At 48.6% G+C, this 230,686-nt stretch carries 212 protein-coding genes, 1 tRNA gene, 1 other RNA gene, 4 pseudogenes and 2 other annotated features (1 of these 220 cut by a window edge); of the genes and pseudogenes, 62 read left to right on the top strand and 156 right to left on the bottom strand.

Going from position 1 to position 230,686, the window contains the following annotated elements; all coding sequences use genetic code 11:
* The 3 genes in view from ACE3MQ_RS05505 to ACE3MQ_RS05495 are tightly spaced (at most 14 nt apart) and all read right to left on the bottom strand, a layout consistent with a single transcriptional unit that may run on beyond the window.
* On the bottom strand, positions 1 to 2,988 hold the 5' portion of the coding sequence (locus ACE3MQ_RS05505; RefSeq protein WP_379391431.1) for an AAA family ATPase. Its footprint begins 414 nt before the window's first position; 2,988 of the gene's 3,402 nt are visible here — the first part of the coding sequence; the start codon lies at positions 2,986 to 2,988; the stop codon falls past the left edge of the window.
* The gene (locus tag ACE3MQ_RS05500) at positions 2,985 to 4,307 is read right to left on the bottom strand and encodes a metallophosphoesterase family protein (RefSeq protein WP_379391429.1); all 1,323 of its coding nucleotides are present in this window, start codon (positions 4,305 to 4,307) and stop codon (positions 2,985 to 2,987) included. Before ACE3MQ_RS05500 ends, ACE3MQ_RS05505 begins: the two co-directional genes overlap by 4 nt.
* Before the next feature lie 14 nt (positions 4,308 to 4,321).
* A complete protein-coding gene (locus tag ACE3MQ_RS05495) occupies positions 4,322 to 5,446 on the bottom strand; it encodes a glycosyltransferase family 4 protein (protein ID WP_379391427.1) in 1,125 nt (374 codons plus the stop codon).
* A 174-nt stretch (positions 5,447 to 5,620) separates the two neighbouring features.
* Here ACE3MQ_RS05495 and ACE3MQ_RS05490 point away from each other — a divergent pair, with 174 nt between their 5' ends.
* Positions 5,621 to 7,066, top strand: coding sequence for an RsmB/NOP family class I SAM-dependent RNA methyltransferase (locus ACE3MQ_RS05490; RefSeq protein WP_379391425.1), 1,446 nt, complete (start codon positions 5,621 to 5,623; stop codon positions 7,064 to 7,066).
* A gap of 130 nt (positions 7,067 to 7,196) precedes the next feature.
* Positions 7,197 to 7,289, top strand: coding sequence for a YjcZ family sporulation protein (locus tag ACE3MQ_RS05485; protein WP_379391423.1), 93 nt, complete (start codon positions 7,197 to 7,199; stop codon positions 7,287 to 7,289).
* A 152-nt stretch (positions 7,290 to 7,441) separates the two neighbouring features.
* On the opposite strand, the gene ACE3MQ_RS05480 is transcribed toward ACE3MQ_RS05485, so the two are convergent.
* The 6 genes from ACE3MQ_RS05480 to ACE3MQ_RS05455 form a co-directional block, all read right to left on the bottom strand.
* Positions 7,442 to 8,257: a Cof-type HAD-IIB family hydrolase gene (locus ACE3MQ_RS05480; RefSeq protein ID WP_379391421.1), complete on the bottom strand. Its 816-nt coding sequence runs from the start codon at positions 8,255 to 8,257 to the stop codon at positions 7,442 to 7,444.
* Positions 8,258 to 8,302: 45 nt separating this feature from the next.
* Positions 8,303 to 9,055: a pseudouridine synthase gene (locus tag ACE3MQ_RS05475; RefSeq protein WP_379391419.1), complete on the bottom strand. Its 753-nt coding sequence runs from the start codon at positions 9,053 to 9,055 to the stop codon at positions 8,303 to 8,305.
* Between the two features lie 5 nt (positions 9,056 to 9,060).
* Positions 9,061 to 10,641: an RsmB/NOP family class I SAM-dependent RNA methyltransferase gene (locus tag ACE3MQ_RS05470; protein ID WP_379391417.1), complete on the bottom strand. Its 1,581-nt coding sequence runs from the start codon at positions 10,639 to 10,641 to the stop codon at positions 9,061 to 9,063.
* A 238-nt stretch (positions 10,642 to 10,879) separates the two neighbouring features.
* Positions 10,880 to 11,350: a DUF309 domain-containing protein gene (locus tag ACE3MQ_RS05465; protein WP_379391415.1), complete on the bottom strand. Its 471-nt coding sequence runs from the start codon at positions 11,348 to 11,350 to the stop codon at positions 10,880 to 10,882.
* Positions 11,340 to 12,155, bottom strand: a complete 816-nt coding sequence (locus tag ACE3MQ_RS05460; protein ID WP_379391413.1) for a GTP diphosphokinase — start codon at positions 12,153 to 12,155, stop codon at positions 11,340 to 11,342. The genes ACE3MQ_RS05465 and ACE3MQ_RS05460 overlap by 11 nt, the downstream gene beginning before the upstream one ends.
* Before the next feature lie 30 nt (positions 12,156 to 12,185).
* Positions 12,186 to 13,280, bottom strand: a complete 1,095-nt coding sequence (locus ACE3MQ_RS05455) for a quinone-dependent dihydroorotate dehydrogenase (RefSeq protein ID WP_379391411.1) — start codon at positions 13,278 to 13,280, stop codon at positions 12,186 to 12,188.
* 192 nt (positions 13,281 to 13,472) lie between these two features.
* Here ACE3MQ_RS05455 and ACE3MQ_RS05450 point away from each other — a divergent pair, with 192 nt between their 5' ends.
* Positions 13,473 to 13,604 (top strand): hypothetical protein, encoded by a 132-nt coding sequence (locus ACE3MQ_RS05450; RefSeq protein ID WP_379391409.1) that lies wholly within the window; start codon positions 13,473 to 13,475, stop codon positions 13,602 to 13,604.
* A 3-nt stretch (positions 13,605 to 13,607) separates the two neighbouring features.
* On the opposite strand, the gene ACE3MQ_RS05445 is transcribed toward ACE3MQ_RS05450, so the two are convergent.
* From ACE3MQ_RS05445 to ACE3MQ_RS05435, 3 genes are all read right to left on the bottom strand, one after another.
* Positions 13,608 to 15,035: a L,D-transpeptidase family protein gene (locus tag ACE3MQ_RS05445; protein ID WP_379391407.1), complete on the bottom strand. Its 1,428-nt coding sequence runs from the start codon at positions 15,033 to 15,035 to the stop codon at positions 13,608 to 13,610.
* Positions 15,036 to 15,268: 233 nt separating this feature from the next.
* Complete coding sequence (locus ACE3MQ_RS05440; protein WP_110933359.1) at positions 15,269 to 15,511, bottom strand: ferredoxin; 243 nt, start codon at positions 15,509 to 15,511, stop codon at positions 15,269 to 15,271.
* 118 nt (positions 15,512 to 15,629) lie between these two features.
* Entirely contained in the window at positions 15,630 to 16,916 is a 1,287-nt protein-coding gene (locus tag ACE3MQ_RS05435; protein WP_379391404.1) for a DNA polymerase IV, read from the bottom strand.
* Positions 16,917 to 17,152: 236 nt separating this feature from the next.
* Between ACE3MQ_RS05435 and cimA the strand changes: the two genes are divergently transcribed.
* On the top strand, positions 17,153 to 18,769 hold the full coding sequence (gene cimA, locus ACE3MQ_RS05430) for a citramalate synthase (RefSeq protein ID WP_379391402.1): 1,617 nt from the start codon (positions 17,153 to 17,155) through the stop codon (positions 18,767 to 18,769).
* Between the two features lie 194 nt (positions 18,770 to 18,963).
* Here cimA and ACE3MQ_RS05425 read toward each other — a convergent pair whose 3' ends face one another.
* A complete protein-coding gene (locus ACE3MQ_RS05425; protein ID WP_379391400.1) occupies positions 18,964 to 19,554 on the bottom strand; it encodes a TlpA family protein disulfide reductase in 591 nt (196 codons plus the stop codon).
* A gap of 120 nt (positions 19,555 to 19,674) precedes the next feature.
* Between ACE3MQ_RS05425 and ACE3MQ_RS05420 the strand changes: the two genes are divergently transcribed.
* The 3 genes from ACE3MQ_RS05420 to ACE3MQ_RS05410 all read left to right on the top strand — a co-directional run bounded on the left by ACE3MQ_RS05420 (position 19,675) and on the right by ACE3MQ_RS05410 (position 21,487).
* Positions 19,675 to 20,154: a M67 family metallopeptidase gene (locus ACE3MQ_RS05420; RefSeq protein WP_379391398.1), complete on the top strand. Its 480-nt coding sequence runs from the start codon at positions 19,675 to 19,677 to the stop codon at positions 20,152 to 20,154.
* A gap of 138 nt (positions 20,155 to 20,292) precedes the next feature.
* Positions 20,293 to 20,724, top strand: coding sequence for a MerR family transcriptional regulator (locus ACE3MQ_RS05415; RefSeq protein WP_379391866.1), 432 nt, complete (start codon positions 20,293 to 20,295; stop codon positions 20,722 to 20,724).
* A gap of 76 nt (positions 20,725 to 20,800) precedes the next feature.
* Positions 20,801 to 21,487: a zinc metallopeptidase gene (locus ACE3MQ_RS05410; protein ID WP_379391396.1), complete on the top strand. Its 687-nt coding sequence runs from the start codon at positions 20,801 to 20,803 to the stop codon at positions 21,485 to 21,487.
* A gap of 153 nt (positions 21,488 to 21,640) precedes the next feature.
* On the opposite strand, the gene ACE3MQ_RS05405 is transcribed toward ACE3MQ_RS05410, so the two are convergent.
* Both ACE3MQ_RS05405 and ACE3MQ_RS05400 read right to left on the bottom strand, forming a co-directional pair.
* Positions 21,641 to 22,549: a LysR family transcriptional regulator gene (locus tag ACE3MQ_RS05405; RefSeq protein ID WP_379391394.1), complete on the bottom strand. Its 909-nt coding sequence runs from the start codon at positions 22,547 to 22,549 to the stop codon at positions 21,641 to 21,643.
* 97 nt (positions 22,550 to 22,646) lie between these two features.
* A complete protein-coding gene (locus tag ACE3MQ_RS05400; protein ID WP_379391865.1) occupies positions 22,647 to 23,255 on the bottom strand; it encodes a rhomboid family intramembrane serine protease in 609 nt (202 codons plus the stop codon).
* 99 nt (positions 23,256 to 23,354) lie between these two features.
* On the opposite strand from ACE3MQ_RS05400, the gene tpx reads away from it, so the two are divergent.
* Positions 23,355 to 23,876 (top strand): thiol peroxidase, encoded by a 522-nt coding sequence (gene tpx, locus ACE3MQ_RS05395; RefSeq protein WP_379391392.1) that lies wholly within the window; start codon positions 23,355 to 23,357, stop codon positions 23,874 to 23,876.
* Positions 23,877 to 23,943: 67 nt separating this feature from the next.
* On the opposite strand, the gene ACE3MQ_RS05390 is transcribed toward tpx, so the two are convergent.
* From ACE3MQ_RS05390 to ACE3MQ_RS05380, 3 genes are all read right to left on the bottom strand, one after another.
* Complete coding sequence (locus ACE3MQ_RS05390) at positions 23,944 to 24,336, bottom strand: DUF1499 domain-containing protein (protein ID WP_379391390.1); 393 nt, start codon at positions 24,334 to 24,336, stop codon at positions 23,944 to 23,946.
* A gap of 184 nt (positions 24,337 to 24,520) precedes the next feature.
* Positions 24,521 to 24,711: non-coding RNA, 6S RNA (gene ssrS, locus ACE3MQ_RS05385), on the bottom strand.
* An 81-nt stretch (positions 24,712 to 24,792) separates the two neighbouring features.
* Complete coding sequence (locus ACE3MQ_RS05380; RefSeq protein WP_379391388.1) at positions 24,793 to 25,668, bottom strand: YesL family protein; 876 nt, start codon at positions 25,666 to 25,668, stop codon at positions 24,793 to 24,795.
* A gap of 173 nt (positions 25,669 to 25,841) precedes the next feature.
* Between ACE3MQ_RS05380 and ACE3MQ_RS05375 the strand changes: the two genes are divergently transcribed.
* Positions 25,842 to 25,946, top strand: coding sequence for a sporulation protein YjcZ (locus ACE3MQ_RS05375; RefSeq protein WP_110933370.1), 105 nt, complete (start codon positions 25,842 to 25,844; stop codon positions 25,944 to 25,946).
* A gap of 65 nt (positions 25,947 to 26,011) precedes the next feature.
* Here ACE3MQ_RS05375 and ACE3MQ_RS05370 read toward each other — a convergent pair whose 3' ends face one another.
* A complete protein-coding gene (locus tag ACE3MQ_RS05370) occupies positions 26,012 to 27,592 on the bottom strand; it encodes a DEAD/DEAH box helicase (RefSeq protein ID WP_379391385.1) in 1,581 nt (526 codons plus the stop codon).
* A gap of 275 nt (positions 27,593 to 27,867) precedes the next feature.
* On the opposite strand from ACE3MQ_RS05370, the gene ACE3MQ_RS05365 reads away from it, so the two are divergent.
* The 4 genes and pseudogenes from ACE3MQ_RS05365 to ACE3MQ_RS05350 form a co-directional block, all read left to right on the top strand.
* On the top strand, positions 27,868 to 28,695 hold the full coding sequence (locus tag ACE3MQ_RS05365; protein WP_379391383.1) for a YitT family protein: 828 nt from the start codon (positions 27,868 to 27,870) through the stop codon (positions 28,693 to 28,695).
* 169 nt (positions 28,696 to 28,864) lie between these two features.
* Entirely contained in the window at positions 28,865 to 29,068 is a 204-nt protein-coding gene (locus ACE3MQ_RS05360; RefSeq protein WP_187386563.1) for a hypothetical protein, read from the top strand.
* 240 nt (positions 29,069 to 29,308) lie between these two features.
* Positions 29,309 to 30,502, top strand: a complete 1,194-nt coding sequence (locus ACE3MQ_RS05355; protein ID WP_379391381.1) for a putative glycoside hydrolase — start codon at positions 29,309 to 29,311, stop codon at positions 30,500 to 30,502.
* A 20-nt stretch (positions 30,503 to 30,522) separates the two neighbouring features.
* Positions 30,523 to 31,467: pseudogene (locus tag ACE3MQ_RS05350) on the top strand (MATE family efflux transporter); the annotation flags it as partial.
* Between the two features lie 131 nt (positions 31,468 to 31,598).
* Here ACE3MQ_RS05350 and pfkA read toward each other — a convergent pair.
* From pfkA to ACE3MQ_RS05335, 3 genes are all read right to left on the bottom strand, one after another.
* A complete protein-coding gene (gene pfkA / locus ACE3MQ_RS05345) occupies positions 31,599 to 32,570 on the bottom strand; it encodes a 6-phosphofructokinase (RefSeq protein ID WP_379391379.1) in 972 nt (323 codons plus the stop codon).
* A gap of 152 nt (positions 32,571 to 32,722) precedes the next feature.
* Complete coding sequence (locus ACE3MQ_RS05340; RefSeq protein ID WP_379391377.1) at positions 32,723 to 33,805, bottom strand: tetraprenyl-beta-curcumene synthase family protein; 1,083 nt, start codon at positions 33,803 to 33,805, stop codon at positions 32,723 to 32,725.
* 97 nt (positions 33,806 to 33,902) lie between these two features.
* Positions 33,903 to 34,223 carry a hypothetical protein gene (locus ACE3MQ_RS05335; protein ID WP_379391375.1) on the bottom strand — a complete coding sequence of 107 codons (321 nt, stop codon included), beginning with the start codon at positions 34,221 to 34,223 and terminating at the stop codon, positions 33,903 to 33,905.
* Between the two features lie 161 nt (positions 34,224 to 34,384).
* On the opposite strand from ACE3MQ_RS05335, the gene ACE3MQ_RS05330 reads away from it, so the two are divergent.
* Both ACE3MQ_RS05330 and ACE3MQ_RS05325 read left to right on the top strand, forming a co-directional pair.
* Positions 34,385 to 35,581, top strand: coding sequence for an MFS transporter (locus ACE3MQ_RS05330; protein ID WP_379391373.1), 1,197 nt, complete (start codon positions 34,385 to 34,387; stop codon positions 35,579 to 35,581).
* Between the two features lie 88 nt (positions 35,582 to 35,669).
* A complete protein-coding gene (locus ACE3MQ_RS05325) occupies positions 35,670 to 36,317 on the top strand; it encodes a nitroreductase family protein (protein ID WP_379391371.1) in 648 nt (215 codons plus the stop codon).
* Between the two features lie 120 nt (positions 36,318 to 36,437).
* Here the strand turns inward: ACE3MQ_RS05325 and ACE3MQ_RS05320 are convergent, their stop codons facing one another.
* From ACE3MQ_RS05320 to ACE3MQ_RS05310, 3 genes are all read right to left on the bottom strand, one after another.
* Positions 36,438 to 37,334 carry a hypothetical protein gene (locus tag ACE3MQ_RS05320; protein ID WP_379391369.1) on the bottom strand — a complete coding sequence of 299 codons (897 nt, stop codon included), beginning with the start codon at positions 37,332 to 37,334 and terminating at the stop codon, positions 36,438 to 36,440.
* A 93-nt stretch (positions 37,335 to 37,427) separates the two neighbouring features.
* Complete coding sequence (locus tag ACE3MQ_RS05315) at positions 37,428 to 38,462, bottom strand: DNA glycosylase AlkZ-like family protein (RefSeq protein WP_379391367.1); 1,035 nt, start codon at positions 38,460 to 38,462, stop codon at positions 37,428 to 37,430.
* Between the two features lie 26 nt (positions 38,463 to 38,488).
* Entirely contained in the window at positions 38,489 to 39,436 is a 948-nt protein-coding gene (locus tag ACE3MQ_RS05310; RefSeq protein WP_379391365.1) for a helix-turn-helix transcriptional regulator, read from the bottom strand.
* 412 nt (positions 39,437 to 39,848) lie between these two features.
* On the opposite strand from ACE3MQ_RS05310, the gene ACE3MQ_RS05305 reads away from it, so the two are divergent.
* Positions 39,849 to 40,202: a hypothetical protein gene (locus ACE3MQ_RS05305; protein ID WP_379391363.1), complete on the top strand. Its 354-nt coding sequence runs from the start codon at positions 39,849 to 39,851 to the stop codon at positions 40,200 to 40,202.
* 202 nt (positions 40,203 to 40,404) lie between these two features.
* Here the strand turns inward: ACE3MQ_RS05305 and ACE3MQ_RS05300 are convergent, their stop codons facing one another.
* Positions 40,405 to 40,602, bottom strand: a complete 198-nt coding sequence (locus ACE3MQ_RS05300; protein WP_018750471.1) for a cold shock domain-containing protein — start codon at positions 40,600 to 40,602, stop codon at positions 40,405 to 40,407.
* Positions 40,603 to 40,815: 213 nt separating this feature from the next.
* Between ACE3MQ_RS05300 and ACE3MQ_RS05295 the strand changes: the two genes are divergently transcribed.
* From ACE3MQ_RS05295 to ACE3MQ_RS05275, 5 genes are all read left to right on the top strand, one after another.
* Positions 40,816 to 41,049, top strand: coding sequence for a hypothetical protein (locus ACE3MQ_RS05295; protein ID WP_379391361.1), 234 nt, complete (start codon positions 40,816 to 40,818; stop codon positions 41,047 to 41,049).
* A 40-nt stretch (positions 41,050 to 41,089) separates the two neighbouring features.
* Positions 41,090 to 41,260, top strand: coding sequence for a hypothetical protein (locus ACE3MQ_RS05290; protein WP_379391359.1), 171 nt, complete (start codon positions 41,090 to 41,092; stop codon positions 41,258 to 41,260).
* A 266-nt stretch (positions 41,261 to 41,526) separates the two neighbouring features.
* Positions 41,527 to 43,317: an oligoendopeptidase F gene (gene pepF, locus ACE3MQ_RS05285; RefSeq protein ID WP_379391864.1), complete on the top strand. Its 1,791-nt coding sequence runs from the start codon at positions 41,527 to 41,529 to the stop codon at positions 43,315 to 43,317.
* A gap of 85 nt (positions 43,318 to 43,402) precedes the next feature.
* Positions 43,403 to 43,738 carry a LapA family protein gene (locus ACE3MQ_RS05280; protein WP_379391357.1) on the top strand — a complete coding sequence of 112 codons (336 nt, stop codon included), beginning with the start codon at positions 43,403 to 43,405 and terminating at the stop codon, positions 43,736 to 43,738.
* 20 nt (positions 43,739 to 43,758) lie between these two features.
* Positions 43,759 to 44,796, top strand: a complete 1,038-nt coding sequence (locus ACE3MQ_RS05275) for a M42 family metallopeptidase (protein WP_379391355.1) — start codon at positions 43,759 to 43,761, stop codon at positions 44,794 to 44,796.
* Between the two features lie 115 nt (positions 44,797 to 44,911).
* Here the strand turns inward: ACE3MQ_RS05275 and ACE3MQ_RS05270 are convergent, their stop codons facing one another.
* The 8 genes from ACE3MQ_RS05270 to hemE form a co-directional block, all read right to left on the bottom strand.
* Positions 44,912 to 46,894 carry an ABC-F family ATP-binding cassette domain-containing protein gene (locus ACE3MQ_RS05270; RefSeq protein ID WP_379391353.1) on the bottom strand — a complete coding sequence of 661 codons (1,983 nt, stop codon included), beginning with the start codon at positions 46,892 to 46,894 and terminating at the stop codon, positions 44,912 to 44,914.
* A gap of 99 nt (positions 46,895 to 46,993) precedes the next feature.
* Positions 46,994 to 47,809, bottom strand: a complete 816-nt coding sequence (locus tag ACE3MQ_RS05265; protein WP_379391351.1) for a DUF92 domain-containing protein — start codon at positions 47,807 to 47,809, stop codon at positions 46,994 to 46,996.
* A gap of 2 nt (positions 47,810 to 47,811) precedes the next feature.
* Positions 47,812 to 48,456 (bottom strand): fumarylacetoacetate hydrolase family protein, encoded by a 645-nt coding sequence (locus ACE3MQ_RS05260; protein WP_379391349.1) that lies wholly within the window; start codon positions 48,454 to 48,456, stop codon positions 47,812 to 47,814.
* A 46-nt stretch (positions 48,457 to 48,502) separates the two neighbouring features.
* Positions 48,503 to 49,228 carry a glycerophosphodiester phosphodiesterase gene (locus tag ACE3MQ_RS05255; protein WP_379391347.1) on the bottom strand — a complete coding sequence of 242 codons (726 nt, stop codon included), beginning with the start codon at positions 49,226 to 49,228 and terminating at the stop codon, positions 48,503 to 48,505.
* 40 nt (positions 49,229 to 49,268) lie between these two features.
* Complete coding sequence (locus ACE3MQ_RS05250; RefSeq protein ID WP_379391345.1) at positions 49,269 to 50,600, bottom strand: CapA family protein; 1,332 nt, start codon at positions 50,598 to 50,600, stop codon at positions 49,269 to 49,271.
* A gap of 164 nt (positions 50,601 to 50,764) precedes the next feature.
* Positions 50,765 to 52,198: a protoporphyrinogen oxidase gene (gene hemY / locus ACE3MQ_RS05245; RefSeq protein WP_379391343.1), complete on the bottom strand. Its 1,434-nt coding sequence runs from the start codon at positions 52,196 to 52,198 to the stop codon at positions 50,765 to 50,767.
* 7 nt (positions 52,199 to 52,205) lie between these two features.
* Positions 52,206 to 53,147 carry a ferrochelatase gene (hemH, locus tag ACE3MQ_RS05240; RefSeq protein WP_379391863.1) on the bottom strand — a complete coding sequence of 314 codons (942 nt, stop codon included), beginning with the start codon at positions 53,145 to 53,147 and terminating at the stop codon, positions 52,206 to 52,208.
* A 158-nt stretch (positions 53,148 to 53,305) separates the two neighbouring features.
* Positions 53,306 to 54,367: a uroporphyrinogen decarboxylase gene (gene hemE, locus ACE3MQ_RS05235; RefSeq protein WP_379391341.1), complete on the bottom strand. Its 1,062-nt coding sequence runs from the start codon at positions 54,365 to 54,367 to the stop codon at positions 53,306 to 53,308.
* Positions 54,368 to 54,617: 250 nt separating this feature from the next.
* On the opposite strand from hemE, the gene ACE3MQ_RS05230 reads away from it, so the two are divergent.
* Positions 54,618 to 55,844 (top strand): MFS transporter, encoded by a 1,227-nt coding sequence (locus ACE3MQ_RS05230; RefSeq protein ID WP_379391339.1) that lies wholly within the window; start codon positions 54,618 to 54,620, stop codon positions 55,842 to 55,844.
* 142 nt (positions 55,845 to 55,986) lie between these two features.
* On the opposite strand, the gene ACE3MQ_RS05225 is transcribed toward ACE3MQ_RS05230, so the two are convergent.
* The gene (locus ACE3MQ_RS05225) at positions 55,987 to 56,619 is read right to left on the bottom strand and encodes an O-methyltransferase (RefSeq protein ID WP_379391337.1); all 633 of its coding nucleotides are present in this window, start codon (positions 56,617 to 56,619) and stop codon (positions 55,987 to 55,989) included.
* A gap of 131 nt (positions 56,620 to 56,750) precedes the next feature.
* Between ACE3MQ_RS05225 and ACE3MQ_RS05220 the strand changes: the two genes are divergently transcribed.
* Both ACE3MQ_RS05220 and ACE3MQ_RS05215 read left to right on the top strand, forming a co-directional pair.
* Positions 56,751 to 57,896: a THUMP domain-containing class I SAM-dependent RNA methyltransferase gene (locus tag ACE3MQ_RS05220; RefSeq protein WP_379391335.1), complete on the top strand. Its 1,146-nt coding sequence runs from the start codon at positions 56,751 to 56,753 to the stop codon at positions 57,894 to 57,896.
* Between the two features lie 40 nt (positions 57,897 to 57,936).
* On the top strand, positions 57,937 to 59,928 hold the full coding sequence (locus ACE3MQ_RS05215; protein ID WP_379391333.1) for an LTA synthase family protein: 1,992 nt from the start codon (positions 57,937 to 57,939) through the stop codon (positions 59,926 to 59,928).
* 96 nt (positions 59,929 to 60,024) lie between these two features.
* Here the strand turns inward: ACE3MQ_RS05215 and ACE3MQ_RS05210 are convergent, their stop codons facing one another.
* The 5 genes from ACE3MQ_RS05210 to ACE3MQ_RS05190 form a co-directional block, all read right to left on the bottom strand.
* Positions 60,025 to 60,255, bottom strand: coding sequence for a DUF1450 domain-containing protein (locus ACE3MQ_RS05210; protein WP_379391331.1), 231 nt, complete (start codon positions 60,253 to 60,255; stop codon positions 60,025 to 60,027).
* Positions 60,256 to 60,279: 24 nt separating this feature from the next.
* Positions 60,280 to 60,582 (bottom strand): iron-sulfur cluster assembly accessory protein, encoded by a 303-nt coding sequence (locus ACE3MQ_RS05205; protein WP_379391329.1) that lies wholly within the window; start codon positions 60,580 to 60,582, stop codon positions 60,280 to 60,282.
* A gap of 96 nt (positions 60,583 to 60,678) precedes the next feature.
* Positions 60,679 to 60,918, bottom strand: coding sequence for a YkvA family protein (locus ACE3MQ_RS05200; protein ID WP_379391327.1), 240 nt, complete (start codon positions 60,916 to 60,918; stop codon positions 60,679 to 60,681).
* A 137-nt stretch (positions 60,919 to 61,055) separates the two neighbouring features.
* Positions 61,056 to 61,985: a M14 family metallopeptidase gene (locus ACE3MQ_RS05195; RefSeq protein ID WP_379391325.1), complete on the bottom strand. Its 930-nt coding sequence runs from the start codon at positions 61,983 to 61,985 to the stop codon at positions 61,056 to 61,058.
* Positions 61,986 to 62,042: 57 nt separating this feature from the next.
* A complete protein-coding gene (locus ACE3MQ_RS05190; RefSeq protein ID WP_379391323.1) occupies positions 62,043 to 62,675 on the bottom strand; it encodes a TraX family protein in 633 nt (210 codons plus the stop codon).
* Positions 62,676 to 62,775: 100 nt separating this feature from the next.
* On the opposite strand from ACE3MQ_RS05190, the gene ACE3MQ_RS05185 reads away from it, so the two are divergent.
* Positions 62,776 to 63,669 (top strand): diacylglycerol/lipid kinase family protein, encoded by an 894-nt coding sequence (locus tag ACE3MQ_RS05185; protein WP_379391321.1) that lies wholly within the window; start codon positions 62,776 to 62,778, stop codon positions 63,667 to 63,669.
* Positions 63,670 to 63,795: 126 nt separating this feature from the next.
* Here the strand turns inward: ACE3MQ_RS05185 and racE are convergent, their stop codons facing one another.
* The 5 genes from racE to ACE3MQ_RS05160 all read right to left on the bottom strand — a co-directional run bounded on the left by racE (position 63,796) and on the right by ACE3MQ_RS05160 (position 66,403).
* The gene (racE, locus tag ACE3MQ_RS05180; RefSeq protein WP_379391319.1) at positions 63,796 to 64,611 is read right to left on the bottom strand and encodes a glutamate racemase; all 816 of its coding nucleotides are present in this window, start codon (positions 64,609 to 64,611) and stop codon (positions 63,796 to 63,798) included.
* A 179-nt stretch (positions 64,612 to 64,790) separates the two neighbouring features.
* Positions 64,791 to 65,186, bottom strand: coding sequence for a YtxH domain-containing protein (locus ACE3MQ_RS05175; RefSeq protein WP_379391317.1), 396 nt, complete (start codon positions 65,184 to 65,186; stop codon positions 64,791 to 64,793).
* A gap of 135 nt (positions 65,187 to 65,321) precedes the next feature.
* Positions 65,322 to 65,762, bottom strand: coding sequence for a DUF86 domain-containing protein (locus ACE3MQ_RS05170; RefSeq protein WP_379391315.1), 441 nt, complete (start codon positions 65,760 to 65,762; stop codon positions 65,322 to 65,324).
* Between the two features lie 93 nt (positions 65,763 to 65,855).
* Positions 65,856 to 66,068: a hypothetical protein gene (locus ACE3MQ_RS05165; RefSeq protein ID WP_379391313.1), complete on the bottom strand. Its 213-nt coding sequence runs from the start codon at positions 66,066 to 66,068 to the stop codon at positions 65,856 to 65,858.
* A 47-nt stretch (positions 66,069 to 66,115) separates the two neighbouring features.
* Entirely contained in the window at positions 66,116 to 66,403 is a 288-nt protein-coding gene (locus ACE3MQ_RS05160) for a Dabb family protein (RefSeq protein WP_379391312.1), read from the bottom strand.
* Positions 66,404 to 66,599: 196 nt separating this feature from the next.
* On the opposite strand from ACE3MQ_RS05160, the gene ACE3MQ_RS05155 reads away from it, so the two are divergent.
* The 3 genes from ACE3MQ_RS05155 to ACE3MQ_RS05145 all read left to right on the top strand — a co-directional run bounded on the left by ACE3MQ_RS05155 (position 66,600) and on the right by ACE3MQ_RS05145 (position 69,039).
* Positions 66,600 to 66,926 carry a hypothetical protein gene (locus ACE3MQ_RS05155; protein WP_379391310.1) on the top strand — a complete coding sequence of 109 codons (327 nt, stop codon included), beginning with the start codon at positions 66,600 to 66,602 and terminating at the stop codon, positions 66,924 to 66,926.
* A 65-nt stretch (positions 66,927 to 66,991) separates the two neighbouring features.
* Complete coding sequence (locus ACE3MQ_RS05150; protein ID WP_379391308.1) at positions 66,992 to 67,828, top strand: patatin-like phospholipase family protein; 837 nt, start codon at positions 66,992 to 66,994, stop codon at positions 67,826 to 67,828.
* Positions 67,829 to 67,875: 47 nt separating this feature from the next.
* Positions 67,876 to 69,039: an FAD-dependent monooxygenase gene (locus ACE3MQ_RS05145; RefSeq protein WP_379391306.1), complete on the top strand. Its 1,164-nt coding sequence runs from the start codon at positions 67,876 to 67,878 to the stop codon at positions 69,037 to 69,039.
* Between the two features lie 39 nt (positions 69,040 to 69,078).
* On the opposite strand, the gene ACE3MQ_RS05140 is transcribed toward ACE3MQ_RS05145, so the two are convergent.
* Both ACE3MQ_RS05140 and ACE3MQ_RS05135 read right to left on the bottom strand, forming a co-directional pair.
* Positions 69,079 to 69,738 carry a DUF1266 domain-containing protein gene (locus tag ACE3MQ_RS05140; RefSeq protein WP_379391304.1) on the bottom strand — a complete coding sequence of 220 codons (660 nt, stop codon included), beginning with the start codon at positions 69,736 to 69,738 and terminating at the stop codon, positions 69,079 to 69,081.
* Positions 69,723 to 71,684: a J domain-containing protein gene (locus tag ACE3MQ_RS05135; protein WP_379391302.1), complete on the bottom strand. Its 1,962-nt coding sequence runs from the start codon at positions 71,682 to 71,684 to the stop codon at positions 69,723 to 69,725. Before ACE3MQ_RS05135 ends, ACE3MQ_RS05140 begins: the two co-directional genes overlap by 16 nt.
* Positions 71,685 to 71,848: 164 nt before the next feature.
* Between ACE3MQ_RS05135 and ACE3MQ_RS05130 the strand changes: the two genes are divergently transcribed.
* From ACE3MQ_RS05130 to ACE3MQ_RS05120, 3 genes are all read left to right on the top strand, one after another.
* Positions 71,849 to 72,208, top strand: coding sequence for a winged helix-turn-helix transcriptional regulator (locus tag ACE3MQ_RS05130; protein WP_379391862.1), 360 nt, complete (start codon positions 71,849 to 71,851; stop codon positions 72,206 to 72,208).
* Positions 72,183 to 73,109 (top strand): DsbA family protein, encoded by a 927-nt coding sequence (locus tag ACE3MQ_RS05125; protein ID WP_379391300.1) that lies wholly within the window; start codon positions 72,183 to 72,185, stop codon positions 73,107 to 73,109. Before ACE3MQ_RS05130 ends, ACE3MQ_RS05125 begins: the two co-directional genes overlap by 26 nt.
* 66 nt (positions 73,110 to 73,175) lie before the next feature.
* Positions 73,176 to 74,867 carry a methyl-accepting chemotaxis protein gene (locus ACE3MQ_RS05120; protein ID WP_379391298.1) on the top strand — a complete coding sequence of 564 codons (1,692 nt, stop codon included), beginning with the start codon at positions 73,176 to 73,178 and terminating at the stop codon, positions 74,865 to 74,867.
* A 67-nt stretch (positions 74,868 to 74,934) separates the two neighbouring features.
* Here ACE3MQ_RS05120 and ACE3MQ_RS05115 read toward each other — a convergent pair whose 3' ends face one another.
* The 6 genes from ACE3MQ_RS05115 to ACE3MQ_RS05090 all read right to left on the bottom strand — a co-directional run bounded on the left by ACE3MQ_RS05115 (position 74,935) and on the right by ACE3MQ_RS05090 (position 82,108).
* Complete coding sequence (locus tag ACE3MQ_RS05115) at positions 74,935 to 75,729, bottom strand: Nif3-like dinuclear metal center hexameric protein (RefSeq protein WP_379391296.1); 795 nt, start codon at positions 75,727 to 75,729, stop codon at positions 74,935 to 74,937.
* A 1-nt stretch (position 75,730) separates the two neighbouring features.
* Entirely contained in the window at positions 75,731 to 76,834 is a 1,104-nt protein-coding gene (locus ACE3MQ_RS05110) for a Gfo/Idh/MocA family protein (RefSeq protein ID WP_379391861.1), read from the bottom strand.
* A gap of 86 nt (positions 76,835 to 76,920) precedes the next feature.
* Positions 76,921 to 78,051, bottom strand: a complete 1,131-nt coding sequence (locus ACE3MQ_RS05105; protein WP_463140016.1) for a Gfo/Idh/MocA family protein — start codon at positions 78,049 to 78,051, stop codon at positions 76,921 to 76,923.
* Between the two features lie 342 nt (positions 78,052 to 78,393).
* A complete protein-coding gene (rbsK, locus tag ACE3MQ_RS05100; protein ID WP_379391294.1) occupies positions 78,394 to 79,311 on the bottom strand; it encodes a ribokinase in 918 nt (305 codons plus the stop codon).
* A 291-nt stretch (positions 79,312 to 79,602) separates the two neighbouring features.
* The gene (locus tag ACE3MQ_RS05095) at positions 79,603 to 81,135 is read right to left on the bottom strand and encodes a 2-isopropylmalate synthase (protein WP_379391292.1); all 1,533 of its coding nucleotides are present in this window, start codon (positions 81,133 to 81,135) and stop codon (positions 79,603 to 79,605) included.
* A 94-nt stretch (positions 81,136 to 81,229) separates the two neighbouring features.
* Positions 81,230 to 81,458: a binding site (T-box leader), on the bottom strand.
* 83 nt (positions 81,459 to 81,541) lie between these two features.
* Positions 81,542 to 82,108 carry a DUF1697 domain-containing protein gene (locus ACE3MQ_RS05090; RefSeq protein ID WP_379391290.1) on the bottom strand — a complete coding sequence of 189 codons (567 nt, stop codon included), beginning with the start codon at positions 82,106 to 82,108 and terminating at the stop codon, positions 81,542 to 81,544.
* A gap of 135 nt (positions 82,109 to 82,243) precedes the next feature.
* Between ACE3MQ_RS05090 and ACE3MQ_RS05085 the strand changes: the two are divergent.
* Positions 82,244 to 82,977: pseudogene (locus ACE3MQ_RS05085) on the top strand (cupin domain-containing protein).
* Between the two features lie 62 nt (positions 82,978 to 83,039).
* Here ACE3MQ_RS05085 and ACE3MQ_RS05080 read toward each other — a convergent pair.
* The 7 genes from ACE3MQ_RS05080 to ACE3MQ_RS05050 form a co-directional block, all read right to left on the bottom strand.
* Positions 83,040 to 83,651 carry a flavin reductase family protein gene (locus ACE3MQ_RS05080; RefSeq protein ID WP_379391288.1) on the bottom strand — a complete coding sequence of 204 codons (612 nt, stop codon included), beginning with the start codon at positions 83,649 to 83,651 and terminating at the stop codon, positions 83,040 to 83,042.
* 33 nt (positions 83,652 to 83,684) lie between these two features.
* Positions 83,685 to 84,299 (bottom strand): alpha/beta hydrolase, encoded by a 615-nt coding sequence (locus ACE3MQ_RS05075; protein ID WP_379391859.1) that lies wholly within the window; start codon positions 84,297 to 84,299, stop codon positions 83,685 to 83,687.
* Positions 84,299 to 85,249, bottom strand: a complete 951-nt coding sequence (locus tag ACE3MQ_RS05070) for a ring-cleaving dioxygenase (RefSeq protein ID WP_379391286.1) — start codon at positions 85,247 to 85,249, stop codon at positions 84,299 to 84,301. The genes ACE3MQ_RS05075 and ACE3MQ_RS05070 overlap by 1 nt, the downstream gene beginning before the upstream one ends.
* Positions 85,250 to 85,272: 23 nt before the next feature.
* Complete coding sequence (locus ACE3MQ_RS05065) at positions 85,273 to 85,899, bottom strand: nitroreductase family protein (RefSeq protein ID WP_379391284.1); 627 nt, start codon at positions 85,897 to 85,899, stop codon at positions 85,273 to 85,275.
* A 40-nt stretch (positions 85,900 to 85,939) separates the two neighbouring features.
* Complete coding sequence (locus ACE3MQ_RS05060; RefSeq protein ID WP_379391282.1) at positions 85,940 to 86,335, bottom strand: DoxX family protein; 396 nt, start codon at positions 86,333 to 86,335, stop codon at positions 85,940 to 85,942.
* A gap of 170 nt (positions 86,336 to 86,505) precedes the next feature.
* On the bottom strand, positions 86,506 to 86,946 hold the full coding sequence (locus ACE3MQ_RS05055) for a MarR family winged helix-turn-helix transcriptional regulator (RefSeq protein WP_379391280.1): 441 nt from the start codon (positions 86,944 to 86,946) through the stop codon (positions 86,506 to 86,508).
* Between the two features lie 124 nt (positions 86,947 to 87,070).
* Positions 87,071 to 87,139 carry a hypothetical protein gene (locus tag ACE3MQ_RS05050; RefSeq protein ID WP_379391858.1) on the bottom strand — a complete coding sequence of 23 codons (69 nt, stop codon included), beginning with the start codon at positions 87,137 to 87,139 and terminating at the stop codon, positions 87,071 to 87,073.
* 210 nt (positions 87,140 to 87,349) lie between these two features.
* Between ACE3MQ_RS05050 and ACE3MQ_RS05045 the strand changes: the two genes are divergently transcribed.
* The gene (locus tag ACE3MQ_RS05045) at positions 87,350 to 88,006 is read left to right on the top strand and encodes an SGNH/GDSL hydrolase family protein (RefSeq protein WP_379391278.1); all 657 of its coding nucleotides are present in this window, start codon (positions 87,350 to 87,352) and stop codon (positions 88,004 to 88,006) included.
* A 59-nt stretch (positions 88,007 to 88,065) separates the two neighbouring features.
* Here the strand turns inward: ACE3MQ_RS05045 and ACE3MQ_RS05040 are convergent, their stop codons facing one another.
* Positions 88,066 to 88,743, bottom strand: a complete 678-nt coding sequence (locus ACE3MQ_RS05040) for a YdeI/OmpD-associated family protein (RefSeq protein ID WP_379391276.1) — start codon at positions 88,741 to 88,743, stop codon at positions 88,066 to 88,068.
* 253 nt (positions 88,744 to 88,996) lie between these two features.
* Between ACE3MQ_RS05040 and ACE3MQ_RS05035 the strand changes: the two genes are divergently transcribed.
* Positions 88,997 to 89,251, top strand: a complete 255-nt coding sequence (locus tag ACE3MQ_RS05035) for an SGNH/GDSL hydrolase family protein (RefSeq protein WP_379391274.1) — start codon at positions 88,997 to 88,999, stop codon at positions 89,249 to 89,251.
* Between the two features lie 175 nt (positions 89,252 to 89,426).
* Here the strand turns inward: ACE3MQ_RS05035 and ACE3MQ_RS05030 are convergent, their stop codons facing one another.
* From ACE3MQ_RS05030 to ACE3MQ_RS05000, 7 genes and pseudogenes are all read right to left on the bottom strand, one after another.
* Positions 89,427 to 89,609 (bottom strand): hypothetical protein, encoded by a 183-nt coding sequence (locus ACE3MQ_RS05030; RefSeq protein ID WP_055108755.1) that lies wholly within the window; start codon positions 89,607 to 89,609, stop codon positions 89,427 to 89,429.
* Positions 89,610 to 90,200: 591 nt separating this feature from the next.
* Positions 90,201 to 91,141, bottom strand: a pseudogene (locus ACE3MQ_RS05025) (alpha/beta hydrolase).
* Positions 91,142 to 91,204: 63 nt separating this feature from the next.
* Complete coding sequence (locus tag ACE3MQ_RS05020) at positions 91,205 to 92,242, bottom strand: serine hydrolase domain-containing protein (protein ID WP_379391271.1); 1,038 nt, start codon at positions 92,240 to 92,242, stop codon at positions 91,205 to 91,207.
* A 112-nt stretch (positions 92,243 to 92,354) separates the two neighbouring features.
* Positions 92,355 to 92,804 (bottom strand): MarR family winged helix-turn-helix transcriptional regulator, encoded by a 450-nt coding sequence (locus ACE3MQ_RS05015; protein WP_379391269.1) that lies wholly within the window; start codon positions 92,802 to 92,804, stop codon positions 92,355 to 92,357.
* A gap of 148 nt (positions 92,805 to 92,952) precedes the next feature.
* The gene (locus tag ACE3MQ_RS05010; protein WP_379391267.1) at positions 92,953 to 93,426 is read right to left on the bottom strand and encodes a low molecular weight protein-tyrosine-phosphatase; all 474 of its coding nucleotides are present in this window, start codon (positions 93,424 to 93,426) and stop codon (positions 92,953 to 92,955) included.
* A gap of 148 nt (positions 93,427 to 93,574) precedes the next feature.
* A complete protein-coding gene (locus ACE3MQ_RS05005; RefSeq protein WP_379391265.1) occupies positions 93,575 to 94,291 on the bottom strand; it encodes a response regulator in 717 nt (238 codons plus the stop codon).
* Positions 94,292 to 94,297: 6 nt separating this feature from the next.
* Positions 94,298 to 95,821, bottom strand: coding sequence for a sensor histidine kinase (locus tag ACE3MQ_RS05000; RefSeq protein WP_379391263.1), 1,524 nt, complete (start codon positions 95,819 to 95,821; stop codon positions 94,298 to 94,300).
* Positions 95,822 to 96,018: 197 nt separating this feature from the next.
* On the opposite strand from ACE3MQ_RS05000, the gene ACE3MQ_RS04995 reads away from it, so the two are divergent.
* The 4 genes from ACE3MQ_RS04995 to ACE3MQ_RS04980 all read left to right on the top strand — a co-directional run bounded on the left by ACE3MQ_RS04995 (position 96,019) and on the right by ACE3MQ_RS04980 (position 100,482).
* The gene (locus ACE3MQ_RS04995) at positions 96,019 to 97,311 is read left to right on the top strand and encodes an ABC transporter substrate-binding protein (RefSeq protein WP_379391261.1); all 1,293 of its coding nucleotides are present in this window, start codon (positions 96,019 to 96,021) and stop codon (positions 97,309 to 97,311) included.
* A gap of 67 nt (positions 97,312 to 97,378) precedes the next feature.
* Positions 97,379 to 98,266, top strand: a complete 888-nt coding sequence (locus tag ACE3MQ_RS04990) for a carbohydrate ABC transporter permease (protein WP_379391259.1) — start codon at positions 97,379 to 97,381, stop codon at positions 98,264 to 98,266.
* A gap of 13 nt (positions 98,267 to 98,279) precedes the next feature.
* Entirely contained in the window at positions 98,280 to 99,122 is an 843-nt protein-coding gene (locus ACE3MQ_RS04985) for a carbohydrate ABC transporter permease (protein WP_379391257.1), read from the top strand.
* A 28-nt stretch (positions 99,123 to 99,150) separates the two neighbouring features.
* Positions 99,151 to 100,482, top strand: coding sequence for a glycoside hydrolase family 5 protein (locus ACE3MQ_RS04980; protein ID WP_379391255.1), 1,332 nt, complete (start codon positions 99,151 to 99,153; stop codon positions 100,480 to 100,482).
* Positions 100,483 to 100,577: 95 nt separating this feature from the next.
* On the opposite strand, the gene ACE3MQ_RS04975 is transcribed toward ACE3MQ_RS04980, so the two are convergent.
* The 4 genes from ACE3MQ_RS04975 to ACE3MQ_RS04960 form a co-directional block, all read right to left on the bottom strand.
* On the bottom strand, positions 100,578 to 101,540 hold the full coding sequence (locus tag ACE3MQ_RS04975) for an aminoglycoside phosphotransferase family protein (protein WP_379391857.1): 963 nt from the start codon (positions 101,538 to 101,540) through the stop codon (positions 100,578 to 100,580).
* Positions 101,541 to 101,806: 266 nt separating this feature from the next.
* The gene (locus ACE3MQ_RS04970) at positions 101,807 to 102,235 is read right to left on the bottom strand and encodes a VOC family protein (protein ID WP_379391254.1); all 429 of its coding nucleotides are present in this window, start codon (positions 102,233 to 102,235) and stop codon (positions 101,807 to 101,809) included.
* A gap of 48 nt (positions 102,236 to 102,283) precedes the next feature.
* Entirely contained in the window at positions 102,284 to 103,030 is a 747-nt protein-coding gene (gene map / locus ACE3MQ_RS04965; protein ID WP_379391252.1) for a type I methionyl aminopeptidase, read from the bottom strand.
* A 54-nt stretch (positions 103,031 to 103,084) separates the two neighbouring features.
* Complete coding sequence (locus ACE3MQ_RS04960) at positions 103,085 to 103,603, bottom strand: hypothetical protein (RefSeq protein ID WP_379391251.1); 519 nt, start codon at positions 103,601 to 103,603, stop codon at positions 103,085 to 103,087.
* A 250-nt stretch (positions 103,604 to 103,853) separates the two neighbouring features.
* Here ACE3MQ_RS04960 and ACE3MQ_RS04955 point away from each other — a divergent pair, with 250 nt between their 5' ends.
* Both ACE3MQ_RS04955 and ACE3MQ_RS04950 read left to right on the top strand, forming a co-directional pair.
* Entirely contained in the window at positions 103,854 to 104,837 is a 984-nt protein-coding gene (locus tag ACE3MQ_RS04955) for a glycoside hydrolase family 43 protein (RefSeq protein WP_379391250.1), read from the top strand.
* Positions 104,838 to 104,987: 150 nt separating this feature from the next.
* A complete protein-coding gene (locus tag ACE3MQ_RS04950) occupies positions 104,988 to 105,617 on the top strand; it encodes a DUF2306 domain-containing protein (RefSeq protein WP_379391248.1) in 630 nt (209 codons plus the stop codon).
* Between the two features lie 78 nt (positions 105,618 to 105,695).
* On the opposite strand, the gene ACE3MQ_RS04945 is transcribed toward ACE3MQ_RS04950, so the two are convergent.
* From ACE3MQ_RS04945 to ACE3MQ_RS04905, 9 genes are all read right to left on the bottom strand, one after another.
* A complete protein-coding gene (locus ACE3MQ_RS04945) occupies positions 105,696 to 106,262 on the bottom strand; it encodes an NADPH-dependent FMN reductase (protein ID WP_379391246.1) in 567 nt (188 codons plus the stop codon).
* A 16-nt stretch (positions 106,263 to 106,278) separates the two neighbouring features.
* Positions 106,279 to 107,334 carry an LLM class flavin-dependent oxidoreductase gene (locus tag ACE3MQ_RS04940; protein ID WP_379391244.1) on the bottom strand — a complete coding sequence of 352 codons (1,056 nt, stop codon included), beginning with the start codon at positions 107,332 to 107,334 and terminating at the stop codon, positions 106,279 to 106,281.
* A 42-nt stretch (positions 107,335 to 107,376) separates the two neighbouring features.
* A complete protein-coding gene (locus ACE3MQ_RS04935; protein ID WP_379391242.1) occupies positions 107,377 to 108,318 on the bottom strand; it encodes a ring-cleaving dioxygenase in 942 nt (313 codons plus the stop codon).
* A gap of 48 nt (positions 108,319 to 108,366) precedes the next feature.
* Complete coding sequence (locus ACE3MQ_RS04930) at positions 108,367 to 108,810, bottom strand: MarR family winged helix-turn-helix transcriptional regulator (RefSeq protein WP_379391240.1); 444 nt, start codon at positions 108,808 to 108,810, stop codon at positions 108,367 to 108,369.
* A 152-nt stretch (positions 108,811 to 108,962) separates the two neighbouring features.
* The gene (locus tag ACE3MQ_RS04925; protein WP_379391238.1) at positions 108,963 to 110,042 is read right to left on the bottom strand and encodes a serine hydrolase domain-containing protein; all 1,080 of its coding nucleotides are present in this window, start codon (positions 110,040 to 110,042) and stop codon (positions 108,963 to 108,965) included.
* Positions 110,043 to 110,162: 120 nt separating this feature from the next.
* A complete protein-coding gene (locus ACE3MQ_RS04920; RefSeq protein ID WP_379391236.1) occupies positions 110,163 to 113,333 on the bottom strand; it encodes a hybrid sensor histidine kinase/response regulator in 3,171 nt (1,056 codons plus the stop codon).
* A gap of 9 nt (positions 113,334 to 113,342) precedes the next feature.
* The gene (locus tag ACE3MQ_RS04915) at positions 113,343 to 114,002 is read right to left on the bottom strand and encodes a serine/threonine protein kinase (RefSeq protein WP_379391234.1); all 660 of its coding nucleotides are present in this window, start codon (positions 114,000 to 114,002) and stop codon (positions 113,343 to 113,345) included.
* A gap of 226 nt (positions 114,003 to 114,228) precedes the next feature.
* Positions 114,229 to 114,711 (bottom strand): nucleoside deaminase, encoded by a 483-nt coding sequence (locus tag ACE3MQ_RS04910; RefSeq protein WP_379391232.1) that lies wholly within the window; start codon positions 114,709 to 114,711, stop codon positions 114,229 to 114,231.
* A 429-nt stretch (positions 114,712 to 115,140) separates the two neighbouring features.
* Positions 115,141 to 115,689, bottom strand: coding sequence for a hypothetical protein (locus tag ACE3MQ_RS04905; RefSeq protein WP_379391230.1), 549 nt, complete (start codon positions 115,687 to 115,689; stop codon positions 115,141 to 115,143).
* Between the two features lie 1,142 nt (positions 115,690 to 116,831).
* On the opposite strand from ACE3MQ_RS04905, the gene ACE3MQ_RS04900 reads away from it, so the two are divergent.
* Positions 116,832 to 117,401 (top strand): RNA polymerase sigma factor, encoded by a 570-nt coding sequence (locus ACE3MQ_RS04900; RefSeq protein WP_379391228.1) that lies wholly within the window; start codon positions 116,832 to 116,834, stop codon positions 117,399 to 117,401.
* A 287-nt stretch (positions 117,402 to 117,688) separates the two neighbouring features.
* Here the strand turns inward: ACE3MQ_RS04900 and ACE3MQ_RS04895 are convergent, their stop codons facing one another.
* Positions 117,689 to 119,518, bottom strand: coding sequence for an ABC transporter ATP-binding protein (locus ACE3MQ_RS04895; RefSeq protein ID WP_379391226.1), 1,830 nt, complete (start codon positions 119,516 to 119,518; stop codon positions 117,689 to 117,691).
* A 514-nt stretch (positions 119,519 to 120,032) separates the two neighbouring features.
* On the opposite strand from ACE3MQ_RS04895, the gene ACE3MQ_RS04890 reads away from it, so the two are divergent.
* Both ACE3MQ_RS04890 and ACE3MQ_RS04885 read left to right on the top strand, forming a co-directional pair.
* On the top strand, positions 120,033 to 120,548 hold the full coding sequence (locus ACE3MQ_RS04890; RefSeq protein ID WP_379391224.1) for a MauE/DoxX family redox-associated membrane protein: 516 nt from the start codon (positions 120,033 to 120,035) through the stop codon (positions 120,546 to 120,548).
* Between the two features lie 15 nt (positions 120,549 to 120,563).
* The gene (locus ACE3MQ_RS04885; RefSeq protein WP_379391222.1) at positions 120,564 to 121,133 is read left to right on the top strand and encodes a hypothetical protein; all 570 of its coding nucleotides are present in this window, start codon (positions 120,564 to 120,566) and stop codon (positions 121,131 to 121,133) included.
* Positions 121,134 to 121,516: 383 nt separating this feature from the next.
* Here ACE3MQ_RS04885 and ACE3MQ_RS04880 read toward each other — a convergent pair.
* Positions 121,517 to 121,592: transfer RNA gene (locus ACE3MQ_RS04880), tRNA-Ala, on the bottom strand.
* A 353-nt stretch (positions 121,593 to 121,945) separates the two neighbouring features.
* On the opposite strand from ACE3MQ_RS04880, the gene ACE3MQ_RS04875 reads away from it, so the two are divergent.
* Positions 121,946 to 123,751: a hypothetical protein gene (locus ACE3MQ_RS04875; RefSeq protein ID WP_379391220.1), complete on the top strand. Its 1,806-nt coding sequence runs from the start codon at positions 121,946 to 121,948 to the stop codon at positions 123,749 to 123,751.
* Positions 123,752 to 123,973: 222 nt separating this feature from the next.
* Positions 123,974 to 124,247, top strand: a binding site (T-box leader).
* A 92-nt stretch (positions 124,248 to 124,339) separates the two neighbouring features.
* Entirely contained in the window at positions 124,340 to 126,043 is a 1,704-nt protein-coding gene (locus ACE3MQ_RS04870; protein WP_379391218.1) for a 2-isopropylmalate synthase, read from the top strand.
* 112 nt (positions 126,044 to 126,155) lie between these two features.
* Here ACE3MQ_RS04870 and ACE3MQ_RS04865 read toward each other — a convergent pair whose 3' ends face one another.
* Positions 126,156 to 129,560, bottom strand: coding sequence for a DEAD/DEAH box helicase (locus tag ACE3MQ_RS04865; protein ID WP_379391216.1), 3,405 nt, complete (start codon positions 129,558 to 129,560; stop codon positions 126,156 to 126,158).
* Positions 129,561 to 129,778: 218 nt separating this feature from the next.
* Here ACE3MQ_RS04865 and ACE3MQ_RS04860 point away from each other — a divergent pair, with 218 nt between their 5' ends.
* Complete coding sequence (locus tag ACE3MQ_RS04860) at positions 129,779 to 129,943, top strand: hypothetical protein (RefSeq protein WP_379391214.1); 165 nt, start codon at positions 129,779 to 129,781, stop codon at positions 129,941 to 129,943.
* 96 nt (positions 129,944 to 130,039) lie between these two features.
* Here ACE3MQ_RS04860 and ACE3MQ_RS04855 read toward each other — a convergent pair whose 3' ends face one another.
* Positions 130,040 to 130,672: a DedA family protein gene (locus ACE3MQ_RS04855; protein WP_379391211.1), complete on the bottom strand. Its 633-nt coding sequence runs from the start codon at positions 130,670 to 130,672 to the stop codon at positions 130,040 to 130,042.
* 224 nt (positions 130,673 to 130,896) lie between these two features.
* On the opposite strand from ACE3MQ_RS04855, the gene ACE3MQ_RS04850 reads away from it, so the two are divergent.
* Positions 130,897 to 131,352 carry a hypothetical protein gene (locus ACE3MQ_RS04850; protein ID WP_379391209.1) on the top strand — a complete coding sequence of 152 codons (456 nt, stop codon included), beginning with the start codon at positions 130,897 to 130,899 and terminating at the stop codon, positions 131,350 to 131,352.
* 78 nt (positions 131,353 to 131,430) lie between these two features.
* Here the strand turns inward: ACE3MQ_RS04850 and ACE3MQ_RS04845 are convergent, their stop codons facing one another.
* Entirely contained in the window at positions 131,431 to 132,003 is a 573-nt protein-coding gene (locus ACE3MQ_RS04845) for a PadR family transcriptional regulator (protein WP_379391207.1), read from the bottom strand.
* 190 nt (positions 132,004 to 132,193) lie between these two features.
* Between ACE3MQ_RS04845 and baiCD the strand changes: the two genes are divergently transcribed.
* The gene (gene baiCD / locus ACE3MQ_RS04840; protein WP_379391205.1) at positions 132,194 to 134,119 is read left to right on the top strand and encodes a bile acid Fe-S flavoenzyme BaiCD; all 1,926 of its coding nucleotides are present in this window, start codon (positions 132,194 to 132,196) and stop codon (positions 134,117 to 134,119) included.
* A 107-nt stretch (positions 134,120 to 134,226) separates the two neighbouring features.
* Here baiCD and pstB (ACE3MQ_RS04835) read toward each other — a convergent pair whose 3' ends face one another.
* From pstB (ACE3MQ_RS04835) to nrdR, 6 genes are all read right to left on the bottom strand, one after another.
* Positions 134,227 to 134,985: a phosphate ABC transporter ATP-binding protein PstB gene (pstB, locus tag ACE3MQ_RS04835; protein ID WP_379391203.1), complete on the bottom strand. Its 759-nt coding sequence runs from the start codon at positions 134,983 to 134,985 to the stop codon at positions 134,227 to 134,229.
* 12 nt (positions 134,986 to 134,997) lie between these two features.
* Positions 134,998 to 135,885, bottom strand: a complete 888-nt coding sequence (gene pstA, locus ACE3MQ_RS04830; protein WP_379391201.1) for a phosphate ABC transporter permease PstA — start codon at positions 135,883 to 135,885, stop codon at positions 134,998 to 135,000.
* Positions 135,882 to 136,784 carry a phosphate ABC transporter permease subunit PstC gene (gene pstC, locus ACE3MQ_RS04825; protein WP_379391199.1) on the bottom strand — a complete coding sequence of 301 codons (903 nt, stop codon included), beginning with the start codon at positions 136,782 to 136,784 and terminating at the stop codon, positions 135,882 to 135,884. Before pstC ends, pstA begins: the two co-directional genes overlap by 4 nt.
* Positions 136,785 to 136,858: 74 nt before the next feature.
* Positions 136,859 to 137,797 carry a phosphate ABC transporter substrate-binding protein gene (locus ACE3MQ_RS04820; RefSeq protein ID WP_379391197.1) on the bottom strand — a complete coding sequence of 313 codons (939 nt, stop codon included), beginning with the start codon at positions 137,795 to 137,797 and terminating at the stop codon, positions 136,859 to 136,861.
* Between the two features lie 163 nt (positions 137,798 to 137,960).
* Positions 137,961 to 138,134 carry a hypothetical protein gene (locus ACE3MQ_RS04815; RefSeq protein ID WP_379391195.1) on the bottom strand — a complete coding sequence of 58 codons (174 nt, stop codon included), beginning with the start codon at positions 138,132 to 138,134 and terminating at the stop codon, positions 137,961 to 137,963.
* Positions 138,135 to 138,172: 38 nt separating this feature from the next.
* Positions 138,173 to 138,649, bottom strand: a complete 477-nt coding sequence (nrdR, locus tag ACE3MQ_RS04810) for a transcriptional regulator NrdR (protein ID WP_379391193.1) — start codon at positions 138,647 to 138,649, stop codon at positions 138,173 to 138,175.
* A gap of 158 nt (positions 138,650 to 138,807) precedes the next feature.
* On the opposite strand from nrdR, the gene ACE3MQ_RS04805 reads away from it, so the two are divergent.
* A complete protein-coding gene (locus ACE3MQ_RS04805; protein ID WP_379391191.1) occupies positions 138,808 to 139,029 on the top strand; it encodes a small, acid-soluble spore protein, alpha/beta type in 222 nt (73 codons plus the stop codon).
* Positions 139,030 to 139,109: 80 nt separating this feature from the next.
* Here ACE3MQ_RS04805 and ACE3MQ_RS04800 read toward each other — a convergent pair whose 3' ends face one another.
* From ACE3MQ_RS04800 to ACE3MQ_RS04740, 13 genes are all read right to left on the bottom strand, one after another.
* Positions 139,110 to 139,673: a lytic transglycosylase domain-containing protein gene (locus tag ACE3MQ_RS04800; RefSeq protein ID WP_379391189.1), complete on the bottom strand. Its 564-nt coding sequence runs from the start codon at positions 139,671 to 139,673 to the stop codon at positions 139,110 to 139,112.
* Positions 139,670 to 140,266 (bottom strand): dephospho-CoA kinase, encoded by a 597-nt coding sequence (gene coaE / locus ACE3MQ_RS04795; protein WP_379391187.1) that lies wholly within the window; start codon positions 140,264 to 140,266, stop codon positions 139,670 to 139,672. Before coaE ends, ACE3MQ_RS04800 begins: the two co-directional genes overlap by 4 nt.
* Positions 140,267 to 140,332: 66 nt before the next feature.
* Positions 140,333 to 141,163: a DNA-formamidopyrimidine glycosylase gene (gene mutM / locus ACE3MQ_RS04790; protein WP_379391185.1), complete on the bottom strand. Its 831-nt coding sequence runs from the start codon at positions 141,161 to 141,163 to the stop codon at positions 140,333 to 140,335.
* Positions 141,164 to 142,017: 854 nt separating this feature from the next.
* Positions 142,018 to 144,684 carry a DNA polymerase I gene (gene polA, locus ACE3MQ_RS04785; RefSeq protein WP_379391183.1) on the bottom strand — a complete coding sequence of 889 codons (2,667 nt, stop codon included), beginning with the start codon at positions 144,682 to 144,684 and terminating at the stop codon, positions 142,018 to 142,020.
* Between the two features lie 223 nt (positions 144,685 to 144,907).
* Positions 144,908 to 145,567 (bottom strand): phosphate signaling complex protein PhoU, encoded by a 660-nt coding sequence (gene phoU / locus ACE3MQ_RS04780; protein ID WP_379391181.1) that lies wholly within the window; start codon positions 145,565 to 145,567, stop codon positions 144,908 to 144,910.
* Between the two features lie 19 nt (positions 145,568 to 145,586).
* On the bottom strand, positions 145,587 to 146,342 hold the full coding sequence (pstB, locus tag ACE3MQ_RS04775; RefSeq protein ID WP_379391179.1) for a phosphate ABC transporter ATP-binding protein PstB: 756 nt from the start codon (positions 146,340 to 146,342) through the stop codon (positions 145,587 to 145,589).
* A 186-nt stretch (positions 146,343 to 146,528) separates the two neighbouring features.
* A complete protein-coding gene (locus ACE3MQ_RS04770) occupies positions 146,529 to 147,707 on the bottom strand; it encodes a methyl-accepting chemotaxis protein (protein WP_379391177.1) in 1,179 nt (392 codons plus the stop codon).
* A 237-nt stretch (positions 147,708 to 147,944) separates the two neighbouring features.
* Entirely contained in the window at positions 147,945 to 148,643 is a 699-nt protein-coding gene (locus ACE3MQ_RS04765; RefSeq protein WP_379391175.1) for a Crp/Fnr family transcriptional regulator, read from the bottom strand.
* Between the two features lies 1 nt (position 148,644).
* Complete coding sequence (locus tag ACE3MQ_RS04760) at positions 148,645 to 150,504, bottom strand: heavy metal translocating P-type ATPase (RefSeq protein ID WP_379391173.1); 1,860 nt, start codon at positions 150,502 to 150,504, stop codon at positions 148,645 to 148,647.
* 34 nt (positions 150,505 to 150,538) lie between these two features.
* Positions 150,539 to 150,754, bottom strand: coding sequence for a heavy-metal-associated domain-containing protein (locus ACE3MQ_RS04755; protein WP_379391171.1), 216 nt, complete (start codon positions 150,752 to 150,754; stop codon positions 150,539 to 150,541).
* 176 nt (positions 150,755 to 150,930) lie between these two features.
* Entirely contained in the window at positions 150,931 to 151,674 is a 744-nt protein-coding gene (locus ACE3MQ_RS04750; RefSeq protein WP_379391169.1) for a response regulator transcription factor, read from the bottom strand.
* A 167-nt stretch (positions 151,675 to 151,841) separates the two neighbouring features.
* A complete protein-coding gene (gene pnpS / locus ACE3MQ_RS04745; RefSeq protein WP_379391167.1) occupies positions 151,842 to 153,638 on the bottom strand; it encodes a two-component system histidine kinase PnpS in 1,797 nt (598 codons plus the stop codon).
* Positions 153,639 to 153,640: 2 nt separating this feature from the next.
* Positions 153,641 to 155,185 (bottom strand): fumarate hydratase, encoded by a 1,545-nt coding sequence (locus tag ACE3MQ_RS04740; RefSeq protein ID WP_379391165.1) that lies wholly within the window; start codon positions 155,183 to 155,185, stop codon positions 153,641 to 153,643.
* A gap of 165 nt (positions 155,186 to 155,350) precedes the next feature.
* Here ACE3MQ_RS04740 and yfbR point away from each other — a divergent pair, with 165 nt between their 5' ends.
* Positions 155,351 to 155,974 carry a 5'-deoxynucleotidase gene (gene yfbR, locus ACE3MQ_RS04735; protein WP_379391163.1) on the top strand — a complete coding sequence of 208 codons (624 nt, stop codon included), beginning with the start codon at positions 155,351 to 155,353 and terminating at the stop codon, positions 155,972 to 155,974.
* A 115-nt stretch (positions 155,975 to 156,089) separates the two neighbouring features.
* Here yfbR and ACE3MQ_RS04730 read toward each other — a convergent pair whose 3' ends face one another.
* Both ACE3MQ_RS04730 and ACE3MQ_RS04725 read right to left on the bottom strand, forming a co-directional pair.
* Positions 156,090 to 156,959 (bottom strand): SDR family oxidoreductase, encoded by an 870-nt coding sequence (locus tag ACE3MQ_RS04730; RefSeq protein ID WP_379391161.1) that lies wholly within the window; start codon positions 156,957 to 156,959, stop codon positions 156,090 to 156,092.
* Positions 156,960 to 157,117: 158 nt separating this feature from the next.
* Positions 157,118 to 157,996: a glycosyltransferase family 2 protein gene (locus ACE3MQ_RS04725; protein ID WP_379391159.1), complete on the bottom strand. Its 879-nt coding sequence runs from the start codon at positions 157,994 to 157,996 to the stop codon at positions 157,118 to 157,120.
* Positions 157,997 to 158,167: 171 nt separating this feature from the next.
* Between ACE3MQ_RS04725 and ACE3MQ_RS04720 the strand changes: the two genes are divergently transcribed.
* Complete coding sequence (locus ACE3MQ_RS04720) at positions 158,168 to 158,515, top strand: helix-turn-helix domain-containing protein (RefSeq protein WP_379391157.1); 348 nt, start codon at positions 158,168 to 158,170, stop codon at positions 158,513 to 158,515.
* Between the two features lie 103 nt (positions 158,516 to 158,618).
* Here the strand turns inward: ACE3MQ_RS04720 and ACE3MQ_RS04715 are convergent, their stop codons facing one another.
* The 4 genes from ACE3MQ_RS04715 to citZ all read right to left on the bottom strand — a co-directional run bounded on the left by ACE3MQ_RS04715 (position 158,619) and on the right by citZ (position 162,669).
* Positions 158,619 to 159,044: a hypothetical protein gene (locus ACE3MQ_RS04715; protein ID WP_379391856.1), complete on the bottom strand. Its 426-nt coding sequence runs from the start codon at positions 159,042 to 159,044 to the stop codon at positions 158,619 to 158,621.
* 168 nt (positions 159,045 to 159,212) lie between these two features.
* Positions 159,213 to 160,154 carry a malate dehydrogenase gene (mdh, locus tag ACE3MQ_RS04710; RefSeq protein ID WP_379391155.1) on the bottom strand — a complete coding sequence of 314 codons (942 nt, stop codon included), beginning with the start codon at positions 160,152 to 160,154 and terminating at the stop codon, positions 159,213 to 159,215.
* Between the two features lie 21 nt (positions 160,155 to 160,175).
* Positions 160,176 to 161,471, bottom strand: a complete 1,296-nt coding sequence (gene icd, locus ACE3MQ_RS04705; protein ID WP_379391153.1) for an NADP-dependent isocitrate dehydrogenase — start codon at positions 161,469 to 161,471, stop codon at positions 160,176 to 160,178.
* An 85-nt stretch (positions 161,472 to 161,556) separates the two neighbouring features.
* Positions 161,557 to 162,669 carry a citrate synthase gene (gene citZ, locus ACE3MQ_RS04700; protein ID WP_379391151.1) on the bottom strand — a complete coding sequence of 371 codons (1,113 nt, stop codon included), beginning with the start codon at positions 162,667 to 162,669 and terminating at the stop codon, positions 161,557 to 161,559.
* Between the two features lie 447 nt (positions 162,670 to 163,116).
* Between citZ and ytvI the strand changes: the two genes are divergently transcribed.
* The gene (gene ytvI, locus ACE3MQ_RS04695) at positions 163,117 to 164,235 is read left to right on the top strand and encodes a sporulation integral membrane protein YtvI (protein ID WP_379391149.1); all 1,119 of its coding nucleotides are present in this window, start codon (positions 163,117 to 163,119) and stop codon (positions 164,233 to 164,235) included.
* A gap of 64 nt (positions 164,236 to 164,299) precedes the next feature.
* Here the strand turns inward: ytvI and ACE3MQ_RS04690 are convergent, their stop codons facing one another.
* From ACE3MQ_RS04690 to ACE3MQ_RS04655, 8 genes are all read right to left on the bottom strand, one after another.
* A complete protein-coding gene (locus tag ACE3MQ_RS04690) occupies positions 164,300 to 164,692 on the bottom strand; it encodes an FxsA family protein (RefSeq protein ID WP_379391147.1) in 393 nt (130 codons plus the stop codon).
* Between the two features lie 98 nt (positions 164,693 to 164,790).
* Positions 164,791 to 165,210, bottom strand: coding sequence for an acyl-CoA thioesterase (locus ACE3MQ_RS04685; protein WP_379391145.1), 420 nt, complete (start codon positions 165,208 to 165,210; stop codon positions 164,791 to 164,793).
* A gap of 110 nt (positions 165,211 to 165,320) precedes the next feature.
* Complete coding sequence (gene pyk, locus ACE3MQ_RS04680) at positions 165,321 to 166,742, bottom strand: pyruvate kinase (RefSeq protein ID WP_379391143.1); 1,422 nt, start codon at positions 166,740 to 166,742, stop codon at positions 165,321 to 165,323.
* 133 nt (positions 166,743 to 166,875) lie between these two features.
* Positions 166,876 to 167,973 carry an acetyl-CoA carboxylase carboxyltransferase subunit alpha gene (locus tag ACE3MQ_RS04675; RefSeq protein WP_379391141.1) on the bottom strand — a complete coding sequence of 366 codons (1,098 nt, stop codon included), beginning with the start codon at positions 167,971 to 167,973 and terminating at the stop codon, positions 166,876 to 166,878.
* On the bottom strand, positions 167,974 to 168,867 hold the full coding sequence (accD, locus tag ACE3MQ_RS04670) for an acetyl-CoA carboxylase, carboxyltransferase subunit beta (RefSeq protein WP_379391139.1): 894 nt from the start codon (positions 168,865 to 168,867) through the stop codon (positions 167,974 to 167,976).
* Between the two features lie 86 nt (positions 168,868 to 168,953).
* Positions 168,954 to 169,142, bottom strand: a complete 189-nt coding sequence (locus ACE3MQ_RS04665; RefSeq protein WP_379391137.1) for a glutamate decarboxylase — start codon at positions 169,140 to 169,142, stop codon at positions 168,954 to 168,956.
* A gap of 135 nt (positions 169,143 to 169,277) precedes the next feature.
* Positions 169,278 to 169,766: a phosphatidylglycerophosphatase A family protein gene (locus ACE3MQ_RS04660; RefSeq protein ID WP_379391135.1), complete on the bottom strand. Its 489-nt coding sequence runs from the start codon at positions 169,764 to 169,766 to the stop codon at positions 169,278 to 169,280.
* Between the two features lie 843 nt (positions 169,767 to 170,609).
* Entirely contained in the window at positions 170,610 to 174,476 is a 3,867-nt protein-coding gene (locus ACE3MQ_RS04655; RefSeq protein WP_379391133.1) for a DNA polymerase III subunit alpha, read from the bottom strand.
* A gap of 397 nt (positions 174,477 to 174,873) precedes the next feature.
* Here ACE3MQ_RS04655 and ACE3MQ_RS04650 point away from each other — a divergent pair, with 397 nt between their 5' ends.
* The 3 genes from ACE3MQ_RS04650 to ACE3MQ_RS04640 all read left to right on the top strand — a co-directional run bounded on the left by ACE3MQ_RS04650 (position 174,874) and on the right by ACE3MQ_RS04640 (position 176,174).
* Complete coding sequence (locus tag ACE3MQ_RS04650) at positions 174,874 to 175,203, top strand: YtrH family sporulation protein (protein ID WP_379391131.1); 330 nt, start codon at positions 174,874 to 174,876, stop codon at positions 175,201 to 175,203.
* Entirely contained in the window at positions 175,200 to 175,697 is a 498-nt protein-coding gene (locus tag ACE3MQ_RS04645; RefSeq protein WP_379391129.1) for a hypothetical protein, read from the top strand. Before ACE3MQ_RS04650 ends, ACE3MQ_RS04645 begins: the two co-directional genes overlap by 4 nt.
* Before the next feature lie 165 nt (positions 175,698 to 175,862).
* Positions 175,863 to 176,174, top strand: a complete 312-nt coding sequence (locus ACE3MQ_RS04640; RefSeq protein WP_379391127.1) for a YtpI family protein — start codon at positions 175,863 to 175,865, stop codon at positions 176,172 to 176,174.
* Between the two features lie 115 nt (positions 176,175 to 176,289).
* Here ACE3MQ_RS04640 and ACE3MQ_RS04635 read toward each other — a convergent pair whose 3' ends face one another.
* The 4 genes from ACE3MQ_RS04635 to ACE3MQ_RS04620 form a co-directional block, all read right to left on the bottom strand.
* Positions 176,290 to 177,627: a DRTGG domain-containing protein gene (locus ACE3MQ_RS04635; protein WP_379391125.1), complete on the bottom strand. Its 1,338-nt coding sequence runs from the start codon at positions 177,625 to 177,627 to the stop codon at positions 176,290 to 176,292.
* 350 nt (positions 177,628 to 177,977) lie between these two features.
* The gene (locus tag ACE3MQ_RS04630; protein WP_379391123.1) at positions 177,978 to 178,304 is read right to left on the bottom strand and encodes a hypothetical protein; all 327 of its coding nucleotides are present in this window, start codon (positions 178,302 to 178,304) and stop codon (positions 177,978 to 177,980) included.
* A 205-nt stretch (positions 178,305 to 178,509) separates the two neighbouring features.
* Complete coding sequence (locus ACE3MQ_RS04625; RefSeq protein WP_379391121.1) at positions 178,510 to 178,857, bottom strand: YlbF/YmcA family competence regulator; 348 nt, start codon at positions 178,855 to 178,857, stop codon at positions 178,510 to 178,512.
* 64 nt (positions 178,858 to 178,921) lie between these two features.
* Positions 178,922 to 180,088 carry a DUF445 domain-containing protein gene (locus ACE3MQ_RS04620; protein WP_379391119.1) on the bottom strand — a complete coding sequence of 389 codons (1,167 nt, stop codon included), beginning with the start codon at positions 180,086 to 180,088 and terminating at the stop codon, positions 178,922 to 178,924.
* 273 nt (positions 180,089 to 180,361) lie between these two features.
* On the opposite strand from ACE3MQ_RS04620, the gene ACE3MQ_RS04615 reads away from it, so the two are divergent.
* The 5 genes from ACE3MQ_RS04615 to ACE3MQ_RS04595 are packed head-to-tail and all read left to right on the top strand — an operon-like array spanning position 180,362 to position 186,560.
* Positions 180,362 to 181,729, top strand: coding sequence for a YheC/YheD family endospore coat-associated protein (locus ACE3MQ_RS04615; RefSeq protein WP_379391117.1), 1,368 nt, complete (start codon positions 180,362 to 180,364; stop codon positions 181,727 to 181,729).
* A gap of 15 nt (positions 181,730 to 181,744) precedes the next feature.
* Entirely contained in the window at positions 181,745 to 182,866 is a 1,122-nt protein-coding gene (locus tag ACE3MQ_RS04610) for a YheC/YheD family endospore coat-associated protein (RefSeq protein WP_379391115.1), read from the top strand.
* A 47-nt stretch (positions 182,867 to 182,913) separates the two neighbouring features.
* A complete protein-coding gene (locus ACE3MQ_RS04605) occupies positions 182,914 to 184,287 on the top strand; it encodes a YheC/YheD family endospore coat-associated protein (RefSeq protein ID WP_379391113.1) in 1,374 nt (457 codons plus the stop codon).
* Positions 184,287 to 185,411 carry a YheC/YheD family endospore coat-associated protein gene (locus ACE3MQ_RS04600; protein WP_379391111.1) on the top strand — a complete coding sequence of 375 codons (1,125 nt, stop codon included), beginning with the start codon at positions 184,287 to 184,289 and terminating at the stop codon, positions 185,409 to 185,411. Before ACE3MQ_RS04605 ends, ACE3MQ_RS04600 begins: the two co-directional genes overlap by 1 nt.
* A 45-nt stretch (positions 185,412 to 185,456) precedes the next feature.
* The gene (locus ACE3MQ_RS04595; protein WP_379391109.1) at positions 185,457 to 186,560 is read left to right on the top strand and encodes a YheC/YheD family endospore coat-associated protein; all 1,104 of its coding nucleotides are present in this window, start codon (positions 185,457 to 185,459) and stop codon (positions 186,558 to 186,560) included.
* 48 nt (positions 186,561 to 186,608) lie between these two features.
* Here ACE3MQ_RS04595 and ACE3MQ_RS04590 read toward each other — a convergent pair whose 3' ends face one another.
* Positions 186,609 to 187,313: an HAD family hydrolase gene (locus ACE3MQ_RS04590; protein ID WP_379391107.1), complete on the bottom strand. Its 705-nt coding sequence runs from the start codon at positions 187,311 to 187,313 to the stop codon at positions 186,609 to 186,611.
* 266 nt (positions 187,314 to 187,579) lie between these two features.
* Here ACE3MQ_RS04590 and ACE3MQ_RS04585 point away from each other — a divergent pair, with 266 nt between their 5' ends.
* Positions 187,580 to 188,704, top strand: a complete 1,125-nt coding sequence (locus ACE3MQ_RS04585; RefSeq protein WP_379391105.1) for an amidase domain-containing protein — start codon at positions 187,580 to 187,582, stop codon at positions 188,702 to 188,704.
* Between the two features lie 92 nt (positions 188,705 to 188,796).
* On the top strand, positions 188,797 to 190,287 hold the full coding sequence (locus tag ACE3MQ_RS04580) for an oligosaccharide flippase family protein (RefSeq protein ID WP_379391103.1): 1,491 nt from the start codon (positions 188,797 to 188,799) through the stop codon (positions 190,285 to 190,287).
* Positions 190,288 to 190,298: 11 nt separating this feature from the next.
* On the opposite strand, the gene ACE3MQ_RS04575 is transcribed toward ACE3MQ_RS04580, so the two are convergent.
* The 32 genes and pseudogenes from ACE3MQ_RS04575 to ACE3MQ_RS04420 form a co-directional block, all read right to left on the bottom strand.
* Positions 190,299 to 190,760, bottom strand: a complete 462-nt coding sequence (locus ACE3MQ_RS04575) for a FixH family protein (RefSeq protein ID WP_379391101.1) — start codon at positions 190,758 to 190,760, stop codon at positions 190,299 to 190,301.
* A 590-nt stretch (positions 190,761 to 191,350) separates the two neighbouring features.
* On the bottom strand, positions 191,351 to 193,324 hold the full coding sequence (locus ACE3MQ_RS04570) for a methyl-accepting chemotaxis protein (RefSeq protein WP_379391099.1): 1,974 nt from the start codon (positions 193,322 to 193,324) through the stop codon (positions 191,351 to 191,353).
* A 317-nt stretch (positions 193,325 to 193,641) separates the two neighbouring features.
* Entirely contained in the window at positions 193,642 to 195,099 is a 1,458-nt protein-coding gene (locus ACE3MQ_RS04565) for a glycoside hydrolase family 1 protein (protein ID WP_379391097.1), read from the bottom strand.
* 28 nt (positions 195,100 to 195,127) lie between these two features.
* The gene (locus ACE3MQ_RS04560) at positions 195,128 to 197,005 is read right to left on the bottom strand and encodes a beta-glucoside-specific PTS transporter subunit IIABC (RefSeq protein WP_379391095.1); all 1,878 of its coding nucleotides are present in this window, start codon (positions 197,003 to 197,005) and stop codon (positions 195,128 to 195,130) included.
* A 204-nt stretch (positions 197,006 to 197,209) separates the two neighbouring features.
* Complete coding sequence (gene licT, locus ACE3MQ_RS04555) at positions 197,210 to 198,058, bottom strand: BglG family transcription antiterminator LicT (RefSeq protein WP_379391093.1); 849 nt, start codon at positions 198,056 to 198,058, stop codon at positions 197,210 to 197,212.
* A 212-nt stretch (positions 198,059 to 198,270) separates the two neighbouring features.
* Entirely contained in the window at positions 198,271 to 199,107 is an 837-nt protein-coding gene (locus ACE3MQ_RS04550; RefSeq protein WP_379391091.1) for a sensor histidine kinase, read from the bottom strand.
* 71 nt (positions 199,108 to 199,178) lie between these two features.
* Positions 199,179 to 199,736 carry a redoxin domain-containing protein gene (locus ACE3MQ_RS04545; RefSeq protein WP_379391089.1) on the bottom strand — a complete coding sequence of 186 codons (558 nt, stop codon included), beginning with the start codon at positions 199,734 to 199,736 and terminating at the stop codon, positions 199,179 to 199,181.
* Positions 199,733 to 200,473: an ABC transporter ATP-binding protein gene (locus tag ACE3MQ_RS04540; RefSeq protein WP_379391087.1), complete on the bottom strand. Its 741-nt coding sequence runs from the start codon at positions 200,471 to 200,473 to the stop codon at positions 199,733 to 199,735. The genes ACE3MQ_RS04545 and ACE3MQ_RS04540 overlap by 4 nt, the downstream gene beginning before the upstream one ends.
* Positions 200,466 to 201,287 (bottom strand): ABC transporter permease, encoded by an 822-nt coding sequence (locus ACE3MQ_RS04535; protein ID WP_379391085.1) that lies wholly within the window; start codon positions 201,285 to 201,287, stop codon positions 200,466 to 200,468. The genes ACE3MQ_RS04540 and ACE3MQ_RS04535 overlap by 8 nt, the downstream gene beginning before the upstream one ends.
* A gap of 17 nt (positions 201,288 to 201,304) precedes the next feature.
* On the bottom strand, positions 201,305 to 201,892 hold the full coding sequence (locus tag ACE3MQ_RS04530) for a nitrous oxide reductase accessory protein NosL (protein ID WP_379391083.1): 588 nt from the start codon (positions 201,890 to 201,892) through the stop codon (positions 201,305 to 201,307).
* Complete coding sequence (locus ACE3MQ_RS04525; protein WP_379391081.1) at positions 201,889 to 203,298, bottom strand: right-handed parallel beta-helix repeat-containing protein; 1,410 nt, start codon at positions 203,296 to 203,298, stop codon at positions 201,889 to 201,891. The genes ACE3MQ_RS04530 and ACE3MQ_RS04525 overlap by 4 nt, the downstream gene beginning before the upstream one ends.
* 292 nt (positions 203,299 to 203,590) lie before the next feature.
* Positions 203,591 to 205,348: a dihydroxyacetone kinase subunit DhaK gene (gene dhaK / locus ACE3MQ_RS04520; RefSeq protein ID WP_379391079.1), complete on the bottom strand. Its 1,758-nt coding sequence runs from the start codon at positions 205,346 to 205,348 to the stop codon at positions 203,591 to 203,593.
* 1 nt (position 205,349) lies between these two features.
* Positions 205,350 to 205,478: pseudogene (gene gldA / locus ACE3MQ_RS04515) on the bottom strand (glycerol dehydrogenase); the annotation flags it as partial.
* 305 nt (positions 205,479 to 205,783) lie between these two features.
* Positions 205,784 to 208,117, bottom strand: coding sequence for a glycoside hydrolase family 3 N-terminal domain-containing protein (locus tag ACE3MQ_RS04510; protein ID WP_379391077.1), 2,334 nt, complete (start codon positions 208,115 to 208,117; stop codon positions 205,784 to 205,786).
* Positions 208,118 to 208,141: 24 nt separating this feature from the next.
* A complete protein-coding gene (locus ACE3MQ_RS04505) occupies positions 208,142 to 209,737 on the bottom strand; it encodes a response regulator transcription factor (protein WP_379391075.1) in 1,596 nt (531 codons plus the stop codon).
* A complete protein-coding gene (locus tag ACE3MQ_RS04500; protein ID WP_379391073.1) occupies positions 209,727 to 211,532 on the bottom strand; it encodes a sensor histidine kinase in 1,806 nt (601 codons plus the stop codon). The genes ACE3MQ_RS04505 and ACE3MQ_RS04500 overlap by 11 nt, the downstream gene beginning before the upstream one ends.
* A 46-nt stretch (positions 211,533 to 211,578) precedes the next feature.
* Positions 211,579 to 212,409 carry a carbohydrate ABC transporter permease gene (locus tag ACE3MQ_RS04495; protein ID WP_379391071.1) on the bottom strand — a complete coding sequence of 277 codons (831 nt, stop codon included), beginning with the start codon at positions 212,407 to 212,409 and terminating at the stop codon, positions 211,579 to 211,581.
* 18 nt (positions 212,410 to 212,427) lie between these two features.
* A complete protein-coding gene (locus tag ACE3MQ_RS04490; RefSeq protein WP_379391069.1) occupies positions 212,428 to 213,303 on the bottom strand; it encodes a carbohydrate ABC transporter permease in 876 nt (291 codons plus the stop codon).
* 125 nt (positions 213,304 to 213,428) lie between these two features.
* Positions 213,429 to 214,742, bottom strand: a complete 1,314-nt coding sequence (locus tag ACE3MQ_RS04485; RefSeq protein ID WP_379391067.1) for an extracellular solute-binding protein — start codon at positions 214,740 to 214,742, stop codon at positions 213,429 to 213,431.
* Between the two features lie 188 nt (positions 214,743 to 214,930).
* Positions 214,931 to 215,947, bottom strand: coding sequence for a glycoside hydrolase family 130 protein (locus ACE3MQ_RS04480; RefSeq protein WP_379391065.1), 1,017 nt, complete (start codon positions 215,945 to 215,947; stop codon positions 214,931 to 214,933).
* Between the two features lie 226 nt (positions 215,948 to 216,173).
* Positions 216,174 to 216,890, bottom strand: a complete 717-nt coding sequence (locus ACE3MQ_RS04475; RefSeq protein WP_379391063.1) for a GntR family transcriptional regulator — start codon at positions 216,888 to 216,890, stop codon at positions 216,174 to 216,176.
* A gap of 9 nt (positions 216,891 to 216,899) precedes the next feature.
* Entirely contained in the window at positions 216,900 to 217,916 is a 1,017-nt protein-coding gene (locus ACE3MQ_RS04470) for a sugar kinase (RefSeq protein ID WP_379391061.1), read from the bottom strand.
* Positions 217,909 to 218,664 carry a 2-dehydro-3-deoxy-phosphogluconate aldolase gene (dagF, locus tag ACE3MQ_RS04465; protein WP_379391059.1) on the bottom strand — a complete coding sequence of 252 codons (756 nt, stop codon included), beginning with the start codon at positions 218,662 to 218,664 and terminating at the stop codon, positions 217,909 to 217,911. The genes ACE3MQ_RS04470 and dagF overlap by 8 nt, the downstream gene beginning before the upstream one ends.
* A 1-nt stretch (position 218,665) precedes the next feature.
* Positions 218,666 to 219,769, bottom strand: a complete 1,104-nt coding sequence (locus ACE3MQ_RS04460) for a DgaE family pyridoxal phosphate-dependent ammonia lyase (protein WP_379391057.1) — start codon at positions 219,767 to 219,769, stop codon at positions 218,666 to 218,668.
* Positions 219,735 to 220,865, bottom strand: coding sequence for an amidohydrolase/deacetylase family metallohydrolase (locus ACE3MQ_RS04455; protein WP_379391855.1), 1,131 nt, complete (start codon positions 220,863 to 220,865; stop codon positions 219,735 to 219,737). Before ACE3MQ_RS04455 ends, ACE3MQ_RS04460 begins: the two co-directional genes overlap by 35 nt.
* A gap of 123 nt (positions 220,866 to 220,988) precedes the next feature.
* Positions 220,989 to 222,572 (bottom strand): DUF4127 family protein, encoded by a 1,584-nt coding sequence (locus ACE3MQ_RS04450; protein ID WP_379391055.1) that lies wholly within the window; start codon positions 222,570 to 222,572, stop codon positions 220,989 to 220,991.
* A 223-nt stretch (positions 222,573 to 222,795) separates the two neighbouring features.
* Positions 222,796 to 225,126, bottom strand: a complete 2,331-nt coding sequence (gene yicI, locus ACE3MQ_RS04445; RefSeq protein ID WP_379391053.1) for an alpha-xylosidase — start codon at positions 225,124 to 225,126, stop codon at positions 222,796 to 222,798.
* 30 nt (positions 225,127 to 225,156) lie between these two features.
* Positions 225,157 to 226,131, bottom strand: a complete 975-nt coding sequence (locus ACE3MQ_RS04440; RefSeq protein ID WP_379391051.1) for a 2-hydroxyacid dehydrogenase — start codon at positions 226,129 to 226,131, stop codon at positions 225,157 to 225,159.
* 49 nt (positions 226,132 to 226,180) lie between these two features.
* Positions 226,181 to 227,014 (bottom strand): carbohydrate ABC transporter permease, encoded by an 834-nt coding sequence (locus tag ACE3MQ_RS04435; RefSeq protein WP_379391049.1) that lies wholly within the window; start codon positions 227,012 to 227,014, stop codon positions 226,181 to 226,183.
* On the bottom strand, positions 227,014 to 227,943 hold the full coding sequence (locus tag ACE3MQ_RS04430; protein WP_379391047.1) for a carbohydrate ABC transporter permease: 930 nt from the start codon (positions 227,941 to 227,943) through the stop codon (positions 227,014 to 227,016). Before ACE3MQ_RS04430 ends, ACE3MQ_RS04435 begins: the two co-directional genes overlap by 1 nt.
* Positions 227,944 to 228,049: 106 nt before the next feature.
* The gene (locus ACE3MQ_RS04425) at positions 228,050 to 229,309 is read right to left on the bottom strand and encodes a sugar ABC transporter substrate-binding protein (protein ID WP_379391045.1); all 1,260 of its coding nucleotides are present in this window, start codon (positions 229,307 to 229,309) and stop codon (positions 228,050 to 228,052) included.
* A 172-nt stretch (positions 229,310 to 229,481) separates the two neighbouring features.
* Positions 229,482 to 230,516, bottom strand: a complete 1,035-nt coding sequence (locus tag ACE3MQ_RS04420) for a LacI family DNA-binding transcriptional regulator (protein WP_379391043.1) — start codon at positions 230,514 to 230,516, stop codon at positions 229,482 to 229,484.
* Positions 230,517 to 230,686: the final 170 nt, after the last annotated feature.

Raw genomic sequence — 230,686 nt, 5'->3', positions numbered from 1 at the left:
CTTCCTGACTCTGGTAATCAACTCCTGGCATACAGCCATCACGGCGTATTTATCCAGGCTGTCACGGAGCGCCTCCCTTTGCTCGGCCAGCTGCTGATTAACGTCCTCCTGCCTGCCGCGCCGTTCAAGGGCCTCCTGCTCCTGCAGCAAGCGTCCCCTTCGCTCCTGAAGCTCTCTCCAGACCCGCTCTTTCGCATCCGCCGCCTTCTGGGCATCCTGCAGTCGCTGATGCAATTCCTCCTCGGAGCAGCTGCTCAACAGCTCTTCAAGCTGCCTTTGCCTCGCAAGCTCAAGGCCAGAGAACATGACCGTCTCCAGTTGACGGATTTCTCTCTCCAGCTCGGCACGGCGGGCGAACTCCGCGCTGCGACGAAGAAATTCCTCTCCATTTGCCGCGTTGCCTTCCGTCAGTAACGCCCGCTCCCTCACTTCTATCTGACTCAACCGGTCATTGAGCCGCTCCAGCTCTTCCTTGAGTGTCTCCAGCTTGGAAGAGAGCAGCCCACGTTCGGCATATGCTTTCTCCGCAGCCGAGTGCTGCGATATGGCCTCCATTATGACCCTGCCGAGCGAAGCCTTCTGACGATCCGTGTATCCTGACCCATTTTCCGCTCTCACTACGGATACAGATCCCGATGCGGATTCATACGCGGATTCCTCCGGCTCTGCCTCCGCTACAATTTCAATTTCTGACAAGGAATCGAATCTATGCATAGACGCTGTCATAGTTTCCTCAATAGAGGCCATTTCATTTCCAGCATCAGAAGCCGACAAAGCTTCCCGCGTGGCCGCGACGGCGATCAAATCCCCGGATATCCCATTCGCCTCATGTTCAAAAGCCCTATTTTCCGCAGATAACATAGACAGCCTTACAGATAATTGCTCGACTCGGCTTAACCATTCCCTCCCCTGTTCAACTAGACGGAACACGTCAAGCGCAGCCTCGGGCGATAAGTCGGCCGGGAGCTTGCGCTCGCGCAGCCATTGCTCCCATTCCCGGGCAAGCTCTCCGAACAACGCTTCACGCCTGGACATCTCCCGCCCCGAGTGCTCGCAGCGGTTCACGGCCGCAGCCGCCCGCTGCCGAAGCAGCCCCGCCTCCTCCTCAAGGGCGGCATGCCGCTGCTCCCACAGCTGCCAATGTTCCATAAGCAGGCGCAGCTCCCGTTCTTCCCGCTCCCATTCCCCCGTGTGAAGCGGTGTAGGGGGAGCTGCTTCCCCGCGCCCTGCCGCCGTTAACGGATCGGAGACAAGCTTGTCCAGCAGTCCGCGAAGCCTCGTCTCAGCTCGGGAAGAATCATCCTCTCCGGGGTATCGCCGAGCTCCGTATTTGCGCTTCGTCCCCGCCGCTTTGCCCATACCGAACCATAAATACGCATCCAGCCCGGCAAAAATAGCAAAGCTCACAAGTGTCCCCCATACAGAACCTGAGGACAGCCAGATAGCCCCGGGCAAAATTACGGTTAAAGCTGCACTGCCCGTCAGCAGCTTGCGGTACAGTCCCTGAATACGCTGCTCGGTTACTGCCTCCGCTTCCCTAGCGTGCGCTTCCTTCAATCGGGACGAGGAGGCTTCATGCCAGCGATCCAGCTCCGTCCGCAGCTCACTCCAGATTCGCCGGGTTTCATCCGGGGTTCTCGGAACGAGCTGTGCAAACTCACGCCTACCGACGCTATCACTTTCCTCCAAGCGGGACACGGCTGCCGAGTAAGCTTCCTCAGCCGCAGCAGCCTCCTGCTCCAGCTTGTAGCGCTCGCTATGCAGCAGCTCCATCTCTTTATCATAAGCAGCAAATCGCCCGCTAAACTGGCGGACAGCCTCCCGCTCGCCTACCGTCCCGGCGAATGAGGCAAGCTCCTTTTCCGTCCAAGCCGCGTCGATGCTGCGGAGGCATTGGGCAAGACGCTGGCGAAGTGACCGCAGCTCGGCCTGCAGCTCCGTGATCTCTTTGAGGCGCGCCTCATACCCGGTAAGCTGTCCATAGAGAGTTCTTACACTCTCCGCCTTGGCCAACAACGCCAGGTTCGGGGTTAACCTGCTTATTTCCGTGGTCATGGCCTCGATTCTTCGCGTTAAATCCGCCTGATCCAGCAGCAGCCGCTCCTTCTCCTCCTGCAAGGCCATCCAGCGCACAGAGCCCTGCTCGGGAAAAGCCTCATAATTAGGCAGAGACCGCAGCTCTACCCGGAATTTCTCCCGGGATAGCCAATCCGGCCGAATAAGCGAGGCTTTATTCAGCTTCGCCAGTTCCCTGCCGTAGTCATCACGCTCCGATTCGCACGCGGCAAGCTCTTTCATCACCTGCTCCAGCTCCCCGAGCACTTCATTGTACCGCGGCAGCAGCCTTCTCGCTGCTTCGGCCTCCTGCAGCAGCCGTTCATAGCCTTGCAGATGCTGGGCTATTTCCTGCGTGCGGCCCCGGGGCCGATAGAGCTTGTCCATCTCCTGGACGATCCTCTTCTCCCCGCGCAGCACAGCGGTTCCGCCGCCGATGCCGGCATGGAACAGAAAACGGCTAAGCTCCTCCGACTGAAGCGCAGCTACCTCCTGCAGCTCGGTCAACGAGATGGCGAACAAATGCTTGAACATGTCGCCCGACATGCCTCCCAATAGTTCGCGCTGCATCTCTTCCGCAGCTGCTTCGAACAGTCTTCCCTCGGGATCGGTTCTTGTAATCCGCAGCCGCTCGCCTCGCGAACCTGCTGCCCTGCCCTCGGACGACTGCGCATAGCGCTCGATGATCCAGCGATCGCCTTCCTCGCCATAGATGCTCAGCTGCCCGCCATGCACTCCTCCCCGCGTCGGCTCATACCGCAAATGGCCGTATGTTCGCGAAGGAATGCCGAACAGCATCGCCCGCACAAAGCCTAGCAAGGTGCTCTTTCCCGCCTCATTCGGCCCGTACAAGACGGTGACAGGACCCTGCAGATGCAGCTCCAGACCGCTTAAATGTCCAAACCCGCTCACTTGCAGCTTGTCCAGCCTCATCGCTGAGCGCCTCCCTTCGCCTCTTGTTCCGTTAACAGACTTACTGCCATTTCTGCAGCTTGTCGAACGAGAGCAGCCTTCTCTTCGGCCCCGAGCTCCTTAACTAGCTGGCGAAGCCTGCGATGGTCGCTGACAGGGGCAAGGGCGGAGCTCACGATCTGCTCCAGCAGCAGCTCCTCTTGCTCTGCGGAATCCACCATGCGCAGCAGTTCGCCGAGAAAGCTGTCCTCCTGCAGCAATGCCGAACGATCTATTTCTGCCCCTGTTCTTACCTTCAGCCCGGCAGGCCATACACATCCAGCTAAGGGCTCCAGACTGATATCCGCACCCTCTAGGCGGCGGCTTTCCCTGCGCCGCAACTCCTGAAGAAGCTCCTCTCCCTCGGTTCCCGTCTGCAGCATTGCATGAAGCGATCCCCTGCCAGTCAAGACGAAACGAACGATGTGGAGTCTTCCTGCGGACTGCTCTCTCAATTCCTCTATCAGTTCTTCAGCCTGATCCCGCAATTGCTCCTCGCTCTGCAATCCCGTAATGGAAAGCTCGGCTTCCAGCCAGCGGACATAATCCAAAGCGCGAAAAGACAGCTCAGCCGCTCCATGCTGATCCACGTCCACGACATAGCAGCCTTTCGCCCCGGTCTCCTTCATACTGCGTCCTTGCAGATTCCCCGGATAAACAATCCAGGGGGATTCGTGCAAAATCTGGCGCTTATGAATATGACCCAAAGCCCAATAATCATATCCGCTCTGCTGCAAATCCCTAAGCGAACAAGGAGAATAAGCGTCATGTCCCTCTTGTCCGTCTACATTGGCGTGAAGCAAGCCAATATGGTACAGCTCGGACGAAGGGTCTCTGCGAAATTGCAGTGACGTATTCTCCGTAACCGCTGAGGTCGGATAGGATATCCCGCTGATGACAGCCACCGGCTGACCATCGCTTCTCCGCCGTGCAGTTACGCTCTCCACCGTGGAACCAAAGACTATAACATGCTCGGGATGGGCTAGACGCAGCCTGCCCGAATTCAGCGGATCGTGATTGCCATGAATGACATAGACCGGGATGCCGTGCTCGCCAAGCAGATCCCATGCTTCCCGCAGCCGCAGCTGCGCACGCAGCGAAGAATCGGAGGCATCGTATACGTCCCCGCTTATAACGATGAAATCCACCTGCTCGGCAATCGCCAGCTCGACCAAATGGTTTAAAGCGGCAAACGTAGACTGTTGTAAATGCTGACGCAGCTGATCAGGCACGCCGGACATTCCAGCAAATGGACTATCCAGATGCAAGTCTGCCGCATGAATGAATCGAAATGGAATCATACCTCTCACTCGCTTTATGGCTTAAATTGCAAATACGTATTTTTCAACTCATCAACGACTCTGTCTAACGAATAGCAGCTCTTTGCTTTATCCAATCCCGCTTCAGCCAGCCGAGAACGGTAAGCCTTATCCAAAATGACCTTCTCCAAAGCCCCGGCCAGAGCCAAGTGATCCTCCGGCTGTACAAGCAGCCCGTTCACTTCATCTTCAATCTGTTCGGCTATTCCTCCTATATTCGTACCGACCAGCGCCAATTTGCACAATGCGGCCTCGGCGAACACCGAACCGAACGCCTCCGCCCGGGAAGGCAGTACAAAAATATCGAAGAACGGCATGAATTCCTCAGGATGAAGCGTATAACCGTAGAATATTGTCTCATCATATATACCAAGCTCAATGGCCAGTTCCTCCAACTCCTGGCGGATGGGCCCATCGCCAATAATATGTAGCACATAGCTGAGCCCGCGAGACTTAAGCGCCGCACAAGCCCGCAGGAGCACATCCAGTCCCTTAGCAGGCACGAGCCGGCAAACGGTCACCAGTTGGACGACTTCATTATGATGGGGAATAGGCTTGAATCTCGTATCATCGAAGCCGTTCCGAATTACTCCGATCCGCCCCGGGTGCTCTACATGCGGGGATAAATAATCACGAAAAGATTCGGATACCGTAAACATCCGATCTGCCCGATGCTCCAGCTCCCTGTAAAGTGAACATAGGAAGCGATGCTCCAAGCCGCCTTCCTTGATTTTTCCGTTTAGAATAAGCTCCCTCTCATAGCTGGAATGGATGCTTTGCACAACCGGCGTATCAGGGTATACCTCTCTCATGACGAGCCCAGCGATTGGATGATGCGCATGGATCAAATCGTAGGTTTGCTGCAGCCGGAGCCTGGTCCACCATAAATAATCGCGATAGGTTTGTATATATTTTCGCACGATTGCACTTTGCTCGTACTTGTGCCAGTTAAAGGTATGGAAATTAATTTTATCCGTCCCCTTGCCCCGGATTCGTTTCGGCAGGGAGAACAATTCCATCTCCCATTGAGGAGGATTGAACTTGTCTTGCAGGTAGGGAATCATCGATGATACGCCTCCAGGCTGCTCTGGAGGGAAAAATAAGGCCTGCAGCAGTTTCATACTCGTTCTCCTTTACACACTTATATTCTCTTTATATTTCACTTCAAAAAAGAACCGCTTCTCCAATTATGACACATTAAAGAAGGAACATCCATTCCCCTTTTTAGATCAAATCCGGTTGTGGTAAAATTTCCGAAGTACATTTTTACAGCGAAAAGGAGTTTTCAGAAGCTTATGTCCATGACCGAATTGCCGAATTCCTTCCGTGCCCGAATGCTGGCTATGCTCGGAGAGACGGAGGGGCAATCATTCCTCGACAGCTATGAAACGCCGCGAACGTACGGACTGCGGATCAATACGCTTAAAATAAAGCCCGGATCAGCGGCAGAGCTCGATATCCAGCAGCGCTTTCAATTGGAAGGCATCCCCTGGTGCGAAGATGGCTATTATTACGCTGAGGAAGTCCGCCCAGGCAAGCATCCTTACCATGCCGCAGGACTATATTATATTCAGGAACCTTCCGCGATGTCTGCCGTGGAGCTGCTAGACCCACAGCCCGGAGAGACCGTACTGGATTTGGCCGCCGCTCCAGGGGGCAAATCGACGCAGATCGCGATGAAAATGGCGGGCAAAGGACTGCTGGTCAGCAACGAAATCCATCCCCAACGGGCCAAAATATTAGCGGAGAATATCGAGCGCTTCGGCGCACACAACGTCGTGGTTAGCCAGGCAGCTCCCGACGAGTTGTCCGCACGCTTCCCGCTCGCTTTTGATCGGATCATGCTGGACGCCCCTTGTTCCGGCGAAGGCATGTTCCGCAAGGATCCCGGCGCTATAGCCGAATGGTCGCCGCAGGCAGTGGAGCTGTGTGCGGAAAGACAATGGGACATTCTGGAGGAAGCGATCGCTATGCTGAAGCCGGGAGGCTGGCTCGCCTATTCTACATGCACCTTCAACCGCCAGGAAAACGAGGATACCGTCGAACGCCTGCTGGAGCAATATCCCGATATGAAGCTCATCGCGGAGAAACGAATCTGGCCGCATCTGCATAAAGGCGAAGGGCATTATGTCGCCTTGCTGCAGCGGGATCAAGATTTCCATCAGGATATCGCCCCGGATAGCCTGCAAAACCAAAGCTCCGAACCGGATAAAATACATCCAAAAAGCAAGCAGCGTGGAAAAAAACGGCATAGAGAGGAACTGCCCAATAAGAATGCAGCTGCCGCTTATGAAGCTTGCATCGACTGGGCGAGAAGCGAGCTGCCGGGGCTCGGCAAGCGCCTTTGCGAGGGAATGCCCATTTTATTCGGAGAGTCCTTGTATTGGCTTCCGTTCAGTGCCGGACTGCAGCTGTCCCCCCACAGCCTCGACGGCTTGCGGGTGCCCCGCGCCGGCCTCCATCTTGGGGAATTCAAAAAAGGACGGTTCCAGCCTGCCCATGCGCTGGCCATGGCCATAACCCTGAGCGATGCCGCTCAAGTCTGGCCGTTAAAGGAAGGCTCTCCTGAGCTCGCGGCTTATTTGCATGGGGATACCCTGACGATCCCCGAGCGCTATCACGGCTGGTGTCTCGTCACGGTCGACTGCAAGGGAGACGGCTTCCCGCTCGGCTGGGGCAAAGCCAGCAACGGACAGCTTAAAAATCATTTGCCCAAAGGACTTCGACAGCACTCCTCATAAGCCTTCGGCGGGTCTTTGTCACTTTCTTTAGGGTAAGAGATAGTAGTCCATACTAAATTTCCCCCACAACATACAATACGATATCCCGTTAGCCGCGGGGGACATATCCGTTAAAAAGGGAGGAATAACAATGGGCGAAATCTTTGGAGGAGGCTTCACTTCGACTGGAGTAATTCTCGTGCTCTTCATTCTGCTCGTTATCGTATCCCGCGCCTTCATTTAAGGCCTTAATGGAAGCGGAGAAAAGAACTGATCTAACAATGATCAAGTTATTGGTATTTTAAAAAAAGGCGGAGGAACCAGGAGGTTCCTTCGCCTTTTTTGTGAGCTGCCTGCGGCATGAAGCCTAGCGCAGCATGGCTAGCCATCTTGATTTTAGCGCACGGATTCTTCAAAACAATATTTCTCCAGCGCCAGCTTCACGCCTTCTTCATTGTTCGAGGCCGTGACGGCTTTAGCTGCGGCTTTCACCTCAACCGGCGAGTTATCCATGGCGATGCCAAGACCCGCATAGGTCAGCATGGACAAATCGTTATAATAATTGCCGATCGCCATCACGTTTTCCGCATCGACACCCCGTTTTTCCGCTAATTTCCGCAAAGCAGCACCTTTGGAAGAATCCTTGTGGGTAATGTCTATAAAGAAGTCACCGCTGCGTAAAATGTTAAATTCCGAATTATCCCACTTGCTCCATTCGGCATATACTTGATCCATCTCATCCTTATGCCCTGAGATCGTCACCTTCACAATCGGCTCGCTCAGATCGGCCCAGAGCGGCAGTTCCTTCGGCACCATCATGAACTGTTTGTACAGATCAAGCGCCTCCTGGCTTAAGCCGGCTGCTCCCTGAACATACAAGGCGAAGGTTGTATTCACATCAAAATGAACGCCATTCTCGCGGCAATAGTCCATATAAGGGGCCAACGCCAGCGGATCAATCTCGAATTCATGCATAATTTCCAAGGTTTGAATATTTACCGTCGCTGCACCATTATGCGTAATGACATACCCTTCTAATCCCATTTGCTTCATAAAAGGTATAGAGTTTCCCGGAGCACGGCCGGTGCAGAGGACGAATTCCGTTCCCTGTCCCGCAATTTTCTTGATCGTCTCCGCCGTTCCTGGCGTTAATTCGTGATCATCATTCAGCAAAGTACCGTCTACGTCCAAAGCGATCAGCTTGTATTTCATCTCCATGTCTCCTTTATTATCTATAACGATTTATTCTAGCTGCAGCTATTTCTTGTACGTCTTCAACAGCTCCACTTCGGCCTCCGTCAGCTCGCGAAACGAGCCCAGAGCCAGCGCACCATCTAGAGTCAGCGGCCCCATGCTGATCCGCTTCAAATATACGACTTTCGAGCCTGCCGCCATAAACATGCGCTTCACCTGATGGAATTTGCCCTCAGATATCGTCAGCCGAATGTGGGACTGAACCCCCTCCTCCTGCCGCGTATGCCCAAGCACTTCTAGCTCGGCAGGTAGCGTGACGTAACCGTCATCCAAGGTAACTCCTTCGCGGAACATGGCAATTTCCCGTTCTCCAACATCACCCAGCACATGCGCCTCGTAGGTCTTTGGCACATGCTTGCGCGGTGATAGCAAATCATGCGCCAGCTGTCCGTCATTGGTCAGCAGCAGGAATCCTTCGGTATCCTTATCCAAGCGGCCGACTGGAAATGGGCTGAATACGCGAAGCTCCGCCGGAATCAAATCCAGCACCGTCCGATCCCGGTGATCCTCTGTCGCGGAAATGACGCCTTGAGGCTTGTTCAGCATCAAATATATGAACTCGCGATAGTCGATCCTCTCGCCGTCTACTGTAATCTCGTCCTCATATGGATTGCTTTGAATGCCGCTATCCTTAGGAACAAGGCCGTTAAGGGTTACCCTGCCTTGCTTCACCATTTTTTTAATATCTGATCTGGAGCCATAGCCAAGATGGCCCAAAATTTTATCCAGTCTTTGCGTTTTCTTGCCTTTACTCACGTTGTCTACGTCCACCTCCACCCTGCGGGATATTCGTTCTTGAGCATGCCGTCGAGCCATTTCCCCCAGCCCAGCGAAACCCCGTCTACACAGACAAGCACATATCCTTTAGGGAAACCCTGGATACCCCGGCATTCGATTCTCGATGCCGGGACATTCAGTGTTTCCCCTTTAAGATATCGCACGGCTTCGCCTTGCTCCTGCGATAAGTTCAGCACTCTGACAACTTCACCCGCGGATAAAGCCGTCGCGAGCGGATGCCCCGGAACGAAGCGGCCATTCTTCGCCGTTCCGACATACCATCCGGGCCGTACGGTCTTCAGGCCGGCAAGCTGTTCCTTCGCCAGCGGGGACAGGTAAACATGGCCGCCGAACAACAACGGCTTTCCGGGGAGCTCCATAGTCACATGCTCGCTAGCGAATTGCTGCCAGCAGTCCAGAAGCTCCCGTTCGACGGGCACCTTTCCGGCACTCTCCCGCCCTTTGGAAGCATGGCCCGGCGGATGGCCGGCATGCTTCTTGGCCATTTTGCTCGATTTGCCTATGCTTGCTTGAACATTCGCGTGACTTTTCGCTTCCTGCTTGATTCGGTATGCGTCGTCACGCTCTCCCTGCTGCCGGTTCGATGCCGTGCTCTTCTGCTGAAGCACCGCCAGGAAATGCCCCTCGCCTTTAATCAAGTGCGGCCATAGCCTGCCGCAATGCTCGGTCAGGCTTGCGGCCTGCGAGGAGAAGGCTGCATCACCGCCTTCCGTATTCAACCGGTACAGCCACTCCGGACGTCCTGGGGCGAAGCCGAGTTCCTTGGGTAGCGGAACAAGTTCAAAATCCGCATGCTGATCCAGAAACCGGGCGATCATCGCCTCATTTTCTTCAGGAGCAAATGTACAGGTTGAATACACAATTCTGCCGCCCGGCGCCAGCATGTCCGCAGCCGATTTTAAAATGTCCCGCTGCATGATGGTGCATTTGGAGGTCGAGTGAACCTCCCATTGCCGGGCCATATCCTCGTCCTTCCGGAACATGCCTTCACCGGAGCATGGCGCATCGATTAGTATTTTATCGAAGTAAGCTGGAAAGGAACGGGCAATCCGCTCCGGTGTCTCATTGAGCACCACGGCATTCCGGACTCCATACAGCTCGATATTTTTAGCCAGCGCCTTGGTTCGTTCCGCATGAATATCGTTCGTAACCAGCACGCCCTCCCCCTGCATTCTAGCTGCGATTTGCGTAGACTTGCCTCCGGGAGCGGCGCATAAATCCAGCACTTTCTCGCCCGGCGCTACATCCAGCATTTCCACGGGAGCCATCGCGCTGGGCTCTTGTATATAATAAAGCCCCGCATGATAATACGGATGCTTTCCCGGCTTCAGGCCTTCCTGAACATAGAATCCGGTGGGGCACCAGGAGACGGGCTGAAGCTCAAACGGAGACTGGCCAAGAAACGATGGTACGCTCGTTTTTAGCGTATTTACCCGAATACCGACATAGCGCGGATTGTCATAAGAGGATAGAAAGGCGTCGTAATCACTGCCAAGCAGCTGCTGCATCCTTTCCAGAAAAGCCATCGGTATATGAACTGCCATATATTTAAACCATCCATTCTTATCAAGAATAAATCTATTGTAACATACAGATATCTTCGAATTGTTAAAAAAACGTCTAGCGACGTATTCTTAAGCAGACAAACCGCATTTAGCGGTAGTTTTTTCTTAACGATTATAGAATGGTTCAGTCATCCAAGCACCAACCCTATGCGCTGCGATACAATTTTGTTGCAAAAAAGCCCCTTCACCATACTTCAGAATGAAAGGGCTATACTATTCATTTCGTCTTACCCTGCATCCTCAGCTCATGCTTGGCTCCCCGCTGAGGCCCCCTCCGCTGTGGAACGTTGGGTGAAATCTCCGGAGACATCTTCTCGAAAAGCTTCAATAAATTCGCATCCTGAATTTCGATCTTTAAATCATAATAAGGAAAGGGAGACTGATCGTAGCTCGCTAACGCCACAGCATATGCTTCCGTCTCGCGAAGCAGCTTTCCAAGGTTAATGCCCAGCGAATCAGGCGGATAAGGAGTTAGTCTCCGCACCGCCGAATCCATCATTTTCCACCCTCCGGTCACATTGCCATTACGGAAATGGTACAAGCCGACCGCTACCTGCAGTAAGCCCTTGTAGAGCGGATCCTTATCCAGTGCCAGCCACAGCTCCTCCATCACTTCATGACACTCAAAATAATCCTGGTCACGATTGAAATAAATCAGGAACGCCACATACAGACGATCATACGTCATTGCCGGACTCCACGGCTTTTTTGGCAGCCTTGATCATTCGCGTCACTTCGGAATGCAGCTCCTTCAGTTCATCCATATCGCGCGCCTCCCATAGCTCGTTGAACCGCTGCTGGGCTTCGATAGCCTCGGTAACCATATGGTAAAAATAGAGCTGATGTATCGCCGACAGCAAATCGGAAACAATGCTGGATTCATCCTCAAAGCTCTTTTGCGCAAGAAGAATTTCCTCGCGTATGCTGGACATTTCATTATCAAGGACAAACGCGGCTTCCGCGGCCTTCTTTAGCCTTTTGCGCATTTCATCAGGCAGGCTTTCCCGATATTTGTAATTCAAGGAGTGCTCAATGGTTGCCCAGAAATTCATAGCAAGGGTTCGAATCTGGATTTCAGCCAGTACGTTTTTGAGTCCCAGCGCAGTCTGAACCGGATACTCAACGATCATATGGAAGCTGCGATAACCGCTTTCCTTGTAATTTGTAATATAATCCTTCTCATATATAACTTTAAGATCTTTACGAGCCCGAATATACTCGGCTACCCTGCGAATGTCCTCGACGAACTGGCACATAATCCGAATGCCAGCGATATCCTCGATTCCTTGCTCTAGCTGATCCATCGGCACATTCAGGCGTTTAGCCTTATCGAGAATGCTTGATATCTTCTTAACCCTTCCGGTTACGAATTCGATCGGCGCATACTCCTCCAGCTTCTTGAGCTCGGAACGCATTGTTTTGAACTTAACCTTCAACTCTTCAACCGTTTGCTCGTATGGCAGCAAGAATGCTCCCCAGTCTCTACTATCCATCCACTGTGCCTCCTGTCTTCTGTGGCCCGGTTAGCGATGATCTGCTCCTACAGCTTCGGAAATATGGCTAAATCCGTCGCGACGCAGCAGGTCCAATAAACCGCGATGTACTTCGCGATTCACCTCGGGACCTTCGTATATTAGAGCGGTATATATTTCTACCAGACTTGCGCCAGCACGAATTTTCTCATAGGCATCCTCAGCGTTAAATATACCGCCGGAACCGATGATCGGCAGCTTCCCTTCTGTCAACCGATAAACATGGGAAATAACCTCTGTCGATCTTTCCTTCAGCGGCTTTCCGCTGAGACCGCCGGTTTCCTTCGCATGCGGATGTTGGATGCCCTCACGGGAAATCGTCGTATTCGTTGCTATAATACCCGATACGCCGCTATTCCTAATCGTCTGCACCATAAATTCCAGCTCAGTCATGCTGACGTCCGGAGCGATCTTTACGAGCACATGCTTCTTCTTTCCGTGCTGCGCCGCCTGTTTCGCCATCTCCTGCTGCACAGCTTCCAGCAAGGACGCCAGCTCGCTGCCATGCTGGAGATTCCGCAGGTCAGGCGTATTCGGCGAGCTGATATTTACCACAAAAAAGTCCGCATGCGGGTACAGCGCAGAAATACACTGCTCATAATCGAGATGCGCCTCCTCATTCGGAGTTGCTTTATTCTTACCGATGTTCACGGCGATCGGAATTCGCCTGCTGCGAAGCGCTGCAAGCTGCCGAGCCATATAATCGGTTCCCTGGTTATTGAAGCCCATGCGGTTAATTAACGCTTCCTCCGGTTTAAGACGGAACAGCCTAGGCTGTTCATTGCCCGGCTGAGCCTTCGGCGTGACCGTCCCCACCTCCATAAATCCAAAACCGATGGCAGAGAATGCCTCCACCGACTCCGCATTCTTATCCAGTCCGGCTGCCAATCCTACCGGGGTAGGAAAATGAATATCGAACAAATCGACAGCCAGTTCAGGAACCTCCTTCACTCCGAACATTCCTTGCATTATGGGAATAAACCCCGGTACCTTCGCTGCTTTATGTAATCCTCCGATCATGAGATGATGAGCCTTCTCAGCATCTAACTGGAAGAACAAATGCTTGCCAATATTGCGATATAACACGCCTAATTTCACTCCGTTCATAACTTATGCAATAAATGCCCTGCTTCCAGTTTATCGTTTTCTCGTTCAAAAGAAAAGTTTAACCTTAGGAAAGCGTAACGATTTCGCCTCCGGAAGGTGATAGCAATTTAAAATGAAAGCTATTACAATAAATATGTAGCTCTCTGAACAATATAGAAGGGAATGATTGTCATGGCTGCCAAACGCAAACCGCCTACACTCCAGCAAAAGAAAGAAGAAGTGAACAAGAAAGGGCTCATCTGGGCCATTTCCATTGTTGCTGGACTCATCATACTGTTCACGCTAGCTCTTATATTCAAATAATGGCTAATGCAGCCAGCGATACGTCCGGTGAGGGTTGCTCTGATCCTGCCTTTCCCCAAGCGTGAAGCGCTTTGTCGGGGTAAGGTCTTGATCGGGCAGCCCTCCCTTTCCTATCGTCACCTTCGTTCCGACCGGAAGAAGATCGAACAGCTCCTCGACGTCCTTTTTCCCCATTCGCACACAGCCAAGCGATTCGTCAGCGCCGATACTGTCCGGCTCATTGGTGCCGTGGATCGCATAATTCGTATCGGACAGCTGCATTCCCCGGCTGCCGAATTCCCCGTTCGACTTGCCGTTCGGATTTACGACCTTATCGCTAATGCGGAACGTTCCCTCCGGCGTCTTGTCGCCTCCAAGCCCCACCTGGTAGCTTCTTAGAATAACCGATCCGCTCACTACCGCTAGACGATGATTGCTAGTATCAACAATCACCTCCAGCGGTTGTGCAAAGAAGGGCTTCAGGTTTTGCTCCAGCGCAGACTTTCCGTTTCCAGACTCGCCGCGTTCGCTCTTGCCGTCAGACTGCTCTCGCTTAATGAGCTCCTGCAGCATCGGCTCGAAAGCTTCCTTCATATGAGCATTGGTTCCAGCCAGCCAATTATTCGGAAAAGGCTTTGTCAGCTCATCCAGACTGCCGGGCCATTTCCCCGTTTTCTCTCTATATTGCACCATCGCCGAAGAAAGAACAGCCAGGGATTCCTGCCGCGTGATCCACTCTCCCGCCTCCGCCTTCAGCTTGCCGGAATCGGGCGGCGTGCATAAGCATGCTGCCGGGTCATAGGACTGGACATTTGTCTGGCCGTTTCCAAGCGACTGGATTCCATAGACGACCGGCATTCGATGAGACCAGTTCAGCCATTTGCCCTTTTTGCCCATCGCCAGCACGACCTGATAATGCCCCTCCGTCTCGTTCCCTTGCAGCAGCCCGCCAATATCCCCTGTTACTCCCCGGCCTCCGGGAGTATAACCAATGGCCGTGAAACGAGGAGCATCCTTACGCGGCTCCGTGGGCTGAGCGGATAGCTCATCCGCTTCCGATCCGCGCTTGTCCGGCTTATCCTCGGGAGAGATGATCTCCGATGGCTCGGGGGCAGCCTCTTCCGTAGCCGTAGCCAGCAGACCGGGAGCCTGCGCGGAAGGGAAGCTCAAAAACAACAGAAGCAGCAGCGCGAGACCGATCTTTCGAGCCCATCGACTGCGCTGCTCCTGTCTGCGCGATTCATGAAGTATATCCGCCTCATACCCCATCCATAAATCCTCGGGGATTTTACTGGATTCGAATGCTTCGTATACGCTTCCAGCCTGAATATAGCAATAGTGCGCTTTGCCTTCCTGCCCGCTTTGTTCATATTCTTTGCCGAGCAAATACCAGGCCATTTTATTATTCGGGTGATTTTCTACGTATTTTTTGAGGTAAGCCGAATTTTTCATCGTGAACCTCCACATGATTAACTTGTCTATGTATGAACAACTTCCATACTTATATATCGGCATTGGAACGCTCGTTTCAAAGCATTCTCTGACCATAAGCAAAATTCAATACTAAATACCTAGTTAGTATTTTGATCGTCGATCCAGAGCGGAAATTAGCACAGCAAAAAGCATCCCATGCCACCAGCAGCGGGATGCTTCTCTAAAAGCCTGGATGAAGATAATCGTTCCTGTTAACCTTCCATATTAAACGGAGTATCTGCAATCTTGATGGAATCCGTTGGGCACCCGTCGGATGCATCCTGAAGGTCATCGTGCAAGTCTTCCGGAATTTCCGTTACACCGCGGTTACCATCCTCATTGTAGATAACTTCGGCCAAGCCTTCATCGTCGTAATCGTAAATATCCGGTGCCGTAGCGCCGCAAGCGCCGCAAGCGATACAAGTATCTTTCTCTACCCAAGTATATTTCGCCATCTTTATCTGCCTCCTGATAAACGGTACAAGTGCGGTGAATTGCTACCACCATACCAATATAATATAAAAAGAAAGCAATTTCAAATGATTTGTTATCATTTCCCATTGATAATTATTATCATTCCTCCCGATTTTCCCGGAGAAAATCGGTTTGCAGGGAAGTTCCGCGGATTTTATGGTTTCGAATCAGCGCGGAAGGGTCGTCGCTAAGCATGCCTGCCGTCAGTATCGCATCCTCGCCAAATTTATCTCGGAGAAGATCCATCGTCTTCGTCAGCGTCTCCTTCTTGGGCTGCTGCTCGTAATCAAATAAATCCAGCTGCAGCGCCGAGTTCTCCCGCGGCACCAAATTTTGCAGCGTGATGCCCAGCAGCCTGACCGGCTTGCCCTGTTTCCAATGACGAAGATACAGCTCGCAAGCTTCTTTATAAATATCATCCGCCTGCTCCGTCACGTTCCCAAGGGTCTGCGAGCGGGTAATCGTCTTCATGTCCGGAGTCCTGATGGTAATTTGTACCGTCTGCGCCATCAGCTTCTGACGGCGCAATCGCCTGGCCACTTGATCCGCCAGGTTCAGCATGACCCGCTTCACATCCTCCAGCTCGGTAAGGTCTCTTGGAAGCGTCGTCGTATGCCCGATGGATTTATTCTTCTCCCGCTCCTCCTGAACCGGCGAATGATCGATGCCGTGCGCTGCCTGCTTCATCCACAAGCCGACGACTCCGAATCGTTCGGACAGCAGCTGCTCATCAGCCGCCGCCAGTTGACCGAGCGTGTATATCCCCATCTTTTTTAACTTTTCCCCTGTTTTGCGGCCGATGCCGAACAGCTCGCTGCATGGCTTGTCCCAGAGAAGCGGAGGGACATCGCGCAAACGAAGCACGGTAATGCCGCTTGGCTTCTTCATATCCGAGGCCATCTTGGCCAGCAGCTTGTTCGGAGCGATCCCGATGGAGCAGGGAAGTCCTAGCTCCGCAGCGATCCGCGACTGAATTTCGTGCGCAATTTCCAGCGGTGTCCCGAACTGCTTCGAGCCGGTTATATCCAAGTAGCACTCATCGATCGAGGTCGCCTGCAGCAGCGGGGTATATCGGTAAGCGATGTCCATAAAAGCCCGCGAATAGCGGCGGTATAAGTGGAAGTTCGGGGCAATCAGAATAAGCTGCGGATATTTCTTGAGCCCTTCCCTCACCGTCATCCCTGTCTTTATTCCCCTTGCCCTTGCAGCATAAGAACAAGTGACGATAACGCCTTTGCGCAATTCCACGCTCCCTGCCACGGCCGTTGCTTTATTCCGGTATTTCTCCGGCTCCTCGGCCTCGTGAACAGAGCAATAAAATGCGTTCATATCGATGTGAAGCACAACCCTGCCGTTGACAGGATAATAATCGTCGATATTCCTCACTAGCGTTCCCTCATTTTATTTAAACTAAATAATCATTTTTTATGCATATCGTGATCAAAAGGAGATTTTTTTAACTTCCTCTATAAAAAAGCATACCTTTATAGCCACAGTGGGTCAATAACCCCCACACAAATTCATAAAAACGGTGTTCCATTTAAATTTCAGATGCTATAATTAGAAATTATACTAATCCGAGCTAACACTCAGATGATATCCAAAAGGGGGACATTTTCACTATGTCAAAGGCTGTAACCATCTTCGACACAACATTACGTGACGGCACTCAAGGCGAAGGCATTAGCCTGTCTGCGGACGATAAGTTGAAGATAGCCAAGAAGCTGGATCAACTGGGTGTTCATTATATCGAAGGCGGTATTCCTGGCAGTAACAGCAAAGATATCGAGTTCTTCAAAAGAGTGCAGGAATTCGGATTATCCGCAAAAGTCACCGCTTTCGGAAGCACCCGGCGCAAAGACAGCATCGCCGAGCATGATCCTAACCTAAAACGCATCCTTGAATCCGGTGCCAAAGCCACTTCATTAGTCGGCAAATCCTGGGATTTCCATGTGCACACCGCACTCCAAACGACATTGGAAGAGAACCTGGCGATGATTTACGATTCCATTGCTTATTTGAAGCGTCAAGGGATGGAAGTTTTGTTCGATGCCGAGCACTTCTTCGACGGCTACAAGAATAATCCGGAATACGCCTTATCCGTCATGCGCAAAGCCGAGGAAGCTGGCGCTGACTGGCTCGTCATGTGCGATACGAACGGCGGCACGATGCCTCATGAGGTGCATGACATCGTTTCGATTCTGGCCAGCCGCGTAACGACTGCGCGCCTTGGCATCCACACCCACAATGACTGTGAGCTGGCCGTCGCCAACGCATTAAATGCTGTACGAGCAGGGGCCGAACAAGTTCAGGGCACGATGAATGGATATGGAGAGCGCTGCGGCAACGCGAATCTCTGCTCCATTATTCCAAATCTGCAGCTGAAGCTGGGCTATGACGTCATCGAGCCGGAGCAGCTCATGCAGCTGACGAATACGGCCCGCTACGTCGGCGAAATCGCAAACGTGCATATGCCTGTAGGGCAACCGTTCGTCGGTACGGCCGCATTTGCCCATAAGGGAGGCATCCATGTCTCGGCGATTCTGCGAGACTCCCGCACCTATGAGCATATTGCTCCAGAGACGGTCGGCAATCGGCAGCGCGTGCTTGTTTCGGAGCTTGCCGGACAGAGCAACATTTTGTCCAAAGCGCAGGAAATGGGCATCAAATTCGACCCGGAGAACGAGGAAACACGGCAAGTCATTTCCAAAATCAAGGATTTGGAACATCAAGGCTACCAGTTCGAGGGGGCAGACGCCTCTCTGGAGCTGCTGCTCCGTCAAGCCAACGGCGAGATGAAGGAGCTGTTTGTCTTCGAATCCTTCAAAATGCTCGTTGAGAAATCCGCAGGAAAGCCTGTCGTTTCCGAGGCGTTCATCAAACTGAACATTGATGGAAACAGCCTGTATACGGCCGCAGAAGGTAACGGCCCTGTGAACGCTCTGGATAATGCACTGCGCAAAGCGCTGATTTCTTATTACCCTGCCTTGAAGAATATCCACTTGTCAGACTATAAAGTCAGAGTGCTGGATGACAAAGACGCGACAGCATCCAAGGTCAGAGTGCTCATTGAATCGAAGGATGCTTCGAATTCATGGAGCACGGTCGGCGTGTCCGGCAACGTGATTGAAGCAAGCTGGGAGGCGCTCGTCGACAGCCTTCGCTATGCCCTGCTCGGCCAAACGAAGCTGGAGCACGAAGAGGTTATGTCCGCAGGCCAAGGATTGGTCAATCATTAACCTCGGATTAATCCATGCCAAAACGCAAGAAAGCCCGGAGAGCTCCTTAAGTTCAAGGACATCCGGGCCTTCTTGCATTTTTAAAGATTATAAAATTTTCTGCGGGCTTCACCATTCTGTAATCGCAAGAAAAATTACCGCTAAAGGCGGCCTGTCTTCTTGGAAAATACGTCGATAGCGTTTTTCCTATCGCTTCAAGAGGACTTCAACAGCTTCTTGATCTTGGCCTCCAGATCCTTCGGCGGCAGAATGCCCACAATCAAATCCTGGATTACACCATTCTTGTCGATCAACACATTCGTTGGAAAAGCCATGCCGTTGAACAGCTTGTAGGCTTCCTCCTTCTTATCAAGCAGCACCGGGAATTCGATCCCGTATTCCTTCACAAACGCCTCAGCCTTTTCCACCGTATCATATGCCGTGACATTGACACCGTATATATCCAGCTGATCTCCGTATTTCTCATGGAACCTGACAAGGTCAGGCGCTTCCGCCTTGCAGGGATCGCACCAGGAGGCCCAGAAGTTAACCAGTACAGGCTTGTCCCGCTCTCCCCCTACGTGATAAGTGGTTCCATCGAATCCCTCCAGAGCGAAGGATGGTGACATAGAGCCCGGCTTCGGTGCTCCTTCAGCGATCGCAGTCCCTAAGGTTTTTGCTCCTTTAGGCTGCGAAGCCTCGTTGCCGCCCGAAAGAAACGAGAACAGACCCGTTCCGTAATTTTGGTATAACGCAATCCCAAGCAGGATAAGCAGGAGCGCGAGTATCGATACATTTTTTTTCATGTTTTTTCTTCCTTTGCTCGATGTGGTCGTTATCTGGCCTAAAGCAAGAAATAATATATGTTATTGTACCCTTTTTTCGTATTTTGTACCAAACCGATTGAATGAGGTGAACCTTCTTAAATGAACGATTACGATCATAAGCTTTTTCCAACTTCCAATTGGGTTATCCTGCCCTCCGTCTATTTGCAGCTTGAAAAAGATAGCCTTACCCGTTATCCACAAGAGGCCTGCGGCATTCTGCTTGGCGAGGCTACAGCCGCTTCAGCCGTTATTGACGATTATGTACCGCTTAACAATACATCCTCGCAGCCAGAGCAGCATTTTTCGCTGGAGCCGCGGGAATGGGTCAAGTACTGCTATCATCCGAGGCTGCTGGGACTATTTCATAGCCATCCTACAGCTCCTCCGTATCCATCGCAAACCGATCTCCTGCAGCTGCCCTTGTTTGCCGACCTCCTGAAACTGTATGTCATTGGCTCTTGTGAGGGTAAAAGACCGGGGGCGAATGCACGGCCTGATTTTACGATGCAAGGGTATTACATCATCCGTGATCAGCGGGGATTATTCGCTTTAAGCAAAGCTGAACTCGTTCAAGTATAGCGCAAAATAGTAACAAGCGAAAGTAACTTGCGATTAGAAAGCATGACGTTTGACTGTATAGTTGCGTTTCAGGTATCATTATTTCTAGAAACAAATATATACTAATATCCTTAGGATAGAGGTGGGCCTATGGGGATGATGAAACTATACAGAATTGGCGAATTAGCCAAAGCCGCCAGCGTAAGTGAGAGAACGATTGATTATTACACCAAGCTCAAGCTCATTACACCGGAGACGCGAACACAGAAAAATTATCGCCTGTACAGTCCTGAAACTTTAAATCGATTGAAACGTATTAATGAATTAAAACAAGAGAAGTATACATTAGGAGAAATTCGCTCGATGCTGGAATTGTGGAATAAAGTGAGCCACGAGGAACAGGTTACCGAGAAATTGACCTCCCTTGAAATCCATATGCAAAGATTGGAACGGGAAGTCAAAGAGCTGGAACCGCTCATTTCCAATTTGAAGCCAGGTCAGGCCAAAAAGATGTTCTCTAGTTTAATGCCAAAGAGTCTTGCCTGCATCGATGCACTATATCTTCTGATTAATCAAGGGCCTTTTACCTAAACCACGAGTCGACGCAATGACTGAGATTCATCATATCCAACAACGATACTACATTTCATAGGGGGAATATTTTTCGATGAATTCTAATACGATTTTTTTGCTGCTTCTCCTAGCGATTGGCCTTTCATTCTGGGCACAATTCAAAGTGAAGGGAACGTTTAAGCGCTATTCCAAAGTTCCCAGCACGTACGGCCTCACCGGACATGATGCCGCCCGACGCATGCTGGATGCCAATGGACTGTACGATGTCCCAATTGAACCCGTACGCGGAAGCCTGACAGACCACTATGATCCAACCAAGCGCGTTGTCCGACTGTCGGAGCCTGTCTATTTTGAAAACTCTATTTCTGCTGTTGCCGTAGCTTGTCACGAGGTAGGTCATGCGATTCAGCACAAGGAATCTTATTCCATGCTCGTGCTGCGTCACAAAATGTTTCCCATCGTCAATCTGACTTCGCGGATTTCTCCCTTCCTCATTCTTGCCGGCTTCTTATTCGGCTTATTCAATCTGGCCGGAATTGGCGTTGCTTTCTTCTCCCTGGCTGTGCTGTTTCAACTGGTTACTTTGCCTGTCGAATTCGATGCGACCAACCGGGCTCGCCGAGGCATGCTCAGCATGGGTCTAGTTTCGCAGAATGAAGAACAGCAGGTGGGCAAGGTTCTTAATGCAGCCGCATTAACCTATGTGGCCGCAGCGTTGATTTCCCTGCTTGAACTGTTCAGATTCGTTCTAATTTTGCTGGAGAGCCGCAATCAGAATTAATTGCATAGCTTTTAACAAGCGCATTCGCTACGGAGAATAATCGTATGAGACGATGATTCTCCGTTTTTTTGTATGTATGCCTGTCTCTTCTCCGTCTCCACATGAGTTAATTTGTCTAAATCATTATAAAGCCATAAAAAAACACCGCCAGTATTAATTTGGCGGTGTGTCGGGCTGCAGCCCAAAATATTCTAGCAGAAATATGCGGAATGATTGCGCGACCAGCGGCAGCTTATCATCGGTTCGGTGAATAAGTCCAATCGTTCTCGTTATTTTGGGCGTTGAAATGCGAACCCTGGCAGGCTGCAGAGAGAAGCTCTGAAATAGCGCTACCTCCGGAAGCAGGCTTACGCCCATTCCGGCAGCGACAAGACCGCGAATCGTGTCCGTCTCCTCCCCTTCAAAAGCGACTTTCGGGGTAAATCCAGCTTCTAGACAAGCATGCCACACAATGGGTCTTAATGAATAGCCTTTGCTGAATAGTATAAATTTATCATCCTTCAATTGATTGAGTTTAATGCTCTGCTCGTTAGCGAGCGGATGTCCTGGCGGTAATACAGCTACCAAATCTTCCGTCAAAACGACATTGCCAGCAACCTGATTATGATTCTCCGGGAAAGGAGATATAAAGGCCAGATCCACTTCGGCCGATACAACATCGCGAATGAGTGTCGGGTACATCCCTTGCTTAAACCGGAATTTTACATTGGGATATAGCTTACGGAATTCGGCAACTACACTCGGAATAACATGAACACCCAGGCTATGTGGAAAACCGAGACGAATTTCGCCTTGCTCCGGGTCAATAAACTCGTGAACTTCATTTACGGCGCGATCCAAATCCTTGAGGATCGTCTCCACCCGGCTGCAGAACAGCTGTCCTACCGCTGTCAGATGCAGATTCCTGCCCTTTTGCATGAATAAGTCGACGCCAAGCTCCTGCTCCAATTGGTGAATTTGCCTGCTTACAGCGGATTGGGCCACATGAAGCTCTTCAGCCGCCTGGGTAACATGCTCCTTTTTCGCCACCTTCACAAAGTATTGCAGTTGTCTTAATTCCACGAATCTGATCGCTCCATTTCGATTCCTGTCATACCCATATGGGTGACTTGCCATCATATTTGATCTAACATAACTTTACCATTTACTCTCAAGCGGTTCAACGTCGTTTTAATAGCCGAATAATTAATCCGTAGATGAAGAAGCCGCCGATGAGGCCGCCAAGATGGGCAACCCAATTGATCTGGGGAACGAGGAACGAGAAGACAATCCCGATCATGAGCAGACTGTACAGCGTCTTGCGCGAAGCTTCATCCATCAACTGCCGCTGAAGCAGCGCCACATAGAGGAAGGCTCCATAGATACCGTAAATGGCTCCCGAAGCTCCCACAGAAACGTGCAGCTCAGTGGAATGCTGATAGACCCCCATCGTTAACAGATTGCCGACAATTCCGCTCCCTATATAAAGCAGGACATATCGCCATGAGCCAAGCAGCCGCTCCATCGGCGGCGTAAAGATGAGAATCCCGAAGCTGTTAGAGAACAAATGACCGAAATCACCGTGCAAGAATATCGAAGCAATATAGCGCCACCATTGGCTGGCGTAAGGCTGAGCGTTAGTCATCGCCCCGTAATCGAGGATAGCGCCGACGGTTCTTCCTTTTAAGGCAAATAAAATAAACATCACAATATTAGCGGCGAGAATAAGGCAGGTAACCGGGTACGATTTCAAGTAGGTTCTCCAATTCTCGTAACGAATAAATATCATACGATCCAAACCTTTCTTCCTAATGTTGGACAATCTCTTTCTAAAAAGATTATAATTAAAATTAGGTCTATTCACAAAATTGTTTAGGAGGAGATACATTTGGCACAAGAACGTACAAGTGCAGCAACATTTAAAGGCAATCCAATTACTCTGGTAGGTCCTGAGCTGAAGGTTGGCGACACAGCTCCCGACTTCCGGTTAAGCAAAAATTTGCTCGAAGAAGCAACCCTTCAGGACTTCGCAGGCAAAATCAAGCTGATCAGTGTCGTCCCCTCCTTGGACACAGGCGTATGCGACGCACAGACTCGCCGCTTCAACGAAGAAGCAGCCAGCCTTGGCGACGACGTCGTAATCCTGACGGTAAGCGCGGATCTTCCATTCGCTCAAGCTCGCTGGTGCGGTGCTGCTGGCGTAGACCGCGTAGTTACGTTGTCGGATTACAAGGACAATTCCTTCGGGCAAGCCTACGGCGTGCTGATTAAGGAATTCAAATTGGATCAACGCTCCGTTTTCGTCATCGACAAAGATAACAAAATCACTTATGTTGAATACTTAAACGAAATGACCGAGCATCCGAACTACGACAATGCAGTAGCTGCGGTTAAAGCACTTTTGTCCTAAGCCCTTAGAATATGCTGAATAACAAAAGCGAGTAGGAGGCCATGCCTCCCTGCTCGCTTTTGTCTTCTTATGAACTTACTTTATAAGCCCCCAGCTTCTTATCCAGCGCGGCAAAGAGATTAAGGATGTTGCGGTAATTGCTGCCCAAATCACCCATTGAACCGCGGGTCGCCGAGTAAATATCCACGGCACTGCGAAGCGGCCCTGTAGACACGATCGATACGGTGATATCCATCGTGCGTCCCAAAGCGGTTTTTTTCTCCAGTGTAATTTCACCGACGGACTGAACCTCGTGAAGCACTTTATAGCCTGGAATTTTCTTTAACGTGGAGGAGACTTCCTCCCAAATTTTATCCTTGGACAATTGATAATACCTTGTTTTCATTTCCGGCATTTTCGCGCGGTCACTTGTACCTTCCTGGCTGCGGAATATGCCGATGAGCGTTCTTTTAATTGACACTCTACTTCCTCCTTCGCTACTCGTCACGAGACATCAGGTGTATGTACTACATTAGTATCTAGTTTAACATTGTTACGTAACAAACAAAAGCAAAGTCATCATACAACTGGTAAAAAACAACGACAAAAAAGCACCCTGCCCCTTTAGTCAATAAAGGGCACAAGGTGCTGTCCAGCTTGAATTATGTAGACCCGCCTATGCCGTCCGGTTACACTGCCTCGAACCTGCATTAGCAGGTGGGTGACCGCAGCAGCGCCTTTGAAGTCCCCTTATCATAGGTGATAGGGCCTTTCAGCAGCGTTACAATGTAAGTCTCCCTGGACATTGTCATTGGTTCAAAACAACATGGAACCGAAACGCACATCGCAGGACGTAAACCTATTATAGTCCTTCTAGTTCTAAATGTAAACCTAATATAATGCGATCATAAAAATTGTATAATCTTAATATCACTGGCTAGGATTTGTTATTCTCCTTGTCCTTGCCGGCTTCTTCCTCATGCACGGCGCGCTCATTGCTGTCGTTGCCGTCCGGGAGCCCAAACAGGCTATCCTCACGGCTATCCAGCTTCTCTTCGGCTCCATCTTCGCCGTCGGAATCCTCTTGACCGTCTTCCTTACCCGCTTCTTTCTGACGCATCTTCTCTACCTTCTCCTGGAGCTTATTGTAGCTCACATTGAAATTGTAGAAGGCGACAAACGCTGTAAGCGTTCCGAAGCCGAACAGGATCAGCCAGGTAAAGCGCATCGTAATGAAACCAAGCGCGATGACGCAAAGCACCGTCGATAATACGCGGAACGGCCGAAGAATCGTCAGCAGAATCGCATTTTTAATCAAAAGCGTAGTTTTCAAATGATAATGAGAAACCAGCGAAAAGAAATTAAACAAGGAAACCGAAAGCAAAATCAAGAAAATCAGCATAATGATGCCGATGATTTGCATGTTAGCGAATTGCTTCATGTATACGTTATAGTCGACAATCATGACGATAATCAATAACGTATAGAAGATCCCGCCGATCATGCTCTGCTTGTAGTTCTCTTTGTATCCTTTAAAGTACACCTTAATGACGCTTACATCCGTGTCGCCCATCACCCATTTGCGTGTCACAGAGAACAAGGCCGCCGTCGCCGGGAACAGTGTAAACGGTGCCAATATGGCTAAAATCCAGGCGATTTGAATCCACATCTCGATGTCCGGACTTAACAATCCCGTAAGCACGAAAAACAGAAAAGGCGACGAACAGAGCAGCCAGAGCAAATTACTGCCCGATATTCTCATGATCCACTCGGTTATTTTGTAGAAACCGCTCATTAGTCCTTTGTATTCCAAAAAAAAATCTCCCTCCAGTAAGGTTTATGTCTATAAATAATACTATACATGATTAAATGAGCTCTATCCAGCGCCTATTTTGACATGTTCTAGGTAAGCGTCTAATCTCGTTAAGCAATTACACCATAGTATATACCGTAACTTCAAAAACAACACTTTAAGGAGGTTATCTCATGTCCAATGTAGGCCCAGGATATGGCGGTTTCTGGACTTCCACAGGTACAATTTTGGTATTGTTCATTCTGCTCGTTATTGTGAGCCGTTCCATTCTGTACTAGTCCCAAATATAAGAAGACGGAGCGCTCAGGGGCGCTTCGTCTTCTTAGTCATGCAATCTATGCAATTAATTGTCAAACGAAGGGTTGTCGTTGCGTCTAGGCGGTCTGCGATCTCCACCGCTGCTCGCTGGACGCGGCTTGCGATCCGAGGAAGAACGGTAGGAATCCCGTCCGCCGTCTCTATTGTAGCCGCCCTTGCTGCCATAGCCTCCACGGCCTCCGCCCTCGCGGTTGTCCCTGCGGTAACCGCCGCCACCGCTGCGATTGCCGTAGCCATACGGCTTGCGTCCGCTGGAGCGAATGTCCGGATTGCGGCGTTTTACGCGGATCGGTTCTTCCGGAGTCAATTCGATATTCGCTTTATCTGCCTTGTCCCCTGTAATGAGCTTAAACGCGGCTGCAAGCAAATTGACTGAATCGTATTGCTCCAGGAGCTGAATGGCAATTCCTTTATATTCGTTCAGCTCGCCTGCTTCAACAAGCTCAAGCAGACGCTCTGCCGTGATGCGTTGTTTCCCTTCAATCGCTTCCGCAATGGACGGCAATGGTTTGCGGGCGATCTTCTGGCGGGTAATCCGCTCGATGAAGTGAAGATGATCGATTTCCCGCGGCGTAACGAACGACCAGGCTACGCCTTCCTTGCCCGCACGCCCCGTACGGCCGATACGGTGTACATAGCTTTCCGGATCCTGAGGCAGATCGAAATTGACGACGTGAGTTACGCCCGATACGTCGAGTCCACGCGCTGCTACGTCCGTAGCGACAAGAACATCGATGCTGCCGTCCCGGAACTTGCGCATCACGTTGTCCCGCTGATTCTGGGACAGATCGCCATGGAGGCCATCGGCGGAATATCCGCGTTTTTGCAGTGCCTCTGCCAGCTCGTCAACACGGCGTTTTGTCCGCCCAAATACGATGGCAAGCTCTGGAGACTCCATATCCAACAAACGGGTAAGCGCGTCAAATTTCTGGCGTTCATGCACTTCGATATAAGCCTGGTCAATCAGCGGTGCGCTAACTTGCTTTGGAATGACAGAGACATGCTCCGGATTTTTAAGAAATTGCTGGGCAAGCTTCTGGATATTTGCTGGCATTGTAGCGGAAAATAGCATTGTTTGGCGCTCTTCGGGGACAAGCTTCAGAATCGACTGAATATCCTCCATGAAGCCCATATCCAACATTTCATCGGCTTCATCCAGTACAACAGTCTGTACATCGTCAAGCTTAATCGTCTTACGATTAATGTGGTCTAGCAAGCGGCCAGGGGTACCGATAATGATTTGAGGTCTCTTCTTCAATGCGCGAATTTGCCTTACAATGTCTTGCCCTCCGTAGATCGGCAAGGAGCGGATTCCTTTAAAGCGGGATAGCTTTCCGATTTCTTCAGCTACCTGAATAGCGAGTTCCCGGGTCGGGGTCATGATGAGCGCAACGATGCGATCCTCATTGGCTGGAATTTTGTTGATCAGCGGGAGACCGAACGCTGCCGTCTTCCCTGTTCCTGTCTGCGCTTGTCCGATCAGATCGCGACCTTCCATCGCATAAGGAATTGATTTGGTTTGAATCGGTGTTGCTTCTTCAAATCCGAGTTCTGTTATTGCTTGTAGAACTTTAGGCTCTAGGCCGAAATCTGCAAATGTGTTCAAAATATTCATACTCCTTCTATATAGTGGACATCCCACCATCTTGACTGTATTCTTAAGTAGCATTGGAACGTTTATAGGCTGTCCCATCAACCCATAAATTTTACATAGCGTACGGATTTTTAGACAAATTGCACGGATCGCTAATACATTCTTAACCATTTTCCATGGAAAAGGATACCTACTCAAGAATATCTCAAACATTATAGCACAAAACATGAAAAGAACACCAGCAAGCTGTTTGGCATATTTCTACATCCTCAAGAGGTGATTTTACGATGCTCAAAACAATCTGGAACAGCCTGGTTATCGTCTTCGGGGCGGCACTGATCGCGTCCGGCTTCAATCTGTTCCTCGTTCCTCATCACCTGCTTAGCGGCGGGGTTTCCGGTTTGTCCATGCTGACCGGTTACTTTACGCCCTTAAGTATCAGCGTCATGTATCTCGTGTACAACATACCTATTCTGATAGCCGGCCTGTTTTTGCTGGGACGGCGCTTCATCCTGCTCAGCATTCTTTCCGTCGGCGCGGTGACGTGGTTCATCGCCCTCATCCCCGTACGCAACATTCCGATTGCAGCGGATACTTTTCTATCCGCAGTCGTCGGAGGGGTGCTGGTCGGCATCGGCAGCGGAATATCGTTTCGCGCTGGCGGCTCCTCCGGCGGCTTTGATATCGTCGGCTCGATCATCACGAGATACCGCGATTTCCCAGTGGGAAGCGTCCTTGTGTCCATGAACGCCATCGTCATCCTGGCTATGGGGTATATCGAAGGCGACTGGAATCTGGCCTTGGCATCCATGGTATCTATTTATCTCAGCGGCAAGGTGGTCGATCTCCTACATGTCAGCCATATGAAAGTCACTTTGTTCATTATCACGGACAAGACCGAAGAATTGCTAAGCAAGCTTTTGAAGCTGCCCCGCGGTGTAACTCTTATTAAAACGCAAGGGGCTTTCTCTCACAAGGAGAAGGATATGCTGATGACTGTGACGACCCGCTATGAGCTGACAGAGCTCAGAAACATTATAAAAAAGACTGATCCGACAGCCTTTGTCAACATCGTGGAAACCGTAGGCGTCATGGGCTCGTTTCGCAAAAAGTAATTTTTCCCAGCCGCCTGTCCGCCGTGCCAAATTATATCGCGTTATGTTATAATGAATTATGCGCGGTTCCTTCGTCAATTTCATAGGATTTCAGCTTTACCCGATTTCACAGGCTTTGTGCTTTTCCGTTTAAGAATGATTCCTATATGAATGATTCTAGGAGGAAAGGGTGATTGATGTGGAAATGGAAACGGTAAAACTGGCACAAATCGTCATGAAGTGGTTCCCCGATATGCTGCCCTTCTTTAATGAGAAGGAGCTTGACTCCATGATCATCCTCCGGGACGGTATGAGCTTCTTGGAACCGAATGATGCAATGGAGATTATTCAATTTAGTATTTGTGAGCTTCAAGATACTAATTTGCTTCATTAATATGAGCTCCTGCGAGCTTCAGCTGCATAGCAATACCCAGGCCGCTTTCTTTTGTCTTGGCAGAAGAAGCGGCCTTTTTTCGGCGCTTTTCAATGATTCGGGTTTCAACAAGGGAAACTTGTGTTAAAAGAGTAAGGCCGCGGTTCGAATTTTCGCAAACAATAACAAATCTGTTTATTATGAACAGCAAACATCCTATATAATCATCTTAGAACGTGTATCTTATGGGGAGAGAATACGATGAACATCATTTGGACTATTTTACTGCTAGCTTTGAGTACAGGTAGCGGCGGGGAAAATACCCCGGCTCACACGGAAGCTTCATACGGCAAGATGCCCAGCATTCTGCAATCATCCTATCATACCTTTATGGCCAATGCCGCTGAGGGACGGCTCAACGATCCGCTCCCGCCTTCAATGCTCGCGGTGAATCCTCAAGTGGAAGCTCCTATTGTAAAAGGAATTTACGTTACGGCATATAGCGCAGGCGGTGCCCGCATGGAGCAGCTTATTGATTTGTTAGACAGCACCGAATTAAATTCCATGGTCATTGACCTGAAGGATGATACGGGCTACATAACTTATAAGACGGATAACCCGAAGCTTCAGGAGCTAGGCAAGCCACAGCCATTCATTCGCGATATCGATGCGTTGATGGCCCGGTTGGATAAGCATGAGATTTACCCTATTGCTCGCGTTGTCGTTTTTAAGGATAGCATTCTTGCAAAGAAGCATCCGGAATATTCATTCGTACATAGCGATGGCTCCGTCTGGAGTAATGGCAAAGGAGAGGCCTTCGTCAATCCGTACAGCAAGGAAGTATGGGATTATAACCTTGAAATAGCCAAAGAAGCTGCCAAGCTCGGATTTAAAGAAATCCAGTTTGATTATGTTCGTTTTCCGGAAGGGTTTGAGAAACGAGCAGATGCTTTAAAATATCACAAGGATGAACGAAGCCGCGTAGATGCCGTAACCTCCTTCGTCAAATATGCCAAAGAGGAGCTGGAGCCGCTTGGCGTCAAGGTATCTGTCGACATCTTCGGTTATGCTGCTTCTGTCCCTGCCGCCGAGGGGATCGGCCAGGATTTTGTAAAGATCTCGGAAAATGTAGACATTATCTGTCCGATGATCTACCCGAGCCATTATACAACCGGGTGGTTCAATGCCAAGGATCCGGATAAAGCTCCCTACCAAACCATTAAAGGAGCAACGATCGATACGAAGAAAAAACTTGAGCCGTTGGGAGAGAATCAACCTTTGATCCGGCCATGGATTCAGGATTTTACAGCAAGCTGGCTCGGCAAAGGCCACTATACCAAATATGGCAAGCATGAGATCGAGGAGCAAATTCGCGCGCTCAAGGAATTGAATGTCGATGAATATCTGCTCTGGAACGCATCCAATAGATATACATCTGGTGTAACATACAAATAAATGCCATCCGACGTGGCCCGGGCGATTGCCCGGGTTTTGGTTTGGTCGTGATAAGGAATGCATTAGGTCAGACTAAAATATCCATGATCATCACGCTGATCTCTCTTCCGCTCAATGTCGGAGCCGGATATGTGCTTATTTTCGGCAAGCTCGGCTTCCCTAGACTAGGAGGCATCGGCTCCGGGATTGCCACAGCTTTTGCTTACTGGTGCATTTTTCTGATCTCCGTGTTCATTGCTCATAAGGTCGAACCGTTTGCCTCATTCGGCGTGTTCCGCAAATGGTACGGAGTATCGCTGGCAAAATGGAAGGAGTCAATGAAGCTTGGCGTACCCATCGGATTCGCAATTTTTTTCGAAACCGCAGTGTTTGCCGCCGTTACGCTGCTGATGAGCCGCTTCGATACGCTGACGATCGCCGCGCACCAGGCAGCGCTGAACTTTTCCAGTACTTTGTACATGATTCCGCTCAGTATTTGCATGGCATTGACAATTCTGGTCGGCTATGAAACCGGAGCTTCGCGACTAAAGGATGCCAAGCAATATTCCTTCATCGGGATTGGAACCGCCGCGGCTCTATCCATTGCCACCGCATTGATCATTATGCTCTTCCGCCAAAATGTGGCGCAAATCTACTCCGGCGAACAAGAAGTCGTGCAATTAATTATGCATTTCTTGATTTTCGCAATTTTCTTCCAGTTATCCGATGCCATTGCTACACCGATTCAAGGTGCACTGCGCGGTTATAAGGACGTCAATCCTGCATTCTGGATTACCTTGCTGGCCTTCTGGGTCATCGGCTTGCCGCTGGGACACGTGTTGGCAAATTACACCCAACAAGGCGCCTACGGATATTGGGTCGGCCTGATTTCGGGACTTGCAGTCGCTGCTGTGCTGCTTGCCTGGCGTTTACTCGCCGTCCAGCGACAATTTGCCAAGCAGGCGCTTCAGCCCAAATCCAACTAAATACCGGGAAAAAGCAATAGAAATCTTAACAAAAAGGGAAATCCATTAGATGATTGCCATCTGGATTTCCCTTTTGCATTCCTATTTAGTATTCGGTATATCGTTTATTGACAACCCTACGCCAGCAGCTATTACTGGGAAAGACGGGAAGCGAGCTCATACAAGCTCATATCGAATGTTTTCTTCGTCGAGACGACCTTCTCAATATCGGTCAGAATCATTTCTCCGCCAATCATGCCGCAGGCTTTATTCGATTCGCCTTCGATCAGCTTGCGCACCGCAAAATCCCCTAGGCGGCTCGCAAGGTTGCGGTCGAACGGAGTAGGCGAACCCCCGCGTTGAATGTGGCCAAGAACCGTTGCACGCGGCTCAAGAGATGGTTGACGCTCTTTAATCGCTTTAACGACTTCTTCTCCCGAACCTACGCCCTCTGCTACGATAACGATGCTATGTCTCTTGCCGTTATCAAAATTCGTTCTCATCCGGTCGGCAACCTCATTCAAATCAAAAGGTACTTCCGGCACAAGAATCGTCTCTGCCCCGGCAGCCAATCCCGCATGCAGAGCAATATCCCCGGAATGGCGTCCCATGACTTCTACGACAGACGCTCGCTCATGGGATGACATCGTATCCCGCAATTTATTAACTGCGTCAACAACAATGCCTACCGCTGTATCAAAACCGATCGTATAGTCGGTAAAAGAAACGTCATTATCAATGGTTCCCGGAAGACCCATCGTTTTGATTCCTAACTTGCTAAGCTTCTCCGCTCCTTGATAAGAGCCGTCGCCGCCAATGACGACCAGACCGTCGATGCCGCGATCACGTAAAATTTGAGCACCTTTTTGCTGGCCCTCCGACGTCTTGAACTCCGCACAACGAGCCGATTGAAGAATCGTTCCCCCGCGCTGGATAATATCGCCTACGCTTCTAAGATCCATGGAGAAGATGTCATTATTGAGCAGTCCCTGATACCCCCGTTGAATCCCAAATACTTCGAGACCGTAGTACAATCCACTGCGCACAACTGCGCGTACGGCTGCGTTCATCCCTTGGGAGTCTCCACCACTGGTGAGAACTGCGATTTTTTTAACTGCTGACATAATGATTCCTCCTAAAAGTTTTGTGAAGCAAAACTTACTTCGTTAGCATACGCTTGTTTTGTGAAGCAAAACTTGCCCCGTAAGCATTCGCTCTTGTTTTGTGAAGCAAAATTTGCTCCGTAATCACTAACTACATTTTTGCAAATAACTTGCTATTTCAAACGTTTGCGGATCCAGCGGCTGTTTACAAAGAAGAATAACCGCATAAGCGAGCTTCTTCTCATTAATTGCTTGGAAACCCCTCGAATCTCCTGCTGCTCACTGACTTTGGGGTCGGACAGATACAAAGCCAGCAGCCCTTCGATAATCATCACATGAAATGACGAAGCCGGCAGAACGGCAACATCCCTGCGAGCCTCGTCCACCATAAATACGATCCGTTGAAGCATGGTCTCTTTATTATCGTAATAGCTGCAGAAATTCAAATCTCCGCCAATTTCATCTTCTGCCTGATCAATCAAATAGTCAAGCATAATATGTAGTCCGCACACATAGGGAAAATAAGCATCCTGGATCACCCGAGCGCTTGTCTCATTCAGATGCTCATCGCTCGCCGACAGAAACAGCATAAATACACCGAGGGTCGAGCCCGTTGCCGCCGCAAACTCGTTCCATTTCAATTGCGGCGTTCGTGACTGATGAAGCTCCCACCATTCCAGGAGAGCAGCTTCGCGCAGACTGGGGTGGATATGCTTGTACACCTGCAAATCCGTATACAGCTGCACCAGCTCGGTAATAAACGGCTGAGCGGCGGAATATCCGGGCAGCTTGCGAATTTGGTCATGACAAGTCAATACGAGGCGGTGCAAATAGCCCCCATCCTCGCGTTCCTCCCGAAGTGCATAATAATCAGCCAATTCGGCCTGCGGATCAATAGCGTCCAGCATGCTTTGATGGAGCAGGCGGAAATCGCCCTCATCCATCGATGTACTGCGGTCACAAAGATTATCCAAATAATCACTGATCGTTTGAAATGCTACGATTAAAGGGATCAGAATATGACGCTTCGGCAAATTAGCGGCCGCATAAACAGCGCCCCCTTGACAGTGGAACTCCTTCGTCTCGATACTGGCAAGCGCTTGTCTTCTTAGCTCAGGGTCGGGGATTAATCCCGCTTCCCTCTTCCAGCCGTTAAGCTCCTTGCGCACATCGGGCAAAATGAACTTGTACACTCGGCTCATCAACCTGATCGGCTCTCGGGGAAACTGATTTCGGCTTTGCTTAAGTTCAATCAATGGCCTGCCTCCACTAGGTAGTTGGTTGTTTAAACAGCGAGATTTAAAACCAGTCTATATTATAATATGATCCCTCTCTTTGCACAAATTAACTAAATCACAGGTGACTTTTTGCCGTAGGCTCATCCTGCGAGATACGGTACCAAATTTGAAGGTCATGGATTTGACTCGCTAATTCGGCGATTTCACCGTTGATTTGACAGCTTTTCTCAAAATCATTCTCATTCCCCATCTCCGACAGTTTCCGCTCGATTAAACGTTCTAACACCATGACCTTTGTTGGTATCCGCCCTCGAATACTCTCCCAACTCTCGATCATCGCCAATCTTTCTTCGATATGGTAGGCTTCAAATGGTCGATCCAGAGACGGCACATGGATATCCAATCTTTCATCATATACAAAACAGGAATGATACATGCTGATCCCCCAATCGACAGTATATTGTTACGCTATATTATAACTAATTTAATATGCTAAAAAAACTTATTTTAGATACGGTTATGATATACTATCCATGTTGTATGTCAACAAAGAAGCTTGTACCTAATAATATATCTTGAACGGAGTCTAGATCGACAATGAAATCACAAAACTTGGCTCGCTCCGAAGTATCCTGGCTTAGGGCTCTTATTTTTACCATTTACGGAACGAGTGCGCTGGTTGCCTCTTACTTCCCTCTCTTCTATGCAGATCTCGGATTTTCCAGGACGCAAATCGGCTATATTTACGCGGTCGGACCGATGATCTCATTAATATCCAATCTACTGTGGAGCTATGCCAGCGACCGGTACCGCACCATAAAAAAAATATTATTTATCCTGCTTGCAGGACAAATTTTGATGTCATTCTTCCTTTCGATGTCCACCCAATTTTCGGTTATCATGCTTATCATTACGCTGTATTATTCTTTTTTCTATCCCGTGCTTCCGTTGACCGATTCGATCGCAATCTCGACGGCAAATCGCCATAACAAGAACTTTCTTTCAATCCGTATCTTCGGTTCGATCGGGTTTGCTATTTTTGCCCTGCTGATCGGTTATGTGCTCTCTGCGATACCTTCTATCTCGACGATGGGCGTATCGATGATCATAGCGGGTACGGCGCTGTTCTTTACATTATTCATTAAAGACCAAGCGACCAGCGTGGCGAAAGTTAGTTTTTCCGGTATTTTGTCGATTCTTAAGCAAAAAGAGCTGCTATGGTTTTTGGGCTGCGTGTTTTGCCTGGCCATAGGCATGAGGATGAACGATGCTTTTCTGTCCATTACTTTACATGATCTTGGAGCCGGCGAGGATTTAATCGGCTGGGCCATGCTCCTGTCGGCCTTCTCGGAAATACCGATCTTCCTGCTTCTGACCAGGTACGGCGGAAACTTCAAGGAGCTGCCGCTGCTCCTGTTCGCAAGCCTCATGTTTGCCTTAAGATTCATGCTGGTAGGATTATCGGATTCGGCAACCGGGGTTTTGCTTATCCAAATGATGCATGGCATCTCCTTCGGTATATTCTATGTTACCGCCATACGTATGCTCTCTCGCCTCATCCCCGTCCAATTCCAGGCAACTGGGCTGGCCCTGTTCACGGTCATGTGGTCCAGCTTGTCGGGCCTGTTCAGCGGAGCCGTTGGAGGTATGGTGTTCGAGCATTTCGGCAGGGAAAATTTCTATTTTGTAGCGATGGGCACGTCTTTACTTGCCTTCATCGGCTTTGCAAGCCGCTATTTATACAGAGCCAAGCCGCAGCCGCAAAGTAATGAGTCCGCGTCCAAATATGAATAAAGCGAATTCTGTTCAAAGGCTATAAGATACGATATAATTAAGAGCAGATTATAGTACCTAGTATTAATAGAGATGAAGGTGGGATATTATGGATTTTAATCAATTCCGGGACATCGTTATTACCCGCCGAAGCATACGGGACTTTACGGAAGAGCCTGTTGCGGTATCGGATATCGAAGAAATTATCGATTGCGCCCGTTATGCACCTAGCGATACGAACTCACAAACCTGGGAATTCATTGCGGTTGTCAATAAAGAGAAGATCAAGCATATTGAGGATTTTACCTGGGAGAAGCTGCGTGAAATTGCTGAGCGTGCCGAAGGGGAGGGTCTGGCCAGAGAAGCCAAGCTGCTCGTCAAATCCTTTGGGCCCTATGCTACTGCATTCTCAGGAGCGCCAGTACTGATCGTCTGTCTCGCTACGCCGTACACCTCAAAATTCAGGGAGCGGATCTTCGACCCGATTTCCTTTGTAGCGCCTGAAGTATGGACGGAGGAAGGCTTGAAGAGCAGTTGTCTCGCCACGCAAAACTTAATGCTCGCTGCCCACGCGAAAGGACTTGCGACTTGTCCCATGACAGGCCCTGTACTACTGGCGGAGGACAAGCTTCGCGAATATCTTGATATCCCGGACGACCGGGTAGTGAACATGGTCATTGCGCTGGGTCACCCTGCAATATCACCTAAGGCGACTCCGCGTAAGGAAGTCGCGGATATACTTAAAATCGTAGGATAAGAATACGTCTATCAAATCTTCAGCATAGTTGTAAGCTTATAGATTCCGTAATTGGTAACGGACTGAACAGGGGGCGACATCCTGTTCAGTCCGTTATTTTAGTCCAGCTATTTACACTTCTTATAATCGTCCATAGGCACGGAGCGTCAAAAGACGGTTTACCGTCAAGTATCCCCGCCACTCCTGCTCTGAGGCTGTACTGACAGCCGGCCATGAAATCGGCCACCCGCCGTCAGGCTGCTGCTGCAGCTGAAGCTCGTCCAGATGCAGCTCTACTTCGTCCTTCGTAACAAAGCGATGTGCATAGCTTGCTGGAGTAGGGGCGTAATCGAGCACCTTCTGTACATACCCATCGGCATGCGGATTTCGCTCAATAACCCCCGGAGAGGTAAGCCATTCATCAAGCACAGCATAGAGCTTGGCTGCTCTCGCAGAGTCCGGTGCATGGGCTAAAAAAACATCCCACTGCTCTCCATCGTGAAAATCGCCAGGACGGCTATTCTCTAAAGTCTGCCACAAAAAATCCAGATGAGCTTGGAACCAATCCAGATCCCATAATCGCTCGCGCAGCGGACTGCCTAACAGCATGCCCACGATCTTTCCGGTCGGATTCAAGGCAGGAATTCCGTCTGCTTCCGTTGCCCACCAGGGAGCATGCGCATAACGGTTGACGGCGGTCGTTGCCCGCGGCAGACCTCCGCCGGGAAGTGTCAGCTTTTTCAAATAGGCTAGAAGCGCCGGAACCAGCTCCGAACCCCATCCGTCGACCTCCTGCAGCAGCGAGATCGCCATTTCCGTTGTCACCGGCTGGCTATCCGGACAGCGCATATCCGGCTCAAGAGCTTGGCCAAACCCACCGTCCTCATTTTGATACGGCCTGAGGCCGCGAATTACATCCTGTCTGGAACCATTTTCAAAGTGGTAAGCAAAGCGCATTCGATCCAGCAGGCGGGCACTGTTATAAATAAAGCTTCTTGCCCGGTCTAACGTTTCTTGGCCTTTCAGAAGATCACTCATGTCCCTTCTCCTCCCTATCGCTTTGATTCGAAATAGGCAATGGCTGCCCATTGTAACGCAAGATAGCGTGCCGATCTGGACTGTAAATCCGCTTTACGGCCTCGATAATTTCGTCTGGCGGGACTTCGCCTCGGCCGGCTCCAGATCAAGGAGGACATCCTCCACATTATACGGGCCTATCCGCCAGTGCCCGGTCACTACGCCTTGAAAGTCGCCGTCGATGAGTAAATACTGCAGCACTTCCAGACCTTTATATTTGATCTGTAGCTCATCAAGGTATGCCCTGACGAGGTAATCCGATCTATCCATCATATACACTCCTTGAGGGAGAGCCTCGCTAGAGCCGCCACTTCTTTTTATATGACCGCTAGAATCCTCATCGAGATCCTGCACAAGCATCCATCCCTTGCCAGCCCCTGGCAACTCGATGCACGCAAGAAGCTCACTAGACGTTAGACGGCTTAGCGCAGACTTGATCGCTTTTCCCGTTAACCCGCTCCAGCTTTTAATCTGCACCTCCGTAGCGAACACCATTGACTGGATGAAACGAACGATCACCTGATCGATCGCTTCCTGGCGGTTGTCCTCGCCAGCGGGCAGCGGGAACCATTCATTGGCAAACTCCAGCCACCCCGTATCCCAATCCCCGTCTGTCTGTTGTTCATAAAGTAAAAAAGCCGTGTGCAGCTCCTGTAGCGCCTTGCCGATTTCCTTCGCCGGGTATCCCAGTTCCTCTTTTAACTGCTCCTTGGACAGTCCTCCCGACTGCCGGATCGCATACATGATATCCTCATGAATCTGTTTATACACGGCAGGCTCTTTGCGAAAAGCCGTGGCGTACAGCTTCAGCTCCTCCTCCAGCACGTAAGCGATGCGTCCGCCCTGGAACCTGCCCTTCACGAGCCGGTGCCGCTCCCTTAGCCGGGATGCCATCTCCATGTCGTCATATTTCGTTCGATGTACCAGCCTCGGAGGATCGCCCGGCCGCGTAAAGTGCACGGGAGAGACAGGCTGCAATTGTTTGAACAAGGCGATATAAGCAGCTTCATCTTCTTCATGCTCTAACGGCTGCATCAGCCCTTGACGAAGCATTCTTTCCCTTATCATTTTTTCTCGCGACCATTTCATTGTAGCTGCCTCCATCCTTCTACCAGTTATGTATGATAGCGCTCCACCACTTGGCGGGCCCGCTCCAGAATATCCGCTCTCAAATGCTGGGGCTCCAGCACCTCTGCATCCATTCCAAGGCTGTAGAACAAGGAGACGGCCCAGTTCCACTCTGTTCTAGGGCAGTCGAAATCCACCTCCCAGGTCTCGTCTCCGATCTGCTTCACATGATGGCCCATATGAAAATCCTGCTCGACCAGGAGCGCCGCTTTATAGGTCAGCTTAACCCGGACACGAATCACTTCAGGCAGATCGTCGGTATCTGCTTTCTCTGCGGAATCCGCGGAATCCGCAGCTTCCGTAGCTTCTGCCGGCTCACAGATCCGTTGAACCTCATCCATCCGGTCAATCCGAAAGGTCCGCTTCTCGCGATGCTGCACCGAGTAGGCCTCACAGTACCAAAAGCCATGGGCGGCATAAATGCGAATCGGCTTTACTTCAAGATATCGGGAGCGATTTTGGGATCGATAATAAATCCGCAGCCACTCTTCCTGTGCAGCAGAATGCATCACCGCTGCTAAAAAAGGCGTCTTGTAGCGTCTGTCCGGCACCTCCAGCTCAACATAGCTCAGCAGCGGGCTTACTTCGGACAGCGTTCCCTCCGGGAGAACGGATCTGATTTTGTCCGTCACCGTCCATCTTGCCCGCTGGAATGGCCCATCCGCATACTTGGCCATCCCTTCGAGCGCCAGCAGCACGGTCATCGCTTCCTCCGCATCCAATTGAAGCGGCGGCACGGTGTACCCGTCCATCAAACGGTAACCGCCGCCGTGCCCGCTCTCTGCATAGAGGGGAACCCCCATTTCGGAAAGCGCCTGCATATCTCTCAGCACCGTTCGCCGAGATACCTCGAGCTTATCGGCCAAAGACTGTGCCGTCTCCGGCCGCTGCTGCAGCGCAAGGATAATCGCCAGCATTCGATCTATCTTTTTCATAGCGATATCGCCCCGATTCATTAACATCATAACAGGAGATCAGTGACAACTGCATGTCACCGAAGAAGATATACCAGCTACCACGCGAGCTGTTCTGCTACTCAGTACTACCTTCAGGCGGCCCCGCCGTTACGGGCTGGAACCAGCTGCAGCTGGTTAGTTTCAGCCAACCCCGCATGTTTATTCGACGGCTACGTATGGAAATTTCACGTAGAGGTTGCTGCCGTAGCCGGCTAGTCGACTCGAGTCAAATTCTGCCGGAACGCGGAACACTTCGCTTACGTCGGGCGCTGAGAACATTAAACACAAATGCGGCCCCTAAATGGGCCGCATTTCACGGCATTCCGAATGCAACATTTAAAAGATCGGAAGCGTTTAATTATAAAAATGTGCTCAATTAGGAGGACTTTGGATGAAAAAAGCGTTAGTATTAATACTTGCTATGCCACTTTTTCTTGTGGCCTGTTTAAGCTCAAACCAACACAATTTACAAAGTTGGGCATTTGATGTTGTGACATGGAACCATGAAGTATATAAAATTACAAATGAAGCCGTTACTGAAATTGATGGTGAAATTGGTACAATAAAAAAACATTCTACAAATGAATCCAGTGATCTACCGAATCTGTTTTCTAATAAGTACAAAAAAGGAACAAAATTGTTTAAAATTAAAAATGTCGAAACGAATAATTATATTGCAGTTCAAGATGATAGTATATACTATAAAGCAGAGAAAATGGAAGGGATGAAAACAGCAGCCGATTAAGGCTGCTGTTTTCATCCTGCTTAAAATGCCGAAAGCTCTACTATTTGCGGTTTTGAAAGAGGATGTTGACTTTGTAAATTTACAAATCCCTGATCAGAATCCCATCAACAAAAAAACACAGCCCATTAGAGAGCTGTGTCTTTCATATTTAAGCCTTCTTGAAACCAAACTTTATAAGTGATCCGTTAATACGGAAGGGTTCTTATAATTTGATTACGTTAGCGGCTTGAGGACCACGGTTACCGTCGGTGATTTCGAACTCAACGGCTTGGCCTTCTTCTAATGTTTTGAATCCGTCGCCTTGAATCGCGGAGAAATGCACGAATACGTCTTCGCCGCCTTCAACTTGAATGAAGCCATAGCCTTTTTCTGCGTTAAACCATTTAACTGTACCTTTCAAATGAACAACCTCCTAAAAATAATCGCCATCATTGACGAATATCCATATTATACTCCATGGTTTGAGACATTGCAACGTATCATTTGCCCAAGAGCGCAAGCATTTTTCGCGAAAGGCGCTCCCTGTGTTTTTATTTGCTTTCGGGCGAGGCGTGAGTTATCATTTTACATAAAAAATACAACTACTAATAAGCATGATCGGAGAACGACAAAGATGATCAAAAAACACGAAATATACAAAAGAGACAAATGGAATATGATGACTGTAGAGGTTCAAGGCAAGTATATCGTCCTTCGGGAAATTTCCGATCAATGGGGCGAGGAATCCCATACGTTTCTTAGCCGGCCTGCCCTCATGAACTGGGCTCAGAGCCGGTTCCCTAAAGAGGAGTTCGTCGGCAGGGAAGAAGAGTGGAACGACATCATGAATGCGTTTAAGCAAGTTTAGTACGCTTTATTACCTTTAAAAAGGAGACCCTACCAAACCCATGGACAGTTCAAACTACCTGATCTTTATCATTTCCGCATTCGCTCTCGGTATCGTGCTGATCCTGAGCAAGAATCAAGTACAGCCCAGAATCAGGCGCTGGCTCGCTATCTTCGCCAGTGTGATGATTGCCTTTGCGTTCGGTCTTATCATTTACAGTTTCCTGGCATAGTCAGCCTTGCATTCAGTGGGGCAGCAGAAAGCGGGATAGAGCAAACCATTTTCAAAGTCTGGAGCAGCTTCCGAGTACATTTCGGAGGTAATGGGGCATACTAGGACAATCTCTACAAGCAATCAGAGGGAGGTTCCTAGAATATGAAAAGCATTCCCCTGCTCCCCCTACTGCTGTCCTCCTCTATTCTAATGGCGGCTATACCCGGCGACATGGCCGGAACGGACACCCGGCCGGCGGCTTATCCAATTCAAAGGAGGATACCCATGACTACATTACCTAAACGTTCCGAAGTGCAGCCAGAGAACAGCTGGCAATTAGAAGACTTGTTCCCGAGCCAGAAAGATTGGGACACGGCTTATGAAGAGCTGAAGAAGCTGAAGAATAAAGCAGCAGATTACGAAGGCAAACTGAACACGCCCGCTAATGTCAAGGCGGTTTTCGCTCTGGAAGATGACCTTTCCTTGCAAATTGAGCGCTTATACGTGTATGCCCATCTGAATCACGATCAGGACACAACCAACCCTACATACCAGGCACTCGTCCAGAAGGCGAAGAAGCTTAGCGTCGAGGTGAGCGAAGCGCTGTCGTTCATCACTCCTGAAATTCTGGCTCTGCCCGAGCAGGAGCTGGATAACTACATTAACGATCCGCAGCTTGCCGATTATAAATTCACTTTGCAGGAAATCAAGCGCGAGAAAGCGCATGTGCTCAGCAAGACCGAAGAAGCCCTGCTCGCCCAGGTCGGCAATTTATCGCAGGCGCCGCAGCACATTTTCGGAATGATCAACAATGCCGATATGAAATTTCCTAAAATTAAAGACGAGCACGGCAAAGAGGTTGAATTAACCCATGGCAGCTATATCCAATTTCTCGAGAATCCGAATCGGGAAGTTCGCCAGCGGGCTTTTAAAGCCATTTACGAAACCTACGGCAAGCAAAAAAATACGATCGCCGCAACGCTTAGCGCCAATATTAACAAGAACATGTTCTACTCCCGGGTTCGCAAGTATCCTTCCGTGCTGGAAATGTCCCTGTACGGCGATAACATTCCGAAAGAAGTCTATACGAACCTGATTGATACGATTCACGAGAGTCTCCCGCTGCTCCAGCGCTATTTGAAGCTGCGGAAGAAGCTGCTCGGCGTTGATGAGCTGCATATGTACGACCTGTTTGCGCCGCTTGTCGAAGAATACAAATGGGACATTACTTATGACGAAGCAAAGGCCATGCTGCTAGAGGGGCTCAAGCCGCTCGGCGAGAACTATCTCCACGTGCTGCGTGAAGGCCTGAACAATCGCTGGATCGACGTATATGAGAATGAAGGAAAACGCACGGGAGCATACAGCTGGGGGGCTTACGGCACGCATCCATACGTGCTGCTGAACCACAAAAATAACCTGAACAGCATGTTCACGCTGGCGCATGAAATGGGTCACGCCCTGCATTCCTATTTCTCCGACGAGAACCTGAAATACCGGGACGCCCAATATACGATCTTCCTGGCTGAAGTAGCTTCGACGACGAATGAAGCGCTGCTCATGGATTATTTATTGAAAAAATCGACCGATCCAAAGCAGAAGCTCTACCTGCTCACCTACTATGCCGATCAATTCCGGACGACGGTATTCCGTCAAACGATGTTTGCCGAATTTGAGAAGCTGATTCACGAACGGGCAGAAGCCGGCGAATCTTTGACGCCGCAGGAGCTGTCCAAAATATACTACGATCTCAACGTGAAATATCACGGCCAAGAAATGACCGTCGATCAGGACATCGAAATGGAATGGGCACGGATTCCGCATTTCTACACCAGCTTCTACGTGTATAAATACGCTACCGGCTTTTCGGCAGCAACGAGCTTCTCCAAACAAATTCTCGAGGAAGGCCAGCCTGCCGTTGATCGCTATCTCGGCTTCCTGCAAAGCGGAGGCAGCGATTATTCCATCAATATCCTAAAGAAGGCTGGCGTCGACATGTCTTCGCCGGAGCCGATTCGCGAGGCGATGAGCGTATTCGAGCAATTAGTCGAGCAAATGGAGAATTTGACAAAATAAACACTCAACTAGAGTTAATAAATCCCTTGCCCTTTTGGGGTAAGGGATTTTACACTGTAATCAAGGAAGGTAGGTGCATGGTTCTATGAAAATTCAATGGTCTCTCATTCTTGCTCTCGTCTTCGCACTCATTACAGCGGTGTTCGCCGTGATCAACGTGGAGTCGGTTCAAGTGAACCTGCTATTTAATTCAGTACATATCCCGCTTATTCTGTTAATTCTGGGCTCAACCCTGCTCGGCGGCATCATCGTAGGCTCCTTCGGGATTTACCGCGGATACCGGCTGCAGAAGGAAGTCAAAATCCTGAACGCCAAGCTCGTGCAAATTCAAGATGCTACAGGATACGAATTCCCAGAGAACGGAAAATCAGATGCGGAGCAGCAGCCTGTCGAGGAAGAAGCCTCAAGCCCGAATGCATAAAACTTATTTAGGAGGCATGTATGAACATTCAACCAAACGAAGCCTATATGCTGGATTTTTTGACTAAGCTTCTAAAGACGCCAAGCCCTAGCGGATATACCCATCGGATCATGAAGCTGGTTGAAGCCGAAGCCAAAGCACTGGGCCTTCCCTTTGCGCAAAACGAAAAGGGGGGAGCGATCATTACCCTGAAAGGCAAGGATTCCTCACGGCGCATCGCTCTCAGCGCGCATGTCGACACCCTTGGAGCAATGGTTCGCTCGGTTACCTCAAAGGGTACGCTGGCCATCACCTCTGTTGGCGGATTTATGATGCATAGCATCGAGAACGAATATTGCACGATCCACACCCGGAGCGGCAAGACTTACACCGGAACGATATTAACGACCCGCCCGTCCGTGCACGTCTATAGCGATGCCCGGGATTTCAAGCGGGAAGAGAAGCATATGGAAATCCGCATCGACGAGCTGGTGGAGAATAAGGAAGACGTCGCGAAGCTGGGCATTATGGCCGGTGATTTCATATCCTTCGATGCCCGTCCGGTCATTACCCCAAACGGTTACGTCAAGTCTCGCCATCTTGATGATAAGGCAAGTGTTGCCGCCCTGTTTGGATTGCTGGAATCGAGCCGGCGCGAAGGATGGCAGCCGAAGCATGACCTGGTGCTGCTTATCTCCAACTATGAAGAGGTCGGCCATGGCGCTTCCTGGATTCCAGGCGGCGTCCAGGAAATGATCGCCGTAGACATGGGAGCGATGGGCGACGACCTTAACTGCAAGGAAACCGACGTGTCGATTTGCGCCAAGGATTCGACCGGCCCATATGACTACGAAATGACAGGCAAGCTGATTCAGCTCGCCGAGGAACTGAATATACCTTATGCGGTGGACATCTATCCACACTATGGCTCCGATGCATCTGCCGCATTAAGCGGCGGCAACAATATTCGCGCCGCCTTGCTCGGCCCCGGTGTGCACGCCTCCCATGCCATGGAGCGGACGCACAAACAAGCGATATTGAACACAACCAGGCTGCTGGCCGCTTATGTTACAGCCTAATTTTTCTTAGCATTTCATCTATTTATAAGCAACACCCCGGTCAGGAAGACGTAGTCTTCTTCTGCCGGGGTGTTTATTTGTGCATATTTCGCATATTTGATACTTTAGCTCATTCTCAGCTTCGCTGCTGTTCAATTTTCTCAGCCAGCTCGTTTAAATACGTCCAGCGATCCATCAGCCGCTCAAGCTCGGCCTCCGCTTCCTGCTGCTCCGCCATCAGCTCCTGCAATCTGGCGGCATCACTGGCTGCTTGCTCCATGGAAGCAGCAATATCGGTAAGCCGCTGCTCCGCGGCTTCAACAAGGCCGTCAATCGCTTCATATTCCCGCTGCTCATTATAGCTGAACTTCACTCGCTCGATGCGGGCCTGATCCTTCTGGCTTCCCGAACCGGAAGCTTGCCCGCCTCCGCTGGCGGAAGCCGATGCTGCCGCGGAAACTTCCCTGCTCTTCGAGCCGCTGCCGCTTCCCTTTCCAGATCCGGCGTCCACGCCTTTGGCAAGCTGCTGAAGCCGCTCTTCGTAATCGCTGTAGTCGCCGACATGAAGAGCAACGACGCCGTCTCCCTCAAAGGCCATGATTTTATCCACGGTGCGATCCAGAAAATAACGATCATGGGAAACGACGAACACGGCTCCCGGAAATTCATCCAAATAAGCTTCCAGCACCGTCAGCGTCTGGATGTCAAGATCATTCGTCGGCTCATCGAGCAGCAGCACGTTCGGAGCCCCCATCAGGACGCGGAGCAAATAAAGCCGGCGCTTCTCGCCGCCCGACAGCTTGGCAATCGGCGTCCACTGCATCGTCGGCGAGAATAGGAACCGCTCCAGCATCTGAGCTGCCGTAATCCGCGATCCGTCGGCTGTCGTTACGACCTCCGCCTCCTCCTTGATGTACTCGATGACTCTCTGCTTGTCATCCATTTCCTGATGCTCCTGCGTAAAGAATCCCAGCTTCACGGTCTGTCCCAGCTCTACATAGCCATGATCCGGCTCTACGCGGCCGGCGATCATATTGAGCAGCGTCGATTTGCCGCTGCCATTCGGGCCGACAATGCCGACGCGATCCCCTGGAACGGCGGTATAAGTCAGCTCTTCAATCAGAAGGCGATCTCCCGCAGACTTGCTTAATTCGGAAATTTCAACAATTTTTCGTCCCAGCCTCGTCGAAGCCACGGAAATATCGAGCTGATCGCTCTTGTATTCCGTTTTCTCCTCCTGCAGCTTCTCGAACCGTTCTATTCTCGCCTTCTGCTTCGTCGTCCTTGCTCTGGCGCCTCTCCTGATCCAGGCGAGCTCGGTTCGCAGCAGGTTCTGCCGCTTCTGCTCAGCCGATGCTTCCCGCTCCTCCCGCTCGCTCTTTAGTTCCAGGAAGCGGCTGTAATTTGCTTCATAGCGGAACAGGCGGCCATGATCCAGCTCCAGCATCACGTTGCACACCCGATCCAGAAAATAACGATCATGCGTAATGAGGAGCAGCGCACCGCGCCGTCTTTGCAAATAAGACTCCAGCCACGCTACCGAATCGTTATCGATATGGTTGGTAGGCTCGTCCAGAATAAGCAGCTCGGATGGAATAATGAGCGCCGAAGCCAGGGCGATTCGTTTACGCTGTCCGCCCGACAGCTCCCCGACCTTCGCGCCAAAATCGGTAATTCCAAGCTTGGATAACACGCTCTTCGCTTCGCTTTCCAAGCCCCAAGCCTGAAGTCGATCCATCTCCTGGCTCCATTTCGTTACCTCGGCCTGTAGCTGCTCATTTGTGGGATTCAGCTCAAGCTTGTCTACCGCTGCTATATATTCGGATACGGTTTGCAGCGTCGAATCGCCGCCCTGGAACACCTGGCGCAGCACCGTCGTCTCGGGATCAAAATCCGGATTTTGCGGCAGGCAGGCGATCCGCACATCATTGTTTACGGCGATGCGGCCGGAATCAGGCACCTCAAGCCCAGCAACAATGCGCAGAAAGGTGGACTTTCCTGTCCCGTTTACACCAATCACGCCGATTTTGTCGTACTCCTCCATACCAAAGGAGGCATCTTTAAACAGCACCTTGTCTCCGTAGCTTTTTGATATTTGTTCAACCGTTAGAATATTCATTTCGTTCCCTACTTTACTTAAATTGCGTAACTCCCCAAACGATCAACGCTATACCTTCTTAATTAGACGCATTATCAGCAATTGGTTGTCTGAGCAACCTTAAAGAAGCCATCCTCCCAGCATCAAGGCGAGACCTCCCGCCGCGAGCGAGCTGATCATATTAACCATATCATTATTCAGCCAGCCCCAGCCCCGCAGCGGAACTGTGTTCTCCTGGCAATGTCTGGCCACCTCAACACTGCGGCCGCAAACAGGACAGCGATACATACTCTGCAGCGTAGCCCCAAGATAAGAATCCAGCATCGCTCCGGCAAAGCCGGACAAGCCGCCGATCAGAATCCAGTAGAGCAGCGGCAGCTGTACATCAGAAGTTAGACCGCTCCATAATAATAACAGCCAAGCAGCTCCTCCAATGAGGATAGCTCCTGCCAAAGCTGCCGAGCTTCCGAGCAGCGATACCCCTCCGGACGTGCCGTGAGTCAAGAGCTTGCCGTTTATAATCGACCTTGGCGGCCTCCGGCTGAGACTGCCCCACTCCGTTGCCCAAGTATCAGCGGTAACTGAAGCCATCACGCCGACAAAAAACAAGGCCCATCCAGGATCAGGCCAGAGCGCATTGCCGATGCAGGCAGCCATCCCCAGCCCTCCGTTAGCCATTACTTGTCCCGCATCCCTAGTTCCCGATTTAGCGTAGCTTTTCTCCGTCTCCCGCTTTTGATCTGCTTTTAGCTTGGAGAATACGCTGGATGAAATAAAGAATAACAGCAATATACCGAACCAAAACAAATTCCCGGCTCCAAAATATACCGTTCCCATCACCGCAGCGGCCAGCATGCCCGACAGGCTGAGCGACCTTTTCCAGTAAGCTGCTGCGGATACGGCAATCGCGCAAATAGCTCCTATAATCCAGTTCATGCTTATGGAGTTGGATCGGAGCCAAGTCGAACAGTGCAGCTGCCAAGAAGCTGACCAGCATACACCAGTTCCAGCTTGTCCCCGTCAGCTACAGGCCCGACACCCTCAGGCGTCCCCGTAAAAATCAGATCACCCTCGCCTAATCCATAATTTTTCGCGATATAATCGACGATTTGCTGCAAGGAAAAAATCATATGGCTGGTATTGCCCTGCTGAACGACTTCGCCGTTCTTGCGAAGCACAAAATCTTCCCTAGCCGTATCCGCCTCTCCGGGAAAAGCGATATAAGGCGTCATGGGCGCCGAGTTCAGGAAAGCTTTGGCCGCCGTCCACGGATGCCCCTTGTCCTTCAGCTTGTTCTGGACGTCGCGAAGCGTAAAGTCGATGCCAAACGCAATAACGTCGACAAGATCATCCACAGCCATCCCAGGCTGATAATCCCGGCCGATGCGCAGTACGAGCTCAGCCTCATAATGGACTTCCCCCCGCTCCCCCGGCAGCTCAATGGTGCTGCCATCCATCGGTACTGCGGCGTGGGAAGGCTTCATAAAGATCATTGGTTCAGAGGGTACGTCGTTGCCAAGCTCCTCGATATGCAGCCGGTAATTCCGTCCGACGCAATATATGTTTCTGATTAATTGTTTCATCGCAGGAAGCGCCTCCTAAAGGTTTAAATATTCTAGATAGTTAAGTCTAGATCATAGCGTCTTGCCATATATCAGGACGATTCGTGCAAATAAGAATATCCTCATGCAGCGCTGCCACCCGCCGCATCGTTCGCGCGTCGTCGATCGTCCAGGCCATGACGGAAATACCCAGCTTTGCGGCCCGGGAAGCCAATTCCTTGCTTAAATAACGATGACTGATCGAAAGAAAAGAACAGCGCAGCAATTGCAGGCGCAGCAGCAAGTCCTTCGGCTTGCCTTCAATGATGAGCCCGGTACGAATGCCCCGCGCAACCTCCCTGATTTTAGCCAATATTCGCGGTTCAAAGGAGGTCAATACCACATCATGCTCCATCTGATGCCGTTTAATCGCAGCGACCACCTTCTCTTCAATCCCCGGATACATGTTCCCCTGGGTCTTGATTTCAATGTTGGCCCGAAGCCGCCCGCATACGGCCTTCAGAAACTCATCCAACGTGATAAGGCGTTCTCCTTTGAACTGTTCCGATTTCCAGCTGCCGGCATCCAGCCGCTTCAATTCCGCCCAGGTCTTCTCCCTTACCGGCCCGCGGCCGTTGGTCGTGCGGTTTAAAGTAAAATCATGGATCAGCAACGGAACGCCGTCCTTGCTCAATTGCACGTCTACTTCGACCCACTGCACATACGGATTCTGCATCGCCATGTGCATGGCGGCCATCGTATTCTCCGGCGCCTTGCCTGAGAAGCCCCGGTGAGCCACGCATAAGTTGTTCATCCCTAGAGGCCTCCTTCAGCCATTCATTAGTCGCTGCGCATTAACCTTCAATCAAACTGCGCACCTGTCCGCCGCTGTCAATGGCGATATCCTTGGATAAGCTCTCCACTTTCTTCAGCAACTGAGCACCCTCTTCCCCCTTTAAAGGAACGGGCTGGCCAATTTCCGTGCGGAAGGGGAGCAGCTTCATCTGGCAGTCGCCCTGCTTCGTGCATTTCGCCTCAAATACTGCGGTATCCCACGTATCCGGAGCCGTTGATTTCTTTGTAAAGATAAAGTTGCCTGTGCTGTAGGCGATCCATTTGCCCTTGTACTGCTCCAAGCCTTGAAGCACATGAGGGTGACCCCCAATGATCAGATCCGCCCCGGCGTCAACGAAGGCGTGGGCCAGTGATGTCTGATGCTTCTCCAGCTTCGTCGTCCGTTCCTTGCCCCAATGGGCAACGACAATTACGAGATCGGCATTCTGCCTTGCCCCCTGCACCGCTTTGACAGCTTCCGCAGGATCATAAGCAACGGCCAGGCCCGGCTTGTTCTTGCCGGCAGCCCAATCCGCCTGGGGGATAACTCGGCTGAATCCGCAGAGAGCAATTTTAATCCCTTTACGTTCCAGGTAAAGGGGGGCGTAGGCATCCTGTTTATTTTTGCCGGCTCCAAAAAAGTGAATTTTACTGTCCTTCAAATGCTTCAATGTATCGAGCAGACCTTCAACACCCTGATCCAGCGTATGATTATTAGCTAAATTTACAGCGTCTACCCCGGCTTTATGCATCGATGGCAGCGCTTTGGGCGGGGCCTTGAATACAAATGACTTATCTTCAGCAGGCGTTCCGCGCTCTGTAACCGGAGTCTCCAGATTAAGTACGCTTAAATCGTCGCTGCTGAACAGAGCATGCACATGCTCGTAGGGATAATGATAGCCTTCCTTCGCCAGCTTCGATGCCACGCTTCCCGAGAAAATCGTATCTCCGGCAAAATGAAGATGAACCATTTCGACAGGCTCCTGTTCCTCGGGCAAAGACAGCTCGCCCTCGTCGGCAGGAGGTTCGAACAGATCCGTTCCTTCGTCTGTCCCGCCAGCGGCCGGATCGCCATTGTGCTCTGGAGCTGGCTCCAGATTCTCTTCCTCCGCCTTAGAGATACCTTCGCTATCGTTATGATCACTAGGCGGTTGATCTGCGGGATATTCCACAGGAGCCGGCTCATTGCTTCCCTCATTGTCCGGGGAGGTGCGTTCTCCCACATAGTAATAGGCACCTAAGGCAATGATCGCTATAATTAGCGATACATTAAGCGTAAGCCAGAATCGGCTTTGCCGACGCTGCTTCTCCTGTTTTTTTGTCCGATATTTCTCTGATCTTGGTGGGAACATCGCTAACTCCTTTAAACATGGTTCAAACTCATGATTGAACCCTCATTATATTACCTCTAACTAAATGAGAAGCTAAATCATTGCACCAATGATTTTATTATATCAGGTTACCTGAAATAAATAGAACCCCTCGCCTATTTTCAAGCGAAAGGGTTCCTGATTGATCAATTCTCATTGGCAAGCTTGTCTGCCATTTGTTCAGCCAGTTCCTTGGCTTGGCGGATGCAGTCCGGCAGGCCGACGCCGTCAAACGCTGCACCTGTTGCATAAATGCCCGGCAGCGTCTGATCCAGCCTATCCCTAAACTCGGCAATCTGCCGCAAATGATGGACAGGGTACTGGGGCATGGATTTCGGTAAGCGCGTAATTTCCACGAATAACGGCTCTGCCGTAATATTCATCAGCTCCCGCAAGTCCTTTCGAACAAGCTCTATCAGATCCTCATCCGGATAAGATACCTTCTCCTCATCGCCATAACGCCCGACATAGCAGCGCAGGAGCATCTTATCGTCCGGACTCGTATGCAGCCATTTCACGCCTGTCCACGTACAGGCCGTAATGTTGCGTCCTTCCTTGCGGGGAACCAAGAACCCCGAGCCGTCAAACGATCCGCTAACGTCCTCCCGCTCAAAGGCCAGCACGACGTTGGCCACGGAAACGTAGTTAATCGCATCCAGCTCGCTTACGTTCACCAGCGGACGCAGCAAATCAGCCGCAGCAAATGCCGGTGTTGTGACGACTACGTCATCGGCCGAAATCCGTTCGCCGGAGGCAAGAACGACGACATAGCCGGCTTCATCATCACCATCGCCGGTGCGCTCAATCGAGCTTACCTTTGTTTCGAGCCGCTGCTCCACATCATCCAAATCATGCACAAGAGCATGGACAAGACTTTGCAAGCCTTGGCGAAAGGTCAGGAAGGCGCTCTTTTTCGTTCCGGTATGCGTCTCAACAGGCTTTTTGCCTGTCATCATTCCTTTGATCAGACTCCCGTATTTACGCTCCATTTCACCAAACTGCGGGAACGTCGATTGCAGACTGAGACGATAAGTATCTCCGGCATAAATACCCGCTAACAGCGGTTCTGTCATGTTGCTCAGCACTTCCGCTCCAAGGCGGCGCTCGATAAAATCGCCAAGTGACTCGTCCTCCGTACTTTGGCGAGGCGCGCGAACGAGATCCATCAGCGCTCGAAGCTTGCCTCCCCAACTGACGAGCCCGGATTTAAGAAAAGGCCCAAGCTCGGTAGGCACTCCGAGCACAAGCCCCGACGGCATAGGGTGCAGCCGCCCCTGGTTGACGATATACGTCTTCTTCGCTTCCGGATTGGTGGACACCAGCTCGTGATCGAGCTCCAGCTCTTGGGCCAGTTCGACCATCGCCGTTTTGCGGGCCAGGAACGAATCCGGCCCCTTCTCGATTACAAAGCCGTCGCGATGAAGAGTCTCGATCTTGCCGCCGAGCACCTTATCCTTTTCAATGATCGTAATTTCCGGTTTACATCCTTTATCCTTGTAAAATTTACGGATGTAGAAGGCCGCGCTAAGTCCGGTCAAGCCCCCGCCGACGATAACTACCTTGCGGGACGCATCACTCATATTTCACTCATTCCTTTGCCCAAGTGTTCAGGATGACCTCACTTAATGTCTCCATATATAAAGGATCCGTGTTTAAAGAATCGATCCGTTCAAGCCGAATGTCGAGCTCCTTGGCGATCGCTTTGGCCTCGATATCCAGATCGTACAGCACTTCCAGATGGTCCGAGACGAAGCCGACCGGAGCGACGAGTACATCCTCAACCTGTTCCTGGCTAAGGGTACGGAGCGTATCGAGGATATCCGGCCCCAGCCAAGGCTCTGGCGTACGACCAGCGCTTTGCCAGGTAAATTGCCAGGAAGAGACCCCGGCCTTCTCAGCGACAGCGGCAGACGTCTCTAACAGCTGATCCTGGTAAGGGTCGCCCATCGCCAGTATTTTCTCAGGCAGGCTGTGCGCACTGAATAACACTTTGACTTTGCTGCGCTCCGCTCCCGCTTCTTCGAACAGATCCAGCTTGCGAGATACGCGGTCAGCAAAGGCTTGAATCAGCTTCGGATGAAGGTGATAGCTGTTGATGAACTTCATTTGTACGCCGCATTCCTCAGCCTTCGCCTGGGCACGCTTAATATAGCCGCCTACGCTCATGACGGAGTAATGCGGGGCTAGGACGATGCCGATCACTTCCTTAATGCCGTCCTCGGCCAGTTTAGCAACGCCGTCCTCAATGAATGGACGGGCATGCTTCAAGCCCTGATAGCATACATATTCCTGGTTCTTGTCCTGGTTTAACCGATTCAGCGTTTCTTGAAGAGCGGCTACCTGGCTATCCGTGTTGGCTCGCAGCGGAAAAACGCCTCCCACGATGGCCTCGTAGCGGTCTTTAAGCTCTTGCAATTGTTCCTGCGTAGGCGGATGCCCACGGCGAATGTGAGTATAGTAGGATTCTACTTGATCCAGGCTCTCCGGTGTTCCGTAAGACATGATCAATACACCAATTTTGTTCACGATCATCCTTCACCTCTGTCATTTGTCAATTGAGGCATGTCCAGAAAAAGCGTTTATCGATAATGCCTCCGTTTCTGGTACCGCCTTAGTTCGTTTTTAGCGCAGCTCTAGATGCTCAATATTAAATTATTAGCCTATGAATTGCTTCAAGCACATCTCGTCTATGTCGTCTGCAGCTTTTGACGCGCGATAGCTTCGGCGGAATATTCATGAACGTACTCCGTCAGCTCGCGGAGCTTGTCCAGCGATGCTTCAGGGAATAGCCCGTGCCCCAGATTGAAAATAAATCCTGGCGACTCGACTCCTTGATCTATGATTTCCCGGGCATACTCTTTAATAACATCCATTGGGCCAGTCAATACTAAAGGATCTAAATTGCCTTGGATAGCATACTTCCCCTGCGTCCGCCGGCGCCCTTCGCGGATAGGTACGCGCCAGTCTACGCCGATCACGTCGACCTGAAGATCAGTCAGGGTGGGTAGCAGCTCTCCTGAGCTGACGCCTGGAAAGTAGATTTTCGGTACATTCAAATCCTGAAGTTCAGCAAAAATGCGATGAATCGTCGGCAGCACATAAATTTGAAAATCTTTGGCCGACAGTGCGCCTACCCAACTGTCAAACAATTGAAACGCCTTGCCCCCATGCTTGATATGGGCACGCAAATAGGCAATAACCATATCACCGAGCTTCTCCATCAGCTTGTGCCACAGCTGCGGCTCTCCATACATCAAGCTCTTGGTGCGGATATAGTTCTTGGATGGACGGCCTTCGATCAAATAGCTGGCCAGCGTAAACGGAGCTCCTGCAAACGTAATGAGCGGAACGTCCAGCTCTTTGTCCAAAATTGAAATCGTCTTCAGGATGTGGGATAAGTCCTTTTCTACGTCAATCGGCTTCAGCCGGTCAATATCCTCTTTCGTGCGAATCGGATTATGGATAACCGGTCCAACGTCCTTAACAATATCAAAATCAATTCCAATCGAAGCAACCGGATTCATAATGTCGGAATATAAAATAGCGGCATCTACGCCCAGCTTTCTTACGGGCATAAGCGTTACTTCAGCGGCAAGCTCGGGCTGAAGGCAAATTTCAAGCAAGCTGTACTTCTCCTTGATCTTGCGATACTCCGGATCGTATCTTCCCGCCTGGCGCATATACCAGACAGGAGTACGATCTACTTCCTGCCCAAGACAGGCACGAATAAACCGATCATTATAACTCATGTAAGCAAGCCCCCAATATTTAAAATTTCCCTAATTTACATTATGCCCTTTTTAAAAGTAAGTAACAACTATCACACCTGATCATCCGATGACAATACTATGACATCCTTTATCGGGATACTTTAGTAAGTATGATATACTTGATTCGTTTGTGTAAAATATTTAAGTAGTCGGCCAGCTCCAAATTACTTATTCTTACAACGGTCATCGCTGCGAAACAACGAGAAGATGCAGAAAGGAAGTGAGTGAAGTGAAGGACAATAATTCTTGGAAAGTGAACGTCCTTGTGCTTTGGTTCGGTCAATTCCTCGTCAATGCCGGCATGACCATGATCACTCCGTTTCTGTCGCTATACCTGGCAAGAGATTTAAATGTGCATGGCGAGCAAGCGATCGGCTTGTGGGCAGGATCGATATTTGCCGCCAACTTTGCAACTGCTTTTATTTTTCAACCGATATGGGGCAAGCTCGCCGATCGATACGGCCGCAAAATTATGCTGCTTCGCTCCGGCTTCGGGATGGCGATCGTCATTACATTGATGGGCTTCGCCACCCAGCCTTGGCATCTGCTGGCTCTGCGCATGCTGAACGGCACGATTTCCGGCTTCAATCCGGCGGCAGTCGCTCTTGTCTCGGGAACCGCGCCAAAGGAGCGCATGGGCTTTGCCATGGGTGTCGTACAATCCGGTATAGTGGCAGGGACGATTCTCGGCCCGCTTATCGGCGGTTTACTTGCCGAATGGGTTGGATTTAGACCCATTTTCTATATTACGGGGATTCTGCTGTTCATCGCCTCTGTCCTCGCCTTATTATTCGTGCGTGAAAAATTTGATCGCGAGGAAGCAGCGCACGTTCCGCAAATTTCTATCTTGCAGGGTTTTAAGGAGCTGAACAAAACGCCTCAGCTGACCGCGCTGTTCGCGGTAACCTTCCTACTGCAGTTCGCGATGCTGAGCCCAATGTCGCTCCTGCCGATTTACGTGGAGCATCTGCACGGCATAGCAGCCAACGTGCCGTTCTGGGCAGGTGTCGTCAGTGCCTCTACCGGTATATCGAACATGATTACCTCGCCTGTACTCGGCAGGGTCAGCGATAAAATCGGGGCACACCGTATTTTAACCTACTGCTTAATCGGGGCGGCCGCCACGCTGATCCCTCAAGCCTTCGTCCAAAACGTATGGCAGCTGATCATCATCCGCTTCCTGATGGGAGTATTTATGGGCGGGCTTCTGCCGAGCGTCAACGCGCTTATTCGCCACTATACCCCTGACGGCATGGAGAGTCGTGCCTTCGGCTTCAACAGCAGTACGCTGGCTCTAGGGAATATGCTCGGCGCGCTGATTGGCGGATTTTTGTCCGGGTATATCGGCATCGAGGGGATATTCATCATTTCAGGCGTGCTCCTCATAGGCAATACGGTCTGGGTTAGATTGAAGCTGTATTCGAAGCCCAAGCTGTCCTCATTGAAGCAAAGCTAAAATACCGCGAGAAGCTTCACGCCCAAGCAGTTTCCGACAAGCAAGCAGTTCCCAAGATATGAAATAACCTCGCCGCCTGGCGAGGTTATTTCTTTTCAAGCTGCAGCCACCATACATTGAAATACGAATTGATGAAGATCCGTTATTTGACCAGGGCTAGCGCCAAGCCGTCATAAGCCGGCAGAAAAGCGCTGAGCAGACGTTCGTCCCGGGCTATCGTCTCATTGAACTTGCGCATGGCGAGCACGGCGGGGCCGTTTTTCTCCGCATTCAGGGTACGGCCGCGAAGCAGCGTATTGTCTCCCGCAATAATCGCCCCCGGTACAGCCAACTTAATCGCATATTCCAGGTATACCGGGTAATTTTCTTTATCCGCATCGATAAAAAAGAAGCCGAACCGCTTCCCCTGCTGCTCCAATTCGATCAAGCTGTCCAAGGCCGGGCCGATTCGGTAGTCTACAATCTCACCAAACCCGGCTTCTGCCATGTTGCTGCGTGCCAAGGCCGCATTTTCCTCTTTCAGCTCCAACGACAGCAGCTGTCCCTCCTTCCCAGAGAGCCCTCTAGCCATGCATATTCCGCTATAGCCGCCCAGCGCCCCGATTTCCAGAATCGATTTGGCTCCGGAGGTCTTGACGAGCAAAGTCAACAATCTTCCATACCCCGGTACGATCGATACATCTCTCATCCCGCTATCCAGAATCGATTGCTTTACTTTATTTAGCTGCTCATCCTCAGCGTATAACTCTTCGCTATATTGTTCAGGTGTAGTCATCCGTAAACAGGCTCCTTTCAAGTCGAATTCTTTGCCAAATCCGTTTGTATCTTCATCCACATTGTCCTATACTGAATTGTATGGTTTTTAGACGATAACTACAACTGATAATACGGAGTTGATACATTCACATGCCAGGTCCACTGCAATTAATTGCTACCTCCCCCATGGGGCTCGAAGCCGTCGTTGCCCGAGAATTGAAAGAGCTGGGCTACGAAGATACTACGGTCGAGAATGGGCGAGTCAACTTTACAGGAGATCTTATCGACATTTGCCGCTGCAATTTATGGCTGCGCACGTCAGACCGCGTGCTGATCAAAATGGGCGAATTCTCCGCGGTTACCTTCGACGAGCTGTTCGAAGGAACGAAGGCTTTGCCTTGGCAGGATTGGATTCCCGCCCATGGCGAGTTCCCGGTCGAAGGCCGTTCGCATAAGTCCCAGTTAAGCAGCGTTCCCGCTTGTCAGGGCATTGTCAAAAAAGCGATCGTCGATAAGCTGAAAGAATCCTATCATACCGAGTGGTTTGAGGAGAACGGCCCGCGCTATGTCATCGAAATCAATCTTTTGAACGACAAAGCCCTGCTGACCTTGGATACTACCGGACCTGCATTGCATAAACGCGGCTACCGCAAGCTGGCAACGGAAGCACCGCTGAAGGAGACGATGGCCGCGGCGATGATCCTGCTCAGCCGCTGGAACCAGAATCCCTCGCGCCCTTTCTACGATCCTTGCTGCGGATCAGGCACTCTGCCTATTGAAGCCGCGATGATCGGCTGGAATATCGCACCCGGGCTGCGCCGCACCTTCAATTCCGAAGCATGGCCGGTTCTTCCGGAGCCGCTTTGGCAGCAGGCCCGCGAGGAAGCCTTCGATGCGGTAAAGGATGATATTCCGCTAAACATTGCAGGCAGCGATATCGATCCCAAAGCAATTGAAGTGGCCACCGCCGCCGCCAAAAGCGCCGGGCTCGGGAAAGAAATCACCTTCCAGGCCCTGCCCGCGGTCAAAATACAACCGCAAGGCGACTACGGCTGCCTGATCACGAATCCGCCTTATGGCGAACGGATCGGCGAGGAGAAAGAGGTTCGCAGGCTGATCTCCCAGCTTGGCCGAGTCGCTGCTGAGCTGCCGACCTGGTCGTTCTTCGCGTTAACGCCTACCAAGCAGTTCGAGCATGATTTTCAGCGCAAGGCGGATAAGCGCCGCAAGCTGTTTAACGGCCGCATTGAATGCCAATACTTGCAATTTCTCGGCCCCCTTCCTCCGCGCCACTAATGTCGCGGGAAGGGGTTTCCCTTTGAAAGGAGCTTAAATCGTGCCGACGCCTTCAAGCAATAATTCCAAATTCAGCCTTGAAAAGCTGCAACAAAGGCTGCACCCTGCAGCTCTGCGCTTCCGCCATTTCGAATACGCGCTATTCATTATCGCCCTGTTCTGGAAGCTCCGCTATCTTCACGGCAACTTAAAACTAAGCAATATTGATATGAATCAGTTGGATAATATCATTGCGATCGGCTCGATTATCCTCGCTTCATTCTGGACGTTATGGCTGCACGGGCGAGCCCGTACCATGGCTCTTATGCTCCTGAACGTCCTGCTTACGGGCGTCATCTTTGCCGATCTTGTCTATTATCGATATTTTCAGGACTTTATTACGATTCCCGTCCTGCTTCAAGCAGGTCAGGTCGGAGAACTTGGCGAGAGCATCTCCTCCCTCATTTTATTATCTGACCTTTGGCTCATCGTCGATTGGCTCATCGGCCTAGCCGTTCTTAGCCTTGTAATAGTACTCCGAAGAAACGCAGCAGCACACTCTTGGCAAACTCACAACGATCAGGCAAATAGGACAGGCAAACCCAAGCGGCCGATTCGCCGTTTGCTTACTGGGATGCTAGCCTTTGTGATCGGCTATATCATGACAATGGGGCCGATCAATCATTACAAGAACACCTGGGCAGGAGATTTATTCGTGGGCAACTGGTGGAATTTGTCCCTGTATAACATCACCGGGCTGCTCGGATTTCATTATTACGATGGATACCGTTATGCCAAGGAGCATTTAAGCAGCAAGCCGCCGCTAACCGCCGAGGAGCACAAGGAGATTCAGCAATGGTTTCGAAGCGCAGCAGAAAAGCGCTCGATACCGAATGATACTTTTGCCGCCTATGAAGGAAGCAATATAGTCGTTGTCCAGGTTGAGGCGCTGATGAATTTCATGATCGGAAAGACAATCGGCGAAGAGGAAATTACGCCTCATTTTAATCGTTTGATGAAGGACAGTATGTATTTCGCAAACTATTACCATCAGACAGGACAAGGGCGAACCTCGGATGCGGATTTTTCTTCGAACAGCTCGCTGCATCCACTGCCTACAGGTTCGGTCTTTGTCCGCTTTCCGAATCACGATTATGATACGCTGCCGCAAATTCTCGGCGCATCCGGTTATAAGACTGCCGCTTATCATGCGTATGAAGGAAGCTTCTGGAACCGAAATGCGATGTATGATGCGATGGGCTATGATCATTTTTACAGTAAAAAACATTATGTCATGGATGAAGCGCTCGGCTGGTCGCTTGGAGACAAATCCTTCTTTCGCCAGTCTCTTGATTTTATGACAGAGGATGACAAGCAGCCCTTCTACTCCTTTCTGATTACCTTAACTAGCCATCACCCTTACCAGCTGCCGGCTGCGGAACGAAAGCTCGATACCGGCGAATTTAAGGGGACAATGCTTGGCAACTATTTAGAATCGGTGCACTATGCTGATGAAGCATTAGGACAATTGGTCGAGGGAATGAAACAGAAAGGGATTTGGGACAACACGATTTTATATGTATATGGCGACCATGATAATTCCGTCAATGACAAGGAAGCCTACGAGAAATTCTTGGGCAGGTCTCTGTCCGAGCTTGATATGCACCAGATTATGAATCAGGTGCCTCTGCTTATTCATCTGCCGGATCACGGACAAGCCGGAATATATCAAGAGCCTGCGGGACAGCTGGACATGGCCCCATCGCTTCTTCATTTGCTAGGCATCCCTACAGAAAATAACTACATGATGGGGAATAATTTGTTCGGGTTCAGCGACCGTTTTGTCGTTCTGCGTTCCGGCGCATTTACGGACGGACGCCTGTACTACATCCCTTCGGCCGACGGCATGTTTGACCACGGCCAATGCTACAGTCTGGACACGCGCGAACTGACCCGCATAGAGCAGTGTCAGCGAGGCTATGAGGAAGCGAAGCTGCGCTTGTCCATATCCGATCAAGTCATCGAGCGCAATCTGCTGCGGCAGTATCGTTAAACATACAATGACTTGCAGTCCTAAGACTTATCTTTGAAAAAGAGCTGCTTCTCTCACAGAGAGAGAAGCAGCTCTTCTTATAAGCGACATCTGCAATTACTTCGGCTTCTTCACGAAAGGAGCCGCCTTTTCCAGCACCTCGTCCTCTGTCGGGGCGCTGATGTATCGTCCGTTAATATAAACGAACGCCCGCTTGCCGCAGGGACCGCAATATGATTTGCAGCCGATCTTGATCTCTGCATCCGGCGCCAGCTTCTGCAGCTTGGGCACGAATGTCTTCATCCGTATATGATTGCATTTTTCGCATATGCGAATGTCATTAGCCATGTTAATCCCTTCTTCTTTCAAGTGCTAGTGGTCGCCGTGATTTCCTTTGGATGGGTTCGTGATTACGAAGCCTTCCTGCGGGAAATACAAATAGTCGATCTTTACGCCTTCCAGAAGCGGTTCGTTCAGATCAATAATGACATCGATTTCTTTATCCGTAGCCACAACCTGGTCATTCTCGGCAGGCTTGACCAAATCGAGGCCGTAATGTGCATGATCACCATGAGCATGGGTGATGAACACTTTTAGCGTAAGACCCTTGTTCTCTTCCTTATCCAGCTCTTTCTTTATCACCTTCGCCGCATTGCGGGTAATTTTGACGCTCATACGATCGCTCCTATCTTCTAATGACTACCTAACATTCCTATTGTAAAGAATGTCTCCTGTTCACGCAAGCATCCCTCGTTCTCCAGCCCGCGTTTTCTAGACAAGCGGATGCTTCCGCTCGGCTCTGGTAACGAACCAGTCCATCAGCAGCATAGTCACGGCCATATCATCAATCGGAATGAACGGCAGCACGTCCGGCAGCACCCAATAGGCGAGAGCAGGCACAACGAGCAGCAGTTTGTCCAAGACGGGAATCCGCGATGAAGTCAGCAGTCTCGGAACGCGTCGGAATATATGCGACCAATGCCGAAGCGACCACAGTCTTCTCCATTTCATGGCTGCTCCCCTCCCCTTCTGCAATAAGCTAAACTAAAATGATCTTACAAGAACCTTGGCCGTCCTATCCATTATCGAAGGATCCACCTATGAATTACAATACCCTATTTGGACAAATTTAAAAAAACAACCCGGGGTTACCCCCGGACAAACTCAGTCAGCAATGGCGCTATCTCGCCGTAAATAATCTCGAACTGCCCTGTCGGCAGCGGATTTACGCCCTCTCCCGCCTCAATCGTAAAGCCGGGGCGGCGAAATTCGCTAATGAACCAGTCCTTATAGCCTGCATCACTGCCCGTAAGCTTTATCGCCTCATATCCGCTGGCTTCAGCCAAACGCCCGGCTAGCTGCTCCGAGCTATCCGGCTCCATGTCCCGGTAATTCCAATATATCTCCCGGCCCTGGGTATGCAGCGACGCTACTCTGCTGAAGCCGAGCCTTCTTGTCAGGCTGGCAAGTGCGGCTGCCTCCGGCTCGCAAAGCGGCATTTCTCCTCCGTAATCCTGAGAGGCGGGGCCAGCCATTCCTCGCCGGGCGCGCTCCTCTTCCCACCCCGCCGGGAATTGATCGTTAAGATCAACTCCGCGGATATTCGCTTTCCAGCGAGTGAAGTCCTTCTGCCCCGCATTCCACTTGATCAACTGCTCCCTAAAAGGACAGCCCGGCCATAAGCCATCCTGCGATAAATTCATGCCGTCTGGATTCACCATCGGTACCGCCCATAAAGCTACATCGTTCAACCGCTTTGCGAGTAGACTGCCGCTGTTATCAGCTTTGCGATTCTCAGACTGTAGAGAAGCTGCCAGCTCTTCGATAAAGCGGAGCAGCAGCGGCGTAGTGATCCATTCATTGGCATGGACAGAGGCATTCACATGAATGCAGTCGGCTCCTTTTCCAATCACCAGCGCATCGATGGACCTACCCAGCACGCTTTTGCCAATCTCGACACGCGTCAAACCCTCATATCGATCTAATAACTGCCCGATATGGACTACCCCGTCCTCATAACGATACCCATCATACACACGCACGATAGGTTTTTGGCCATTGATCTCTGACGCCAACACGGATCTCCTCCCTTATGAAAGCTAGGTTTATTGAGAGATACGACGACATCTGGTTTGCTATTTGTTTATAAAATAGACGACTGCCGCAAGTATAGCTAAGTGCACCGGATAGAACATTCTCCAAATCCAACGGGGCACGCGCCATGACTCCAGCTTCCTCCACAAATTCGGCCCATACACGATCAGCATCGTAGGGATAATGCTGAATAACTGGATCAACCAGCCATAGGTAAACAGGGCAGCCAAATTTAATAGCAAATGCATCCCTACGAGCATGGGGCCGGTCTTCATATAATTGAATATAAGCATAAGAAGCAATCCATATGCCCCATATTCGAACGGAAAGACCTCATATAAGACGCAAGCAAAGGCAATCAACGTAAAGGAGGCCCAGCCTGGGGACAGTCCGTCAAGCACGCGCATAAGAATCACGGCTACGCATAGAGAGGCTACGACGTTCAGTTCATTTGTGTCGAAAGCCAGCTGATACGGAATTTGCGACAAGACAGCGATGGCAATTAGCCGAACTACATATTTACCGTGAGAGGATGTGTGTTGATGCCCTTGCGCCAAAGCGTACGCATATAGAGGAAATGCGATGCGACCAATGATTCTCCAGAGAGGCTGACCCGGGAAAAATAGCAGCCCAACATGGTCGATCAGCATCGTTAACATGGCAAGTAACTGCATCAATATCCTCCTTTATAAATTTTATGATGTTCTTTTGAAGTGATTTTGCTTACACTTGAGTAGGTATAATTACCTGCATCAAGAGATTTGGGGGAGTTCCATGTACTTGTTCGTGATCAATGAAACATCAGGCAACGGCAGCGGAGGCCGCATTTGGAAAATGATACGCAGCATGCTTCACGATCGTAAAATCAATTACGAACATATCGTAACCCGCAGCAGAGAGCAAGCGCATACCATGCTGAAGCAGCGCCTTGCCGCATCTTCGCGCTGGCGCGCGGTAGGCGTTGTGGGCGGGGATGGAACGATCCACGGCCTTCTTCCGCTGCTTCGGGGTTCCGGCATACCCCTTGCCGTCATTCCAGCGGGCTCGGGCAACGACACGGCCCGCGGGTTGGGCATTCCCGGCAAGCCATTGGAAGCGCTGCGCGTGATGCTGGAAGGACAGGCGGCGGATGTGGATCTCATTGCCATTCCAGGCCGGGTGGCGATTACCGCACTGGCAATTGGCTTCGACGCGAAAGTGGCAGACAATGTAAACCGCAGCTGGTACAAAAAACTATGCAACAAGCTCGGGGTCGGCAGAGTATCTTATTTGATCGGCATTATTCATACGCTTCTTACCTATCGCCCCAGCCCACTTACGATCGAATGCGACGGGATCACCGAGCATTATTCCTCCGCCTGGTTAACCGCAATCAGCAACGTTCCCAGCTATGGCGGCGGACTAGAGATTTGTCCAGAGGCCAATCCCGCCGACGGGCTGCTGGACATTTGCATCGTACATAACTGCAGCAGGCTGAAGCTGCTATTCCTGTTTCCTACGGTATTATTTGGCCGCCATATTTCATTAGCTTATGTGAAAATGCTGCGCGGACGCTCTATTACCGTTCACAGTTCACAGCCCAGGATCGTTCTGGGAGACGGCGAGCCGGTGGGCATTACCCCTATAACGGCTGCAGTCGAACAGGACATGCTGCAGATCATGCAATAAATCTCAGCTCAAGGGCTTGCGAAGGCTTCATTCAAAGAGGGCTGATAGCTTCAGGCGAGAGCTGGTACAAAAACAACCTTTGCCGGATAGAAATCCTTCCGGCAAAGGTTGTTCTTTTGTTCCGACTCAGGAAGGAGCGGAAACCTGCCATACGATGGGGGTCAGCTCAATCTGCTCTCCCAACCATTGGCGGGCGATTCTACTGAACATTTCGGAATCCCCGCTGCAAAAAAATTGATGTATCGGAATTTCATTGCCGCGAGCCAGCTGCCCCTTCTGGTATAGCACCGTGCTGATTTCCCGTGCGGTCTCATCCGCGGAACTGATCAGCTTCACCTTAGGCCCCATGACGTCCTGAATCGAGCGCTTCAGGAACGGATAGTGCGTACATCCCAGGATCAAACAGTCGATAGGATGCTGTTTCATTCCCTGGAGGGATTGCTCCACAACCAGCTTCGCCTCCGGCGTCTCAAACTGTCCCTGCTCGACGAGCGGAACGAAGTCCGGGCATGCTTCACTCACTACGTCAATGACAGGATTGAGCTCCTTCAAGGCTGAGGTATAGGCACCGCTATTGACGGTTCCGATCGTACCGATCACCCCGACTCTTCCCGTCTTCGTCGCGCTGATTGCTGCCCTTGCACCAGGATGAATTACCCCGATGACAGGAATGCTAACCTTCTTCTTAATATGCTCGAGCGCGGCTGCTGTTGCAGTATTACATGCGATGACAATCATTTTTGGATCGAATTGAATCAAATAATCCACGATCTGCTCGGTAAATAAAGTGACCTCTTCCGGGGAGCGAGGGCCGTAAGGCGTTCGCGCCGTATCTCCGAAATAGATAATTTTCTCTCTGGGGAGCTGTCTCATGACTTCCTTTGCCACGGTAAGACCGCCCACTCCCGAGTCTAGTATTGCGATGGCTTGCTGCACGAACATACCGCTTCCTTTTGTTATAGTTTAAATGCTCTACGTTACTTTATGACCGATCCTCACAAAGTGTACTAAATAAATATTACCTTATGTGAGGAGGAAGTGACAAGGAACGAACCCGTCAGCCTGTCCCGTCAAGTCTGAGAAAAAAGACCCTGCCGGGTCCTTTTCAGCCGCATATTCGATTATGACTGAAGCTTATTCTCGTCATCCTCGCCAGGAGTCGCCTGCTCTTCGGCTGCCACAGCTTCTTCAGGCTCGCTCTCCACAACGATCGCTGAAATCTGTGCTTCCTTATCGCTAGCCTCGCTGACGGTTTCTTCCTCTTTGCACTCACGCCAAGTCTGGATATCCTGGATAAGACTTCCTGCGGTTTCTTTTACCTTCTCGGCTAAATGAGCGCTCTGTTCGCCAACCTTGGTGGCGATTTCGCCTGTTTTCTCACCGACCTGACGCGCACCATCGGCAATATCCTTACGAAGCTCTTTTCCCGGCTTTGGAGCGAATAACAATGCGGTAACCGAACCGACGATCGTACCTATTGCTGCGCCCCATATCCAACCTTTGTTTCCCTTGCTCACGATACATCTCTCCTTAAGTGGCCCGCCCGTACATCAGGGCTAATGCCTATATTGTTAATTTCATTATAAGCAGCAGAAGCTTGTTTCGACACAACCGTCCCGAAGACATTTTTCGGATATTTGATGGAAGCCCGATCAGATCTCAATTCCTTCTTGATCCAAATAAGCACGGACACGCGCAGCAAAGGCAGTCAACGCTTCTGCTTCCTTAAGGCCCTTTAAGAGCTCCGAGGCCGTGCTTCGATCGATGTTGAAATACTCCTGCACCAGCGGCTTGCGCAGCCGAACCAATTCAATCAGGATGGCATGCAGCTCTTCGTCGACTACTTTCTCATCCAGCATAATATCAATAATATCCTCGTAGCTGCTGGCATCCCTCATAATAAAGCCGTCAATTAAATAGCTTCCGACGTCAGTAACGATTTCCAGCGCCAAATGAAGCGCTCTCTCCATAGCATAACGTTCCAGAAGCTCTGAATCTTGGATCATTAGCGTATCCGATGACTTCAAGACTTGTACAATTTCCGGCAGCATATGTAATCTGCGTTCAATTTGTTCCCGGTTGACGTAATACACGAAAGTCTCCTCCTTCGATGTGCCAATGTGCTGCAGGCATCCTTTATTTGGCGTGCTTGCCTTGATACGACTTGCGGCTCGATGCCTGTTGTCTTAGGTCTCATCGGCTTTCCCGGTGACGACGGTTTCCCCGGTTTCCTGAGGCTTCGTCGTTTCCATAGGCTTTGCTACTTGCTTGATCTCCTCATTTTGCAGCTTTTGCTTGCGGCGCCCCTTCAGCTTCAGCCAGACCAGCATGACTATGAATGCGATCACAGCGTAGAACACCGTATATACCGTAAACATTACATCTCCCATACCATCCATTCAGGCAAGACTCCTTCGCTCATATCAAGAATAACGTACTGCCTTATTTAAAATTCAAAATCAACGGCGACTTGACTCTCTCTGGCTTCTGTCATATGCTCAATGACTTTTTGGTGAACAGGATGAACCTGGTAGCCCTCCAAATCCGCCAGGGAATCAAATGTAGTTACAAGCGCGATATCATACGAGCGTGGCGACTTAACAACGTCCACTCCAACCTCAATGCTGCGAAGCTGCTCGATCTTTCCTTCCATATTACGGAGAACACTAGCCGTTCTTTCAATGCTCTCCGGGGAAGAATCCTTCAGTTTAAACAAAACAATATGCTTAATCATGACACGCTCTCTCCTTAAAAATAAGTGATTACTATCAAAATATATCATACCGCATATTTAACGAAAAGCGTGCAGCACATTCACGATCGAGCATAAAAATAACTTTCTTGCGCAGCAGCACACTTGTCCAAACTCTATGAATTTATTGAACATATCATATATTACGAATCATATATGACAGCAAGGGGGAACCAATATGGGCATATTGAACTACCTATTTAAGCGGCCTAAACTAAAGCTCCGCATGCTTCAGGCTTCGTTTGAGCTTCTGAAGCAGCGAGTCGATCACTTGGAAAGCTTGCTCGCCGCAGCTACATTCCCTGATTCCGAAACGACGGAACGATTAAGTAAATTCGTTGGCGAGCATCTAACGATCCAAACAAGCAGCATAAAAATTCCAGGAACTTTAGTAGCTGTTCACAGCGATAATTTTGAAATTCGCGATATCAACGGAAGGCTCGTCTTCATCCCTGCCAACAAAATAATTTCCGTTACATTTGATAATAAACAGCTGCGCCATTAAACTAATCTATATACGTGCTTGTTAATGTTATTTCATCCTAAATGTTCCTAACGAGGTGAGTGGAAGTGCCAAGCTTGATATTGGAAGGAGGAACCCTCCGTCCTATTTTTAGTGCGGGTGTCATGGATGCACTGCTGGACGAACAAATCATGTTTCCTTACTGCATTGGGGTATCCGCGGGAATCAGCAACGGATTTTCTTATATCTCCCGTCAGAAGCGCAGGAATTTGGATATCGTAGAGCAGTACCGGAACGATCCCCGTTATATCGGATATCGGAATTTTCTCCGTCATCGCAGCCTGTTCGGCCTGGATTTTATATTTGGCGAAATCCCGGAACAGCTCATCCCCTTCGATATGGAGGCATTCCAGAGCTACACCGGAAAGCTGCTTGTCGGCGTTACCAATGCTGAGACAGGACAGCCTGAATATATCGATGGGCTGCAAATCGACGAAACGATGACCATGCTCCGGGCAACCTGCGCCATTCCGATGTTTTTTCCGGCGATTGAGATGAATGGTTCCAAATATTATGATGGAGGATTGATCGATCCGATTCCGATCCGCAAAGCGGTGGAGGACGGCAATGATAAGCATTTGATTATCCTCACCCAGCCGAAAGGCTATATAAAAACGTATAGCAAGCAAAATGCCATGGTGGCAAAATTATTAAGGCGCAAGTATCCGCTATTAGAGGATATCTTGCTGACCAGACATGAAAGATATAATGAAACGGTCGCTTACTGTGAACAGTTAGAAAAAGAGGGACAAGCGATCATTATTCGTCCGCGGATGCCTTTGGACAGCTTCGAGAAAAATGTCGCCAAGCTGCGTGATACATGCCAGCACGGTTATGATCTGGCGATGGAGCAAATGAACGATATTCAGCAGCTGTTCCATTAATCACCTGAGCGTTAGTCGCAAGTATTCTCTGGAGAGGTGGCTGTTTAGTGAAGGCGATCATTATTGGAGCTGGAATTGGCGGGTTATGTACATCGATCGCGCTGCGAAAGGTCGGCGTGCATACGGTTCTTTTTGATCGACGGGCAGATGTTCACCTTGGCGGAGCCGGTATCGGCCTCGGAGCTAATGCGGTACGCGCGCTGCAAATGCTCGGTGCAGGCGGGGAGCTGTTCGATTACGGCAAAACGATGAGCCGTATTCAAATCATGACGGAGCAGGGAAAAATTCTGAGCAATGCGCATACCGCGGTAATCAGCCGCAAATATGGCCTGGATAATGTAAACATGGATCGCGCCAAGCTGCTGAAAATTCTGCTTCGCTCGGCAGATCGGGGGCATCCTGTTCAAACCAGAAAAGAGTGCATTGGCTTCGAGCAGCATCCTGGAGGCGTAAAGGCCTGGTTCAAGGATGGAAGCTCAGAGGAAGGGGATGTGCTGATTGCTGCCGACGGGCTCCGTTCCACCATTCGCCGCATGCTGCTGCCGGGGACGGAGCCGCAGTATGCGGGCTATACCTGCTGGCGTTCGGTCGTGCCCGTGAATCCTGCCCAAGCACCATACGATCCGGATGCGTTTACGGAAACCTGGGGAGTTAACGGGCGCTTTGGAATCGTGCCCTTGGCGAATGACCATATTTACTGGTTTGCTTGCATCAACGCGAAGGAAAGCGATCCTAGGCTGGCGGAATACACGGCCTCTGATCTGGCGCAGCATTTCCGGCATTATCACGAGCCGATCCCCCGGCTGCTCGCAGCTTCCGGGAATGAGGCGCTGCTTCACCATGACATCATGTACCTGCCCCCGCTTCGCCGGTATGCCTTCGGGAGAGTCGTTCTGCTTGGCGACGCAGCCCATGCGACGACGCCGAATATGGGCCAAGGCGCCGGACAAGCGATTGAGGATGCGGTTATCCTTGCCGGACATATCAAGCACACGCAAAACGTGGAGACTGCTTTGGAGCGATATAATAAACAGCGCGTCAAACGGACTGCTTCTATCACCCGAATGTCCGGTCGGATCGGAAGAATAGCACAGTTGAACCGTCCAGCCGCCGTATCGCTTCGAAATGCGGTTATGCCGCTGCTGCCTAACGCATTTATAGCTTGGCAAATGGAATACCTGTATCGCATTCGACTTGATGGCTTGATATAATCAGGCTTTTTTGTGCATGAAGGAGGCTGCACAAGCTTACTAAAGCCTCGCACGCCATCTGACGAATTTGTCGGCGCTTGTCCTTCGAGCCAGCATGCGAGCGTACATGTATTGGCTGTATGTATTGTCTTGCGAATGATCCTCGAGGTTCGGCGGAGTTAAATAATACATTCCGGCGATGCAAGCAAGATGATACTCATTCCAGCTCCCATACTGGCGCTGAGCTGTCTTGGCAATTTCTCTGGAGAAGACCCTGGCTTCCCTGTATGCCAAATAACCCAGTCTGACTCCGGTTTGAGCCACGGCCAAATAAAGCGCAAAGTCGTAGGCAGCAACTCCCCCCGAACCCAGATACGGCATGATCTTGTTGATACGAATCAATTTTCGTTTGCGATCATCCGATTCGGGCAGGCTGGCAATGTACGGTTCACGCTCCTTAACGGGCATGGCAGAAAGTAAGTGTTTCAATCGATTATATTCAGAGCGATATCCCTCATATAACAGCCACTTCAGCTTCCTGTTGCATGTGTTGGAATCCTTTATTTTGTAATGATAATACATCCAACTGTTCAGGGAATGCTTGGATGTAAAGCCGAGCATAGTTAAGCTCTTGATGCTTTGATCATTCAGAGGATCATTCATAAACAAAGCATCTGTCATAGCGCTATAGTATAATTGTCTTTTCAATGCTCCGACCATAGACTCGTCCTTTCCTTAATGGTATTCGCTAATATTCTCTTTTTCGCTTTTCGCAGGCGTAAATGCCAAGTGAAGAAGTACAAAATTAATCCAAAAGTAAAAATATTGGTTCGATTCAGTAAAGATGGCTTATGCTGTGAACTCTCCTCTATATATTTAGCATAAAAGCTTTGGGGTTTCTCGGTATCACCAGGCAGCCGCTGAATAACTTGAAATGCAGCGGATTCAATATCCGTAGAAGCCAGTCTATGAATATACCCGGTGACGGTCACGGAATAATCTCCTTCTGATGCGGCGGCATCTGATAGCCACTTCTTTGATAAAAATATAATGTCCTGCTGATCCTGCTTCCTGAAGCTCCCTGTATAAATGTAGCTCTTTGGAAAGCCATAGTCCTCTAAATGCCTCTCGGCAACAGATCTTGCCTGAATAACGACTTTGGGCTTTGCCTTATCCGTATCGAGCTCATATTGACCCAAATCAAGATCCTGCACATCGGTCAAGGACAAAGATACGTAACTGCCTTTCCTGACCTTTTCCAGCTCCTTCAAGTTCGTAATATGAATAGGCTCCCGATTCCCTATTCCATTAAATACGGAAAATATAAACCATCCAAAGCTCAGTATCATAGCCGCTAAGACGCATGTGTGCTTCCAGAAATTCCTTCGATTTCTAACCTTCTGCTGTCTGGCTGCTTGCCGCTTCTCTTTGTACAGCTCCCATACATACTCAGGATGCACGATGGCAAGGCCATTAAGTGCCTGAATCTCCTCTATTGAGGCGGGCTCTGCTTGATCGATAACTTTCTTAAAACAATCTTTGGCTTTGTCATTTTGGCGCAGCTTCAGCCAGCAATGACCCAACAGCAGCCTTGCTTCCATTCGGCGGGGAGCACGGCTTAGCAGTAATTGATAGTCCTCGGCGGCAGGAGCGTACTTCCCTTGCTGAAATCTCATGCGAGCACGCCCAAAATAACCGTCCAACTCGCCTGGTGCCATTCGGATATGCCCTTCATAAGCTTCCAGCGCTGCCTCTATTTTCCCCGTTCGCTCATAGTATTCTCCCAACAGAAGCAGCAAGTCGGGATCAGCGCCAAACAGGTTAGAAGCTTGTTCCAGGTACTTCCCGGCTTCCTTCAAGTCATTGGCCATTAATGCTTGATAGCCCTTATAGCGATATCCTAAAAACTGATCAAAATCGATATCCCCTGCAGCCAGCAGAGATTCATATTGCAGTCCCGGCTCATCCAGTTGCTTGGTATAATACTCCAGAAATCGATAAACTTTAGGGTGTTCATACTCACTCCAGCGTTCTTTCATCTCAAATTTCCAGCCAAAAAAGCCCTCAAGCAGCTTCCAGATCTCTTGCGGGAGGAAACGGCGTGTTTCCAATACCTCGAGCAATCGTTCACTGATCTCTTCTTTATTAAAAATGTTCCAGGTCACCTTGGTATTCAGCAGCTCGACCCAAGCGTTGCTCGAAATCCGGGAAGGAAAATGATCGTATAAGGCAATAGCCTGCCCGATGAACTCATCGACCGTCTGACAGCCTGCCTCGGGCTCATCTGGTTCAGATTCTAAAGACTCTATGTGCAGCTCTACGGGCAGTCTAGGTGGAAGAATTACCGCCCGGGCATCCTCTTCCGGATGCTCGCCTTCGGCATGCTCTGCTTGTTCTTCTTGTTCTTCTTGCCCCTCTTGCTCTACTTGTTCCTGTAGTTCTTCCTGCTCTATGTCTTTTAGTTCAATGAAATCTTTCTTAAGCCCATGCTGCTTGGCTATCTTCAATGCCCGGTCATACGCCTCGCGTAGTGCCTGATAGCCTTCTGCATCATCCTCTGGATGATAAATTTGGAGCTGCTTAGCATAGGCACGCTTAATCATCTTAATATCATTCGTTGGGTCAATGCCAAGCCTCTGCCAGTTGGTCATGAATGGTTCTGCCATATTTTACTCTCCATTGGAAATGTAAATTTATCAATTATCCTTTATTTTTTATCGGGCTCAGAGTTAAATTTTGTTAACTGTCATTGTATAAAATTTATATTTGCTATATTTTTTATATTAAATATAATTAGTATATAAACTTAAGGAGGCGGTATCCTATATCCATTGAAGTATGCCCGTATTTAGAGTACGCCTTCAGCATCCTCGGAAAGAAGTGGAATGGATTAATCCTGCATTATCTCTCCCTATGCGCGAATAGTTCGGCTCATTTTTCAGAGCTTAAACGGGATCTGACCGACATTACCTCAAGGGCTTTGTCTTTGAAGCTGTCCGAGCTCATCAATTACGGATTAATAGAGAAAAAGGTTACGGCAAGCTCTGCGGTCATCATTTCGTATGAGTTAACGGATAAAGGCCGTTCCTTAACAGCAGCGCTCATGCCTGTTCAAAGTTGGGCACAGCAATATGAGAATCTACCTGGAAAAGAGGACAACAACGATGAAAAACGAGAATATGATGTGTGATTTAAACACAGGCGTGTGCGGAGAAGTCGGCGAAGATGGGATTCAGCTCATCGATCTGAATAAGCCCGAAAAAAAGGTTCACCTTTATTATGTTACCGATCCGATTTGCTCCCACTGCTGGGCGCTTGAACCGGTATTGCGGCGTTTTCAGGAGCAGTACGGTCACTATGTCCAATTCCATACGGTAATGGGCGGTTTGCTGGAGAGCTGGGACGGCTTTGCCGATGTCAGCAACGGCATCAACAGCCCGGCAGATGTCGCCGGTCATTGGCGTGAAGTGGGATTACATTCCCGCATGCCGATCGATGGTTCATTGTGGCTAGACAATCCCGTGCAATCCTCTTATATTCCCTCTCGTGTCTATAAAGTCATTCAGCAGCAGAGCGAGGAGCTGGCGAATACGTTTCTGCGCCGGGCCAGAGAAGCGGTATTTGCCTTCAATCAAAATATCGGAGAAGAGGCTGTTCTGGCCAATATCGTTAATCAAATGAGCTTGAGTGGAGCTGCCATCGTGGAGCAAGCCGCAGCGCCGGATGCGCAGAGCTTGTTAGAAGAGGATTTTGAGCTTTCCCGATCGCTTGGTGTGCGAGGTTTTCCAACGATTATTATGGTCAATCAAGACAACAAAGGCGTGAAAATCGTCGGAGCCAGATCGCTAGCCGACTATGTGAAGGCTCTCACTCAGGTGTCGGAGGCCGCTTCTTTGCAAGCACGCCCTCTTCAGAAAATAGCAGCTCTTCTTCAGAGAGAGCAGCGTTTGTTCTCGAAAGAGATTGAAATCATGTATGATCTGGAGCCGCATGAGGTAGTCGGCTTTCTGAAAAAATCACTCCCGGCAAATGAGTATACGCTCTCAAAAATTGTTGGCGAAGTGTATGTAGAGTCAAATTTATCCTCTTAAGAATTGCTCGATTTGTGTCGATATATAAATAAAAAATATCGACTCGACTTACTTAGGGGGAACAGTATGAGATCAGTCAAAGCAAAGCTTATTGGATCATTTATCATCGTATTCTTATTTGTTGCCATTATGGCACTAGCGGGGTTATCACAAATTGGGAATATAAGCAGTTTTACAAAAGAGCTCACCCAGCGTTGGATGTCCAGCATTGTTATAATTGATAAGATCAATTTGAATATCGAGCAATTTATGAATAGCCATAATCAAACATTAACTACGAAAGATCCAGAACGGTTAAAGCAGCTTAGCGCTATGACGGATTCTCTGTTGCTCCAGATCGACGAAGGAATCGCAAGCTATGAAACTGTGATTCAAAACGATGAAGACAAAAGCTTGTATAGAGAGCTTGTAGACGCTTGGAGCCAATTTAGGACAGGTATTGACGAATTGAACAGCGAGCAAGCCAGTGCGGAAGAGAAATTAAAAATCACGGAAGGAATCGTGCAGGCGTTTGACCAGATCAAAGCCTCGCTTGCGCAATTGGATGAAATCAACCATGAAGCCATCGAGCAAAGCAACCAGCGTTTTGAGGAGCTTTTTGTCCAAACTAGATCTATCGTTTTTTATATCGGGATTGCCATATTGGCGATCGTCATCGGGCTGGCCTGGCTGCTTACCCGAAATTTAACCAAACCATTGACCGCCACGACTGCCGTAATGAATCGGATTGCGGCCGGTGACTTAACCGTTAAACCCATGATTGTGAACCGCAAGGACGAATACGGCACCATGATGGAAGCCGTCAATGGAACTATCGCTAACTTGCAGTTGTCCGTAAAGCAAATGCAGGACTCTTCCAATGCCATAGCCGGTGCATCCACGCAATTGTTCGCCAGCTCCGAGCAAAATTCGGAAGCGTCCCGTCAGGTAGCGGAAATGATTCAACAAGTAGCCTCCGGCTCCGAAGATCAAGCTACCACGGCGATGGAGTGCAGCAGAGTCATCGATGAGATGGCCGAGGGCGTCCAGCGTATTGCCGAGTCAGCCGGAGAGGTATCGGAGCTATCCCGACATGCTGCATTACAAGCGAGTGTAGGAGCGGATACAATCATTGAAGTATCCGGCAAGATGAAAAAACTGAGCGGGACGGTCGAAGCGGCCAGTCTAACCATTCAAAAGCTGGAGCAGGAATCTCAGCAAATAAGCGAGATCTCATCTCTAATCAGTCAGATTGCCGCGCAGACAAATCTGCTGGCTCTTAATGCGAATATCGAGGCTGCCCGAGCCGGGGAGCACGGGCGAGGATTTGCCGTCGTAGCGGGAGAAATCCGTAAACTGGCCGGCCAAAGCGATGAATCCTCCCAGAATATTAGCGAACTGATCGAGACGATTCAGCAGGATATGGTGCAGGCTGTCTCTTCCATGAGCCGAAGCCTGGAGGATGTTCACGAAGGTGCAGCCTCTGTAGCTCAAGCAGAGCAAGCCTTTAAAGAAATTGCGGCATCGGCGGGCGATGTCTCCCTGAGAGTTCAAGAGACGGCTGCCGCAACCGAGCAGCTCTCCGCTTCAACGGAGGAGGTTGCCGCATCCATCGCCAATATGGGCCAAATCGCCAAACAAACGGCCGAGATGTCCCAGCAGGTAGCGGCGTCAACGGAGGAGCAGCTGGCCTCGAGCGAAGAAATCACGAGCTCCTCTCAGTCCTTGTCGGCTACTTCCGTAGAACTAAAAAATCTAGTCAATACGTTTACACTGTAATGCATGAAGACGACTGCTGCGAGATTCACTCGTTGAGTCGTCTTTTTTATGGTGCTTTAATTTATTTTCAAACGATTTGAAAAAGAGGCTGCTCCGCCAAGAAATGAATCGGAAGGTTTGGAAGAAATGCCCGCAGCTGCTCCGCCAAAGCCTTCATTCCCGGTGCTTCGCTTTCCGCATGACCTAGCACGATAAGTGCTTTACGTCTCCCCTGCCGACAGGCGTCTCTGACATACTCGGGGGTTTCCCATTCCGGCCCCTCTCCGGCGATGACCAAGTCGAGATTCTCCGCAGTCATTAAAGGGATCGCATTGGCGCCCCCGCCGCGATAGCCGACCAATATTCCTGCCCGTTTGCAGCGCATCGACATATCCCCGACAACGCGCACATAAGGAATGCCAAGCTTCAGCTTTATATATTTCGCGATCTCGGCTACAGTCATTTCCGGCAAACCGAGTATGGTTGAAATCGGAAGTACCTTCTCGATGCAGTCCTCCCAATGCAATGCCTGAACCAGACCGGCCGTAATTTTATCCGGCTTATATTGATGAATATAATCATGAAGCCGGAAAATCGCGATTCCCGACGCTTCGATCAATCCCCGCTTCTGCAAATAAACCGGATCATCCTGCAGCAGATCTGTATGACTGTGATGACTGTAAAAAACGCCTTCATGAGTGATTAACAGATTGATTCCCAAGTTCATGGCCTGCTGAATCACATCATGCGTCGGCATGAACGTAACGCCGATTCCAGTCACTGTCGTTTCCGGATGTCCTGCTTCCAGCCGATCTACGGTATTTTCTAAAGGGGCGATCGGAGCCATCAACAAATCCATTACTTGCTGTATCGTAATCGCCATATTACATCTCCCCTGCCCAGCGCTGTCTCGTTGCCGTAACGGTCTCCCCGGTAAGGATCGCCTTCTCGAGCATCTTGCCTAAATAGTGATCCTGAGAGGCTTCTGCAAGACTATAAAATGCTGGCCCGCCTTGAATATATTCGGCCATGCGCTGCAGGCAGCGCGCAATTGCAATTTCATCATCATATAATCGTGCCGGAGCAAACGGGTTGTCGTACAGCCATTGTTCTCCGCAAATAATCCCTTGCAGGAAATAGCCCTCCTGATTCTCAAGCTCTCCTTTGTTTACGCGCTTTAGCTCCAGCTGCAGCGGAACGGTCGTTTCCTGCTGGATAAGTACCCGGGTATCGAAGATTTCTCCGCGTTCCCCCCTAACCGAGAGGTGATTCGACCGGATCCAGGAACGGTGCTGATCCCGTGTAAAATCGTAAATCCCCAACCTGTCGCCAAAATCGAGCCATGCTAAATCTCTTTGGGAAGGAATCACTTTATCTTCTGTCGGCGGCCCTTGTCGCGTTGGACCCTGTACCCATTGGGATTCAAAGCGCATCCCTTTAATCTTGACTTCCTCGAAGGTTATTCCTAGCATTTTACGAATCAAGCTTACACCATGGTATAGATGGGAGATAGAAACGGTCGTTTCTGTAATTCTCCCCAGCCGCCCAGAATGAATGAGAGCTAACCGCGCTTCTTGGATGGGATGGAATTGATATTGCTCTGCCACCTGAATACGAGCGCCTGCAGCGGTCAGTTGATCATGCAGCAGCTCCAGTCCTTCCAGATCCGATGCTGGCGGCGTTTCTGCCAATGCCGGCATTCCCGCTTCAGCCAGCTTGAACATATAATCCATGCCCTCTGACCCGCTGACCGAGACGACGATAAAATCAGAACTCTCATTTTTCAGCAGCTGTTCAAGAGAACGATAGGTTGTCGCACCCCACTGTGCCTCCATCGCTCTAGCTTTAGCCTCATTCCTTACCACCATGCCGCTGACCTGAAACCGATCCGGCATAGCCCGGGCAATTCGCAGATAATATTGTGCGCGGAAACCCGCGCCTCCGATAATGCCAAACCTCACCGGTCTTACAGGATTTTCGGGTTCCATGCCACATACCGATTCCACAGCATCTTCTGGATTCATAACTTCCTCTTTATTCTTAGTAGAATTGTCCATCGCTGCCTCCAGATCATTCATCTTTTGGTATTTGCCTCTGTTAAATTCATCTTTGAATGAAAACGGGGGGCGTTAGCCAAGAAGGCCTCCCGCGTATAAAACGGACTGTTTTTCGTTAACGGAAGGCTTACGGGCTGCTTCGTTATGGCTGATTCATAGATCGCCGTAATGAGCTCTAATACTTTTCTTCCTTCCTGTCCGTCTATAAGCACTTGCAGCGATGGGTTTTCAATCGCCGTCAGGATGTCGTCGACTTGGCCAGCGAAACCGTTAAACTGCAAGGGCTTAATACTCTCGTAATACTGCTGAATTTCCTTCTCCAGTTCCGTATTCCGTTCCGGGAAACCATTCTCGAGCTGTGAGGAGGCATATACTTTCCAAGGTGCTGAAATCCGGGCGCGTTCCCCCTGAAAAATCATCTGCCGGTCCTGACCATGATGAATGACCGAGCTCGTAATTTGTGCGAGGCTGCCATTCGGATATGAAAAAATAGCAATGGAAATATCCTCGACTTCCGAATTGCGATGCGAGGTATTGCTGATGACGGCTTGAACGCTTTGCGGCATGCCCATCATCCACTGGAGCATGTCCATGTGATGAACGCCATGGTTCAGCGTACAGCCGCCTCCCTCGCTTTCCCATGTTCCTCTCCACCAGAGATCATAGTAGTTTTCGCCGCGCCACCAATAGGAATCGACCTGCCCATGAACAATTTTCCCTAACAACCCGGAGTCCAGCGTATGCTTCAGCTTCCAATTGGGATCAAGAAATCGGTTCTGCCCTACTACCGAGAGGACGCTCCCCGATGCTGCAGCAGCCTCCAGCATTTGATCGCATTCCTCCAAGGACATCGCCATCGGTTTCTCTACGAGCACATGCTTGCCCGCCCGCAGAAAATCGCTTGCCATCTTGGCATGCAACTGGGGAGGGGTGCAAATCGAAACCAAATCGATTTTCTGATGATGGAGCAGCTCCGTGTAGTCCTGCATAATGAGGCAATCTAGCTGGAACTCTTCTTTGAGTCGAATTGCTTTTTCTATATTATGGTTAACCAGAGCAACCACTTTGCAGCGCTCCGAAAAAGACATATAAGCCTCAACGTGAGAACGTGCTATAGAACCAGTGCCGATAATAGCTACGGAAATTATGACGCATCACTCCTCGATCGCATATGTAAAGATAGCGCTTCCATGATCCTGCAAGCTAACGCTCCCTCCGATTATACTTGCATATATAGCTTTCTTTGCATTATCTAATATATTCATACTATCAATTCAATTAGCCAGTTTATATAGGAACAATGCACAATTTATTTTTATTTCTTCCAAAGATTCCGAAAGAATCCTCCTACCAGATTATCGAGGCGATCCGCCGAATGGCCCCTTAAGAAATTATCGCAAAAAGCCCCACTCATTCGAGTGTGGCCTGAATGCGACTATATATAATGATTTTAATCTAGTTAGCTTGTGGAAAATTCCCCTTCCACTCTCCTACGCCAGAGCGTCCACCTCGCTGCGATTCGGTATGGATGTTTGCGCACCTGCCTTCGTTACTACTATAGAAGATACTTTCGTGGCGAAGGCAATGGCCTCCTGTACGCTTTTACCCTCGGACAAGCCTACGGCAAAAGCTGCAACAAACGAGTCGCCGGCTGCCGTTGTATCCACGGCTTTCACCGCCCGGGCCGGAACATGAACGGCCCCATTCGCGCTTACGTATAGAGATCCATTGCTGCCAAGCGTAATGATCAGATTGCTTACACCTTTGGAGAGCAATACTTTTGCCGCATCTTCTGCCGCTGCTATGGAATCGACGGGCTGCCCGCTCAGCTTCTGCAGCTCGGTCTCGTTCGGAATCAAATAGTCCAGTTTGCCGAGTATAGCATCAGGTATAAAGTCCGGGGCAGGCGCTGGATTTAGAAGGACGGTTTTACGGTGCTTGTTAGCCAAATCAATGGCCTGATATACCGCCTCATGGGGGATTTCCATCTGCAAAATAACAATTTCCGCTTCCTTGATCAATTCCTCATGATCCAAAATGTAATCTTTGCTGCAAAGATCATTTGCGCCCGCCAGCACCACAATGCTGTTGTCTCCCTCATCATTCACTTGAATGACAGCCAATCCGGAGGAAGCCGCTGGCACAAGGTCGATGCGATCCGCATGGACACCAGCCTGGCGTAAGTTATCAATGAGAGGTATTCCGAATTCATCCCCTCCGACCTTGCCGAGCATGGAGACATTTGCCCCTAATTTTGCAGCCGTTACCGCCTGGTTTGCCCCCTTGCCCCCTGGTATTCGCTCAACAGAGCTGCCAAGCAAAGTCTCACCCACCTGCGGTATATAAGGGACTCGAAGCACCAAGTCCATATTAATGCTGCCAATTACTAAAATTTTGCTTGCTCCCATACGTTACACTCCTTAATTGCAATCCCTCATTTAACAATCTAATCCTACTTTATCCTAATATTCTTTCCAATACCAGTTGATTGAAACGGGCATATTCAGCTTCAGCAGCGATGTTATGGATGGCAAAGTCTCAAAGATAAATATCGATAAGGATCCCTTTGGAATATTCAGCAGCGATTTGGCTTGGTGATCGGGTAAAATTTAATCTGGATATAACGAATGAAAACGAATAACGAATGCGGGTGGAGGCCGATTTGTGCCTTCACCCGCATTCGTTATAGCAGTATTGTTTTATTGAATCCTCTGTTCGAGCAGAACTCCGTTGATGCCATTTAAAAAGGCAATTGCGCTGGCTTTGATGATATCGGTATCCATCGCGCGGCCCGAGTAAATTTTGCCTTCATATTGAATGCGGATGTTCACCCGGCCGACAGCTTCCTTGCCGCGAGACAGGCTGCTGATCTTGTAATCCTCAAGCTGAACGTCGAGGCCGGCCAGAGATCGGATGACGCTGTACAGTGCATCGATCGGGCCGTCTCCAACGGCGCTGCCTTTTAATGATTCGGCGCCTTTCTTCAGCTCCACGATCGCCGTAGGATACAGATCATTCGTAATCACTTGAAAAGAGACGAGCTCATAAAGATGCTTGCTGTGATCATCAATCGTCCGATGGTTTGTGATTAGATAGAACACGTCGTGATCATATACCTCTTTCTTCGCATCGGCCAATTGTAAAAACTTCTGAAAAAGCTGCTCAAAATCAGCATCATCTCCCGTGTCAAAGCCCAGCTTCTCTACCGTACTCTTAAAAGCGTGCCTACCGGAACGGGCCGTCAGAATCAATTCCATGCTGTCCGCTCCAACCTCCTCCGGCGACATAACCTCGTAGACCTGCTTATCCTTCAGCAAGCCGTCCTGGTGAATGCCGGAGGAATGTGCAAAAGCATTTTCGCCCGTAATGGCCTTATTCACCTGCACATCCAGTCCCGTCAAATGGCTTACTAATCTGGAGGTTCGAAGAAGCTCCTGCGTCTTGATATCGGTATGGCACTGATAGAAGCTTTCTCTTACCTTAAGCGCCATTACCACTTCCTCCAGCGAAGCATTTCCTGCTCGCTCTCCGAGCCCATTAATCGTGCATTCGATTTTTTCGGCTCCATTCTTAATGGCACTGAGCGTATTGGCCGTGGCCAGTCCGAGATCATTATGGCAGTGTACGCTTAGAATGACCTTGTCATCCAAGTTTTTAAGCCGTTCATGGATGTTGCGGATCATTTCGCCAAATTCCTCGGGTACAGCATAACCGACAGTATCAGGCACATTGATCATGGTTGCGCCTGCCTTAACGACGGCTTCGATCGTCTTCCATAAATACTCGAAATCCGATCTCGAGGCATCCTCGGTAGAATACTGCACATGGGGAAGCAGTGTTTTGGCATATTTTACAGCATCGACTCCCATTTGAAGCACCGCTTCCTTCGAACGGCTGAATTTCTTCTCTACATGAATGTTCGACGTACCCAGCACAATGTGAATCAGCGGGTCTTGCGCCAATTTTATGCTTTCGTAAACGGCATCAATATCGTTTTTAACGGCTCTTGCCAGGGCCGTAATCGTTACGCTATCCCCGACGCTTCTGGCAATTTCCTGTACAGCCTGGAAATCACCCACTGATGATGCCGGAAAACCGGCTTCAATAATATCGACATTCAGACGCTTGAGCTGCTGTGCGGTCTCTATCTTCTGCTGCATGTTTAGTTTTGCACCTGGAACCTGCTCCCCGTCACGTAGAGTCGTATCCAGTACGATTATTTTACGATTCATGAATCGTTACCTCCTAAACCATATTAAAAATATATATGTGAAGCGGGGTTGGTTAAACCCGGAATTTAACCAACAAAAAAACCCCGTCTCTACGTATAGAGACGAGGTTTAACCCGCGGTACCACTCTAATTCATTTCCCAAGAAATGAGCTCATTCGATGGCTAACACCATCTATCCCTGTAACGGTGGAATTCCGGCTGGCCCTACATGTCAGGCAGCTGTTCATAGACGAGTTCGAACTGAATGACGCTGCCGTTTCCCACCAACCAACGGCTCTCTGCAAGGTCATTTCACTTCTACTATTTCTATTCATCACATTTAAGTTTGAATTTATTGGATATTATATGCCCGTATCCTTTCGTTGTCAACTACCTCTTTATTGAGCTTCCATAAACGATGCAGCATTTATGAATTTTGTTCCATCTCATTCGCTAAATGAATGAGCTTGTTCAGCGTTTTGAAATTGCGTACCGTCGCGGGAACGCCTAGTTTATCGAGTCTTCCGGACAGCTTTGAATTCCGGGAGCTATTGCTGAATAATAGATAGATTTCCTTGCCCTTAATGATGTATTTATCCTCACCAAAGTCGGTGGCATGCAGCTTGTCTACTTGTTCAGCAGGCAATGCCTTCTGTAAAATAGAAACGTACAGAGTCTCTCCAGTGGATGATTCAGCGGCCTTGGCGATCTCCAGTTCGGTAAAAGGGCATCCCGCCGCAACGCTGCGCAATTCCGAGGCCGTCCTTAGTATAACGCTTACTGAAATTGCAAAGGCTGATTCGATCCCCTGCTCGATCCGTTTGCACAGCACCGCTTCCTCCTCGTCCGATTCAAACAAGACGTTTCCGCTTTGAATGTAGGTTTGTACTCGGGCCAGGCCAAGCTCCTCTTCAAATATGCGCCTTAGCTCGGCCATTTTGATTATATTTTTGCCGCCGACATTGATCCCCCGCAGCAGAGCAATGTATATCATATTCCGTCACACCGCCTAGTCTCATCTTAAACGAATTATAGCATAGAAAATTTATGCTAATAAACCCAAGGGTTATTCGGGCTCATAATAACCAAGCATTCCCCAATAGAAATATTTAGAGGATTCGTCATTTCGATGCATTGGAGGACAGCTATCTTGAAAGATCCTTATCCGGGGCATAACAAGCCCTTTATCGTACCTCAGCCGATCCGAAGCGATGGCGCAGGAGGGCCAGATTTAGGACCGCGCGATGTGCTGAGAGACTTAGAGAACCCGAATATGCTCGTTCCGCCTGTTACAGATGCCGGTTTGGTGCCCAATCTGAAAATGTCTTTCTCCGATACCCATCCCCTTACGGCACCGTACCGCTGAGCTTCAAGCACCGTCTCCTGGCTCAGAAACCGCTAGTAACGCCCGGGGGAAGCGTAAGGATCGTGGACTCCTCGAATTTCCCCATCTCCAAAACAGTTGCCGCTGCCCTGGTCGAGATTAAGCCCGGCGCCATGCGAGAGCTCCATTGGCATCCCAATAACGACGAGTGGCAATACTACCTCACGGGACAAGGGCGAATGACCGTATTTGCCGGAAACGGAATCGCCCGCACCTTCGACTACAGGGCGGGCGATGTCGGCTATGTTCCTTTTGCTTTTGGCCATTATATTCAAAATACCGGAACGGAATCGTTATGGTTTCTGGAAATGTTCAAGAGAGACCGGTTCGCTGATGTTTCGTTAAATCAGTGGATGGCCCTCACACCTCGGAGCCTTGTAGCCGATAATCTTCATGTTGGCCCTGAACTGCTGGATGCCTTGCGGAAAGAAAAGTGGCCTGTCGTTAAATATCCCGATCGCCACGAGGAGCCTAAATAATGGAACGACGTCAAGCCGGCAAACGGTCGGCTCAAGTTTTTATTATGAAGGCTATATGATTTTTATTGCGGACGTTCTATCTCGAACCGCTTGCCAAGGCTAGCATAGAAGCTCCCAGCCAAACGGCTGACCGGGTTCAGCTTCACAGGATCGATATAACCGTTTTTGTAAATCTCTTCGTCCATGATAAAACGTACGACGCGGGCAATAAGCAAGTCCGTGGTCGGTGCTTCCTCCGTTCCCCCTAGCGTCACGGATTGATCAAGCACGCATTCCATCCGAACCTTCGCTTCGCGGATTCCGGGAACGGCAACGACCTCGCTGGCGATCGGCGACAACCGGGTCAAAGCAATTTCACTTTCCTCCGGCGGCAGGTTCGCTGCAGTCTCATTGACGGCTGCAGCCATGCTTTCATCGACGATGTGGATCACCAGTTCTCCGCGAGCAATCGCATTTCTAGCTGTGTCTTTCGCTTCCCCGTTCTTGCGCTGCACAGCGATGGACAACAGCGGAGGCGAGCTTGATACGATTGAAAAGTAACTGAAGGGCGCGGCATTGAGAACTCCCTTCTCGGACAAGGTCGTTACGAAAGCAATAGGCCTTGGAATGACGCTGCCGATGAGCAGCTTATAATTATCCCGCTCACTCTGCGCTGCCGGATCAATAGATATCACGATGCATTTGCCTCCCGTCTTATTTTTTGCAAATCAGGCGCTGCCCATCTTTTCGCGAAACCAGGCAGCTGCCGCATTCACTTCACTGCTTGTCAGCTGGTGACCGAAGTTTTCCCAATGCACGGTTACGTCGGCCCCCGCTCCACTCAGCAGCCCCTTAAGCTCTTCGGTTTCACTTGGCGAACAAATGGGATCATTGCTTCCCGCGCCGATAAATACCGGTACGCCCGATAAGTTCGGAAGTTGAAGCCCCCGCAAAGGAACCATCGGATGATGAAGAATCGCTCCTTTGAAGGCATGTTCAACATGAAAAAGCAGGCTGGCCGCAATGTTCGCTCCATTCGAGTAACCGATCGCTACTAGATTCCTACGATCAAATCCGTATTCCTCTGCGGACTGATCCAGAAAATCATTCAGCTCCTTCGTACGAAACACTAAATCCTCTTCATCGAATACGCCCTCCGCAAGCCGTCTGAAAAAACGCGGCATCCCGTTCTCCAGCACGTTCCCTCTCACCGAAAGAACGGATGAATTCGGAGATACCAGCTTGGCGAGCGGGAGCAAATCCCGCTCTGTTCCGCCAGTTCCATGAAGGAGCACAAGCGTAGGCGCTCCTGAGTCAGTCCCTTTTTCAAAAATATGTCTCATCACTTTGTTCCCTCCTCTAGCACCCTAACTTCAAACGGTTCAAGATTCGCCTCGATCTGCGAACGTACCGGTTCGAACCATGACGGAAGCATCAGCTTCTGGCCCAGCTCCTCCGGTTCCTCATCCCGGGCAAAGCCTGGAGGATCGGTCGCTATTTCAAATAGTATGCCGCCTTTTTCCCGGAAGTATATGGCATTGAAGTACTGGCGGTCGATAATTTGTGTCGGCTGATAGCCGCTATCCCCGACCTTTTGCTGCCATTGCTCGTGCTCGTCGAAATCCTTTGCCCGCCAGGCGATATGGTGAACGGTACCCGCTCCGCCGCTGCCCCATTCCATGTCCTTCAGCGGCACATCGATAATGTTGCCGATCTCTCCCGAAGCTTGGAACCGGGCGTAGAATTCGTCCTCCGCCACTTTGCTTAATCCAAGAACGTCCTCCAGCACGCGCATCGTTTGCTTGGTATTCACGCTAAACAAGACAGCGCCGCCAAAACCTTTGATCGCTTTGTCTGCAGGAATGCCCCCGAACGACCAGGTGCTGTTCGCTCCTGCTTCCCGCTCTACAAGCTCAATCCACAATCCTTCGTTATCCCGGAAATGGAGGTATTCTTCATTAAACCGCGAGGCTTTCGTCAGGGAGACCCCAAACCCTTTCAGCCGATCCTCCCAGAAATCAAGCGAGCCCGGCGGTACGACATACGTCGTAATCCCCACTTGGCCTCCTCCGACCTTCCCCCGCCGGGAGCCCGGCGATGGGAAGAAGGTAATGATCGTTCCCGGACTGCCGTGTTCATCTCCAAAGTACAGATGATATACCTCGGGGGCATCGAAGTTAATCGTTTTTTTCACCAATCTTAAACCGAGAATACCAGCATAGAAATCGACGTTCTCCTGCGGACTCCGCGCAAAAGCCGTGATATGATGAATGCCTGCTGTTTGTAATGTCATAATCATACACTCCTTTTTTAATATTAAAAGCCGTTATAAGTAACAAATTCTCCTACCGGCTTGCGGTAACCGCGCAGCCGCTGTCCCGATACATCCTCTTTCCCCAGGGCAATCAGCATGACCGGTACATAGCGATCCGGAATGTTCAGCTCTTTCCGCATTTGCTCCGGGTCAAAGCCGATCATCGGACAAGTATCCCAGCCTTTGTCCTTGGCAATCAGCATAAAGAGCATGGCCGACAGGCTCGCGTTGCGAATCGCCTCATCCCGCTTGAAGGCATCTCCCCGATCCTCATAGAACTGAGTCACCGATTCCACCGTCATATCTAGTTCCTGCTTATTTATAATGCCCAAATGCAGCATTCCCTCGTTCATTTGTCTCACATTCTCGAAGCCATTCAAGTCGCCTAGTACGAGAATAGCTGCGGATGCAGACTTGATTTTGTATTGCTTATTCGCGGCCTCGTACACTCTATTCTTCTTCCCGGGATCTTTAACGATCACGTAATGCGCATGCTGCAAATTAAAAGCAGACGGCGCATACTTCACAAGACTGAACATCTCCTCCAGCTCCTGATCAGAGATCGTTACCTCGGAATGAAACTTCATAGCAGACCTTCTATCCTTTACCACATTCACTAGTTCGCCCATGATATAATCCTCCATCAACCAAAGTTTTATTTTCTACTTTTTAAAAAAGAGCATCCAACGAATAAACACCTGCGCCCGTTAATGCAACACCGATCACAACGATGAGTAGAACAAGCGGGTATTCATAGCCGTTTGCCGTTGCCCACAAGCCATTCTTGAAATGCACCTTAACAATAGCCCCTACCATGGCTAGGGCAATGAGTGCAGCGGCCAGCGGCGTCAATAACCCGAGCGTGAAGAGCAGCCCGCCGACAAATTCCATAAGGCCTGCCAATACCGCCATAAGAACCCCCGGCTTAATGCCGATCGACTCCATCCAGCCTCCGGTGCCTTTGGGGCCGTAGCCGCCGAACATCCCGAATAATTTCTGTGCTCCATGGCCGATGAACAATATTCCTACAACTAAACGAATCAACAATAAACCTAAATCCAGCATAATTTATACATCCTTCCACATTTATTTTTAAGTTCATTATCTTTATTTAAAGATATTTAGGAAAAAAAGAAGCCGCAGATCGGTGAATTTCGAGTATTTCAAGATACAATGAAAATCCCTCCCGATCTGTTAGCCGAACCATCGCTTTACGAGCTTACCCGCCAGCTTTCCTATGAGCTCTCCGCCCCTTTGCCCAGACGTTTCAGCAGTTCAATCGCCTGAAGCTTCTCTTCGTAGTCGAGGCCGCTTAGCCTCGAATGAACGAACTCGGAATGATCGGGAAATATCCGCTCGAATAGCTCGTTTCCGTCCGCCGTAATTTCGGCGTAGATCACTCTCCGATCCTGTTCGCAAGGTACGCGCCGAATGAGCCCCTTCTGGACAAGCTTGTCGATATTGTAGGTCACGCTTCCGCTGGTGATCAGAATTTTATCTCCAATCTGCTGGAGAGGAATCCGGCCTTTGTTATACAATACTTCGAGAATCGTGAATTCCGAAGGTGATAAGCCGCGCCGCTTCATGTCTTTGATCGCTTGATCCATAATCGTTTTGTATGCTTTAGAAAGGACAACGAACAATTTAAGCGAAGCCGTATGTTCTTGATCCGGCATTTCAGTCACCTCCATTTATCTCGTGTTCAAACATCTTGAATTAAAGATATACCATTTTTCGCCGATTGTCAAATCTATTTTTGCGGTCGAGTTTTTATCTTAGTATATCGAAGCCGAAAAGTCCCTATACCTTAACTAAACTGCTTTTCGCAATAGGACTCCCCCAAGAGAACTGAACCTGTTCCTTCGTCATGCCGAGCGAGACTCTCCTGCTTTAATCTGCTTCCAAACGGATGCAGACCAGTTGTATTTCTTGTAAGGTCTGCTCCCCTTTCCTTCACAAGTTCTTCTAATTCTCCTAGCCTCAAAAGAGGATTTAAGGCATTCAGGTAGAAAAGTGATTTTAGTAGCGTTATCAATGATTGGCTATCAGTCACATACCCGAAGGGAGAATACAAAGAGAATGCTGTTGGAAAAAGGACAAAAGCTGCTGTTCATTGGGGATTCGATTACGGATTGCGAACGCCAACAACCGAATGGAGAAGGGTTGTTTTTCGCTTTAGGCAAAGGATATGTTGCTTTGGTTGATGCTTTGCTGCAAGCTGTTTACCCGGAGATGGGTATCCGTATCGTAAACAAAGGGAACAGCGGCAACACCGTACGCGATCTGCAGGAGAGATGGCAAGAGGATGTATTGGATCAGAAGCCGGACTGGTTATCCATCATGATCGGAATTAACGATGTATGGCGGCAATATGATACGCCGTTTATTCCCGAGTGGCATGTCTATGCCGAGGAATATGAAGAGACTTTACGCAAGCTAGTGAACCAAACAAAGCCGCATTTGAAGGGGCTTGTGTTGATGACTCCGTTTTATTTGGAGCCCAATCCGGAGGACAAAATGCGCAAGACGATGGATCAATACGGGGCGATCGTGAAAAAGGTTGCTGTTGAAACCGGAGCGGTATTCGTCGATACCCAAGCGGCGTTTAACGTGGTGCTTGAGGAGCTGTACCCGGCAACCCTGGCCTGGGATCGTGTCCATCCTTCCTATGCAGGACATATGGTGCTGGCTCGGGCATTTTTGAAGGAAATCGGGTTTGAGTGGAATAAGGGTTAAGAATGTAATAATACAAAAAGCAGTCCGTCCTCTATTCCGAGACGGACTGCTCGAAATCTCTATTCCCCTCTTGCTCTATACAAATCAATCGACTTATATCCCTGGGCTAGAATATCGCACATCTGCAGCAAACGCTTCTCCTGCGTTTCGCTTCTTTTCGCGCTGTACACATAACGTGCCCAGTCCTTCTGATATCCAACAGCTAAATTATTGTATTTGTCCAGCAATTCCTTATTGCTGCTCAAATAATTCCGAATGCTTGGGACGTAATCCACATAATCGTCAACCCGCTGGCTGCTCTTCGCGCTTGGCGACTTGCCCTTCTTCGAGGCTTGGGCTTTCAGCCCAATAACCGTAAATACATCGTCCATGCTGACCATCCGCGAAAACTTCAAAGTACTGCCGGATACGTACCCTTCCTCATCGATCTGGTTTTGTTGAAAGAAGCTGTCCCGATCGATATATTCCTTGTATTTACGGTTGTTTTTCTTCGGATAGGCAAAAAACAAATAGCCATTTTCATGAATGGCTTGCTTTTGAATGACGAGATCCAAATACTCCTTGAATTGATCCATATTAAATATGAATACAAAAATAAGATCATATTTCTCCTTCGTCATTTCCGTATCATATTGCAGATCTTTAAAGTCCTCGATATCCTCCGGTTGATTCAAAATTAGCTTCGAAGCGTATTTATTTAAATTTAGTTTGGCAACTACGTTATTCTGCGGACTCATTATCTTCTCCAACCTTTCTTAGCATGCAATCAAGCTGTCTAATATTCATAATAACATAAAGTATAAGCAGGAATTAAGGAAGTCCAAGTAAAAAGTGAGTTAAAGACTTATTCCTCATCAGTCATTTACCCGAAGGGACAATTCGAAGAGAATGCTGTTGAAAAAAGACAAAAGCTGCTGTTCATTGGAGACTCGATTACGGACTGTGATCGCCAACGACTGCTCGGTGAAGGAGTGTACGGCGTACTAGGCAATGGGTATGTCGCCCTTGTTGACGCCGTTTTTATTTGAGCCCAATCCTGAGGACAAGATACGTAAGACCATGGATGAGTACGAGGCATTTGTGAAGCAAATTGCAGCGGAAGCCGGGGCGGTGTTTGATTCGCAAGCGACATTTAACGTGGTGCTGAAGGAGCTGTACCCTGCAGCCTTGGCCTGGGATCGCTTCATCCTACTATCCGGGACATATGGTGCTGGCCCGGGCGTTTTTGAAAGAAATTGGGTTTGAGTGGGGCAGGGATTAAGGCTGTAATCCATAATTATTTTATATAAACAAAACCTGACGGTTCACCTGTCGCTAAATAACACAACTTAATTATAAACGCTTTGTGGATATAGGACTTCATTTAACTAACGAAATGACCTCTGATAAAAAATCTATCAGAGGTCATTTTGTTATAACACTATAGGTTTTTATCTCCAATCGGTATGGAGCCATTAATTTCTTCGTATTCTTCAATGTGCTGCTCAATTAAGTATTCAATTTGCATTGCAATAGATCTTTTATTTATATTCGCAATGTACTTAATCTTCTCAAAATTACTTTCCTGTAGTCGCAGAGTAAAAACACGTTTATCAGTCGCCATTATTCTACTCCCTAAAAGTGATGTCAATATTGTATCATTGTGAAATAATTTTATATAGAATCACTTTGACATCATAGTGATGTCACTTTATAATAATTGTTAGAACTAATATAGTTTTAACAATACTTTACTCAATAGCCGACCCACACTTCTTTTAATCTCAACTCACATTCTTAACAAAACCAACTGAATACATAATATTATTAATTTGGAGGCAATAATGATATCCCATTCATTAGAAGTTTTGATTGAACCGCTTATTCAGCATCGGTTGAAATTACTTTATAAAGAATTGGCCCGAACAAACTCCCAATATTATGAGATGTTCAAGGAACGTGAACGATATTTACACCAAATGCGGGAGTCAATACCCGATAAACTTCACGATATCCTATTTCTTTACGAGGATACACAGATTTCTCTGCAAACCATTTTAGAAAGAAATATCTATCTTCAAGGCTTTAAAGACGCTTTGTACCTTTCCGATGAATTACATAAATATACGGTTTAATCTCCGAAACACAAAGAACAGCAAGTCTTCCTTAAAAGAAGAAGCTTACTGCTCTTAGTCTCAACTACAACTACCGCTTCTTACGCTCTCAGCCAGGCATTCGCTAGCAATATGGCTCCTTTGGCCGCATTTGTGCCAGCCAGGGTATTGAGCATGACAAAGTCATGAATAATTCCCTGGAAGCGTACAGCAGTTACGTCTACTCCTGCCTCACGGAGTTTATTGGCATAAGCCTCACCCTCATCTCGAAGCACATCGGCTTCAGCAGTAATGATCAGGGCCGGCGGCAATCCGGCGAGCTGCTCCTTCGCTGCGCGAAGCGGAGAGGCTGTAATTTGTGCTCTTTCATTCTTATCTGTCGTGTATTGATCCCAGAACCATTGCATCGCATCCCGCCGCAGGAAATATCCGGCTGCGAACTCTTGATAAGATTCCGTATCGAAAGCGGCATCGGTTACAGGATAGAACAGCAATTGCTTATGGATCTTCGGCCCTTTGCGTTCCTTCGCCATGAATGTGATGGCTGCCGCCATATTCCCGCCTACACTATCCCCTGCAACGTATAAGCGTTCGGTATCGAGCCCATGCTCTTCGCCATGATCAACCACCCATTGCAGTACCGTATAAATTTCTTCGATAGCCGTCGGGTACTTTGCTTCTGGAGATCTGCTGTACTCTGGAAATACAACGCAGGCTTGCGTGCCGACAGCCAGTTCGCGAATGAGCCGATCATGGGTATGAGCGTTGCCGAACACCCAGCCAGCTCCATGGATATATAAAATGATGGGCAGTTTACAGCTCACGTTCTGTGGCCTGAGCAGTCTAACCGATACCTGTCCTCTCGACCCGTCTTGAATATCTAAGTCTAAATATCGACGGGCAGCTTCTTCACTTCACCGGATTGCTCCGTATCAACAGCTTCACGGCCTTTTTCCGGGCCAAGCTCAAATAGATAAGGAGGCTCTGCATTTTTCCTCACAAATTGAAATGCTGCTTCTTCCAGCACAACTTTCTTTGTCATGACAATCATCTCCATCCATTGAAGTAGGGTTCCTTACTAGTTATTACCCAATGGATGAATAGATTACTTCGTTTGCATTAGCTTTAGCATTTCATTTCCCATACTCTCCAGCGTATCGTCCCAAAGCTTCTGGCGGTAATTAGAGAGAATTACTACGCCAAGCTGCTTATTTGGAATAAAACCCATGAAGCTTGAATAACCGTGCGTACTGCCATTATGCCATACCCATCCATTGCGATTATCGATAATCCAGCCCAGCCCGACGCCCATATCCTTGCTTATGCTATGATGCTGCATATACGTGTAACGAAACGCTTTATCTATTGGAGATGCGGGTTGTTGCATATTCATGTGTAACGCTAAAAATCGAAGTAAATCAGATACGGTAGAACGCAATGCCCCTGCTCCAGCAAAATCCCTCATCACCAGCTCAGGTTGCTGAATATCTTTACCTGCGTATCCGGGAATTAATCGTCCCCTCTGCTCCGAGGATAAAGAGATTGTCGTGTCCATCATAGCAAGCGGTTGACAAATATGCTTGAGCAACGCCTCCTCAATGTCTGTTCCCATCGCCTTGGCGATGATCCGACCGAGCATTCCCATTCCTTCGTTAGAATATCGAAATTTTTTGCCAACACGTTTTGAAGAAATCTTCTGTAGATAGGCTATAGTTTCCTTAACGTCAAACATGCAATACGGATCACGGGAGTTTCTCTTATCAAAGCGGTTTTGGAGGGCTTTTATGCAGGACACAGACGGCAATCCAGAAGTGTGTGAAGAAAGGTGTCGAAGTGTAATTGGGTGTGCATTCGACAGGGAGTCCTCGTACAAGCCAATCGAATCCTCCAGGCGAACGACATTTCTTTTAATTAGGAGCGACAACAGTGATGTAGTGAATACTTTGGTCAAAGATCCGATTTCATAAATAATGTTCCCGTAGGAAGATGTACCAAATGGGGTTATATTACCGTAGCCGAATGTCCTCATCGTCGATTGCGATACGATGCCAATGGACAAGACAGCATGCTTTCGTTTGCTTGTATAAGGCAAGGCCATTTGCTGAAGAGGTTCGTCTAAACATCCGTACAATTGTAAACTCATAGAGAACACAGCTCCTTTATCCAAAAATCCAAGACAATTATTAACTTAAGTAAATATTTAACCACACTTAACAATTGGCCAAAAAAATACGCTCTGCTCCTCTGAAAAATACTTACAAGTTGTTCTGTTCTTTCTCTATAATTTGCTTGAATTTTCTCATAATGTCCCTTAATGCTTTTAGATCAGCCATATCAAGCTTGGAATAGAAACGGTTAATAATCGATTTCTCGATCTCCTCATTGCGATCTATATAACTTACGCCTTTGATATCCAGTTCAACAAAAATTTCCCGCCGATTGCCGGGATTAATGGAACGTTTAATATAACCTCCTTTCTCCAGCTTATTTAATGTCTGACTGACGGCGCTTGGCGTAATGTTCATCATCTTTGATAATTCACCTGTGAGAAGGCGGCCATGCTTATGAATGTGACCAAGCATAATGATTTGGCTGTTCGTAATGCTCTCATCCAACAAGCCTGCATATTCTTTAGCCAACATCGTATTACATGCATATTCGATTTCATTGATTTCTCGAACGAAAGAAAGAAGTTCTTCATTCATTTTATCACCACTAATATTTAAGTTTGGTTAACTATTTATTAGCATTAAGATACTTCATTGCCAACCGCTTTGTCAACTCCAAACAAAAAAACGGCTGCATAACGCAGCCGCCTCCTTATTGCTTCACCGTTGATTCTGCAAAACGGATTCAATTCAAGCCTTGCTCTTCCCTAATATCGTTAAGCAGACGCTTGCAGCCCTCGTCTACCATGTCATATACCTCTTGGAAATTGCCTGTATAATACGGATCGGGGACATTTCCTCCGGCATGCTTCGGCACAAAATCAAGCAGCTTCTTCACTTCCACCTTGCGGTCTTCCGGGAACCACTGCGCCAAATCCTTGACGTTCATGTCATCCATGGCAATGATGTATTGGAAGTCATCGAAATCATTTTTGCTAACCTGTCTGGCAAACATCCCTGCATCATCTATGCCGTATTGCTTTAATATTTGACGAGTTCCTTCATGCGGCGGTTTGCCGATATGCCAATCCCCCGTGCCCGCAGAATCAACTTCGATTCGATCCGCTAACCCGGCTTCCTTCACCTGGCTGCGAAAGACGGCTTCCGCCATCGGAGATCTGCAAATATTACCGAGACACACAAACAATACTTTAATCATGACTACAATAACTCCTCCTATCATCCGTCACACGCACATTTTATCTCTATTTATCGTTAAGCCTGCGAAACGCGCTTCTATTCACTTTACTAATAAACCGGTACTTTATCAATGTCCTGCAGCATGATCAAGCAAATTTTAAATCCAGCTATCCCATAGGGAGACGAGATGGCTTACCCTTCCGCTGATTTAATATTTCCAGGAAATGAAGCTCTTGAAGCAGCGCAACAACTTGTTGAACGCTGTCCTTTTCAAACTTTTTAAGGATACTGTTGATTTGCGACTTGATCGTCGAAACTTCTACATGTCTCATCCTGCAGATTTCTTGCCGATTATATCCCTTCATTAATAATTCGAGTACTTCAATTTCAGTCGGCGTCAGTTGAGTGATGATGTGGAAGTTTTTCAAAAGGCTATCCTCAGCGGTCTTAATCCGTTTGAACTCCCGCGTGATTTTATTGGCGATATTGGAATGCAAGGTAGGCTTATCGAAATAAGCATCCTTCACCGAATTTATAATGACATCCGCAGGCATGTGCTTCAACAAATAATTGGTAACTCCCAGTTCAAAGGCATGGAAAATGGTGTTGTCCGTTTCACAGACGGTCAGGATCACGATTTTGATATCAGGCATATAGGTTAATATCTCGGCAGTGGCTCGCAGTCCCGCTTCTTTCTCTTCCAGTTCAATGTCCATGAGGATGACATCCGGGGAATGCAGAGCAGCCAGCATCGTGGCTTCATAACCATTTGCTGCTCTTCCTACACATTCAATCTGCGGATCATTGGCTAAAATCATTTGATAGCGCTTGGCGATTAAATGATCATCTTCTACTAGAAGAACTTTAATCATCTGTTCCTTCATTTTTCCTCAATCTCCCGGTTCATTATTTATGATGGCAAGTAAAGGAATCACCATTCTGAATGCAGTGCCTTCTCCCTCTGTGCTCTCTACGGCTACCTTCCCCTCATGCGCTGTGATGATGTTGTGGCATAGGGACAGGCCCATCCCCCAATTTTTTGACGTGGGTTTGGATGAGAAAAAGGGCTGGAAAATTTGATGCAAATATTTTTCCGGAATCCCTGCGCCATTATCACGAATGACCAGTTCTACCCATTTATTTTTAATGTTAATTTCGATATGGATTCTTCTGATTTTGTCTGGAATATTCTCAAGAGCGTCAACGGCATTGGAAACGATATTCTCCACGCCTTGGGATAAGTAAAAAGAATCTGCCATGACCAGCGGCTGCTGCTTGGACTTGGAAAAATCAACATGAATATCCTTCAGCTGAAGATGCATTTCTTCAAGCAAATTTTCCACAAGGCTGCTTAAGGACACCGGCTTCAAATCCATCTTTGATTTCAAGTTTTTCTGATGAATAGCATCCAAACGGCCATATAAATTTCGGCAGCGATGCTCGATGACTTGAATTTCTTGTCTTACTTCCGCCTGATCCTTGCACATGTCTTGCAAAAATTCGCTTTGTGCAATAAGAGCCAGCATTTCATTTTTAATGTAATGACTGAACACCCTTGATGTAACTACAGCCGAATCTATATTTCGCGAAATGAGTGAGTCCCTGTTCTTAATACGGTTTTGAATACGGGCATATTTGTATATGCCATATAAACAAAGGACAAGACAAAACGCCGAAATATAAGGCAAAAGTGTATACATCGAAGGCTTGCCGGCTAAATTAATCGGTTTGAACCGCGTAAAATGAGCGGCTTTGGATACGATGATCAAAACGTTAGGCGCCCAGTACTGCATGTAGTAATAAGTCACCTGAATCGAAACATAGCAAATAAGAATCATTAAAATATTGCTTCGGATCAGACGAACCTTTGGCGCATCAAAAAAGGCATAAATAAACAGGAACAGGCCAGCTACGATATAGGCCGTATTGATGACAAGAGTGATTCTATGAAACCAATCATAAGCAGCAACAAATTCAGGGGAATAAAACCGATAATACAACCCGGTGTAAACCGAAGGGTCATATAAAACAAACTGAATGATTGCCGGAACCGTGAGCAATAGCAGCAACCATTTTTCTTTCTTCTTTTCGATATTCATCGAGAAGAAAATAGCGGAACATAGTCCGGTATATAAAAACGACAGCGTAAAGAAATTCATAATTCTGACAAGGGAATAACGGGAAATAGGTAGAAAAACCAGTTGATTCTGAATGGTTTGAGTAATTCCGAAATATTTATAAAGGCTATTGTAATGATAAGCGTCTTTAGACATGTAAATAATGACGGTGAGAACAACAAATAAGTAGGAGGTTACCATGAACATCATAAACATGGTGGCTTTCGTGTAGCTTCTCTGTAAAAATGCAAAAACCACTATGATGACGATCAGGATAAGCATGAAGATCAGAAACATCGCTGCTCACTTCTTTTAATATTATTACTTCATTATAGATCACTGCCTTTTTCGTGTACAGGTTGATAATTTATCAACCTTTTACCATTGCAGCCGATGAATGATAGCGAAACTTCAACCTTATAGAACGCCGGAGTGGATTGATACAATAATAGCGAATGATGAATGACACAACATGAAGGGAAGGGTCAACGAAAATGAAACATCACAAAAAATATGCTAGTCTGCTGCTCGCGCTTGTTCTCATCTTGAGTCTGACTGCATGTGGAGGCAACGGCAAGCAGGACGACAACGCAGGGCAATCCAGTGACAAAGCCGTGCTTCAGTACTACACCTGGACGGATGAAGAAGATTATATGAGAAAAATCGTCGATGACTTCAACGCAAAGCATGAAAACATCGAAGTCAAGCTCAACACGATCAGCAACGACGCCGACGAGTATAATACCAAAATTATGACGAATTTGTCCGGCGGATCCCAAATGGATGTATACAGCATAAACGGGACAGCCAGTTTAGGGATGTACGCACAAAAAAACCAGCTGCTTGATTTAACGGAGCAGATCAAGAATTCCAAAGTAGAGGTTAGCGCCTATGGCCCGAGCTTCCAAGATATCGTTACCGTTCTGACGGAAGGGAAATATTTCGCTTTGCCTTACCGCACTTCACAATATGCCATCTTCTATAATAAGGCTATTTTTGATAAGGAAGGGATTGAATATCCCGAACAGATGACATGGAACGAATATGCGGAATTGGCTAAACAGCTTACGAAAGGAGAGGGAGTGGACAAGCAATGGGGAGGTTACTATGCAGACTGGCTAATCGCTCCTCTTGGCGGGCTGCAAAGCGGCAGCACTATTCTCGACGACAATCTTGAACCGGTTGAAGGCTTCCTTCAGTTCCTGAATCGGATCTACTATGAAGATCAATCTCATATGAGCTATAAGCAAATGAAGGGAGAAAGTATTGACTGGATTAAACAGTTTGAGGTTGGAAATGTAGCGATGTTAATTAACGGGGAATGGACCATTAATATGCTGAAGGCGGATATTGACACTGGCAAGACCGATATTGAATTCGATATGGCGCCGCTCCCCCTTCCTGATGGAGTACAGGATCAAACGACCGTTGGCGGAGTCAGCACTTTTATTGGCATTAATCCGGCTAGTAAAAATCAGGAAGCCGCTTTTGAATTCGTGAAGTACGTTACTGGAAATGAAGGTGGAACCATGATCGCCGAATCCAACGTACTGCCTGCCTTCTCAAGCAAAGATACCAAAGAGTCTTACCTGAAAGCTACAAATATTCAAGGAAGCAGCTACTTCTTTGATGCCAAAACCGTGATGGAAAACCAGCCTGTTCCGAAAATCGATGAGGTCAATCGTATATTCAGTGAGCAACGGGATCTGTATCTGTTCCAAGAACAAGATCTTGAGACAACCATGAATACATTCCAACAACAACGCAATCAATTGCTCCAGCAATAATTAGACGTAAAAAACGGCTGCATTGCAATGGTGGCAGCCGTTTTTTTACAGGAGGGTTTGAACAATCATGATCGATCGATCGAGTAAACTCCGTGCTTACTTACCAGGAGTACTCTTTATCTTACCGGCATTTTTACTGTTTTCTGTCTTCATTCTTTTCCCTCTGATCTATGGGATTGTCATGAGCTTTACCGATTATGGTGGTTTTAATCTAAAATCAAACTTCATCGGACTAGAAAACTATGTGAACTTGTTCCGGGACGATTATTTCAAAATCTCCCTGAAGAACAATTTCATTTATGCGGCGTTATTTGTTCCGCTTACGATCATTTTGGCTTTACTATCAGCCGTCTCGTTAAACCGTATTATTCATTTGCGGAAGTACTTTCGGATGACATTTTACTTCCCGCATATTACTTCCATGGTATCGATTGCTATCGTTTGGGGATTGCTGCTTAATCCATTGAGAGGGCCTGTGAATTCCATGTTGAAGGGAATAGGCATTGCCAATCCTCCGGAATGGCTGATGTCCTCGAAGTGGGCTTTGATTGCTATCGTCCTCATCGCGGTCTGGAAGAGCTTTGGTTATTACATGATGATTTTGTTAGCAGGCATTCAAGGAGTACCGGAATATCTTTATGAGGCAGCTAAACTGGACGGAGCAAATGCGTTCAAGCGTTTTCGCTATGTAACGCTGCCAGGTCTATCGCCGACGCTATTTCTTGTATTGATATTAACGGTCGTAAGCTCCTTCCAGGTCTTTGACCTCGTATCCGTATTGACGGATGGCGGGCCTGGACGCTCGACGAATGTACTCGTGTTCCGGCTCTATCAGGAAGCATTTATCCATTATCGGATGGGTTATGCCTCTGCCATGTCTACTGTTCTATTTCTCATCATTATGGTTATATCCCTGATTCAATTCAGACTGGAGAAAAAATGGGTCACTTACTAAGGAGGAGAGCAATTTGAGCATCTTGGATAACTTGAAAGTACAAAAGTTGTTCTATTGGATATTGTTGTTTGTTGTACTGCTCTCCTCTCTCGTCACGCTCTTTCCATTCCTTTGGATGATCGCTACATCTCTAAGAACGGATGTTGAAATATTTCGTGATCCGATGAGCTGGATTCCAAAGTCCTTATACTTGAAAAACTACGAGCAAGTTTGGATGACGATTCCCTTTGGGCAGTACTTTCTGAATACAACGAAACTCACTTTAATCATCACTTCATTACAGGTTTTGATTTGTTCCATGGCGGCCTATGCCTTTGCGAAATTAAAGGTGCCTTTTAAGAACGTTATATTTATGTTGTTTCTAACCAACATCATGGTGCCCTGGCACTCGATCATGGTGCCGCAGTTTTCGATTATCAGTAAATTAGGGCTCTACAATACGCATTCCGGCTATATTCTTATCCAGATTTTCAGTGCTTTCGGAATTTTTCTATTGCGGCAGTTTTTCATGACTTTGCCCGATGAGCTGAATGATGCGGCCCGGATTGATGGCTGCAATGAGTGGAAAATTTACTGGAAGATCATCATGCCTTTATCCCGGGCAGCCTTGTCCACGCTCATTATATTTACATTTACTTTTATGTGGAATGACTATTTGGCTCCGCTGATCTACTTCCATGATGATTCCCTAAAAACCATACAGATCGGGCTAAAACTGTTCCAAACCGAGCACACGATGGATTACGGCCTGTTAATGGCCGGAACGGTATGTGCGACCATTCCCATGATTATCATCTTCCTGATCGGGGAGCAGTACTTCACTAAAGGCATTGCTACGACAGGCATGAAAAACTAATAAATGAACTCCTTGGAGGAAAAGAAAAATGCAAAAAAACTTTGTTCAAGTACATTCGCAGGATTTTGTGGTAAATGGTGAGAAAATTGTATTCCGCGGCTTTGGACTCGGCTCCTGGATGAATTTAGAGCATTTTATGATCGGTCTTCCCGGCACGGATTCCTTGATCAAAAAAATATTTTCAGAAGTCTACGGCGAAGAGAAAAGCTCTTTGTTCTTCGATAAATTTCTAATGGAATTTGTAGATGAGGACGATTTTAAATTTTTGAAGGATCTGGGCGTTAACTTGCTGCGAATCCCGTTCAGCTATAAGTTCTTTTTGGATGACCAATACCCCGATTCCTTTAAAACAGAGGGATTTAAATACTTGGATCATATTATATCGCTTTGTGAAAAGCATGAAATTTATGCCATCCTGGATCTTCATACGACCCCTGGAGGCCAAAATCCGGATTGGCATTGCGATACCGCCAGCGGTATTCCGATGCTATGGAATTACGGCGCTCTGCGGGACACCGTCATCGCACTTTGGGGCCACATTGCCAAATATTATCGCAATAACCCTTGGGTCGCCGGCTATGATATTGTGAACGAGCCATCCATGGTTAAGAATGCCGTCGTTTTTAATGAATTCTACGATAAAGTGGTTTCCGAAATTCGCAAGTATGACACCAACCATATTATTTTTATTGAAGGCAACCGCTTCTCAACAGACTTTTCGATGCTTGATCCGGTAGAGGATCCGCAGGTAGCGTATACGTTTCATTTTTATCCTTTCGTCGATGAGCCTGCTGTTCTATCCCCGGAAATGAAGCGGGAAGATCGAAAGAAAATATTTTTAACCGAATTTGAAAGACTAGTAAGCATCCGCGATAAATATAATAGACCCGTATGGTGCGGCGAATTTGGCCTCGTTCTGGATGAGGAGTCCATTCAATTACAGACTGAAATCATTGAAGACATGCTGGATCTATGCGAGAGCTATGACGTATCTTGGACATTGTGGACGTACAAGGATGCAGCTTGTATGGGAATCGTCTATCCGCAGGAGGATACGCCATGGATCAAGCTTACTTCGAAAATCAGAGAAGAATGGAATCAGCACGAGGAACAAGCTAAAGGGGAACAACTGGTAGATCATATGGCTGAAACTTATTTTAAGCCGATAAGTGCGGATTTGCGCTATGAGCTGCAGTTCAGAATGAGAACGATCATGCAGGTCATATGCGTAGAACAGCATTTAAAACCATTTCTTCAATTGATGCCATGGGAAGAAGCCTACCGCCTGCCTGAATCATTTCATTTCAACAATTGCACGAGCTGGGATGAGCTCTCCTTGCTAATCAAAAAATATACGTAGAATGCATAAATGGATTTATGCAACAAGGAACCTTATATGGATGGTTCTCAGGCTGTCGAGGAAGCTCGGCAGCCTTTTTTTAGGCTATGCGGGATTTACCGCTCCATCTCACCTTTAGGCAAATACCAGCTCGGTACATCCGCTTCAAAATCGTCATACCATGCCAGCACCTTCTCCGCTCGTTCCAGCATTTGCGCTACTTCTGCTTCACCAAAGGGAATGGCCCAGTGAATAGATGAAATCTGGTTGCTCGCGATATATAATGCCATTAATTTAAAAAATGTATCGGGCACTTCGTTATGAAAATACCCGTGAATACGGCCCGACGCGAACGATGCACTCTGGAAGGCGCACCAGGTAATCCGGTTGAACTCCTCCCAAGGATCGCCATAATCAACCCTGTTGAAATCGATGATGCCAAGCTCGCCGGAGTCAGTAATCACCATATTGCCGATATGATAGTCGCCATGCTGAAATGTCAACGGCCGCTGATCTAACAAATATCGATGACCTTCGATAAAGCTTAGAACCTTATCTGCTTCCTTTAGATGAAGCCCGCTTGCCCTGTAATTCGCGATATATTTATCGATTTTAGCATTATATCGCTCGGCCCATGATGGGAATTGGCTCGGCGCGGGAATTTCATGCATTGCCCTTAATATTTCTCCAGACTTCACGCCAAGCCGGTATTGATCCGCAGGATTCAACCTGGCCATTGCTTCGGCTGCATCCTCTCCTTCAACCCAAGTGAACAAGGAATACACGGATTGACCCTGATTGCAGATCCCGAAATCCACTGGACGAGACATGAGAATATCCAGATGCTCCAGCTGCCTTACAGCTTCAAACTCCTGTTTTTTTCGATCATATTGCGATCTATCCGCCCATCTAAGCAACAGCTTCCTATCGTCATGCGTCCGGATATAGTATTTTTTGTCGCTCGACCAGCCTGCATGAATCTCTTCGATGTTAGTCCATGTGCTGGCATTCGGTATTTCACTATAAATGATGATCACCTCTTTTGACAGTTTATATGACGAACAGTGTCCCCGACTCATTTTCAAAAAAAATCCGATGCACCTACATCGGATTCGGCCACTGTGATTCTCCGTATTTTTTTATTATGACTTAACTATTATGATAGTTTAAAACGGAATGTTTCCGAAAGTATGCGCCCTAATGAACAAACCGCCTTTTGGCGTACTGGGTGTCAGTACCTGCATGAACGGAAGGATCTAGATTATTATATTGCTGTGGCGTCTGATCAGACGGTGCCGGAGGGGATGCATGAATTTGATTTTAATCAAAGTTTCCCGCCTACAAGTTAAAGCTCTTCATCGATTTCCCACGCTGGATTCCAGACAACCTCCCATAAATGACCGTCTGGATCAAGGAAATGAGCCGAGTATCCGCCCCAGAAGGTTTCATGCGGCGGGTCTGTGATGGTTGCACCAGCCGCTTTGGCCTGTTCTATGACTTGATCGACTTCCTCCTTGCTGCCCACATTGTGGCCGATCGTCATTTCGGTAGAACTGGACACCGTCAGCGGCACCTTGGCTTCGTGCGCGATATCTTTGCGGCTCCAAATGGCCAGCTTCAAGCCAGCCTGCAAATCGAAAAAAGCCACGGCCCCATGCTCAAACTCCTGTCCCACAATACCTTCTGTCGGAAAGCCCAGTCCATCCCGATAAAATTGCAGCGACCTTTGCAGGTCATCTACGCCTAGCGTAAGCACAGTCACACGCGGTTTCATAAATACGATGCACACTCCCTATTGTTATCATCGCCGATTCAGCTGCAGTTATTGCTGCGTTAAAATAAGCGGGCCGTTTTTAGTTATAGCTATCGTATGTTCATACTGTGCCGATAATTTGCCGTCGATGGTTCTCGCTGTCCAACCGTTCGCATCCATTTGGCTCTGCCACAAGCCTTCATTGATCATAGGCTCGATGGTGATCACCATGCCTTCTTTAAGTCTTATTCCTCTTCCCGGGGAACCATAATGGAGAATTTGCGGATCTTCGTGAATGGTGGCCCCAATGCCATGACCGGTGAAGTCTTTAACGACCGAGAATCCTTTGGATTCCGCATAAGTCTGAATGGCATGGCCGATATCCCCGATGCGATTGCCAATACAAGCTTGTTCAATCCCCTTATACAAACAGTTCTCCGTCACTTCCAATAATTCCTTTGCCTCGTTCGAAATATGTCCAACCGCATAGCTCCAGGCAGAGTCGGCCAGGCTGCCATTTAAATTGACAACAAAGTCAATCGTGACAATATCGCCATTCTTTAACGGGGCTTTCCGGGGATACCCATGGCATATTTCATCGTTAATCGATGCGCAAGTGGCAAATTCATATCCCTTATACCCCTTCTGTTCAGCAGTGGCTCCATGTTTTTTCAAGTATTTCTCTACAAAATGATCTATTTCCAAGGTGGAAATACCCGGCTCGATCATTTTCGCTAATTCTTTATGGCAGGCTGCCAACAGCTTTCCTGATTCATGCATGAGTTGTATTTCTCTATCGGATTTTAAAGTAATCATGGTCATTTCTCCTTATTCATTATTTCATTGTGATTATTTCATCGCTGCAAGTAGTCACAGCGAAGCCTGCGTCTCTATTTTCCTGTGGATATAATGATGACGATTTCGGCAATTTGAGCTGCAAAATTTAGCCACTTTAGCACGCTGATAAGGAATATACCAATCCCCGCAATGGATGCAGGTTTGCAAATTCAACGTATTTTTCTCTATGGCTTCAAGCAAACTGATTATCGCCTCCATGTATTTCCGTTTTAATTGATCCGGTTCATCTACAAACTCCGTATGCAGCAAAATTTGTTGGCTGGTTCGTTCGACCTTATCTTCATCGAAGAATAGATCTTCTATTTTTGAAACAAGGCTTACCTTTAACCGGACTGCTTGATACTGTTCAAAAATATGATTGACTCTGTGCAGCAGGTTGTCAGAAATGGCCTCATTAGACCGAACCGATTCAGCAAGCTTCAGCAGAACTTCTCTCATCTCCTGCTCTAGGCTTCCTCTCTTCACTTCATGTTGGTTGGCTTCATTAATCACCGTTAGAAAATAGTTTTCACGGGATAAAATTGGGCACATCGGACTCTCTCCTTAGTAGTACTCCTTAAATTAAATGCATTAATGTATTCAATGCATTTATATCACTTAATCATCTGAATATCAATATCCCATGTGTCAGCATTTTATGCATGCTCTCCGACAACTTCGGAATAAAGTAAATTTTTTTGGTGAAAAACAAAGCATTCTCAGGGTCTAATTTCATTTTTATTTTGATAAAATAAGGGCAATAGCGACAGTTATTAAGGACGTAACCAAGGAGGAATTCCAAATGACCAAGCCTGTAAAACAGAACGAGCCTATAGTTACTCATATTTATACCGCAGATCCTTCCGCCCACGTATTCGAAGGCAAGCTGTACATCTACCCTTCGCACGATCTGGATCATGAAATGGAATCCAATGACAATGGTGATCAATACGACATGGAGGATTACCATGTTCTATCGATGGAGGATGTGAATTCCCCTTGCGTCGACCATGGCGAAGTCCTTCACCTTCGTGATATTCCATGGGCTAAGCAGCAGCTATGGGCTCCTGACGCCGCCTATAAGAACAATACTTACTATTTGTTTTTCCCTGCCCGGGATCATGATGATATTTTCAGACTCGGCGTAGCTACCAGCTCTTCGCCTGCCGGGCCATTCACACCGCAGCCGGAATACATGCCCGGAAGCTACAGCATCGATCCTGCCGTCTTGGTTGATGAGGACGACAGAGCATATATTTATTTCGGCGGTCTATGGGGCGGACAACTGGAAAAGTGGCAAACCGGCACCTTCAAGCCGGACGCGGAGGGCCCTGCCGCAAACGAGCCTGCCCTTGGGCCAAGAGTTGCCGAGCTAAGCGAGGATATGCTGACCTTCAAAGAGACTCCTGTAGAGATCTCCATTGTAGACGAGGAGGGCAACCCGCTGCTTGCCGGCGATGAGGAGAGAAGATTTTTTGAAGGCCCTTGGGTTCACAAATACAACGGATATTACTACCTTTCCTACTCTACGGGTTCGACGCACAACATTGTATATGCGATAAGCAAAGACCCTAAGGGCCCTTACGTTTATAAAGGAAAAATCCTTAAGCCGGTTCTTGGCTGGACGACACATCATTCCATCGTGCAATTCAAGGAAAAATGGTATCTGTTTTACCATGACAGTTCCTTATCCGGAGGTGCGGACAACAAGCGAAGCGTAAAATTCACAGAGATCAAATACAACGAGGATGGGACGATTCAAACGATCGATCCTTATCATAATTAAGACGAAAACTAGAAACGGGATCATGCGCCCCCTCTTATTTTGGGGTTGTACGATCCCTTGTTGTATCTATTGTTAAATTATTCCCGATGCGGTATCATATTAAAATTGTACATACATAACCAGAAAAATCTGCTGTGAGGTTATTTTAATATGTTAAAAAAGAGAACACTATATTTTCTCGCGTTAGTAACCTTCGCCTTTATCATTTACGTCGTCTACTTCAACTTTGTTCACGACCCGGAGGCCGCGAGCTTTTTAAGTCATAAAACCGACCTTAAGCGACCAATCCATATTCCCGTTTGGCTCAATGTCATGTATGTTCACGTCGTAATTGCTTGCCTGGCGATGGTCACGGGGATCATAAACTTTTCCAGATACGTCTTCAATCGCTATCGCAAATTCCATAAAATTAATGGTTACGTCTACTTCGTCTCCGTCTTTATTGTCTGCCTTACATCCGGTTATATGGCGCCATACGCAACAGGCGGAAAGGTGACTAGCATACCATTTAATTTACTGAATATTATTTGGCCTGGCATGGTGGTCATCGCGCTATACTACATCAAGAAAAGAAACACAATTCGCCACAGAAACTGGATGTTGCGCAGCTATGCCTTCTGTTTCACCAACCTGTTCATTCACCTGATTACCTTGCTTGCCCATAACGTACTGGGAGTCGATTATAAGACCGCATATATCCTCGGGGTATACGGCTCGATCACGCTGCTGCTTATTTTGCCTTCACTCCTCGTAAAACGCAGCAAAACTTTATTTGTTTGACATATTTATGCCTAAGCCCCTAAACAAGTATTCTATCTTTTTCTCATTCTTCATTACCTCTGTTATCGCCTTATAACTTTAAAAATCATATTCTGCATCTTTGGCCTTACGAATGCTGGAGTACGCTTGAACTAGCAGCACGGTGTCTTCCACTAAACGCTGCATGCGAAACAAAATATCATCGTTGACAATTTCCTTGCGGTGAAAATCCTTTTCCTCAATATATACGTATGCCGGTACGATATGCGCCTTCATGTAAGATAAAATAGGTTTTAATTGCTGTTCGGCCATTAAATAATGCTTTGCTGTTCCAGCTGTAACAAGTATACTCACCACTTTATCCCGGAAAGCGTTGACTGGCAGTAAATCAAAAATATTTTTCAAGGTTGCCGGAATAGCTGCTTGGAATACAGGTGTTCCAATAATAATGGCATCTGCTGCCATGATAGTTTCCGTTACAAATTTAGTATCCCCATCGTATTCCCAATAATTTCGGCCATCACTAAACACCATTTCATATTCGGCCAGGTCTAGTAATGTTAGTTCTGCATCCGGATATTTCTCACGAGCTATGCTTAATGTTGCATCTATTGCCGTTCGTGTTTTAGAGCCTACATTAGAGCCTGAAATGGCTACGATCTTCATATCCAACTCCTCCTTATTATTTAGCCGTATGCTTCTTAATCGCAGGCATAATCTTCGTTGCAATCAGCTCGATATTTTTCGCGATCTTATCGAAGGGCACGCCGCCAAAATCGATTTGAGCCATAAAACGCTGTTGGCCATACAATTCATATTGATAGAGCATTTTTTCGATAATTTGCTGCGGGCTGCCAATCATTAACGCATCACGGTAATCTGTAGCTTGTGCAAATTGCTGCTTTGGATAGCCGCTGCCGCGTAACGCCTGCATACCGGAATTCGCATGTGGATAGTACTCGCGAAGTGCGTCCTGTGTAGTTTCCGCAGTATAAAATAAACTTGTCGTCGCAATCGGTAACGCTGCTGCATCAAAGCCGTTCCGCTCTGCTGCATCACGATACGCATCCACCGACATCTTGAAGTTAATTGCAGGACCGCCAAGCGTTGTCAGCATCATGGGTACGCCTGCATATCCAGCCTTAATCGCGCTCGCGGGCGGGCCGCCTACGGCGCGCCAAATCGGCATACGACCGTTTTGAGGCTGCGGCAAAATGGAGGCATTGTCGAGCGGTGCACGGAATTGGCCTGTCCACGTTACTTTGTCCTCGTTGTTCAGCTGCAGAAGCAGCTCCATTTTCTCCTCAAATAATTCTTCATAATCACGTACATCAAAGCCAAGCAAGCTGTATGCTCCTACGCGCGAACCACGTCCGGCAACAATTTCTGCCCGGCCGTTTGAAATCAAATCCAGGGTGGCAAAGTCCTCATACACTCGTACAGGGTCGGATGTACTCAACACCGTGGCCGAGCTGGCAATTTTAATGTTTTTTGTAGCCTGTGCGATCGCTCCTAAAATGACCGTATGCGCTTGGGTAGTAAAATGCGCTTGGTGACTTTCACCGACGGCAAACACATCAAATCCCGCCTCATCGGCCAGCTTGCTGGCTTCGATTAATTCATGAATACGCTGCTGAGCGCTAATCATTGAGCCTGTGTGCGGATTCGGCAAATGATCCCCGATGGAATACAAGCCGAATTCGAGGCCGTTATTTTTTTGAATACGATACTGTTCCATGCTTCTCTCTCCTTTTCTATTCTGGTTATTCGAACTCTATCATTAATCAATCGGCGCCAATTTCGCTTCAATTTCTTCACGCCGTTCTTCCAAGAAGGGGGGCAGATCCAAGGCTTGACCAAGCTCCTCAACCGTCGAATCTACCGTGAATCCCGGGCCGTCCGTCGCGATTTCAAATAAAATTCCGTTTAAATCACGGAAGTATAGGCTTTGGAAGTAAAAACGGTCTACAACTCCTGTGGAGTGAAAGCCATGCTCTTTAACGACCTTGTCCCAATAACGCAATTCTTCCTCGTTCTTTACGCGTATTGCCAAATGATGAATGCTTCCTCTTCCGGGCCGCTCGCTGGCTCCCTCCTGCCGCTTAATGACAATTTCTCCAAGGGCTTCTCCGGCAACGGATTGATAAACGGCTTCGTCCATAGAACGAGAAACTTCTGTATAACCAAATAGGTTCCTTAAAACTTTGGCCAGCCGTTCCAGATTACGCACCGTTATTTCCACTGTCCCCATGCCTAAAATACGATGCTCTTGCTCGACATCCGAGCCTTCCCATGCTGACCAGTTGTCAGGGATTTCTGCACCATCATGATTTAATAGAACCAATCTCAATCCTTCCGGGTCTTCAAAGTGCAAAGCATCTCTGCCCACATATTTCGTAATTTCGCCATGATCTACATTCCATAACTCAAAGCGGTTTTTCCAGAAAATCAAACTTTCATAGGACGGGACAAGCAAACCGATTTGAGTGATCGCATTTGTACCGCGAACGGTTTTTCCTGCATTGGGCATTTCAAAAAACGACAGCTCTGTTCCAGCACTACCCGTTAAATCTCCGTAAAAGAGATGATACATGCTAGGATTATCCTGATTGACGGTCTTCTTTACCCTGCGCAGCCCCAATACCTGCCGATAAAATCGATGATTGATTTGAGCGTCTTTTGTAAGCATTGAAATATGATGATGTCCTGGAATGGTGTACATCGTAATTCCCCCTTTAACTTGATTAGTCAAGTGATAGTGTAAAAAAAATTACTCCGGCGGTAATTCTTTTTTTTGGCTATGCTTGTGTACTCGCGTCATTAATGTATATAGTATCTTTTGTTCTTCTTCGCTTAATACATCGTCAAAAAATGACGTTTGAAAGGCAAGCTGCTCAGGCATTGCTTGTTCCAATATAGCTTCAGCCTTTGCTGTTAGGCTAATCGTCTTCGTCTTCCAATCCTGCTTGCGCACAATATATCCTTCCTTCTCGAGACGTGCGAGCATTCGCGAAATTCCACCTTGGGTGACCGTCACTTTATCGGCTAATTCCATTTGCGTGAGAGGCTGATAGATACGGATTTGCATAAGTGTATCAAATTGAGCCGTTGTCAGATCAAATCGTTTTAGAAACTCATTGGACATCTGGTTGCTTTGATTTGTAAAACGCATTAAACGTAACCAGATTAACGAGCCAATCGTATTGTTGCGCATAGTGCTTCAGTTCCCCTCCTTCGCTAATCTCACTATCACTTTACCACTCAAGTGATACGATGTCAAGCAAGGTTGAACCGTCACTATCCGACAACTTTGGAAAAAAAGCACCCATAGGGGTGCTTATACAGGTTATCCATAAGACAACGATTCTAACTCTGAGCCAATTTTTCCATTTTTCGCAGTACGTTAAAAAATATAAAATCCTGGGCTTTGGAGCGGTAAGCCGTCTGATTGAAGCTCCCGATAATATATAGATCCCTATTTGGAAAGTAAAGCATGGTAGCGCCGCTTGCGCCAAGATGACCCCACCCGATGTATTTCTGAGTAAATGGAAGAAAACGCATCCTCATTAATCCATAACCATACTCCATTCCGATCCACATCTTGTTCCATTGCATCATCGTATCCAGGGTTTCCTTTTGAATGATCTCGTGATTGACCAATGCTTTCATGAAGAGCAGCTGATCTTCCAGGGTAGATACAGTTTGCCCGCCGGAGTAGAAGCTGCTGAAGCTGCGATAGTCATCTACGTTAATCTTCAAATCATCTATATAAAGATGCGCTACCGGATGCTCGCTTCTTAAGGCAGGCTCCGAATACTGGGATAAATAAGAGTGCTTCATATTTAGAGGGTCGAAGATATAGTCATGAAGCACCTTATGGTAAGGCTTTGATGTGATTTTTTCTATAATGAGCCCTAGCAGATTGTATCCAGTATCCGTGTAATGAACATCTCTTCCCGGAGGAAATCGCGGTTTTAAATGCTGTTTGGACCAATGTATCGTTTCTTCCGGCTTCCAAAAGCGCGAGGGATCTTCAAGGATCTCCGTCATAAATCCTTTACCCCTCTTGGGTTTATCCTCATAATAATCAGGCAAGCCGGATGTGTTGCTTAGCAAATGCTCGATCTTAATGTCATATGTATACTCTTTTCCTTTGTATATATGCAGATTTTTAAGTAGATCCTCGGGCAAATAATCGGCAATTGGATCATCGAATCTAGCGAGCCCCTTTTCCACTAGGATGGCCAGTATGACAGAAGTAAAGGCCTTGCCTACGCTGGCCGTATGATAAGGCTGCTTGGGATGGGCCAATGCTTCATCCGTTCTCCCGGCAGCCATGGACCAGTGCATATCCAGTTTATCGGAGTGAATCAACAAATAAACATTATGAAGCTTTGAGTCAGAAGCTGCCTTTTGCTCCAGCCTCGTTTCAATCTCATTTTGCAAGGATTCTTTTCTCAGCTGTCTCTACCTCCCATTCTTAAAAGGGTCGCTTTTATACTATTATAAGTATTCATTATTAATTTTTTCATGCTTCATCGCCACACGGTGTAATAGACTGAACTTTTAACATACCACAAATGACACCGTCGTCCCTTTACCCGGAGTGCTGGCTATTTTCAATCCAACGCCATACAACCGTTTCAAACGAAGATCCACATTTCGTAAGGCGATCCCCCCAGCCGCATTCGCCTCCAGCAGCCTGGATACAATCTCTTCATCCATGCCCACACCATCATCGAATACTGAAATCTCCGCGATGTCCCCTTGCTTCCGCAGCGTAATCCGTACTGTTCCGCCCTCCGCTCGCTTCATCAGCCCATGCCGGATCGCATTCTCCACAAGAGGCTGTATCGAATACGGCGGTATCCGCAGCAGTTCTATATTTCTGTCGATCTCCCACTTGACCTGAAGCCGATCCTCAAATCTTGTCTGCTCGATAAACAAATAGGAGCGCACTAGCGTTAACTCATCATTTAGAGGAACAAGCTCACCCACATTTTGGAACTTAAACTTTTCACGTAAATAATCCCCAAAATGCTCAATCAGTTCTAACATCGATTCGGAATTGATCGTATGCAATGCGGCGATCGAATTTAATGTATTGAGAAAGAAATGCGGTTCAATTTGCGCTTGCAGCCAAGCCGCCTCCATGCGAATACGTTCGCGGGTCGAGCTTGTTAAACGTGTCAAGGCCCGAACCCTGGCTCGCAGCTCTCTGGCGTCAACAGGTTTGGTTACATAATCATTCGCGCCAGCCCAAAATCCCTTCTCAATATCTTCCGGACGACTGCGGGCAGTGATCAGCAAAACGGGCAGCTCGGATACCGCATACCGCTCCCTGATCTTCTGAGTCAATTCGTACCCCGACATACCAGGCATCATAATATCCGCAATGACTAAATCCCATTCTTGAGATTCTTGAGCATGAATCAATTCCAATGCTTCAACACCGTTCGTAACCATTACGGTCGAATAATCCTCATGAGAAAGAATGGAACCCAGAACATTCAAATTCAAAGCATCGTCATCTACAGCCAGTATACGCGGCTTATCCTTAACGGGGAGCTGCAGCGACCCTGATATTCCAGCCTTTCGATCATAAAGCTCAAGCGATGCAGCTGCGGCAGCCAGGTCTTGGGAGGAGTCTGAGGCATTCTTGCTGCTTATCTCTGGTGCTGCCTCCATTTCAGAACTGCCATCCAAGCTCAATGTAAAGGTAAACCTCGTTCCTTTAGCAAGAGCCGACTCAACGGTGATGGTTCCCCCGTGCAATTCAACCAGCTGCCTGCATATGCTTAGTCCCAAGCCAAAGCCGCCTTCATACCCATTTATTGAGTTCGCTTGCTCATATGGTTCAAACACCCGCTGCAGCGTCGGCTCATCCATGCCGACCCCGCTGTCTGCTACAATGACAAATACCAGTCCCTTCTCGGTGTAAGCCTCTACGTATACCTCGCCTTGATGCGTAAATTTCACCGCATTATGCAGCAAATTGAAGAGAATTTGAATCAAGCGGTTCTCGTCGGCAAGTACTTTGGGAAAATGCTCCGGAACCCGGTTCGTCAGCACAATCGGCTTACCTACAGTCATAAACCTGATCAGATCCATGACTCCGCTAATGATCGGCTGCAAAGAGACGCTTTCGATATTCAGCCGCAGGCTGCTATCCTTCAAGCGGGCAACATCAAGCAGATCATTAAGCATAAACGACATTCTTTGGCCTACTTTAACAACCGTTTCCATTTCTCGAACACTTATAGCGTTTATGGCATTTCTCTCCCGCTCGAGCACAACCTGAGAAATATTGATCATACTGTGTAGCGGATTACGAAGCTCATGAGACGTGTTTGCCAGAAATTCGTCCTTCTTCCTGTTGACTTCTTCCAGCTTCACGGTTAGCTGCTTCTGTTCCGTATACAAGACAAAATAACGCTTGATCCATATATAAGATAGCAGGAGCATACCCAAAATAAGATCAAACGGATAAAAGATGACCTTGATTCCAGTCAATAAAAAAACCATCCACCAAACCATATGATTGGCAAACGCCAAAAAAGCCAGAAATTGCATCAAGCTTTTTCGGATACCGCTCACCGCCATACGAAGCACTGAAACGATGAACAATGCGATAATGGGTACAGCACACAGGAAAATCACATATTGCATGGCTTCATTATTTTGAGTCGGCAGCCAGATACCCACTCCAATTCCGATGATAGCTGCAACTCCGTACGCACGCAGCACTTTGGCGCGCCACGCCTCCGGAAGCTCAGTACTTACCATCTGTAAAATCGAGTAAAAGAGAATAATAAGCCCAAATACCAAAAGCTTGAAGCTCCAGGCATGCGAAATTGATAACCACTGCTGCAATAATTTATCTTCGCTGCTATTGAGAAGAATGAACATGAAGGTCAATATCGCCACAGCAAAATACAGCCAGAACTTATTTCTTTCAATAATAAAGAAAACCAGCAAATAAGCAGCATGAATGATCATTGCCGCAGCAGTTAACTGCTGGGCCGCCATGGAATACTGCTTTTCACGGTAAATGTCCTCATTTGTTCCGAATTTGAGCGAACGGATCATTCCTCCGCCCCGGGAATCGTTAAAGTTCGCAGCCTGAATAACAAGCTCGATCATCCCCTGATCGTCCGCTGTAAATGTCGCAGTATAAGGGATATTCTCTGCTCTGTAATCCTTTGCATTCGGAGCGGGATGACCGGAATTAGCGATGAGTCTCCCGTTAACATATAATTGAGATGAACTACGGATACTGGGAACATAAATACTGTATACTTCATCTTTGGAATCGACCAGAATTCGCAGCCGATAACTGCCGAATCCATACGGACTCGATCCATTCGGCTGCAGGCGCGTGCTCCAGTCCGAGGGAACATTTATACTTTGGGGAGAGAATTCCAAAGGGGCTTGATCAGATCCATCAGACATCAAGAAAACACCCGGATAAAATTCCCACTCCCCGTCAAGTGTTATCGTCCTGCCCGCTCCTTCATTTCCGTCCCGTAAATTGAGCAGTCCGTTTACGGCATAAGATTGCCCGGACGGCTTGAATAACTCAACCCAAACGAGGCGGCCAGTAGTTATAATCGATATAAATAATAAAACAACAATAAAAACAGGAGCCTTTTTCATAGTAATATAAAGAATTCGACAGCTTCCGCGATAATCCTTTTTCATTTCCCCTTTACCAAGGAAATATGAACACTTAATCAATGAATGGCACTACTCCCGAATTACTCGCCAGATCCGGTATCCTCTTCGTATCGCCTCAAGCACTACTTCAGGTATACGTATTGTCCGCCGAGCGGTTAACGGACGGTATAAGCGGAGGTATGCCTTTTTAAAATCGTTCCACATTTGGTAATCTTCCTCTTTCAAAAAATCAGACACATCTACGATGACACCTCGGCCATTTTGCATCATAACATTTTTGACGTGAATATCATGAGGACTCAATCCAAGCGAACGCGCATCATCCAATGCTTCATCAATTTCCCGGATTGCTTGATCCGTGATCGGAATTCCTTCTATGATGCATTCGTAAAAAGTTTTTCCTATCAGTCGTTTCAATATCAGATAACCGTCACCAACCATATAACACTCCGAGTAAGCCGGGTGGCGATCGAGTCGGCGATACACCTCTGCTTCTTCCTGCAGACCGGGCCTGCCAGGCGCATATACTTTCATCGCACAGTCCTTTCTCTCCGGGTGGCAGAACACAGCCGCATAATTGCCTCTTCCCAAAAGAAGCCACGGCTCTGGAATATTGCCGACTACTACAGGGTCGTTCTGATGATTGCTCTTTATAGATACATGCACCAACAGCTCTCTTTCTACAAGCTGCGCAAGTTCTTCTATTCCAGGTTGATTCTGACCTGTCATCTGTTCGTCACCGTTCCCATATCTATTAGCAAACGTTATCAAATATATTTATGTGTGGCTTGTTCATTATAACATGACAAATTTATTATCTTTTAGCCATCAAGAACCAATGGTATATAAATTTTCTACGGCTTCCTCAATATCGGGTTCGGATACACCAAACGACTTTATACCAAAGAAAAGAGGCTAATCCTTACGGATCAACCTCTTATGTTGGACGCTCATATTAATGCTTCAAAGTGTAAAACTGACGGTGAAGCTCTCGAACTTCCTCCGCGAGCTCAGGTACAGGGCCATCTACTACAGTATCACGAATGACGTCCTGGATTGGAAGATTGCGTACGCGCGACGTCGGAACCTCTAATTCACTCAGCCATTGAGCCAGCTGTTTGGAGGAACTTGCATAAACAATCCGACCCAAGCCGACCCAACCGTGGGCTGCAGCGCACATCGGGCAATGTTCACCAGAGGTATATACCGTCGCCTTCTCTCGCTCTTCCTTCGTCAGGTTATTTGCTGCCCAGCGAGCCAACGCAAACTCCGGGTGCTGGGTATGGTCTCCGCCAGCGACATGATTATGGTCTTCCGCAAGCACTTCTCCATCGGATGAGACTAGAACCGAACCGAATGGCTCATCGCCAGCCTCCAGAGCATCCTTCGCAAGCTGAATACAGCGTCGCAGATGCTTCAGATCAGTATCATTGATCACAATTAGCCTCCTCCTTCGCAACTTATGAGGCAGACCTTATGTCCCTGCCTCTGGTTTCACAACTATAGAAACATGGTATCATAAAAAGGGGCTGTTGTGGCATCAAGGTCATGCAAACCCGTTGTAACTCTTTATCTATATTGTGCAAATCAATCTCTCCGTTCGGAGCGATATGAGAAGCGGCGGATCGTCAATATATGGAGATAAAGATACACCTGCTAAACCAAGACACTCCCCGTTTCGACTATAATCGGTTTCCTTGACGAGTACGTAAAGTTTGACTCGCAATAGAACATCCTTAGTTTGCACTCCCCATGCGGCCGATGTAACCATAAAATAATACGCAGCACACCTGGTTTTACTCCCGTATACAAAAATCCCCCAGGGATGAGATCAGTGCTCCATTGAGAGAAGCCCTTCAGAAATAGGTCAAATCAAATCGGGACTCTGCGTTGATCCCAGATACTCATATTGATAAATTCGACCTGTTTCCCCTGTTGGTACCGCCCGAAATTTCCCTTTGTCTACAAGTCTGCGACAATACTTGATGACGGTTTGCTTATGAAGTTCAAGTTCTCTTGCAGCTTTCGCAGGGCGAACAACACGATGATGTCGAATAGCCAAACGCATTAATTGCCGTTCGATTTTCTCGAATTTATGTAGAATGTTTCCACTTTGCTCTGTCGCTGCAGCTAAATAGGAAGCCAATATACTTCGAAGCATAGCCAAGACAAACGATGGATTTTCCTTCATTTCATCCAATGAAATCGAGATAAACTGACATCCTTGCGATTGCAGAAACAGACCCCGATTCAGATCCATGCGATATTTAGTCCGATCCTTGCCGTGCGAACCATAGTCCATAATCTCGAACACAAAAAGATGTCCACCCAGGATCCACATGAAGTCTACAAAATAAGACCGTCCCCTCCAGTCCCTAACCTCGTACTCCGGATGCAAACCAATAAAATGTCCCATCAGGGGCCACCATATTTTTTCTGCAAACATGCGATTTCCATATCCATGTCCTCTTCTCAGCGCATCTTTTCGCTCCCCTTGACGTCTAGCCAAATGTCTCTAGAGCCACTTTTCGTGCTCAATCTCAAAACCCAGAACAAGTCACCCCTATTCCGATTATAAACTTTTCCAATCCAACTCAGATTACTATTCTTCATAGCGTTCCTTGGAAATTTTACATCTTGAAAATAAGTAAAGCCCCGATTTCCCTCCATCTGAAAGGAATACCGGGGCGTGCTTCGCCACTCACGATATATAGTTAAATTATAACACAACATGGTAAAATTTCAATAAAAGTATATTAAATCATAAATTTATAATATTATTCGTACAGCATTGACAGATTAGCAGCATTGACAACATTGACCTCATTTGATCCGATACATATACGATTTTTCATATAAAAATAACCCTGTCGCGACACATGTTCAGCTTTTGTATGATTTATCGTACAATATTTACACTGCAGCCGTCTGAGCGGACTCATTTATACGAATTTTCATATAAATTGATCCCATTAACACATATATACAAACGTTTGTATGGTTTTTCACACAAAATTCCTTTCCACTCCATTCCACTTTACTCTAAACCACTGGATATCACTCCACTCTAAACCATTGGACATTGCAGATGTTCGAGATTAGTTGTGGAGTCTAGGGGGATCGAACCCCTGACCTCTTCGCTGCCAGTAAGCGCTCTCCCACCATTGTCGGTTTCACTGCCCCGAAAAATAGCCTGTACAGATCCACTCTAAATCCGTCGAGATCGTTCCCCCATATGTTTAGTTCCTTTATCACCTAAAGCATGACGAATGAGGGCATCTTGTCTCAGAGATTTAAAATGAAAGAGGTGCTCACAGCCAAGCATCCAGCCGATAATGAGATACTGAAGAATGCGATGGGCAGGAAATACAACGTTGATTGCTTAGGGAAGGCCTAGGGTTTGAAAGGCCCAGCTTAAGCCGATCGTTTCAAGAAAAGCCAGAATCATCTTACTACCTGCAAATTTGTAGCATTTCTCATAGAAAGCATTACGGCACAACATTTTGTGTTATACTAATTTGGTAAAATAATTAATCGAAGGGAAATTATTACAATAACATGAGTGTCAATAAGTTACTATTAATTTTCGATCCGTCGTTTGAAAAGCTTGATATTTCAGTCCAAAAAGAGGTATTCCTAGCGTTTAATGAGCTCGTATACAAATTGGTATTTTCCTATGTAAAGAATCACCATTCCACTCAAGACATCGTTCAAGAAGCTTTTCTAAAGGCATTCACTTCACCTCCCCACAATTTGGACAAAGACAAAATTTGTTTCTGGCTCAAAACACTAGCAAAAAATAGAGCGATTAATCATTTAAGAAAACAAAAGCGGATGATTCCATCAACATTTGATAACGAAATGTTTCAAAATCAGTATTTCTTGTTGTATGAGACATTAGAGCAATCCATTGAAAGAGAAGAATATTTCGCGGTACTGATCGGCTGCATCGCTCAATTGCCACAAAAACTAAAGCTAATTCTTTATCTATTTTGTTTTGAAAATTTATCCTATCGGCATATTTCCGAAAAGCTTAAAATTTCCGAAGGAAGCGTACGGCAAAGCTTGTACCGTGCACGAAAAGCACTCAAGGATCATATTAATTTGAAAAGGGAAACAAGAATGTAATGCCGCAACAAGCTAGAATGTACGTCGGGCTTTGGTGATCCATAACCGACGTACATTCTCTCTCTTCTCTCACGTAGATGCTAATCTTTTATTTGTGCTAAGTCATAGAAAGCTCCAAAATTATGGCCCTCTGCATCCTTAAGATATTCCGTATGTGAAGTTAGACTGCTATTTAATTGAGCAGTTGATGAAACCCATTGCATATTCATTTAACAAGAGGTCTAAATCCAATTGAACTCACCTCCACCCGTCTAAACAACTTACAATACTATATCTAATGGGACACCTTATTTTGTGACAGCTACTTTTTTCTGATAACCGCTTAGTTGACTAAGAAACATGCTCGAATAATAACCGCCTTCGTCCATTAGCTCATCGTGATTACCTTGTTCGACAATTTCCCCGTTACGCATCACTAGAATGAGATCGGCATCTACACAACTACTCAAGCGATGTGAAATCATAATTGCTATTTTGCCAACCGAGAGTTTCGCCAAAGACTGATACAAAGATATCTCAGCAAACGGATCCAAAGAGGCTGCCGGCTCATCAAAGACGAGAAGATCTGCTTTCGAGAAGAAAGACCGACTTATTGCGACTTTCTGCCACTGTCCGCCCGAAAGACCTACTGCTCCGCCAAAAGTGCTGCCGACTTCAGTATCATATTGCTTCTCTAATTTTTCAATAAACGCATGCGCACCGCTTTTTTCAGCAGCAGCTCTAATTCCCTCTTCATCATCCAGATGATCGATGTCACCAACTCCAATGTTTTCTTTGACCGAAAAATCATATTTCGAGTAATCTTGAAATACAGCGCCAACATGCTGAAATACGAGCTTGGCACTCATATGCTTTAAATCCGTATTCTCATAATAAATATGCCCCGTATAGTTTCGATAAAGGCCAATCAGACATTTTATTAATGTGCTTTTCCCAGCCCCGTTGTCCCCCACAATCGCCACTCTTTGACCTGGCTTAATCTGGAACGAAACATTTTTCAACCTTAATTGATCGTCATTGTCGTATGCAAACGATAAATCCTTTACTAATATTCCATTACTATTCAATGAAGGGAAATTCGTTTCAGGAGTATCCGTTTCCGTTTCTTCTTCCTCAACCTTAATGTTGAGAAATTCAAAAAGATCGGATAGAAGCTTTATATTCTCAAATATTCCTGCAATAGATAAGGAAATGGCCATAGCTACTCCTTGAAACGTCATATATGCCTGTGAGATCGCTACATAATCACCAATGCTGTACCCGTTTCTTGAACCTAACCATATAAGCAACCCCAAATTAATCATCGTAACAGCGACGTTAGAAATATCATATAAACTTTGAACCCAGATACTTTTTCGCTCAAAAGATAACTGAATTGTCATTTGCTTGTTGAACTGTTCTTCCCATTTGCCCAGCAGAAAAGGCTGTAATTGAAATACACGAACTTCCTTAGCTGTGTCTCTTCCTTTCAATAATCCAAGAAAATAGCCTATTCGTCTTGAAATCGGTATTAAAACAAACAACAAGTTGCGCCTCATATTTCCAATATGATTATTGATGAAAAATGGAGGAATCGCCATAAGAACCACAATGATTCCCGTTAAATAACTAGAACTTAGCAACACACCGATTATCGTCATCATCGTAATCGCGCTTTGAATGATTTGTATCGGTCCGTTGAGAAGCTCAATGATACGTTGGCTTTGCCCCGATGAAGCTCTTTGCAACGTATCATAAAAACTCCCTGAGTCAAAGTACCTTAACGAAATGTTTGCCGTTTTAGCTGCAATTTGTTCTTCTACAGTGAATCCAATCTTAAACTGCATCTTACTGTTATTATAACGTTCAAAAAGCTGAACAGATTGCACTACAAGCAGTAGCAAGGACTGCATTCCAAGATAGAAGAAAGCTTGATTGACATTATTTTGATTAGAGAAAACTTCACTTACGCTGTCTACCAAATGTTTAGTTAGTACGAGTTGTATACCCGGAACAAAGGCTTGGAATAGACGAATCAACACTAAAATAGCGGTTTCTCGCGGACAAATACCCCAACAGAGTTTCATTAAGCGATACAGGTTTACATAGATAAATCGCAGCCGCTGGAATTTTTGCATGATCATTCTCCTAAGCATTGGATAGAGGAAGAAGCTGGTAAACGCATCGTTTACCAGCTTCCGGCTGATGTTCTCGCATTTGGTTTTTAGATGATCGAATTGTTTAAATACGAATGCCTCGTTAATTTAAAATTAGCAATCAGTAGTACTGGTCCAACATTGAGTGGTCATACCAATCGGAAAACGGTTCCGACCCGCAACGACCAACGAACCCTGATTTATTGGATCTTTACATCCGCAACACGTGTATTGCTCATAATCGCAATACTTATAAGCTGAATCAGTACTGTCTGTATTGCAGTTAGAATAATAAGTACAAGTGCGTGTTTTTGCCATTTTTTAATATTCCTCCTTTTTTTATCGCGAGAACTCTTGCTGCAGCTCTATTATCTAAAACAACTGATAAGTAAAATAATCACATAATATTTTTTTTTTACTTTTGTGATATTTCCAGGGTAAGTGTGTTATATAAGTGAGGATTAAATAAGACAGAGAACATACGGAGGGAATAACGGTGGACATAATCTATTTTATTCGCATTTTTCTTGGAACAATGATGATTGCAACAGCTACTCTCAAGCTTCTATCGTTCAATTCATTTAAACTAACCATCAAACAGCTGAACATCGTTATCATCAATGCTGCTATTACCGTATCCGGCATTATTGGCATAGAGATGCTATCAGGAATCTTAATGTTTTTTAATGCATTATATCTTGGAGGATCACTGCTAATTGTATTACTCTCTATCAGCTTTATATGGGTTTCCATTCGTTCCAAAAAGCTGCCGGGAAAAATCACATGTAACTGCTTCGGTAACTTAATACCAGAAACATTAGGGAACCACACCATTCACCGCGCCATTTTCTTGATTGCACTTGCATTATTTGTCGGAATAATGGAATTCGCGCTCGGCAACAAGGCAGATAGCCCGGCTACTGCGTATCCTATTGCGCTCGGTATACTCCAGAGCATAGCGATAATTGGTCTTTATGGTAATATAAGAGTCTTGTTTTCGAGACCAGAATAAATGGAGGGTTACGAAATGGTAAATTACGAGCAATTATCAACAATTCTGCAGTGGCTTTTTATTATCTTCCTGTTAATAATCTCCTTATATATGTTTCGAAAGCTGAATGAGCGAAGCCCTCAGCCTGCGTCCCACCAAGACCCAGAGAAAAGAAATTCACTTGCTCTTAACAATATTTTCCCTGTCAGTCATCTAATCGATATAACAGACAAACCAATCCAATTACATCCTGTCCATGCGGCGGGCACCATCCTTATGTTAAGTGTATCTGGCTGCAGCAGTTGCGCGAAATTGTATCCAAACATAAATGCTATCGCCGGAGCATTTACAGAATATCAAGTAGCCTTAATCATGATTGGGACAGAAAATGAAATAAATGACATCAGCAATGAGCACAAGATACGCATCCCGATTCATCGCATTGAGATGCATCAAATGGGTAATTTCGGAACCTTTACATTTCCCTTTTGTTATGTGTTGTCAAACGAAGGCATTATCCTTAATAAAGGCCATGTACAAACAGTTGAAGAAGTATCTTCATTGCTTTCGAAAGAAGTCGGGGCGCTTAACGTGAAGATCAGTTAGAATTCAAGAAAAAAACATTCTTTTTCGTGAAGACATCTAGAAACAGTCCTTGCAATTAGCAGTACAAAAAGCTGACCGCCGTTATGAAAGGTGACCTTATTGGTGGATAGTTTAAAGAAAGCCACAGTGGCTTAAGCAACCAGAAGATGATTCCTGTATACTTCAGGGGATGTCCTCATCCTTATCGAATGGCTAACGAAGCTTACTCAACGAGGACTTTTAGTGGTAGATTCAGACGCCGTGCTCCTACATTTGATGCTTGTCCTTCGAAGCTTTTTCTCCCATTCCATCCGCGCGGACTGAACCCAGGGTTCGCCCCCTTTGGAGCTTCCAGCAACATAGTAGAAAACCACGCCCGATGGACGTGGTTGAATTGTTTATTATGGTGGAGTCTAGGGGGATCGAACCCCTGACCTCTTCGCTGCCAGCGAAGCGCTCTCCCAGCTGAGCTAAGACCCCGTTAAGCGACTATTTCATTGTATTAAATTGCTTGCTGGCTGTCAAGCTCTTTTTGACTATAATTATTTATGTCGTATTTCGTTACAAACAAAGCTTCACTATCATACATTAATTATACCTAAAGCCCCCCGTCCCCCTCATCTCTCCTCCTAAAGTAACGAAACCAAGCTATCTACCATAAAAGAAAAATAATTACATTTTCATAGGAATATATGCTCTTCGTGGGATTAATTATATCCCCTTTTAAAATCATAATATACATATATTCCAAGTTCATAATAGCAATTAGACAAGCAGGGCAGAAATCCAACTCGCAAGTAATCTTGTTTTCCAAAATGAGAGGAGTGGAATGTTTGTTTAAGTCTCTATTACGCAGCTCAAGCTTATGGTTTACGGTATGGATAATTGCTTTATCTGGATTGTCCGGACTCCCTGCTCTATCCCAACATAGCTATGCAGCTTCCGGTTCGGAGCAATCCCTGGAGTGGTCCAGAGACTATGGAGAACGATCATCCGGCAAAGGAGTCATCGCCACGTCGGATGGAGGGTACTTGTTGCTTGGGGAGATCCAGGAAGCAGGCCCCTCGGGCTATTCTGATTCGCTGGCATACATCGTGAAGACAGATTCGGAAGGCAGTACGGAATGGGAAACGAAAATCAACTACTCCTCCAATGACCATGCAAGAAATGCCGTAGAAACGCAGGACGGAGGTTATTTGGTCACCGGATCGATTACTGACTATAGCGGCAAGCCTTACAGCGTCATCTATTTGGTTAAGCTGGATCAAGACGGCAATATTCAATGGGAGAATACTTACGATGATCCTTACCATCATAACAACACACTCTCGGTCATTGAAAATACGGATGGGGGTTATGCAATTGCAGGCACTGGCGGAACCAGCGCTGGAATCTATACCGCCTTTGTCCTCAGAACAAATGCCCACGGCGAGCAGCTGTGGTTCAAGAAATATTGGTTCGGGGAAGACCAGGATTTATATGACATCGTTCAAACCCCGGACGGCGGATTTCTGGCCGTAGGCAGCCTGACGAGACAGAGCTATGAAACCGGAGACGTCCAGAATGCCCTGCTTATCATTAAGCTGGACGCGCAAGGAGCTATGGAGTGGAACAAGCAGTACCAGGATAAGACGGCAACCTTCCTCGCCCATACCCTTATCCCGGCCAAAGACGGCGGTTATCTGATCGGGTATCGCAAGTCGGCATTCGGTAAAGCCGCAAATATGCTGGCCAAAATCGACGCTAGCGGCAGCCTGCTGTGGGAAAAAGCTTATCCCTCGGAATACGCCTCGGGGGTCAGGGCGTACAGCAAGCTGGTTCCGGCCGAGTACGGCTATGCCTTGATCGGATCCAATACGAAAGGGGACTACCCGAACGTAAGAAGACAATATGCCGTGCTGACCGTCGACGACGAGGGGCAAAAACTGGGCGATTATCTGTACGAAGGCCCGTCGCTGTACAGCCATGGCGATGCGGCCGCAGCCTCGGACGGCGGGTTCATCGTAACAGGCACGATCAAACGCGGCGACATCTACAAGGCTCAGCTGAGCAAGCTGCCCAAGCCGCAGGAACCGGCTCCGCCCGGTGAGCGGACGCTGACAAAGATCGCTTTTACGGAATCCGAGAAAAAAGTGCTTAAGGGCGATAGCGCCCCTACCGTCATTCAGGCGGTCTATTCGGACGGTTATACGAACACACTCTCTTATGCCGCACAATTTCAGATCGAGGATCCTTCGATTGCGGCGGTCGACGGACTGGGCCGGGTTACGGGAATCGAGCCGGGTACTACACGTCTAGTTGCAAGCTATCAGGGCTTGCAAGCCATCCTGCCGATCATCGTTCTCCCCGAGGATTCGGATGACTTAGAGCCGGTTAGCTTCAATCTGGATTCTACCGAATACTCGATCTCTGTCGGAGATAAACTGGATACAAGGACTTATATTTATGATTATAAGACTTCAGAGCGGATCGACATTACCCATCTTACCTCGTTTAGAAGTGATAACCCGGAAATCGCCGACTACGATGAGAATGGTGATCTCGTGGGCCTCAAGGCCGGAACGACCAAAATTTACGCTTATTACAAGGGGAGCTACAGAACCGCAGTAGTTCAAGTCCTCCGCTCATCTGTCCCTTAGAACCACCTTGAACTCGCGGCATTAACCGTTCCATAGGAACAGCATCTACCGGACGTACTCTCTAAGGTGCTGAACGCGATTAACCGTTGTTTTTCTGGCGATTATAGGATTGTTTCAGTAAAGCTGAGAGCTCATAAATTCTATAATCCAAAAAAACTTTGCCAAGCCATACTAAAAATATCTTGATTCCCTCCAACCGTTGTAGTACACTAACGTCAATATTTAAATACGTTGAAGAGGAATAGTAGGATTGAAGCAAGCGCTCAGAGAGCTGTTGGTCGGTGCAAAACAGCCGCAAGCCATATCCGAACTCGCCTTGAAGTAGCTCGCTGAAATTGTATTAGAGTAGGTGGAGCCGGAGCCTAACCGTTATAGTAGGAGGATATAAGGCCGTGTCTCGTTCGAGTGCGCAGCCCGTATCCGGCAGAGTGCATACCGTTACGGTATGAATCAGAGTGGTACCGCGTAAAGCTGACAACAGCCTTTCGTCTCTAAGGATTTATGGAGATGGAAGGCTTTTTTATATTCCAAAAACGAATAAATTGTAAATTAATGAAGATCCAATTCGAGGGAAAGGTGGTCATTCACATGAAAAATTACGAAAAATACACCAGAGGTTATTTTATGCCTCCGCAAACTAGCCTGAAATGGACACAGAAGGAGTACATCACCGAAGCTCCTACCTGGTGCAGCGTCGATTTGCGCGATGGGAACCAGGCTCTGGTCGTGCCGATGAACCTGGAGGAAAAGCTGGAGTTTTTCCAAGTGCTTGTCAAGCTGGGCTTCAAAGAAATCGAAGTCGGCTTCCCGGCTGCCTCCGAGACGGAATACGCTTTTCTGCGTACGCTGATCGAGCAAAATCTCATTCCTGACGACGTAACGATCCAGGTGCTGACTCAATCCAGGGAGCATATCATCCAGAAGACGTTTGAATCCCTCAAAGGAGCAAAGCAGGCCGTAGTCCATCTGTACAACTCCACCTCCGTGGCTCAGCGGGAGCAAGTGTTCCGGAAATCCAAGCAAGAAATTATCGATATCGCAGTAACCGGAGCCGAGCTTCTGAAAAAATACGCCGCGGAAACCGAGGGCAACTTCAAATTCCAATACTCGCCGGAAAGCTTTACTGGCACCGAAATTGATTTCGCGCTTGAAATTTGCAATGCCGTGCTCGACGTATGGCAGCCAACCTCAGATAACAAGGTCATCATTAACCTGCCGGCAACGGTCTCCATGTCGATGTCGCATGTCTATGCCAGCCAAATCGAGTACATGAGCGATCATATGAAATATCGGGATAACGTCATTCTGTCCCTGCATCCTCACAATGATCGGGGTACCGGCATTGCCGATACGGAGCTTGCCCTGCTCGCCGGCGGCCAAAGAGTCGAAGGAACGTTGTTCGGCAACGGAGAGCGGACAGGGAACGTGGACATTGTGACTCTGGCCTTGAACATGTACTCCCATGGCGTCGATCCGAAGCTGAATTTCGAGAACATCCTGGAAATCATCGAGGTCTATGAGCGCATGACCAAAATGAAAGTAAACGAAAGACAGCCATATGCGGGCAAGCTCGTGTTCGCCGCCTTCTCCGGCTCCCACCAGGACGCGATCGCCAAAGGCATGAAGTGGCGCGAGGAGCATAATTGCGAGCATTGGACGGTTCCTTATCTGCCGATCGATCCCAAGGATATCGGACGCGAATACGAAGGTGACGTGATCCGCATTAACAGCCAGTCCGGCAAGGGCGGCATCGGCTACCTGCTCGAACAGCACTATGGCCTGGATCTACCGCCAAAAATGCGCGAGGATTTCGGCTACCGCGTGAAAAATGTCTCGGATCGCCTGAGCAAAGAACTGCTGGCGAATGAAATTTACGATATTTTCAAAGAAGTCTACGTCAATATAAAAACGCCTGTGGAGTTCCTGAATTATCGCTTCACGCACCACGATGATTACGAAACGACGATTACGGTGAAAGAAAATGAAGAAGTCCAGGAGCTTAACGGTGTCGGAAACGGACGGCTGGACGCCATCAGCAACGCCCTGCAATCGAAGCTCGGCATCAGCTACAGCAACCTGATTTACAAGGAGCATGCACTTGAGGTAGGCTCCAGCTCCCAAGCGGTATCCTACGTCGGTATTACAGCAGCGAACGGCAAAGTCCATTGGGGCTGCGGCATTGATGTGGATATCATGACCTCTTCGGTCAAAGCGCTGTTCAGCGCCGTGAACAATATGACCCAAGAGCAACGCGAGCAGGCGGATGTCCAAGAAGCAGTTGCCAAAAAATAAAGGCTTGGAATTCGCCGCCACTCCGAAATCTATACTAACTTTATAACAACAACCATGTCCCCCACGGGACATGGTTGTTTGTTTACTTCAAATCAATATTCAAACGCTAACCCTATATCATCAAAATTTCGCGGATCTCCTCTTCCGTCAACGAGGATAGTGCCTCCTGCCCCGGCTGAATCACTTCATCGATCAGATTCCTCTTCTTCTGCTGCAGCTCGTACATTTTATCCTCTACCGTTCCCTGAGTCACTAAACGAATAACGTGAACCACCTTCTTCTGTCCCATGCGGTGTGCCCGATCAGCGGCCTGCTCCTCGACGGCAGGGTTCCACCACAGGTCGTACAATATAACGGTGTCGGCTCCGGTCAGGTTGAGCCCCGTTCCGCCTGCCTTGAGGGAAATCAGGAACACGTCCTTCTCCCCGCTGTTGAATCGATTGCAGAGCTCTACACGTTCCTCTGCCGGCGTCTTGCCATCCAGATAGAAGAAAGGAACGCCTTCGTATCCCAGCTCCCGCCCGATGATCCCCAGCATTTCCGTGAACTGCGAGAATATCAGCATGCGTTTCCCTGCGCTTCGGCACTCCTCCACAATTTCCAGCAGCTGCTCAAACTTAGCAGAGCTCCCGTCATAGCCATCAACGAAAAGGGCCGGATGGCAGCACAGCTGCCGAAGTCTGGTGAGTCCTGCCAATATTTTGATGCGATTCCGTGTGAAATCATCCTGATCCAGATGCTTGAGCGTCTCCTGCCGCAGCTTGGCCAAATAAGCGAGATACAGCTTCTTCTGTTCGGGAAGCAGCTCAGAAGCCTGCAGCGTCTCGATCTTCTCCGGCAGCTCCTTGAGTACATCGGTTTTCAAACGGCGAAGCAGGAAAGGACGTATTCTCTTGGCAATCATCTCTCGCGACAATTCATTAAATGCCTTCTTGCCAAGGAATAGCTCCGGAAATACCGCTTCAAAAATCGACCACAGCTCCTCCAGCGAATTCTCCACCGGAGTCCCGGTTAATGCGAACCGGTACTTCGCGTAAATGGTCTTTACAGCCTGCGCGGTTTGGGTCGTATGATTTTTGAAGGCCTGCGCTTCATCCAGCACGAGCGTATGGAAGGAACGTCCTTCATACAAGTCAACATCCCGCCTCAAGAGCGGATAAGATGTAATGATGACATCGATGCCGGAGGAACTCCTCATCGTTCGCCCCCGTTCTGTACGGCTGCCATCTACGATAACGGCTTTAATGTCAGGTGCGAATTTTTTCAGCTCATTTCTCCAGTTATACACCAGGGAAGCTGGGGCGACGATCAGCGCCGGAAGATCCTGCTGCCTGATTTCCGGAAGCACCGATACGATAAAAGCGATGCTTTGCAGCGTCTTGCCAAGCCCCATATCATCGGCCAATATGCCGCCGAACCGATAATGAGCCAGCGTCTTCATCCACTGGTAACCGTATTTCTGATAATCCCGCAGTACGGTATCAAGCTGCTCCGGCACAGGAAAATCCAGATGATCCGGGTTGCGCATATTGTCCAGCAAACGCCGCAACGCTTTTCCCAGCTTGACGTTATTCGCCGTCCCCGCATAGTTCATGAAATGCAGTCCGCGAACAGCGGGGAGACGGGCTTCCGAGCCATTCAAATCGGCTCTGCGGACTCCCATTTCATTCATTAAAGAAATAATCTCCTGAAACTCACTGCTTTCCAGCGGCATTAATGCCCCGTCCGGCATTCGGTAATATTTTCGCTTCTCTTCAAGCGAGCTGAGCACGTTTTTGATTTCCGCTTCCGGGATGCCCTGCATCTCAAACTTGAATTCCAGCCAGTCGGTCCGCTCATCCACATCTATTCGAATCTGCGGCGGCGCATGCTCCGTATACAGTCTGGCTTTCACCGCAGAGGTTGCATAGACGTCGAGCAGCTTCTCCAGCTCCGGCAGGACACGGTATAGAAATTCGTATTCGTCATCCTCATCATCGAGGAAATAGCCGCTCTCCGTTTGTGCGAATAAGCCGCTCTCCATCAGACTCATGATTTGCCCTTCTTTATCGCCATCGCGCATGAGTATGCGGCTCTCACCGCGCCGTTCATCATGGGGCGCTAACGGGTTAAAGACGATGTCGCCGTACTGGAACTCCAACCCGGCCAAGAGCCGATCTCTCACGCGATCCAAATACAGCCTGGCCGTCAAGGCCGCGTGAACGATTTGCTCCGAGATCGCTTGGCTCATCTGAACGGTGCCTAATTTTTTGAGACCGGGAACGACCTTTTCCAAGAAAGGCTCCATTTGCTCAGCCGAGATATAAATCTCATCGTTGCGCGAAAAATACAGCATATGCTTCAGCTCGGATAACCGGGTGCACTGCTGGGCAGGCAGCGGGATCAGCTTTTGACCGGACAGCACGAGTCCATACGCCTCCAAGACGATAAGCTCATCAAGTCCCTCGATATGAAGCTGGTATCCCTCCGAATCGTGCGCATCGAACTCGAAATGAAGCGGAATCGGCTCTTTGGAAATATCGAAAGAGTGAGTCCTTTGATGCTCACGCATGATTTGTACGGCGGAGTTGCCTGCCAGCAAGGGCTGCAATGCCTCCCAGGCAAAAGGCGGGACGAGCAGCATCCGGTCATCGCTGATCAGCTTATCGTATGCCGAATAGGTCGTGAGCTTGGAGCTCGTCTCCTGGTACATTCGTTCGTTACGGTAAATATGCAGCAGCTGCCGAATAACGATATCATCTTCGGGCTGGAAATAGTGAAGCTCAGGCACATACGTAAAATGCTTGGAGAACTCATAGGGTTCACCGCGTTCAACGCAGTCCAGAAATTCACGAATTTTTTGCACGATGTATAGCCGCTTCGTACCTACTTTAAGCTCCACGCCAAATAAATGCTTTTGAGCCCGATAGGGATGCAGTTTGCAGATAATTTCAACCTGCAGGGGCGTTTTCGTGTCCGCAAGGTGCTTCGTCATGCTGAATCGCCCTTGCTGCTTATCATCAAAAATCTTCAAAATCCCTTTAGTAACTCCTGTATCACGCCCAGCAAACGAATCGCGTTTAAATCTCTGCACACCATATGCCCCGCTTAATGATCCGGCGATCCCCCTGGTTTTCTCGGAATTCGAAGTATTTCTAGTGCTCATCGTGTTTCTGGCTCGCAGCACACCGGTCTCGTCTAAATTTGCGGTCAAGCTATGCGTCCGAACAGGCGAAGCCCCATCATGCTTTAATTCATGAACATGGATTAGAACTGCAGCAATATGCTTGCAATAATTATCGTAATTCTCATAAGCAGGACAGGAGCATTCGGCCTCCACATCCCCATCGCCATCGATTTTTACCTGAACACTGTAAATCTCCGTGCCCCGTACCGTCGCCGCATATTCCGAAGCTTTCGGATCTGCATCCGCGTCATTCAGATGTACTCGCCCATCCTGATAGTATTTATTTCCCCGCTTATAACCAACCTCGCCGCACAGCAATTTGATGACCCTTGTCGTCAACTGAAAGCTCATTCCTCTGTCCCTTCCCATCGAAAATAAAAGTTATAACCATAAGCTCCGAACATTTGAAAATATCTAGCTAATATGATAACAGAGTAAGAAGGTTTTAATCAAAAAATAGCAAACCGAGCAAGGAAAACCGGATACCATGAAAACATGAATAATGCCCATGCCTTGCGGGAAAAGAACTGCATACTATGAATGAATAAGACTTAAAGCAGGTGATATGCTTGGCGAAAAATAAAAAGTCACAACGACAAGATATTGAATTGGCAGAACTTACTGCCGACGATTTGGCACTTATCGCCTCCGGGCTTAGCGTGTTAAGCAACCTATTCACCATTTGGTCACTGCTGAAAGTACGGGAAGAAACCGAAAATTTACAAAATGACTAAAAAGGCGCTGGAGTAAAATTACCCCGCGCCTACAGTTTGCCTGTATCAAATTACCGCCATCTCATCGCCCGCTTGCTCCTGTGTTCCTAATACCATTTAACCGAGCTCCTTCTCCGGCTTCGTTTCCTTTAAGCGCAGCCTCCGCCATTTCCAGATGAACCAGAAAATCAGCAGCGCTCCAACTCCAGTACATATGTATTTCAAGTAACTCTCGACGAGCGCAAATATATGCTGCCACTGCTCGCCGAATATATAACCGATGCTAACGAACACGAACACCCAAATCGCCGCCCCCGTGTAAGCATAGATTGCAAATGTCCGATAAGGGATCCGGATGATTCCCACGAAATAACCGAAAAATTGTCGAACACCGGGTACAAAAAAACTGATTAACAGCATCTTGTTTCCATATTTGTCATAGGTACGTCTCGTCTTCTCGATCTGGGAAGGTTTGAGAAAAATCCATTTCCCGTAGCGTTCCACAAGCGGCGCCCCTACCTTATAACCGATCCAATACGTTACCGACACGCCGATAGACGCTCCAGCAAAAGCGACTACCATCGCCGGTATCCAGCCGAATACGCCTTTATAGGCTAAATAACCTGTAAACGTAAGCGTCGTTTGCCCCGGAGGCAAGGGGAGGGCGATAAAATCTATAGGAAGTCCAATCAGCAATACCAGATATCCATACTGCTTGAACATCAGCTCAATCCACTCTAACACACTCATCAGAAATCTCCTTATTCCGAACCAATACCTTGAATGAAAATGAAGGGTTACTTACAATTTCGCTACTTATGAATTCCCACTAATCCATGTTACCAAAACGATCCTACAAGAGGCAATCTCCATCCTAGAAGCTCGATTCATAAAAATCTCAGACACCTCTTCCTAGGCTATAGCATAGGATGTCATCAGCAAAGCACAATGCATGATTAGTGGAGGTTAAACTTATGGCACCAAATGAAAGTTATAAGCAAGTGGTATATCAGGCCAATCCGAATGCAGTCCAAACGATGAAGGGCATGAAAGATCAGCTTCATAAGATCGGTAAGCAATATGCGAATCGACCTGTTCGCGTACAAACTGTTGACGGAGTAACCTACGAAGGTTTGTTGTCGCATGCAGACGGCGGCCTGTTATTCCTCGTCATTCCCGGCCAGCAGACTGGCGGAGATCCGTCATACGGGCACTATGATCATTACGGGAATTATGGACATTACGGGCACCACGGTTACTCGGGACATCACGGCCATCATGGTTACCCGGGATATCCCACTCCTACCCCCTATGGGTCGCAGGGAGGCGGCTATGCCCCGTATAGCCGTGGATTGTATGGCTCCTATTACTACAACAATGTCATTCTCCCGTTAGTGCTGTATGAGCTGCTTGTCATTAGCTTGCTATAGCCGCGAAAGCGCAAAACACCAACACGCCGTCAATAAAAAAAGAACCGGACAGAGAGCAGCGGCCTGTCCGGTTCTCGGTCATGACAATAGCTCTGTTGCTTCTAGTCTGTCCAACAATTCATGGATAATAGACATTTCCTTCTCAAGCACTCCTTGCGTATATAAATATAGCTCTGGAGAATACATCAGATACTTATTATCTCCCACGTACGTAGACAGCTGCTCTAAGCGCTTCATTTTTTCCAATACATATTGCTCCCGATAGTCCAGCATTTTCCGCTTCGTCTCCGTAGACAGCAAATCATAATAAGCCAGCCGGATCGACCATTCATCATCGATCATTATCGTCTCCATCGTAAACGTGGACAAGCTTTCGTAGAACAGTTCATGCCCCGCTTTCGTGATCGAGTAGACATAACGATTGGGCTTTCCTTCTTGATACTCCAACTCCTTACTTACAATACCTCGGGCCTCAAATTGTTTCAATTTAGGATATAGCGAGTTGTTATTAATAATTTTCTGATTTCCCATCACGAAAATTATGCTCTTCTTAATTTCATAGCCATGCTTTGGCCCCTGCATCAGTTGGGATAAAATCAAAATTTCAATATCCATATTTTCCTCCAAATCAAACAATCGCCGGACAATCACTCGTAAAAAACTCTCCTGTATTTATTGTACTCCAACCATATAGGATGCGCCAATTTCGTGCGAACCGGGATAAAAATACCGCCAAGTTTAGTGATTAATTTCACATACTCTGTTCGCGCTTTGCTATACTATAGGTTAAAATAACCTATGATAATTTAACAATACAACTTCTTGGAGAGGATGTTCGTCGATGATGTACGCACATTTATTCAGCAGCGGAAAAATTGGAAGCATGGAGTTGAAGAACCGAGTTATTTTCCCAGCCATGGGTACAAAAATGAATGAGCCCGGCGGCTTCGTTAGTCAGCAGCTAATCGATTATCATGTGGCCCGAGCCAAAGGCGGCTGCGGTATGAATACCGTTGAAGTGACGACGGTTCACCCGACGGCAGCAACGAGTGATTCACCGGCCATTTACGGAGATCAATTTATTCCCGGGATGACAGCACTCGCCACCGCTATCCGCGAAGCTGGCGGCAAAAGCTGCCTTCAGCTATGGCACGGCGGAAAGGTTGCTGCCAATCCGCAGCAGGTTTCCTCCTCTCCTATTGCATTTCCAGGAATCTCCTTCACTCCACGAGAGCTGGCCACGGACGAGGTCGGAGAAATCGTGCAGGCTTATGCGGATGCTGCATACCGCGCCAAGCAAGCCGGCTTCGACAGCGTTGAATTCCACGCCGGACACGGCTATTTGCCGCAGCAATTCCTGAGCCCTGCCATGAATTTCAGACAGGATCAGTACGGCGGCTCCTGGGAGAACAGAACCCGCTTCGCCTTGGACTGCATCCGTGCCATTCGTATGGCGGTGGGCCGGGATTTCCCGATCCTTATGCGGATTTCAGCGATTGAGGATTTGCCGGGCGGCCTGACGCTGGACGATATGAAGGCTTTCTCCATTCTAGCGGAAGAAGCCGGAATCGACGCGATCAACGTCTCTCGCGGCGTTCCTACAGGCGCAGCGATTAAATACGAAGTTCCTCCGATCGATTTGCCTGTCGGCTTTAACGTAGACAATGCAACGCAGATCAAATCCGTTGTGAATATCCCTGTCATCGCGGTAGGCCGAATCAATGATCCGGCAGTAGCCGATAAGATCATCGCAGAAGGCCTCGCCGATTTTGTGGTCATCGGCCGTGCCCAACTGGCAGATCCTGAGTTCTGCAACAAAGCCCAAAGCGGACGGATCGAGGAAATCATCCGCTGTGTCGGATGCGACCAGGGCTGCTTTGACGCTTTCGTCAATCCGAATGTGCCTTTCATCAGCTGCATGTTCAACCCGGCGACAGGCCGCGAGAAAGAGTATGAGCTGCAGCCTGCAGCCACACCAAAAAGAGTGCTTATCGCAGGCGGCGGCCCGGGAGGGCTGGAGGCGGCTGTAACCTTAAAACGCCGCGGACACGAGCCTATCCTGTGCGAGAAGAGTAATGTACTGGGAGGTCAGCTCTATATCGCAGGCTCGGCACCTAGAAAAGAGGAAATGAAGGCAGCCGCAGTCAATATGGGTGAGGCGGCGAAGCGCGAGGGCGTAGATATCCGCCTGGGCACCGAGGTAACTCCCGAATTCATCGCTGAGCTTGCCCCAGACGAAGTCATCCTGGCGATCGGTTCTGCTCCAATCATTCCGCCGGTTGAAGGCGTCCATGCCAAGCATGTGCACCACTCTCACGATATTCTTTGGGGAGCCGTTCAGCCCGAAGGCGATGTTGTCGTCATCGGGGGCGGACTCGTCGGACTTGAGGTCGCCGAGCTGCTTGTCGAGCGCGGTAATAAAGTGACCGTCGTCGAAATGCAGGCGGATGTCGCAAACGACCTGGGCATGCTTCGTAAAATTTGCGTCATGGAAAGCCTATACGGTCATGGCGTCGAGCTGATGACAGGGAGCAAATGCATGGCGATCGAAGAGGGTCATGTAATCGTGGAGAAAGAGGGCGAACGGCTATCCATTCCTGCAGAGCATGTCGTCATGGCTGTCGGCTCACGTGCCAGAGACAAGCAGAACCTTGTCGATTACCTGCAGAACAGCGGCATACCTTATTATGTGATCGGCGATGCAGTACAAGCCCGCCGAGCGCTCAATGCGATCTGGGAAGGCGCTGAAATCGCAAGAACGATCTAATCTGGCCATAAGCATAATATAGGTAGCGAAATGGTATCATTACGCTTAAAAATAAAAAGGCAGGCGAGGATGAAATCATCCACGCCTGCCTTTATGCTGCATGCAGGTTATCCGAAGCGTCCGGAAATGTAATCATCCGTTCTTTTTTCCTTCGGATTTGTAAATATTTTATCCGTGTCATCGAACTCGACAACCTCTCCCATCAGGAAGAATGCCGTCTTCTCAGACACCCGAGCCGCTTGATGCATGTTATGTGTAACAATAATAATACAATATTCTCTCTTCAAGTCGGCAATAAGCTCCTCGATTTTGGAGCTGGATACGGGATCGAGCGCCGAAGCAGGTTCATCCATAAGAATAATGCTCGGACTTACCGCGATCGATCTGGCGATGCAAAGACGCTGCTGCTGTCCCCCTGACAGCGATAAGGCGGAGCGATGCAGCCTGTCCTTCGTCTCGTTCCACAAAGCGGCCTTCGTTAAAGCTTCCTCGACGATTTGATCCAGCTTTTTCTTATCTTTGATCCCATGATAGCGGGGGCCAAAGGCGATATTTTCATAGATGGATTTATGGAAAGGATTAGGTCTCTGCCAGACCATGCCGATCTTTTGGCGGAGCAGGACTACATCCGTCTTGGCATCGTTAATATTTTCATCGCCAATCCAAATCTCCCCGGTAATTTTTGCGCCGCTAATGAGATCGTTCATCCGGTTCAGACTGCGAAGAAATGTCGATTTCCCGCAGCCCGACGGGCCAATTAGCGCCGTTACCTGCTTGGATTCAAAATCAAGCGATACATTTTTAACCGCCTGCTTCTCCCCATAATACACGCTCAAATCCTTGACAGACAGTTCGATATTGCTCATAGAGGCTCCTCCCTATTTCGTTGCTGTGAATTTCTTGTGCATAGCACGCCCCAGCCAGCGTGCCAAAAGATTGAACGCTAGCACAGTGAGGATAAGTACGGCAGAAGCTCCTGCAGCAATTTCCGGAGCATCCGGAGCTAAGCCTTCCGAATTGATCTTCCAAATATGAACGGCCAGCGTCTCGGCAGGACGAAACGGATTCAAAGGCGACATCGGACTGAACGGATTCCAATCCGTAAAATCAAGTCTCGGGCTGCTCATGCCCGCCGTAAACAACAGGGCAGCCGCTTCACCGAATACGCGGCCTGCTGCAAGAATCGTTCCTGTCAAAATTATAGGCATAGCAATAGGTAGCATAATCGAACGAATCGTCTTCCATTTCGACAGGCCAAGGGCAAGACTGGCTTCCTTCTGTGCGACAGGCACACTGTTCATTCCTTGTTCCGTAATCCGCACCATCAGCGGCAAGTTAAACACGGTCAAAGCCAAAGCCCCGGAAAAAAGAGAAAAGCCAAAGCCAAACACGTTAACGATAACGAGCAAGCCGAACAAGCCAACGACAATGGAAGGGAAGGAAGACAACACTTCCACGATCAGGCGGATAAAATCCGTTACTTTACCTGGCTTGGCATATTCACTCATATAAATACCCGCGCCAAGACCTAGGGGTATCGTAATCAGCAAGGTTAATACTAGCAGGAACAGGGAATTGAACAGCTGCGGCCCGATACCCCCGCCCTCTTTTATCGTTTCTGGCGGCGAAGTCAGGAAGTCAAAGCTAATATGCCCCAGACCTCGCACAAGGATAAAGCCGAGCAGTCCGGCTAGAATGAGCACGATGAAGCCAGCCAATGTTACAATAACGGCTGTGGCAATTTTATCTGCTGTTTTTGCACTCATCGATTAGCCCTCCTTTCCAGCCACCGTACAACGAAGACGAAGATAAACGTCATCATCATCAAGATAAGCGCCAGTGTCCAAAGAACATTGTTTTGTACAGAACCCATTACGGTATTGCCCATGCTTAACGTAATTACACTTGTCAGAGTTGACGTGGATTCAAATAGCGAACCTGGGATATGCGGGGCATTCCCGATGACCATCTGTACGGCCAGCGCTTCCCCGAAGGCACGCGCCATGCCAAGCACGACGCCCGTCATTAAGGCCGGCAGCGTCGTAGGCAGCACTGTGCGATATAGCGTCTGCCATCTTGTTGCCCCAAGCGCATAGGAGCCTTCCTTTAAGCCGGGAGGCAATGCAGCGAGCGCATCCGTGGCAATGGACGTAATCGTTGGCAGAATCATAATCGACAGAACGGTAGCACCCGCAGCGATCCCTAAGCCTTGTCCCGGAAAGATGTCCCGGTAGAAAGGCACGATGACGCTCAGGCCGACAAATCCGTACACCACGGAAGGAATTCCGGCCAGAAGCTCGATGACCGGCTGCAAATATTTTCTACCGATATTCGGCATAATTTCGATCATGAACAAAGCCGCGCAAATACCTAATGGAGCAGAGATGAGTGCGGCGAGCAGAGAGGTGCTGAATGATCCGATGATAAAAGGCAAGGCACCAAAGATCGGAGGTTCTCCGTCCGGCTTCCACTGCGTACTGCCGAATATCTCTGCAAAGCTGATCCCGTCTTTAAAAAACGAGCTTAATCCTTTGGTAGCTACGAAATATACCATTGAAAAAATAGTCACTACCAGGAAGACGATACAAAGTGATGTAAATATTTTACCGGTCCATTCCTCGATAATATGTTGTTTTGGTTTTTGTCTTCTGCCGGTCTGAGCCATAAGACCTCTCCCTTTACACAGCACAGAAAGAGGCAGAAGATTCCGCCTCTTGTCTTGCCGTTATGATGTCGTTATTATTTTACAATATTGCCATCCACATCGCGTTTCACTTGCATTTTTCCGGCTGGAATATATCCAAGCTCAACGACGTCGTTGTTTTGCACATCATCGGAAGCCATATAGTCAAGGAAAGCTTTCACGACTTCATTTGGCTCGCCTTTGGTATACATATGCTCATATGCCCATACTGGATAGCTGCCGTTGGCTACATTCTCTTCATTCGCTTCAACGCCGTCATATTTCACGACCTTGATGGAATCGTCCAGGTAAGAAAGGGCTAGGTAGCCGATGGCGCCTGGTGTTTCTTTAACCAGCTTTTTAACCGTACCTGAGGAGTCCTCTTGAATGGAGCCCTGAAGGTCTTCTGTTTTTGTGCCCAATGCATATTTTTCAAACGTCGCGCGCGTTCCCGAGCTTGACGGTCTGTTTACGATTTGAATCTTCTGATCCTGTCCGCCGACTTCGTTCCAATTTGTAATTTTACCCGTGAAGATGCCAATCAATTGATCCTTAGTTAAATTATCAACCGTAATCTCAGGATTAATAACGGCTGCCATAGCGACAACTGCCACTTGGTGGTCAACCAACTCAGCCGCTTGAGCCGCGTCCAGCTTCTCTTCGGCAAACACGTCGGAGTTGCCGATATCAGCTTGTCCGCCGGATACTTGAGTCAATCCCGTACCGCTGCCGCCGCCTTGAACTTGGATAGAAACCTTTGGATGCTGATCCATGAACTTTTTAGAAGCTTGATCCACTAGAGGTTGAAGTGCAGAAGAACCAACAGCCAGGATGGAGCCGGATAGCTCAGATGCTGGTGTCTCATTTGCCGGGCTTTCATTAGCAGTGCCTGGGGCTTCTGCCGGATTATTGGACTTTGCCGCGTTGTTTTGACCGCATGCGGCCAAGGTGAATGTTAATACTAAAGTCAAAACTAACATCAAACTCTTTTTCATTGTTAAGGTTTCCCCCTTATTTGTTTATACAACTTGATTATAGAAACCAAATATCAAACCCGTGTATGAGTTTTGTAAACTCTATGTAAAAAATAATAAATACCCGCCTCTTTCACTTAACGTGAATTAAACGGGTATTTATTATTCTAGTCTTGATGAAGTTTTATCGTGGATTGTTGAGCGCCCATATTCCGGCGACAGCTCCCAGTACGCCGCAGGCGCTCACGATCGCAACCAAATTATACGATTGCCAGTGAAGCAGGAAGCCGACTCCGCTGCCAAACGTCGTGCCTGCAAGAAATCCAAGCGCCATTCCCGCCTGGCTGTTCCATTTCATGAATGCAACCCTCCAGCGTACCTAATTTTAACGTTGAGCTACAAGGAATCTGACGGCCCGCTGCTTTTCGATAACAGACCCTTCAATTCCTTCATGAACATATTGATATCCTTGAACTGTCGATATACCGAAGCAAATCTTACGTAAGCTACTTCATCGACGGGATACAACTGCTCCATAATAAGCTCCCCAATTTCCCCGCTCTCTACTTCTGCATTTGCGGTATGGCGAAGCGATCTTTCCGCGGCCGAGACAATCGATTCCAGTTGGTCAACGGATACCGGCCGCTTCTCACAGGCACGGATCAAACCGCGGAGCAATTTTTCGCGATTAAATTCCTCGCGGCTTCCGTCCTTTTTAATGACGATGAGCGGCATTTCTTCCACCATTTCAAAGGTTGTGAATCGGCGGCTGCATTGCTCGCACTCCCGCCTGCGGCGGATAGAGCGGTTTTCGTTGGCAGGTCTTGAGTCAAGCACCTTTGTCCCGGAATAATCACAATATGGGCATTTCAAAGTGCTCTTACCCCCTTTATATTAAGAAATTTGATGAAGCTATCTCATGGACTATTAGAATTGCTCAAGCAATACCAATAAATAACTAAAAAAATCGTAATGAAGATGACAAGTTCGGTACATAATACTTTTACCAACCACAAGGAGGTGAACATATCATGGCCCAAAATAATAATTCTTCGAATAACCTGGTGGTTAGACAAGCTTCCGGAGCACTGGAGCAAATGAAATATGAAGTAGCTCAGGAACTTGGCATCTCTTTCCCACAAGACGGATATGCTGGTAACCTGACTTCTTACGAAAACGGTTCGATTGGTGGTTTCATCACCAAGCGTTTGGTAACGATTGCCGAGCAACAACTGGCAGGTCAATTCCAATAATTGACCAACCAAGCTCAGGAAGCATTGGTGCAGGCCCCAGCCTGTCCAATGCTTTTCTATCATAAGAGGAGCCCGGCAATTTACAGATGCTCGTAAATGTCAGAGTATTGGTCATAGTAGTGTGTAACTCTTTGCACATAATGCCGAGTTTCGCCAAAAGGTATATTTTTGACGGATTCCAGCCGCCCGTCCCATCTGCCGCTTCGCAGCCAATTACGGACATTAGTCGGTCCTGCATTATATGCCGCAATCATGGCGATCTCATTGCCTTCGAATTGTTCGTGGAGCGATTTCAAATACCAGGTTCCGATCGCGATATTCGCGTCGCTCTCTTCTTTCACTTTATCTAAAGATACATCTGGCAGCTTGGACTGTTCAATAACCCATTTCGCGGTATCCGGCATGATTTGCATAATGCCAAGCGCACCCTTCTTGGATTCGGCCCCGGTCTTGTAATTACTCTCAACCCGAATAATCGCTGCGACCATTAGGGGATCCAGATCATGCTTCTGAGCATGTACCTTTATTTCCTCTTTGAAATGAATCGGATAAAATAAAGCCAACCATTTAGAATTAAAAAATAAAATAACGGTAAACCCGAGAAACAACCAAAGCAGCACTCTCTTTTTACGAAGCCACTTCATAGCAAGCCCTTGTTCCGCCAAAAGTCTTCGATCTGCGACTCCGTCTTGTCCATTCCGAGGCTGTTATCAATCAAAATATCCGCCCTCTCCTTCTTTCGTTCTATATCCATTTGAGCTCTTATTCTAGCCTCAGCCTGCTCCAAGGTTAAATCATCCCTTTGCATTAACCTGCTGAGCTGTATTTCACGAGGCACATACACGACCATCACTTGCTCAAACAACGTTTCAAGACCGGATTCATACAGCAGCGGTATATCAACTACAACGAGACGTTCGGGCTGCGCAGCCTCATAATCCGCCATTCGTTTTCTCATTTCGGCGCGGATAGCCGGGTGGGTAATGTCATTGAGCGCTTTCCGCTCCTCCGGGTCGGAGAAGACAATTTCACCTAACTTTTTACGATTTAAAGTTCCATCTTCATTGATAACGGCTGCTCCGAACCGCTTCTGTACCGCCGACAGCACCGGATGCCCTGGTTCCATAACCTCTCTGGCGATGACATCGGCATCAATTAAAACGGCTCCCCGCTTCACTAACATTTGGGAAACCGTGCTCTTCCCCGTTGCGATTCCGCCCGTCAGTCCGATATTCATCCATTCACCTCGTTATCCTGATTTGCTCCAAACACATGGATCTGAACTATACCGTTTATGCTTGTCCTATTCGTTAATTTGGCAATTGGGGCAATAGTGCGTGCCGCGACCACCGACTACGCTTTTCTCGATAGGATGTCCACAATTCATGCACGGCTCGCCCTTGCGTCCGTAAATTTGCAGCGAATGCTGGAACATTCCCATTTCACCCTGGCCATTAACATATGATTTAACCGAGGAGCCCCCGGCCTCTACCGCATCGGTCAAGGTAACGAGTATGGCTTCATGAAGTGAAACCCATTCTTGATCTGACAATGTATTCGCTGGACGCTCCGGATGAATCCCCGCCCGAAACAAAGCTTCATCAACATAGATATTTCCAAGACCCACCACATATTCCTGATTTAGCAGCGCGACTTTGATTTTTGTTGACCGCTTGAACAATATATCCCGGAGCACATCTGCTGTAAATGTAGCTTCCAGCGGCTCCAGTCCCAGCTTCATCAACGGCTTTTCCTTGAATTCCTCCCCAGGGAGGAACAAGTGCATCGTGCCGAATTGCCGAACATCTTTATATCTAAGCTCCGTACCATCGGTAAACCGGAAGATGACATGCGTATGCTTCTCAACTTCTTCGTTCTGATCATATACCCCGTACCGACCTTCCATTCGCAAATGGGACACTAGTACGAACTGATCCATAACAATTCTCAAAAACTTGCCACGGCGGCCAACTTCCACAATAGTATGACCCGCCAATTCTATTTCGAACCGCTTGATATTGTCGGGACGCTGAATTATTCGCGGCAGCGATACCGTCACCGATTCAATCGTCTTCCCGACAATGAGACCGGACAACGTTCGCCGAACGGTCTCGACTTCCGGCAGCTCCGGCATATTCTTTCACCTCAAACTTTATCTGTTATTGCTTCGTAATAAGCGGATCTATTCGATTTCCATTTTAAAGTCGCTTTTCAGCACCGGGGCTTATTCTTCCGATGTGCGTTTTTTCAAAATGCTTTAGGTTGCGTGAACCCTTTGCCTATGCTTCCGTAGCGAGTTTTGCTCAGCAAAACTTTCAGGAGGAGCGGAGTTCAACGTTTTTGAAGAAAACGGCTTCGGAAGCATAGGCTGGAGAAGCCTATATGAGCACCTGCAATGTTTCTGAAAGAAACATACTTCGGAAGCATAAGCTTTCGAGGGTGAACGCAAGATTCGACGCCGAGATACATTCAGTCAAGCATCGTGATTAAAAGTGACTTTTTGAACTACCACTTCAATAAAGGTTCAAAAAGTCGCTTTTCAGCACCGGGGCTTATTCTTACGATGTGCGTTTTTCCAAAACGCTTTAGGTTGCGTGAACCCTTTACCTATGCTTCCGTAGCGAGTTTTGCTCAGCAAAACTTTCAGGAGGAGCGGAGTTCAACGTTTTCGAAGAAAACGGCTTCGGAAGCATAGGCTGGAGAAGCCTACATGAGCACCGGACTTCGAGGGTGAGCGCAAGATTCGATGCCGAGATACTTTCAGTCAAGCATCGTGATTAAAAGTGACTTTTTGAACTACCACTTCAATAAAGGTTCAAAAAGTCGCTTTTCAGCACCGAGAAGGTTGCGTGAACCCGAAGAAGGAGGAGCGCAGTGTAGGAGAAGCCTACATGAGCACCGGACTTCGAGGGTGAATGCAAGATTCGACGCCGAAATACATTCAGTCAAGCATCGTGATTAAAAGTGATTTTTTGAACTACCTCTAAATTATTTGGCTTCGTACCAGTTGGTTCCGCTGCTAACCTCCGCCCTCAACGGCACCGACAGCGTCAACGCCTTCTCCATCGTTTCCGGCACGAGCTTGCTCATCGTCTCCAGCTCCTCCGGGGGAACCTCGAATACCAGCTCATCGTGCACCTGAAGCAGCATCCGGCTCTTCAGGCCGTTCTTGCGCATCGTCTCGTCCATCAGCACCATCGCCAGCTTGATAATATCCGCAGCAGTGCCTTGAATCGGCGTATTCATCGCCGTACGCTCTGCGAAGGAACGCAGATTAAAATTGGAGGCGTTGATTTCCGGTAGATAACGTCTGCGTTCAAGCAGCGTGGTCACATAACCGTTGCGCTTCGCCTCTTGCACGATATCATCCATATAGCGGCGTACTCCCTGGAAAGCCTCGAAATACTGCTCAATGAATTGAGCGGCTTCCTTCCGGGTAATATGCAGGTTCTGGGATAGACCATAATCGCTGATTCCATAAACAATTCCGAAGTTTACGGCCTTGGCGGAGCGACGCATATTGGCGTCTACCTGGTCTTGAGATACGCCGAAAACATCCATGGCTGTCTTCGTATGAATGTCCATGTCATGCAGGAATGCTTCCTGCAATCCCTTATCGTCCGAAATATGCGCGAGTACCCGCAGTTCAATCTGTGAATAGTCGGCGGCCAGAATATACCAGCCCTCTTCCGAAGGCACGAATACTTGACGAATTTTACGTCCTTCCTCAAGCCGAATCGGAATGTTCTGCAGGTTCGGATATTGACTGCTAAGCCTTCCTGTCGCTGCAATCGTCTGACGGTAGTACGTATGAACCTTCCCCGTATCCGGGCGAATCTCCTTAAGCAGACCTTCTACGTACGTAGACTGCAGCTTCGCCAGCGTCCGATACTCTAATATAAATTGGACAATCTCATGGTAAGGTGCCAGCTTATCCAATACCTCGGCATCTGTGGAATAACCTGTCTTCGTTTTCTTTACCACCGGGAGCTCCAGCTTATCGAACAGAACTTCGCCTAATTGCTTCGGCGAATTCAAATTAAACTCCAGACCGGCAAGCTCGTAAATCCGTGTTTCCAGTTTATCGATCTGCGCTTCGAACTCCTTGCCCAGCTCGGCCAGCGCCTCGCGGTTAACAGCAATTCCCTGCTTCTCCATATCCGCCAAAATGCGCGACAGCGGCATCTCCAGTTCATAGAACAGCCGGTTCATTTCATTCTTCTTCAGCTCTTCCTTCTGCAGCGGAATCAGCCGCAGCATCGCCAGCCCCTTACGAGCCAAATGACGGCTAAGCGTCTCTGGATCAGGAACCTTGAACTTGGCTCCCTTCCCATACACTTCATCATCCGATGGCATAAAAGGCAAATTATATTTAGCTGCCAACCCGCTGATCGTCTGATTATTATCCGTCGGATCAAGCAAATACGCAGCCAATTGAATGTCATGCTCTGCTCCGGCAAACGAAATTCCTTGCCAGTGCAACGCTAAATCCGCCCGGTGCAAATCATAACCGCGCTTCGGAATTTTCCAGTCACCGAGCCACTCCTTAATCGGCTTCGATGCTTCACCTTGCAGAAATTCAAAAGGCACGAAGAAATGATGTTCCTCCGAAGACAAGATCAGACCGATCACCTCAGCCTGATGCGGATTATCTCCATGAGATTCCACATACATCACATCGATCTGAGGCAGCTGCTGCACAAGCTCCTGCAAAGACGCCTCATCGACAATCGTCACATCAACCTCATCTTGCTCTTGAGAACCCCCTTCTCCAGCCTCGGAGACTCCTGCTCCTTCACCGAACGATAAGCGTTCGAGCAAAGATTTGAATTCCAGCTTACGCAGCACCGGTGCCGCCTTCTCTTCCTGCAGCCCTCTGAAAACCATATCGTCAAAGGATCGATCAACCGGAACCTCCCGGTGAATCGTAGCGAGCCTCTTGCTCAGCCGCGCATCCTCCGCGTGCTGAATGAGATTTTCTTTCATCTTGCCCTTTAGCTCGTCCGTCCGTGCAAGCACCTCTTCCACGGAGCCGAATTGGTGCAGCAGCTTCAATGCAGTCTTCTCTCCGATTCCCGGAACACCGGGAATGTTATCCGAAGCATCGCCCATTAGACCCTTTAGATCGATAATTTGCTCTGGGGTAAGACCATATCTATCTTTAATTTCTTGCGGCCCATAAGGCTCGACTTCACTGATTCCTTTCCGGGTCAATGCCACCTTGACCTTATCGCTGACCACTTGGAGCATATCCTTATCCCCGGTTACGACAAGCACTTCCTTACCGGCCTCTTCAGCCTGCTTGCTGATCGTGCCGATAATATCGTCCGCCTCAAAGCCGGACAGCTCGAACCAGCATATGCCAAAGCTCTCCAGCAGCTCGCGGGTAAGCGGAAACTGCTCGGACAATTCGGGCGGCGTCTTCTCGCGGCCTCCCTTATAATCCTCATAGCCTTCGTGCCGAAACGTCACCTTCCCGGCGTCAAACGCTACCATAATATGAGACGGCTTCTCATCCTGAATGAGTCTTAGCAGCATATTCGTAAATCCGTACACCGCGTTCGTATGTAAACCGCTTGAATTATTCAGAGGCGGCATGGCAAAGAACGCCCGGTAAATAATACTGTTTCCATCAATAAGAATTAATTTATCCATACAGCACCTCGTTCTTTCACATACTCCTGACTATTATTCTAACACATGCTCCCCGGATATATAAAAACAATACCGTCAACTCTATAAAGTATTTTAAAACCAGTTTATAAAAAGGAAACATAAGCTCTGTGATATTACTAGCACGCGTAAACGCAAACAGCAAAGCGCCGGAGCATTCCGGCGCTTTGCTGTTTTTTTCATTATAATTAGGATTAGAATCAAACTATTGGTTGAGGTCGGGCCGATGCCCGGTTACAAGGTAGACGGTACTCTCCCCGATATTTGTAGCATGGTCTGCAATGCGCTCAATGTATCTTCCTACCAGTGTAAGCAGCATCACCTGCTGCACGGAGTCAGGATGAGTAATAACGATCGAATACAGCTCGCTGATCATTTGACTGTACAGATGATCGACCTCATCGTCATCCTTCGCCATCTTATAGGCCAAATCCGTATTTTCGTCCAAGTAAGACTGAAGCGATTCCTCCACCATGAGCTCCACCAGCTCCGCCATCTTCGGAATATCAATGAGCGGCTTAAGCAGCTTCTGCCCTTCCAAACGCAACGTTACCTTAGCGATATCAACCGCGAGATCTCCCATCCGCTCCAAATCGCTGGAGATTTTAAAAGCTACGATTATACGGCGGAGATCCTTCGCTACAGGCTGCTGGGTTACAATCAGCCTGGAGCCGATGTCCATCACTTCTTCTTCCATTTCGTTCAGCTTCAAATCCTGGGCAATAACCCCTTTGGCTTTGCTTGAATCCAAGGAATGCAGCGATAAAATGGACTCTCTGAGGGCATGCTCCACGTGCTCTCCCATTTCTCTCAGCAACTGCCGCAGCTCCTCCAAATTTTGATCGAATTCTCTTCTTTGGATCATACCTCACTGCTCCCTTCTGTTAACCAAAACGTCCTGAAATATAATCTTCGGTACGCGAATCCTGTGGTGTCGAGAACAGTTTACGAGTATCGTCTGACTCAACAATTTCACCATTCAGGAAAAAAACGGTTCGATCGGAAATACGAGCCGCTTGATGCATGTTATGAGTAACCATAACGATTGTATACCTATCTTTTAACTCTTGAACCAATTCCTCGATCTTCAGTGTGGAGATCGGATCCAGCGCTGAAGTCGCTTCATCCATCAGCAGAATGTCTGGTTGGACAGCGATGGCCCGGGCGATGCAGAGCCGCTGCTGCTGACCGCCGGATAGACTAAGTGCCGAGCGTTTCAGAAAATCCTTGACCTCATCCCATAATACCGCTTGACGCAGGCTCTGCTCGACAATCTGATCCAGCTTGGCTTTACTCTTTACGCCATGCAGGCGCGGCCCATATGCGACATTATCATAGATCGATTTCGGAAAAGGGTTCGGCTGCTGAAACACCATGCCGACCTGCTTGCGCAAAGCTTCAACCTCAACGTCATCGCTGTATATATCTTTTCCGCCGATTTGTACGGAGCCCTCAATTCGGGTACCCGGAATCATATCGTTCATTCGATTCAGCGTCCGCAGCAATGTCGACTTGCCGCAGCCCGACGGCCCGATGAATGCGGTAATAGCTTTCTCTGGAATGTCCAGGGACATATTCTTGAGCGCCTGAAACTGGTCGTAGTACAAATTCAATTTATTAATATGGATGATCGGTTCCATGTCATTTCTCCTTCATATCTCAGCAGCATACTGACAACAACCTTTGGGTCAGTTATTAGTGTGTATCAAACTTTAGACATAAAACCATTTTACCTTCACTATGTAAAAGATATTGCCCTGAAATGTAAACGCAATGTAAAATATGTTTCCCGCGCATTAACGCATTAGCTTAGAGTCCGCTTAGTGCTAACCGGACAATTGTCCTAGCTCCTGCAGTACAATCTCTGTCTTTTGGGCTGCGTTTCCTGCTGTCTGGAACATATCCCGTCCCCTTGTTTCTACGCTTCGCACCGATTCAACGAGCATTTTAAACGTTTGGTCTGCACTGCTCACCCGATCGTGACTGAGCTGCATCTCCTGTGTCGTCAAGGATGAAGCATCCGCCGTTTGTCTTACAAGCCCGCTGACAATATCAAGGGTTGAACCGATATCATCCGAAAATTGCTTCGTTTGCAGCGCCAGCTTCCTAATCTCACTGGCAACGACAGCAAATCCTCGGCCATGCTCCCCGGCATGAGCCGCTTCAATCGAGGCATTCATCGCCAGTAAACTGCTGCGATCAGCCAATTCCCGTATTGAAGCCGCTATAGACGATATGTTGCTTGCATGATGAAGCAAAGACGACACTTGCTCCGCCTGCGACTTCGTCATGGATAGCACGCGGCTAAACGAGGCTTGCACCGCCTCAAGCTCAGTCCGGCCAGCTGTCGCAAATTCGCTCATCTCCTCCGATTGCCGTAAGGTTCGCTCTGAAATGATCGACACTTCTTTGACCGAGCGATCGATTTCAAGCACTCGGTCATGACTTTCACTCACAATCGCTTCCCGAATTTGATCCGCCTCACGCTGCAGCTCCCTCGACATCAGCATCAGATCCTGAACGGTCATGATTCCTTTGAACTTCCCTTGCTCCGTAAGAATCAAGCTATCGTAAAACACAGCACCCTCCCGGCTTAGAGCCGCATCGATGAGCTGCCTTGGCGATGTCGTTATCTCCGTGATTAACGGGGATTTCTCCGCGAACATCAAGGCCGGCCTCTCGTAGAATAAATCGGCGGCAAAACGCCCGGCAAGTTGACGATAGAAGGTATCCCGCATCAACAGGCCGATCGGCCTATTCGAATGGTCGCACACAATAACGCACGGAATATTCACGTCGTCCCGAAATAGTCTCAGCACACCGAGGCATGATTCTTCAGGAACCGTCATCGGCACAGTTCTACAGTAGAATTCTGTCTTCACCGCACTACCGCGATCTCTCAAGACTACAGATGGCGTATTTTGCTTGTCATCCTTCACAAAGACTACAGCAGTACCGCGATCCGCTGCCACAACTTCCCGCTCGGCGACGGCCTGATTAACCATACTCACCACTCCCTAATCCATACATACTCTTCATGATTATCTGTCTGACTGAATCATAGTTGAGTTTTGTTAAGGGGGTGTCAACGGCACTTTGGGCCTATGTTAAATGTTTTACAAAACAACAAACTTTAGGCGTTTTTTCAGAATATGCAGCCAAGTTATTCCTCTAGCGCTTGTAGCTAAACAATGAGGTTGGCGGGTGAAGCTCAGCTCAGTTCAGCTCCGATGGGAACGTGATCAGTTTGATGAGGGATCAGCCATGAATTCTGCCAGCCGCTCAGGGTCGAGTATGATAATCTTCCGATGTCCAATCAGCTTAATAAGCTGCTCCTCCTGGAAGGAGGAGAGCTTTCGGCTTAAAGTCTCCTGACTCATGCCCAGCTGTGATGCGAAATCGCCCTTGCTCATATTCAGCAAGACTTCACGTTTTCCCTCTGACATGTGCAATAAAACCTGAGCCAGCCGCTGCTCCACGGAATGCAGATTGATGTTCTCAATCAATTGCTCGGCCCGATGCAGTCGCCGGCTCAGTTCCTCCATGATTTTAAAAGCGATGGACGGATAAGCGGCCATTAGTTCCTTCAGCTTGTCGCCTTCAATCATGCACAGGGTGGACGCCTTAACAGCTTCCGCATAATCCGCCCTGGGCACGGAGTTGAATAAGGACAGCTCCCCCATAAATTGCCCGGGCTCCAATATTCGAATAACCTGCTCTCTTCCAGTCGGGCTGAGCCGAGCGATTTTCGCCTGCCCGCTGTGGATCACGAACAGCTTATCCCCTGGATCTCCGGCTAAATAAATCATCTCGCCTTTATCATAAGATTTCGCCGTCGTTATAGCGGCAATTTCCTCGAGCTCTTCCCCGGACAAGCTGTTGAAGATCGGTACCTTCTCTACGCAATGGCCGGCATCGGATAGCTGGCAATGACAGTTCATTTTATCCCCTCCTCGCTTTTCCGTAACCTCTTAATCTAATAGCATTTACAACGACCAGCAGCACGGATACCTCATGAATGAGCATGCCATAGGACAAATTGACGGTCTTAACGAGCACTCCTCCTAACAAAAGAACAGCAACCAGGATAGCAAAATAAATATTCTGCTTCATATTCCTCACCGTAGCCCGGCTTAAACCCAGGGCATAGGCCAGCCTGCTGACCTTCCCCGACATGAGCACCACGTCCCCGGTTTCCATAGCCACGTCACTGCCCGTCCCTCCCATCGCAATGCCTAAATCCGCAGAGGCCAAGGCCGGTGCATCGTTTACTCCGTCTCCTACCATAGCTATGCTTCCATACTTGTCCTGCAGCTCCTTCAGGACTCTGACTTTATCCTGCGGCAATAATTCACTATAGGTTTCGTCAATGCCCAATTGGCTCGAAATTGCCTTGGCTGCCCTTGGATTATCCCCTGTCAGCATGACTACCCGGTGAATTCCTAACGATTTTAAATGATGGACAGCTTCCTTAGCATCCTCTCGAACCTGATCAGCGATGGAGATAACCCCTAACACACCGTGCTTATCTCCGATAATCACCGCGGTCTGTCCCAGTTCCTCCTCCTCGGCCAAATAAGATTCGTAGGCGTCAAGCTGAATTTTCCAGGACGCAAACAGCTTTCTATTTCCCATTAGAAACCATTTATCCTCAAAAATAAACGATAGGCCTTGTCCTGGGATATGGTTCACCTCTGCCGGCATTTCATGGATCGTACCCAGCTGTATTTCGGCATGGCTTACGATCGCCTTGGCCAGCGGATGCTCGGAATAGGTTTCTCCAACAGCCGCTATTTTCAGCAGCTCCTCCCCCGTCATTCCATACGCCTTGATCCGCGTAACCTCAGGCTTGCCTTTGGTCAATGTTCCCGTCTTATCAAAGGCAACGACTTTAACCGAGCTTAATTTCTCTAACATCTCTCCGCCCTTAAAAAGCACCCCCTGCCTAGCCCCATTGCCAATACCAGCCACGATTGAGACGGGGGCTGAAATGACCAATGCACCAGGACAGGCGATGACGAGCAGCGTTAAAGACATGACGATATCACGGGTCACAGCATATAATAGGACAGCAAGCAAGATGACGAGCGGAGTATAGTACCTGGAGAACTTCTCCAGGAACTTTTGTGTCTGGGCCTTTTTGTCCTGCGCCTCCTCCACTAACTCCAATATTTTTGCAAATGTCGTGTCTTCCCCTACTTTGTCGGCTCGGATCAGGAGATAACCTGATTCGACGATCGTCCCCGAGTAGACGATATCACTTGCGGCCTTGCTGACCGAAAGCGACTCGCCCGTAATGGCAGACTGATTAATATAAGCCGAGCCTTCTACAATTGTACCATCTATGGAAATTTTCTCGCCAGGCTTCACGATGACCAAATCTCCCTGGATCACCTCCTCCGGGCTTACAGCAACTTCCCGACCGTCCCTGCGAACGGTTGCTGTATCGGGAGCCAATTCAAGCAGAGCTTGGATCGAGGATCTTGTTTTTTCGATAGTTCTCGATTCTAGATAATTGCCTATCATAAACAAAAAGGTTACGGCTGCCGCTTCCCAATATTCACCGATGAACCATGCCCCGATGACGGCTATAGTCACTAGAGCATCAATGCCGACGATCCAGTACCTTAAAGCCCTGACCGCATTCACGATGATGGGAACCCCAGCAATGAGCGTAGAAGCTGCCATCACCATAATCGTTATCCAGGCATATTCCAATGATTTATTTAATATAAAAGATACCGTTACAAGGATACTCGCCACAATTACCCGGTGGTTCTGTTTTATCTTGAGCGGATACATGATGGGTTCCCCCTTTACAAATTTAATGCCCTGCTTACTTTTCCCCTATCACTTTATATCCGAGCTTTTCGATTAGACTCCTAATCCTTTCTGATTCTATTTCCCGTTCATCAAAAGATACGCGCACGCGCGAGCTGTTGAATAATACCTCCGAGGAGTGCACCCCTTGTGTCTTCTGGAGCATTTTCTCGATTTTGGCGATGCAGCTCGGGCAGGATACCGTCTCTAGCTGGTACAATTTTGTTGTCATTTGGATAACCTCCTATTTGCTATTTGGATAATTATTTAACTTCTTGATTTAATTATATTTGAGGCCCGCCGCGATCACTTTGACCTAGGTCAAAAAAAAGAAAAGCGCCAATTGGCGCTTCTCAAAAAAAAATGACCCTGATTGATCAGAAGTCATCCTTTGTATCCTTTAATATTCTACAACTCATTCGAAATGGTCGATGCTCTCTTCTTATTTACGACGAGCTTATACCCGACTCCGCGAATGGAATCGATATACACCGACCCCGGGTCAAGCTCCAGCTTCTTCCGCAGCGAGCTCACATGCACATCCACGGTTCTTTGTCCGCCGATGTAGTCGAATCCCCACACGGCATTCATCAAATCATCCCGCGTCATAACTACTCCCGGCTTGCGAGCCAAATACAGCAGAACCTCAAATTCCTTCGGTCGAAGGGTGATCTGCTCGTTCCCTAAAGTCACTTCATACTTCTCCGGGTAAATGACCAGATCGCCCAACGTAATTTGTGAGCCAACCTCTTGCGGCAACGACTTCTTATCCGGCTCCTCTACCCCCGACGATCTTCTCAGCACTGCAGCTACGCGGGCCAACAGTTCAGCGACGCCGAAGGGCTTAGTAATATAATCATCTGCCCCGGACTTCAAGCCTTGAACGACTTCCTCTTCTGCATTCTTGGCCGTCAGCATAATAACGGGCGTCTTTACACCTTCATTCCGAAGCCTGGACATGATTTCAAACCCGTTCATGCCGGGCAGCATCAAATCCAGCAATATCAAATTAAATTCGTTCTTCAATGCCGTTTCCAATCCAGATTGTCCATGCTCTTCAACTACGACCTCATAACCTTCACTCGTTAAGTTATAAGACAGAAGTCGCGAGAGCGTTGGCTCATCCTCAATAACTAATAGCCGTTGCGTCATAGTACCCCCCATTTTCTTGTCAAGCATAATGGATGTCGACGAATCATGACAAGCCCAGCATATCATGGCATTGTTAACGCGGTGTAAAATTTTCAGTAATTTTCACATTGTTCTAAATTTTTAATCCACATTTTTCATTTCATGCAATTTCTATTCCGTATTGTTAATCAATCTATAGGATGCATCAATGGAAGCTCAAGGATGAAGGAGGTTCCTTCACCTACTTTGCTTTCTACCCGAATCGTTCCCCGATGCAGATCCACTAGATGCTTCACGATGGATAGCCCCAGCCCTGTACCGCCTGACCCGCGGGAACGGGCCTTATCCACCCTGTAAAAACGTTCAAAGATCCGCGGCAGATCCTTCTTCGGTATACCGATTCCGGTATCGCTGACCGTAAATCGGATCATCTCATGCTCCCCGCCTTCGTTCAGAACCTCGGCGGTCACTCTCACTCTTCCGCCTTCGAGCGTATAGCTGATCGCATTGGATATGAGGTTCAAGAAGATTTGCCGCAGCCGATCCTCATCTCCCTCGATAAATAAATGCTCGGGGATTTCCTGCAACAAGACAATGGATTTCTTGTTCGCTGCTGGAAGGAGCACCTCGACGACACTGTCGAGCAGCTCCTTCAGATGGATCGGCGCATATTCCAAGGGAACGCGCTTGGATTCAATTTTGGATAATTCAAGGATGTCCCCGATCAAGCGATTTAATCGATCCGCCTCATCATAAATTATTTGCAGGAAGGAGCGCATCGTCTCTGTATCCTTAACGCCCCCGGCCAACAATGTCTCGGCAAAGCCTTTCACGGCTGCGATCGGCGTCTTCAGCTCATGGGATACATTCGCAACGAATTCACTGCGCATCCTTTCCAGCCGGCGAATATCGGTCACATCCTGCAGCAAGAACAGCATCCCCCGGTAATCCCCGTCATCTTCGCTCACCGGAACGCCGTCAAAATGGAGCGTCCTCTCCTCAGGATCGTACACATTGCGTTCTTCCTGCAAATATTCCTTATGCCGAATGCCTTCTTCCATAAATTTCATGAATTCATAATTCCGCTTCAGAACCGAATAAGGCTTGCCTAAGAGCTGATCCCCTCTCATATGCAGAATCCGCTCTGCCTCTCGGTTCACGAGGGCAATATGATCTCCGGCATCCACCATCACAATTCCTCCGGTCATATTCGCCAGGACGCTTTGCATCAAATCCTCATTGTCCCTGATCCACTTCAGCTGCTGCTGCAGGCTGTCCGCCATTCCGTTAATGGCAGAGGCCAACTGGCCGATCTCATCCTTGCGCTGCAGCTTTACGCGCGCGTCGTAATCCAGTCCGGAGATTCGATTGGCTACCCTCGTAATATGCTCCAGCGGCTTCGTCAGACCTCCTGCTATGCGATAGCTAAGAAGCGCTGCCGCTAGAAATAGAATGACGAGCCCCCCGGCCATCCAGGCCCAGCCTCTGTTCATCCCCTCATCAATGGCGTTTAGGCTCATCGATAAGCGAATATAACCATCGAAGCCCTCGTCCGAATATACCTTATGCGCGACATACAGCATGTCTTCATCCAGTGTCTCGCTATGTCGGATAATACTTCCAAACTCGCCTTGCGACGCGGACAAAATTTCCTCCCGATTCAAGTGATTGTCCATGTCAGCTGCATTCTTCTCTGAATCTCCAACCACTTGCCCGTTCAAATCGATGAAGGTAACGCGGGAATTGATGCGCTGCTCCAGCTCCTTCGCTTCCCGGGTATAATATTCCACGACTTGCGGGCTGTTATCAAGAGGACGAAATGGGAAGGTATATTCCAATAAACTGATTTCCCGAACCAGATTCTCTTCCAATGCCCGAATATGCGAATCCTTGAAAACCTGAACCATGGATAGTCCCGCAGCGAGCATGGATATTCCGATCAAGCTCATCAATATGAGCGTTAGCCGTGTCCGAAACGTCTTCATGCTTATTTAAATACCGGCTCTTTGAATGCCGCCAGCTTCTCTAGCGAGGATTTCTCAACATCCTCGTGCAGGCTTTCGCCATGCGAATCCATCGTCACAATGGCAGCAAAGCCGTCTACCTCCAAATGCCACATCGCTTCAGGAATGCCGAATTCCATGAAATCCACGCCGTTTACCTTCTTAATGCATTCAGCGTAATATTGCGCTGCCCCGCCGATGGCATTCAAATAAACGCCGCCATGCTCCTTCAGCGCCGCGAGCGTTTTCTTGCCCATGCCCCCTTTGCCGATTACCGCGCGAATTCCGAATTTTTTAATAATATCGCCTTGATAAGGCTCCTCGCGAATACTCGTCGTTGGCCCGGCAGCCTTGACATGCCAGCCTTGCTCATCCTTCAACATAACCGGCCCGCAGTGATAAATAACCGCGCCGTTCAAATCAACCGGAGCATCGTGATCCATCAAATATTTATGAAGGGCATCACGGCCCGTGTGCATTTCTCCCTTGATGACGACGACATCTCCGACCCGTAGGCTTCGAATCTGCTCTTCCGTAACCGGAGTATGCAGGATTACCTCCTGGTTCGCCTTGGGAGCCGCCTCGGCTGCCGCTGCAACGGCTGACTCGTTATCCTCTATCGCCACCTCTGACCCGCGCTCGTACAGCCAATTCATAATTTCACCGCTAGCCGGATCAATAGCTATGCCTTGCCTTCTAAATGCCCAGCAATTGTAAGCGACTGATACGAAGAAGCTTGCAGGAAGACGATTCGCAGCACCGATTTTGCAGCCAAGCAGCGTCACTTCTCCGCCGAAGCCCATCGTTCCGATGCCCAGCTTGTTCGCATTATCCATAATGTATTCTTCCAATTGACGGAGTTCCTCCACCGGGTTCACGTCCTCGGTTGACCGGAACAACTGCTGCTTCGCCAGCTCGTATCCCGTTGTTCGGTCTCCGCCTATGCCTACTCCGATGAATCCAGCGCTGCACCCTTGGCCCTGAGCTTGATAGATCGCATGCAGAATACATTTGCGAATGCCATCCAGGTCACGTCCTGCCCTTCCTAAAGCCTCTAGTTCGGTCGGAAGGCTGTATTGAATGTTCTTATTCTCGCAGCCGCCGCCTTTCAGAATAAGCCGAATATCCACGACATTCTCTTCCCATTGCTCAAAATGGATGACAGGCGTTCCCGGCCCCAAATTATCCCCGCTGTTCTCTCCTGTCAGCGAATCAACCGAGTTAGGACGGAGCTTGCCCTCTTTGGTCGCCCGCTGTATGGCTGCCAGAATCCCTTTTTTCATTTCGATTTGGTTCGCACCGACGGGGGTATGCACAATAAAGGTAGGCATGCCCGTATCCTGACAAATCGGCGATATTTGCTCCTCAGCCATCTTGATATTCGTTTTAATAGTAGATAGAGCCAGTCCTGCTCTCGTGGCCTGATTTTCCGCTAGGGTTCCCCGTTTCACCGCCCGCCGCACGTCTCCGGGCAAATTCGTTGAAGTCTCCACAATGAGCTCATATACGCTTTGTTCAAACTGCCGCATAATCCAAGATCCCCTCTCTTGTCTTCGAGTAACTACTTGACACAAAATTGCCGCGAATCTTACTGTTGGATTAACCTGTTCATTAGTCTTATAATAACATAAACATAGTGACAGGTTGACATATTCTGTTCAAATTTGCTCGTCAAGAAGAGAGGTAACTCACTGATGAATTTTCATTTCTCCGCTTATATGTATCGACTGCGCTCCATCAAGCGCTGGAGCCTAATGCGCAGCACGGCTACCGAGAATGTAGCCGAGCATTCCTTCCACGTGGCCTTATTGACTCATCTGCTCTGTGAAATAGGCAACAGCCTGTATGGACGGAGTTTGAATTCTGATCGTGCGGCAACGCTGGCTTTATTTCATGATGCAACAGAAGTATTTACCGGCGACATCCCGACGCCCGTTAAGCACCATAATCCACGCTTGCTGTCCAACTTTCGCGAGATGGAGGAAATCGCAGCAGAACGCCTTCTGTCCATGGTACCTCCAGAGCTGCAGCATAAGTATGGTCCATTATTATCCCCAGGCAATCATGCAAGCGATAATATAGAGGATGCCGAGCTGCTAAAATATGTTAAAGCAGCCGATAGCCTGGACGCTTATCTGAAATGCGCCTGGGAACTCACATCAGGCAACCGTGAGTTTGCCGTAGCCAGGGATCAGCTACTAGAGAAGCTGAACCGCTTGGAGCTTCCGGAGGTTGAATATTTCCTTGAGCATTTGGCCCCCAGCTTTGACATGACGCTCGATGAGCTGTCCGAGCAAAATACACCTCCTATGAAATAACAAAAAAATCGCTCCAAGGATCAACAGCTGCTTCTTGCAGCGGCTACCTTGAGAGCGATTTTCGCTTCTACGCACCTTATTTCAATCTTACTCCCATACGGAGTGACAAGGCCTGCTATCCGTTCACGATCTCTCCACCGTTGATATGCAGCACTTGTCCGCTAATGTACGACGAATCATCACAACCCAGGAACACGTATGCTGGAGCCAGCTCCTCCGGCTGACCCGGACGCTGCATCGGTGTATTTCCACCGAACTGAGCTACCTGCTCCTTATCGAAGGTAGAAGGAATGAGCGGCGTCCAGATCGGGCCGGGTGCCACAGCATTTACGCGAATCCCTTTCTTGCCGACGATATTCATCGAGAGAGCCCGCGTAAAGCTGACGATCGCCCCTTTCGTCGCCGAGTAGTCGATCAGCTGCGGATTGCCCCGGTATGCCGTTACAGAAGCCGTGTTAATAATCGCACTGCCCTTCTTCAAATGAGGCATCGCAGCCTGCGTCACAAAGAACATCGCAAAAATGTTCGTCCGGAATGTCTTCTCCAGTTGTTCAGCCGTAATGTCGGTAATCTCCTCCTGCGGATGCTGCTCTGCGGCATTGTTGATCAGGATATCCAGTCCGCCTAGTTGATCCACCGTCTCCTGCACCGCCTGCTTCGCGAACGATTCGTTTCCCAAATCGCCGGAAATGAGCACACACTTCCGCCCCTCCTGCTCGACCTCTTGCTTCGTCTGCTTTGCATCCTCGTTTTCGTTTAAATATACGATAGCTACGTCAGCGCCCTCTTTGGCATAGGCAACGGCCACAGCACGGCCAATCCCGCTGTCTCCGCCCGTTATTAACGCAACCTTGCCTTCTAGTTTGCCCGCTGCTTTATAGGTTCCTTCATACTTCGGGCGCGGATTCATTTCCTCCTCGATTCCGGGCCGCTGGTTCTGATGCTGTGGAGGCATGGTTTGCTTACTTTGTCCACTTCCTGACATGCTGCATTCTCCTTCCTCGCCTGTGTATTCATTTCCTTACCTTGTTAGAATAACCCTTGTCCCTCGGCTTATCCGCCTTCCTGCAAATCATACAGGTCAAGGGCTTAGTCAATTGGAAATTACCACAACAAGCAGAGGCTTAAACAAATTTGCATGAATTACAGCATAATGCCAAAACGATTTGCAAGCCATACAGGGTCATATTTGCGAATTCTCAGGAATTTCTTCCTAAATTCAGCAAGATCTTCACGAGCAAAGCTGATGAACTGTTCCCCGTCACAAGCCAACACAAGCTCGCGAGTCTCAGCAATGACCTCCTCCTCGAAATGCATACGGGTAAAGGTGATCACGTCGCTGCCCCAATAATCGGCCCGCTCATCCGGCGGATAATTATGTCTGAAGACCAGTGTCAGACATACATGAGGGACGTAATAGCATACGCGCCCAAGCAGCCAAGCCCTGAGGGAAAGCTCCGCAGTCTCTATTTCTTTCGTATGAAAACTGCTCTCGATTCCCCCCAGCTCCTGCAAGGTTTGCCTGCTCATGGCAAAGCAATCCCAGGAAAGCCACGGAATTTCGCCCTGCTCTGATACGGCAGGAAAATTATAAATCGATGCGAACAAGCCACCCGGCGGATACTCGCACCTCGGTAGATTTTCCGGACGGCCTTGAGCCATAAATGCAGGCGTAGTACAATCCGCCTCGCCCTGCTGAATCGGCTCCAGCAAGGCCTCCATCCATCCATCTTCAAAATAAAGCCTAGGGCTGCAAAAGATTAAATACTTGCCTAATGCGTGGGAAGCACCCAGCTGTCGGGAGGACATCCCGCTCTGTGCCCTTAATTTGCGAAGCGGCATATCAAATTTATAATGCATCAGAAAATCACAACAGCCGTCCACAGAGCCCTCGTCAACAATAATCACTTCGTAATGATAATCGACCCGGGATACCTTCATGGACTCCAGCGTTGTCTGTAAATCAATTCCTTCGTTCTGCACCGAAATAATGACGGATACAAGAATAGGTTGAGCAGACATGATTTCTCTCCTTATAAATGGAAATAATAAAAATAACGAATGGAAATTGAGAAAAAAATAATCATTGATTACATATTAACCCATTTAACACTTGGAGTAAAGACAAACAAAACTAATAGTATATTATCTTTGCCTCTCATACTCACTATGGTTAATTACAGGAGGGGTGTTATGGATTACAGATCATTGGGCAAAAGGCTGCGCCAGGAACGTCATAAAATGCATTTGACCCAGGAAAAGCTTGCAGAGAAGATTGAAGTTTCCGATGCGTACATAGGTCAAATTGAGCGGGGCGAAAGGAGCTTATCGTTAGAAACTCTTGTTAAACTAGCTAATCAACTAGGTGTTACCGTCGATTACCTGCTTCACGATTCCATTGAAATCAATGACGACCATTTCCTGAATCAAATCAATCAGATTATGATTCACCGTTCACCGAAAGAGAAGCAGTTAGCGCTGGATACGATCAAGATGATATTTACTCACTTGGACGATATACAAAATGACCAAGACTCCTGATGTTCCCCATACTTATTAAGTTCGCCGTTGCATAAAAAAAAACCTCTGCTCTTCGAAAATTCGAAAAGCAGAGGTTTTCATTTTATTTTAGTTTCATTGTTTATTAAATAATCGTTGAAAATACCATCAAGAAGGTGATGAGGATTACGCTGACGGAGAGCAGCGAACTTAAAGTACGGAGCTTTGCAGTCTCTGTCGAAATATTCTTATTATCACGGATGCCCCCGATCGCCAGCTTCAACGGTTTGGCCATAATTCCGCCAAGCGCGCCGATAGCCAGGAAGAGGACAACTACCACGATCATCCATAGCACGGAATAGTCACCTTTTCCGATCAAGTAGCCTCCGGTCAATAGCTGAATCACTAATCCGATTTGAGCAAAACGATTTAATGATTTAACCGCTGAGAGCGTTCCTTCTTGGGCTGCCAGGGACAATTTGCCTACCGCTCCAAATACAAACGGCAAAACTAAGTAAAAGCCGAGCGCCAGCGCACCGATGATGTGAAGAAAAAGCATAACCTGAAACATAACCATATTACAAACCGCCTTCCATTTGTCAATTAAATTGATTACTATATAAGATCTATTATAGCTGCCGGCAAAAAGAAGAACAACGTTTATCGCTATTACGGCACTATAGAAAAGCAAACCTTCTCTTAAGAGAGGTTTGCTCATCCCTGATCCGCAATATAGAATTTAGCCTTTAACGACTGCGATAACACTGCGTACCGAGTCCGCAGATTTATCCAATGCAGCCTTCTCTTCAGCCGTCAATTCCAGCTCGAATACTTTTTCGATGCCATCGCCGCCCAGAATGACGGGAACGCCCATAAACAGATGGTTATAGCCGTACTCGCCTTCAAGAAGAGCGATGACCGGTAGAATGCGTTTCTTATCCTTCAGGATCGCTTCGGTCATTTGGACGAGGGAGGCTGCCGGCGCATAGTATGCACTACCGTTACCGAGCAGGTTAACGATTTCTCCGCCGCCTACGCGAGTGCGCTGAACGATCGCTTCGATACGCTCCTTCGAGATCAGTGAATCAATCGGAATGCCCCCTACGCTGGAGTAGCGTACAAGCGGCACCATATCATCGCCGTGGCCGCCAAGCACGAAGCCGCGAACGTCTTCAACAGATACGTTAAGCTCTTGTGCGATAAATGTGCAATATCGAGCCGTATCGAGAACTCCGGATTGACCGATCACTCGATTTTTAGGGAAGCCAAGCGCCTGATAAGCCGCGTATGTCATAGCATCAACCGGATTACTTAAAATAATGACGATGGAGTTCGGACAATACTTCTTCACGTTCTCGCACACCGATTGAACGATCCCCGCATTCGTGCTTACAAGATCATCGCGGCTCATTCCCGGTTTGCGGGCAATTCCTGCCGTAATGATCACGACATCGGAATCAGCGGCATCCTCATAGGAGGATGTGCCTACGATGCTGCTGTCAAAGCCCTGGACAGGACTAGCTTCCAGCATGTCCAGCGCCTTGCCCTTAGTCGGGTTCTCCAGTTGCGGAATATCCAGCAGAACGACATCACCAAGCTCTTTTTGTGCCAGCATGAGCGCCGTCGTTGCGCCGGTAAATCCGGCACCGACGACCGTGATTTTTTTTCGCCGAATGGCCACGATAGTCAAGACCTCCTAATATTACATGTTTTTGATTACTTGATCGGCGAATTCAGAGCATTTCACTTCTGTAGCGCCATCCATCAGACGTGCAAAGTCATAGGTAACGGTCTTATTGTTAATCGATGTCTCGAGTCCTTTGTAAATCAGGTCGGCCGCTTCCTGCCAGCCCAGATGCTCAAGCAGCATAACGCCGGACAGAATGACGGAACCAGGGTTAACCACGTCCAGATCCGCATATTTAGGAGCCGTACCATGCGTAGCTTCGAAAATCGCGTGGCCGGTCACATAGTTGATGTTCGCTCCCGGTGCAATACCGATACCGCCTACTTGAGCTGCAAGCGCGTCGGACAGGTAGTCGCCGTTCAGGTTCAATGTCGCGATAACATCGAAATCCGTTGGACGGGTCAAAACTTGCTGCAGAGCGATGTCAGCAATGGCATCCTTGATGATGATCTTGCCGCTATCCTGCGCTTCTTGCTGTGCCTTGTTGGCAGCATCCGTTCCGGACTCTTCTTTGATCCGATCGTATTGTGCCCATGTGAATACCTTATCGCCGAATTCCTCTTCCGCCACTTCATAGCCCCAGTTCTTGAAGGCTCCCTCCGTGAACTTCATGATATTGCCTTTGTGCACAAGAGTTACGCTCTTACGCTCATGCTTAATTGCGTATTCAACCGCAGCGCGAACGAGACGCTTCGAGCCTTCTGCTGAAACTGGCTTGATTCCGATTCCAGAAGTTTCCGGGAAACGGATTTTGCTTACGCCCATTTCGTTTTGCAGGAACGAAAGCACCTTTTTCACTTCTTCGGAACCTTCTTTATATTCAATACCCGCATAAATATCCTCTGTATTCTCACGGAAGATGACCATATCTACCAGCTCAGGACGCTTGACTGGAGACGGTACACCGTTGAAATAACGTACAGGACGCAGACATACATACAAATCAAGCTCTTGGCGCAATGCCACGTTCAAAGAACGGATACCACCGCCGATTGGCGTCGTAAGCGGCCCTTTGATCGCTACAATATACTCGCGGATCGCGGTCAGCGTATCGGCTGGCAGCCACTCTCCGTATGTATTGTAGGCCTTCTCGCCGGCGAACACTTCGTACCAGGCAATTTTTTTGTCGCCGCCGTATGCCTTTTCGACTGCAGCGTCCAATACGCGCTTGGAAGCCTTCCAAATATCGCGGCCTGTGCCATCGCCCTCGATGAATGGAATAACTGGATTGTTAGGCACCTGCAGCTTGCCGTCCTGAATTTCAATTTTCTGCCCTTCTGTTGGCAGAGCAAATTTTTCTAATTTCAACATGTTGATGGTTTCCTCCTCGTTTAAATTAGTAGTACTTGTCCGGTCTCCATTCTATCATAGATTGAAGACCGGTTACCTATTTCTATTATCTCATATCGATTGGGATGTATCTTTGGTTCGTTGGACCGGTATAGTCAGCGCGTGGACGAATGATCCGGTTGTCATCCAGCTGCTCTAAAATATGGGCAGTCCAGCCTGAAAGACGGCTGATCGCAAAGATTGGCGTAAACAGATCGCTAGGGATGCCTAGCAGCGTATAAACGGAGGCGGAATAGAAGTCCACATTAGGCTTCAATCCTTTTTGTCCGGTTACAAGCTCTTCTACCTTTACGGAAATATCATACAAAGTAGAATCGCCCTTCAAAACGCTGAGCTCGCGGGACATCTTCTGCAGATGCTTGGCACGAGGGTCACCGTTCTTATATACCCGGTGGCCGAAGCCCATAATTTTCTCCCGATTGTTCAGCTTCTTCTGAATATAGGACTCCGCTTTATCCAGCGTGCCGATTTCGCTCAGCATGTTCATAACGGCTTCATTAGCTCCTCCATGCAGAGGGCCTTTTAACGTACCGATGGCAGAAGTAATTCCAGAATAAATATCGGACAAGGTGGCAATAGTGACACGCGCCGAGAAGGTGGAGGCATTGAGCTCGTGATCCGCATGAAGCACCAGGGCTTGGTCCAAGGCACGAACAGCAACCTCATCCGGCTTCTCGCCGGACAGCATGTAGAGGAAATTGTACGAGAGCGATACATCTTTAAGCGGAGCAATCGGCTCCTTGCCATCCCGGATGCGCGCATAAGCAGCGATCAGCGTAGGAAGCTGAGCCTGGAGCTTGATCGCCTTCAACTGATTGCTCTCCCGGGAAATATCATTTGCTGTCTCATCATACAAAGCAAGAGCCGACACGGCGGTCCGCAGCACGGCCATCGTATTAGCATCATTCGGGTACAGCTTCATTTGCTCCAATACCGCTTGCGGTACTGCTGCGTTATCGTTGAGCTGCTGCTGCAAAGTCAACAATTGTGATTTCGTAGGCAATTTGCCGTACCAAAGTAAATAAGCGGTCTCTTCATAGCTTGCACGTTCTGCCAAATCATCGATATTAATCCCGCGATAGGCGAGAACGCCGTCATGAATGGAGCTAATCGAGGATGTAGCCGCCACAATACCTTCAAGGCCTTTGGTAGCTGTCATAGTATATCTCTCCTTTGTAACAAAATTATGATCAAACTAGCGGATGAAAACATTTACATTTTAAAAGATTAAAATTTTTAAAATATGGCTGGAGGATGCCTGATTAAATATAAAGTCGCTCTAAAAGCCCCCTAAATCATCATACTGGATTTCGAGAAGCAAGGGAACAATCTGAGAGAAACCCGTTTATCAAAATGTTTTATCACTATTATAAAGTTTTTTTGTAAACGATTTCGAATTGCAATGACAATTGTCACTCTAGACAAACTTTTATGGATTTCCGTCATACTCGTCCGATCGAGCTAATAGAGTAAATAAGAAAAACATCTATCGGCATACTTCCGAAGAAGCCAGCTGCGATTAGGGATAGTTTTTCTTGTGATATAAGGAAAGCGGAGTCTTTGAAACTTATACTTTCTTATATCTTAGGAAGGAGGGGACGACAACTTGGACAATGTATTCGTCAAGCGCGTGCTGCGAGGCACCTGGGTATGCTTACTGCTCATTGCTCTATTGCTGCTCGCCTACTGGCTCATTCCTTTGCTGTACCCCTTCCTCATTGCCTGGCTCGTCGCGTATATCATGAACCCTTTCGTTTCATGGTGTGAAATTCATTTGCGCTTGCCCCGCTGGCTGGCCGTAACCTTTGCTCTGTTAGTTTATTTCGGAAGCACGATTATCGTCTTCTCGGCAGCCATAACCCGACTCGTCAAGGAACTGATTCATGTCACGGAATCCTTGGATCTAAGCATCGAAAAATGGAAAAACGTCTTCATGGAATGGAGCCAAAACGAGAAGCTTCAAAGCATCATGAATGAAATCAACCGCTTCATCGCAAGCCATCCCGGCTACTCCAATACCCTGCATAAAAACATCGATTCTACTGCTGTCAATATAAGCACTGCCATTTCCCGCACCGTTGCCAGCCTGTTGAATGGCGTCGTCAATTTGTTAACCTCCCTGCCCAGTCTTGGAATCATTTTGCTTGTTATTCTGCTCGCAGCCTTCTTCATGAGTAAAAACTGGAACCAAAATATGCTTTTTCTCGCCCGCCTCATCCCCGAGCCCTTTCAACAAACCGCCCGTGAAATCTGGAATGACCTGCAAAAAGCGTTATTCGGCTACCTGACGACTCAATTTATCATGATTTCAATAACGGCTGTCATCGTGCTGGTTGGATTGCTGATTTTGAGGGTCGAGTCCGCTTTTACCTACGCTATTTTAATTGGGTTCGTAGACCTGCTGCCTTATCTCGGCGTCGGAACGATCATGCTTCCCTGGCTGATTTACGCTTATGTCAGCGGGGATCTTTCTCTCGGTATCGGATTGTCGATTCTGTACGGCCTTATCCTCATCGCCCGACAGCTCATTGAGCCGAAGGTGCTTGCCACAAGCGTAGGACTTGAGCCGCTCCCCGTATTGATCGCCATGTTCGCAGGACTTAAGCTATTCGGCGTGCTTGGGCTCATTATAGGCCCTGTCTCCCTGGTCATTATTGGCGCCATTATTCGCGCCGGGGTTATTCGGGATATGCGAAACTATATCGTGAACGGCCGGCTCCGCTAGCTGTTTACCGCATAAACAGGCAAAGCCGAACTCCCAGGAGTCCGGCTTGCAACCAAGTACTGTTCTATCGGCGAAAAAATGTAATTTTACCTTCTTTAATTTTCTTTCCGATCCACTTCATGAGCAGCAGCCGATAGATCGGTCTCGTTAACGGGAATACCATGGTAAAACCAACGATATCCGTAATAAAACCGGGAGCCAGCAGCATGATGCCGCCTGCGAACACGCAGATCCCGTCCAGCATCATTCGGCCAGGAACCTGTCCTCCGCTCATTTGCGCCTTCGCATCAACCATGACCTTACGTCCTTCAAACTGCATCATCAGTCCCCCGATAATCGAGGTAGCCAGGGTAAGAAATATCGTCTTTCCAACTCCGAGTCGTTCACCCACTTCGACGTAAGCCCAAAATTCGGCGACAGAAATCAGAGCAATAATGACAGGGATCCATTTGCGCATGTAATAACTCCTTTACAATCAAACATCTAGAGGCAGCTAAAAGGTTCTCTTTTTGATTAAGTGTTTAAAGAGTATTTTACCGCTTCATGCGCACTTTTTCAAAGTTTACTCGCTTGATCGAATGCAGCATACCAGTCAGGGAAAACTTTTTTGAAGGCAACGGGCTTAAAATCCTCACGCCGTACAACGTAATGGGAGGACTTTCCTTCGACGCATAGCGTGCCTTCGCCGTTAAAAAGCTCGTATCCGTACACGGTCTTCACGCCGCCGTTGTCCAAAATGCAGGTCTTAAGCACGACCTCGTCTCCGTATGTAATTCCTTTATGATATTTCACGTTCATTTCATGAACCGGAGAAATATAGCCGGCTCGTTCCATATCGATGTATTTAAACCCGAGATCCTCACAAAGCTTCGTTCGCCCCAGCTCAAACCACCCCAAATAATGAGCATGGTAAATAATACCCATCATGTCGAATTCGAAATACTTAGGGACGATCACTTGCTCGCTGACGTACATGTAAAGCCTCCTCCTTCTGCTCTATGAAACAAAAAGCAATGGTATCCGCTATATCGGAATGCCCATTGCCTTTGTCCATATATCCTTAATCGTATATAAGCTATCGCAAGCTATTTGCGAACTTGGCCAATTTTAACCAGGTTCGTGGAACCGGAACGGCCAAGCGGAACCCCTGCTGTAATCACAACAAGATCGCCTTCTTTGACCACACCGCTATCGAGTCCGCCCTTCATAGCCTTATCGAACATCTCATCCGTAGAAGAAGCTACATTCCCCTTAACCGGCGTAACTCCCCAATTCAAGGCTAGACGACGCAGCGTGTTATCCTGCGTAGTTACAGCGATAATCGGAGCCTTAGGGCGATACTTCGACACCATGCGCGCCGTATAACCCGTTTCCGTAGATGTAATAATCGCTTTAGCGTTCAATTCAAGCGCAGAGTTGGCAACAGCCTGGCTGATTGCTTCCGTAACCGTAGTTTGCTGCGCATTGCTTTGCTTAATGAAAATCTCACGATATTCCAATGCAGATTCTGCTTTCTCTGCAATGCGGGACATCGTCAACACGGATTCAACCGGATATCTACCGGCTGCTGTCTCACCAGACAACATAATCGCATCAGTGCCGTCAAAAATAGCATTCGCTACGTCACTTGCTTCCGCGCGCGTCGGTCTTGGGTTGCGCTGCATGGAATCCAGCATTTGCGTTGCTGTAATAACAGGCTTACCTACCCGGTTGCATTTCTCGATCATTTTCTTCTGGGCAAGCGGTACGTCCTCAGCAGGAATTTCAACCCCAAGGTCTCCACGAGCAACCATCAAGCCATCGGAAACCTCCAGAATTTCATCCAGATTGTCAATCCCTTGCTGGTTCTCGATTTTGGAGATAATTTGAATATGGGCTGCGTTGTTACGCTCAAGCAATTGACGGATTTCAAGAACGTCGCTAGCTTTACGTACGAAGGATGCGGCAATGAAATCGATGCCTTGTTCAATCCCGAAAAGAATATCGTTAGCATCTTTCTCCGTGATGCCCGGAAGGGAAATGTCGACTCCAGGAACGTTAACGCCTTTCTTGCTTTTAATCGGACCGCCGTTGATCACGCGGCACTTGATTTCAGTACCTTGGATATCAACTACGGTAAGGCCAATTAATCCGTCATCGATCAAAATGGTTGAACCTACTTCCACGTCTTGTGGAAGATTTTGATAAGTGATCGAGATGCGATCCTTGTCGCCGAGAATTTCCTCCGTCGTCAAGGTAATGAATTCATCCTGCACAAGCTCAATCGGTTCTTCCTTCAATTTGCCGGTGCGGATTTCTGGACCTTTCGTATCCAGCAGTATGGCGATTGATTTCCCCAGCTCTTCGCTCGCTTGGCGAATCACTTTGATTCGATTGCCATGCTCCTCAAAATCTCCATGGGAGAAGTTAAGGCGAGCGACGTTCATTCCGGCCATGATCAGTTTCTTGGTGTTCTCTAACGATTCACTTGAAGGACCGATAGTACATACGATTTTTGTTTTGCGCATTTGGGTTTCCTCCGTTTTGTTTTGTTCTCTCTATATCGTCTTTTCCAACATCTAAATTTACTATAGTTTTCCCATTTTGTATAGGAAGTTTGTCATATCGTCAAGAACTAAGACATTTTATACTTTTTTCATACTACTCTTTACCCACTGTCGCAGCATCTGTTACAGTGTTTTTTTCTATGTCTTTTTCATTTTCCTCTACTGGATGATCGACAGGATCGTCTGGGGAATCTACAGCATTTGTTACGACTTCCTCCAGAAGCTTATCGGATTTGCGGTTCTCTGCAAACCGTCCGATTTTACGGAACTTATGATATCGATCTTCAAGCAGCTCGTCCGGATTCAGATCGGACAGTTCCTCAAGCTGGCGAACCAATGCAGACTTGATCGCTTCTGCCGTGGACTCATAGTCCCGGTGCGCTCCGCCGCGAGGCTCAGGCACGATCTCCTCGATGACTTCCATGGAGAGCAGATCTTGGGCGGTAATTTTCATCGCTTCCGCCGCCTGATCGGCTTTGGAGGCATCCTTCCATAAAATAGAAGCGGCTCCATTCGGTGAGATGACGGAGTAAATGGCGTTCTCCAGCATAATTACTCGATTTCCCACGCCTAACGCCAGTGCGCCCCCGCTGCCGCCTTCGCCAATGACTACGCAAATAACGGGCACGCGCAGCATCGCCATTTCGCGAAGATTTCTTGCTATCGCTTCGGACTGTCCCCTTTCCTCGGCCGTAATGCCAGGATAGGCTCCTTTGGTATCGATAAAAGTAACAATCGGGCGTTTGAATTTTTCGGCCTGGTGCATTAAGCGCAGCGCCTTGCGAAACCCCTCCGGATGAGGACTTCCGAAGAAACGGGCAATATTATCCTTGGTATCCTTACCGCGCTGCTGGCCTACAACCGTAACCGGAATGCCGTTTAATTTAGCCAGTCCGCCTACGATGGCCAAATCATCGCCAAATACCCGATCGCCATGCAGCTCGATGAAATCAGTGAAAATAAGATTTATTAAATCAAGCGACGTAGGGCGCTGATGATGGCGCGCCAAATGCATCTTCTGCGAAGGCGAGATATTGCTGTAAATCTCATCCTCAAGCTGCTTATAGCGCTCCTCCAGCCTCGCGATTTCTTCGGTAAAATCGATTCCCTTCTCATTGCCGAACTGCTCAAGCTCCAGGATCTTCTCACGAAGCTTCACGAGGGACGTTTCAAAAGGCAATTCTCCAGCCACTTATACTCCTCCCTTCACACCGTGCAGATCAAGCAGCTTGCATAGCGTCGCTTTGATCTCTTTGCGGTGGACGACCATATCCAGTTGCCCATGCTGCAAATTGAACTCTGCGGTCTGAAAATCATCCGGCAGCTTCTGGCGTATCGTCTGTTCGATGACGATCCGTCCAGCGAACCCGAATACCGCTCCCGGCTCAGCGATAATAATATCTCCAAGCATGGCAAAACTAGCCGATACGCCCCCTGTGGTCGGGTCCGTAATGACCGAAATGTAGAGTCCGCCTTGTTCATTTAACCGAGCCAGAGCAGCACTTGTCTTGGCCATCTGCATCAGGCTGAGAATACTCTCCTGCATGCGGGCACCGCCCGAGGTCGAGAAAATAATAAGCGGAAGCCGCTGCTCCGTAGCGGCTTCGATCGCCCGGGTTATCTTCTCGCCGACGACGGAGCCCATGCTTCCCGTAAAGAAGTCAAAGCTCATGACGGCTACGACCGCAGGCAAACCCCCGATCGTGCCCTGTCCGGTAACCACAGCCTCGCGAAGGCCCGATTTCAGCGTCTGTTGCTCAAGCTTCGTGGCATAGCCTGGAAATTCCAGCGGATCTACGGATACCAAGTCAGCATCATATTCGATGAAGCTGCCCTCATCCAGTGTAATACGAATCCGGTCAAGCGCATTCAGACGCATGTGATAACCGCATGAAGGGCATACCTTCAGGTTCTTTTCCAGCTCTTTGCTGTACTGAATGCTCCCGCATTTGCCGCATTTATTCATCAGGCCTTCTGGAATCTCGCGCTTGGGTCTTTCCTCCGGCTGGACACTGTCTTCATTCCCTAGACTTCCTGAAGGAATGGTCGCGTATTTTCTTTTTTTATGGAACAAATCTTTAAACACAACTACACCTCTTCAGCCGTTAATTTAATAGGCCGCACCTACAGTCAAGGATACATCGCTTTTACTGATTTGCCCTCACCTTGTACTCAAGGATGCAAAATGGAATTCAGCACTTCTTGAACTTCTTCGAGCTCGCCCGAAGGAACTAAAATTTCAAACTGCTGTTTCGATAAATTGACAGGACGTGTTTGGACGAGAAAGCCTTCTTCCGTAAGCCTCGCTTTAATCATATCCGCAATTTTGGCGGTAGGCGCAATATACATTACAGTCCACATGTCCTTACCAAAGCCCCCTAACCTTTCGTTTTGAGCCCGTATAATAGAGTAATGATAACATAATTTTCAAAAATACCGCAACAAAGGGCGGAAAGCTAAAATGCATTTCACCGGGGGATTTGGAAAATACAGGCATTACGTCGTAAAATAACAGTTCGCGGAATCACTTTTATGGGCGATCCTTGCTGAGGCTGCGGCTGCAAGTCCTGCTACCAAATCATCGAGATAAACGTGAATTCGTTCCCCTTTCCCATTCAGTTTACCTATGATTTTGGGCTTTACCTTGTCCAGATAGCCGAAGCTCGTCAGCCCGATCATGCCGAATACGCTGGTAATGCCCAGCGCCATCGTCTCATCGACCCCATAAAGCGGCTCATCCGCCTCCATGATCGCCTGCAGAGGCTCTGGCAGGAGCTTCCTCTCCGCCATTTCATCCAGGGCAATCCCTGTATATAAAGTATATTGAACTTCCCGTTTCTGCAAGACGGCCTTCACGCTATCGACACACTGCTCCATAGTCAGATCAGCATGATAAGCCTTTTGCAGCGAATAAACAATCTCGGCAATATCCTCCAAAGTAACCCCTCTACGGAGCAACTGAGCCTTGGCAATCTCATAAGACATCTGTCATTCCTCCCGCATACTGAATAGACTAATACACATCGCCTGTCCTTCTAAATAAGCTTTCGAACCGCTTGCAAAGCTGCTTCTATACCGCTAAGAGAGTGCTGTCGGCTTGTTGCCGTCCCTCCGTCTAAAATAGATACGGCTGTGCGGCAGCCCGGGGCCGTTGAATGAACCGATCGAAGGCAGCACAGCTTGGACGTGATTCGGTGTACCATTCGAAGGTAGTTCCAGCCTGGGCGTAATTGAGAGGATCGATAGTAGTGTCCACCCTGGTGCTATATGGCCCGCCTGTCGATCATAGAATAGGATCTGAGCGCGATTGGGAGATTCAGTCGATGGGTAGATGGGTAGACCGCTCCAATACTAGGATTCCGACCATAGCTTTAAACGAAAGAACCAATCAACGATAAAACCAGCAGCACTTAACTATTCAACGGACTTCGTTCGAAAAGATTGACTGGGACAACGTAAATATTGTGTTCCTAAGTGTATGCAGGAATGCAGCAAAATGTTCATAAAAACTGCCCCCGAAATATTTTAGTAGAATATGTAAACGCATACTAATCTATGAATTGGAATAGTTAATACTTCTCACAACTAACTAAAAGAGCCCTATTCCTAAACTGCAGGAATACGGCTCCTTCGGGACTTACGGTCAGGTGACCCAGCCTAGCGTTCTCTATGCGCCTATAACGCCTCGGAAGAGCGCCTAAGCCTTGGTAGTACCCACCGGTAAATTACAAATATACTATCATGTCATACATAACTGACGGTTACAGCGACGTATATTCGACATGAATCTGCCTGTGTCCACCTGATCGTGTAAATTCGTTTCATTTCTTATTTGACCTTCACTGTTCCAGCACCAAGCATGTCTTCCATCTCCTGAAACAGCTCCGGCGAAGGCTTGATGCTGTAGCGCTCGCTCAGCGCGAGCAGCTTCCCGGTGCTCTCATAATAGAGCACCGTCGCCACAGGCCCTGGATGAAGCTGAAGCAATGCCTTCAGCTTCTCCAGCAGGCGGGCGTTCTCCGCCGCCGCCGAGATCTTGATGAAGACGCGCTGCCGCTGCGCGGGCGTCTTCACATCGGGGGCGCCCGGCGCAGCCGTGGCCGCCCGGGGGGCATGGGGCTGCGCCGCCGTGCCGGCCGCAGCCACCGGGGCCTCGCTGCGCTGCGCTGCAGCCGTGCGGGAGGACGCCGCCATCGCGGCGTCGTTCCCGCGCTGGGCTGCAGGCTGCGGCTGCGCAGAGGCCCCGCTCGCGCCGCGGGGGGATGCCCCGCGGCTGCGCCGAAGCTGCGCGAGGCTCGCGGCGCTTAGCGGCGCGAGCTCGTCCGCCAGCAGCTTGAAGCCTTCGTCCTGCTGCTGGACGGTGGCGCGCAGCGCGAGCAGGGCGCCCTTGGCGACCAACTCCCCGCTGCGCCGCCATATTTCAGGGAAGAGCACAACCTCGCAGCGCTCGACCTGATCCTCCAGCTCCATGAAGGCCATCGCTTTGCCCTGCTTCGTCGTGATCGTCTTCACCGATACGACCATGCCGGCGACTACAGTCCTGCTTCCATCGGGACTCTCCGCTAAATCCATAAGCCGATCGATCCCTTCGCTCACGAGAAATTCGTCGTAATCATCCAGGGGATGACCGGATAAATACAGGCCTAGCAGCTCCCGCTCCAAATCAAGCTGCTGCCCTGCACTAAACGGCGGGATTTCCGGATAAGCGATATTCCAATTTGGCGTCTCCACAAAATCAAATAATTGAATTTGCAAATCCTCCCGCTCCTTGCGCCACTTCAGCGCCGCTTCGACCGTCTCGTCCAGCATAGCGAGCAATTGAGCACGATGACCCGGCAGGGAATCAAACGCTCCCCCTTGAATGAGCGATTCAATCACACGCTTGTTGCAGGTTCGCAAATCAACCCGTCGGCAAAAATCAAGCAGGCTGTCGAATGGCCGTTCCCTTCTTTCCCGCAAAATACTCTCCATCGCTTGGGTTCCAACGTTCTTGATCGCGGCCAGGCCGAACCTGATCACGCCCTGCACAGCCTCCTCGGCACCCGCGGAGGATTCATTGCTAGAATCGTCTTCATACGATCCATAAGCCCCCGTATCACGCTCAGCCAAGCTCTTTGCCTGCTCGCTCCCGTCATCGCCGCTAGCCTCATCATCGCCAGTCGAATGGCTCCAAGCATCGGAAGTGTCCGCACCCACCCCCATGCTGTCCTGATTCCCTTTTGTTCGGGACACCTTGATCAGCCGGGGCGTGAACAAAACGCTGCTCTCATTCACATCCGGCGGCAATACCGTAATTCCCATCCGGCGGCACTCGATAATATATTCAGCCACCTTGCGATGGCTGCCCATGACGGCAGTCAGCATTGACGCCATAAAATGGACAGGATAATGCGCCTTCAAATAAGCCGTCTGAAAGGCAAGAACTCCGTACGCCGCAGCGTGTGCCCGAGGAAATCCATAATCGGCAAACCGAACGATCATATCATAGACCGCATTCGCATCTTCCTCTGGATAGCCTTTAGCCAAGCTTCCCGCGACGAAATGTCCTCGCTCTTCATCCAGCACCTCGCGTTTTTTCTTCGAGACGGCACGGCGAAGCAAATCGGCTTCACCGAGAGAAAATCCCGCCATTTTCGCTGCGATTTGCATAATTTGCTCCTGATACACGATGATGCCGTAAGTGTCCTGAAGGATCGGTATTAAATCGGCGTGCGGATATTCCACGGTGATCTGACCGTGCTTGCCAGCTATATATTTTGGAATAAACTCCATCGGGCCTGGACGATACAAGGCGTTAACAGAAATGATATCCTCGAAGACGGAAGGCTTCAAATCCTTGAGCACCCGTCTCATCCCCGCCGACTCCAACTGGAACACGCCGGTCGTTTCTCCCCTTCCCAGCATTTCGTACGTCGCCGGGTCGTCATAGGGAATATGGCGGAAATCAGGAACTTCCCCTTCCTGCTCGCGAATCCAGTTCAGGCAACGCTCGATAATCGAAAGCGTCCGCAGTCCCAGGAAGTCCATCTTGAGCAGTCCGATCGACTCCAGATGCTCCATGGAATACTGGGTAAGCGGCATCCCTTCGCCGCTAGCCTGCAGCGGCACCGTATCCGTCAGCGGATCTCGCGAAATAACGACGCCGGCCGCATGAGTCGAGGCGTGGCGGGGCATCCCTTCCACCTTTCGGGCCATGTCGAGCAGGCCTTGAATCCGCTGCTGCGACTCATAGAGCCCCTTCAGCTCCGGGCTCTCCTTGATCGCCCGCTCGATCGTCATGCCGAGGTTTCCAGGGATCAGCTTCGCCACTTTATCCACTTCGCCGAACGGAACGTTTAACACGCGGCCAACATCGCGCACGGCAGCGCGCGCGGCCATGGTACCGAACGTAATAATTTGCGCCACGTGCTCGGCGCCGTATTTGTCCGCGACATAAGCAATGACTTCATCCCGCCGCTCATCGCTGAAATCGATATCGATATCCGGCATTGTCACCCGTTCAGGATTTAGAAACCGCTCAAACAAAAGATTATATTTCATCGGATCGACGTCCGTAATGTTTAATACATAGGCCACGATGCTTCCGGCAGAGGAACCGCGTCCCGGACCGGTAGCAATGCCCTGCCTGTGGGCATAGGCGATAAAATCCCAAACGATCAGAAAATAATCCGAGAATCCCATATTCCCGATGACATTTAATTCATAATGAAGCCGCTGCTTTAACGGCTCTCTCGTATGCTCCTGCTGCCAATTGTCAAGATGGCCGTATCTTTCTTCAAGCCCCTTTTCACACAACGAGGCCAAATAAGCTTCCGCTGTCATCCCCTCCGGGATCGGGCGATAGGCCGGCAGGATATGCCGTCCAAACTGAAGCTCTAAATTGCATTTATCCGCAATGGCCTTCGTATTAGCGACGGCCTCGGCAACATATGGGAACAGCGCCGCCATTTCTGCGCCGCTTTTTAAATACAGCTGATCGGTTGGTATTTGCAGCCGTTCCTCGTCCTCAACCGTCTTGCCTGTACCGATGCAAATGAGAACATCCTGTACCTCGGCATCCTCTTGGTTCAAATAATGCACATCATTCGTGGCTACCAGCTGCACATCAAGCTCGCGAGCCAGCTTGATCAGCTCGGGAAGCACTTTTTTCTGCTCCGGAATGCCATGATCCTGAAGCTCGATATAAAAATCTTCGCCAAATACCGCCTGGTAACGCTGTGCTGCCTTGCGAGCCTCATTGTACCGGCCATGCAGCAGATGCTGCGGTACCTCGCCCCCCAGACAAGCGCTTAAACATACCAGTCCCTCGCTGTGCCGTTCGAGCACCTCCCAATCGATCCGTGGCTTATAGTGAAAGCCCTCCAGATGGCCGATCGAAGACAGCTTCATGAGGTTCCGGTAACCCGTTTCGTTTTTGGCCAGCAAAATCAAATGATGGATCGGCTGGTCTTTGCGAGTTCCCCGTTCCTTGCGAGAACCGGCCGTAAAGTACATTTCACAGCCAATAATCGGCTTGATGCCGTTTGCCTTGCAATATTTATAAAAAGGAACCGCCCCGTACATGACTCCATGATCGGTTAACGCCAACGCCTTCATTCCGAAGCTTGCCGCTTTGGCAACCAAATCCTGAAGTCTGGCGGCACCATCCAGCAGACTGTACTCGCTATGCACGTGCAAGTGAACAAATTCGTCCATGCGTCTCCTTCCTTTCCAAGACAAAACTTTTATTGAGGCGCCCCCACAGAAGATAGAGCGCCTCTAGCAAATGTTTTCTTTTTAAACTACCTCTCAACATCAGGTTTAAAAAATCAACTTTTCAGCACCGAGAAGGTTGCACGAACCCTAAGAAAGAGGAGCAGAGTGTAGGAGAAGCCTACATGAGCACCGGACTTCGAGGGTGAGTGCTAGATTCGATGTCGAGATACATCTAGTGAAGCATCGTGATCAAAAGCTGACTTTTTTAAACTACCTCTCAAAATATTTTATCATATAAGGCTGGAAAGCGCCCATACAATGGTACAGAAGGACAAGCGAAGCGAGGCCATATGGCTTGCAGAAATAAGTTCGCCGAAAAGAGAGGAGAGTTAGATGCATGAGCACGTTTCTGACAAAAGCGGTGATGGACTTTTTTATCGCTTTCGGCATCGTGCTGGGAGGGGCATTGATCGGGGGGATTGGAGCCGTCGTATCCCTGCAGCCGCCAACCCAGACGATGCTCGATGTGGCGGATCGAATTAAGATTTGGGCGCTTGCCGCCGCCGTTGGGGGGACGATCGATCCGATGCGCGTCATAGAGAGCAACTTTTTTGATGGAAACCTGTCGCCAGCGATCAAGCAAATCCTATATTTATTGTTTGCCTTCCTTGGTGCGCATATGGGATCGGAGCTTGTGCGGTGGGTTTGTGGAGGTAACCGGGGATGAGCCCGCTTCGTCGGCCGACGATTGAAAAGTTTAGGCGGTTTATGCAGCTAACGGCGATCTTCATCCTTGGGATGGTTGCGGGAAGCGTTGTGTACAATATCATCTATCAAACGAGCTACAATACGCTCTGGATTCAGAACAAGGATCTGCAAATCCAACTGTATCAAGCGGAGGAAGATAACAAGACGCTGAAAAAATACAACAAAAGATCGACAGTGATCAAAGAAATCAAGATCCGTGTCGAAGATCGAGATCCTCCGCTCGATTCACTCGCCGTGAAGGAGGTCGTACAGCAGCTGCACGAGGAGCTAGAGGTGCTACGAGGCAGAAGCATTTTTGAAATCGATTCGGATGGAAAAATGGCACGGACACTTTTAAATCGAAAAATATACGCCGTCCGCGACAAAGAGTACAGCATTCAAATCAAAACGATGCTCGTCAGCGAGGGTGTGCTGCAAGTGTGGGTAGATATGCGGCCTTATGTCAGGGGCTGACTTTTTAGTAGTATACGATTACAATAAATATTACGTAGTCGGCATATCATGATATCAAGCGATGATCTATGACATTTGCAACCAGATATCCTATGAATTCGAACTAAGCTGCGTCTTTTATGCAAAAATTTTAAGATTATGGTGAAAAGGAGCTGTTTTCGTTCCATGATTGAGAGTATTCAATACGTTTTGTACGCCGGACTGATCATTTCTTGCATTTTCTCCGTATTCTTCAGCATTAAATCCCGTCGATCCATAGATGGCAAGGCTCGCGGACTTTCTGCGGCTAAAATGAACATCAGTATGGGCTTCATGCTCCTGATTCTTGCTTTTATCCAGATGTTCATCTTTAGCGGTTCGTCGATTCGTGTCGTGATCGGCGCCCTGTTTATGGTGTTAGGCGCCTTTAATATTTTTGCCGGCATCCGCAATCATGGGCTCTGGGCCCGTTATAGCCCCGAATCCAACAAATCGTAGTATAGCGAATAGTTAATAAAAAAGGACAATCCTGTGCTCAACGAAGCATTCCAGGAATTGTCCTTTGCTGTTTTAAAACTTTAGGTCATTATTCGTATATCGCTATCATCTGCAATTAAGCGTGATCGATCGACTGCAGCGTCATGACTGCCTTCGATATGAGCAAATCCTGATGCGTAATAATAATTTCCAGCTTGCAGGCGCGGCGGCTCGTTTCCAGAACGACCGGGGTAATCACGACGGCATTCTCAATCTGTACAGGTCGGACAAAATAAGTCGTCAAATGATCTACGACATAATCTCCGCCGCCGACATCCTTGGCTGCGCTAAGGGCAGCCTGGGTCATGATCGAGGTTAGCACCCCATGGGAAATCGTCCCGATATCGCTCGACATCTGCGGCGTAATGATGCCGTGGAAGAATAGCCGTCCCTCCTCGTCCCGCTCCTCGACAAAGCCATGCCACATCAAATGCTCAAACGTCTCGCCCAGCTGCGGCTCATTCCTAGCATCGCGCATCGCTTGCAGCACTTCCTTCCGGGTGACGGAGGAGACGAGCTTCCGGTTACGATCGATGACCGGTAAAAAATCGATGCCTTCCCACACCATAATCTGAGCCGCGGATGCAAGCGAGGTTTGAAGGCCAACCGTAATCGGATGGCGTACCATGCATTTTTCGATATGATGATCTCCGCCGCCGATTTCCTCGACATTTTTGCGGCTGACGATGCCGATGACCCGGTTCCACTCATCCACGACCGGAAAATGCTGCATTCCCGTCTCCAGAGACAGCTGATCAAAATCGGAAATATTGCTGTTCACCTTCAACATATTAGGCCTTGGCTTGGCCGCAACGATGTCCTCGACCAGCATAATTTTCTTCTTGATCAGCCGGTCAAACAGCGCTCTGTTAATCATGGAAGCGACCGTAAAAGTATCATGCCTGGACGAAATAATCGGCAAATTCAACCGATCCGCAAGCGCCTTGACTTCACGGCTCGTGCCGAAGCCCCCGGTGATGAGCACGCCGGAGCCCTGCTCGAGCGCTAAAGAATGCGCATCCTCCCGGTTCCCGACGATCAGCAGGCTCCCCGCGTCGATATACCGGGCCATGGCATCGATTTTCATCGCACCGATAACATATTTATGCAGCGTCTTATCCAGGCCTTCCCCGCCGCCCAGCACGTGTCCCTCCACGATTTCGACGACATCGCCAAAGGTCAATTGATCCGATATATTCCGCGGCTTCTTCTCAACCCGTACCGTACCGATCCGCTCTTTCGTAATGACGATGCCGAGATTCTCCGCTTCCTTTACAGCACGATAAGCTGTTCCTTCACTAACTCCCATGCTTCGCGCTAGTTTGCGAACTGAAATTTTCGTGCCGATTTTCAAGCCTTCAATATACTGTAGCAGTTGTTCGTGCTTTGTGATGCTCTCCTCATGCCCTTGCAACTGTTACACCCCCCGTTCGAATCTGTACTAATCTGTATCTATTATACACATTTTAGGCTTGAATATAAATAATTGTTGATTAACCGAACCGGTAGAACCGGCAGAATCGTCAAATGATGATTGGGTGACGCTTATTAGGGCTGACCAGTAACGTTTTAACTGAGTAGGGGGGAGTTCGTGTCAATAAACCTCAGCTCCGCTGAAAACTTGGAAATTCTATAATCATAACAAAATAAACAAGCGCAGCCTGTCCCTCCTCGGAGAAAACCGCACTTGTTTAGCTGATCTAGCCCTGCCTTTTTATTCCGACTCTCAAGCAAGATAACGGCTATTGTTCTGCATTCTACCAATCAACCCTGCTTGCTCTCCACCGGCCAGTCCTTCGCCTGCAGCTTGCCCTGCCATTCGCGCAGCTTGGCCCGGCGTACGGCTTCGAGGGCGCGCTGCTTCTCCTCGTTGACGCCCAGCAGAAAATGCAAATGTGCTCCTACGATCATAAAGGCAAAGGCAGCCCAAACGATGCCGAATAACGAGAGCCAGCCTGTATCTGGGTTAAACGAAATCAGCGGAAGGGCATATATCAGCATACCCAAAGCAAGGATGAGATAGACCGCATGCTTCCATTTGCTTCTCTTTTTTTCTTTCTTGATTAAATGCAGTGTCTTCATTGTTTTCATAATCCGCAGCTCCTTCATCACGAATCTATATCGAATCTATATTTCTAGTCTATGAAGGAGCTGACTATAATATGAAACTTTGGTCAAAAATTGCGCCATGAATCTCTCAGCTCAAATCCGAATACCTACCCTGTTATGTAGCAAGGGTGGAGAAGAATCGCTGTTTAGGAAATAACGCCAAGGAGTCTAGCGAGGCGCAGCCTGATTATGACTGTTCCGGCGCGTATAGGTGCTGCAGGCTGTCCGTAATGATTTTGTTCACGTCCTGAATGATGACACTAAGGCGACGCTCGGCGTCAAACAGGCGGCGAATGTTCAAATTCAAGCTTAGCACCTCGAACAGCTTCTCCATTTGCTCCATTTCTTCAGTAGACGGCATATCGCCGCTCATCATTCGCTGCTGCACTTCATTTTGCTGCTGGCGAAAATCGTCCAGCATCCGCTTGCTTTCCGGGTCAGCGTCCACCAGTTTCATAGCGGAAGTAATGTCAGCTACCTCTTGGCTTTCTTTCATTGCCTTTGCTAGATCATGTGCTTTGTCATAAATGTTCATCCTCATATCCTCCTCAAATGTAGTAACGCGTTTTTCTGTGCGTTCTGATCGAAACCTTGCTGCATTAACGACCTACCCACAGCAGCATCAACGATTGTATCAATCCAATCATACCGCCTAGCAGAACTCCCAGCCAGGTAATCGCCCTAAATTCTTTGCCGGATACGCTGAGTATAACCTCTTCCAGCCGCTCTACAGGGAATTTCTGCACCTGCTCCTGGACTAGCTGCGGAAGTTTAACCGCCTTCATCGCTGGCGGAATGATGCGGGCGATGAGATGAAGCATGCGATCCGCAAGCGCAGGAACAGCAGCTTCCGCTTGTCTGAGCCAAGGCGCAATCAAAGAAGCGATCCCTACGTTCTCGGCCTTGGTTATCCAGGCGTTCAACGGAAGCTCCTGGAGCTTCATTCCGATCCAGGCTTCGGGGTCACTCCCCATCAAGGAAGAGAACAGCTCCCCTACAGACTTCTCACCATAGGTCTCCAGCCGGTCTTTAATTGCAGACGCGACTTTACTGCGGGCCTCATCTCCCTGCAAAGCGCGGACGAGGGTTGGTGTCAGCTTCTGGACAAGCTTCTCCTCATCCATAAAGATCGCAGCCATCGTACCGAGAAAGCCCCCGGTATTGTCTACAAGGCCGGAGGCCATTTTGGCCAGCAAACGCTGGCCCTGGGAGGAGAGAAGCTCTTCTGCTACCGCTTCAAGAATGGCGTTGGCCGCCGCCTCGCTCCACATCTGTCGGTTCTCTTCCGACCAGCCCGGCACCATGCTTTTCAGGGGTCTCTGTTCCCAATCATATTTCTGCCATGCGTGTCGAAAGCCGTATTGGAGTATCTCCCCCAGCGCTGATGCCGATTTGCTCTTGACGGATTCCCATTCCTCTTCCGTCCACAGCAGCAGGGCGGCTTCCTTGATCGTCATGCTGCTGTTCGCCCAACGGCTTAGCAGTGCTCCCAGCTTCTCCTCGGCCTGACTGCGGAACTCGGGCCGGAGCACCATTTCCTGGAGCCCTTCCGTGGTAACGAGATATTCTGAAACCACATTGCCCAAGGATTCGGCAATATCTTCTCTCCGCTTTGGAATAAGTCCTGGCGTAAACGGAACGCGCCGTTTGCCAATCATTATCGGATTTCTGGGGTGAAACAGCATTTTAATCGCAAAGTGGTTCGTTACTCCACCAACAAACGCAGCTATAACAACACTGACGATAATGTATAACCAATCTGCCAACCTAAAATCCTCCCTGTACTCCTTAAAAAATATCGCCTCATGATTCTGCCGCAATATAGGCAAGTGTCACAATTTATAGCTCGCAAATCCTGTGCACCTTGCCGCCTACCTACTTGCCTGGCACCGAGATGCCGCCATTAGCCCGCATCCCAGCATCGTTTTTTAAAATATGGGTTAATCACCAAGGATTCTATGTCCTCATATGATGCATTACATGTATTTACGAAGACGCATCCAAGACATCGAGCTTAAGCTTGGAAGGAGATCCGCTTCATGCACTCCAAAAAAATAAAGGTACAAATCATGAATCCGGGTTTGCTGGAGGATGATTGTCTCGTACTCGGAGAGCTGCTGATCAAGCAGCTGAAAATTCCGACCAATCATCCGCTGCAGCTATCCTTTGGTTCATTCCGGCACAATGTTAAAGTCATTCCCTTGTCCCGGTTAGACGGGATTCGGATCAGCCAAGGACTTGCAAAAAGTATGGCTCTTCCAGCAAGGTCGACACTTCGGATCATTTATCGTCCACATTCATCTACCATTCAGCTTGGACCGATCATCGGCGTGCTAATCAGCAAGGACTACCCGGATACTCCGGGGAGGCCTTTCGGTCCAATCACCTTATTCTGCCGGGAACTCACAAATGCTTGTCAGCGACAAGGAATCTTTGTTTATTTCTTTACGCCATCCCACATCGGGAGCAACAGCTCGAAGGTAACGGGATGGATTTATGCAGATGGCTGGAGGAAAACCGATCTTCCTGCAGCAAATGTGTTCTACAACCGCCTGACATCGCGCAAATTGGAGAATAAACCTAGCGTACAGCATTTCATGAAAGAAGTAAAATCCCTCTATGGAAGCCATTATTTCAACGAAAAGTTTCTGGATAAAACCGAAGTATTCGATGCGCTGGGCCGTGCTCCTTCCCTGTCAGGATATATGCCGGAATCACACTTATTCCGTAACTATGCCATGCTGAAATCGATGTGCAGCAGACACCCCATCGTCTTCCTTAAACCGATCAAGGGCAGCCTGGGCAAGGGCATCATTCGCATCTCCCGGCTGGAAGGAGGCGCTTATCAAACGTTAACCGCCCAAGTCGGCGGAACACAGAAACAAAATTACGCCAGTCTCACCAAGCTATTCACTGCCCTGTCCGGCAAAATGAAATCGACACGTTATCAGATCCAGCAAGGCCTCCATTTGATGCTTGTGGATCGGCGTCCTGTAGATTTTCGGGCATTGGTGCAAAAAAATCGGCTCGGAAAATGGAACGTCACCTCTGTTGTCGCCCGGATCGCCGGAAGTCAGCATTTCGTCTCCAATCTGGCACGGGGCGGCTCGCTCTGCACGTTAAAGGACGCAATCTCACGCAGCACGCTTTCACCAAAGATGAAATCAAAATTGAGCGTCAGGCTAAAAAAAGCCGCGCTTGATATCGCACTTGGCATTGACGAACAAATCCCGGCCCACTTTGGCGAACTCGGCATTGATCTTGCGGTCGACCAACACGGCCGCATCTGGCTGCTCGAAGTAAATTCCAAGCCTTCGAAGAACGATAATACGCCGATTGGCGGGAGCAAAATACGTCCTTCCGTCAAACAAGTGATAGAATATTCTCGTTTTCTGTCCGGCTTTTAAACAAGGAGGTCTAAAATGAACCCGTCTCCTCAAGGTATAGTAGGCATTTTGGTAGGCGAGTGTGCTGGCCCCCTTCCTTTTGCAGAATCGGCGTTTTGCCGCCAATTATGTCATATTGGCAATCAGCAGAAAATGACGATATACGTATTCTGTCCAGGGTGGGTCACTTCGGGACGCAGAAGCATCACTGGATATACGTTTGAAAGCGGGAAATGGATACGCAAGCAGTTCCCCGCCCCGGAAATTATTTATGATCGATGCATATCCCACGACAAAAATCAGCAGCGACGCAAGCAGCGCTGTCTGGAAATACTGAATGATCTGCAGCCCTTTGTTTACTTAACCCGAGGGCTTGCGGGCAAATGGTCTGTCTATCAAGCCCTTATGAAGCATAGGCTCTTCGCCGCCTATCTCCCCAACACGGTTCGATATGAGGGCACGATCCAGCTGGACAATTGGCTATCCCTGCATGGAGGAGAAGCCTTCCTGAAGCCTCAAAATGGATCGCATGGGAAGCGGACATTGCTTGTTAAAGAAATGAACGCGGATCTGGGAGGCGGATTGGCGTTAACCGGCAGAGACAGCAGAAACCAGCTGTTCCGCAGAAAGTTTCGTTCCCGGCAAGACGGCCTGGAGTGGATACACCGGTTTATTGGATCAAGAATATTTCTGCTGCAGCCCTATCTGCAGTTGAACACTTCCAAGGGAGAACCCTTTGATGTCAGAGTACTGATGCAAAAAAACGAAAATGGCTTATGGAGTATGACGGGTATGGCCGTACGGGCTGGCCGCAAGCACTCCCTAACCTCCAACCTGCATGGAGGCGGAACCGCGCATAAAGCCCTTCCCTTTCTGACCAAGGAGCTTGGCGAGCGCAATGGCATAACGGCTGTACAGATCATACGCAAACTGTCAGAGGCTATTCCGAAGCATCTGGAATCCCAATTCGGCCGGCTGGCTGAGCTCGGGATCGATTTCGGTGTTGACCGCGGGGAGCGAATTTGGATTCTGGAGGTCAATTCCAAGCCGGGCAGGTCATCCTTCTTCCGCATCGGCGATATGCAAGGAGCCCGAAAATCTGTAGAGAACCCGATACAGTACGCCCGGTACTTGTTGCTTCGTAAAACTTTAGCCTAGTCTTTCGAAGCTGTTTTGCTTCGCAAAACTTTTAGGAGGAAAAATTCATGAGCTTGACTTTCTGCAACGTCCATTTCACGCAGCAGCCCCAAAAGGTCGTCTACGTGTCGGGATCATTAATGAAAAACCTGAAATTGTCAGGAAAAAAGTCCGTTCATCTCAGGCTTGGCCAAGACCGCATTCCTGCTACAGTCAAACCGATTCATAAACCAGGCAACCATCTTTATCTTGCTTCGGGCGTTCGCAAAGGGATCAAAATTCCGAAATCAGGAGCCGTATATCTGCGCAGTCTCCAGGAGGGTGAGGTGCAAATCGGCCCCCTAATCGGGGTATTGTCTGACGGACCTACAAGCTCGATCAACAATCCATTCGGCTCCAGAACAGGATTCATCAAGCAGCTCCTCAAGCTCGGAAGCAAGCAATCCTATATATTTGCTTTTACGCCGCGGGATATTAACTGGGAGCAGGAAACCGTCAACGGCTATTTTCTAAGCGAATCCGGGGGATTCCAGCGCAAAAGAGTTCCTCTGCCCGATGTTGTCTATAACCGTTTGCCGAGCCGGAGAGCGGAGACAACATCATCCATCAACCAGCTGCGTGAACGCTTTATCCGCAAAAAAATACCTTTCTTCAACTGGAGCTTCTTCAACAAGTCGGACATATACAGGCTGCTGGAAAAAGACACCGGAGTCAGCCGCTACGTGCCTGAATCGGTTATGAATCCTACGCCTGAGCAAATCAAGGATTTGCTCGATCGGCATTCGCTCATATACTATAAGCCGAACAGCGGAAGTCTGGGGAATGGCATTTACAGACTATCCCACATTGCGAAGAGCGGTTACTACGCCCGTTACCGTAATGGTGGTAAAAATGCACTGCTGCGGTTCAGCTCCTTCGGCAGCCTGATGCGCACCCTTCAGGCCAGGCATGGGCGCTCGCTTCGCGGCTACGTAGCTCAGCAGGGAATTCGTCTCATCGAGATCGACGGCTGCCCGATCGATTTCCGCTTCCACATGCATAAGAACGGCAGGAACAATTGGGTCGTTGTTGGCATTGGCGCCAAAAAGGCCGGAAAAGGCAGCGTAACGACCCATATCAAAAATGGAGGATCATTGCTGACTCCGGAGCAGGCGCTCGGCCGCGCATTCGGTGCAAGGGCCGATGAAGTGCTTCGGTATGCCAAGAGCGTCGCCATTACGCTTGCCGAAGCCATAGAGTATCACCATCAGCATCTGATTGGAGAAATCGGCTTCGATCTCGGGATAGACAAGGATGAGAAGGTATGGATGTTTGAGGCCAATGCCAAGCCAGGAAGATCTATATTCGCGCACCCTTCTCTAAAAGCGGAAGGCAAAGCATCCGTAGAGCATATATTAGAGCACTGCCTCTATCTCAGTAAATTCCGGAGGAGGGAAGGCTGATGAGCCATCTCTTAACCGACAGAAGGCCTGTTGTCGCCGTGCTTACTGTAGGAGATCCTGTATGCCTGTTCCGTGGAAACAAAGCTAACTTTAAAGATATTATGAAGACGGGCAAAGATCTTGATTTCCCCGTCTATGTCGTTACAACGAGAGATTTAAAGCTGTCCTCCAAGCGAATTCGAGGCTATCAATTCGATACGGATGACAAAGCCTGGTCGAAGCATTGGTTCCCTCTTCCCGATGTGATTTATAATCGGATTCCACATCGGGAGGACGAACGAAAACGAAATGTCCGCCAAAAAATCAATGAATGCATCGAGCATAAATCGATCTATATCTACAATCCTTATTTTTTTAACAAACGCAAATTATTTGAGTGGTTGAAAAGGAACCGCTCCACGCGAGCTCTTGTCCCCGATACTAAAAGACTGCTTGATCCTAAAAAGCTCTCCACCATGCTCCAAACCTATGAGAGACTTTATTTGAAACCCGAAAGCGGCAAGGCTGGTAAAGGGATCATGCTTCTTCAATATGATCCCGAGCATGAGAAGCCCTTCCGTCTAACGATCCAGGGTCAAAAATACAGACATATCGTTTATCGAACGGCCAAGTTAAGCGCACTTTGGAAAAGAATTAAGAAGGAGATGAATAACACCCCTTATATTATGCAGGAAGGAATCCAGCTCACGACGTACCGGGATCGCAATTTCGACCTGCGCGTCCTTGTGCAAAAAACGGGAAAAGGCGCGTGGATGGTTACTGGAGTAGGAGCACGACTGGCCGGCCTAAAAAGAATTACCACTCATGTGCCTCAAGGAGGCAGTATTGAATCTCCTGAAAAGCTGCTTACCCCTTCATTTGGCGGCGAGATGACCACGGTTATTCTTAATCGCCTAAAGTCCAATGCAGTACTTATTGCCAAACAAATCGAAAAAGCCTCCGGGCATATGCTTGGTGAAATGTCGATGGATCTTGGCATTGATATAGAAGGAAATATGTGGTTTTTTGAGGCGAACAGCAAGCCCATGAAATTCGATGAACCACAGATCCGTAAAAAATCGCTCGAACGCATTTTTCAATATAGTCAGCATTTAGTAAACCAACCCAAGAACCCGGTTCACTAAATCGAATGATTTGGAACCAATTATCGTACAAAGAAGGTGAACGTATTGTCGAAACCTGTTCTTGGCATACTGACGCTGTATATGAATGAGAAAAAGCAGCTTGAGGAGCGTCATATTTATCAGAAGATGATTGTCGAAGGCCAAAAAATCGGGTTAGATATTTTTGTGTTTACACCGATGGATGTTTATGATGAGAAGAAAATGATATATTCCCTAAATTATGATCCAAAAACGAAAAGATGGTCGCGAAAATGGCGCAGCTTCCCTCACCTTATTTTTGACCGGTGCCGAATTCAGAAAAGCAAGCGCTTCGAGCAGCTGGTCAAGTTCCGCAGCCGCTACGGCAATCTCACGTTCCTGAATCGTCCGCTGCGCGATAAATGGACGATATATCAGCTTCTATCCCGCAAGCCAAGGTTTAAGCCCCATTTGCCGGAAACCGCTATTTTCCAAAATATGAGCGACGTATATAAAATCATGCGAAGTCATCCTAGTGTTTACATTAAACCGATGCAGGGGACAGGGGGAAGGGGCATTCTCCGTGTAGATCGAATCGGGCCGGAGACCTATTTGCTGCAAGGGAGAAGACTTAATCGGCAAATCATTCCGGCCCAGAAAGTCCATAAGGCAAAGCTAGGCCTGCATCTATTGCGCTGGAAAGCTAAGAAACGCTACCTGGTGCAGCAAGGAATTGAAATTAAGCTCCCTAACGGACGGGTGCATGATTATCGCATGCTCGTTCAGAAGAATGGATCCGGACGCTGGGAGGTCACCGGCTGTGCCGGAAGAGTCGGTCCCCCACGAAGCGTAACCTCCAATTTGCATGGCGGGGGTCATGCCGTATCGATGAGTACTTTATTAAAGCAGTTCGCCCAAAGCGAGGATAAGCGCGCTGAAATCCGCCGAACGGCAGAAAAGCTCAGCCTCGATATTGCCGCAGCACTGGAGGCCAACTATGGGGCACTCTGCGAGCTGGCCCTAGATCTTGCCATCGACCCGGGCGGAAGTGTATATGTTCTGGAAGTGAATCCGAAGCCGGCGCGCGAGGTGTTTATTCAATCCGGCGATTCGGATGCTTATCACACGGCCATCGTGAGGCCGCTTGAATATGCCTTATGGATGTATAAGCAAAGAGCCGCTTCTTCCTGACAGGAAGGAGCGGCTTGGTTTTTTGTATATGTTTTTCACTGAAGGCTTTTATTCGTCAGCTTGCTTCCCTTTTGCTGCTTGATCGTAGAGCGGAATGAGTTCGGCAAAGGAAGAGATCAGTTTATCGGCTCCATTCAGCTCCTGCCCTTGGCCGTACCCGGCATAAGCGCAGCCGATAACGGTCTGTCCGTTCTCTTTGCCCGCTTCCACATCGGAAGAACGATCTCCGATCATCCATGCGCGATTAACGCCATGGTTATCGAGCAGAAGCCTTACTAAGTCGACTTTAGTCGAGGTCTGATGCTCGCCGGCACTGTAGATCCCTTCAAAAAGCGGGAAAATGCCATGCCTTTTCGCTACCTCTTTTACATAATGCTCCAGGCCATTGCTGGCTACAAAGAGACGAACACCACGCTCCTTCAGCTGTTGAAGCGTCTCGGCTACATGGGGATATAACTCAGTAACATATTCCTTTAAACCGATAAGCTCGAATTCCAGCAGCAATTCGTCGGCCCGTCGGTGCACGGTTACATCATGATCCGGCAGTACTCTTTTCCAAATGTCATCCAACAGCATGCCTAAACCGCCAAGAATTCTTTCTTCAGGGGGCGTCTCCCCAGTGTACAATTTCTCTTCCCGCAGCTGGTCGAACAGGCGATGGTACACCGGGATAAGGAGTGTCTCTGTTTTAAAGAGCGTACCGTCCATATCAAAGATCATCGCTTCGGGCTTGGTCAATTGAGTGATTTCCATGTCAGCGTTCCTTCCTGTCGTTGTAATAGCCCCATGATATTCTATAGAGAAGGGCTTGTAAACCCCGTTTAACTATAAGTTTCCTGCTTAGAAAAAAGTCCAGCGCATATCCTATCTGTGGAGAAATGGAGCTAATAATTCAAGCCTTACAAGTAAAGGCTAATATTGCTCAATACAGGAGCTTGTTGATGAACAAATGATTAATAGTAAATGGAAAAAAGGAGCATGAGCAATGACTGATTGTTTTTGCCAGGCTGGATATGATTATGAAGATGACTAATAAAATTGCTGCAATCCTGTTTATCCTCTTTCTGGCCTTGTTTTCTTATTTACCGGAAATCACTGCCGCTTCCGATGACAAGCAGGAAGATGAAGTTCGGGTCTTTCTAAACAAGCTTTACAAGCTGAGATCCAATGTCCTCGTCAACCGCAACTCGAAGCCACTAGAGAGCCTTTATCTCAGCGGCTCCAAGACTAGCAACCACGCTTACCTCCATGAAGAGAATCGAACGAATTACCTTAATGAATGGGCAGCTAAGAGAGCCATCAAGCTGGTCAAGGCCGATAGCGATATTCGCATTGTTCGCCTGAAAATGTCCAATGATACGGCTAAGGTATCGTTGGTACAATCGCTGAAGGTGGATTATACCTATTTGAATAAACGTGTGCCTATTCAGTCGTTCGGTATCGGAACCGAGCATTTTATCACATTAAAAAAGCATAGCGATGAATGGAAAGTCCATAAAGAATGGTATTTGGATCCCCTGGACGAAAATCCAAATAAAATAGCGGCAACGGAGAACGGCCTGGCACCATCAGTCAGCTATGAACAGAAATTAGTGGATGGCAAAAAATATCGCCGTGCCCGCGCCGTAGAATACGCTAATAAATATGCAGGTACAGCCTGGGGTGCAGGTAATAACCATCGGTATAACCGTAAGTATGCCGATTATTCCGGCCGGGGAGGAGATTGTACGAATTTCGCTTCCCAAGTCGTTGGGGATGAGGAGGAAGGCGGAGGATTGCCGAAGACCGGGGCCTGGCGTTATTTCTCCAGGAAGGGGGGAAGCGAAGCCTGGATTCGAACGGATTCCTTCTATAACTTCATCCTTTATTCTGGATACGGAAAGTTGTTGGCCAGAGGCCATTTCCGGGATATCGTTGCTCCGTCGGCCAAGTATCCGGCTGGAGCCCTCTCACAGATTCATCCAGGCGATTTGATCGGTTATATTATTAGCGGCAACGATGTCGATCATTTCTCGGTTGTAGTAGGGTTTGATGAATACGGCTATCCGCTCGTGAATTCCCACTCCGCAGATCGTTACCGGGTTCCCTTCGACCTGGGATGGGATCAGCATACCAAATACTTGCTGGTGCACATTAAGGACTGATGAAGGCTGCGGGATTACCAGCTTGTCAGCATAACTGTCATTTAACGTCATACAATGAACTTGAAGATATTGACGTTTATGCCGGAGGACATATGAAGGTATCCCGCCTATTAAAGCAATCAGCAATTAGGGCCGGGGCGATGTCGATCGTTAAGCTGCTCGGCTTAGTCGGTCGCGTCGTCTTGACCAGACTCGTAGGTGCCGAAGGAATCGGATTGTACCAGATCGCATATTCTTTTTATGGTCTGTTGCTTATGATTTCTGGAGGTTTGCCAACAGCCTTGGCCATTATTACAGCAAAAAAGCCATGGCTCGGCTGGCATTTTTTTAAATGGATATCCCTTTTTCTAGTTGTGCTTGGAGGCTTTTTTAGCATGATCGTCTTCTGGAATTCATCCGTGATATCCAATGCAATGGGGAATCCCGACTTGCAATATGCTTTACGCAGCCTAGCACCGGCTATTTTTGCCGCGCCTCTCCTAGGTTTGTTGAGAGGTTATTTGCAGGGGCTGGAACGATTCAACATTATCGCCTTATCTGAATTAACGGAGCAGGGCAGCCGAATATTATTCATGCTGCTTATTGTCGGACATCTGTTGTCCCATGGGATCCATGTAGCCGTCGGCGGAGGAGTGCTTGCCGCTTTTATCGGTGTACTCGTATCCTTCGCGCTGCTAACGATATATATTTCTGCGGATCAACGAAAGAACCCGATAGCCCCAGTTTCCTTATCCAAGCTGCCTTTTGCCTGGTTATTCAAAGCATCCTTCATTATTTCACTGACTCGGCTGCTGATTCCCGCCTCCGATTTCATTGATGCAATACTCATCCCCGGCAGACTGGTAGCCGCTGGTCATGATACTTCCCAAGCTACTGCGATGTACGGGGTAATTACCGGAATGGCCGCGATTATGGCTTATACTCCAACGCTCGTCACCCAAGCACTTAGTCACACGGTAACGATCCGTCTGGCCAGCTATTGGCAGCGCAAGCTCGTTTTCCAGTTCCATAAGCTGCTCTCTCTATCGCTTAAGGCAGCCTGGCTATGGGGGCTATCGGCGGCTGTATACTTATTCGTTTACGCTCCTGAGCTGTCCGTATTTATTTTCAACACTCCCGAGGCCGCAAAACCCATTCAATATTTAGCCCTACTACCCGTCATTGTCGGTTTTCGGGAATTATCGACGAGCATTTTATGGTCTCAGGACATCAAAAAAATGACCTTCTTCGGCCTATTAACTGGCATAAGCTGTTCAGTTGTTATTCAATATATAGTCATCGCAATTCCTGGCTGGGGTTACATCGGGGCTGCACTTGGAATACTGGCCATGGAAATAATATCCTCCCTTTGGAATTTGTACGCAATGAAAATTCGCATAACCCAGGTGCTCAAGCTGCTCCCGTCCCTCCTTTTTGATGCGATGATATTGATCGGTTCGATGATCCTGGTCAACATATTGTCCAGGCCATGGATTGACGGCCCCAAGAGTATTTTCGGCTTCCTGCTGGAGACCGCCTTATTCTTCTCAGTGGTCGGCGCTTTCCTGTATACCCGCTTCAAAGGGAATTTGTCAACGGGATAGCATCGGCAAGGTTATTCCATATGCGAGCTCTTGTCATAAAGCGATTCCTTCGCTTGCTCGATCTCCTCTTCCGACACCGTGCCGACAATGAATTGTTTACGCGGCATGTTATGCATATCTCGAGCCGTCACATGGGCGATGACATTGTATACTCCATCTTTGTCGAAAGTTCTTTCGATACCATAAACTCCATTTCCCGTATGCGTGCCTTCCAGCATCTCGTGATGCTCGTCCCCGCTATACCATACTTCGAAAATTACGGACTTGGCGTCCGTCACTTCTTCTCCGCCCTGAGTAACCTTGGCTTGGATCGACACGGGCTCCCCCAGCTTTAACTCCTGAGGCTCACTCTGAATTTGCACCTCGATAATTTCCGGAATCTCATTCGCTAGTCCTGCCTGGCTGCTTGTGGATGAGCACCCTGCCAAAATAGCGATCATAAGCACTAGCAAAGCTGCCGCCCATTTCTTCATATTAGACTGAACCCCTTTTCTCTAAAATAAGTTACCAATTCCATGGTCCTTTTACTATTCCCAACCTAATGAATAAAGCATCCGCTAAACTCATTTTTTGGCTCATTAACGAATCTGTCGTACACTTTGCTTCTGCTTCATATTGAAGTTCTCTTGCCTTGCTAAGTGTAGATTCTGCAATGTTGTTCGTCACCTGGGCTTCATTAAAGCAAGGCGGTGACACATAAACATGCAGAGAATGATCCAGAATCATTCGCGTTTGTCCAGATGGGCTAGCATTGATCGGGATAAAGAATAGACTTAATAGAATAAGTGCAACCAATGCCACCGCTATACTTGTCTTTTTTATAGCTACTCCCTCCCTTACTGGCAGTATATCTCATAATTATGAGGCAAAAATGATAAATTAGGGATATTCGCGCCCTTAAATTGTTAACATTTTGTGAATTTGATGAAAACACTGCTGATTTTCGGCGTGCGCTGCAACAAATATCATTGTAACGATTTGATTTCAAATAATAAAGCGAGGATCGACACCGGCATAGCGGCATAATCCTCGCTTTGGAAGCATCCAGGTTTTACGTACTTAGCTAATATTTAAAATGACCAATGGTCTCCTGCAGCTCCATCGCCATCTCCGATAAGACTTGGGCGGAGGATGAGATTTGCTCCATTGCCGCAAGTTGTTCCTCGGAGGAAGCAGCGACCTCTTGCGAAGCGGAGGCATTCCCTGTAGCGATCATCGAAAGTTCGTTCGCCGTCGCTACGATCTGCTGCACACTGGCCGATATTTGCTGTGCTGTTGCGGCAATCTCGGTGATTTGCGGTGTCGTCTCGCGAATCCCTCCCATTGCCTGCTCCAGCCGCTGCATTGTAATCACGGAAATGTTAAGCCCTTCCTCCACCTCTGAAGTCACACGGGTCATCGTCTGCACCGATTGCTCCGCGTCCTGTTGAACTCCCTCAATCAGCGCTGTGATTTGCAACGCCGATTGCTCGGACTGCTCCGCCAGCTTCCGAACCTCGCTGGCAACAACCGCGAAGCCACGACCCTGTTCTCCTGCCCGGGCAGCTTCTATCGCTGCATTCAAAGCAAGTAAATTCGTCTGGCCGGCAATATCCCCGATCAGCTTCGTTATTTCGCCGATTTCGCGGGTACGCTCATGGAGTGAGCGGATCATCCCATTCGACTGCTCGACCGATTGATAAATAGAGCCCATCTGATTGCCTGCCTGCTCGACCGAGCGGCTGCCCTCCTCCGCTTGAGACGAGGACATTTTCGCTAAATCGGCTACCGCGCTTGATCGCTCGGCAATCAGCGCAACTCCTTGGGCAATCTCAGCCAGAGCTGCCGTATTCTGCTCGAGTCCCAATGTTTGTCGCTCGGCTCCGCCAGCAATGTCCTGTACCGCTTGCGCAATATGGTGGCTCGTCTCAGCCGTCTGTTCCGAGCTGGAGGTCAGTTCGCCGGATGAGCGGGCAACCTGCTCTGCGCCATCCCCTACTTTTCCGATCAAATTACGAAGATACTGCTGCATCACTTGAAAGGCCGCGGCCAACTCGCCAATCTCGTCACTGGATGTGACCTGAATTTCCTGAGTCAAATCCCCTTCGCTTACGCTTTGAGCCTGCTCTCTCAGGCTGCGAATCGGCCTGATGATCGATTGAATCATGAAATAGATAAAGACGAATCCAATAAGTAAACAAACGGCTACCGTCAAAATCGTTCTATACAAAATCGGTTTTGCCGCCTGATCGACCTCAGCTAAATAGATCGCTCCCCCGAGCTTCCATCCGGTCAGTTCATTGGTTATGTAGGTTATATATTGTTGTCTGCCTTCAGATACAAAGGTATATTCGCCATACTCCTTTTCATACATATTCTGTTCGGCAGACAACGCTTTCTCCCCTGCGGCATGAATCGGATGAACGATATAGTTTTGATCGTCGTCCAGAAGAATCGCATAGCCTTCCTTACCCACTTTGATCCCTCTGAAAATATCCCTGATATGATCCAGTTTCAAATCGATTCCGACAACTCCAGAGCCATCGGGGGTAGCCATGGACACCGATATCGTAATGTCTTTGATCTCATCAGCAGATACATACGGTCGGCTGACTATGGCCTTTCCAGGCTCTTTGATGGCCTCCTCATACCATGCTCTTGTGCGAGGATCAAAGCCATCTGGCACCTGAGGCTCCGGTACAATCAGAAATTGGCCATCCTTCGTTCCGTAATAAATGAGGCTGGCTTCGGGATTAAGAGCGGTATACTGCTCGAAAGACAATGCTGTATCTTTAAGCTTTCCTCCATCAAGCAAATTTCCATGCAGTTTTTCCGCGAAGATCTGCACATCGTGCACCTTCGACTGGACCAGATCGTTTACAATCGAATCTGCAAGCTGAATAGATACCGTCGCACTCTGTGTAATTTGCTCTCGAATGCCAATTTTGGCGCTTTGAGCGGCCAAAGCACCAATCACTAAAGAAGGGATGATAAGTATGAGGCCAATAGATATAAACAGCTTAACCTTAAAATTTCCGGCAATTTTGTTTATTAACACTCTGATTGTTTCTATTTGACTGCAGCTCCGTTTCCTAGAATTTTTTTGCTGTCTTTACTTATGTACATCACCAGGTACAAAGAGGCCAACCTTCTGATCAAGCTATGTAGAAATGCAGACCATGCCTCCTTTCCATCAGGGGCTATTAGAAAGCTCAAAACAACTGATTCTAGTGTACTAGAACCCAGTCTTATGCCAGCAGCCCCTACGCTAATCGCGAAGGGGCACTGTATTACTGAGATATTATAGATGAACAGAACTAGATAGGCAATGACTACCATAGCTTAAGACCTATTTCAATCTACGGCGGCAGATCTTTATAGCTCTTCTCCATTCGTTGCTATAACTTTCTTATACCACTCGAAGGAATCTTTACGGGAGCGCTTCAGCGTTCCATTCCCATCATCGTCTTGATCCACATAAATGAAGCCATAGCGTTTGGACATTTCGGACGTAGACATACTGATGAGATCAATCGGACCCCAGCTCGTATAGCCCATCAGCTCAACTCCGTCCTTAATCGCCTCTTTCATTTGCACAATATGCTGCCTTAAATAGTTGATTCGGTATGTGTCATGAATCGAACCGTCCTCTTCCACATGATCATAAGCCCCAAGACCGTTCTCCACGATGAATAGCGGCTTCTGATAACGGTCGAACATCGTATTCAGCGCCACTCGAAGTCCAATCGGGTCGATCTGCCAGCCCCACTCGGAGGCTTCCAGGTAAGGATTCTTCACCCCGCCAAACAAATTGCCACTCACACTTTCGTTTTCCGAGGAGTCTGAAACCGTTAGGCTCATGTAGTAGCTGAAGGATATATAATCCACGGTATACCGTTTCAGAATATCATCATCGCCTGGCTCCTTGTGGAGAACAATTTGATTCTCCTCAAAGAAACGATCCATATACTTCGGATATTCTCCACGGGCATGCACGTCGGTGTAGAACAGATTCATCTGGTTCTCCTGCTGTGCCTTGAGTACATCCTCCGGCCTACAGGAATACGGGTAAGTTTCCATCCGAGCCAGCATACAGCCGATTTGTGCTCCAGGAATAATTTCGCGGCAAAGCTTCGTAGCCAGCGCACTCGCCACAAACTGGTGATGCAGCGCCTGATAAATCGTCTGCAGCTTGTTCTCTGCACGATCGATGACAACCCCACCGCCAGTGAACGGACTGACTGGCATCATGTTGATTTCATTAAAGGTCAGCCAATATTTCACTTTATCCTTATAGCGTCTAAACACCGTCTCCGCATATTTCGTGAAGCAGCCGATCACTTCACGGCCTGCCCAGCCATTATATTTCTGCGTTAGACCAAGCGGAGTCTCATAATGAGCCAACGTGACTAACGGCTGTATGCCATATTTATGCAGTTCGTCAAAGACATTATCGTAGAACTGCAGCCCCGCTTCATTCGGCTCGGCGTCATCGCCGTTCGGAAAAATACGCGCCCAGTTGATGGAAATTCGGAAAATTTTGAAGCCCATTTCCGCAAACAAAGCGATATCTTCCTTGTAGCGATGGTAGAAATCAATGCCGTCCCGCTTCGGAAAACGCGCATCGACCTTTCCCGCAAGAACGCGCTCGATTTGCTCCGACGTAATTTCGATCGCATGGCCGCCAGTGCGCTGCTCCTTAGGTACAAAAGCAACCATATCCGCGCTGGACAAGCCTTTGCCATCTATATTATAAGCCCCTTCAATCTGATTGGCCGCCGTAGCACCACCCCATAGAAAATCGTCTGGAAAACCCTTCATATTTTTAGCCATCATAATCCTCCTACGTAAAGTGATAAATTTAAATTACAACTGTCAATAAATAGTCGTTATGCTTTACTTCCGCACTGTCCGTCTTTAGCACGTCCAGGTAACTAGCCGAGTTCGTAACGATGATCGGAGTCGCCGTGACGAAGCCGGCGGCCCTAATCTGCTCCACATCAAAATTAAGCAGCAGATCCCCTTGCTTGACGAGGTCGCCTTCCTTCACCTGTTTGTCGAAAAACTGTCCTTTTAGCTTAACCGTATTTACCCCCACATGAATAAGCAATTCAGTTCCTTCATCGGACGTAATGCCGATTGCATGACCGGTTGGAAATACAGTTGTCACAGTTCCTTTGACAGGCGATGTCAGCCTTCCCACTGACGGTTCGATCACGATTCCTTTTCCCATGGCTCCAGATGCGAACGCCTCGTCAGGCAGTTGTTCCAGGGGCATGATCTTGCCCTCTAGCGGGCTAACGATAATCTCCTTCTCTACCAGGCTTCCCGCTGTGGCCGTGGCTGCTGCTGCGTTCCCGGAGGCAGGATCGCTCGGAGCGTTGACGTTCGCCTCAGCTTCATCTTTAAATCCAAGGGTCATTACGAGCAAGGCTGCGAGGACAAAAGATACAGCCATCCCAAGGATCGTTGCACCAAAGCCCGGGCCGATAAACGTAGGGATAGTAAGCAGGCTCGGTACAGAGAATTCATAGCCGGCTCCGCCGCCGACCCCGATAATCGCACTGCCGACCGCACCAGAAATACAAGCATATATAAATGGTTTTTTAAATTTCAAGGTAATCCCGTAAATCAATGGCTCAGTAATACCGAACACGCCGGCAATTGTAGAGGAGCCCGCCAGAGCTTTCGTTTGCTTGTTTCTTGTTTTTAACAACACGCCAAGGCCGGCCCCCGCCTGTGCAAGCACGGCTGCAGCCACCATGGGCAGCATCGTATCATAGCCTAACGTTGTCACATTATTCAGCATGATCGGCACTAGTCCCCAATGTACGCCGAAGATAACGAATACCTGCCAGAACGCTCCGACGATGACGCCCGCGATGATCGGACTCAAATTATAAGCCCATGTATAAACGGAAGCCAGGGCTTGGCTAATCGTGTTGCCGATAGGGCCGAAAACCAGGAAGGTTAGCGGCACTATAATGACTAGCGCCAGCATTGGAACGAGTATATTTCTGACCGATTCATGGATGACCGAGCGCAGCAGCTTCTCTACATATGATTGAATCCAGACGGCCAATATAATCGGAATTACACTCGACGCATAACTCATCAGTGTGACCGGAATTCCTAAAAATGAAATTTGCGCCCCCTCGGTAAACGCGGTGATCATCGTCGGGTAGACCAGGGCACCGGCGATAGCGACGGCCACGAACGGATTGGCTTTAAATTTGCGTGCCGAAGTAAAGCCCAGCAGAATCGGCAGGAAATAGAACGTACTGTCTGCAGCAGCATTCAAAATCATATAGGTTCCGGTAGTAATATCCAACCAGCCCAGCTTAACGAACAGCGCTAGTAATCCTTTCAGTAACCCGGCACCGGCAAATGCTCCAAGAAGCGGCGAGAAGATACCCGAAATCAGGTCAATGGCCTTACCGAGAATCTTGCCGCTTGTCCCCCCTTCGTCCTTGCCATTCTTATCGGCATCCTCAAGAGCGGTTTCCTTTATGATCTTCGCATATACTTGGTCTACATTGTTACCAATAACAACTTGAAACTGACCAGCGCTCTCGACAACCGTAATAACACCCGGCGTTTTTTCCAAAGCGGCCTTATTTGCCTTGGACTGATCCTTTAACTTGAATCTCAGCCTGGTAGCACAGTGTACAAGGGAAATTATGTTCGATTCCCCACCAACGTAATTAATGATTTGTTTGGACAAATCCTGATTACTCATGGTCAAAACCCCTCTACTTGGTTGATGTGAACTTTAGCAATAGGTATAGTAAGATGCGCTAGCATTTCACCCTACTTCACCTAGTAAAAAGAAAAACCTGAACTCAGGGCAAAACCAACGTCAAAAGCACGTTCATTTTGCCATCAGTTCAGGTTTTGCCTGCATGACCAGTAACACCCTGTAACGATGGATCATTATCTTATTCTATTCTTCAAAGCTGTTGCGTTCCGTCACTCGCTGAATGTGAATCGTCAGGTACACATATTCGTCTTTGCTTAAGGACTGCCCATAAGTGTTCTGCAAATAATCATTAATCTTGCCCGCACATTCAAATGCCTTGGTATACGTTTTCTTGACCTGGTTATACAAAAAATCCTCCCCGCTATTATGGCTTTCCTTCCGCAGTACCCGCATGGCGAAATACTGCAAATGCGTTAGGAACCTCGAGTAATTCAGCGACGTTTCATCGAGAACGAGATTGTAGTGATAAGTCACGATATTGAGGATATTCTGGACGATTTCGGTCATTTTCATCGTAGATTTCATTTCAGTGCCGTCCATGCGGGCATTTACAAGGTGAAGAGCGATAAAGCCTGCTTCATCCTCCCCAAGAGCATGTCCCGTGCTTCGCTCAATAATTTGAAGCACATCCAATCCAATCTGAAACTCCTTCTTATAAAAACGCTGGATTTCGAAGAGCATGGCGTTCTTGATGCCTAATCCCTTCTCATGCCGCTGAATTGCGAAATGAATATGATCCGTCAAGGTCAAGTAAATATTGTCGCTGAGCGTCGTTTTCAGCACCTCATTTGCATGGGTTACAATTTCATTTACCAGTTCAAGATGAGATTCCGGGATATCATTGAGCAGTTCTGTAAGCTTTGCGGTCAGCTCATTGGTGCTCATCATGAATATTTTGTCGACTTTCTCCTGATCGACGGCATCCCCCGCCACTTTGTTAAAAGAAATGCCCCTTCCCATCACAATGATCTCTTTGCCTTTTGCGTTCTTGGTTAGAAGAACATTGTTGTTCAGGATCTTCTCAATGATCATTCGTGGCTCGCCTCCAGGTTAAATATAGAAATAAAAAATGCCCAAGTTAATCAATATCATTCAAGTGAATGAAATACAATTAACTTAGGCATTGCCCGCTTTACCGGTCACAATCCTTATATGTTTCCTATTCTAGCATAAAAAAAAGCGATTACAAGCCCTTTTTTATTTTGATAGTTAGCAAGCATCAACACAAAATACAAGGCTGCTCTTTATCCCATATGCTGAAGCTCTACGATCGTGTAATTATTTTCTGTAGAAATCCGAAAAGCCCAGTTCATCTCTTTTGCTCTTTCCTGCAGGATGAGGAGGCCGTAGCTGTCTTTCAATTGATAAGGATCCTCCTTAAAGCCTATGCCATTATCCTTGATTACCACGATCCAGCCCGAATGGCTGGCGAGCCGTTCGCCCTTGATCCATCCCCTCGTGGCCTGAGCGTGCTTCTGGATGTTGACGACCGCTTCCCGTATGCTGGCTAGAAGCTCCACCTTTTCTTTCGGGCTTAACAGCTCATCGGGTATGCTCCACTCCACTTCAATCGGAACGAGAACCTCCTCGGCAATTTGCTTCACCTTTTTATCCAACGTTTCCCTCTGGGGTACCATTGTCTCCGATGCAGCGGCATACCTTAAATTTGCTATCGCCTGACGAGCGTAACGGTTCACCTCATGCACTGTTTTGCGAATTTGGAAAATATCCTGATCATACTTTGCCTGATCTGACGTAAATTCCAAGCGATCCACCTTAACGGATAATAAAAACACGGATTGAGCGATGCCGTCATGCAATTCTTTGGCCAAATGCTCCCTTGCCTCCAGCGCCACTTTGGCGGCCCGTTCCGCTTGAAGCTCCTGCTGGATTTTCTCCAGCATCTGAAACAGCCTGTTGAGCAGTGTCACACTTACAAGGTATACCAGAACCGGCGTCAGCCAGTTGCCTAAATCCATCGAGATATAAGGAAGCAGAAACTGATGCCGGACATATTCCCATATTCCAACAGTGATCGTCGGGATGAACAAAATCATCCATTTGATTTGTTTATAACTCACGGAAGATACCTCTCTCGCTTTGCACAATTGAAATTATTGAAAAGCCCGCAGCAGATAATCAAAGCATGGCTTTAATCATCTGCTGCGGCTTGAATGTAGCTTTGAAGCTGTTCGCTGCTCGTAATTTCGCCGACGACGGATTGATGCAGGTTGCCTTTTTTATCGATAATGTAAGTGACTGGAAGACCCACAATTCCGTATAATCGGGACACTTTGCCCGTAACGTCAATCATGACCGGAAATTCAAACTGATGCGCGGATAAAAATTCATTCACGGTTCCTTTCGATTCCCCTGCATTGACAAATAAGGTAGCCACATCCGATTGATTCGATTGAAACACCTCATTAATGAGGGGCATCTCCTTCACGCAGGGCTCACACCAGGAGGCCCAAAAATTAAGCACGACCACTTTTCCCTTGTAATCGGATAAGGAGACCTGGTCGCCGTGCGTATTCGTCACTTCAAAGTTCGGGGCAGCTTCGCCGATCGCGAGTCTTGCCTTCTGCTGCTTGTCATCATCTTGATTGGACGAATAGATAATCCATACGATGGCCCCTACAGCAAACAAACCTAATAATAGCGTTAGTACGGAGCTTATCCGCAGCCCCTTTTTTTCCGGTTTACTCATTTGAATTCACCTGTTGTAGAGGCTATCCCCAAGCTTTGCCGAAACGCCGCGTGAAGCGGGTAAGCACCGTACTGCTGGCGAAAATGCTCTACCGTCCCTTCTCCATAATTGCGGCCGTTATTCAAAAAAACCACGTAATCGGCAACCTCCTCGGCAATATCCAGCTGGTGCGTGGAAAAAAGCACCGTATGGCCTTCGCGCCGAATATTTTGCAATAAGCGAACAAATTCATTCATCCAGTATGGATCAAGCCCATTCGTCGGCTCATCCATAATTAACAATGGCGGTTTGCCCAGCATCGCTTGGGCGAATAATATACGCTGCCGCATTCCTTTGGAAAAGGTGTGCACCTGCTTATTCCGCTTGTCCTCCAAGCCTACGATCTCAAGTACTTCGTCTACTCGGCTCAGAGGAACCCGGCGCAATGCGGCCCAGAAGGACAAGGCCTCAGCGGCCGTCAGGCCATGCGAAAAACGAAAATCATCCGGCATATATCCGATTTGCTGCGAGAATGGCTTTCTGTCTTTTTTCCACTGCAGCCCGCCTACGGTAATCTTCCCGGCCGTTGGCTGCATGATTCCGGCGATCATGCGCAGAACCGTGCTTTTTCCTGCTCCGTTTCCGCCGCACAGGCCAACGATGCTGCCCGCCCCGATATTCAAATTGATATTCTCCACGAGCTTCTGCTTTTTAATCACTTTATCAACGCCAACGACCTGTACAAATGGATCAGCCACGAGATCGTCCCCTTTCCCAAATCCAATATACCCCTGTAATGGAGATACCGACCCATGCCAAGCATACTACAAAAAACAGCAGGCTGCCGCCAGGCTGTTGGATCCAGGTTACCCACTCATAATACTCCGGCCCGAGCACAGAGCCCCCGCCGAGCTTAATAACGACAAACAAGCGCACCAGCTCCGCCGGATTCAGGAATGTCAAGGCGATCAGCACCGGTTTAATCCATAAATAAGGCAGCAGACCAAGTACAGAGATAAGTATCGTCGTCCAGCCGATCACCGCAAAAAACCAAATCATCACGGAGAACGTCAATGCCTGCCAACGGTTTTTGGATAGAGAACCGACAAACAAAGCGACAGCCAAAAACAACAGCACTAAACCGCAGGAGAATGCAAGAAATAGCAAGTAAGCACTAAGCTCAAACGCTGTTCCCGTCAAGACTGAAATTAAGCCCATCAAGCCGTAGCCAAAGGAGACAATGGTCAATAAAACAACAGACAATCCTACATATTTACCAATGATAAAAGACATCGTGCCGAGCGGATACGTCGCTAACAGCTGCCAGCTTCCCTCCTCCTTCTCCCCCGTCAGGGAAAAGGAGCCGAGAAACAATGTCATTAGCGGCAGCAAATATAGTATCAGGCTTAGCATTGAGCCGGTTATTGCGGAATACCCGCTGACGACGTTCTGTGAGTTTACGAGCAGCAGGCTTATACTGAATACTGAAAACAGAATGAGAAAAGAATAGGCCCACGGATTGCGGAGCCCTATTTTGATTTCTCTTTTTGCGACTTGAAGCGTATCCGTCATCTTTATATCCTCGTCTTCTATTGCTGACTGCTATCGTCATGGGCATCGTCATGCTCATGTCCATGCTCGTCGCTAGGTTCGTTCTCGTGATGATCGTCACCATGAGCCCCATGCTCTCCGTGATCATGGCCATCACCATGCATCATATTTTGACTTTGCTGCCAAGCGTGATTCGCCAACTCATCTGCACTAAGGATTTGCCCCACACCCTGTTCCTCTACAAAAGCCTCGGCGGATGATTTATCTTTAAAGCTAACCATGCCATAGGCCATCGGCGTGCGGATCGAAGCGTCGTAGACATAAGTTGCCTTGCTAACCTCAATCCATCCCTTGTCGTTATAGTCGCGGACATAGTCCTTGCCGATATCATCCGTACCGTTCTCCTTCTTCCAAACGTACATGCAGCCAAGATCGTCGAATTTCAGGCTTTTGCCGTCCTTCGTCACGATTTGCGTGGCAAAGGCGTCATCCTTTACCTGCATATTGCATACAACGCAGACATCTACATCTTCATTAATGGCCTGTGCCGCGTATTTATCCCCACCACAGCCTGCCAGTAATGTGAATGTAAGTACAAGAATCAATGCTAATGACCATTTTTTCATGATTTGGATACCCCCGAATAAAGTATAGTTATGATTGCTGTAGCAAGCAGCATCGATGCAATGATCAAAATAAACGTTTGATCGGAAATGACCGGTTTAGCCTCCGTATCGCCGGATAGCAATGGCAGCATGGCCGAGACCGCATTCAGCTTCATCTGCGGTGCACTGTCCGTCGCCCAGCGCTCCTGGCGATCCGTATACATATCGCTCAGAAACGTCATGCCCGGCGACTGAAAAAATAGCTGAAAAGCCGGAGTCTTCGCAACTAGCTCTTGATAGAAAGGATTTATCGCATACGGAATTTCACTGATCCCGTCATGATTCATATCCAAGCCTTGCGCTGAATCCCAATAGTTTCCCATCATTTCATTGTTTCTGCTGTCGGTCGCTTCAGCCTCGATCACATTGGCCACGAAATCATTGGCCTCGATTTTGTTGCCTTCGGCCTGCTTGAATTGAATGCCGATGAAATTTCTGAGGATCGAATTTCCGGTCAATTGATTATCCTTCGACAATTCAACATATAGACCTACTCTGTTGCCTTCGAGGACATTTCCCTCAATGATCGAATTTTGCACATCGAATAATAGAATGCCTTGCGAGTTCACATTCTGGCTTTGCTTCATAAATGAATTGTTAAACACCTGTACGTCTCTTACACCCATAATCATGGCGCCCGTAACATTGAACTCGCCGCGATTGCTATGGATTCGCGTGTCCTCTACATACATGCAGTGAATGCCGTATCGCGAGCCGTACAACCGATTATTCTCTACATTCTGCCCATTGCTGTTCTCTAAGTAAATGCCATCCCGCATGCCGGCGATCGTATTTTGCTCGATTCGATTCTGATGCGAATTGTACAGGTCGATGCCGTTCCCCTTCTGACTCAGCTTCGTGTCTTGATTACTCGCTGCACGCAGCCATGAGATTTCGTTGTTCTGAATGAGAGCATAATCTGCGTCACGCAGCAAAATGCCGAAGCCGGCGGTTTTGATTCTCAACTCCTCGAGAACGGTGTGATCCGCATGAACGGCGACGGCCGCCAATTCTTCGCCTGCCGTATTCTGTAAAATATTCACTCCCCGCAGGACTACGCCCGATGCCTCAATCCGGATGGCTGACCCTGCAGTCTCATTGAGCAGGATCGCTGTTCCGCCGCCTTCGATCGTCAGCTTCTTGCGAATAGCGACAGGGCCTGCATACTTCTCTTCAGTCAGTATGAGCGTATCTCCCGGCTCCGCCTCATCCACCAATTGCTGAAGGGACGGAAGGCGCGAGGAAGATGCTCTATCCTCTTCTGCCGCAGATTCTGCGAAAATAGGAGAAGCAGCACCTGCTAATGCTAGATTCAGCAGTAATCCCCCGATAAGGACAAGAAATACTACAACTCCTTTGCTTCTCATAAACTTATTTCTAATGCCCCCTTTTGTATCGCTTAGCGCCAGACGAACTCTTTAAGAAAAATGATAAGCTATAACATTTCTCACTAACATAGCCCATTGGAGTCCCTTTTATCGAATTCTGGCGTTATTTTATGTCATTTCTATGACATTCTCTTTTACATGTATCAAGACTACAGCTAATGAATCAAAAAAAATGCCCATACAAAAGAAGCAGCCCAGGTTCTACTGTTATTGGATTGCAAAAAAGCAGCCCCGGCTGCCCGGAGCTGCTTATCATATCGTCTATTTACCTTTATTTTAATGCTTTGGACAGTTTTGTGAAAATAACTCCTAGTGCATATGCCCCTGCATCTGGATAACCAATGCTGCGATCACCTACGGTTCCGGCTCTTCCCATGCGGGCAGCGATAGCCTCGGTTTGCTTCGCACCATCCACAGCAGCCTCAGCAGCTTTAATAGCTGCCGTCTTGATATCGTCACCGCTTCGAGCACTCTGTTTCCAGGATTCAGCATATGGAACCAGAGCATCAATCAATGTCTTGTCTCCTACAACTGCACCTCGGCCAAACGATCTTTCACCGGTATCTTGAATCCCTTTGACCGCAGACTGCATCATGTCGGCAACTTCGTCAACGGACAGCGATTGCTTATTATTAGCATATTTACTGGCTGCTCGGAACGCAGATCCCCAAATCGGCCCGGATGCTCCTCCGCAGTGCTCCATAATAACTAATGAGCAGGCATCCAGGAAACTGCCAATATCGCTTGTACTATGGTCTAAGATATCGCTCCACTCCGCCTTTAATTGCTTGAACCCCTTGGCAACGCTCATGCCAAAATCCCCATCTCCAGCATGGGCATCCAGCTCGCAGAATGGCACTTCATTCTCAATAATAACTTCACTCATTTCATCAACCAAATATACGATATTGTGCAGGGACAACTGATTATGTTCAACAATTGCGCTCGATGGATGTGTCTCGTTCTTGTAAGATACAAGCTGGTTGACCTTTTGAATATGCTCAACTTCTGTGTAGTTCACTGCTGAAAAAGGCTCCTGAATCACAAGCGCGGGTGTATGGCATGGTTCAGACAGCCATTTCTTAAGCGTAGAATCAAGCTTCAGGATCGTAACCGATGCTCCGGCCATATCGATACTGGTCATGTAATTGCCTACAAAGCCCTTATAAACCTTTTTATTCCTGGCCACTAATTCACGAGTTACCGAGTTGTTCAGCAAGTACAATTCTTGTAATGGTGTGCCGCCGAATCCATTGATCAACACCGCTACTTCTTGCTCCGCGTCATCCATCTGCAAGCTGTCCAACAGGGACGTCACCATCCGATGGGCTAATTCATCTGCTGATACAGCACTCTCTCTTTGAATACCAGGTTCGCCATGAATGCCAACACCATATTCCATTTCATAATCAGCAATCTGAAACGTTGGCGTTCCCTTGGCAGGAACGGTGCATGAAGTCAGAGCAAAGCCGATACTTCGGGTGTTTGCGATAGCATGCTCAGCCACTTCCTTAACTTCACGCAAGGATAACCCGGCTTCTGCAGCGGCTCCCGCAATTTTATGAACTAGAACCGTACCAGCTACACCTCTTTTTCCTACGGTATAAAGACTGTCCTCTACGGCAATATCATCATTGACAATCACAAAATCAACTTCAATGCCATCTTCACGGGCAAGGTGAGCCGCATTTTTAAAATTCATCACATCTCCGCTGTAATTTTTGATGATCAACAATGTTCCTTTGCTGCTTGCAGAGTTGCGAATCGCTTGATAAACCTGAATTTGGGACGGAGAAGCAAACACATCCCCGCAAACGGCCGCATCCAGCATCCCCTTCCCTACGAAACCGGCATGTGCGGGCTCATGCCCGCTTCCGCCGCCACTGATTAATGCTACCTTATTCTTATTCATCTCTATTTTGGATATAATTTTATATTTGCTGTTAAATGCTAATTCAGGATGCGCCAGAACTATGCCGTTGCACATTTCCCGCACAAGCGTTTCAGGTTGATTGATGATTTTCTTCATCTTATCCCTCCTGACTCTTTTTAAATTCACGTCCGATCTGATCTGCAACCTTAATAGCAGCTGCTATAGACTTTTCGGTAACCACAAATGGCATCGAATGAATGGACTCCTCCGGAATGCATGCTTTTTTCCCTCATTCACAATTGTTTACAAATTTGAATGGCTTCATCCATAGTTAATTGCAGCACTAGCTTACCAAATATTTCCGATGTAATGATAATTCTATCTCATCAAGCTCTAGTTGAATGGTTCGACTTTAATTATACATGACAACGAACTTAAAAGCTCTTTTCTACCTTATTCATAACATACCTTCCTCCTTCTTCCTGGAGTACAATGCTATTTTGCATTAAAAAACCTTGACGCCTGAATGAAAGTATCATTGGCACCAAGGTTTTTTGTGGGCATAGTGTGGATTATGTTGTAATCTCGGCCTTAAATATCATTATGCTTATCGTCTGTAATCGTCAGTTCGGCCGAATTGCTCTCCTGTGAGCTGCCGCCAATCAGTATAGCCACCCGGCAAGGTTCCACGGCAAATCTCATCTCCCGGTTCCAGATGGCGAGCTCCTCCCGGCCCAAGCTAAAGCTCACCGTCCGCTGCTCGCCCGGAGGGATTTCTATTTTGCGGAAAGCTTTCAGCTCGGCTAAGCGCCGGGTAATGCCAGACTCGCGAGCCCGGATATACAATTGAACCGTTTCCGCTCCATTTCGATCCCCGACATTTTTAACACGAACCGTGGCTGTAATCCGGCTGCCTTCCTCCAGCTCTGCTGTAGTAACTTCACTCCGGGACAAGTCGACCTCCCCATACTCAAATGCCGTATAGCTTAATCCGTATCCGAAGGGATATAGTGCCGCTGATGGCATATCCACATAAACACGCGGCCGGCCCGGATCCTTCTGGTTGTAATAGACGGGAAGCTGCGCCGCCGAACGCGGCAGGGAAACCGGCAGCTTGCCGCTCGGATTCACCTTCCCGAACAGAATTTCACCGATCGCCCTTCCTCCCTCCATGCCAGGATACCAAGCGCACAGTACGGCATCGCTGATGTCCTCAATACCAGACAGTGAATGCGGCCGGCCTTGAATAATTACGGCAACTACCGGTGTGCCGGTTGCGGCAATCGCCTCTGTCAGCTGTCTCTGAATGCCGCCAAGCGTAAGCTCCGCAAGATCGACGCCTTCGCCGCAGTCCATTTCGGACGCACTGCCTTCCGAGACGATCGCTGCCCCATTGCTGTCGAAATCGCCGCCGAATTGGCGAGCGCTGCTGCCGCCGAGCACTAGTACGGCGACATCCGCGCCTTTGGCTGCCTCCACCGCTTCATCCAGGCCCGCCGTCGATGTATCGCGAATGCCGCAGCCCCAGGCGTGAACGACCTCTACGCCTTCCGGGGCGCACATGCGGATACCTTGAAGTACCGTTGTTCCGGTACCTTTACGCTGAACGCTCGTGTAATCGCCCAGCTGGTTATACAGCCGATCTGCATTAGGGCCGATTACCGCAATCCGGCGCAATGCTCCAGCTTCGCCGAGGGGCAGCAGATTGCCCTCATTCTTCAACAGCACCGCCGATTCACGCGCGACCTGTAAATTAATCTGCTTGAACTCCGGCCGGCCAACGACGGAAATCGCGCGCAGCTTCTCCGTATAAGGACGGTCGAACAGGCCAAGCCGAAACTTAAGCATCAGTACGCGGCTTACCGCCTGATTTATCAGAGCCTCTGACACAAGTCCCTGCTGAACGGCCGCTTCCAATGTAGAAAAGGATTTATCCCAAAGGCTTAAATCCACCCCGGATGATAACGCCAACGCCGCTGCAGATTCATGGCTGCCTGTCAACGTCAGCAGCCGGTCAATCGCGCAGCCATCCGCCATCACGATGCCCTCGAACTTCCATTCCTCGCGAAGAATGCCCGTGAGCAGCCCCTTATTCGCATGACAAGGAATGCCGTCGATTTCGTTATACGCTGCCATGAAGCCCGCCGCTCCAGCAGCCATCCCGGCCCTCGCTGCCGGCAGATGAATCTCGCGCAGCTCACGCTGGCCGATTGCGGCCGGCCCTGCATTGCGGCCTCCTTGCGCTGCTCCCTGTGCGCATAAATGCTTAAGAACGACGGCAACCTTATCCGGGCCTGCCAGCCCGTCCGGCCCATCTCCCTGCATCCCGCGGACGGCGGCTTCCGTGAAACGAGCGGCTAAATGCGGATCCTCGCTGAAGCATTCCTCGGAACGTCCCCAGCGGGGATCCTGCAAAATGTCCAGTGCGGATACAAGACCGATATGCGCTCCGCGGCTTCTAATCTCTGCAGCCACATTCGCGTATGCCTGCTGCATCAGCGCCGGATTCCAGGTCGAGCCTACTGCGAGATTGACCGGAAGAAGCGTCCCGTCCAAGGCCTGATGTCCGTGCGGGCATTCCTCCGATAACAAAACGGGAATGCCCAGCCGCGTGTTTTCCATGACGTACCGCTGCACCATGTTTGCTGCTTCTGCGCTTTCTGCGGCAGTGATGCCGTTTTCATAATTGACGCCCGACCAGGGGTCGCTGCGAAACAGTCCGTATAGCGCCCCCATGCCTCCCCCGAAAGCAACCTCTTGCTTAAAGGCTTCTGTAAGCGTAAATCCTTCCTCATGACGGACGTAGGCTTCCCACCCATACATCCGCTGATTTAACTGTCCCACCTTCTCCTTGAGATTCATCCGGGATAGCAAATCCTGCACCCGTTCCTCTAGCGGGACGGAGGGCATCTTGTATTTTTCCATAACGTGAGTCACCCCGCCTATGCTCTAATTTGACTTATTCGCTTCCTTGCTGGCACTAAGCCCGCGATATTCTTTTGGCGTCATGCCCGTATACGATTTAAACACAGATACGAAATATTTATACTCCTTATAGCCGACCTTATCCGAAATTTCGAACACCTTGTCATGGGTCGTGGCCAGCAGCTGTTTGGCGTGGTCAATCCTTGCCTCGTTCATGTATTCCGTGAAGCCTTTTCCCGTACTTTGCTTGAAAATATAACTGAAATAACTCGGTGTAATCTTCAGCCACGAGGCCACCTCGGAAGCCTTCAAATCCGATTGGTAATGCTCGCTCATATACTTCTTCGCCTTCTCGATAATCCAGTAGGATTTATCGATTCCCTGCTTATCGATCAGCTTCAATAATTGCTGTACCTCATCCAGCACTAAAGTTTGAAGCCCTGCATAGGAGTTATAAACATTCAGATTGGGCATAACATTATGCCCATAGTCCAAATCGGTCATTCCGCTTTGGCGAAGCCGCTGGCGCAGCAATGCAAACAGCTCCTCATAAATCTTCACAATGTCCGGCAGCAGAAAGGCCTCTTCCCGAAAATATTGAAACATCGAGGACACCAACGTCTTCAGTTCTTCCTGATCCTGCTTAAATAAGGCGGATACTATTCGCTGTACCATGCCTGCAATATCATAATCCGGCATGATCCGGTTCATTCCGATTTTGTCCCTATACTCCGGTAGAAGGAGTTGAACGCCTTCCAGCACGTAATAGGTTAAAAGAGCATTCGCTTCCGCGCAGTAGATCGACGTGTCAGCAAGATTGTCATAGGGCAATGAAGCGCCGCAATACAGGCCGGATTCCCTATGCATCGGCTCTACCACGGATGCGAGTAGTTCATCCCATGCCCTGCGTTCAAGCCGTGTATCCGATGACGCTAACGTAATCAGCAAGTTCTCTTGTCTAAAAACGGATACCAAACGCAGATCCACGCGTTGCAAACGAGCGTGAAGCGTACGAATCCAAGCATCTTGAATCGCTTTATATTGGTCAGGCGGCATAGTTCCGTAACGTTCCTGGAAGTTTTCGAGCTGCGTGGCCAAAATACGGAATTGAATCCCATGCAGTGAGGCTGGCGCCTCCTTGCTGTAACCCAATCCGTGACGAGCCATATCGAGCAGCCATAGCTTGGCCTCCTCCGACGCTCCTTCCTGTTCCCGTTGATGAATAACGGCTACGACCTTGCTCACTACCGCGGTCAATTCTTCAATATCTACCGGCTTGAGCAAATAATCGCTGACACCCAGCCGAATCGCCTGACGGGCGTATTCAAAATCCTCATAACCGCTAATCATAATGACGCGAACCCTCGGAAACCGCTGCTTCAGCTGCTCGGCAAGCTGCAGTCCATCCATGCCTTCCATCCGAATGTCGGAGAGCAGGAAATCTACATCATGCTCCTGCACAAGACGCAGCGCTTCCTTCCCGTCATACGCCTCCCCTATAACCTCCACGCCAAGCTCATCCCAATTGATCGTACAGCGAAGTCCCTCGCATATCACAGGCTCGTCATCCACAATCAGCATTCTTACCCGTCTGTCATTTGGCTTCCACTTATCGCTCATACCGCTCACCACCAAGCTTATCGGTCATTTCTCGGGGCAGTCTGAGCCGCACCCACATTCCTTTGACCGAATTATTTATGACCTCCAAACCGTAATCTTGTCCGAAAAATATCGACAGTCTTTCGTGAATGTTACTCATGGCTCCCTCCCTGCTGCCGGACTTTCCTCCGTTTTGCAGCGAGTTGCGAACCTCGTCTTCCCTGGCGGGAGCCATTCCTTTCCCGTTGTCGATCACATCGATCCAAATTTCATCCGCAGCCGTATAGCATCTCACCTTGATTTCGCCAAATTCTTTTTGACGATCAAAGCCATGCTTGATGAAATTCTCTACCAACGGCTGAATCGTCGCCTTGAGCGTGACCGCATCCTCAAGATCCGCCTCCGTATACAGGGAATATTTCAGCCTGTTTCCAAGGCGCCGCTGCTGCAAATATAAATACGATTGGGCAAATTCCAATTCCTTGCGCAGCGTTGTCTGATAACTGCCATTGTTCACACTGGAGCGAAAAAACTTCGAAAGCATCTCAATCAACTGGCTGGATTTAGACGCATTTTCCAGACGCGCCGTCCAGCGGATCATGTCAAGGGTGTTATACAAAAAGTGAGGATCCATCTGGTTCTGCATCAGCTTCAGCTCGGATTCCCTCTCACGAAGCTCCAGCTTGTATTTATGGTCAATCAGCTGCTTGATCGTGAATACCATTTCGTTAAACTTTCGGTTCAGCTCGGAAATTTCATCCTGGGAATTCACAGGTACACGGGCATTGAAATCCCCATGCATCACTCGGTTCGTTTCCTTCTTCAAACGAAGAATCGGCAGAATAATCGTATAATGAAAACCGATGAGCGCTGTCAGCCCGAGCAGTAGAATGGCGGTCAAAATAACCACCATGATCACTTTAACCGTACGGAATTCCTCTGCCACGGTCGCTTCCGGGATCATAGCGATCACTTTCCAGCCTGTATTCTCGACTCCTTTGTACAGCGCCAAATAATTCTCGCCCTGAATAGGATATGTGACGAAGCCGCTTTTGCTGGCAACCAGATTGTCCAGTAAATCTGCATCTGGAATGAAATGATCTCGCACTTGGTGCTTTGATCCGAGAACAAGCTGGCCCTGATCCCCGACAATGAAAACCGTTCCCGCTTCATCCTTGAATATTCCTTTTTCCAGCAGCTGGACGATGCTTGCCTCATCCATGCGTATCGTTAGCCTGCCTAACGGCTTCGTAATTTGACTATAGGAATTGAGAATTCGGAACATGGATATAATCCTGACATCACCGTACCAGTCGCTATCGAGGTTATACCCTTCCGTCCAGACGATGCCTCCTTTACGGGCATCGGCTTGGCGCTCCCATTTCGCCTCATCTCCGCTGAACGGTTCTCCCATTTCGATAAAGCTGCCGTTGAACCCGGATATTTCAATCGAACGGATATAGCTTCTCGACATGAGCTGAAACGTAAGAAAATCTTCGATGTTTCGCTTGAGATTCGCTCTCTGTTCACTATTCAAAGGCGGGGCAGGGCGCAGGAACGCCCGCATGTCCGGACTGAGAATAAGATAGTTCGCAATATCCTCGACCATTTTGGTCTGCTCGCCAAGCTGATTGGTCACATTATCCAAATTGCGTTTCGTAGAATTGATGAACTGCTCTCTTAAAACCTGATTGAATTTATACTGTACAACGACACCGACGCCAAAGGTAGGCAGAATGACGAAGAGCAGGAATATGACAAGCGCTTTTCGCTTTAAGCCAAAGTTGCCGAGGAATCTTCCCTTGCTTGTCCCCATAAGCTGTTCTCCTCCCTGCGCTGCCTTCGGTTGACCTTATTTTTGCTTAGCCCTTCACGGCCCCTGCCGTCATGCCATTAACCAACTGCTTCTGCAGCAGCAAATAGAAAATAATAATCGGAATCAGGGCGATCGTCAGGGCAGCCATTTGCAAAGTAAGGCTTGCCGTTTCAATGCCGACAAAGTTGGAAAGCCCGAGCGGCAGCGTCTTAAACTCCGCTGAAGTAATTAAAACGAGCGCGAACAAATATTCATTCCAATTGTAAATAAAATTCAAAATAATGACCGTAGCAAGGGCTGGCCTCGTAATCGGCAAAATGATGGACCAGAAAATTCGGTATATTCCTGCTCCATCCATCACGCCCGATTCCTCCAGGTCTTTAGGGAATCCCCTCATGAAGCCCTCCAGAATAAAGACGGTCAACGATAAATGAAAAGCTGTATATGGTAAAATCAGCGACAAATAAGTATCGATTAAATGAAGCTTCTGCATGATCAGAAAGATCGGAATCAATGTGGCATGGATCGGAACGAGCATGCCGAGCAGGAATAATCCGTAGGTTAGCCCGCGAAGCTTGAATTTAAACCGGGATAAAAAATAAGCGGCCAATGCCCCCAAAAGCACCGTAACAACCAAGGAGACGAAGGTAACGAAAATACTGTTGAAAAAATACACATCCATATTGGCTACCTTCCATGCCTGGACGTAGTTCGAGAATTGAAGATCGGTCGGGAGTGAGAACGGATTTGCCGCATACTCCTGCTCCTTCTTGAAGGAATTCACCACCATCCAAAAAAGAGGAACTATATTCATAATAGCGAACAGGCTCAAAAATGTGTATGCGAATAACTGGAACAGCCCAGACTTCTTCTTCATAGCATATGCCTCCTTTCTTTAAGCATCTTTCTCTCTGCCTAACCGATTAATCAGGGTAATAACGATGAGACTGAACAGCAATATTAGAATGGAAACGGCGCTGCCGTATCCGTAACGCATATTCATGAAAGCACTGTTATACATGTAAATCGTCATAACCTCGGTCTGATGCGCCGGACCGCCGCCCGTCAAAATCTGAATCAAGTCGAACACCCTGAAAGAATTACTGATGCTGTACACAACGCACACCATAATCGTGCTCCGAACCATTGGAATCGTAATCCGCATCGTTCGCTTGAATCCGGTCGCTCCGTCCAGTTCAGCCGCTTCATTGACTTCGTCAGGGATATTTTGCAGAGCGGCCAGAAAAATAACCATATACAACCCGCAATTTTGCCAAATATACGCGATACTGATCGAGAGCATCGACCATTTCACATCGCCAAGCCAATTCTGCTGCCAGCTCTCCAGGCCGATGATCCCCAGCAGGTTGTTCAGCATGCCGTATTCCGTGTTGTAGATCATTCCCCAGATCAGGGATACCATCACGGAGGATATGACGACAGGCATAAAGCCGATTGTCCGGAAAAATCCGGAACCTTTAAGTCCGCGGTTCAACAGAAGCGCCAGCAGCAAACCAAGCGGAAGCTGACCGATGAGACCTGTGACCATAATGATGACGTTATTTTTTACAGACAGCCAAAAGGTGTCATTGCTCAATATTTTTACGTAATTATCGATGCCGACGAACGCCATCGAGCCGATACCGTTCCAGTTCATCACGGAATAGTATAAGGACAACCCGATCGGAACGATGGCTATACCCAAGTAAATTAACAATGCCGGGAATAAACCGAAAAATATCGCCAGCTTCGTTCCTCTTAATGTTTGCATCAGGGGTTCCTCCTTTGTTCTCGTCTTGCTTTCAATCCCGATGAATGAAGAAAACCCGGGATTCGGGTTTTCTCACAACGTCGGATTTGAACGACAGAATGCTATGAAATCAAATCAATCCGCTTCTAATTCATCGTGTCAAAAGCTTCCTGAACTTCTTTGGCCAGCTCCTCAGGCGTTCCTCTACCCACGGTCAGCGCCTGCAATCCGTTTTGCAGAACATCGACCACCTGTGTCGGAATAACGCTGTCAAATACCGGAGCAGTTCCGTTGCCGGTCAATTCCAGCATTTCTTTCAAATATTTACTCGCATCTTCCGGAACGTCCACTTTCGCCGGAACTACAATTCCGTTGCGAATCAATTCTTTATATAGATCCTCGTTCACGAAGAACTTCATAAACTCTTCGGCAGCCTGCTGCTTCTTCTCATCCAATCCGCTCTTGAAGGCTATACCGTATTGAACTACGCCAGCACTTTTAACCGGATCGCCCTTGCCGCCTTCTACGCTCGGGAATAAGGCAATGCCGAACTTGTCCCCTTGATCGTTATTAATACGCACTCTTCCGTCAACCGTTGAGGAGGAAATGTGCATCGCTGCTTTTCCTTGGATGAAATAATCCTGGCCTTGTACGGAGTCCATGTTGTTGGCATCCGTATTGAAGGCTCCCAGCTTGGTCAATTCATCAATGACCGAAAGCGCTTTTACAAATTCAGGATCAGTAAACTTCGCTTTTTTCTCCAGCACGGCCGGGAGAAAATCACTGCCCGTATAACGATCACCGATGATGGAGATATAAGAAGACTGGAGCGGCCATTGCTCTTTATTTCCTAGAGAAATCGGAGTAATTCCCGCTTCCTTCAGCTTCTTCACCGCGTCGATGAATTTGTCGTAGGTATCCGGGAATTGATCGTAACCTACCTGCGCAAACATCTCTTTGTTGTAGTAAATAATATCTACGAAGGTTTGCTTCGTCGGTACGGCATACTGCTTGCCGTCGACATTAAACCCAGCCAATGCGCTATCCGGCAAGATGGAAGTCCAGTTATCCATCAAGTCATTGATCGGCTCCAATAAATTACCTGCTACTAGCGGATCCAGATCCGCCCCAGGCCATACGACGTTAATATCCGCCAAATTGTTGGCTGCCGCCAGCGTCCGCAGCTTGGTTTTGTACTGCGCTGCCGGGACACCGTCCTGTTTGATCTTGATATTCGGATGCTGCTGCTCAAACTCAGCGATCCGAGCCTTGTAGACTTCATTGTCCACGTTCGGGGAAGTCCATGGATGCATCATGTTCAAAGTAATGATCTCCGCTTCCGCCGCTCCGTTGTTGTTCTTCCCTGCCGCATTGTCCTTGCCGCAGGCCGCTGTGATCATCACGAGCATCGCGACCAGACCGAGAAGCACCGCTTTTTTGCCTTTGTTTGTTTTTCCCATAATCAACCCTCTTTTCTAATGAATGAAAAACTAGTTGCCATATAACAGACATGAGCTTTTTGTCTTTATCTGTTATACATTTAGTATAAAAGCGTTTTCATTCGGACTATATCCCATAAATCTTCGATTATATCCGATTTATTCATCTGATTTATACGAAAGCACCGGATACAGTTCAGAATTAAATATTACTCTGGTTCATTCAAAATATAATTCACCAAATCGTCCAGCGGCACTGTGGCAAGCGCGATCGCCGTATCCGTAACGCCGTAATAGATATAGAGCAAGCCATCCTTGACTACGTTGCCTGTCGGGAAAATGACGTTCGGAATTTGATAACCGAATTTTTCATAGTACGTTTCAGGCTCCATAATGAAGTTCTTCGTTCTGGCAATGATTTTCTCTGGATTATCCAAATCCAGCAGCATGGCTCCTACCCGGTAAACGACGTCATCATCCACGCCATGATAAAGCACGAGCCAACCGCGGTCGGTTTTTACCGGAGGTGTAGAGCCGCCGATTTTTCTCGATTCCCAGGCCATGTTCTCCGCCTTGGCGAGCAGCTTCGGCTCCTCCCAGTGAATCAAATCCTCCGAATATGTGATCCACATGGCCGCTTTCTCGGTGCCATACGCCTCACCCACATACTCCTCTGGACGGCGCAGCAGCACATATTTTCCGTTAATTTTCTCCGGGAAGAGAATGTTGTCACGGTCATTAATGTCCAGCGGCGTCGTATCCGCAAGAAACTCCCAATCCACGAGATTTTTGGAGGTTACAATCGAAGAGCGGGTCAACCAATGCCCTTCCTCCTCGCCCCATCCATCGGGATACTTCGGAATGGAGCGTTCCGGGATTCCCGCGCCTGTAGGATAGTAGCTCATTGCACAAGGCCGGAGTGCATAGTTCATATAAAAAGTATCGTCTATTTTCACAATCCGGGGATCCTGCACGCTTCCGTATGGAAAACCGAGCATGTCCGGGGTAACAATAGGCTCGTCCTTCACATGCGTAAAGTGTACTCCATCCTCGCTTTCCAGAAGTCCTAAAAAGTTCTTGCAAGGCGTAAGCGAGCCTGCCGTACGCTCAATCATGTAAAACTTGCCGTTGTCGATAATTACCGCGGGATTGAATACGGTGACTTTCCTCCATTCATATCCTCCCGGAACCACAATCGGGTTATTCGGATGTCTTGTAATTTTCATCGGTCTGCCTCCTTATGAAAGCCCTTTATATTTGTTTATAGTGGTATTATAGACCGGGACTACGGCACAAAATATCCCACAAACTTTCGAAAACATCTGAATAATGCGGGTATTATTTTTTGAATAGTTGCTTTATATGAGAACGCATTCAACGGCATATAAAAAAGGCTGCCCTAGCGGTGGTAAACCGCACCCAGGGGCAGCCCTTCAAATGGAGGAAAGTCAATTACACGTCATAATTCACGATATAATTTTGTAGTTCTGTATTGTAATATCCGACACTAAATTCTGTAATCTTACCGTGTTCATCATAGGAATAACGCGATCTCTTGAGCAGAGGCATTCCTTTGCCGCTGAGCTGCAAAATCTCTTCTGCCTCCGGCGGAGGAGCGGCTACTGAGAATTCATCTCGCAGCCTGTCAAGAGAAATATTGTGCTCCTCCAATAGCTCATAAAGCGATCGAGCGTTTAAATCGGAAAGCTTCAATTTGCCCAAAACCATGCTCAAATAATGCGTATAGTAAATGTAAGGCTTGTCATCAAGATAATAAACCCGCTCAAGCTTAAAGCATTGTTCACCGAACAACTCGTGCAGCTCCGTGTCAGCTTCAGTGCGGATCGCTTCTGCACGCAGCCACTTCTTTTGGATTTGATGTCCCTCTTCCACCAAAATTTCCGTGAAGTGCTTCCATTTCGACAGCTTGGAGGCGGCCTTGTTGCGAATCACCTTGGTGCCTTTTCCACTGCCTCTTTCAAGATAGCCTTCCTGAACAAGCTCCTGAATCGCGCCCCGAACGGTAATTTTACTCACGGAAAATTCCTGCTCTAATTGCGGCTCAGATGGAATATTCTCCCCTAGAGGGTAAACGCCGTGCAGGATCCGATCCTTCAAAATATTTTTAATTTGCAAATATAGCGGTTTATCCTTTCTGGACAAGCTCACTTCTTTCCACTACCTTTCTATATCGCCAACGGACTTCGTCATGGCCCGCAGAATTTCCTCTTCAGTTGCCATTGGGGTATCGCCCGATACCGTATGCGCCAGCATGCCTGCCGTCGCGGCAAAGGCGACTGTCTTCTCCGGCGGGAAGCCCTCCAGCTCGCCATGAACAATCCCGCTCGTAAAGGCGTCCCCGGCTCCTATTCTATCATAGACAGAAAACGTCAGCATATCTGAAAAAGAAAAGCTCTGATCCTTGAACAGAAAGCCGCGTAAGGAATGCGAATTGTCGCTGTGGATCGCACGATGGGTTCCCGCTATAGCCCGAATCTGGTAATGCTTCGCAACGGCTGGAATCAGCTCCTTAAGCTGCTCCTCGCGCTCTTCCTTCTCCGTCTTCATCCCCAAAGTATAGATTGCGTCTTTCTCATTCATCATGACGATGTCCGCCAATTGCAGCATCTCCTCGTAATGCGGCTTCGCCCTGGCATATCCGCCCTCGCCCCAAAGGGACGGACGGTAATTGCAATCGAAAATAACGAGACCGCCCTGCTGCTTCACTGCCCGAGCCAAAGCTTTCATATGCTGCCTTACGCCATCATTCATGGCCAGGCTAATGCCGCAGAAATGAATTGCGTCAATTGCCCGGGCAATATCGTCATAATTATACACACCAGCAGGCGCTGTATTGAAGCTGCTTTCCAAGCGATTACTATAGGTCACCCGGCTTGGCCTGACGCCGAATCCGTTCTCTAGAAAATACATGCCGATATAATTTCCCCCTCTTAAAATAAAAGAAGAGGAAATCCCTAGCTTGCGTAAATACGCTGCGGCAGCATCCCCGAGCGAATTGTCCGGCAAACGGGAGACCAGCCCCCCCGTATGTCCGAATCGAGCCAATGCCGAAGCGATATTCACCCCGGTGCCGGAAAAGGTGTACTGCAACGTGTTCCCCTGTGACAGCAGGTCATATCCGGGCACCTGCAGACGCATCATGACCTCGCCAAAAGCCGCTATCCGTTTAGGCATACCTATCAGCCAACTTCTTCATTATTGCCAGCAGCTCGCGAACATCCCCGGTATTTGTCTTTCCGGATGCTTTGTCAATAATCGAAGAGTAGACGTGTGGGATGACCTGCTGAACTCCTGCGTCCAAAGCGATCCGCAAAATAGGCTCGAAATTGTCCATATCGATGCCGCCCGTCGGTTCGAGGGCAAAGCCTTCCTCTGCGCACGCCTTAGCAACGGCGCGGAATTCTTCTTCCCGGCTCAGCCCCTCCATCGGAAAATATTTCAGAGCATTTCCGCCCATATCCCGAACGAGCGAAATCGCCGATTGAATCGGCACAATGGCCGGCTCTGTGCCTGCCGCGCTAATTGGCCCTGTCGAGATATTCACGTAGCCTGCCCGACCCGTTGGTGATACCAAGCTGTTAATCCAGCTGTCCTTCTGCCCGAGATTCGCACGGGTAGCTCCAACAGCAGGAAATACCTGATTAATATGGCTGCCGGGATAATGCTTGGCGATTTCCGCTACGACAGCCGCCTGGCGGTTATCGCCTGCACCGAGTCCAATCGATACCGCTTCATCGATTTCCTGACCATATTGCTTCATAGCCGTTACTGCTTCTTCCACCGTCGCATAATCCTTGGATAGTACGCCGACCAGCACATATCCTTCCGCAGCTTCGAAGATCTCTTTAGCATTCTCAACATCTTTGGCCAGCACATTTAATGCGACCCGGTCTTTATAGAAACGTTTGGCGATCTGTGACATATTAGCGTCCCCCTGTTAATTCACGTATTTTAGCTTCAATCACGACAATGTCATCTCCTAGGAGCGGGCGCGGGTCGATATCGAAATAACCCTGCCGCACACCATAATCCCTGGTGTAGATGGCAATCTCGCCGTTCTGCAGTCCGGACGCTACTTCTTGGGCGGTAATGCCTGTCTTCTCAGGATCGATTTGAATGCGGGCACGGTAAATCGCTCGTCCTGCTTCATCCTGAACAACCGTAACCCGAACCCCGTCGATATTATTTAATGGCATTAATGTATCCAGCAGCGCCTTTTCCTGCTCACTCTTGTCTTCCTTGACGATATATTCATCCAGTGCCTGGAGCAACCCGAAGGTCGTTTCCTTGCCCACCTTCATGCTCCGGCCAATACCGTGCAGCTGTACTTTCACCCATTCGATGAAGCTTCGTTTCCCGGCGACAATGCCCGACGTAGGGCCTTCAATGGCTTTCGAGCCGCTGTAAATCGCCAGATCCGAATATTTCACGTATTTCTGGAGATCCTCTTCGGCTGCCGCGTCCACGATCAACGGAACGCTGCTGCGCTGAGCAACCTCCCACGCCTCTTCCAACGATATCATGTTTTTTTGCACGGCATGATGCGACTTGACGTACAGAATGGCAGCGGTCTTGTCGGATATGGCCTCCTCAATATGCTCTGCCCGGCCTTCGTTGGCGTAGCCAACCTCCAGCAGCTTGCCGCCCCCTAGATACACCATCGTCTCCACGGGTGCGCCATACTGCACATTATGCCCTTTCAGAATAATGATTTCATTCTTGGGGATGATCTCCTGGTGCAAGCGCTCGCTGCGGCGCTTATTCCCCTGAGTCACCACCGCCGCTACCGAGAGGGCGATCCCGCTGGATGCCGAGTTGACGACCACCGCTGCTTCCGAACCGAGAATCCGCGCGACATGATCCCCTGCTTTGTCGACTAGATCCGCGATCTCAACATAGCTTTGCCCGCCTTGCTTCATTGCCTCCATGACCGTATCGGTCGGCGCGGATACGCCCAGGATGCTCATCCGTCCACTGGCGTTAATGACCCGCTTAAGCCCGTACTTCGCATTCAATGTATTCCCCACCTGCAACCACTCCTTTAGCTTTAATTAGACGATTCGCCACTCTCCGCTCCCCTTCGGAATCTATGAGCTCTACCTGTTCATCGTCCACAGTAAACAGCGTCAAGTTAGCGGCATCCCCTGCCTGAATCCGGCCCAGCTCCGGTTTATCCAGCCAGTCAGCCGCATGGCAGGTAACCGCATCAATCGTCTCTTCCAACGTATACCCTAGGCTGAGAAATTTGGTTAGCACGTTAGCCATGCTGTAAACCGGCCCATTCAGCCGATTGCCCCGGTAAATGTCCGTGCTGATCGTGTGCAGTCCGATTCCATGGCGCTTGGCCGCTTCAGCTACCCGAAAGGAGAAGCTTGCCGTCCCATGCCCGACATCCAGATGGACGCCTCTCGCTATAGCATCGGTTAATATTTGCAGCGGACGACCGTCCGCCTCAAACAAATTGTTCTTCTTTCCATTGAGATAATGGGTAATAATATCTTTTCGCTGCAAAAGAGGAATTACCTCCCGGATATCCGGGGGCCCCGAGCCGATGTGCACCATTAACGGCAGCCCCGTTTCGCTGGACAGTTCCCGGGCGATGCGAAGCGGTTCTACGCCGCGTTCACCGACAACGCTCCTGCTGATCCGCGCTTTCAAACCGACAATGACATTTCTGAACAACCGCAGAGCTTGCTTAACCTGTTCCTTGTCGATCCATTCCAGCCGGGACAATTCATCGATTCTTAGCAGCCCAATTCGCGAAATGTTTAAAAAGGCCAACACCTTCGTCTTGGCTTGCTCGCTGCCTGCCACCAAATCAGCAATCCGATCGGCTCCGCAGCTTCCAGCATCCACAATGGTCGTTACTCCTTGCTTGACGCCAATCTCATCGATTTCGTCCCCGTAAGGATCAAACTCCGCAAAGGCATGGACGTGCATATCGATCCAGCCGCTTGATACATAGGCACCTGAAACATCCTTCAACGGCTGTCCGATTCCTTTCCCGGCGCCGGTAATTTCGGCGATTTTGCCATCCTCGATGACAATGTCGATGATCTCGCCGCTCACCCTTTTTACCTTGGGAAGGACGAATCTGCTGCCTGAAGCTTCCTTTCGATCAATCAAATTCTCTACCCCCTCCACTCAAACATTATAATGTTTAAAATAACATGACTATGCCAAAAAGTAAATATAACGTTATAATGTTTGATTTATAGTCAGCTCCCCTGCAATCCATCTGTTCAGCTAGTCCAGCGATAAATCGAACCCGATTTCAAACATGCGAGTCCAGGGAAAATGCAGATTCTCCAGTCTGATCCTGCCTTCTTTAATGTCGCCTAAATATTGGGTTACCGCCCGGTTCATTTTATCGTCGAGAATCGCCTGCACTTCATCCAGACAATGACTGAGCATGTAATAGCTTGCCTTCAAGCCCGGCAAATCGTTCTCCAGCATATCCTGGCGAACCAAGGATTGATAAATAAAATCCTCAACGAGACGATGATAGTAAAATTTGCGGCTGGCATGAATAATATCTTTCACCATGTCATTGCCAGTCCCGGCCGTATTCTCATTCCCGGTCTCAGCACGTTCCATGTAATAGGAAATAATAATAAAATGAGCGATGACCGTACCAAGGGTGTTACCGGAAGTGTTCCAGCCAGCATATGCCGTCAATTGATCGAGCAATCCCCGCTGCTTCAGCAGATTCATTAATACCGGGTCGCCGCCATTGCAGGTAGCTACATCGCCGAGCGCAACCCATTTCCCTTTTCGTAAATAGGCCTCAATTGCCTCAACGATTTCCCTGTAATGAATTTCGGAGAAATATGAGCGGTGTCTATCCTTAAAAGGAATCTGCTCCGCCATGCCTGCCTGATCGACAGCCGGAGAATGCACCGCCAGAACAAGCGGCGTCTCAAAAGAATGATCCGCCATGACGGCTCCCGCAGCGGTAAGATGCGACTTAATGCTCTCGTTCAGGCTTCGGTCTTCATATTTCGGCTTAATGGTCGGCCCCTTGGTGGAAGAATAACGTACGTATACTTCGGGCTTATAATTTTTGAATTCGCAAAAAATATGCGAGAACATCGTGCAGCCGATTTCATCCGCCCCTGGGTAAATCATGACCCGATCCATGATTCCCAGCTCCCCGACCCGACAAATCATCATTTGCTGCTCTCTCGGCGAAAAGCCGTATTGCGAGTTATCATCAAGAGGAATAATCAAATGATCGATAATGCCATACTGCGCCAGCTCTAGAGCATAGTGGTTTATTCCTTGGTTGACTGCCCGGCGCTCTATGAAATCATTCAAGTATTGCTTCGGAATCAATTCCTGCAGGCTCTCAAGCTCCTGCCGCTCCGAATCGGATAGGCTATCACGCTCTGATTTGTCCGTCAGATAGCTATATTTAAAAATTTGGCTCCCATGGAATTTATAATAATCCGGTTCTTCCTCATCTTTATTGTTATTTGGCACTCTCATAATGAGATTAAAGGCATGGATCCTGATGCGCGGATTGGAACGCTTAATATCGCCCAGCACGGAAATCCGGTGCAGACATTCCTCCAAGCTCAGATGATGCAGCCGGGAAGGGACGATTCCTCCATACACCAGCATATCGATCGATACGAGAAGCACGTCGGCAGACTTCGCCGCCTCCAGCAGCCATTGTCTTACCGCGAGCGTGTTGGCCGGCTTTTTCTTGTTTCCGAGAATATCCAACTCGGGGACAACCATTTGCAGATCGGTGATGCTGGCAAGCTGCTGGGGAAACAGATAATTACACGGTCGCTCATCTAACGGGAGGTATACTACCTTTGACATGACGTTCATCTCCTTCAATAAAATAAACTAGTCTACCATCGTAAAGCGCTTTCATAATTATAATTGCGCTTAACATTATATTAGCTTCCGACACTTGAAAGAAATATCCTAATAAATTACGATATTATCCGAAAAATAATGTCGTCATACAAAAAATTCTATAATCTTAAAAAGACCCCGCCGCTCGGCGAGGTCTCAAAAATCAATATGCTGCATTTATGGATCAATCATTTAAGTCAATGATCATTTTCTGCGTGCCTGCCTTCGGAATAATGCGCAGACCCATCGGCTCCTCCGACTGCGTGCCATCAACAATGGATTGCACTCCCGCTATCCCGCGCAGCACCAGCTCCCAAGCCTTGCCTTCCTTGCTGTTGGCTGTCACAGTAAGCGTTCGTCCCGTCCGCTCGACGTTGACCTCCAGCTCTAACTCTGCCTTTGTGCTATAAACCGATGTCGATGCCGACTGGCCATCCCCCAGCTCGAACAAATGCAGAGCTACGCCGTCCGCGTAATCATAGTCAGGAACCAGCTTATTGGCTCCTACCGCTACGAGGCTGCCCGGTCTGACCATGAGCGGCAAGCTAAAGTAATCATGCTGCTCCTGCACCCAGCGCCCGCCTTCAGTCACCTCTCCGCTCAAATAATTCGTCCAGCGTCCCTCCGGCAGATAATAATTCGCAGTGCCTTCGCTGTTAAAGATCGGAGCGACCAGGAAGGAGTCGCCGAGCATATATTGACGATCCAAGGTATCGCAGGTCGGATCTCCCGTGAATTCCAGAACCATGGAGCGCATCACAGGCACGCCCGTTCTTGTCGATTCCACGGAGGTACTAAACAGATACGGCATCAGAGTCGCCTTCAAATGCGTAAAATGCCTTAGTACATCACAGGCTTCCTCATCAAACAGCCAAGGCACACGGTAGGATTGGCTTCCGTGAAGCCGGCTATGCGTCGAGAGCAGACCAAATGCGGTCCAACGCTTGTACAAATCCGGCGTCGCCGTATTCTCAAAGCCGCCGATATCATGGCTCCAGAAGCTGAACCCGGACATCCCCAGCGATAAGCCGCCGCGCAGCGTTTCTGCCATGGAGACGTATGTGGCCGAGCAGTCCCCTCCCCAGTGCACGGGATATTGCTGGCCGCCAGCCGTAGCCGAGCGGGCGAACAGCATGGCCTCATTTTTGCCTCTAGTTTCCTCCAGCACTTCGAATACCGCTTTATTATACAAGTGGGTATAATAGTTGTGCATTTTCACAGGATCCGAGCCATCAAAATAAACAACATCGGTCGGAATACGCTCGCCGAAGTCCGTCTTGAAGCAGTCGACGCCCATGTCCAGTAAAGTTTTAAGCTTATCCTTATACCAGCGCACGGCTGCCGGGTTCGTAAAATCGACCAGCCCCATACCGCCCTGCCATCTATCCCACTGCCATACATCGCCGTCCTTCGTTTTCACGAGATAGCCGTTCGCTTTGCCTTCGTCAAACAAATAAGACTGCTGGGCAATGTAAGAGTTAATCCATACGCATATATTCAAGCCCTTGCTTTTGAGCCGCTTCAGCATGCTCTCCGGGTCAGGGAAAACATCCTCATCCCACTTGAAGTCGCACCAATGAAATTCCTTCATCCAGAAGCAATCGAAATGGAATACATGAAGAGGGATATCGCGCTCGCTCATGCCGTCGATGAAGCTGGTCACCGTATCCTCATCATAGCTCGTTGTAAAAGAGGTCGTGAGCCAGAGGCCGTAAGACCAGGCCGGCGGCAAAGCCGGTTTTCCCGTCAGCTTCGTATAATTATCCAGAACTTCCTTTAAATTAGCTCCGCCGATAATATAATATTTTAACGTTTCGCCGGGCACGCTGAACTGTACCTTGGAGACAACTTCAGACGCTACCTCATAGGATACGCGTTCCGGGTGATCGACAAAAACGCCATAGCCGTAGTTGGACAAATAAAACGGTACATTTTTGTAGGCTTGCTCGCTGCAGGTGCCGCCGTCCTCATTCCACAGATCGACAACCTGCCCGTTTTTTACAAAAGGAGTGAATCGTTCTCCAAGACCATAAATATACTCTCCTACGCCTAAATCAAGCTGCTCGCGCATGTAGGTCGTTTGATCAGGCATCTTGATATGGCCCGGGCTTTTATATCCGCTGCCGGTCAGCCGTTTGCCATCGTATAGGAAATGCGTGCTCCAGCCTTCGTTTTTGTGAACCTCCACGCTAAGCCTTCCGCTCGTTAAGCTGGCGATCTCCGCGCCATTTTCAATCCGCACCTCTACATCGCCGTCAAGCAGTTTTTGAAACTCTGGACCTTTCGGCAAACGGCCCCCATGATGCACCAGCTCCACGGCAATGACATCCGGCATCGGAGACGTATAATTAACGGTTAAAATAGCCGTATTCAGCGTATCTCCGCGCGTGATGATTTTTTTGCAGGAGGCTAGCACCGTAAGCTTGTCCTCCGCCGTCCTGACACCTCGAACTTCTACTGGATAATTCAGTGTAACGCCTGGTCTGACATGCCAGTACCCATCAGTAAATTTCATCTCTGTTTCCTCCAATATGCTATATATTTATTACGGCTGCTGCAGCTTGGGAACGATCTGCACCGGGGTTTGTCCCGTTAAGGCATGCACCAAATTTCTCGCGGCCGCAAAGGCCATATTCAACCGCGTCTCGGCCGTAGCCGAACCGATATGAGGCAGGGTGACCACGTTGTCCATTTGCAGCAGCGGATGATCCGCCGAAATCGGCTCGCGCTCATACACGTCCAATCCGGCCCCGGCGATTTGCCCCTGCTGAAGTGCATGGATCAAAGCCTCCTCATCGACGTTCTCTCCGCGAGATACATTGACGAAAATGGCGCTGCTCTTCATCCGCGCAAACTGCGCCTTCCCCATAAGATGCTTCGTCTCCGGCGTAAGCGGCGTCATCAGGAGGACAAAATCCGAGGTGTCCAGCAGCTCATCCATAGAGCAGTAGCGGAGTCCAAAGCGTTCCTCCGCTTCGGGCTTGCGGCGCCGATTGTAATACACGACATCCATTTCAAATCCTAGCGCTGCGCGGCGGGCAATGGCTTCGCCGATCCGTCCCATCCCGATAATGCCAAGCCGTTTGTGATGAACGTCGAGACCATACAGCTCCGCATCCATTCCTTTCACCCAGCCGCCTTCCTTGACGAGGCGATCCAGAGCGGTCACTCTGCGCGCCGCTGCCAGCAGGAGAGCCATCGCCAAATCCGCCACCGTCTCATCCAGCACGTAAGGGGTATGGGTGGCAATCAGCTTTCGCTCCTGCAGCGCCTGAAGATCCAGATTGTTGTAGCCAGCCGATAGATTGCTGACGACCCGGAGATTCGTTCCTGCTCTCAGCACCGCTTGCCCAATTGGGGTTCCTGTGACAAGCAAGCCTTCTGCATCACCGATCTCCTCCGCCAGCCGATCCTCGGATATGTCCCCTGGCCCCTGCCAATACCGGCATTCGCCATGCTCCTCCAAATAGGCGGCCACGGGGTCCGGCAAATCCCTCGCAATATAAATCTGCGGTTTCATCCCAGCTCCTCCTAATCTCTTCGTTGTTCGCAAACCTCGCTTCGTTAGATCAGTCCTTCATTGACCCGGCCGTAATCCCGCCGACCACGTATTTTTGCATGGAGATAAAAATCACGATGATAGGCAGCGCCGCAATCGTCGCAACCGCCATCAGGTTGTTCCACTCCGTCCCGTATTGGCCGATAAACCGATACAGCCCCAGCGTCAGCGGCCGAACCGAATTGCTGGTCGTCAAGGTCAGTGCGAAGATGAAGTCCCCCCAGCCGAACAGAAAGCAAAATACGGCAACCGTCATAAGTCCAGGCATGACCAGCGGCAAAATGATTTTCGTAAACGAAGAAAATTTATTGCAGCCATCGATCATCGCCGCTTCCTCGAGCCCGCCCGGCAGTGCCAGAAAGAATGGACGCAGCGTAATAATGGCAAACGGCAGGGAATGGATGAGATCCGCAAAGATCAATCCGGCAAAATTATCGATCAATTGCACCTTGGAGAACATAATGTACAGCGGCATCGCCATCATAATACCGGGCAGCATCTGAATCGACAGCACCGAAATCATCATGAGGCCTTTGCCCTTGATCGGGAGCCGTGCCAGCGCATAAGCAGCCGGGATCGCCAGCAGCAGCGACAGAACCATCGTCCCTATAGCGATAATAAAGCTGTTGCCGATGTAGCCGACCATATCCTGGTTGCGAACAAAGTTATTAATGTAAGATTCGAATGTCGCCCCTACCGGCAAAATATGCGGCGGATTGTGATAAAGCTCCGTCACCGGCGTGATTGACGTTTTTACCATCCAATATACCGGGAAAAGAAACACAATCATGATCAGAATGCCGATGAAGGTCGAACCGCCCATTCGCCATCTAGAATTCGTCATTAGTGGACCTCCTCCTTGCTCGACATTCTCAAATATCCGATGGATATAACGATTAGAATCAGGAACATAATCATCGATACCGAGGCACCCTGACTGAATTCCAGCGTTGTAAAGGACAGCTGATAGGCGTAAATCGGCAACACTGTCGAAGACGTCACCGGTCCGCCTGCGGTCATGATAAAGATGAGATCAAATACTTTAAACGTATTGATGATGCCCAGGATCATCAGTACAAGAATCGTCGGACGCATGAGCGGCAGAGTAATATGCCGGAATTGTACCAAGCGGTTCGCTCCGTCCAGCTTCGCAGCCTCGTACAGATGCTCGGGCAAACCTTGCAATCCGGACAATAAAATAATCATATTAAATGGAATACCGATCCAGATATTGGCTACGACCGTGCTCAGCAGCGCCGTACTGCCTTCGCTCAGCCAGTTGATTGGCTGGTCGATAATTCCCAGAGCTTGAAGGAAATAATTGATGACTCCGAAATCACCGGACATCATCCATTGAAATATCGTCCCGCTAATGACCACCGGCAGCATCCAGGCAAGCAGCATCAGAGAGCGAAACAGATTGCGTCCCGGAAATTTCTGATTGAAAAACAAAGCCAGCGCGAACCCGATTGTAAATTGGAAAAAGATACTGAGCACCGTAAAAACGGCGGAGTTTTGCAATGCGGTGTAAAACACCGGGTCTTTCAACGATTTCATATAATTGGATAATCCGATAAAATCATGCTTGCCGCTTAAGTTGTATACGTTGACGTTCTGGAAGCTCAGCATGAGATTATAAAGCAGCGGAAAACCGATAAATACAATCATAAATATTAAAGCCGGTACGACAAACAAGTAGTTATTCCAGGATGAGAACCATTTGGCTCTGCGAGATTGTTCTCCATTCCCGTTTACTGCTGATTTATGGGACATAACTTCTCCCCCTATTTGCTGTGTATGGGGATGCAGCGCGGCATCCCCCTTGCTGTTTGACTATGGCTATGGTTCCTATATATTTCTGCCTACTTTTGACTTCGGCCTATTTCTTGACTAGCGGCTCGATCTTCGCCCCGGCCTCCTTAACGGCTTGCTCCGGCGACTTGCTTCCGGTAATGACCTCCTGCAGCATAATTTGAATCGCCTCGGAGATTTTTGGATATTCCGGCCCATAGGCTCTTGCCCTGGCCACTTCCATCGCATCAGCGAACACCTTCAGTTCCGCGTCATCCTGCCAGAACGGATCCTGAAGCAGATCGGATCGGCTTGGGAGACGTCCGGCCGCCTGATCAAACGCTTTCAATCGTTCCGGCTCGTTAGCGAATTTAATAATGTCGAACGCGACATCCTTATTTTTGGAAGCCTTCGTAATCGCCCAGTTTTCTCCGCCCAGGATCGTGCCGCCCTGTTTATTCACCGGCAGCTCTACAACACCCCAGTTGACTTTTCCTTCTTTTCTCAGCAGCGGAATTTGCCAGGTACCGTTGATCATCATCGCTACCTTACCCGTGGAGAACTGCACTACCGTATCGGATTGCTTCTGATTAATGACCTCCTTGGACATGTAGCCATTCTTCACCATATCCTGCAGCAGCGTTGCCGCTTCAACCGTACCCGGACTGTCAAAGCTATCGATGTCGGCGCCTGCTTGGTACATCAAAGGAAGGAATTGGAACGTCCCCTCTTCCGTCTTCACCGCGGTCATGGCTAATCCGTAAACATCGCTCGTCGTAAGCTGCTTGGCTGCTTCCTTCAGTTCCTCCCAATTGCTAGGCGGGGCAATTCCCTTGGCTTCCAGCATGTCCTTGTTGTAATAAAGCGCCAAGTTATTGCTGCCAATCGGCACGCCGTAGTTCTTGCCTTCATACATCGTTGAAGACCATGGGCCTTCGTAGTATTTGTCCGCCTGTCCCCACTCCTTGATCTCGTCTGTTAAATCCGCCAATATTCCGGCGGCGGCAAAAGCCTGATGATCCGGGTTGTCCAGCCAGACGATATCCGGCATTTGATTGCCGACGGAGCCGAGGAGCAGCTTATTCTTGATATCCGCAAACGAAATATAAGTTCGTTCGATCTTCACATTCGGATGGGCCGCCTCGTAATCGGCGATAATCGATTGTATCGCGCCCTGGGTCGCATCACTGGTCATCGAATCCCACCATTGAATGACTACTTTGTCACCATCCTTGCCCGAACTCGGTGAAGAACCCGAATTTCCCGACTCCGTGCTCGGTGCACATGCCGTCAACAGCATGGCGAACGCGACGAAGATCATCATGAGAGCCCTTACATTCTTAAACATGAACATTCCCCCTGGCTAGAATTTATTTATATTTGCATGCACTGCCGCTTTTTGACCTTAAAAACGGAGGCAGTAATGCCGTTGCATCAGATCACATCAAAACCAAACCAACATTTTGATGTGCGCACATCATTTTGATGTAAAAAAAGCGCTGTACTACACTTAACGCTATTTAAATGTAATAAAGCGCATTTTCCTTGGTCACCAGCTCTAATTTGGTGATATTCTCCTTCAATCCAATCTTTTGCCCGTTAACCAAGTAATCAAACATGGACTTCACGGTAAGATACCCCTGGTTTACGGGATCCTGGCAGATCGTGGCCGTAATAATCCCTCTTTCCATATACATCCGCGTCTCTTCGGTCATATCGTGGCCGATCAAAATCGGCCGTTTGTCAAGACCCAGCTCCTCTAGATGCTTTGCGACCACATCCAGCCGCGCGCTGGACACGTAGATGCCATCCACTTCTCGAAAATAATCGGCAAACACCTCGGGCGAATCGTAATCCTCCTGCCTCAGTCTCAGCGGGCCAACCAATTCGATATGATCGTATTCGTCAACGACCTCCCGGAACCCGGTAATCTTTTGCTGCATTTGGAAATTGGTATACGACATCACCAGACCGACCCTGGTCTTCTCCCCAAGAAACTTACAGAGCACGTCGGCGGCCAGGCGTCCGGCAATGCGATAATCGCATCCGACATAGTACAGCCGCTTGCTCAATGGCGAATCGCTGTTAAATGTGCAAATCGTAATCCCCTTGTCCACTCCGCGGTCAATGAGCTCGGCCATCTCTAGCGGATCATTCGGCGACAATGCGATCGCGTCATACTTGCCCGAATCGATAAGCTGCTGAACCATTTGCTTCTGCGGCTCCAAATCATATCCTTCAGACCGAAAGACGCTGACTGAGAGACCATAATCACGGAATTCATCAATAGCAACCTGAATCCCCTTCTCTACCTGCCTCCAGAAATATTCCGGATGCTCCGGGAACACAATGGCCATGGAAAAATCATTCATCCGAGCTAGAAAGCTTGCCGACTTGTTCGGCATGTAGTTCAATTCTTTGATTTTCTCCATGACTTTTTCATAGGTTTCACGCTTCACGTTCCCCCTATTGTTCAGCACCCGATCCAATGTTGCTGGAGAAACGCCAATTTCCTTGGCAAACTCCTTAATGGTCAATTTCCTACCCTGATTCATGGCTTTTCCCTCTGCATAAACATAATTTCAAACCTTGTAATGACCAAATCATATCAACTCAAAAAGTTATTGTCAACGTTTTCATGATGTTTTTTTGTTTTTCATGATTTGCGAACATCAAATTTTCTCGTTTTCTTGTTTCATAGTTTCTAATGAGCCTTCGTATAAAG

This window comes from Paenibacillus lentus, from assembly GCF_042714055.1.
Taxonomy (GTDB): domain Bacteria; phylum Bacillota; class Bacilli; order Paenibacillales; family Paenibacillaceae; genus Fontibacillus; species Fontibacillus lentus_A.
This window is presented reverse-complemented; position numbering and strand designations above follow the sequence as displayed.

Bases quoted from the DNA above. Each gene is read 5' to 3' on its own strand.
- ACE3MQ_RS05500 (WP_379391429.1), bottom strand. From the start codon at position 4,307: ATGATTCCATTTCGATTCATTCATGCGGCAGACTTGCATCTGGATAGT.
- ACE3MQ_RS05495 (WP_379391427.1), bottom strand. From the start codon at position 5,446: ATGAAACTGCTGCAGGCCTTATTTTTCCCTCCAGAGCAGCCTGGAGGC.
- ACE3MQ_RS05490 (WP_379391425.1), top strand. From the start codon at position 5,621: ATGTCCATGACCGAATTGCCGAATTCCTTCCGTGCCCGAATGCTGGCT.
- ACE3MQ_RS05485 (WP_379391423.1), top strand. From the start codon at position 7,197: ATGGGCGAAATCTTTGGAGGAGGCTTCACTTCGACTGGAGTAATTCTC.
- ACE3MQ_RS05480 (WP_379391421.1), bottom strand. From the start codon at position 8,257: ATGAAATACAAGCTGATCGCTTTGGACGTAGACGGTACTTTGCTGAAT.
- ACE3MQ_RS05470 (WP_379391417.1), bottom strand. From the start codon at position 10,641: ATGGCAGTTCATATACCGATGGCTTTTCTGGAAAGGATGCAGCAGCTG.
- ACE3MQ_RS05465 (WP_379391415.1), bottom strand. From the start codon at position 11,350: ATGACGTATGATCGTCTGTATGTGGCGTTCCTGATTTATTTCAATCGT.
- ACE3MQ_RS05460 (WP_379391413.1), bottom strand. From the start codon at position 12,155: ATGGATAGTAGAGACTGGGGAGCATTCTTGCTGCCATACGAGCAAACG.
- ACE3MQ_RS05450 (WP_379391409.1), top strand. From the start codon at position 13,473: ATGGCTGCCAAACGCAAACCGCCTACACTCCAGCAAAAGAAAGAAGAA.
- ACE3MQ_RS05445 (WP_379391407.1), bottom strand. From the start codon at position 15,035: ATGAAAAATTCGGCTTACCTCAAAAAATACGTAGAAAATCACCCGAAT.
- ACE3MQ_RS05440 (WP_110933359.1), bottom strand. From the start codon at position 15,511: ATGGCGAAATATACTTGGGTAGAGAAAGATACTTGTATCGCTTGCGGC.
- cimA (WP_379391402.1), top strand. From the start codon at position 17,153: ATGTCAAAGGCTGTAACCATCTTCGACACAACATTACGTGACGGCACT.
- ACE3MQ_RS05425 (WP_379391400.1), bottom strand. From the start codon at position 19,554: ATGAAAAAAAATGTATCGATACTCGCGCTCCTGCTTATCCTGCTTGGG.
- ACE3MQ_RS05420 (WP_379391398.1), top strand. From the start codon at position 19,675: ATGAACGATTACGATCATAAGCTTTTTCCAACTTCCAATTGGGTTATC.
- ACE3MQ_RS05415 (WP_379391866.1), top strand. From the start codon at position 20,293: ATGAAACTATACAGAATTGGCGAATTAGCCAAAGCCGCCAGCGTAAGT.
- ACE3MQ_RS05410 (WP_379391396.1), top strand. From the start codon at position 20,801: ATGAATTCTAATACGATTTTTTTGCTGCTTCTCCTAGCGATTGGCCTT.
- ACE3MQ_RS05400 (WP_379391865.1), bottom strand. From the start codon at position 23,255: ATGATATTTATTCGTTACGAGAATTGGAGAACCTACTTGAAATCGTAC.
- ACE3MQ_RS05375 (WP_110933370.1), top strand. From the start codon at position 25,842: ATGTCCAATGTAGGCCCAGGATATGGCGGTTTCTGGACTTCCACAGGT.
- ACE3MQ_RS05365 (WP_379391383.1), top strand. From the start codon at position 27,868: ATGCTCAAAACAATCTGGAACAGCCTGGTTATCGTCTTCGGGGCGGCA.
- ACE3MQ_RS05355 (WP_379391381.1), top strand. From the start codon at position 29,309: ATGAACATCATTTGGACTATTTTACTGCTAGCTTTGAGTACAGGTAGC.
- pfkA (WP_379391379.1), bottom strand. From the start codon at position 32,570: ATGTCAGCAGTTAAAAAAATCGCAGTTCTCACCAGTGGTGGAGACTCC.
- ACE3MQ_RS05335 (WP_379391375.1), bottom strand. From the start codon at position 34,223: ATGTATCATTCCTGTTTTGTATATGATGAAAGATTGGATATCCATGTG.
- ACE3MQ_RS05330 (WP_379391373.1), top strand. From the start codon at position 34,385: ATGAAATCACAAAACTTGGCTCGCTCCGAAGTATCCTGGCTTAGGGCT.
- ACE3MQ_RS05325 (WP_379391371.1), top strand. From the start codon at position 35,670: ATGGATTTTAATCAATTCCGGGACATCGTTATTACCCGCCGAAGCATA.
- ACE3MQ_RS05320 (WP_379391369.1), bottom strand. From the start codon at position 37,334: ATGAGTGATCTTCTGAAAGGCCAAGAAACGTTAGACCGGGCAAGAAGC.
- ACE3MQ_RS05315 (WP_379391367.1), bottom strand. From the start codon at position 38,462: ATGAAATGGTCGCGAGAAAAAATGATAAGGGAAAGAATGCTTCGTCAA.
- ACE3MQ_RS05310 (WP_379391365.1), bottom strand. From the start codon at position 39,436: ATGAAAAAGATAGATCGAATGCTGGCGATTATCCTTGCGCTGCAGCAG.
- ACE3MQ_RS05305 (WP_379391363.1), top strand. From the start codon at position 39,849: ATGAAAAAAGCGTTAGTATTAATACTTGCTATGCCACTTTTTCTTGTG.
- ACE3MQ_RS05295 (WP_379391361.1), top strand. From the start codon at position 40,816: ATGATCAAAAAACACGAAATATACAAAAGAGACAAATGGAATATGATG.
- ACE3MQ_RS05290 (WP_379391359.1), top strand. From the start codon at position 41,090: ATGGACAGTTCAAACTACCTGATCTTTATCATTTCCGCATTCGCTCTC.
- pepF (WP_379391864.1), top strand. From the start codon at position 41,527: ATGACTACATTACCTAAACGTTCCGAAGTGCAGCCAGAGAACAGCTGG.
- ACE3MQ_RS05280 (WP_379391357.1), top strand. From the start codon at position 43,403: ATGAAAATTCAATGGTCTCTCATTCTTGCTCTCGTCTTCGCACTCATT.
- ACE3MQ_RS05275 (WP_379391355.1), top strand. From the start codon at position 43,759: ATGAACATTCAACCAAACGAAGCCTATATGCTGGATTTTTTGACTAAG.
- ACE3MQ_RS05270 (WP_379391353.1), bottom strand. From the start codon at position 46,894: ATGAATATTCTAACGGTTGAACAAATATCAAAAAGCTACGGAGACAAG.
- ACE3MQ_RS05265 (WP_379391351.1), bottom strand. From the start codon at position 47,809: ATGAACTGGATTATAGGAGCTATTTGCGCGATTGCCGTATCCGCAGCA.
- ACE3MQ_RS05260 (WP_379391349.1), bottom strand. From the start codon at position 48,456: ATGAAACAATTAATCAGAAACATATATTGCGTCGGACGGAATTACCGG.
- ACE3MQ_RS05255 (WP_379391347.1), bottom strand. From the start codon at position 49,228: ATGAACAACTTATGCGTGGCTCACCGGGGCTTCTCAGGCAAGGCGCCG.
- ACE3MQ_RS05250 (WP_379391345.1), bottom strand. From the start codon at position 50,600: ATGTTCCCACCAAGATCAGAGAAATATCGGACAAAAAAACAGGAGAAG.
- hemY (WP_379391343.1), bottom strand. From the start codon at position 52,198: ATGAGTGATGCGTCCCGCAAGGTAGTTATCGTCGGCGGGGGCTTGACC.
- hemE (WP_379391341.1), bottom strand. From the start codon at position 54,367: ATGAGTTATAATGATCGGTTTATTCGTGCCTGTCTTGGGCAGGAAGTA.
- ACE3MQ_RS05225 (WP_379391337.1), bottom strand. From the start codon at position 56,619: ATGACTACACCTGAACAATATAGCGAAGAGTTATACGCTGAGGATGAG.
- ACE3MQ_RS05220 (WP_379391335.1), top strand. From the start codon at position 56,751: ATGCCAGGTCCACTGCAATTAATTGCTACCTCCCCCATGGGGCTCGAA.
- ACE3MQ_RS05210 (WP_379391331.1), bottom strand. From the start codon at position 60,255: ATGGCTAATGACATTCGCATATGCGAAAAATGCAATCATATACGGATG.
- ACE3MQ_RS05205 (WP_379391329.1), bottom strand. From the start codon at position 60,582: ATGAGCGTCAAAATTACCCGCAATGCGGCGAAGGTGATAAAGAAAGAG.
- ACE3MQ_RS05200 (WP_379391327.1), bottom strand. From the start codon at position 60,918: ATGAAATGGAGAAGACTGTGGTCGCTTCGGCATTGGTCGCATATATTC.
- ACE3MQ_RS05190 (WP_379391323.1), bottom strand. From the start codon at position 62,675: ATGCAGTTACTTGCCATGTTAACGATGCTGATCGACCATGTTGGGCTG.
- ACE3MQ_RS05185 (WP_379391321.1), top strand. From the start codon at position 62,776: ATGTACTTGTTCGTGATCAATGAAACATCAGGCAACGGCAGCGGAGGC.
- racE (WP_379391319.1), bottom strand. From the start codon at position 64,611: ATGTTCGTGCAGCAAGCCATCGCAATACTAGACTCGGGAGTGGGCGGT.
- ACE3MQ_RS05165 (WP_379391313.1), bottom strand. From the start codon at position 66,068: ATGGATGGTATGGGAGATGTAATGTTTACGGTATATACGGTGTTCTAC.
- ACE3MQ_RS05160 (WP_379391312.1), bottom strand. From the start codon at position 66,403: ATGATTAAGCATATTGTTTTGTTTAAACTGAAGGATTCTTCCCCGGAG.
- ACE3MQ_RS05155 (WP_379391310.1), top strand. From the start codon at position 66,600: ATGGGCATATTGAACTACCTATTTAAGCGGCCTAAACTAAAGCTCCGC.
- ACE3MQ_RS05140 (WP_379391304.1), bottom strand. From the start codon at position 69,738: ATGGTCGGAGCATTGAAAAGACAATTATACTATAGCGCTATGACAGAT.
- ACE3MQ_RS05135 (WP_379391302.1), bottom strand. From the start codon at position 71,684: ATGGCAGAACCATTCATGACCAACTGGCAGAGGCTTGGCATTGACCCA.
- ACE3MQ_RS05125 (WP_379391300.1), top strand. From the start codon at position 72,183: ATGAAAAACGAGAATATGATGTGTGATTTAAACACAGGCGTGTGCGGA.
- ACE3MQ_RS05120 (WP_379391298.1), top strand. From the start codon at position 73,176: ATGAGATCAGTCAAAGCAAAGCTTATTGGATCATTTATCATCGTATTC.
- ACE3MQ_RS05115 (WP_379391296.1), bottom strand. From the start codon at position 75,729: ATGGCGATTACGATACAGCAAGTAATGGATTTGTTGATGGCTCCGATC.
- ACE3MQ_RS05110 (WP_379391861.1), bottom strand. From the start codon at position 76,834: ATGGAACCCGAAAATCCTGTAAGACCGGTGAGGTTTGGCATTATCGGA.
- rbsK (WP_379391294.1), bottom strand. From the start codon at position 79,311: ATGGGAGCAAGCAAAATTTTAGTAATTGGCAGCATTAATATGGACTTG.
- ACE3MQ_RS05095 (WP_379391292.1), bottom strand. From the start codon at position 81,135: ATGAATCGTAAAATAATCGTACTGGATACGACTCTACGTGACGGGGAG.
- ACE3MQ_RS05090 (WP_379391290.1), bottom strand. From the start codon at position 82,108: ATGATATACATTGCTCTGCTGCGGGGGATCAATGTCGGCGGCAAAAAT.
- ACE3MQ_RS05075 (WP_379391859.1), bottom strand. From the start codon at position 84,299: ATGAGACATATTTTTGAAAAAGGGACTGACTCAGGAGCGCCTACGCTT.
- ACE3MQ_RS05070 (WP_379391286.1), bottom strand. From the start codon at position 85,249: ATGACATTACAAACAGCAGGCATTCATCATATCACGGCTTTTGCGCGG.
- ACE3MQ_RS05065 (WP_379391284.1), bottom strand. From the start codon at position 85,899: ATGGGCGAACTAGTGAATGTGGTAAAGGATAGAAGGTCTGCTATGAAG.
- ACE3MQ_RS05060 (WP_379391282.1), bottom strand. From the start codon at position 86,335: ATGCTGGATTTAGGTTTATTGTTGATTCGTTTAGTTGTAGGAATATTG.
- ACE3MQ_RS05055 (WP_379391280.1), bottom strand. From the start codon at position 86,946: ATGCCGGATCAAGAACATACGGCTTCGCTTAAATTGTTCGTTGTCCTT.
- ACE3MQ_RS05045 (WP_379391278.1), top strand. From the start codon at position 87,350: ATGCTGTTGGAAAAAGGACAAAAGCTGCTGTTCATTGGGGATTCGATT.
- ACE3MQ_RS05040 (WP_379391276.1), bottom strand. From the start codon at position 88,743: ATGAGTCCGCAGAATAACGTAGTTGCCAAACTAAATTTAAATAAATAC.
- ACE3MQ_RS05035 (WP_379391274.1), top strand. From the start codon at position 88,997: ATGGGTATGTCGCCCTTGTTGACGCCGTTTTTATTTGAGCCCAATCCT.
- ACE3MQ_RS05030 (WP_055108755.1), bottom strand. From the start codon at position 89,609: ATGGCGACTGATAAACGTGTTTTTACTCTGCGACTACAGGAAAGTAAT.
- ACE3MQ_RS05020 (WP_379391271.1), bottom strand. From the start codon at position 92,242: ATGAGTTTACAATTGTACGGATGTTTAGACGAACCTCTTCAGCAAATG.
- ACE3MQ_RS05015 (WP_379391269.1), bottom strand. From the start codon at position 92,804: ATGAATGAAGAACTTCTTTCTTTCGTTCGAGAAATCAATGAAATCGAA.
- ACE3MQ_RS05010 (WP_379391267.1), bottom strand. From the start codon at position 93,426: ATGATTAAAGTATTGTTTGTGTGTCTCGGTAATATTTGCAGATCTCCG.
- ACE3MQ_RS05005 (WP_379391265.1), bottom strand. From the start codon at position 94,291: ATGAAGGAACAGATGATTAAAGTTCTTCTAGTAGAAGATGATCATTTA.
- ACE3MQ_RS05000 (WP_379391263.1), bottom strand. From the start codon at position 95,821: ATGTTTCTGATCTTCATGCTTATCCTGATCGTCATCATAGTGGTTTTT.
- ACE3MQ_RS04995 (WP_379391261.1), top strand. From the start codon at position 96,019: ATGAAACATCACAAAAAATATGCTAGTCTGCTGCTCGCGCTTGTTCTC.
- ACE3MQ_RS04990 (WP_379391259.1), top strand. From the start codon at position 97,379: ATGATCGATCGATCGAGTAAACTCCGTGCTTACTTACCAGGAGTACTC.
- ACE3MQ_RS04980 (WP_379391255.1), top strand. From the start codon at position 99,151: ATGCAAAAAAACTTTGTTCAAGTACATTCGCAGGATTTTGTGGTAAAT.
- ACE3MQ_RS04975 (WP_379391857.1), bottom strand. From the start codon at position 101,540: ATGAGTCGGGGACACTGTTCGTCATATAAACTGTCAAAAGAGGTGATC.
- ACE3MQ_RS04970 (WP_379391254.1), bottom strand. From the start codon at position 102,235: ATGAAACCGCGTGTGACTGTGCTTACGCTAGGCGTAGATGACCTGCAA.
- map (WP_379391252.1), bottom strand. From the start codon at position 103,030: ATGATTACTTTAAAATCCGATAGAGAAATACAACTCATGCATGAATCA.
- ACE3MQ_RS04960 (WP_379391251.1), bottom strand. From the start codon at position 103,603: ATGTGCCCAATTTTATCCCGTGAAAACTATTTTCTAACGGTGATTAAT.
- ACE3MQ_RS04955 (WP_379391250.1), top strand. From the start codon at position 103,854: ATGACCAAGCCTGTAAAACAGAACGAGCCTATAGTTACTCATATTTAT.
- ACE3MQ_RS04950 (WP_379391248.1), top strand. From the start codon at position 104,988: ATGTTAAAAAAGAGAACACTATATTTTCTCGCGTTAGTAACCTTCGCC.
- ACE3MQ_RS04945 (WP_379391246.1), bottom strand. From the start codon at position 106,262: ATGAAGATCGTAGCCATTTCAGGCTCTAATGTAGGCTCTAAAACACGA.
- ACE3MQ_RS04940 (WP_379391244.1), bottom strand. From the start codon at position 107,334: ATGGAACAGTATCGTATTCAAAAAAATAACGGCCTCGAATTCGGCTTG.
- ACE3MQ_RS04935 (WP_379391242.1), bottom strand. From the start codon at position 108,318: ATGTACACCATTCCAGGACATCATCATATTTCAATGCTTACAAAAGAC.
- ACE3MQ_RS04930 (WP_379391240.1), bottom strand. From the start codon at position 108,810: ATGCGCAACAATACGATTGGCTCGTTAATCTGGTTACGTTTAATGCGT.
- ACE3MQ_RS04915 (WP_379391234.1), bottom strand. From the start codon at position 114,002: ATGACAGGTCAGAATCAACCTGGAATAGAAGAACTTGCGCAGCTTGTA.
- ACE3MQ_RS04905 (WP_379391230.1), bottom strand. From the start codon at position 115,689: ATGGGACATTTTATTGGTTTGCATCCGGAGTACGAGGTTAGGGACTGG.
- ACE3MQ_RS04900 (WP_379391228.1), top strand. From the start codon at position 116,832: ATGAGTGTCAATAAGTTACTATTAATTTTCGATCCGTCGTTTGAAAAG.
- ACE3MQ_RS04895 (WP_379391226.1), bottom strand. From the start codon at position 119,518: ATGCAAAAATTCCAGCGGCTGCGATTTATCTATGTAAACCTGTATCGC.
- ACE3MQ_RS04885 (WP_379391222.1), top strand. From the start codon at position 120,564: ATGGTAAATTACGAGCAATTATCAACAATTCTGCAGTGGCTTTTTATT.
- ACE3MQ_RS04870 (WP_379391218.1), top strand. From the start codon at position 124,340: ATGAAAAATTACGAAAAATACACCAGAGGTTATTTTATGCCTCCGCAA.
- ACE3MQ_RS04865 (WP_379391216.1), bottom strand. From the start codon at position 129,560: ATGAGCTTTCAGTTGACGACAAGGGTCATCAAATTGCTGTGCGGCGAG.
- ACE3MQ_RS04855 (WP_379391211.1), bottom strand. From the start codon at position 130,672: ATGAGTGTGTTAGAGTGGATTGAGCTGATGTTCAAGCAGTATGGATAT.
- ACE3MQ_RS04850 (WP_379391209.1), top strand. From the start codon at position 130,897: ATGGCACCAAATGAAAGTTATAAGCAAGTGGTATATCAGGCCAATCCG.
- baiCD (WP_379391205.1), top strand. From the start codon at position 132,194: ATGATGTACGCACATTTATTCAGCAGCGGAAAAATTGGAAGCATGGAG.
- pstB (WP_379391203.1), bottom strand. From the start codon at position 134,985: ATGAGCAATATCGAACTGTCTGTCAAGGATTTGAGCGTGTATTATGGG.
- pstA (WP_379391201.1), bottom strand. From the start codon at position 135,885: ATGAGTGCAAAAACAGCAGATAAAATTGCCACAGCCGTTATTGTAACA.
- pstC (WP_379391199.1), bottom strand. From the start codon at position 136,784: ATGGCTCAGACCGGCAGAAGACAAAAACCAAAACAACATATTATCGAG.
- ACE3MQ_RS04820 (WP_379391197.1), bottom strand. From the start codon at position 137,797: ATGAAAAAGAGTTTGATGTTAGTTTTGACTTTAGTATTAACATTCACC.
- ACE3MQ_RS04815 (WP_379391195.1), bottom strand. From the start codon at position 138,134: ATGAAATGGAACAGCCAGGCGGGAATGGCGCTTGGATTTCTTGCAGGC.
- ACE3MQ_RS04805 (WP_379391191.1), top strand. From the start codon at position 138,808: ATGGCCCAAAATAATAATTCTTCGAATAACCTGGTGGTTAGACAAGCT.
- ACE3MQ_RS04800 (WP_379391189.1), bottom strand. From the start codon at position 139,673: ATGAAGTGGCTTCGTAAAAAGAGAGTGCTGCTTTGGTTGTTTCTCGGG.
- coaE (WP_379391187.1), bottom strand. From the start codon at position 140,266: ATGAATATCGGACTGACGGGCGGAATCGCAACGGGGAAGAGCACGGTT.
- mutM (WP_379391185.1), bottom strand. From the start codon at position 141,163: ATGCCGGAGCTGCCGGAAGTCGAGACCGTTCGGCGAACGTTGTCCGGT.
- polA (WP_379391183.1), bottom strand. From the start codon at position 144,684: ATGGATAAATTAATTCTTATTGATGGAAACAGTATTATTTACCGGGCG.
- phoU (WP_379391181.1), bottom strand. From the start codon at position 145,567: ATGATCCAAAGAAGAGAATTCGATCAAAATTTGGAGGAGCTGCGGCAG.
- pstB (WP_379391179.1), bottom strand. From the start codon at position 146,342: ATGGAACCGATCATCCATATTAATAAATTGAATTTGTACTACGACCAG.
- ACE3MQ_RS04770 (WP_379391177.1), bottom strand. From the start codon at position 147,707: ATGGTTAATCAGGCCGTCGCCGAGCGGGAAGTTGTGGCAGCGGATCGC.
- ACE3MQ_RS04765 (WP_379391175.1), bottom strand. From the start codon at position 148,643: ATGAACTGTCATTGCCAGCTATCCGATGCCGGCCATTGCGTAGAGAAG.
- ACE3MQ_RS04760 (WP_379391173.1), bottom strand. From the start codon at position 150,504: ATGTATCCGCTCAAGATAAAACAGAACCACCGGGTAATTGTGGCGAGT.
- ACE3MQ_RS04755 (WP_379391171.1), bottom strand. From the start codon at position 150,754: ATGACAACAAAATTGTACCAGCTAGAGACGGTATCCTGCCCGAGCTGC.
- ACE3MQ_RS04750 (WP_379391169.1), bottom strand. From the start codon at position 151,674: ATGACGCAACGGCTATTAGTTATTGAGGATGAGCCAACGCTCTCGCGA.
- pnpS (WP_379391167.1), bottom strand. From the start codon at position 153,638: ATGAAGACGTTTCGGACACGGCTAACGCTCATATTGATGAGCTTGATC.
- ACE3MQ_RS04740 (WP_379391165.1), bottom strand. From the start codon at position 155,185: ATGCGGCAGTTTGAACAAAGCGTATATGAGCTCATTGTGGAGACTTCA.
- yfbR (WP_379391163.1), top strand. From the start codon at position 155,351: ATGAATTTTCATTTCTCCGCTTATATGTATCGACTGCGCTCCATCAAG.
- ACE3MQ_RS04730 (WP_379391161.1), bottom strand. From the start codon at position 156,959: ATGTCAGGAAGTGGACAAAGTAAGCAAACCATGCCTCCACAGCATCAG.
- ACE3MQ_RS04725 (WP_379391159.1), bottom strand. From the start codon at position 157,996: ATGTCTGCTCAACCTATTCTTGTATCCGTCATTATTTCGGTGCAGAAC.
- ACE3MQ_RS04720 (WP_379391157.1), top strand. From the start codon at position 158,168: ATGGATTACAGATCATTGGGCAAAAGGCTGCGCCAGGAACGTCATAAA.
- ACE3MQ_RS04715 (WP_379391856.1), bottom strand. From the start codon at position 159,044: ATGTTTCAGGTTATGCTTTTTCTTCACATCATCGGTGCGCTGGCGCTC.
- icd (WP_379391153.1), bottom strand. From the start codon at position 161,471: ATGTTGAAATTAGAAAAATTTGCTCTGCCAACAGAAGGGCAGAAAATT.
- citZ (WP_379391151.1), bottom strand. From the start codon at position 162,669: ATGACAGCTACCAAAGGCCTTGAAGGTATTGTGGCGGCTACATCCTCG.
- ACE3MQ_RS04690 (WP_379391147.1), bottom strand. From the start codon at position 164,692: ATGCGCAAATGGATCCCTGTCATTATTGCTCTGATTTCTGTCGCCGAA.
- ACE3MQ_RS04685 (WP_379391145.1), bottom strand. From the start codon at position 165,210: ATGTACGTCAGCGAGCAAGTGATCGTCCCTAAGTATTTCGAATTCGAC.
- pyk (WP_379391143.1), bottom strand. From the start codon at position 166,742: ATGCGCAAAACAAAAATCGTATGTACTATCGGTCCTTCAAGTGAATCG.
- ACE3MQ_RS04665 (WP_379391137.1), bottom strand. From the start codon at position 169,142: ATGTGGACTGTAATGTATATTGCGCCTACCGCCAAAATTGCGGATATG.
- ACE3MQ_RS04660 (WP_379391135.1), bottom strand. From the start codon at position 169,766: ATGTCTTATGAGATTGCCAAGGCTCAGTTGCTCCGTAGAGGGGTTACT.
- ACE3MQ_RS04655 (WP_379391133.1), bottom strand. From the start codon at position 174,476: ATGGACGAATTTGTTCACTTGCACGTGCATAGCGAGTACAGTCTGCTG.
- ACE3MQ_RS04650 (WP_379391131.1), top strand. From the start codon at position 174,874: ATGAGCACGTTTCTGACAAAAGCGGTGATGGACTTTTTTATCGCTTTC.
- ACE3MQ_RS04645 (WP_379391129.1), top strand. From the start codon at position 175,200: ATGAGCCCGCTTCGTCGGCCGACGATTGAAAAGTTTAGGCGGTTTATG.
- ACE3MQ_RS04640 (WP_379391127.1), top strand. From the start codon at position 175,863: ATGATTGAGAGTATTCAATACGTTTTGTACGCCGGACTGATCATTTCT.
- ACE3MQ_RS04630 (WP_379391123.1), bottom strand. From the start codon at position 178,304: ATGAAAACAATGAAGACACTGCATTTAATCAAGAAAGAAAAAAAGAGA.
- ACE3MQ_RS04625 (WP_379391121.1), bottom strand. From the start codon at position 178,857: ATGAACATTTATGACAAAGCACATGATCTAGCAAAGGCAATGAAAGAA.
- ACE3MQ_RS04615 (WP_379391117.1), top strand. From the start codon at position 180,362: ATGCACTCCAAAAAAATAAAGGTACAAATCATGAATCCGGGTTTGCTG.
- ACE3MQ_RS04610 (WP_379391115.1), top strand. From the start codon at position 181,745: ATGAACCCGTCTCCTCAAGGTATAGTAGGCATTTTGGTAGGCGAGTGT.
- ACE3MQ_RS04605 (WP_379391113.1), top strand. From the start codon at position 182,914: ATGAGCTTGACTTTCTGCAACGTCCATTTCACGCAGCAGCCCCAAAAG.
- ACE3MQ_RS04600 (WP_379391111.1), top strand. From the start codon at position 184,287: ATGAGCCATCTCTTAACCGACAGAAGGCCTGTTGTCGCCGTGCTTACT.
- ACE3MQ_RS04590 (WP_379391107.1), bottom strand. From the start codon at position 187,313: ATGGAAATCACTCAATTGACCAAGCCCGAAGCGATGATCTTTGATATG.
- ACE3MQ_RS04585 (WP_379391105.1), top strand. From the start codon at position 187,580: ATGAAGATGACTAATAAAATTGCTGCAATCCTGTTTATCCTCTTTCTG.
- ACE3MQ_RS04580 (WP_379391103.1), top strand. From the start codon at position 188,797: ATGAAGGTATCCCGCCTATTAAAGCAATCAGCAATTAGGGCCGGGGCG.
- ACE3MQ_RS04575 (WP_379391101.1), bottom strand. From the start codon at position 190,760: ATGAAGAAATGGGCGGCAGCTTTGCTAGTGCTTATGATCGCTATTTTG.
- ACE3MQ_RS04565 (WP_379391097.1), bottom strand. From the start codon at position 195,099: ATGGCTAAAAATATGAAGGGTTTTCCAGACGATTTTCTATGGGGTGGT.
- ACE3MQ_RS04560 (WP_379391095.1), bottom strand. From the start codon at position 197,005: ATGAGTAATCAGGATTTGTCCAAACAAATCATTAATTACGTTGGTGGG.
- licT (WP_379391093.1), bottom strand. From the start codon at position 198,058: ATGATCATTGAGAAGATCCTGAACAACAATGTTCTTCTAACCAAGAAC.
- ACE3MQ_RS04545 (WP_379391089.1), bottom strand. From the start codon at position 199,736: ATGAGTAAACCGGAAAAAAAGGGGCTGCGGATAAGCTCCGTACTAACG.
- ACE3MQ_RS04535 (WP_379391085.1), bottom strand. From the start codon at position 201,287: ATGACGGATACGCTTCAAGTCGCAAAAAGAGAAATCAAAATAGGGCTC.
- ACE3MQ_RS04530 (WP_379391083.1), bottom strand. From the start codon at position 201,892: ATGAAAAAATGGTCATTAGCATTGATTCTTGTACTTACATTCACATTA.
- ACE3MQ_RS04525 (WP_379391081.1), bottom strand. From the start codon at position 203,298: ATGAGAAGCAAAGGAGTTGTAGTATTTCTTGTCCTTATCGGGGGATTA.
- dhaK (WP_379391079.1), bottom strand. From the start codon at position 205,348: ATGAAGAAAATCATCAATCAACCTGAAACGCTTGTGCGGGAAATGTGC.
- ACE3MQ_RS04510 (WP_379391077.1), bottom strand. From the start codon at position 208,117: ATGGAAAAATACAAGATGCCCTCCGTCCCGCTAGAGGAACGGGTGCAG.
- ACE3MQ_RS04505 (WP_379391075.1), bottom strand. From the start codon at position 209,737: ATGAGCGATAAGTGGAAGCCAAATGACAGACGGGTAAGAATGCTGATT.
- ACE3MQ_RS04500 (WP_379391073.1), bottom strand. From the start codon at position 211,532: ATGGGGACAAGCAAGGGAAGATTCCTCGGCAACTTTGGCTTAAAGCGA.
- ACE3MQ_RS04495 (WP_379391071.1), bottom strand. From the start codon at position 212,409: ATGAAGAAGAAGTCTGGGCTGTTCCAGTTATTCGCATACACATTTTTG.
- ACE3MQ_RS04490 (WP_379391069.1), bottom strand. From the start codon at position 213,303: ATGCAAACATTAAGAGGAACGAAGCTGGCGATATTTTTCGGTTTATTC.
- ACE3MQ_RS04485 (WP_379391067.1), bottom strand. From the start codon at position 214,742: ATGGGAAAAACAAACAAAGGCAAAAAAGCGGTGCTTCTCGGTCTGGTC.
- ACE3MQ_RS04480 (WP_379391065.1), bottom strand. From the start codon at position 215,947: ATGAAAATTACAAGACATCCGAATAACCCGATTGTGGTTCCGGGAGGA.
- ACE3MQ_RS04470 (WP_379391061.1), bottom strand. From the start codon at position 217,916: ATGCCTAAACGGATAGCGGCTTTTGGCGAGGTCATGATGCGTCTGCAG.
- dagF (WP_379391059.1), bottom strand. From the start codon at position 218,664: ATGTCACAGATCGCCAAACGTTTCTATAAAGACCGGGTCGCATTAAAT.
- ACE3MQ_RS04450 (WP_379391055.1), bottom strand. From the start codon at position 222,572: ATGTCAAAGGTAGTATACCTCCCGTTAGATGAGCGACCGTGTAATTAT.
- yicI (WP_379391053.1), bottom strand. From the start codon at position 225,126: ATGAAATTTACTGATGGGTACTGGCATGTCAGACCAGGCGTTACACTG.
- ACE3MQ_RS04440 (WP_379391051.1), bottom strand. From the start codon at position 226,131: ATGAAACCGCAGATTTATATTGCGAGGGATTTGCCGGACCCCGTGGCC.
- ACE3MQ_RS04435 (WP_379391049.1), bottom strand. From the start codon at position 227,014: ATGACGAATTCTAGATGGCGAATGGGCGGTTCGACCTTCATCGGCATT.
- ACE3MQ_RS04430 (WP_379391047.1), bottom strand. From the start codon at position 227,943: ATGTCCCATAAATCAGCAGTAAACGGGAATGGAGAACAATCTCGCAGA.
- ACE3MQ_RS04425 (WP_379391045.1), bottom strand. From the start codon at position 229,309: ATGTTTAAGAATGTAAGGGCTCTCATGATGATCTTCGTCGCGTTCGCC.
- ACE3MQ_RS04420 (WP_379391043.1), bottom strand. From the start codon at position 230,516: ATGAATCAGGGTAGGAAATTGACCATTAAGGAGTTTGCCAAGGAAATT.